Origin of the sequence: Rhizobium sp. BK377, assembly GCF_014193935.1 — a bacterium.
In the GTDB taxonomy this organism is placed as follows: Bacteria; Pseudomonadota; Alphaproteobacteria; order Rhizobiales; family Rhizobiaceae; genus Rhizobium.
The window spans coordinates 1,524,602-1,718,072 of record NZ_JACIAC010000001.1; the positions used below are offsets into that span (position 1 = coordinate 1,524,602).

Sequence of the window (193,471 nt, forward strand, 5' to 3'; positions counted from 1 at the left end):
TCGGCATGGACGCTGAAGTGCATGACGGGAGCGAGCGGCTGAAAGTGCTGTTGATGGTCTCCCGCTTCGGCCACTGTCTCAACGACTTGCTCTACCGCTGGAAGATCGGCGCCTTGCCGATCGATATCGTCGGCGTCGTCTCCAACCATTTCGATTACCAGAAGGTAGTCGTGAACCACGACATCCCCTTCCACCACATCAAGGTGACGAAGGAAAACAAGCCGCAGGCCGAGGCCCAGCTGATGGATCTCGTCGAGCAGACCGGCACGGAACTCGTCGTTCTCGCCCGCTACATGCAGGTGCTGTCGGACGCCATGTGCCGGAAGATGTCCGGCCGCATCATCAACATCCACCATTCCTTCCTGCCGAGCTTCAAGGGCGCCAACCCCTACAAGCAGGCCTATGAGCGCGGCGTGAAGCTGATCGGCGCTACGGCACACTATGTGACGGCCGATCTCGACGAAGGCCCGATCATCGAGCAGGATACCGCGCGCATCACCCATGCGCAGAGTGCCGACGACTATGTCTCGATCGGCCGCGATGTCGAAAGCCAGGTGCTGGCGCGCGCCATCCATGCGCATATCCACCGCCGCGTCTTCCTCAACGGCAACCGCACCATCGTCTTCCCCGCGAGCCCCGGAAGCTATGCTTCAGAGCGCATGGGCTAGACAGGCAACCTGCCTCCAACCAAACTCCTGGCAGCCGCAATCTTCCGTTGCCTGTCGGCAAGTGCTTGATTATCTTTTTGTTAGGTAGTCGAATCATGCCGCGGGGGGTGCCATGTCCGAGGAAGCGCTTGTGGACCGCATGGCGCTGCCGCGCCCCGATGTGACGGCGTCCGAAGCCGCGGATATTCTCCTTTCCCATTACGGGCTTTCCGGCTCGCTGTCCGAGCTCGGCAGCCAGCAGGACCGCAACTACCGGCTCGACACGGAAGACGGCCGCTATGTGCTGAAGATCTGCCATGCCGCCTACGAGACCGAGGAACTCAACGCGCAGAATGCGGCGATCCATCATTTGCGCGCCAAGGCGAGTGCGCCGCGTGTTCCAAACGTCATGACATCCACCGAGGGGCAGGAGATCGTTTCCGTCAACGTGCGGGAGCAGGATTATCAGGTCCGTTTGCTGGAATATCTCGAAGGCGAAGGCCTGACGCACCGCACCTATCTGGCGCCGACTTCGATCGCAGCGCTCGGCGCGCTTTGCGCGCGGCTGGCCGAGGCGCTCGCCGATTTTACCCATCCCGGTCTCGATCGCAGCCTGCAATGGGACCTGCGCCGCGCCGGACCTGTGGCCGTGCAACTGCTTTCCTCTATTACCGACAGCGCCGCGCGCGACAGGATCGCCAAGACGATGGTCATGGCCGTGCGCCGGATCCAACCGCTTGCGCCGTCGCTGAGGCTGCAGGCGGTTCATCATGACGTAACGGGCGACAATGTCGTCAGCCGTCCTGATGCGCACGGGCGGCCTGTTCCCGACGGAGTGATCGATTTCGGCGACATCATCCGCGGCTGGCTGGTCGGCGACCTTGCCGTGACCTGTGCCTCTCTGCTGCGTCAGGCAGATGGCGATCCCTTTTACATCCTGCCGGCGGTAAAGGCCTATCACGAGATTTATCCGCTGATCGAGGACGAGCTGAAGGCACTCTGGCCGCTTATCGTGGCGCGCGCGGTGATCCTCGTCGCCAGCGGTGAGCAGCAGATCGCGATCGATCCTGACAATGACTATGTCCGAGGAAACCTGGAGGGTGACCGGCGAATCTTCGATACGGCGATATCCGTGCCGTTCGAACTGATGGAAGCGGCCATCCTGAAAGCGGCGGGTATCGATATTGCCGGTATCGATACGACGGACTGGCAGCCGCTCCTGCCGGAAATCGATCCTGCATCCGTTGCCTATGTCGATCTCGGGGTGCGCAGCCCGCATTTTTCCGATGGAAACTGGCTGGCGACCGATATGGACTGGCGGCTTCTTGCCCGCGCGGCGGCGGAAACGGGGGCTGCGGCGACGCGTTACGGCGAATATCGCCTGTCCCGCGCCGGCCTGCACCATGCGAAAGCCCAGGCGACCTATGCCTTGCACACGGATATCTGCCTTGCAGCGGGCAGCATCGTTGCAGCACCCTTTGCCGGCCGAATCACCTGGTACGACCAGCATCTGGTCCTCACAGGCGCCGATATAAAGCTGCATATCGACGGTATCGAACTTTCCGTCGCTGATGGCAGCGAGGTCGATGCCGGTCAGCTGCTTGGCACGGTCTCCGGCGAGACGTCCTCACTCGGTGGGTTGCGCCTGCAGCTTTGCAGCATCGCCGGCTTCGAGCCGCCGCTCTTTGCGACGCCGCAGCAAGCCGGAGCGTGGTCCGCGCTCTGCCCCTCGCCTTCAGTGCTCCTCGGGCCGGATGCCGATGCACCAAAACCTGAAACGGCAGCGCTTCTCAAGCTGCGGCAGGCGCATTTTGCCAGTCCGCAGAAGAATTACTACGAGCGCCCGCCGCAGATCGAGCGCGGCTGGAAAGAGCATCTCTTCGATGTCGAGGCGCGCACTTATCTCGACATGGTCAACAATGTCACGATCCTCGGCCATGGCCATCCGCGCATAGCCGAAGCGATCGGCCAGCAATGGCTGATGCTGAATACCAATTCCCGTTTCCACTATGCCGCCGTCGCCGAATTTTCAGAGAGCCTCGCGTCTCTGGCGCCCGATGGCCTGGATGCCGTGTTCCTCGTCAACAGCGGCTCGGAAGCCAACGATCTGGCGCTGCGGCTTGCCTGGGCGCATAGTGGCAAGCGTAACATGCTCTGCCTGCTGGAGGGCTATCACGGCTGGTCGGTGGCAAGCGACGCGGTCTCCACTTCGATCGCCGACAATCCGCAGGCGTTGACGACACGGCCGGACTGGGTTCATGCCGTCGTTTCCCCCAACACCTATCGCGGCCAGTTCCGCGGGCCGGAATCGACTACGGACTATCTCGGCAGCGTGATGCCGGTGCTGGAGGCCATCGATGCCAAGGGAGAGGGGCTCGCCGGCTTCATCGCCGAATCGATCTATGGCAATGCCGGCGGTATTCCGCTGCCCGACGGCTATCTGACGGAGGTCTACCGGCAGGTGCGGGAGCGCGGCGGCCTCTGCATTGCCGACGAGGTGCAGGTCGGCTACGGGCGGCTCGGCCATTATTTTTGGGGCTTCGAGCAGCAAGGCGTCGTGCCCGATATCATCACCATCGCCAAGGGAATGGGCGATGGCCACCCGCTCGGCGCCGTCATCACCACGAAGGAAATCGCCGCCTCGCTGGAGAAGGAGGGTTATTTCTTCTCCTCGGCCGGCGGCAGCCCAGTCAGTTGCGTAGCCGGCATGACGGTTCTCGACGTCATGGCCGAGGAGCGTTTGCAGGACAATGCCCGGAAGGTGGGCGACCATTTGAAGGCGCGGCTGGCGGCACTGATCGACAGCTACCCGATCGTCGGCGCCGTGCATGGCATGGGCCTTTATCTCGGCCTCGAATTCGTGCGCGACAGAGTGACGCTGGAGCCGGCGACCGAAGAGACGGCGGCGATCTGCGACCGGCTCTTAGAACTCGGTGTCATCATGCAGCCGACGGGCGATCACCTGAATGTGTTGAAGATCAAGCCACCGCTCTGCCTGAGCGAACAAAGTGCTGATTTCTTCGTCGACATGCTGGAAAAGGTGTTGCGCGAAGGCTGGTAGATGGCGGTTTTCGTCGTTAACCAATTCGGTCTTTTCGAGGCTTTTCGATTTTTAGCGAAGTGCCCATTGCCGGAATCAAATGAACTTCCTATGTCTGCCTCGGCGATGACGAGAGCATCTCGAACGGTCACATGGATTGCACGAAGGCGTGATAGAATTCTTTCTGCAAACGCAAATGTGATGGAATGAAATTTTCCGGATCGCCGAGATTTTGACACGTTTCGGAATATGTTTCTTACAGGTCATCGACTATTTTCTACTAAGTTTGTAGATTATAGAGATGCTCCTTAACCGGTCCCGGGTTCTGCCGGGATCAATGCAAGTGCAACGCCAACATAAGGATCGAGACATGATTGATATCGAAATTCTCGCCAAAGTCCTTGGGCGATCTGTGCTTGGCAATGACCGTCCGGGCGCCCTCTCCCGCCCGAACTGTCGAATGTGACATTCGTCCTTCCTTTCAACGGTACCAGACAAGTCAATTCGCCATAGCCTGCGCATCCGCGCGGCAGGAGTTCTATGTATGAAAAAAGAAGTTATCGAATATGCAGGCGTCCCTGTCGGGATCGTCATTCCTGATGAAGATCGGCTGAAGTTCATCGCCGTCAAATTCCATGTCCATGATCTCGACGAGCAGCATTTCAGTTCACCCGCCGAGGTGAAGCTTGCCATTCACGATCTTATGACCCGTCGCCACCCGAAGCCGCTTCATGCCTGAGGCGGAACGCGGTTTTGGTTCGACCCGAGGATTTTCGACCGGCCCGGCAAAACGGGCCGGTCTTGTTTTTTGAAGCTATTTGACTTCCTATCGGCACGCCACTCTTCACGACTGGAACCCGTGCTTGTCCGATCTTCTCAATCTCCTTACCGATATCGAAGGCGTCTCCGTCGGCCATGTAACCGATCTCTCGCTTGGTTCCGGCGTCACCGCCATCGTTTTCGATGAAGCGGCAGTCGCCTCCGGCAGCGTGCTCGGCGGTGCGCCGGGCGGGCGCGATACAGCGTTGCTCGACCCCTCGATGGTCGTCGATGCCGTCGACGCCTTCGTGCTGTCAGGCGGATCGGCCTTCGGTCTCGACGCGGCAGGCGGCGTGCAAGCCGGATTGCGGGAGATGGGACGCGGATTCCAAGTCGGCCCGGTGCGGATCCCGATCGTACCAGAGGCGATCCTGATGGACCTGCTGAATGGCGGCGACAAAGATTGGGGCGTGCATTCACCTTATCGCGAGATGGGATATGAAGCCGTCAGGGCTGCCCGCAAGGGTGCTTTCGGTCTCGGTACGATCGGAGCCGGCACCGGCGCGACGACCGCAACCTTCAAAGGCGGGCTCGGCTCGGCCAGTGCCGTCAGCAGCGCCGGGCACCGCATCGCGGCCATCGTCGCCGTCAACGCCGTCGGCTCTGTAACAATTGGCCAAGGCCCCCATTTTTGGGCCGCACCGTTCGAGCAGAATGCAGAATTCGGCGGGCTCGGCCTGCCCAGCCTGATGGACCACAGCCTGCGGCTGAAGGGCGTGAAGACGACGGCCACCACGATCGGCGCCATCGTCACCGACGCGTCGCTGATCAAGGCGGAGGCGCACCGGCTTTCCATCTCCGCTCACGACGGGCTGGCGCGGGCGGTGCTGCCTGCCCACCTGCCGCTCGACGGCGATACGATTTTTGCGGCGTCCACCGGCAAACACAAGCGCAACGACATGGCAAGCCTGATGGAATTGTGCCATCTCGCCGGGATCGTCATGGCGCGGGCAATCGCGCGCGGCGTCTACGAGGCGACGGCGCTTCCGGTGCCGGGTGCGCTTATGGCATGGCGCGACCGCTATGCGGCCGGACGCTGATTGCTTAGACTATTCCGAAGATTGCCTGATGGCGGAGAACGGGTGAATGCAGATTCGGGCGCTGATGTATTTCGACGAACTGGTGCGAACCAACTCCATGCGCCAGGCGGCTGAAAACCTGAATGTCGCACCGACGGCGATCAGCCGGCAGATCGAGAACCTTGAATACCATTTCGGCGCACCCCTGGTCGAACGCAGCGCCCGCGGTGTGAAGCTGACGGCTGCCGGCGAGCTCTTGGCAGCACGCGCAGGCCGGACGCTGCGTGAGCTCGACCATGTGCAGCAGCTGATCGAGGACCTGAAAGGCTTGCAGCGCGGCCGTGTCAACATCTACGCAAACGGCGCGACCGTTGCCAATCTGCTTGCGCCTGCGCTGGCCGAATTCAGTCTGAAATATCCCAAGCTCCGCTTTGCCGTGACGATTACCAGCGCACGGGCGGCAATCGAAGCCGTCAACAGCGCAGAAGCCGATATTGCGGTGACCCTGTTTGCGCCGATGTCCGGCACCAAGGTGCGGCTGCGTTCGGAAATCGCCTATGACCTCATCACTTCGCCGCGCCATCCGGCGGCAGCGCGTCCGGATATTCCCCTGAAGGAACTGGCCGATTACGCGCTGGCTCTGCCCGATCAATCCTTCGGCTTTCGCCAGGCCTTCGACGCGCTGTTCGAAAAGGAGGGGCTGAGCCTCGATCCGGTTTTTGTGACAAGTTCGCTGGAGATGCTCAAGGAACTGGTGTTGAGCGACGCAGCGGTAACGCTGCTGCCGGCGCTCACCGTTCGCCGCGAGATCGAGGCCGGGCAGCTCCGCGCCATTCCCCTTGCCGGGAAGACCAGCATCCGCACCCATGTTGATCTCTGCGTGGCGCCCGATCGGCAGCTTTCCTTTGCCGCAACGAAGCTTCTCGATTTCATCGAGCGCTTCATGCGCGAGCGATCGGACCGCAAGGCAGACCGCAGAGAGTAAGGTCCACTTGCATTAGGTCAGAAATTGCTGTGTAGCTTTTTCGGCTACACCGAGCACACAAAATCGTCATTGTGTGTGCACTGGCGTGGTGTCACTCTATTCGCAAAAAGGATCCGCCCAGCTGCGGAACCAGACAGGGGAACAGGATGATTAAGGTTTCGCTCGCGCCGTCGGCGCGTCTCTTATTACGTCTTTCCATAGGCGTGGCGCTGTCGGCCGGCACCATGATGCTGGCGCTGACGCCCGCCGAAGCCGCCAAAACGACACTCAATCTGGGCATGAGCGTCGAGCCTGCCGGACTCGACCCGACGATTGCCGCTCCTGTCGCGATCGGCCAGGTGACCTGGCAGAACATTTTCGAAGGGCTGGTCAGCATCGACGAGACTGGCAAGGTGCAGCCGCAGCTCGCCAAGAGCTGGGAGATTTCCCCCGATGGGCTGATCTATACGTTTAAGCTGCAGACCGGTGTCAAATTCCACGATGGCGAGGTCTTTGATTCCTCTGCCGCCAAGTTCACCCTCGACCGCGCCCGCGGCAAGGATTCCGTCAATCCGCAGAAGCGTTTCTTCGCGTCGATCGCCTCCATCGATACGCCGGATGCCGAAACACTGGTGCTGCATCTTTCCAATCCGACCGGCAGCCTGATCTACTGGCTCGGCTGGCCGGCTTCCGTCATGGTCGGGCCGAAGTCTGCCGATAACGACAAGACGACGCCTGTCGGCACCGGACCGTTCAAGTTCTCCACCTGGGCCAAGGGTGACCATGTGGAACTGGTGAAGAATGCCGAATACTGGAACAAGGATGGCGCGGCAAAGCTCGACAAGGTCACCTTCCGTTTCATCAACGATCCGCAGGCACAGGCCGCGGCACTGAAATCCGGCGATCTCGACGCCTTTCCGGAATTTGCCGCACCGGAGCTGATGAGCTCCTTCGATGGTGATGCGCGTCTTGCGACCAAGATCGGCAATACCGAACTCAAGGTCGTGGCCGGCATGAACAATGCGCGCAAGCCGTTCGACGACAAGCGCGTACGCCAGGCGTTGATGATGGCGATCGACCGCCAGACGGTGATCGACGGCGCCTGGTCCGGCCTCGGCACGGCGATCGGCAGCCACTATACGCCGAACGATCCCGGCTATCAGGACATGACCGGCGTCCTGCCTTACAATATCGAAAAGGCAAAGGCGCTGCTGACAGAGGCTGGCTATCCCAACGGCTTTACCTTCACGATCAAATCACCGCAGATGGCTTACGCGCCGCGCAGTGCGCAGGTGATGCAGGCGATGTTTGCCGAAATCGGCGTGACAATGAACATCGAGCCTACGGAATTCCCGGCAAAATGGGTGAAGGACGTCCTGAGCGGCCGCGATTACGACATGACGATCGTCGCCCACGCGGAGCCGATGGACATCGACATCTACTCGCGTGATCCCTACTACTTCAACTACAAGAACCCCGCCTTCAACGATCTGATGAAGAAGGTGCAGGAAACTGCCAATCCGGCAGAACAGGCAAAGATCTACGGCGAAGCCCAAAAGATCCTCGCCGAGGACGTGCCGGCGCTCTACCTCTTTGTCATGCCTAAGCTCGGCATCTGGGACAAGAAGCTGAAGGGACTGTGGGAAAACGAGCCGATCCCCTCCAACGTTCTCAGCAACGTTTCCTGGGACGAGTAGACATCCAATGCGGGCGACGGCTGACAGAGTGATGCACAGGACATGATCGCACTGCTTGCCCGCCGCCTTGCCGGCCTTGTCATTACCCTTCTTGTCGTCTCACTGGTGATCTTTGCCGTCATGGATCTGCTGCCGGGCGATCCCGCTTCGATCATGCTCGGCACTTCCGCCAGTCCCGAAACGTTGGCCGCGCTGCGGCACGAGCTCGGTCTCGACCAGCCGCTCATCCCGCGCTACGGCCAATGGCTTGCCGGCGTCTTCTCCGGCAATCTCGGACAGTCTTACACCTATGGCGTCCCGGTCGCCGGGCTGATCGTCGAGCGGCTGGCCGTGACGCTGCCGCTCGCGCTGATCGCCATCGTGCTCTCAGTGCTGATCGCATTGCCGCTCGGTGTGCTCGCGGCAGCGCGCCGGGGCGGTATCGTGGATGCAATAGCCACCGTCTTCTCGCAGGTGAGCATCGCCGTGCCGGCTTTCTGGGTAGCGCTGCTGCTCATCATCCTGTTTTCCACAACCCTCGGTCTGATGCCGGCAGGTGGTTTTCCCGGATGGGACGCCGGGCCTCTGCCGGCATTGCAGGCGCTGGTGATGCCGGCCGTGGCACTGGCGCTGCCACAGGCTGGCGTTCTCACGCGCGTCGCTCGGTCTGCGGTGCTCGACACCATGCATGAGGATTTCGCGCGTACCGCCGTCGCCAAGGGGTTGTCGCGCAGCACCGTACTCTGGCGGCATATCGTGCCGAATGCGCTGGTGCCCATCCTGACTATCCTCGGGTTGCAATTCACCTTTCTCGTCGCTGGCGCGGTTCTGGTCGAAAACGTCTTCAACCTGCCCGGGCTCGGCAGGCTTGCCTTTCAGGCCTTGTCGCAGCGTGACATCATCGTGATGCAGGATGTCGTGCTGTTCTTCGCGGCCCTCGTCATCGTCATGAACTTCATCGTCGATCTCTCCTATCTGGTGATCGACCCGCGCATGCGAAAGGCGGCATGATGGCACCCATCGTCTCTTCCGCCATCCTTACGCGACGCCGAAGCCTCAGGCTTAGCCGGCGAAAGAAACTAATCACCGGTACGGTCGTCATCGGTGCCTTGGCCGCCATTGCCCTTTTATCGCTCTTCTGGACACCGCTGCCGCCGGCCAAGATGCAGATCATTCACAAGCTGCAGCCGCCGCTTGCCTTCGGCCTGCTCGGCACGGACCAGTTCGGCCGCGACGTGCTCTCCATGCTGATGGTCGGGTGCTGGAATTCGCTGTCGATCGCCGTCAGCGCGGTCTTCATCGGCGGGACGCTCGGTTCCATTGCCGGGATTTCTGCGGCTGCCATCCGCGGTCCCTATGAAACGCTGCTGATGCGCGCCTGCGACGTGATCTTCGCCCTGCCGCCCATCCTTTCCGCCATGATACTCGGCGCATTTCTCGGGTCGGGGCGCTTTACCGCCATCACGGCTATCGCCATCTTCATGATACCGGTCTTTGCGCGCGTGACGCTCGCCACCTCCTTGCAGGCATGGAGCCGCGATTATGTTCTGGCAGCGCAGGCGATCGGCAACAGCCGTTTCACGATCTCGGTCCGCCACGTGCTGCCGAACATCGTGAGCCAGATCATCGTGCATGCGGCGATCCAGCTCGGTCTTGCGATCCTGACCGAAGCCGGCCTTTCCTTCCTCGGTCTCGGCATGGCGCCGCCGGCACCGACCTGGGGACGCATGCTGGCTGACGCCCAGACCTTTCTTGCACTGGCCCCGTGGCTGGCGATCCTGCCCGGCCTTGCCATCGCGCTCACCGTCTTCGGCTTCAACATGCTGGGCGACGGGCTGCGCGACCTTTTCGACCCGCGCGAAGCGAGCCGCTGATGTCCTCCCAAGACAAAATGCCCGAAAGACCAGACCATGCTAGATACCGATTTCACCATCCGCGAACTCAGGCGGCGTTTTGCTGACAAAAGCTTCTCGCCGCTCGAATACTGGCTTGCCCTCGAACGGCATATCGACGCCTGGGAGCCTTCGATCGCAGCACTTTATCTCTACGATCCGCAGGCAGCGCGTAAGCAGGCGAAGGCATCCAGCGAACGCTGGATGAAGGGCGGAACACTCGGTCCGCTGGACGGCATCCCGGTCACGCTGAAAGAGCTGATCGCCACCAAGGGCCAGCCGGTGCCGCTCGGCACGAGGGCGGCCGAGCTGAAGCCAGCGGAAGCGGATGCGCCGGCGGCCGCTCGTTTGCGGGAGGACGGCGCCATCATTTTCGCCAAGACGACCTGCCCCGACTACGGGATGCTGTCGTCGGGCCTTTCCAGCTTCCATCATCTGAGCCGCAATCCCTGGGACATCACGCAAAACCCCGGCGGTTCGAGCGCCGGGGCTTCGGCGGCAACTGCTGCCGGCTACGGGCCGCTGCATGTCGGTACGGATATTGGCGGCTCCGTACGCCTGCCGGCGGGCTGGACAGGCGTCTTCGGCTTCAAGCCGAGCCATGGGCGCATCCCGGTCGATCCCTACTATGTCGGCCGCTGTGCGGGACCGATGACCCGCACGGTGGAGGATGCCGCCTATTCGATGGCGACCCTTTCCCGCCCCGATTGGCGCGACGGCACCAGCCTGCCGCCCAACGATTTCGACTGGATGGATCTCGATATCGATTTGAGCGGCATGCGGATCGGACTGATGCTGGATGCCGGCTGCGGCCTGGCCGTCGATGAAGACGTGAAGGTCGCGGTCGAAGAGGCGGCGAAACTCTTCGAGAAGGCTGGCGCCAAGATCGTTCCGGCCGGACCGGTGCTGACGCGCGCCATGCTGGACGGGCTCGACGCTTTCTGGCGCGCGCGTTTCTGGGGCGACATTGCCGGGCTGAGCGACGAACGCCGCGACAGCATCCTTCCCTATATTTACGAGTGGGCGAAGGGCGGGGCCGATATCAGCGGCGTGGATGCCGTCAAGGGCTTCAACCAGACGATCGAGATGCGCAAAACCTGCGGCCGGCTTTTCACCGAAGTGGATGCTGTGCTGTCGCCGACCAATCCGATCGTTTCCTATCCGGCCGAATGGGCCTCGCCCACCAACGATCCGAAGCTGCCCTTCGAGCATATCGCCTTTACGGTGCCGTGGAACATGTCGGAACAGCCGGCCTCTTCCATCAATTGCGGTTTCTCGACATCGGGCCTGCCGATCGGCTTGCAGATCGTCGGACCGCGCTTCGACGACATGCGGGTTCTCAGGCTCTCGAAAGCCTTCGAAGACTGGACGGGTGGCGTGAAAGACTGGCCGAAGCCACCATTGGCCTGACGGTCGCAGGGAGCGTCAGAAAGGGCGGCGATAGCCGGTCGGCTGCTCGTAGAGCCAGCCGATGCGCTCGACGGCAGCCTCGAAATTCTCACGCGCAACGGTCATCGTATGGCCGTTGGCATGGATGATGGTCTCGGGATCTTCGAAAACGGCAACATGCCCCCTCCAGAAGACCAGATCGCCGCGGCGTACATCCGAACGCTCGATCGGCTCGCCGAGACCAGCCGCCTGCATGTCGGTATCGCGCGGTGCACTTCTGCCGGTCATCTGCAATGCAAGCTGGACGAGGCCGGAGCAATCGATGCCGAGGCCGGAGCGCCCGCCCCAGAGATAGGGAGTCTCCAGAAAGCGGGCGGCGATATCGACATAATCCTCACCGTCCAGCGCCCCGATGGGCTGCAGATGTTTCGAGAAGATCGCAGTGCCATCGTCAAGGACCAGATAGTGATTGCCGCGCGCTTCAGCCTCGCCTGATATGCGGACGCGGCTGCCCATGGAAAGCACTGCCTTATAGGGTTTACGCAATTCCGGTTCCGGATAAAGGAAGGTGCGCTGCGGGACGACGATGTGGGTCGGGGCGCTGGCTGCTTCTGCAACTGCGCTTTCGGGGAGGTAGCCGACATAGCCATCGGACGCGGCCTTGACCCAGCACCAGCCGTTGGCGCGATCGAATATCGTGACATCCTCGCCATAAAGCAGTTCCGTGTCGATGCCGCGGGCAAGGTCCGGCTGAGCCCGCAAGGCAATGACGGGGACGCAGACACGGGCCGGCGTGCCGCTGACGAAACGCGTCGCTTCGACCTTGCCCTCAAGGCCGGCTTCCGCGAGATCCGGGCGATAGGCGTGGAGGCGGCGGTCGAGCATCGTCATGACATTCCTTTCAGATGGCCTTTCAGCCGAGGGCCTTTCAGACCGGAAGCTTCCGGCCCTGCTCGCGCACGAGGTCGCCGAGCTTTTCGAGATAGAGCGCGCCGCCGACGGTGCGCTTGATGATGACGTTGCGTCGGTCGTCATCGTCGCGAACGCGATCGACGAGGCCCATTTCCCCCATCGTATCCAGCGCCCGGGTAATGACCGGCTTCGTCACGTTCAGCGTCGCGGCTAGTCCGCGGACGGTATGCGGCGGCGGCACCAGATAGATATGCAGCAGGATCGCCATCTGGCGCAACGTCAAATCTCTGTTGTCGTGACGAACCTGGTCGAGCGCCACGCCGTGCCAGAGGCCAAGCGCCTGCGAGGCGGTCAGTTCAATCGGCACGGCCCCTCCGGAAATCGTTACGCTGACGTTTTCATTTTCCGTAGTTATGGCGCGCAAGCAAGAGGCGGCACGGAATGCCGCCTCGCAAGGTGAATAAAATTCTAACGATCGCTCAGCGGGTACTGTGGCGAATATGGTGGTAGAGCGCGCGGATTGCCTGCGCCTCGCCGCCGCCCGGCGAGTGTGCACGCTCGTTCGGCGCCCAGCCGTAGATATCGAAATGCGCCCAGCTTTTCGCCTTGCCGACGAAGCGCTTCAGGAAGAGTGCTGCGGTGATGGCGCCTGCCATGCCGCCAGCCGGAGCGTTGGTGATATCGGCGAACTTGGCGCGGATGTCCTTTTCGTAGCCGGCGTAGAGCGGCAGCCGCCAGAGCGGATCGTCCGTCTCGAGGCTTGCTTCCGCCAGGTCGTGGGCAAGGTTCGCGTCATCGGTGAAGAAGGGCGGCAGATCGGGGCCGAGAGCGACGCGGGCGGCACCCGTCAGGGTCGCCATATCGATCAGCAGATCCGGCTCTTCCTCGTCGGCATAGGCGAGCGCATCGGCCAGAATCAGGCGGCCTTCGGCATCGGTATTGTCGATCTGGACCGTCAGCCCCTTGCGGCTCTTGTAGATGTCGCCGGGGCGGAAGGCATTCGACGAGATGGAGTTTTCGACGACGGGGACGATGACGCGCAGATCCACCTTCAGCTTGGCATCCATGATCATGAGGGCCAAGCCCATGACATTTGCAGCACCCCCCATGTCCTTCTTCATCAACAGCATGGAGGAAGCCGGCTTGATGTCGAGGCCGCCTGTATCGAAGCAGACGCCCTTGCCGACCAGTGTAACCTTGCGGTGGCCCTTCTTGCCCCAGCGCAGCTCCAGCAGGCGCGGTGCATCGGCGCTGGCGCGGCCGACGGTATGGACCAGCGGGAAGTTTTCCTTCAGCAGGTCGTCCCCAATGATGACCGACATCTCGGCCTTGTAGTGGGCGGCAAGATCCCGGAAAGCGGCTTCGAGCTGCTCCGGTCCCATGTCGTTGGTCGGCGTATTGATGAGGTCGCGGGCGAGGAAGACGCCGGCGAGTTGGCGCTTGATTTCGTTGGCGTCGGCATCGCGCGGGATCATCAGCGTCGCGGCCGGGGATTTTTCGGACTTGTAACGGTCGAAGCGGTAGCTGCCGAGGCCGAATCCGAGCGCCAGGCGGTTTGCCGTCAGCGGCGCGGTCTCGATGTGCCAGTCGCCGGCGGGCAGTGCGCGGGCGAGCTTGCCGGTGATGTAGGGCTGTTCCGACGGATTGATGCCGAGCCCGAAGAGCGCGCCGCCGAGATGGCCGTCAGCCGTCGGGATCAGAAGCAGCGAACCACTCTCCGCCTTGTAGCCGGCTTTGCGAGCCCAATCGAGCGCGATCGGATCGATGGTGCCGGTTTCGATATGGGCGGGTGTGACAGCAAAAATCGGCAGCGTTGACCCACCCTTGGTGTTGAAAGGCGTGGGGCGCTCGATGAACTGGAAGGGGGCCATGTTTGTCCTTAGAGGCGGGGCAGAATCACTTCTTAACGATCTGTTAGGGTTAACAGACTATTGCTGGAGTGAAGATTGCGTCAAAACCTTTCCCTGTTCCGCTTTGAGGTCAGGCGCTGATTTCATTCAGGAACGCGCAATGCCCGTCTCGGCCCTCATTCCTCTCGACAAGCGTATTTTGCGGGGAACCGCGGCTGCTCTCGTCATACTGGCGCTTGCCGGTTGCTCGACGACGGCAAAGGATCGGATGACGACGGGTTCCGTCCCAAAGCTCGAAAAGCCGGTCGAGCAGATGGATGCCAACGAATTGCGGGCCGCCACCGACCGGGTCGGCCAGGCTTATGAAAAGAACCCCCGCGACCCCGTCAACGGCGTAAACTATGCCAATCTGCTGCGCATGAACGGACGCGATGCGCAAGCGCTTGCCGTCATGCAGCAGGTGGCCATCGCCAACCCCGGCAACCGAAACGTGCTTGCCGCCTATGGCAAGGCACAGGCCGCCGCCGGGCAGCTTCAGCAGGCGCTGGACACGATCGGCAGAGCGCAGACGCCCGACCGCCCCGACTGGCGGTTGATCTCGGCGGAAGGCGCGATCCTCGATCAGATGGGTAAGCCGAACGATGCACGCCAGCGCTACCGCGACGCGCTCGACGTCCAGCCGAACGAACCTTCTATCCTTTCCAACCTCGGCATGTCCTATCTTCTGACGGGCGATCTGCGCACGGCAGAAACCTATCTGCGTTCGGCCGCGGCCCAGCCTTCGGCCGACAGCCGCGTGCGCCAGAACCTCGCTCTCGTCGTCGGCCTGCAGGGTCGTTTTCCGGAGGCCGAGCAGATTGCGCGGCGCGAGCTTTCGCCGCAACAGGCAGATGCCAACGTCGCCTATTTGCGCGGCATGCTTTCCCAGCAGAATTCCTGGCAGAAGCTGGCGGCGAAAGACGCGACGCCATCTATCGCCAGCAATACCAACTGAGTTATTTGCCGTTCAATCCGGACAGGATGAGACGAAGGCCGAGACCAGCCATGACCGCGCCTGCGGCCCTGTCGATCCAGGCCTTGGCGGCAATATAAACCTTGCGTGGACGCCGAGCCGAAAAAGCAAGCGCGACAATCGCGTACCATCCGGCCTCCACCAGGAAGACGCCGACCGGCAATGCCAGCAAAAGCTCCACCGGCACGGTCTTAGGCAGCAGCGCCGCAAAGATGCTGGCATAGACAACGATCGCCTTCGGATTGCTCAACTGCGTCAGCAGAGCAGCAGTAAAACTGCGCGCCGGCATGCTCTTACCGGCGACATCGCCCGACAGTGCCAGCGGCTCGCTCGCGCCCTTCCAAATCGCCAAAGCGATATAAATCAGGTAGGCGCCGCCCGCGATCTTCAACACCAGATAGAGCCATTCGAACTGCGAGAGCAGCGCCGTCAAGCCGGCAAGCGCGAGAATAGCGAAGGTCACGCCGCCCATGCCCATACCGAGTGCCGCGGCAAGCCCGTCAAAGCGAGAGCGGGAAATCGCAATGCGCGAGACGACGACGAAACTCGGACCGGGACTCATGGCGCCGATCATCAAAGCGCTGATGATGCTGATAAAGATGCCGAGAGAAGACATGGCAAAGCCCCGTTTTTACGTCGATCTAAGATGGCCACTTGAACGGCAGGAAGTCCGTGCTTCCCGATCGCGGCCCCATCTCATTCGCCAGTTACGCGGGCTGCACGCTAACCGGATTCCTCAACAGCGGCAAGCATCAGAACCTGTCGGCGACCTGGATTCCGGCGGGACCGAGAATGACGGCGACCAGGACCGGCAGGAAGAAGAGGATCATCGGCACCGTCAGCTTGGGCGGCAGGGCGGCGGCCTTCTTTTCCGCGTCGTTCATGCGTTCGTCGCGGCCTTCCTGCGCAAGCACGCGCAGTGCTGTCGCAACCGGCGTGCCGTAACGGTCTGCCTGAATGAGCGCCTGGGTTACAGAGCGGACGAGATCGATCTGGGTGCGGGCTGCGAGGTTGTCGAGCGCGACGCGGCGATCCGGCAGGAAGGAAAGCTCCGCAGTCGTCAGCACCATCTCTTCGGCAAGCGGCGGCGATTGTTCGCCGAGCTCTTCGGAGACGCGACGCATGGCCGCTTCGATGGAAATGCCCGATTCCACGCAGATCAGCATCATGTCCAGCGCATCCGGCCAGGCGCGCTTGATGGACAGCTGGCGCTTGCCCATACGGTTGGAGATATAGATGTTCGGTGCATAGAAGCCGATATAGGCAATGCCGATGACGATGAAGACCCGTATCGGCAGGCCCTTATCGACAAGGTTGCCGAGGCCGAACATCCAGAATGCGGCAACGGCCAGGAAGAGAAACGGCAGAAGAAAGCGCGCGACGAGGAAGGTGTTCAACGCGTTTTCCGAACGAAAACCAGCGGCGCGCAGCTTGTTCATCGTGTTGTCGTCGACAAGTGCCTTGCGCAGGTTGAAACGCTCGACGATCTGGCGGACAGGCCTGCTGTTCTGGCTTCTGAGCGTGGCCCTGCTGCCGGTATCGGCATTCAGGCGGGCGCGCTCGCGGGCGCGAATTTGCTCGCGCTCGGTCGAGACGGCCTTCATGCGCTTGTTGAGATCACCGCGTTCAAAAAAAGGAATGGCAAGCGTATAGAAGGTGGCGAAGACGGCGATGGCGACGAGCACCGCCACGATCGTGGCAGGATCTGTCAATGTTGCGGCGAGTTCCTGCGACATGTTGCCTTGCTTCCGCTAGATATCGAAGTTGATCATGTTGCGCATCACGAAGATGCCGATCGACATCCAGACCGCGGAAAAGCCCATGATGAAATGGCCGCGCGGATCGGTGAACAGGACCATCATGTATTGCGGCGACGTCAGGTAAACGAGCGTGGCGACGATGAATGGAAGGGCGCCGATGATGACGGCAGATGCCTTGGCTTCCATCGACAGTGCCTTGACTTTGGCCTTCATCTTCTTGCGGTCGCGCAGCACTTTGGAAAGGTTGCCGATCGCTTCCGACAGGTTGCCGCCGGCCTGCGACTGGATGGCGATGACGATCGCGAAGAAATTGACTTCCTGCAGCGGCATCTGATTGGTCATTCGGGCACAGGCTTCGGGTACGCTGAGGCCGACCTGCTGCGATTCGACGATACGGCGGAATTCGCTCTTGACCGGCTCGACTCCTTCGGTCGCAACGAGGCGGATCGCATCGTTCAGCGGGAGACCGGAACGGATGGAGCGGACGATGACGTCGAGCGCATTCGGAAATTCTTCGAGGAACTTGTTTTGACGGCGCGAAACGAGGAAGCCGAGTATCCAGCGTGGCAGACCAAGGCCTGCGACCAGGGGAATACCGAGCACAAACGGCAGCGATGCACCGGCGATGAAAAGCAAGATCAGCAGCATGAACGCAAGGAGCGCGCTGAAAAGATAGAAGCGGGCGGGCGTGATCGGCAGCCCGGCCTGCGCCAGGCGGGATTTCAGCGATAATGTCTTCTTGGTCTTTTCGTGCTGCCGCTTTTCGAGATCCTTCAGGCTGTCCTGCACCGATTTGCGGCGTTTCGACAGTTCCTGCACACGGTCGCGAGCGGCCTTGACCTTGGTGCGATCGACTTCTGCCGATTTTACGCGGTTGATGCGGCTTGCCGATTTCTTGTCGCGCTCGATACGCGAGAACAACAGGGCATAGCTTGCCGCGGCCGCCGCAACGGCTGCGAGAACGATAATTGCCAGCACTGTCGGATCGATGCCGAACATCTCAATCCTTCGTTTTCGATTCCATCTCGTCGAGCGCGGCGGCGAGGCGTTTTTCTTCGTTGTAATAGCGAGCGCGATCCCAGAAATGCGGCTTGCCGATGCCTGTAGACATATGTCGGCCGATCAGGCGGCCGCTCGCGTCCTCGCCTTCGATCTCGTAACGCATCAGGTCCTGAGTGATGATGACGTCACCTTCCATGCCGACCACCTCAGTGATCTGAGTGATGCGGCGCGAACCGTCGCGCAGGCGTTGCGCCTGGATGATGACGTCGATTGAGGAGGAGATAATCTCGCGCACGGTCTTTGCCGGCAAGCTGAAGCCACCCATGGCGATCATGGATTCCATACGGCTCAGGCATTCACGGGGGTTGTTGGCGTGGATCGTGCCCATGGAACCGTCGTGACCGGTATTCATCGCCTGCAGGAGGTCGAATACCTCCGGTCCGCGCACTTCGCCGACGATGATGCGTTCGGGACGCATGCGCAGGCAGTTCTTGACGAGGTCGCGCATGGTGATTTCGCCTTCGCCTTCAATGTTCGGCGGGCGTGTTTCGAGGCGCACGACATGCGGCTGCTGGAGCTGCAGTTCGGCCGTATCTTCGCAGGTGATGACGCGTTCGTCGCGGTCAATATAGTTCGTCAGACAGTTCAGAAGCGTGGTTTTTCCCGAGCCCGTACCGCCGGAGATGATGATGTTGCAGCGGACGCGGCCGATGATCTGCAGCACAGTTGCCCCTTCCGGGGTGATGGCGCCGAAACGCACGAGCTGATCAAGCGTCAGCTTGTCCTTCTTGAATTTTCGGATGGTGAGCGCGGGGCCATCGATGGACAGCGGCGGCGCGATGACGTTGACACGCGAGCCGTCGGGCAGGCGCGCGTCGCAGATCGGGCTTGATTCGTCGACACGGCGGCCGACCTGGCTGACGATGCGCTGGCAGATCGACAGGAGCTGCGAATTATCGCGGAAGCGGATCTCAGATTCGATCGTCTTGCCGCCGACTTCGATGAAGGTCTGGCCCGCACCGTTGACCATGATATCGGCAATGTCGTCGCGCGCCAGCAGCGGCTCCAGCGGACCATAGCCAAGCACGTCGTTGCAGATATCCTCGAGCAGTTCCTCCTGCTCGGAGATCGACATCGCGAAATTCTTGATGGTGATGATATCGTTGACGATATCGCGGATTTCCTCACGCGCGCTTTCGCCGTCCAGCTTGGACAGCTGCGAGAGGTCGATCGTATCGATCAGCGCGGAAAAAACCTGCGCCTTGGTATCGTAATATTCGTCCGTGCGGGCGGGACGCTTGCGCTGTGGCGTCTGCATCGGCGGCGGCGGCACCTGCTGGCGGACAGGCTCGCGCGACGGCTCGACAAGCACCGCGGGACCGGATGAGGCGGGCGCAACGGCAGCCGGCATCGGCGGCGCAGGGGCGGCGATACCGCCGGCACCGGCCTTTCCGAAACCTTCATTTCCGCGTTTTCCGAACATTGATCCGATCCAATTCTACTCGTTCACTTGCGTTTCAGAAGGCCGAGAAGGCCGCCCTTCCTGGACTTCCTGATCGCCACGCGGCCGGTGACAATGTGTGAGATCTGCGAAAATGTCTCCGAGGTCGGAGACTTCGGATCGACCTCGGAAATCATCCGCCCACTGTTGGCGGCGCTGCCGAAGAGGCCGATATCGAAGGGAATGATGGCAATCGGTTCGACTTCCAGCGGCTCACAGAAATCGGATACCGAGATCTCCGGCCGCTTCGGCATGCCGACCTGATTGAGGATGAGATGCGGTACCTTGTCGTTCGGGCGCATCTTGCGCAGCGCATCGAGCATATTCTTGGCGTTGCGCAGGTTGGCGAGATCGGGAACCGCGCAAATAACCACTTCGTCGGCATTCGACAGCACCGAACGGGTCCAGTCCGACCAGGCATGCGGAACGTCGAGCACCGTTACGGGCGCGCTGCGCTGCAGTACATCCATCACCGGCTGGAAAGCGTGACCCTCGAAATCATAGGCGCGGTCAAGAAGCGAGGGGGCGGCCAGCAGCGAAAGGTGCTCGGAGCATTTGGTTAGCAGGCGGTCGAGAAAGACCTCGTCAAGCCGCTCCGGCGCAAAGACCGCCTCGGCGATGCCCTGGGCCGGATCCTGATCGAAGTCTATATTCGCCGTGCCGTAGGGCAGGTCGAGATCAGCAAGGATCGTTTCGGTCGAGAAGAGGTTCGAGATGCCAAAGGCGCAATTGTGCGCGACGGTCGATGCGCCGACCCCGCCCTTGGCGCCGATAAAGGCGATGCTGCGGCCAAGCGGCTCAGCTTCCGGATCGACGAAGATCGCCGCCATTGCGCCCATGATATCGGGCATGGCGACGGGTTGGACAATATATTCGGAAATGCCGTTGCGGATCAGATCGCGGTAGAGACCGATATCGTTGTGGTAGCCGACGATGACGACCTTGGTCGAGGGATCGCAGACGGCAGCGAGCGGCGCGAGCTCAGCAAGCAGGCTGGCGGGATTCGCCCTGGTTTCGAGGATGATGAGGTTCGGCGTCGGTGCGCCTGAGAACATGTTTGCAGCCGCAGCCGTGCCGCCGCTGGTGATGCGCAGACTGACTTTCGACATGCGCCTGTCGTTGGCGCAACGCTCCATCACCCGCTGCAGTTCTTCGCTTTCGCAGAAGGCATGAACGGAGATGCGCGGCAGCGGCCGCATGTTTTCCAGCTCGCCCATGCGCATCGCCTCTTCAGCGTGGCGGAGTTCGCTGGTATTCTTGATCTCGTAGTCGACGGTGCTCATCGTTCCATCCCGCCTGATCAGAAACCGGTCTGACCGGAATCGATTTCCTCGATCGTGGACGTCGTCGTCCGGTATTCCTTGATCGCCTCGTTGCGCCGCTCCGCATCGATCGGGGTCATGCCGCGCGGAGCAACGAAATCTTCAGGATTGGCGACCTGGGCGGCGAGGTTGTTCTGTGAGGCGCAGCCGAAATTGTAGTAATTCTGGTTCGTGAAGTCGGCCGAGATATCCTTCGGCCATTGGCCACACCGGGTCGTTACCGCCGTCATGCCGGTGAAGCTCAGGCGTATCGGCGCGGCGTCGAGAAGGCCGGTTGCCGCGTAAGTCGTGTTGATGATCTTGTTGCTGGCAATGCCGCGCGAAGCAAGTTCGGCGCGAACCTGGCCGCGCAAGGCGCGTGCTGCTCCTGCATTTGCCGAACCTTCGGGAGACAGGATATAGACCGGGCCGGAGGCACGCGACACGTAATTGGTTGCAAAGCCACGGATAAGCTCGCGCTGGGCGATCGTCAGGCGGCGATCCGTAGAGGCGACCGGGATGTCTACCGTCTGCTCGGTTTCCGTGACGACGATGGGATGGCGCTCCCGGTAATCATCGGGAATGCCACCGGTCGTTAGCTGATCACGCGGGCCGGCGCAGCCGGAAAGAATTGCAACGGCGAGTGATGCAGCCACGAGCAGAGGCTTTGCGGTGCGGGACCGCGGATTGGAATGGGCCATCGCCCGATCTCTGTTCTTTTTCATCGGTCCAGACCGTGCCCCGCTCATTTGTAGATAAACCCGATGGAACCGTGGAACTGCGCATCGGCGACCGGCGCCTGGTTGCTGCCGTAGACCTTGTTGACGCGGTTCATGAAGAAAGCGGACGCATCATTGGTCGGGCTGAAATTGTCATCCGGCCGATTGAGCTGATTGCGCGCCACCGGACGCACCAGATAAGGCGTCGCGATGATGACGAGTTCCGTTTCCTGGCGCTCGACCCCCTTCTGGCGGAACAGCGTGCCAAGAAGCGGGATCTTCGAGACGCCAGGCGTGCCGTTCATCGTCTGGGAGATGTTGTCGCGGATGAGGCCGGCCAGTGCGATCGATCCACCGGAGGGAAGCTCGACCGAGGTTTCGGCGGAGCGGCGTTGATAGGTCGGCGACGAACCCGATACCGACGGCGCCGGCTCCGAGACATTGGTCTTGATCTCGAGGGCGATGCGGCCAGACGAAAGGACCACCGGCTTGAAGGCGAGATTGATACCGTAATTATAAGGAACGACGGTGACGTTGCCCTGATTGTCCGTCGTCGAGTAGAGAACCTGGCCGCCGGAATTGAAGGTTGCGGCCTGGCCGGAGATCGCCGTCAATGTCGGTTCGGCCAGCGTGCGGACGACCTTGCCCTGTTCCAGTGCGTTCAGATAGGTCGAAATATCGTATTTGCCGATCGAGTTCTTGAAGAGCGCGGCAAGCCCGCCGCCGACGACGGATGTAGCGGTATCCGCCGATGGGCTGCCGAGTTGGGCGACCGTCATGCCGGAGGAATTGCTAACGAGATTGTCGAAGCCAAGCTGTTTCAGGATTTCACGACGAACTTCGGCGATCGTGACCTTGAGCGTGACCTGGTCTTCGCCCTGAATCTGCAGGAGGTTGACGACCTGGGAGACCTGGCGGCTTTCGGCAAACAGCGCAACCGCACTGTCGCCGCCTGTACCGGAGGCAGTCTCAGTGCGCGTCGTGGCTTCGCCGCCTTTCAGGAAGGCTTCGGCAAGCGACGCTGCCTGGGTGGCATCCTGCGGCGTGCGGACGGTGCCTGTCAGAACGATATTGTCGGAGACGATCTCGACCTTGATGGCGGAGTCGGGAATGAAGCGGCGCAGATTGGCCTCGAGACCGGAGACATCGCGCTCGACCTCGATATCGAGGCTGACGACCTCCTCACCGCTGGCGCCGAAAACGAAGATATTGGTCTGCCCGACCTTCTTGCCGAATAAATAGATGCGCCGCGAGGTGCGGGTCACCGCATCGGCCATGCTCGGATCGGAAACGAGAATGTCATGAGCGTCTTCCGGCAGGTCGACGACAACAGCCTTGTTGAGGCCGAGCTTCAGGCGGCGATGTGCGCCGGGACCGCTTTGGGAAATGCGGATGAGGCTTTCCGAGCCGGCATTGGCCTGCTTCACATCAAAGGGCGCGTGAAAGGAAAGCGGCGTAATGCCCGCCGCAGCCATTGCCAGGGAAAGGCAGCCGGTCAGGAAAAGCCTGGTGCGCTGTTTCAAGTTGCCCATCTGCATTTCCCTTACTCCGGCTTCACTGAGCCGGTGGCATCCGTGACGATGGAGCCGGACTTGATGACCTGGACGATTGCACTGCCGTTATCGCCGCTGAGCAGATAGTCTGCCGCGCTGGTGTCCTGCTCCTGGGCATCGGCGACGGAGCGCAGGGCGAGCGAGAGGCGATCGGCCATCTGCTGGGCGACGGCCAGGACCTTGGTCTGGTCGGGGGTCAGCTCCAGCGTCGCAGTTGTGCCGACTGCCGCCTTGGTGCCGTCTTCCTTTTCCTCGATCTGCTGGTCGATCGCAAGGACGCGGATATTGCTCAGCACGGTTTCGGTTATGTATTTGTCCGTGTTCTGCCCTTTGCGCACCATAATGACATCGACGCGGTCATTGGGGAGGATGAAGCCGCCGGCGCCGGTCGCAACGGAGATTTCGGTCGCGACGGCGCGCTTGCCGGCAGGCAGCAGCGAGGACAGGATGCGGCTGTTGGAGTCGGCGACCTTTTCCGGACGGATCGGCTCTCCTTCAAAGACGGGCAAGCGCACGACGGCGCCCTGCAGATCCTTGATGGCATCCGGCCGGTCGGCCTCGGTAATGAAACCCTGGACAACGCCACTCTGAGGCCAGGCCATCCAGTGAACGGCTTTCTCGTCCAACCGCGCGCCAACCGGAAGATTGGCGCTGGAGACCAGCACGTTGACGGTCGGCTCCTTCTCGATAACGGATTGGACTCTCGTCACGACCCCGCCACTACCGGCCATGTTCATCGCAAGAACACCGGCAAGGCCGGCTGCCACCACGGCGACAGCTAGAATAATAAAGCGGGCCGGTTTCATTGATCGTTCCTCGGGGCGCAACGCGTTCGCCCCGCAGAATGCTCAGGAATTGGTATAATTATGGTTAATGGAACACTTAGATTTTAAGTTAACGGCCGATTAAAATGCCGTCATTTCAGGCTTTCCAGCGCGGCAACGAAGAGTGGTGAGGAGGGGAAGGCCAAGAAGCCGCCGATCGCGATGGCGATGCCATAGGGAATTTTCTTGGCGAGCAGGAGTGAATTGGGAATGGGCAGGCCGATGGCGAGAATAGCATTCGATTGCGACCTTACCATTAGAATGAGCAGCGTCAGGACACCGCCTATCAATCCGACATCTGCCACGAAGAAAAGAAGCGATTGATCGAAGCCGAACCAGAGTGCTGTCGCACTCAACAGCTTGGCATCTCCGCCGCCCATCACGTTGACCGCAAAAAGAGCAAAGCAGACACAGAAGACGATGGCAGCACCTGCGAGGTGCATGCCGATGACATCCCAGCTCAAGCCAGAGAGCGGCGCAATGACGGCGAAAGAGGCGATAAGGATCAGGGAAACACGGTTCGGGATCGTCATGGTAAACAGATCCGAGAATGCCGCGATGGCGAGGCAGAGTGGCAGTATCACGAAGACTGCAGCTGCGATCATGTTTACATGCCCGATCGGAACATAATGCGAAAAAGCTCACGGCCGTGAAGCTGCGAGCCCGGTCATTGGGCGGCCGGATCATCTCCGGCCGGCATTTTATGCATACCTAACGCACAGCGTTTCGCTCGTGAGTCTGACTTTTTCTAAACCAGAGCCGCGCCCCAGTAATAATTATCAATTCACAGCATTGTCCAGCTTGTTGCCCAGCTCGGTGAACGTGTCGTTCAGCTTGCCGCCGAGCGTGGTAGCGCCAGCAACGAGGGCTACGGAAATCAGCGCGGCGATCAGGCCGTATTCGATTGCGGTCGCGCCGGATTCATCCTTCAGAAAACGGCTAAAAAGCTTGGTCATGGTTACCTCTAACTCCAGTTGATGTTCAGCACGTCCGCCAACTGTTTGCCGTTGATCGGATGGCCGCAACCTACCGAATGGCCGTTTCCATCGACTTAATGAAATACGTTAACGAGGTGTAAATGGGACAACCCGTGCCAGTCGAGGTAAGTAGTTCATTGCTGCATTGCTTACGTTCTTAGTGATTTTCCGGAAGAAATCCGGGACAATAGCTTCCAGTCGTCCAGAAATAATACGAATTTCTGCTATCCGGCGATTTTACGCCTAATCGGCGCGTACCGAAACGACCCAATACGTTTCATGATGAACATGGCATGGGAGGCTTAAAGCTTAATTCACCATTTTTTTCCATTCTGTCTGCAATCTGCATTGCGATCGTGAAAGAGGGCCAAAATGCCATCGAACGGCAAGACCGTTTTCTTTGCCTGGGCGATTGCGGCTCTTACGGCATCCACAGCTTCCGCCCAGGAAGACATGCTGCGCGTCTATATGGATCACGCGCGCGTTCTGAAATTGGACCGTCCGGTCAGCAAGGTCATCGTCGGCAACGCCAAGGTCGCCGATGCGACGGTTGCCGACCCCAAAACGATCGTGCTGACGGGCCGGGCCTTCGGCACGACCAATATCGTGCTGCTCGACGGCGCCGGCAACGCCATTCTGGACGAACGCATCCTCGTCTCTATCGATGAAGGCAATACGGTGCGCGTCTATCGCCAGACGGAACGCTCGGTTCTTTCCTGCACGCCCAATTGCGAGCAGCATTCGCAGCAGGGCGAAGCCGCTTCCGCAAACTAAGCGATATCCATGAAGCTCACGCCCATTCGTTAAAATAGCTGCTCCGGCCTGAAACGGAAAATCAACGAACACGCCCTAGTGTGGCACCCGAAGAACATTTTCGAGGCCAGACTATGGCAATCCGTGAGCAGGAGACGGGCAAGGTGCGTGCGTCGCTGCGTTTATCCAGACTTCGCGCCCTGGCACGCTCGCGCGACGGCTCTGCCGCGATCGAATTCGCGTTGCTGGCCATTCCTTATTTCGTCGTCATATTCGCCATCCTGGAAACCTTCATCGCCTTTACGGCGGAAGAGCTCGTCTCGAATGCCGTGGATACGCTGAGCCGCCAGATGCGAACCGGGCAGATCACCTTCATAGATCCCGCGCGTCCGACCCATAAGACGCAGACCCAGTTCCGGCAGGCCTTCTGCGACGAAATCTCGATCATCATCCGCTGCTCGGCGACGGAGGCGGCGACACCCGGTAAGCTCTATCTGGATGTGCGGAGCTTCACGACCTTTGCCTCGGTCCCTACGACGATCCCGCGCGTGTCTTCGGACAAGTATTCAGACCTGAAGGTCTCGGATTTCAAATTCACGCCCGGCGGCCCCGGCTCGATCAACATGGTGCGCGCCTATTATCGCTGGTCCATCATCGTCGATCTCGTTCGTCCCTATGTCACCGGCCTTCGCCCTGTCGGTAGCTCCATGCCCAGCGAATATCTTATCGTCGCGACGGCGGCCTTCCAGAACGAACAGTATCCATGATGGCGCGCCGGGGACTTCCGATATGGCTGGCTTCGACGGCGCGGCGCTTTGCACGCGACCGGAAAGGCGTGGGCGCCATCGAGTTTGCAATCATCTTCCCGGTTCTGATCATGCTCTATCTCGGCGCATTCGAGATCACGATCGGGCTCAGCGTCAGCAAGCGCACGACACGTGCCGCCGGCTCGATCGCCGATATCATCACCCAGCAGCAGAGCGTCACCAAAAGCTCGCTCACAGATATCGCCAAAGCCGCACCGGCGATCTTCGCGCCTTATGACAGTTCCGGTCTCTCGTTGAAGGTCACCGCAATCCAGATCGACGGCGGCGCCAATCCCAAAGTTCTCTGGTCGTGGGCGCCGAGCGGTGCGGCGCCCTACGCCAAGAACAGCACGGTTTCCGATGTGCCAACGGATATGAAGAAGGCAAACAGCTTCCTCATCCGCGCCGAGGTCAGCACGCCCTATACGCTGCTGGTCTTTGCCCCCAACTTCATGCCGGCGGAAACGCGCACCATCACGATCAGCCGCAGCTATTTCTATCGCCAGCGGCAAAACGACGATATTCCTTGCGGCGACTGCTAAAGCGTATCGCGATCCGCACGCTACGCTTTCGGTCCTTCGCAAAATCGACGCACCCTTTTGCAGAACGTGCTCTGCGCTTCCACACCTCAAATTTGCCAAGCGGTTCCCGTCATTATATGGCTGGGCGCTCCTGCATAATTCCTTATATCGAAATCGCTTTGAGGATAAATTATGCAACAATTTAAAGTGCTGCAGCGTCCTTTGCGCGTCTGAAGAAGCGTGGCGCTGGGGTCAGATCGCTCCAGCTATAGGCTGATGACAGCAGATAATACGGGTGAAAAATGGCGCGTGCCTTTCTCTTCGTTTTGGATTCCTTCGGTGTCGGCGGGGCGCCGGATGCGGCAGCCTATGGCGACGAGGGCGCCGACACGCTCGGCCATATCGCCGAATTCTGTGCGGCCGGCGCTGCCGACCGAGTCGGCCTGCGTTCCGGCCCGCTTTCGCTTCCGAACATGTCGGCGCTTGGGCTATTGCATATTGCACGGGCCGCTTCAGGACAGTTTCCGGCCGGGATGCCGCTGCCGGACAAGATCTACGGCGTCTATGGCGCCGCCAGCGAAACCTCGCGCGGCAAGGACACCCCGTCAGGTCATTGGGAAATCGCCGGAACGCCTGTTACCTTCGATTGGGGGTATTTTCCTGACAAGGGCGATGCCTTTCCGCCGGAACTGATCGACGCGCTCTGCCGCGCAGCTGACGTGCCGGACATTCTCGGCAACTGCCATGCCTCGGGAACCGAGATCATCGCGCGCTACGGCGAAGAGCATATGCGCAGCGGCAAGCCGATCTGCTACACGTCCTCGGATTCCGTGTTCCAGGTGGCTGCTCACGAGGTCTATTTCGGCCTCGACCGGCTGCTCAACTTCTGCCAGGTCGCCCGCGGCCTGCTTGATCCCTACAATATTGGCCGCGTCATCGCGCGCCCCTTCATCGGTCAGAGTGCTGCGACCTTCCAGAGAACGGGCAACCGCCGCGACTTTTCGGTGCCACCGCCGGAACCGACGCTGCTCGACCGGCTCGTCCAGCATGGCCGCAACGTGCACGCCGTCGGCAAGATCGGCGATATTTTCGCTCATCAGGGCGTTTCGCGGGTCATCAAGGCAAACGGCAACGATGCCCTGATGGATGCTTCGCTTGCGGCAATAGACGAGGCGGAGGATGGCGATCTCGTCTTCACCAATTTCGTCGATTTCGACATGCTGTATGGCCATCGCCGCGACGTGGCCGGTTATGCGGCTGCCCTCGAAGCCTTCGACGAACGCCTCACTGAAGTTCATCGGAAGCTGCAGCCCGGCGATCTCGTGATCCTGACCGCCGATCACGGCTGCGACCCGACCTGGCGCGGCACCGACCATACGCGCGAGCGCGTGCCTGTCATCGCTTATGGTCCCGGCATCCGGTCGCGCTCGGTCGGCATACGCCGGACCTATGCCGATATCGGCGAAAGCGTTGCGCGGCATCTCGGCATTCCCGCAGGGACGCATGGAAGGAATTTTCTGTGACATCGCATTTGAAGAAGGTCGAGCTGCACTGCCATCTGGAGGGTGCCGCTCCCCCTGATCTGACTGAGGCTCAGGCGCGTAAATATGGGATCGACATCAGCGCCCATCTGCGGGGCGGCGTCTATGTCTGGCATGATTTCGCGAGCTTCCTGGAATGTTATGACAAGGTTTCCGAGGTCTACAAGACCGAGGAAGACTATGCGCTGCTGACCGAAACCTATCTGAAAGAACTTGCCGGCATCGGCACGATCTACAGCGAGCTCATCGTTTCGCCCGACCATGGCAAGCGCATTGGCCTCGGTGCGGACGCCTATATATCAGGTGTTTGCGAAGGCATCCGCCGGGCGAAGGCAAAAAGCGGCATCGAGGCGCGGCTGATCGTGACCGGGGAGCGGCATTTCGGCCCGGAAAGCGTGATCGGCGCTGCGGAATATGCGGCAAAGGCCGCTAATCCGCTGATAACAGGCTTCAATCTCGCCGGCGAGGAGCGGATGGGTCGCGTTGCCGACTATGCGCGCGCCTTCGACATTGCCCGCGATGCAGGGCTTGGCCTCACCATCCATGCCGGCGAAGTTTGCGGCGCCTTCAGCGTTTCGGACGCATTGGATGCGGTGCGCCCTTCGCGTATCGGCCACGGTGTGCGGGCAATCGAGGATGCCGACCTCGTCAAGCGGCTCGCCGACCTCGGCACGGTGCTGGAGGTTTGCCCCGGCTCGAATATCGCGCTCAAGGTCTTTCCGGATTTCGACTCGCACCCATTGCGCAGGCTGAGGGATGCGGGCGTGAAGGTGACGATCAGCTCCGACGATCCGCCGTTCTTCCACACATCGCTCAAGCGGGAATACGAGCTTGCCTCGCAGGCCTTCGGCTTCAGCGATGCTGACATCAACGCCATGACGCAAACGGCCATCGAGGCGGCCTTCGTCGACGAAGAGACGCGCAAAGCGTTGCTCGCCCGTCTTTAACGGCGCGGAGTTATTAATGGCAAATTCGCCTCCGCTCTTGCAGTGGAGGCGATTTCCATGGAAGAAACAGCCGATAAGAACAAAGAATTGGAAGGTTTCCCTATGGACGGCGTCACAGTCATCGATCACCCGCTCGTGCAGCACAAACTCACCATCATGCGGCGCAAGGAAACCTCGACGGGCAGCTTCCGCCGGCTGTTGCGCGAAATCTCGACACTGCTCTGCTATGAAGTCACGCGCGATCTGGAGCTGACGATGGAGACGATCGAAACGCCGATCCAGGAGATGCAGGCGCCGATCCTCGAAGGCAAGAAGCTGGTCTTTGCCTCCATCCTGCGCGCCGGCAACGGGCTTCTCGAAGGCATGCTCGATCTGGTGCCCTCCGCCCGCGTTTCTCATATCGGCGTCTACCGCGATCATGAAACGCTGCAGCCGGTCGAATATTACTTCAAGGCGCCTGAAGACGTGGCCGAGCGCCTGATCATCGTCGTCGACCCGATGCTTGCGACCGGCAATTCCTCGATTGCCGCGATCGACAAGCTCAAAGAGCGCGGCGCGCACAATATCCGCTTCCTCTGCCTGCTGGCTGCTCCCGAAGGCATCAAGAACTTCCGTGCCGCGCATCCCGACGTTCCGGTCTTCACGGCGGCGATCGACAGCCATCTGAACGAGAAGGGTTACATCGTGCCCGGTCTCGGCGACGCCGGCGACCGGATGTACGGTACCAAATAATTTCAGCGTCCTTTACCAATTCGAAAGCACTTCAAGGCCTGGGCGGTTCGTTCCGGGCCTTTCTTATGTCGCCGTTAGCAACTTTTCAGCACTTATGGCTTAGCTGCTTGAAGCATGAGGTCCCGCATGAGGCGGGGTTTATACAGGAAGGATTTCTGTTTCATGCTCATGCGTACCGTCATATTTGCCAGCATCGCGGCGGCACTGGCGACACAGGTGCCTTCTCTGCTCACCGGCACGACCCAGCCCGGCAATACGATCTCCGCAAATTTCGTTTCGGCCGAGGGTAGCGCGCCCGATGCGCCTGCTACGATCGCCAATGGCGGCATGATCCGCCTTCAGGCCGATTCCCAGGGCCATTATACCGGCAATTTCAGGATCAACGGCAAGCCTGTGCAGGGGCTGATCGATACCGGTGCCACCTATGTCGCGCTGAACGAAAGCCTCGCCCGCAGGCTCGGCTTTTCCGGCAACCAGCTCGATTTCCGTTATGCCGTCAATACCGCGAACGGCCAGACCAAGGCGGCGCATGTGATGCTCGACCGCGTGGAAATCGGCGGCATTCGCGTTCGCAGCGTCGAAGCCTTCGTGCTGAAAGACGAAGCGCTGAGCAACACGCTTGTTGGTATGAGCTTCCTGCGGAAGCTTGCCTCCTACTCCGTTGCCGACGGCTCGCTCAGTCTCAAGGAGTAGAGCCCATCAGATCCGGCCGGCGATGACCGGAAGCGGTTCCGGTTTCTCGTCGGCAATGCGATAGTTTGCGGCAAGTGCGACGACGGCTCTTTCGGCCGAAGCCTCGTCGGCAGCGTGAACGAGCGCTATCGGATCGCCCTCATGCACATGCGTTCCAAGCGGCAGCAGGCCGGTGAAGCCGACGCTGTGGTCGATCCTGTCGGCCGGGTGGCGGCGCCCGCCGCCGAGATCGATAACGCTCACGCCGAGATCGCGGGCGTCGCAGGCCGCGAGCCAGCCGCTACGCGAGGCCGGAACAGGCCGCTCGACAGGCGCCCTGCGTAGATAGGCGTCGGGCCGTTCCAGAAGATCGGCGGGGCCGCCGAGCATATGCACCATGCGCGCGAAGATCTCCGCAGCCCTCCCGGAAGAGAGCGCATCCTGCGCCTTGCTCTCCGCCTCGATGAGGGAGCCGGCAAAACCTGACTGCACGAGCATTTCGGCGGCAAAGGCAAGCACTATGGTTTCAAGGCGGGTACCGGTCTTTCGGCCTGCCAGAAAATCAAGGCAGTTGCGCACTTCCACGGCATTGCCGACGCTATCGGCAAGCGGCTGGTTCATGTCGGTGATGAGCGCAGAGGTTTTCACGCCCGCACCATTTGCGACTTCGACCAGCGAATGCGCCAGCGCGATCGCCTGCTCGGGATCGGCCATGAAGGCACCGTTGCCGGTTTTGACGTCGAGCACCAGGGTCTGCAGGCCGGCGGCAAGCTTCTTCGACAGGATCGAGGCTGTGATCAGCGGGATGGAATCGACGGTCGCCGTTACATCGCGCACGGCATAGAGCCTGCCATCGGCCGGCGCCAAGGCACCCGTCGGGCCGATGATGGCGCAGCCAACCTCTTTTGCCACTTTGCGGAAGAGAGCGGCATCCGGATTGATCGTATAGCCTGGAATGGATTCGAGTTTGTCCAGCGTGCCGCCGGTATGACCAAGGCCGCGGCCTGATATCATGGGTACGGCCAGACCGCAGGCAGCGGCGATCGGGGCGAGCATCAGCGAGACGTTGTCGCCTACGCCGCCGGTCGAATGCTTGTCGGCGACCGGGCGGTCGATGCCTTCCCAGGAGAGCATGTCGCCGGAGCGGGCCATGGCGAGCGTCAGCGCAACGGTTTCGGTGCGCGACATGCCCTTGAACCAGACCGCCATGGCGAAGGCGCCGATCTGGCCTTCCGACAGATTGCCAGCAGCCAATGCCGCGATAAAGGCCTCGATATCGTCAGTCGGAAGTTCCGCGCCGTTGCGCTTCTGGCGGATGATCTCCTGCGGGATCATCTCAATAGCTCGAGGCAGCCGCCGGCTTGGGTTCCGTGCCGCTGAGGACCGAAAGGATGTTGTCGAGCAGGCCGGACGCGCCGAAACGGAAGGTGGAGGGCATCGCCCAGTCCGGCGTCATGATGGTTTCGGCGAGGCTCAGATAGAGGGCAGCATCGGCAACTGTGGATATGCCGCCGGCCGGCTTGAAGCCCACCTTGCGGCCGCTCTCTCTGATCGCGCGGATCATGATGTCGGCCGCTTCGAGCGTCGCGTTGACGGCGACCTTGCCGGTCGAGGTCTTGATGAAATCGGCGCCGGCTTCGATCGCCAGTTCCGAGGCGCGGCGGATGAGAGCGGCATCCTTCAGCTCGCCGGTCTCGATGATGACCTTCAGCAGGACAGGCGCAACGCATTCGGCGCGCACGGCCGCAACCATGTCGGTGACGGCCTTCTCGTTGCCTGCCATCAGCTTGCGATAGGGAATGACGAGATCGATCTCGTCGGCGCCGTCGGCGATCGCCTCGCGCGTCTCGGCGGCGACATCGGCGATTTCCATATCACCGGATGGAAAGTTGACGACGGTCGCGATGCGGACCGGGTGGCCCTTGCCGAGCACGATACGGGCATGGGCGACGAAACGCGGCCAGATGCAGATTGCAGCACTGCTGCCATAGGGTGTCTGCGCGCGGGCGCAAAGCGTGTCGATCTGCTCCTGGGTGCAATCGTCTTTCAGGTTGGTGAGATCGAGAAGGGAAAGGGCGACGGCGGCCGTTTCCCGGTTGGAATGGCTGTACATTTTCGCTTCCTCCACCGGCAATCAGTGACCGGCAATCATTTCTTTGAGTATGGCGGCGAGACGGGCACCGCCAACCGGCGCCATATCCTTGGTTTCCTCGTGGCTGAGCTCGTTTCCGGTCATGCCAGCCCCATAGTTGGTGATTACCGAGGCTGCCGCAACCCTTAAGCCCAGCATTCTTGCGATGATGACTTCAGGCACGGTCGACATGCCGACCGCATCGGCGCCGAGAATGCGGGCCATGCGGATTTCGGCCGGCGTCTCGAAACTCGGGCCGGAGAACCACATGTAGACGCCGCTTGCGAGCGGGATATCAAGCGTCTTTGCCGCATCTCGCATGGCAGCCGCAAGCTCGGCGTCATAGGCATTGGTCATGCCGACGAAGCGATGGTCGCTCTCTTCGCCGATCAGCGGATTCATGCCGGAATAATTGATGTGATCGGCGATCTGCATCACCGAGCCGGGCGGCATGTCCTCTTTCAGCGAGCCCGCCGAATTGGTGAGGATCAGCGCCTCGACGCCGAGGGCCTGCAGAACCTCGATCGGCAGCCGCATGGCATTGGCATCGCCCTTTTCGTAATAGTGGACGCGGCCCGAGAGCATGATGACCGGCACCGAGCCGAGATGGCCGGCGACGACCTCTCCGGCATGACCGGAGACGGCGCTGACCGGAAAGCCCGGCAGGTCCTTGTAGGGGATGCAGACCGCATCCGTGATCTCACTGACGAGCGAGCCGAGGCCGGAGCCGAGTACGATCCCGTATCGCGGCTTGAGCCCACCGAGCAGTGCTGCGAGCAGTTCGACGGTCGCGATCATCCGAGTTCCGTTTCGAAGCTGAAGGGCAGAAGCTCTTCCATGGTCATGGTCTTCTTCACGCCGGTTTCGTCGCAAAGGTAGATCTTCGTGTCTTTGCCGGCGAATTCCGAGATCTTTTGCCGGCAGCCGCCACAGGGCGGGCAGAGCGGCAGTTTTTCGGCGATGACGGCCATTTCGACGATCTTCTTGGCACCGCCCATGATCATGGCGCCGATCGCCGTAGGCTCGGCGCACCAGCCCTGCGGGAAGGAGAGGTTCTCGATATTGGCGCCGGTATAGACCTTGCCGTCCTCGGCGCGGATCGCAGCACCCACAGGAAACTTGGAATAGGGAGCGTGCGCGAAGGCCATGGCGCCGCGCGCGGCTTCGAACAGGTCGTGAGACATATCAACGCTCCTTCACATAGGGCACGCCGCCGGCCTTCGGCGGGATTGCGACGCCGATGAAGCCGGCGAGCAGAACACAGGTGAGGATATAGGGCAGAGCCTGGAAAACCTGAACCGGTACCTCGCCGATCAGCGGCACGTGCTTGCCCTGCATGAAATTCGCGAGAGCATCGAGGAAGCCGAAGAGCAGGCAGGCGAACATGACGGGCACCGGCTTCCACTTGGCGAAGACGAGGGCAGCGAGCGCGATATAGCCCTTGCCGGCCGACATGTCCTTGATGAAGGCCGCAGACTGGGCGATCGCCAGATAGGTGCCGGAAAAGCCGCAGAGGATGCCGGCGCACATGACGGCGCGGTAGCGCAGCCAGGAGACCGAAATGCCAGCCGTATCCACCGCACCCGGATTCTCGCCGACGGCGCGAAGGCGAAGGCCGAAACGCGTGCGATAGAGGACCCACCAGGAGAAAGGCACGGCGAGGAAGGCAAGGTAGGTCAGGATATTGTTGCCGGAGATCACGCCGGCATAGAGCGGGCCGATGATCGGCACGTTCCTGACAGCATCGGCGCCCGGCAGGATGATCGGTGCGAAGCGTGCCTCCGGCAGCAACTGCGGCGTGCGGCCGCCCTGCCCGAACCAGGCCTGGCCCAACACGATGGTGATACCGGCGATGAAGAAGTTGATGGCGACACCCGAGATGATCTGGTTGCCGCGATTGGTGATCGAGGCAAAGCCATGCACGAGGCTGAGCGCCACCGAACAGACCACGCCGGCGCCGAGGCCGGCCCAGGCCGATCCGGTGAGATAGGCGATGCAGGCGGCGGCAAAGGCCGAGCCCAGCATCTTGCCTTCGAGACCGATGTCGAAAATGCCGGCGCGTTCGGAAAACAGGCCGGCAAGAGCGGTGAAGATCAGCGGAATGGAGAGCCGGATCGTCGAGCTCAGAACGTTGATGAAAATCTCATAATATTCCATCGTCTGTTCCTCAGGCTCGCTTGAACTGCTGGTAGATGCGCACCATCGCCGGGCGGAACATATATTCCAGAGCGCCGGCAAACAGGATCACCAGACCCTGAATGACGAGGATCATCTCGCGGGTGATGTTGGGCATTTCGAAGGAGATCCAGTCACCGCCCTGATAGAGGACGCCGAAGAGGATCGCCGCAAAGATGATGCCGAGCGGATGGTTTCGTCCCATCAGTGACACGGCGATGCCGACGAAGCCGGCACCACCGACGAACTCCACCTGCAGGCGTGCCGACGAGCCCATGACGGGGTTCAGCGCCATCATGCCGGCGAGCGCGCCAGAGAGCAGCATGGCGATGATGATGATGCGCGCACGGGGCGTGCCGGCGTAATCGGCAGCCGTCGGGCTGATGCCCAGCGTGCGCATATCGAAGCCGAGCTTGCTGCGCCAGACCAGCACCCAGACGAACCAGGCGGCAAACAGGGCGATGATGAAGGAGACGTTGAAGGGCGCTGCACCGAGCTTGGCTCCGAACAGGCTCATGATCCAGCCGAGCTTCGGAAGCTGTCCGCCTTCGAGGAAGGTGCGGGTTTCCGGCGCCATCTTGCCCGGCACGATCAGCACATGCACCAGCAGATAGACCATGAGGGCTGCGGCGATATAGTTGAACATGATCGTCGTGATGACGATATGGCTGCCGCGCTTGGCCTGCAGGAAGGCGGGGATGAAAGCCCAGGCCGCCCCGAAGAGACCGGCGCCGATGACGGCGATCGGCATGGTCACATACCAGGGCACATATTTGTCGAGCGCCAGCGCCACCAGCGCACAGCCAAGCCCGCCAATATAGGCCTGGCCTTCCGAGCCGATGTTGAAAAGGCCGGCATGGATGGCGACGGCGACCGAAAGGCCGGTGAAGATGAAGCTCGTGGCATAGTAGAGCGTGAAGCCGATGCCTTCGCCGCTGCCGAAGGCGCCTTCGATGAGCAGCGAGAGGGCGGCCAGCGGGCTTTCGCCGATCAGCCAGACGACGAAGCCTGAGATCAGGAAGGCGACGATCAGGTTCAAAAGAGGGATCAGACCGTAATTGATCCATCTCGGGAGTGTTGCGGAAGCAGTGCTCATTCAGGCCTCACGCGGCAATGCCGGCCATCATCAGGCCGAGGGTCTGTTCACCGGCATCGGGCGCCTTCTCGCCGACGACATGGCCGGCGAACATGACAAGGATACGGTCGGAAAGGGCGCGGATTTCATCGAGTTCGACGGAGACGAGCAGGATGGCCTTGCCCGCATCGCGCATCTCGATGATCCGGCGATGGATGAATTCGATGGCGCCGATATCGACGCCGCGGGTCGGCTGGCCGATGATCAGCATCTTCGGGTCGCGCTCGATCTCGCGGGCGACGACGATCTTCTGCTGGTTGCCGCCGGAGAAATTCGCCGTCTTCAGGCGCGGGTTCGGCGGGCGGATGTCGTATTTCTCGATCTTCTCCATCGCGTCCTTGCGGATGGCATCGAGATCGAGCAGCGGACCACGGCTGTATTCAGGACGGTGGTGATAGCCGAGCACGGCATTTTCATATTCCTCGAATTTCAGGACCAGGCCCATATGATGACGGTCTTCGGGAATATGCGCCAGGCCGAGCTCGCGAAGCCGCGCCGGATCGGCCTTGTCGATCGGCTGGCCGTCGAGCAGGATTTCGCCTGACGCCGGCTTGCGGATGCCCGCGATCGCCTCCAGCAGTTCCGACTGGCCGTTGCCCGCGACCCCGGCAATGCCGACGATCTCGCCGGCGCGGACATCGAAGGAGACGTTGTCGACCATCGTCACGCCTCTGTTGTCCTTGACCGTCAGGTTGCGGACGGAGAGCACGACATCGGCGGGTTTCGCCTCGCCCTTCTGGACGCGCAGGAGCACGCGGCGGCCGACCATGAGTTCGGCGAGCTCTTCGACCGTGGTCTCGCTGGTCTTGCGGGTGGCGACCATCTCGCCGCGGCGCATGACGGACACGGTATCGGTGATCGCCATGATTTCGCGCAGCTTGTGGGTGATGAGAATGACCGTCTTGCCCTGGTCGCGCAGCACGCCAAGGATACGGAAGAGGTGATCGGCTTCGGCCGGGGTCAGCACGCCCGTCGGCTCGTCGAGGATCAGGATCTCGGCGCCGCGATACATGGCTTTGAGGATTTCCACGCGCTGCTGCAGGCCGACCGGGAGCTGCTCGATCAGCGCGTCCGGGTTGACCTCCAGGCCATACTCGGTTTCCAGCCGCTTGAGTTCGGCGCGGGAGGAAGCAACGCCCCGTGCCAGCAATGCGCCGCCTTCGGCGCCGAGCATGACGTTTTCGAGGACGGTGAAATTATCGACCAGCATGAAATGCTGGTGCACCATGCCGATGCCGGCTGCGATGGCGGCCTGGCTGTCCCGGATGGTGATGGGCTGGCCGTTGACGCGGATCTCGCCGCTGTCGGCCTGGTAAAAACCGTAGATGATGGACATCAGGGTCGATTTGCCAGCGCCGTTTTCCCCGATAATGCCATGGATCGAGCCCTTGGCGACGGTCAGGTTGATGTCCTTGTTGGCGTGAACGGCGCCGAATTTCTTGTCGATGCCGACAAGTTCGATAGCAGGCTGGTCTGTCACAGCAGGCTCCAAATAAGAAAAGGGCGTATGGCGAAAATCCTTGTCCGCCATACGCCCGATCTCAGTTACGACTCACTTCGGGCAGGCATTGTCCGTGGTGTAATCGTGGACCTTGACGGTGCCCGCAATGATGTCGGCCTTGGCCTTGTCGACGGCAGCCTGCATTTCCGGCGTGATCAGCGGCTTGTTGTTGTCGTCCATGGCGGCGGCAACGCCGTCTTCCTTGACGCCGAGAGACTGGACACCGGCCGTGAACTTGTCGTTCTTAGTGTCGTTATAGGCGTTGTAGACGGCGAGATCGACGCGCTTGACCATCGAGGTCAGGACGGAACCGGGATGCAGGTGGTTCTGGTTGGAATCGACGCCGATCGACAGCTTCTTGTTGTCGGCTGCCGTCTGCAGGACGCCGAGACCGGTCGCACCGGCTGCCGCGTAAACGACATCGGCACCCTGGTCGATCTGGTTCTTGGTGAGCTCGCCGCCGCGAACCGGGTCGTTCCAGGCTGCACCGGTCGTGCCGGTCATGTTCTGGAAGACTTCGATATCGGCCTTGGCAGCGCGTGCGCCCTGCTCGTAGCCGCATTCGAACTTGCGGATCAGCGGAATGTCCATGCCGCCGACGAAGCCGACCTTGCCGGTCTTCGACGCCATGCCGGCGAGAATGCCGACGAGATAGGAGCCTTCCTCTTCCTTGTAGAGGACGGAGCGGACATTCGGCTTATCGACGACGGAGTCGACGATGATGAACTTGGTATCGGGGAATTCAGCTGCAACCTTCTCGACAGCCGAGGTCCAGGCGAAGGAAACGGCAACGACCGGGTTGAAGCCGCGGCTTGCGAAGTTGCGGATGGCCTGCTCGCCCTGGGTGTCGCCGGTCGGCTCGAAATCGCGGTAGGCGATGCCGGTTTCCTTCTTGAACTTTTCAGCGCCGTTGAAGGCTGCTTCGTTGAAGGACTTATCGAACTTCCCGCCGGTGCCGTAAACGAGAGCCGGCTTGATGTCGGCGGCAAGCGCCGTCGTCGACATCGCTGCCACGGCAAGGAGGGTGAGAAGGGATTTTTTCATGAGTTTGCAGCCCTGTTGTTAAATATTTGTTTGGGGTCCTCCCGCAAGCCTTTTTCAGGCATGTCTGCGGAACCACCGACCTCCCCCCGGAGGCCTGGCTGCGCGCATCCTTGCATGGCTCAACGAAAAATTCACGAGAAATTTTTCGGTTGGTAAAGATTTGCGGTTATTGCCGAAAATCGATCCACGGGTGCTGAATTCTGGGCAAATCGGCCGCGAAAATGCGGATTTTCTGACCAATGTCGTCGCGGCATCCGGGTGCTTATCCTGCCGTTCCGGCAGCTGCCGGTTGCGCCCATCCCCAGCTCCGGCCTGCCTGCTAGGCGGTAAAACGGCCTGCCACCGGCGGCTTCTTGTAGCCGATCATCCACAGGATGAGCGAGACCACCAGCAGCACGGCAAAGGCCGGCTGCAGCATGAGCCATTGAAAGATGAAAGCGTAGAAACGCGGATGGACATAATAGGAGACGGCCGACTGGAGCGCAGAGAGCGTCGAGGGGCTGACCTCCTCCCATGCATCGGAGATCGGGGTTATGACCACTTGCGAGGATGCGACGGACTGAATGGAATCGATGGTTCCGGCAATGACGGCAACTGCCAGCGCAAACAAACTGGCAAGACGCAACAAGAAACGCATCAAATCCTCCGACGACGGGTGTGCCCTGATGTCCGGCGAGCCGCGCCATTTTCTTCCCAGACTAGAGATAGGCTGGGAGCGAGCACGGCGCAATGGACGGCATGCGCGCAGTTTTATCGGAAGAAGTCAAAAAACTGTTAGATTTGGGTTGATCGGCAAAAATTCATCGGTATATATCGCGCCGTTCCGACGATTTGCTCCTCTCCGGTGCGAAACGCAAAATGGACAGGTGGCCGAGTGGTTGAAGGCGCACGCCTGGAACGCGTGTGTACGTGAAAGCGTACCGAGGGTTCGAATCCCTCTCTGTCCGCCATTTTTGTTTTTCACTGATGCGCTGAAAATGGGACATTACTTAGTGCCGGCTCAAGGTCAACGGTTCGATCCCGCTTAGCTCTATCAAATCCCCTTTGATACCTAGCCTGGTTTGCGACTGCGGTGCTCAAGTCCAGGTCGGACTATTGTCGAGGGAAGCTGATATCAGGTAGCTACTGCTTCATTTCACCATGATGGCTTGTCGTGGCTCGATCATCGACCATAGTTTTGAGATTTGCCTACATGCGGCTTGTACCGCTCGCATCCGACTTGCGTGATCTTGGGACGAGAACGCAATTCGCTCACCAATTCTTATGTCAGCAACGAAAGACGAATCGCGATCAAAAATTCGGCCTTCTGAAAAAGTCGCTTCAGCCATAGTTTGTCCAAGCGCCAAGATATACCGAGCCATCTCGCGCCTGTGGTCGCCCTTCGCACGTTTGGTTTCTTCGAGTCTGCTTGCTGCTGGATCCGGAGCTTTCTGCGGACGAAAGAAAATTAAGCCGCATCGTTCTCGTTGTTTCGCCGACCCAGATTGTACAAAAAGATCCGGTTGAACGGATATTTCCACGCCTTCGATCTGCATCATTGGCATCCGGTCGCATTCCTCCAATCGAAGTGAGCGGATTCCCAGACCATTCTCGGCATTCATAAAAAGTTTGATTGTCTCGATGCACCGCAGCGATTCCTCTCTCCCTTTTGGAGTGATAGAATCATCTTGTGATTTGCCCTGCAGAACTTGAATGGCGGCTTCTAGGATGCTGATCGGACGGCGCGGATCTGCGCAGTATGCTCGGATAGGCGACAATGCCGCAGAGTGTGGTGTCACAACGGGGGGAGATGCGAACTTGCAATTATGGAGCAGCGTTTCTTGCTGATCAGGTCTCATTATCAAGTATTCAGCCAACGCTGCGGCTGACAGCCGCGGATTTTTGCGCTCTTTTACAGAAGGGTGAAGCCTAATGATTTCTGCCATCGAAGAAGACCTTTCGATCAAGATAGATAATCATCGCACGCTCTGGCTCACGGAGATCTCGCGCCAAACGTTTATGTCTCAAGGCGCAGAATCACTTGAAAGCGATGATGGATTATTCATCGTCCTTGAAGACTTGGCAAACAACACATTCGAGATTCTTGCAAAGGCCGCTTCTCCAATAACAGCAATGGCGCTTTTCGACCTTATAGCCGCGAGCAAAGCTTCCACTTAAGAGTTCCACAGACCGCCGCAATTGCCGTGTGCCGCATAGTTTCGGCCACCCTTCTTTCTTACTGACCTTTCGGTCATGTCAGCATGGTCACTTCACTCAAGTGTATAACATACCTTGAGGATTTGAGACCACCGCCTCTATTCAGATGGGAAATCCTCACGCTAAACTTCACGAAGACGTGGAGATAGGATTCGATGCAGTTCGAATACACCGAGCCTCAGACGGAAATGGAAGCAGCCTTCGGGGGCTTTTTTAGCATCAACCTATTCGGTCCGGTCGAGCAAGGTGATGATGTGCGCTTCGAGCGTTTTCTTGAACGCTCATCACCGCCCCCGAGAACAAATGTCTACATCAATTCAATAGGGGGCCACGTCGAAGCCGCCATGGGAATTGGAAGGCTAATACGAGGCATGTGGTTTTCGACTTCAGTCGGCTCGTACGTATTAGCAAGTGAACGAAATGATGAATGGATTATCCCTCGTAAACTTAACCCGGGCAAGTGCTTCAGCGCAGCGACGCTTGCATTTCTCGGAGGTCGACTAAGGTATTTCAACGCCAACTCTAAATTTGGAGTTCACCAATTCTCATTCAGAAACCCCTCTCCTGAGGATATTGGCAAATCTCAGAGGCTATCAGCGTCCATTGCTAGGTACATCGAAGAGATGGGAATACCCGCCGCCTTTCTAGAGCAGTCAGCACTGACACCGGGCCACGACCTCAGCATCCTAAGCGAAGAAAAGATGCGTGAGTTGAAGGTCATCACCGACGGAGAAACTGCTGTCACTTGGGGCGTGGAGGCACATGAGGGCGTTATGTGGGTGCGAGGTGAACGAGACGCACTCTTTGGGCATGGCAAGGTGATGCTATGTTACTCCAAGGCAGATCGCTTCGCGTTCGCGGCAATGGTCGAGGCTATGGGGAGACAAAGCGAGCTTCTCAATTTTGGACTCGTGGAAATCGTGATCAACGGCGAAGATACACGAATAGACATCACGGATCGCTGCATGAGAGCCCCCCATGGAATTTACATCATGTTCATGGCGAAGCTTTCGGACGAGGAGGCGAAAATCATCGCCTATTCAGCAAGCTTTGGTGTGCACGTCCGTGCGAGTTTGGATGCTGGCATATTTCTGGGCATCGCGGCGGTATCAACCGAGAACGGTGGGAGCGAAAAACTAAAAAGCTTGTATGGTCTCGCTCCGGGCACCTAGATCGCTCTTCGTGCTTCAAACACACATCGATACACTGACGCAGGTTCGAGAGGCGTATATTCCGACCCGCTCGTGGCGAGCATAGAAATCGGCATCCCGCGAAGCCATCCTGCTAGTGTTGTGTGTTTGAGTTCTCTACGCATCTCGCAAGCTGTTCGCGAGGTGCCACTTATCACCGGGGCGGCGTATCCAAAGATCTCGCCATGCGTTGCGCGAGGTATTGTTGGCGGCCATGCTGGCGAATTGCGACGGGGAGCAGGGCTTACCGTCAAAATAAATCTGCTGGTGCCTTACTTCCGCGGTGCTTTCCTTTCCCTTGTAATGAGCTTTGAGCATGGTCCCGTTGGGGAGGAAAACCCGATGCCAGTAATATCCTTTCGTCGGGTCCCCGAAGTGCTCTTCGTCGCGTTGCAGGCTTTCGGCAACCTCATTTGCGTGCGAATCCGACCAGACAACGGCGTCCCCTAGCGTCCGATCAAGATAGTCGCCAACAATATTTGAGATGAGCCCGGCAATGTCGGCACGTCCGTTCGATCGTATCACGATTTCGGAAATGAGGTGCTGCGGGATGGCAATCGAGATGTCAGACATTCAGGTCTCCATTCCTTCACTGCTATTGTAGTGCTATTCTTACTACACCAATGGTCTCGCTGGAGCAAGTCTTGTGAGTCTGTCGTGAAGTCGCCAAGATGCCCCGGACTTGCGATACATAACCACTTTCATTGCCAGCGATACAAAGGGGAACAAGCAATGACCAATTTCAAGGCTGAGGACGAAGCGATCGGGACGATCATCCTGGTGGAGGAGCTGTTTCAATCCCTGGTCAAGGCCGGCATCGTGCCAGCAGCCGTTATGGCTGACGTCGTGCGCGGCGCGGTTGCGAGGCTCGATACGACCGATCATTTCGGCGCGGGTGCGGCTGTGCGCCACTATTTCGAAAGCTGGCTGTCTAAGTAGATAATCTCCGCCGGGTGCATAGGATGCATAGGATGCAGGGGCAGTTTTCGGCGCTTTATAGAAATTGTCAGATTCAGTCCCTGCCATGTCACCATCTGACAATTTCCACACGGCGTATAAAAAATCCTATGCATCCTATGCATCCTATGCAGAGAGGCATCTGAAAACCCCTCATTGGGACCGGGTTTTTTGGTTGACCCCCGTGAAGATTTCGACGAAAGCATCCGCGCAACTTGGCTTCGTCGTGTAGGCAACGTCTTTGCCTCAACTTTTGCCCGCAGTTTGGACTTGCCAAAGAACCGCATTGGCGCGGTTCTTTCCCGCACCGACGATCATTTGTCCATCGACAATCCGCCCACAGTTCTTGCGTAAGAACCCGCTGAACCGCGTCGTATTCAGCTTGCCGTACTCGATGAATTCGCCAAGCGCCTCCACCAGCCCCTCATGCCGGCGGTTACCAACAGGATCGAAGGCTCCTTCGTCCACCATCCTGGCGATATCGGCCGCAGCCCAGGGCTTGCCGACCGGCAGGGCCGCGATGATCGCCGAGGTGCGCTCCTTCTCCGGGTCGTTGTCCCGGATCTTAGCAGCATTGCCCAGCGGATCGGGCAGGCCGAGCCAGACGAGCGCGGAGCGGACGAGGTTGGACCATTGCTCGAAGGAGCCGAGCGCCGGCGAGACCTTGTCGGCCTCATTGGCGACGAAAGCCCGCAGGAGCGTCAGGGCCGATGTGACGATCTCCACCCGCTGGCGGCGCGCATCCTCGACGACGTCGCTCGCAAAGACCCGCTCTTCCGGCCGCTCGACGCCGGCATCGAGATTGATCAGGACCACGCGCCGCGTCAGGTCGCCGGCAAAGCGCAGCCCGTTGCCTGTGGCGCAGAACATGGCCGCCGTTGCCGAATCCAGCGAGAGGGTGTGGCCGAGCGGGCGGATATTGACTTCCTCCTGGGACAGGACCTGGCAAAGGTGATCGGAGCGCAGCGGCACCGACAGATTATCGAGATTGATGAAGCTGTCGCCGTGCAGGAGACGCGACTCGAGCACCTTGCGCAGCTCGCTGTCGTCTCCCGCATGGGAGTTGACCGCCGCGAGCCGGCCGGTCGCGAGAATGGCGGCAACGTCCACCAGCTTCGATTTGCCGGTGCCGGGCGCCGTCGCATTCACCCCGAAGAGCGGCGCGGTCTTCAGGCTGGGGCGGATGATCGCCGTCAGGATCATGGCGAGCGCTGCCGATTCATCGACGCCGCTGACGAAGGGGAAGCTCGCGATAAGCTTCCTGATGCTTTCCAGCGCTGTTACCGCCGCAGCCCTGTCGGGGCATTCGGGGATTTCGGGCCATGTCTTGTCCGATTCGAAGAGTATACCGGATTGCCGGTCGAAACCCTGTGCATTGATGATGGTGCCGTCGCTGCGCATCATCGGCAGGGAAACGATCGCCCTGATCTGCGGGAAAGGCCAGTCGCCGTGTCGCGCAATGATGGATCTCGCGACCAGCGCCGGGCAGGATATATCCCTGTAGCCGAGCTTCCTTCTCTCGTCGGGCTTCAGCCAGAGCACGTGTTTCGACAGGATGTCGATCAATGCAGCCTCATCGGCAGGAACCAGCACCGTCTTTTCCTTCCCCGCAACCCGGACGGCCTGAAATAGGGCCGTATCGCGGGCGTAGAGCCGTGCGCCTGCATCGACCACCAGGCGGCAGGCACTCGTCACCACTTCCGAAAGGTCGGCTTCGTGGAAGACGAGCCTCGGCCGGCCGTCTCCCTCCCTGGTTTGTGAGGGCATGTCGCGGACGACCGCCTTGCGCCGCGATGCGCGGCCCGCACGCTGGGCCGTTACAGGCTTTTCGTCTTCAGCACCCGGCAGAGCGAAGGGGCGTATCGTTTCCTGCATGAAGGCGTCTATCTCCGCTTGCGTCCATCCGTCATCGAGCGCATCGGCGCAGTCCCAGCCGCGGCCTGGAAAAAGGCCGGCGCGCCAGTCTTCGAAACGATAGCATTCGGGCGCGCTTGCGGCATCGGGATCGGCGAAGCCGGCAAGCCGGATGCGCGCCCCAAGGCTCGTCAGCTGCCTTGCGATTTCATTTGCCGCCGCCATGCCCGGGGGATCGAAATCCGGCCATATCAGCACGTCGCGGCCTGAGAGCGGCGACCAATCGGTGTGCTTGACGCCCTGCGTCCCGCCCGCCCAGGAAACGACCGCCCGCCCGCTCGCCATGCTGAGCCTGTCGCGGCACTTCTCGCCCTCGACGATGATCACTTCTTTCTCGCCGATATCCTGCAAACCGTAGAGCGGCCGCGGCTTCGGAAACGGCAAGCGGCACCATGTTTGCGTCCCGTCGGCCAAGCGGGCGAACATGACCATCGGCGTTTCCTTAGCCCCATCGACGAGATCATGGCGCAGCACGTAGCCGAGAAGCGAACCGTCAGCGTTGCGATAGGGAAACACCATCGACGGCGCGAACGAGCCCCATTCGGAGCGCCCGCCCCTGCGCTTGGGATTGTAGAGCCTGACAGGCCGGCCGGCCTGCAACAGATCCGCCGGCGGCGGCAGCGCCGTTATGCCCTCGTAGGGGTCCCGCGCTTTGACCTCTCTCGGCCGGGCATTCGGCCGGCTGCCGATGCCGCCGAGGATGCGGATCGCTTCGGGCAGATCGACACCCTTCACCTCCCGCACGAAATCAAGGACATCGCCTTGCTTGCCGCAGCCGAAGCAATGGAAACGCTCCACTCCATCGTGCGCTATGAAAATCTTGAAGGATGGCGTGTCTTCGGCATGGAAGGGGCAGCAGGTTTCGAGTTCTCGTCCGTTGCGGCTGAGCTTGTGGCCGTATTGCGTGACGGTGGAAGACAGCGACACGTCCCGCCGAAGACGTGCGATATCGTTCGTTTCGACCGAGGATGGGTGTGGATGTGTTCGTGACATGAAATTTTCCGTGTGAGCTAAACGCTTGATTCTTTTGCCGGGGGCGTTTGATGCGTCGCCCGTGGCCCCCTCATCCGACCCTTCGGACCACCTTCTCCCCGCTGGGGAGAAGGGGACGAGCCGCGACGCCTGTTCCCCCTTCTCCCCTCGGGGAGAAGGTGCCCGAAGGGCGGATGAGGGGGCCACAGAAGCAAGGCCAGCCATCGAAACACGATCTCGGGCTCCTCGGTGGCGCCAGCGAGCAGCACGGCGCCGCCATGGGCCCTAGTCCGAAACCCGGACGTTCCGGTCGACGAAATGCTTGATATCGGCGGGGCGGAACAGCGTGCGGGAACCGAGTTTCACGAAGGGAAGCCGGCCGGCCTTCATTTGCCGGTAAATGCTGGCGCGGCTGATGCCGGTCGCCTGCGTGACTTGCCCGATGTTCAGCAAAATTCTCGGGATGACTTCCATGGTTTCTCTCCACGTCCTGACGTCTCTGACCGTATCCGTAGAGGCAGATGGTTGCCGGGATGAAGTCGCGCCGATGCGGCAGGGGATCTCCTTTGGCACAGCGCACATCGGCGGTTGCCCGAGGCAGCCCCATGCCCGCCATTTTCCCGAAGACACCAAAAATGGATCGCGATGGCGCGCGCTTGCCCCCGCTCCCGGTAAGGTTTGGCAAAGCAGAATGCGGTTACGATCCGATGTGGCGCGATCGGGAGCGAGAGGGGTGGCAAGGGCTGCTGCCCGCCGGGACGCGACCATCCGGGGACCTGACATGAAGACACTCATCATCGCCGCCGCCTTCGCGGCATTCCTGCCTGTGATTGCCCAGGCGGAAACGCTGGAATTTCCAAGCGACGATCCGGTCGCGACCGTCACTATTCCCGACAGCTGGGGGCCGAAGGAGACGGAGACCGGCATCGACGCGACGTCCGAGGATTCGGCGATCTATCTTTCGATCGACGTTGCCGACGCAAAGACGAGCGACAAGGTCATCGACGAGGCCTTCGCCTTCCTGCAGAAAAATGGCGTCACCATCGACGAGAAGACCCAGAAGGAGTCCGATTCCGAGATCAACGGCATGACGATGAAGACCTTCGACTGGGACGGCACCGACAAGGAAGGCCCCGTCAATATCGGCGTCGCCGTGCTCTCGCCCAGTGAAGACAAGCTGCTTTTGATCACCTATTGGGGCACCAAGGGCAAGCAGGACGCCCATGACGACGATTTGATCGCCATCATCAGTTCGCTGAAGCCGGCCGGCTGAGCTTGAGACGATGCAAGGCGCTGCCGGCATGGCGTCGCCTTGCATTTTGGAACAAGCGCGCGCCGGCACAGTTCCCTTTGTATGGCAAAAGCAAAGGCAAAGACCGGCACGATCCGCATCGGTATTTCGGGATGGACCTATGCACCCTGGCGCGGTGTCTTCTATCCCAAGGGGTTGACGCAAAAGCGCGAGCTTGCCTATGCCTCGCGGCAATTTCCCTCCATCGAGATCAACGGCACATTTTACGGGCTGCAGAAGCCGGACGCTTTCGCCAGCTGGCGCGATGAAACGCCTGACGGTTTCGTCTTTTCGGTCAAGGGCTCGCGCTACATCACCCATCTCAAGCGCCTGCGCGACATCGAGAAGCCGCTTGCCAATTTCCTCGCCTCGGGCCTGTTGCGCCTGGGGCCGAAACTCGGGCCGATCCTATGGCAATTTCCGCCAAGACAGAAATTCGATGCCGAGCTCTTCGACCATTTTCTGGCATTGCTGCCCAGGGATACGGAAGCTGCGGCCGATATGGCGAAGCGGCACGACGAGCGGCTCGACGGCCGCGCCTGGACGAAGAGCGAGAGGGTGCTGCCGATGCGTCATGCGCTGGAAATCCGCCACGACAGTTTCTGCGCGCCCGAATTCATCGAACTCATGCGCAAACACAAGGTCGGGCTGGTGGTTGCCGATACGGTGGAATGGCCGCTGCTGATGGATGTGACGGCCGATTTTATCTATTGCCGGCTGCATGGATCCGAGCAGCTTTATGTCAGCGGCTATGATGACGAAGCGCTCGATCGCTGGGCCGGGCGCATCGATGCCTGGACACATGGGATCGAGCCCGATGATGCCAACCGTGTCGAGCCGCCGCTGAAACGATCCGCGAAAGGGCGCGATGTCTATGTCTATTTCGACAATGACGTGAAGGTACGCGCGCCGGCGGATGCGCGCTCGCTTGCCGAAAAGCTCGGTGTCGCTCTGCCGCCTGATGACAGCCTGGTCGTCAAGCCGAAACGCCGTGGCGGAAAGCCTGTCACCCAGGAGCCGCGCCAGCATTGGCCGGCACTGCGGTCGACGATTTAAACCAGCACAGCCTGATCGGTCCGGTCCTCGGTGCCGAAGAATTTCAGATAGCGCTCCACCTCGGCCGGTTCGCCGGTCGCCTTCTGCGGATTGTCCGAAAGCTTGACCGCCGGGCGGCCGTTGGCGTCGCTCACCTTGCAGACGATAGAAATCGGCATGAAGTCGGAACTGTCGTTCGGCGCGCAGCCGGCGAAGTCATTCGTGAGGTTCGTGCCCCAGCCGAAGCTCATGCGCACGCGGCCTTCGAAATGCCTGTAGGTATCGATGATGGCATCGACATCGAGGCCGTCGGAGAAGATCAGGAGCTTCTGGCGCGGGTCGCGGCCCATCTTCTTCCACCAGTCGATGATCTTCTCGCCGCCTTCGATCGGCGGGGCGCTATCCGGGCGGAAGCCGGTCCAGTCCGCCACCCATTCCGGCGCATCGCGCAGGAAGGCGGCCGTTCCGAAGGCATCCGGCAGCACGATCAGGAGGTTGCCGCCGTAAAGCTTGTTCCAGTCGCGCAGCACCTTGTAGGGCGCGTTCCTGAGCTGCTCGTCCGTCTCGGCAAGGGCGGCCGCCACCATCGGCAGCTCATGGGCATTGGTGCCAACGGCTTCGAGATCGGAATCCATAGCCAGCAATACATTACTGGTGCCGGTGAAGGCCGGGCCGATTCCTTCCTTCAGCGCTTCCACGCACCAGCGCTGCCAGAGGAAACTGTGGCGGCGGCGGGTGCCGAAATCGGAAATGCGCAGGCCCGGCAGCTCGCGCAGCTTCTCCACCTTGGCCCACATCTTGGCCTTGGCGCGAGCATAGAGAACATCGAGCGTGAAGGGACCCATCGCCTTCATGGAGGCGCGCGAGCGCAACTCGTTGATGATGGCAAGAGCCGGGATTTCCCACATGGTCGTTTCCTTCCACGACCCGTGAAAATCGAGCACATACTGCCCGTCCTTCTTGGAAAGCTCGTATTCCGGCAGCTGGAAATTGGAGAGCCAGGCGAGGAATTCCGGCTCGAAAATCTGGGCGCGGCCATAGAAGCTGTTACCGGCAAGCCAGATCATCTCCTTCTTGGCGAGCCTCAGCGTACGCGCATGGTCAAGCTGCTCCCGCAGTTCACCCTCGTCGATCTGTTCCGCCAGACGCACGCGCTTGGTACGGTTGATGAGGGTGAAGGAGGCGCTGACGTCAGGATAGAGCTTCCAGATCATCTGCAGCATCAGGAGCTTGTAGAAATCCGTATCGATCAGACTGCGAACGATCGGATCGAGTTTCCAGGTGTGATTGTAGACGCGCCTTGCTATATCGGTCCTGGCCATGAAGCTCCTGCCTGTCCGTCAATCCGGTCAGGTGCGGCCTTGTCGACGGCCAGCGCACGAAACCGGCTCGTGCGCCTTCTTATCGAAAAATCGATAAACAAAGTCCAGAAAAAACAACAGCGATACCCCGCAGCCATTTTTGCTGCGGGGCGTGGCTTAAACGTTTGATATCAGCTCGTTATTGTGCGGGTGCAGCGGGCTGGGCCGGCGCAGTGCCGCCATTCTGCGGCGGAGCCGCCGGAACTTGAGACTGCATCTGCTGACCGGGCTGCTGCGGGGCGACGTCATCGGCTTCCTTCTGACCCCAGATCTCGACGGGGATCCAGACAAGGAAAGCCAGCACCAGTGCAGCAACCAGTACGCTCAGGATGCGATAGCCGGTGCGGCCCTGCTTGGCCTTGACAGGCGAAATCTGCTCTTCGGCATGAAGCTTTTGATCGGACTTTTCCCAACGCGTTTCCGTATGCGTCATGATCGTCTCCTTTCGCTCATCCGCAGGCCGGACCTGCAGAGCTTGTGCGAAGAAAACGACAAGCGGCAGGGGAAGTTCCCTGATGCCGTCAGTAGCCTGCGGTGCGATCGACGACGAATTGCAGCGGCTCGCCACGCTCGAAACGAGCGATCTGGGTCTCGACATGGCGGAAAAGCGCGTTCTCTTCGGAGATCGCGGCGTCATGCGGCGTGATGAAGACAGTCTCCAGATGCCAGAGCGGATCGTCCGCCGGCAGCGGCTCGACCTCGAAGACGTCGAGCGAGGCGCCGCCGAGCACACCGCCCTCGATCGCCGCGACGATATCGGCCTGGACCTGGCTCTTGCCGCGGCCCGCATTGATGAAGACCGGTTTGCCGAGCGCACCGCCCTGGCGGAGCCTGGAGAAGAAGGCCTTGTTGTAGAGGCCGGTCGTATCCGGCGTCAGAGGCAGCAGGCCGACGACGATATCGGTCTTCGACAGGAAGGTGTCGAGCTGCGGCCCGTCGAAGGTTTCGATGCCTTCAACTTCCCTCTTCGAGCGCGACCAGCCGATGACGTTGAAGCCCATGACCTTGAGCTTCGCGACCGCATCCTGGCCAAGAATGCCGAGGCCCATGACGCCGACGGTGATTTCGGCGGCTTCCGGCGGCACAAGCTTGCCCCAGACGCGGTCGCGCTGGTCCCGGTCGTGCTCACGCTGCAGGCGCAGATGCATGAGGCACTGCATGACCACCCATTCGCTCATGCGCGTCGTCAGGCTGCGATCGACGAAGCGGACGATCGGGATGTCAGGCAAATCAGGAATGGAGAGAATGCTATCCACCCCGGCGCCGCCGGAAAAGAGGACCTTCAGGTTCGGGGCGCGCTGGAAAATATCGGCATCCGGTTTCCAGAGCAGTGCGTAGTCCACGCCAGTCAGGTCCAGCCCCTTGCTGGCGGGATCGGCCGAATTGATGCTGCCGCGATCGGCAAAGGCGGTCTTCAGGATGCGGGCAACGGTTTCGGGGTCGAATTTGAGATCGACGAGGATGGGAGGTCTTGCTGACATGATCTTCTTTACTGCTGCCCGTCTTCTACTGCTGAATGGCGGGAGTGGGTACCGCCTCGATATTGAAGGCGGCGGCCATCAATGCCTTGGTATAATCATCCTTCGGCGCCTGGAAGATCTCCGCCGACGGCCCCTGCTCCACCACCTTGCCGAAGCGCATGACGATGACATCGTTGGCGAGCGCCTTGACCACCTTCAGGTCGTGGCTGATGAAGAGATAGGCGAGATCATGCTTCTTCTGCAGGTCGCGCAGCAGGTCCACGACCTGTGCCTGCACGCTCATGTCGAGCGCCGATGTCGGCTCGTCGAGCATGACGAAACGCGGCTTCAGCACCATGGCGCGGGCGATCGCGATGCGCTGGCGCTGGCCGCCGGAGAATTCATGCGGGAAACGCCAGCGGGTGAGCGGATCGAGGCCGACTTCCTCCAGCGCCCAGCAGACGCGCTGGTCGCGCTCTTCGGCCGAGAGCGAACGCTCATGCACCTTCAGGCCTTCTGCGACGATATCGCCGACCGACATGCGCGGGCTCAGCGAACCATAGGGATCCTGGAAGACGACCTGGAGCTGGTTGCGCAGCGGCCGCATCTCCGTAAATGAATAGCTTGCTATATCTTTCCCGACGAAGGAAATGCGGCCTTTCGAGGAGATGAGGCGGGTCAGCGCCAGCCCGAGCGTCGTCTTGCCGGAGCCGGATTCGCCGACGACACCGAGCGTCTGCCCGGCTCTTAGCTTGAGGTCGATACCATCGACGGCCTTCACGTGATCGACGACCTTGCGCATGAGGCCGGCCTTGATCGGAAACCAGACCTTGATGTCATTGCCTTCCATGACAACAGGCTTGGTGGCGTCGGTCAGCGGCGGTTCGCCGCGCGGCTCGGAGGCGAGCAGATGACGGGTGTAATCGTGCTTCGGATTGGTGAAGACCTCTTCGACCGGCCCCGTCTCGACGATCTTGCCCTTGGTCATCACACAGACACGATCGGCGAATTTGCGCACGATACCGAGGTCATGGGTGATGAAGAGCATGGACATGCCGTGCTCGCCCTTCAATTTTCGCAGGAGCTCGAGGATCTGCGCCTGGACCGTGACGTCGAGCGCCGTGGTCGGTTCGTCGGCGATCAGCAATTCCGGCCGATTGGCGAGCGCCATGGCGATCATGACGCGCTGGCGCTGGCCGCCGGAGAGTTCATGCGGATAGGCCTTCAGCCGCTTTTCCGGCTCGCGGATGCCGACCTGGTTCAAGAGTTCCAGCACGCGGGTGCGCGCCGCCTGCCCGCTCATGCCCTGATGCAGCGCCAGGATTTCGGCAATCTGCTTTTCGATCGTATGGAGCGGATTGAGCGATGTCATCGGCTCCTGGAAGATCATGGTGATGTCGTTACCGCGAACTTCGCGCATTTCACGGTCCGAAGCCTTCAAGAGATCCTTGCCCTTGAAAAAGATCTCGCCACCCGGATGGCTGGCCGAGGGATAGGGCAGAAGCCGCAGGATGGAGTTTGCCGAGACCGACTTGCCGGAACCGGATTCACCGACAAGTGCCACAACCTCGCCCTTGCCGATATCGAAGGAGATTCGATCCACGGCAAGCGAGGTTTCGCTACCCTGATGGAAGGCGACAGAGAGATCGCGGACGGAGAGCAGCGCTTCACTCATTGGAACGTCTTTCTCGGATCGAAGGCATCGCGCACCGCCTCGCCGATGAAGATCAGCAGCGACAGCATGATCGACATGGTGAAGAAGGCCGTCAGCCCGAGCCATGGTGCCTGGAGATTGGCCTTGCCCTGGGCGATCAGTTCACCGAGCGAGGGAGAGCCCGGCGGCATGCCGAAGCCCAGGAAGTCGAGCGAGGTCAGCGTGGTGATCGAGCCGGAGAGGATGAAGGGCAGGAAGGTCAGCGTCGCCACCATCGCATTGGGCAGCATATGCCGCCACATGATGGTGCGGTTGTTGACGCCGAGCGCGCGGGCGGCCCGCACATATTCGAAATTGCGGGCGCGCAGGAATTCTGCGCGCACGACGCCGACGAAGCCGACCCAGGAAAAGAGCAGCATGATGCCAAGCAGCACGAAGAAACCGGGCGGCAGGATGGCGGCGATGATCAGCAGGATGTAGAGCACCGGCATCGAGGACCAAATCTCGATGAACCGCTGGAAAAACAGGTCCGTCCAGCCGCCGAAATAACCTTGGACGGCGCCGGCCGTCACGCCGATGACGGCCGAGCAGATCGTCAGCACGAGGCCGAAGAGAACGGAAATGCGGAAACCATAGATGACGCGCGCGAGCACGTCGCGCGCCTGATCATCCGTGCCGAGCCAGTTGAGATTGCCGAGCCTGCAGCCGGGATCGTTGACGCCCTGCGGATAGGCCCTGCAGCGTTCCTCCGGCGACATCAGCCAGAAAGGCGGCGTCGGGGCGGAATGCGGGATATTGGAATTGACCGACTGGTAGGAATAGCGGATCGGCGGCCAGATCATCCAGCCATTGGCATCGATCTCGTCCGAGATGACGGAGGAGCGATAGTCCGTCTCGGCCAGGAAGCCGCCGAACTTCTCCTCGGGATAATTGATGATGACAGGGAACAGGATCTCGCCCTTGTAGGAGGCGATGATCGGCCTGTCGTTGGCAATGAACTCGGCAAAGAGGCTAAGCACGAAGAGGACGAGGAAGAGCCAGAGCGACCAGTAGCCGCGCTTATTGGCCTTGAAGTTCCGCCAGCGCCTGATGTTGGTCGGCGACAAGAGGCCCTTGCGGGGCGGGCGGACGGGCGTCGTCGTTGGGTTTGCGGCGACATCCATCAGACGTCCCTCCGCTCGAAATCGATGCGCGGATCGATCCAGGTATAGATCAGGTCCGAGATCAGGCCGACGAAGAGGCCAAGCAGCGAGAAGATATAAAGTGTCGCAAAGACGATCGGGTAGTCGCGGTTGACGACCGAGAGGTAGCCGAGGCGGCCAAGGCCGTCGAGCGAGAAGATGTTCTCGATCAGGAGCGAGCCGGTGAAGAAGGCGGAGATGAAGGCGCTCGGGAAGCTTGCGATGACGATCAGCATGGCATTGCGGAAAACGTGACCATAGAGCACCTGCCGTTCGTTCAGGCCCTTGGCGCGCGCGGTGATGACATATTGCTTCTTGATCTCGTCGATGAAGGAGTTCTTGGTCAGAAGCGTCGTCGTGGCAAAAGATGCCAGCGACAGCGAGATCAGCGGCAGGGTGAGATGCCAGAAATAATCGAGCGGCTTCTGCCACCAGGCAAGCTGATCGAAATTATCCGATACCAGGCCGCGCAGCGGGAACCAGTCATAGAAGGAACCGCCGGCGAAGAGCACGATCAGCAGGATGCCGAACAGGAAGCTCGGCACGGCATAACCGACGATGATGACGCCTGATGTCCAGACATCGAAGGAGGAGCCGTCCTTAACTGCCTTGCGGATGCCGAGCGGAATGGAAATGGCGTAGGAGAAGATCAGGATCCAGATGCCGAGCGAGACCGAAACTGGCAGCTTTTCCTTGATGAGATCGAGCACGGTCGTATTGCGGAAGAAGCTCTCGCCGAAATCGAAGCGGATGTAGTTCCACATCATTTCGCCGAAGCGGGTCAGCGGCGGCTTGTCGAAGCCGAACTGCTTTTCGAGCTTGGCGATCAGTTCGGGATCGAGGCCTTGGGCGCCGCGATATTTGGAGCTTTCCTCGCTGCCGCCGCCGAGAAGATCACCGCCGCCGGAGATGCGCTGATCGGCGCTATCGGCCTGGCCGGTCAGCTGGGCGATCACCTGCTCGACCGGGCCGCCGGGGGCGAATTGAACGACGATGAAAGAAATCGCCATGATGCCAATGATGGTCGGAATCATCAAAAGCAGGCGGCGGAGAATATAGGCACCCATCAGTCACGAGCCTCCGGGAATATCGTCGCCTGCACGCCATCCAATCGATTGCCGTTCAATCTGCCAGCCTTCCTTTGCCGGCTTACGCCGGCTTGTCCTGATTCGCCGATGCCATTTGGAGCGCAGGGCCCCTCGCATTGCAAGCCTGCTCATTTAACCGTGGTGGACCACCAGGCATCGGGAAAGCCAAGGCTGTATGCCGGAAACTCTGCTGGACGCGTCACCGTGTTCCAATAAGCGATCGAATAAGTATCGCGGTAGAACAGCGGAATGACATAGTGATTGGCGAGCAGCACACGGTCCATGGCCTTGATGGCAGCGATCTGCTCTTCCCGGTTGGGAGCAAAGATAATCATGCGAACGAGCGCATCGATGGCCGGATTGGCGATGCCGGCATAGTTGCGCGAGCCTTGCTGGTTGGCGGAAGTCGATCCCCAGTAGTCGGCCTGTTCATTGCCCGGGTTCACGGTTTGAGCCCAGACATTCCAGATCATATCGAAATCGAAACTGCGCGCGCGGTTGGTATATTGCGCGGCATCGACCGTGCGGACCCGCGCATCGATGCCGATCTTCTTCAGATTGGTGGCATAGGGCACCGCCCAGCGCTCGAGCAGGGGGCTCGACAACAATATTTCGAAACTCATCGGCTGGCCGCTCTTGGCATTGACCATCCTATTGCCCTTCAGCTCCCAGCCGGCTTCCTTCAGAAGAGAGATCGCCTTGCGAAGGTTGTCGCGGCTCTTCTGCGGATCCCCGCCAACGGGATTGCTGTAGGGGGTTGTGAAGATGTCGGCGGGAACCTGATCCTTCAGGCCCTGAAGAATTTCAAATTCCCTGCCTTGCGGAAGGCCAGATGAGGCAAGGTCGGTGTTCCAGAAGTAGCTGTCGATGCGCTTGTAGCTGTTGAAGGCGATCGTGCGGTTCAATTCCTCGAAATCGAAACCGTAGTTCAACGCCTCGCGCACCCGCTCATCCTTAAAGATGTCGCGCCGCATATTCGGCACGAGCGCCTGCATGATGCCAGTGGAGCGCAGGGGATTGGTGACATCTTCTTTCTTGATGCGCCCTTCCTTCACTGCGGGGAAATCATATCCCGTTGCCCAACGCGCTGCAAAAGTCTCCTGCCAGTAATCGCTGTTGCCGGCACGAAAAGCTTCGAACTCGACATCCCGATCGCCATAATAGGTGTAGAGAATGTTACGGAAATTGTTCTGACCGACGTTCACATTGAGGTCCTTGCCCCAATAGTCATCCCGCAATTCGTAGCGGATCGTGGCGCCGGGAGAGAAGGCGGCAATCTTGTAGGGTCCCGAGCCCATCACCGGCTCGAGCGTCGTCTTCGAAATGTCGCGCGGCTTACCGTCCGGTCCCGGTGACTCCCACCAGTGTTTCGGCACGATCACCAACTGGCCGAGAATGTTCGGCAGCTCGCGGTTGTTCCTCTCGTCGAAGGTGAATGTAACGTCCCGCTCGCCCGTCTTCTCAGCCTTGACCACGTGATGGTAGTAGTTTCCGGCAAGCGGGTTCAGCTCCTTGGTCTTGTAGAAGCTGAAAATCACGTCTTCGGGCGTGACCGGCTGACCATCTGCCCATTTGGCCTCCTTGCGAAGGCGAAAGGTTGTGGTCGCTACGTCGGGAGGATAGGAAAGGCCCTCGGCAAGCAGGCCATAGGAGACGAGGAGTTCGTCATCAGCTTGCTTCAGCAGGGTGTCGTAGACAAGCGACAGACCGACCGCTGTCTGGCCTTTTGCCAGCAAAGGATTGAAAGTATCGAAAGTGCCGCTTGAAGACAGACGCAGGTCGCCGCCTTTCGGGGCATCGGGATTGACGTAGTCGAAATGGGTAAAGCCCGGCTTGTACTTCATCTCGCTGATGACCGAGCTGCCAATCTGGAACTGCTGATCCTGAGCAAATACAGCCGCAGGTATAAGCGAACCCAGAAATGCTACCAGAACACCGATTTTCGACCACGAAGCCACTATACATTCTTCCCCAGTTATTAGTTTCGCCGACAATACGAGAAATGCAGGCGAAAAACAGGAAAGACTTTGTTTTTTCCCGGGCTCGCGAAATTTTTACCCGATCGCTCACGTGCAGGGCGCCACTTCCTCGAGGCGCTTGCGGAGCATGCGACGCAACTCCCCGACCAGGCGCGGATCGCCCGAGCCATCGGGGTCGTTGGCGGCGGCGACAACGATGCGCAGAAGCTCCAGAACGAGGGCGCCGAGGAGATCGACATCGCGCTCGACCGACGGTTCCGCGTTCTTCAGCAGTGCAGTAATGCCGGCGCGAAGCTCCGCGCGCGATTTCGCCTTGCGCTCCTTGGGCACATCGCGCCTGGCGGCGAGAACCGGAAATTCGGGATGATCATCGAGGAAACGGCCGAACCGCGTGAAGATGGCATCGCCGATTTCGGCAGCGCTCTTTCCCCTAGTCTTCTGCGCGAGTTCGGCGAGCCCGCCGTTCAGACGCTGCAGGCGATCGATATGCAGCGCCTCGGCAAGCAGGAGCTTGGTCGGGAAGAACTGGTAGAGCGAGCCGATGGAAGAATTCGCGGCCGCGGCGATCTCCGTCATGGTCGCGGCGTCATAGCCCTTTTCGAGAAAGACCCTGGCTGCCGCTTCCAGCAGGATCGCGACGCGCTCGTGGCCGCGCTGGCGTTTCGGCACACGGGTTTGCGGTTCCGGGCTTGATTTTTGTGAGGCAATCCTCGTATTTGTCATTGTGAGGATATCCTCATATTTTCTTTCCCGGAGACTCCCGATGTCCCTTTACGATCCGAAGACCACCGCACTCATTTCCATCGACCTGCAAGGCTTCATCGTCAGCCGGCAGCTTGCGCCCCATTCCGCCCAGCAGGTGATCGAGAATACAGCCGCCATCGCTACCAAGCTGAAGACCGAAGGCGGGACGGTGATCCTGGTCACGGTCGGATTCTCCCCGGACTATGCCGATGCTGTCAACCAGCCGGTGGACGAGCCGGCGGTTTTCCCCGAAGGCGGCCTTCCGGCGGCCGCCCTTGCGGCACCAGCGGAAATCGCTGCGCTCGCGGCCGACGTCCATATCGTCAAGCATCAATGGAGCGCCTTCTACGGCACGGAACTGGATCTCCAGCTTCGCCGCCGCGGCATCAGGACCGTGATCCTGACGGGTATCGCTACGAATTTCGGCGTCGAGGCGACAATCCGCGATGCGTTTGCGCATAATTACGCTGTGATCGCCGTCGAGGACGCGATGAGCACCTTCACCGCCGAAATGCATTCGCTTTCCTGCGAGCGCATCCTGCCGCGCCTTTCGCGCGTGCGCAAAACCGCAGAGGTTCTAGCCAACGTGTGACGGCGCGGCGATCCGTCCCCGCGCCGCCTGCCAAATCATCGATTCACCAAAATTGCTTTTCACGGTAGATTCGATTGCAAATCACTTTGGTAAATGCGGCAAGGGAACGGCATGGCTTTCAAGGCTCAGGCTTTCAGGACTTTCGGCAAACTGACCTTCGGTTTCAGGACGTTTGGCAAGCTGACGCTTGCCGGCGTAATAGGCGCAAGCCTTGTTGCCGGTGATGTCGGCGCACAGCAGAAGACGCCGAGCCCCGGCAGCGCCAAGGCGATTTTCGGTGCAGAAAAATTGCCGACGCAGGGTCCGGCGCAGCCGATCGGTTTCTACGCCAAGGGCTGCATGACCGGTGCGGAGGCACTGCCGGTTGACGGGCCGACCTGGCAGGCGATGCGTCTGTCGCGCAACCGGCGCTGGGGCAATCCGGCGATGATTTCGCTTCTGGAAAAATTCTCGCAGGATGCGCGCACCAGGATTGGCTGGCCCGGTATCCTCGTCGGCGATATCGCCCAGCCGCGTGGCGGGCCGATGCCGAACGGCCATGCCTCACACCAGATCGGCCTCGATGCCGATGTCTGGCTGACGCCGATGCCCTCGCATCGCATGAGTTACGAAGAACGGGAAGACCTGCCCTTCATCTCGATGCTGCAGAAGGACAAGTTCCTGACCCTCGACCCGAAAGTGTGGAGCGAGCAGCGGGCGGAACTTTTGATGTTGGCGGCAAGCTATCCGCAGGTCCAGCGCATCTTCGTCAACCCGGCGATCAAGAAGAAATTGTGCGACACCTGGACGGGCGACCGCACCAATCTCGGCAAGCTCAGGCCCGAATATGGGCACGATTCGCATTTCCATATCCGCATCAAATGCCCGCCGGGCGCCAACGGCTGTACGCCACAGCCGCCGGTGGCTGCCGGCGACGGCTGCGACAAGTCGCTTGCCTGGTGGTTCACCAAGGAGCCTTGGGCGGCGCCCAAGCCCAGCACAAAGCCGCCGAAGCCGCCGCGTGAAGTCATGGTCTCCGACCTGCCGAAGGCCTGCTCCGCCGTTGTCGATGCTCCGTCCATCGCCTCTACGGAAGCTGGCACCTATGGCGGCCCTTCCGCAGCGAGTGCCCTGACGGCAGCCCCGGCGGCCGCACCGCCTGTCGATACCGGCAGCGCGCTTCCTTCGCTCGGCCCGGTTCCGAACGACAAGCCGGTCGTGCAATAAGCTCGATAGGCTAAACAGGCGGGCGGGCGACTGTCTTTCAAATCGCAAACGCCTGGTGTAGAAGCGGCCAAATCGATTGAATTACGCTCGCGGAGGTTCCGTTCATGGCCGGCGGCAAATGCCTAGCATTGATTGCGCATGACCAGAAGAAGGACGAGATGGCGGCATTTGCCCGCCGCAACAGAGACCTCCTGGCCCCCTGGAAAATCGTCGCCACCGGCACGACCGGCGGGCGTGTTCTCGATGCCGCTCCCGATCTTGATGTGACGCGGCTGAAGAGCGGCCCGCTCGGCGGCGACCAGCAGATCGGCGCGCTGATCTCCACCGGCGAGGTCTCGGCTCTGATCTTCTTCGTGGACCCGCTGACGCCGATGCCGCATGATGTCGATGTGAAGGCGCTGATGCGGCTTGCGATCGTCTACGACATCCCGATGGCGCTGAACGAGTCGACAGCCGAAAAGCTTCTCCCTACCCTTAACGCCTGATCCTCGGGCACCAGCACGGAACCGGCCATGACTGCATCCTCTACTCCCTTGCCCTTTCCGATCCTGATCGGAGACATCGGTGGCACGAATGCCCGCTTCTCAATCCTGACGGATGCCTATGCGGAGCCGAAGCAGTTTCCCAATGTGCGCACGGCCGATTACGAGACGATCGACGAGGCGATCCAGAAGGGTGTGCTGGACAAGACCTCCGTCCAGCCGCGCGCGGCGATCCTTGCCGTTGCCGGCCCGATCAAGGCCGACGAGATCCCGCTGACCAACTGCCCCTGGGTGGTGCGGCCGAAGACGATGATCGAGGGCCTCGGCCTCGTCGATGTGCTCATCGTCAACGATTTCGAAGCACAGGCGCTGGCGATTGCCGCCCTTTCCGACGAGAACCGGGAACGCATCGGCAATGCTGCTGGCGACATGGTGGCGTCCCGTGTCGTGCTCGGACCCGGCACCGGCCTCGGCGTCGGCGGTCTGGTCCATACCCAGTCGACCTGGATTCCGGTTCCGGGCGAAGGCGGGCATGTCGATCTCGGGCCGCGCAGCAAACGAGACTATGAGATCTTTCCGCATATCGAGACCATTGAGGGCCGCGTTTCGGCCGAACAGATCCTCTGCGGTCGCGGCATCGTCAATCTTTACCGCGCCATCTGCGCAGCCGACGGTGCCACGCCTGCAATGAGCGACCCGGCGGACATCACGTCGCATGCGCTCGTCGGCAGCGACAAGGTCGCGGTCGAAACCGTCTCGCTGTTTGCCACCTATCTCGGCCGCGTGGCGGGCGACATGGCGCTGGTGTTTATGGCCCGCGGCGGCGTCTATCTCTCGGGCGGCATCTCGCAGAAGATCCTTCCGGCACTGAAAAAGCCTGAATTCCGGGCTGCATTCGAAGACAAGGCACCGCATTCGGCCCTGCTGCGTACGATCCCGACCTATGTCGTGACGCACCCGCTGGCTGCTCTTGCCGGGCTTTCTTCCTATGCACGCATGCCTGCAAATTTCGGCCTTTCGACGGATGGACGGCGCTGGCGGGCCTGAGCCCGAAGCATAGTTTCAAGGCGTTAGAGCGCCCTTTGCGCGCCCCGGTGGGGCGCACGGCGCTCTAGCCAAAGCCCCCTCAACTCTTTATAGAGCCCGCGCATATGCGGTGCCGCGCCTGCGGCATGCAGTCCCGAGACAGGAAGCCTATTTTTGGAAGCCGCCGACAGCAGAAAGCCACACGTCAACAGCGATACCGTGACCGGAATCCTGAAACGCATCATTGCGGAAAACGGCCGGGACCATCTCTGGGGCTATGTTTTCGCGATCTCCTGCCTTGTCATCGTGGCACTTTCGACGGCATTTACCGCCTGGATCATGCGGGCGATCATCGACGAGGCCTTCGCCAACAGGCGCGCGGACGTCGTCTGGATCATCTGTCTTTCGATCTTCATCGCCTTCATGCTGCGCGGTTTTGCGAGCTACGGGCAGGGTGTGGCGCTTTCGCGTATCGGGAACGACATCGTCGCCCGCTACCAGCGCCGGCTCTATTCGCACCTGATGACGCTTTCCGTCGGCTACTTCAACGAGGCGCGCTCGGCCCAGATCGCCGCACAGGTCAGCCAGAATGTCAGCGGCATCCGCGACGTGCTAAACCTCACCATCACCTCGACGGTGCGCGATCTCCTGACCTTCGTCTCGCTGATCGGCGTCATGGTGCTGCAGGATCCGCTGCTGAGCCTTGCCGTCTTCATTCTGGCGCCACCGCTGCTTTATGCGCTGCGCTACGTTTCCAAGCGGCTGCGCTCTGCCACCCGCGAGGCCGTCGACCTCAACAGTCATGTTCTCGGCGCCATGCAGGAGACGATCCAGGGTATTTCCATCGTGAAAGCCTTCACGATGGAAGAGGCGCTGGAGAACAAGGTCAACAAGCTGATCGGCGCTGCCGAGGGGCGGGCAAACCGCATCGCGCGGCTTTCCGAGCGCACCTCGCCGCTGACGGAGAGCTTTGCCGGCTTTGCGGTCGCGAGCGTGCTTGCCTATGCCGCCTATCGCTCGATCTATCAGGGCGTGCCGCCGGGCGCCTTCTTCTCCTTCGTCACGGCGCTGCTGCTCGCCTACGACCCGGCCCGACGCCTTGCCCGCCTGCAGGTGCAGATGGAGCGCGCCGTCGTCAACGCCCGGATGATCTACGAGCTGCTCGACATGGAAACACGCCAGCGCGACCTGCCGGATGCCAAGCCGCTTGTTGTCACCGAAGCGAAGATCGAATTCCGCAACGTCTCCTTCGCCTATGGCAATGAACGCGTGCTTGACGGCGTGACGCTGACGGCCGAGGGCGGCAAGACGACGGCGCTCGTCGGTCCTTCGGGCGCCGGCAAATCCACCGTCATCAGTCTCATTCCGCGCTTCTACGATCCGAAGGAAGGCGAGATCCTGATCGACGGACAGGATATCGCCCATATCACCAAGCGGTCGCTGCGCCAGCAGCTCGCTTATGTCTCGCAGCAACCTTACCTCTTCGAAGGTACGATCCGCGATAATATCCGCTACGGTCGTCCGGAAGCGACGGATGAAGAGATCGAGAAGGCAGCGCGGCTTGCCTATGCGCATGACTTCATCGTCGCACAGCCGCAGGGCTACGATACGCCCGTCGGCGAAAACGGCGTGACGCTGTCCGGCGGCCAGCGGCAGCGGCTGTCGATCGCGCGCGCTCTGGTGCGCAACGCACCGATCCTGCTTCTCGACGAGGCGACCTCCGCTCTCGATACGGAATCGGAAGCCGCCGTGCAGAAGGCGCTCGACGAAGCCATGACCGGCCGCACGGTCGTCGTCATCGCCCACCGGCTTTCGACCGTGGTGCGCGCCGACAAGATCATCGTGATGCAGCAGGGCCGCGTCGTGGAAGAAGGCAATCACGAGACGCTTGCGAAGGTCAGCGACGGTCTTTACGCTCGCCTCAACAATCTGCAGAGGCCTTCGGCTTCTGATTCATACTGATCGGGATGACGACTGACATGAGCGATGCTGCGATGAAACTGGTTGTGGTCGGAGCGGCGGGGCGCATGGGGCAGACGCTCATCCGTCTCATTCATTCCATCGATGGCGTGACGCTGCATGCAGCAATCGAGCGTCCCGGCTCGCCCTTCATCGGCAAGGATGCGGGCGAAATATCAGGGCTCGGTGCAAACGGCATCATCATCGGCGACGATCCGCTGGCTGCGTTCCTGCATGCCGAGGGCGTACTGGACTTCACCTCGCCAGCCGGCTCCATCGAATTTGCCGGTCTCGCCGCGCAGGCCCGCATCGTCCATGTCGTCGGCACGACCGGCTGCTCGCAGGAGGACGATCAGAAGATTGCGGCGGCCGCGCGCCATGCCCGCGTCGTCAAGTCAGGCAATATGAGCCTCGGCGTCAATCTGCTCAGCGTTCTCGTGCAGCAGGCAGCACAAGCGCTCGATCCCGCCGACTGGGATATCGAGATTCTTGAAATGCATCACAAGCGCAAGGTCGACGCGCCCTCGGGCACGGCATTGCTGCTCGGCGAGGCGGCAGCGAAGGGCCGCAACATCGATCTTGCTTCGAAATCGGTACGCGTGCGTGACGGCCATACCGGCGCGCGGGAAGCCGGCACGATCGGCTTTGCGACGCTGCGCGGCGGCTCCGTCATTGGCGAGCATTCGGTGCTCTTTGCCGGCGAAGGCGAAACCGTCACGCTTTCGCACAGCGCAACCGACCGTTCGATCTTCGCGCGCGGCGCCATCAAGGCAGCCCTTTGGGCGCGCGACAAGAAGCCGGGGCTCTATTCCATGCTCGATGTTCTCGGGCTTTCTTCCCATTGACCATTTCTCGGAGGCATTTTTCATGAGCGGTACCCTCGTCCTCGTTCGCCACGGCCAGAGCGACTGGAATCTCAAGAATCTCTTCACCGGCTGGAAGGACCCCGACCTGACCGAGCTCGGCATCCAGGAAGCCACGACCGGCGGCCAGGCGCTCGCCGACTACGGCATCAAGTTCGATGTGGCCTTCACCTCCGCACTGGTGCGCGCGCAGCACACGCTGAAGCTTGTCCTCGACAAGGTCGGCCAGCCGGACCTGCAGACGATCCGCGACCAGGCGCTCAACGAACGCGACTATGGCGATCTCTCCGGCCTCAACAAGGATGATGCCCGCGCCAAGTGGGGCGAAGAGCAGGTGCATGTCTGGCGCCGCTCCTACGACGTTCCGCCTCCGGGCGGCGAAAGCCTGCGTGACACCGGCGCGCGCGTCTGGCCTTATTACCTGACGGAAATCCTTCCGCGCGTCCTGCGCGGCGAAAAGGTGCTGGTTGCCGCGCACGGCAATTCGCTGCGTTCGCTCGTCATGGTTCTCGACCGCCTCACCCGCGAGCAGGTTCTTTCGCTGAATCTCGCGACCGGCGTGCCCATGGTCTACAAGCTGAAGGCAGATTCCACCGTCGCTTCCAAGGAAGTGCTCGGCGACATGTCCGGCGCGCACTGACCGCGATCAGGCATCGATAAGGTTCAAGGCCGGGCTCGCGCCCGGTCTTTTCGTTTTCAGTTCTCGATGGTGAACTGGACGCGATCGGCGGCAAAGCGGCTGATCGAATATTGAACCGGCACGCCTTCCAGATCAGTGTTCATCGCCTTGGTGATCAACAGCACGGCGCCCGGCGTCAGCTCGAGATCGGCGATATCGCCAGCGTCGGCGTGGGCGGCGGTGATCTCCGTCGTGGCACGCACATAGTCCGACAGGCCAAGTGCCGCGAAAGCCTTGGTGATGGATTCTGTCTTCCTATAGATCTCGCCGATGCCGGCAAAACGTGAGGCAGGGAACCAGCTTGTTCCGCGCGCGACAGGCCGCTTATCCGCATCGCGCACCGTTTCCAGCCGGATGACCGGCGTGCCCTGTTCTACACGCAGCCAGCGGGCCACCTCGGCATTGGCCGCCTCTTCTGCGTGGCCGAGCAGGAGCGCGTGCGTTTCGCGCGCCTGGTCCTTGAGACCGTCGGTGAAGCGGGTACGGCGGCTGATCGGAAAATTCAGGCGCTCCTTGCGCTCGATCAGCGTGCCGCGACCCTGCACCGCGCGCACGATCCCTTCCTGGGCAAGTGCTGCAAGCGCGCTGCGGACGGTATGCCTGTTGACGCCGAACTGCAGTGCAAGAACCGTTTCCGGCGGCACCATGCCCGTTTCGTCGTAAGCGCCACTGCTGATCGCCTCGCGGATCCGGTCAGCGATCTGCCGCCAGAGCGCCACGCCCGTCTGCCGCTGCACCTGCTTTATTCCTGCCATTACACCCCTGCCAGCCAATTTCGAGCGCGCCGTGTCACACGCTTGTCACCTCGCCGATTTAGGGATAGGTATATCTTGTATGGTTGTCTATATCAATAGACATTTCGAGGAAAAGACGATGGCGGCGACAGAGAAGACGGAAGCTGCGGCGCGGGTGGAGAGCGGGCGTAAACGCACCGTCGATCTGCTCGCGCGCGCAGAGACACAGGAATTGCTGGCGGCGTGGGATGCGCTTGCCGAACAGCCGGTCGTGCAGCCGGTGCGTGGACCGGAGACCGGCCTCGTCATGGTCCGCGGCCGTATCGGCGGCGGTGGTGCGCCCTTCAATCTTGGCGAAGTGACGGTGACGCGCGCGACGGTGCGCCTTGCCTCCGGCTCGGTCGGCCACGCCCAGGCGCTCGGCACCAACAGAGAGAAGGCACGGCTTTCGGCGATCTTCGATGCGCTCTGGCAGGAAGAGGCGACCAAGGGCTTCGTCGAGGAAAAACTGCTTTCGCCGATCGCCCGGCGGATCGCCGAAGACAACAATCGCAAGGCTGAAGAAACGTCCGCGACCCGTGTCGACTTCTTCACCATGGTCCGGGGAGAAGACTGATGGGCATCAAGACCGACGTCCTGACCGGTGGCTTTACCGAGCCGGTTTTCAACGCGCAGAGCGTGTTCAAGATGCTGATGGACGGCATGGCCCGGCCCGGCACGATCCAGTCCGTCACGCCCGATGTGATGCCGCCTGCGCCACTCGGCATTGCCGCCGGCGCAATCGGCCTGACGCTTTGCGACCATGACACCCCGGTCTGGCTCTCCGCAGGGCTCGCCAAGTCGGCAGTCCCGGAATGGCTGGGCTTCCATGCCGGTGCGCCGCTGACGGCCGAAAAGGCGGAAGCGCGTTTTGCCTTCATCGAAGCCGGGATGGCGCTTTCCACCTTCGGCCTGTTTGCATCAGGCACGCAGGAATACCCTGATCGTTCCACGACTGTCGTGATCGAACTTGCCGATCTCGAAGGCGGGCGCCGTCTCGCTTTGATGGGGCCGGGCATTCAGAGCGTGACCGAAATCGCCCCTGTCGGCCTGCCGGAAACCTTCCTGCGCCTCTGGACGGAGAACCGCGCGCTCTTCCCGCGCGGCGTCGACATCGTGCTGACGGCAGGCAAGCGTTTCCTCTGCCTGCCGCGCACCACCAAGATCACAGCAACGGAGATCTGAGCTCATGTATGTTGCCGTCAAGGGTGGCGAGGCCGCCATCGCCAATGCCCACCGCCTGCTCGCCGACCGCCGGCGCGGTGATCGCTCCGTGCCTGCCATCGGTATCGAGCAGATCGTCGAACAGCTTTCCCTCGCCGTCGACCGCGTCATGGCCGAAGCTTCGCTCTATGACCGCACACTTGCCGCACTTGCCGTGCGCCAGTCGCGCGGCGACATGATCGAGGCGATCTTCCTGCTGCGCGCCTATCGCACGACGCTGCCGCGCTTCGGCTATTCCAGGCCGCTCGACACGGCCGACATGCAGATCGAGCGCCGCATCTCCGCCACCTACAAGGATCTTCCTGGCGGACAGCTGCTCGGCCCGACCTTCGACTATACGCACCGCCTGCTCGATCCGAGCCTGCTGACGGACGAGGCGGTGGAAGAGCCTGCACAGCGCGAAGCCGAAACCGGCCGCGTCATGCGCGTCTCCGAAATCCTCGGCCAGGAAGGCCTGATCGAAAACGACGGCGAGCTCCCTGAGGACCATGAGACGGGCGACCTGACGCGCGAGCCGATGGAATTCCCGATGACCCGTGACCTTCGCCTGCAGGCGCTTGCGCGCGGCGACGAAGGTTTCCTGCTGGCGCTCGGCTATTCCACCCAGCGCGGCTACGGCCGCAACCATCCCTTCACCGGTGAAATCCGCATCGGCGAGGTCGAGGTGGAATTCGACGTGCCGGAACTCGGCTTTGCCGTTTCGCTCGGGACGATCCAGCTCACCGAATGCCAGATGGTCAATCAGTTCAAGGGTTCGGCCAAGGCTCCGCCGCAGTTCACCCGCGGTTACGGCCTCGTCTTCGGCCAGAGCGAGCGCAAGGCCATGGCCATGTCGCTCGTCGATCGCGCATTGCGCGCCGAAGAGCTCGGCGAGGACATCACCGCGCCGGCGCAGGACGAGGAATTCGTCATTTCCCATTCCGACAATGTGCAGGCGACCGGCTTCGTCGAGCACCTGAAGCTTCCGCACTACGTGGACTTCCAGGCCGAACTCGACCTCGTCCGCCGCATGCGCCGCGAATTCGAAGCCGCCCGCAACAGCGGCGAGACCCAAAAGGAGGCCGCCGAATGAGTGATCTCGCCACCTACAATTTCGCCTATCTCGACGAACAGACCAAGCGCATGATCCGCCGCGCCATCCTGAAGGCGATCGCCATTCCCGGCTACCAGGTACCCTTTGCCAGCAGAGAGATGCCGATGCCCTATGGCTGGGGTACCGGCGGCGTGCAGGTGACGGCCTCGATCATCGGGCCTGAGGACGTTCTCAAGGTCATCGACCAGGGCGCCGACGACACGACGAATGCCGTCTCCATCCGCGCCTTCTTCCAGAAGGTCGCCAATGTCGCGGTCACGACGCATACCAGGGAGGCGACGATCATCCAGACGCGCCACCGCATCCCCGAGGAGAAACTCGGCGAAGGCCAGGTGCTCGTCTATCAGGTGCCGATCCCGGAACCGCTGCGTTTCCTCGAACCGCGCGAGACCGAGACCCGCAAGATGCATGCGCTCGAGGAATACGGCCTCATGCATGTGAAGCTCTACGAGGATATCGCCCGCAACGGCCGCATCGCCACGACCTATGCCTATCCGGTCAAGGTTCATGGCCGCTACGTCATGGATCCCTCGCCGACCCCGAAATTCGACAATCCGAAAATGCACAAGTCGGAGGCGCTGCAGCTTTTCGGCGCCGGCCGCGAAAAGCGCATCTATGCCGTGCCGCCCTATACCGATGTCGTCAGCCTCGACTTCGAAGACCATCCTTTCGAGATCCAGCGCTTCGGCAAGCCCTGCGCGCTCTGCGGCGCGGAGGAGGTCTACCTCGACGAAGTGATCCTCGACGACAAAGGCGGGCGCATGTTCGTCTGCTCCGACACCGACCATTGCGAAGACCGCCGGGCACACGGACATGCCGGCGAAATGCTGGCCCGGGAGGCTGCAGAATGACCGACACACCGCTTCTCAAAGTCAACGACCTCTCGAAGTTCTACGGCAACCGCATCGGCTGCCGGAACGTCTCCTTCGAGCTCTGGCCCGGTGAAGTGCTGGCCATCGTCGGCGAATCCGGCTCGGGCAAGACGACACTGCTGAACTGCATCTCTACCCGGCTGATGCCGACGACCGGCAGTGTCGAGTACCACATGCGCGATGGTATCTACCGCGACCTCTACCATATGAACGAGGCCGAGCGCCGCTTCCTGATGCGCACCGACTGGGGCTTCGTGCACCAGAACCCGGCTGACGGGCTGCGCATGACAGTGTCTGCCGGCGCCAATGTCGGCGAACGACTGATGGCGATCGGTGACCGGCACTACGGCAAGATCCGCTCCACCGCGATCGACTGGCTGGAACGCGTCGAGATTGACACCGACCGCATCGACGATCAGCCGCGCGCCTTTTCCGGCGGCATGCGACAGCGCCTGCAGATCGCCCGCAACCTCGTCACCGGCCCGCGCCTCGTGTTCATGGATGAGCCGACCGGCGGCCTCGACGTCTCGGTTCAGGCGCGTCTGCTCGATCTGGTGCGCGGCCTCGTCAACGATCTCGGCCTCTCGGCCATCATCGTCACCCACGATCTCGCCGTCGCTCGTCTCCTCTCCCACCGTATGATGGTAATGAAGGACGGCTTCGTCATCGAGCAGGGTCTGACCGACCGTGTGCTCGATGACCCGCGCGAGCCCTACACCCAGCTCCTCGTTTCCTCGATCCTGCAGGTTTAAGAACCATGGCAACACCTCTCGTCGTTTCGGAAGTCGCCAAGAGCTTCACTATGCACCTGCGCGACGGCATCAAGCTGCCTGTTGTCTCCGATGTCTCCTTCTCGGTGGCTTCGGGCGAATGCGTCGTACTCGGCGGCCCCTCGGGCATCGGCAAAAGCTCGCTGCTCAAGATGATCTACGGCAATTATGCCGTCGATACGGGGCAGATCCTCATCAACCACAACGGCAAGGTCGTCGATCTTGCCGCAACGGACCCGCGCACCATTCTCGACGTGCGGCGCCACACACTCGGCTATGTCAGCCAGTTCCTGCGCACCGTGCCGCGTGTTGCGGCACTCGATGTGGTTGCCGAACCCTTGCTCGTTCGTGGAGAAAATGCTGCGAGCGCCAGGGAAAAGGCCGCAGCACTGCTCGAAAAGCTCAACCTGCCGGAAGCGCTCTGGCAGCTGCCGCCAGCCACCTTCTCCGGCGGCGAGCAGCAGCGCGTCAACATCGCCCGCGGCTTCATCACCGAGCATACGGTCCTGCTGCTCGACGAGCCGACCGCCTCGCTCGATGCGAAGAACCGCGCCGTCGTCGTCGGCATGATCGAGGAAAAGAAGAAGGCGGGCGTCGCGCTGCTCGGCATCTTCCACGACGAGGAAGTGCGTGAGGCGGCCGCCGACCGCATTCTCGACGTTCAGCAATTCTCCCCGCGAAAGGCGATCGCAGCATGAGCCGCAATCTCGGGCTCGAGCCCTATTTTCACGAGACCGCCTCCGTCTCCGACTCGAGCTTCGGCCGCTATACGGAAGTCTCCGAGCGCTGCCGCATCAGCGAAGCTGAGTTCGGCGACTATTCCTACATCATGCAGGACGGCTCCATCTGGTGCGCGACGATCGGCAAGTTCGTCAACATCGCCGCCGCTGTGCGCATTAATGCCACCAACCACCCGACCTGGCGTGCAACGCTGCATCACTTCACCTATCGCGCTGTCGACTATTGGCCGGATGCCGACATGGAGAGCGAATTCTTCGAGTGGCGCCGCTCGAACCGCGTGGTGATCGGCAATGATGTGTGGATCGGCCATGGTGCGACGATCCTGCCGGGAGTGACCGTCGGCAACGGAGCCGTCATCGGCGCCGGCGCAGTCGTTTCGAAGGACGTCGCTCCCTACACGATTGTCGGCGGCGTGCCGGCCAAGCTCATCCGCGAACGCTTTCCGAAAGAGATCGGCGAGCGCATGGACAGGCTTGCCTGGTGGAACTGGGACCATGCCCGCCTACGCGATGCACTGCCCGATTTTCGGGCTCTTGGCGCTGAAGACTTCCTCTCGCGCTACGGCGGTTGAGCTGAATATTGCGGGGCAGAGTTTTGTGACAGGACTTACACAAAACTGACACGCGAGGTTCATGAAGCGGGACTAATGCGATCCCAGAAGCAAGCCTGAAATGCGAAGGATGAGCATGATGTTCGAGCTGAAGAATGTCACACGCCGGTTCGGAAAGAAGCTCGCTGTCGATTCCGTAACGCTAGACATTCCGCAGGGCCAGATGGTCGGCATCATCGGCCGTTCGGGCGCCGGCAAGTCCACGCTCCTGCGCATGATCAACCGCCTGCAGGAACCTTCCTCCGGCACCATTCACTTCGGCGGTGTCGAGGTTTCCGGCCTTCGCGGCCAGGCGTTGCGCAACTGGCAGCGCGACTGCGCAATGATCTTCCAGCAGTTCAATCTCGTGCCGCGCCTCGACGTGCTAACCAACGTCATGCTTGGCCGCCTGAACCATCGCTCGACGATCCTTAGCCTGCTCAACGTCTTCACCCGCGCAGAGCGCATCCACGCGATTGCTGCACTGGAACGCCTCGGCATCGAGCAAACGGCGCTGCAGGCCGCCGGCACGCTTTCGGGCGGCCAGCAGCAGCGTGTGGCCATTGCCCGCGCGCTGATGCAGAACCCGAAGATGGTTCTGGCCGACGAGCCGATCGCCTCGCTGGACCCGCTGAACGCCAAGATCGTTATGGATGCTCTGCGCGACATCAACGAGCGCGAAGGCATCACGGTCATCACCAACCTGCATACGCTCGATACGGCCCGCAACTACTGTGAACGCATCGTCGGCATGGCGGGAGGCCGCGTCGTTTTCGACGGCAAGCCCTCCGAACTCACCACCGAGGCCGTGAAGGAAATCTACGGCACGGACAAGGACGGCGCGGGCATCGACGAGACGATGACCTCGACCGCAATCAATATCGCTCCGGAAGGAGCCGAAAACCAATCCGCTGGCATGCAACCGCTGGCGCTGGCTGGTCTGTGAGAGGGACGGCCGCGATCGAATGCCCGCGTCAAGGGCAGATTTCTTCGTAACAAAACGACCGGGTCCCCGGTCAATCAGGAGAGAACTCATGTTGAAGAAAGCACTTTTTGCGGCTACGGCGATGCTGTCGCTCGCAGCCGGCGCTGCCAATGCCGCTGACCTCAAGGAATTCCGCGTCGGCATCCTCGGCGGCGAAAACGAAACCGACCGCCTGCGCAACTACGCCTGCCTTGCAGATCACCTGAAGCAGGAATTCGGCTTCGAGAAGGTTTCGCTCTTCCCGGCCGCCGACTATGACGGCGTTATCCAGGGCCTCCTCGGCGGCACACTCGACTTCGCCGAACTCGGCGCTTCCGGCTACGCATCCGTTTACATCAAGGACCCGAAGGCTGTTACGCCGATCCTGACGACGCAGCAGAAGGACGGCTCTACGGGTTACTACTCGATCGGTCTCGCCCTGAAATCATCCGGCATCAAGACGATCAAGGACGCCAAAGGCAAGAAGCTCGGCTACGCCGATCCGGACTCCACCTCGGGCTATCTCGTTCCGCTGACGCAGATCCCGAAGGACACGGGCATGCCGAACGACAAGTTCTTCGCTTCCACCCAGTTCAACGGTGGTCATGAGAATAACCTGCTCGCTGCCTATGACGGCAAGGTCGACGTTGCCGTTGACGATAGCTCGGGCATCGGCGACTTCAAGGACGGCTACACCTCCGGTACCTTCCGCAAGGAAGTCGACAAGGGCGCCGTCGACCCGAACAAGCTCGTTGAAGTATGGCGTTCGCCGCTGATCCCGAACGGCCCGCTCGTCGTTCGCAACGCTCTCGGCGAAGAGTGGCAGAAGAAGCTCACCGCCTTCTTCACCGCCCTGCCGGAGAAGGACCACAAGTGCTTCGCTGCCGTCGAAGGCGGTGATTACAAGGGCTACGTCCCGGTCAAGCATGACTTCTACAACGCCGTTGTAGAGGTCCGCAAGGCTGCTATCGGCGGCTGATCGGATCTGTAAGTACGGGGCGGCCGACGACGGCCGCCCTTTTTCTTGTGAGCGGGCGCGACACCGATGACCATTGCCGATACCCAACCGCATATCCAGAATACGAGTGACATCGGCAAGGCCTGGGACCGTATGGTCGCCAAGCGCCGGTTCTATACGGTTCTCGGTCTGGTGATCCTGCTCATTGCCTTCGTCAGCTCCGTGCGCTTTGCCGACGAGAGCAATGCCGGTCATTTCTTCGAGCGTCTTCCGCACCTCTTCGACTTCCTGAGCTGGCTTATCCCGAAAGACTGGACCGATGTCTGGCGCGCGCTTTTCGATGTTGCGAGCCCGAACGACAAGGGTGGCGAAGAGTTCAATTTCGCCAATGGCCGCGTCTATGTCTGGGGCAGTTTCTATATCCCCGAATATTTCGAGCTGATGATCATCACGATCAATATCGCGCTCGTCTCGACCATCATCGCCTTCGTCTTTGCCGTTCCGCTCAGCTTCTTTGCGGCGCGCAATCTGACGAAGAACTGGCCGTTGCGCATCTTTACCAAGCGCATCATGGAATTCCTGCGCGCCTTTCCGGAAATCGTTATCGCCGGCCTGTTTTCGGCGATCCTATCGATCGGTCCGGTGGCGGCCATTATCGCGATCACGCTCCATACGATCGGCGCGCTCGGCAAGCTCTTCTACGAAGTCGCCGAAAACATCGACATGAAACCGGACGAAGGCATGCGGGCCGTCGGCGCCAACTGGCTGGAACGCGTGCGCTTCGCCGCTCTGCCGCAGGTCATGCCGAATTATGCGTCCTATGCGTTGCTGCGCCTCGAGATCAACGTGCGCGCATCGACCATCATCGGCGCGGTCGGCGGCGGCGGTATCGGTGAAGAGCTCAAGCTTTCCATTTCGCGCGGTTTCGGCGCGAAGACCGTGGCGCTGGTGCTGCTGCTCTTCGTGACGATTGTCGCTGTCGACCAGTTCTCTGCCTGGCTGCGCCGCCGACTCGTTGGCGAACACGCCTTCCTCCTGCAACATTGAGGCTGCCATGACGGTCATCGACGCAAACCGCATGCATGAGATCGAAACGCGCTATCCGGAGTATTTCCACCGGTCCTTCCGCCAGCGTTTCGGCGGTCTCCTCATTGTGCTCGCCACGATCCTCTACGGCATCTACGCCGTCTGGTTTTTCGACCTGCCGAAGCTTATCGCCGAAGCCCATTGGGAACGCTTCGGCATCTATATGAGCCAATGGATCAGCTATGACGTGCAGCCGGAATTCCGTATCCAGGACGATGGCACGATCCAGACGCGCTATCCGCGCTTCTCGCCGCTTGGCGACGATCCGCATCCGGATTGGCTGAAAACCAACACGGATGGCAGCATCACGGTCCTCGTCGGCGGCAGCGGCCGCACGGTGACCGTCAGCAAGAGCCAGACGACGATCGTTGCCCATGGCATGACGGTGCCGGTCGACGTCAGCAGCGGCGCGCCGAAGGTCGTCGGCCCGGTACCGAGCTGGATGACCGTCTATGACGACAACGTGCTCGCCAATCTTGGTTTTGCAGGGGATGTCAGCATTTCCGTCGATCGCGTGAAGGTGCGCAAGCGCTTCATCGGCTGGGCGAATTTCATCTTCGATACCCAGTCGCCCTTCTTCGACAAGCCGGCAAGCGAGGTCATCAGTCTCATCGTCTCCGGCCCGCGCATCCATCCTGACCAGTCGAACCTGTCGCTCGCTTTCGACAATATCTGGAACAACAGCGAATGGCAGCATGGCGATGTCTGGACCAAACTGTTCCAGACCATCGTGATGGCCTTCCTCGGCACGTTGCTCGGTTCGCTCGCGGCCTTCCCGCTCGCCTTCATGGCAGCGCGCAACATCACGCCAAACAGGTTCCAGAACCAGGCCCTGAAGCGCTTCTTTGATTTCCTGCGCTCGGTCGACATGCTGATCTGGGCGCTTTTCCTGACACGCGCCTTCGGTCCCGGCCCGCTCGCCGGTTCCGGCGCCATCTTCCTCACGGAGACCGGCACGCTCGGCAAACTCTATTCGGAAGGTCTCGAAAACATCGACAATCAACCGCGCGAAGGTGTGAAGTCGACGGGCGCATCGACCGTGCTGGTGCATCGCTACGGCATCATGCCGCAGATCGTCCCCGTTATCGTCAGCCAGACGCTCTATCAGTGGGAATCGAACGTACGCGGCGCGACGATCATCGGCGCCGTTGGCGCCGGTGGTATCGGCCTCAAGCTCTGGGAAGCCATGCGCACCAATTCCAACTGGGAAAATGTCGCATACATGGTCATCCTGATCCTGATTGTCGTCTTCCTGTTCGATACCGCATCGAACGCGCTGCGCCATCGCCTGATGGGCACCAAGGCCGGCCACTAAGCCGATCAAAATATGATGACGGCCCGGCCGTCATCATCATTCTGTCATGGAAATCTTTTAGCCGGAGCGTGCTTGCGGTTCGCCGCCAAATCACTGCACATTGCGCTCCCCATTCGGACGATCTCCAGGATAAACGCCTTGCGCTACGCTCTCTATTTTTCGCCGTCCAAGGATGATCCCTTGACGGATGCGGCCTCCGTCTGGCTCGGTCGCAATGCCTTTACCGGCGAGACCTATCCTGCGCCCGACCATGAGACGCTACCGGCGGCGGAACAATTCGAACTGACGGCCGACCCACGCCGCTACGGCTTCCATGCGACGATCAAGGCGCCCTTCGAGCTTGCCTCCTCCGTGACCGAAAGGGACCTGATGGCGGTTGTCGAAGATTTCGCCGCCAACACACCGGCCTTTGAAATTCCGGAGCTGGTGCTCGGTCAGCTCGGTCGCTTCTTCGCGCTTGTACCAGGTTCGCTGCACCAACCGCTTCAGGATTTCGCGGCAAAGGTGGTAAAGTCTTTCGAGCCATTCCGGGCGGCACTCTCCGATGCCGATATTATCAGGCGCAAACCGGAAAGGCTTTCCGAGAGCCAGCGCAATAATCTCATGCGCTGGGGCTATCCATATGTCATGGATGATTTCGGTTTCCATATGACGCTGACCGGCCAGGTGCCGGAAGAGCGTGCCGAGGTGATGAAAACAATCCTGACGGAGCGTTTCGCGGAATTCACAGGCAGGCCGCTTCATATTTCCGGTCTTGCCATCTTTAGCGAAGAGGCGCGCGGCGCGCCTTTCAAAGTCCACACATGGCTGCCTCTTGCTGGCGCCAAAAGCTGAAAGATTTCCTGACATGAGCAAAGAAACCGTTCTTTCAAATGCCCGTATCGTTCTCGAAGACGATATTCTTTCGGGCTCTATCCTGATCCGCGACGGCAAGATCACCGATATTTCGGAAGGCCGTTCGGTAGCCGGCGAGGATTTCGAGGGCGACTACATCATTCCCGGCCTCGTCGAGCTGCACACGGATCATCTGGAAGGCCACTATTCGCCGCGTCCGGGCATCCGCTGGAACAAGACGGCGGCGATCCAGGCCCATGACGCGCAGATCGTCACCTCAGGCATCACCACGGTCTTCGACTGCCTGCGCATGGGTGCTGACGAAGACGGCGGCTTCGAGCACGGCGAGATGCGCGAGATGGCCGACGCCATCCAGTCCGCTGAAAAGGAAGGGCGCCTGCGCGCCCAACATCTCCTCCATCTGCGTTGCGAAGTTTCGGCCGACAACGTGCTGCAGCACTTCGCCGATTTCGAGAACGATCCGTATGTGCGCCTCGTCTCGCTGATGGACCACGCGCCCGGTCAGCGCCAGTTCCAGACGATGGATCAGTACGTCTTTTACTATCAGAAGAAGCGCGGTCTTTCCGATGAGGAGTTTGCCCGCTTCTGCGCCAGACGCATCGCCGAGTCCGATCGCAACTCGACGCCAAATCGCGAAGCGATCTCCAAGGTCTGCGCCGAACGCGGCATCACCGTCGCAAGCCATGACGATGCCACATCTGCCCATGTCGATGAGGCGATCGAAAACGGCGTTCGCCTGGCCGAATTCCCGACCAGCATCGACGCAGCCCGGCTGTCGCACGAAAACGGCATGAGCGTGCTGATGGGTGCGCCGAACATCGTGCGCGGCAAGTCGCACTCCGGCAATATCGCCGCGCGTGATCTGGCGCAGCTCGGCGTTCTCGACGTGCTTTCGTCCGACTACGTGCCGCTCAGCCTGCTGCATGCGCCCTTCATTCTTGCCGACGAGGTTGAGGGCATTACTTTGTCGAAGGCGATTGCAATGGTGACGGCAACGCCGGCACGCACCGTCAGCCTCAACGATCGCGGCCGCATCGAAACCGGCCTGCGTGCCGATCTCGTCCGCGTTCACCGCTCGCACGGCGTGCCGGTGACGCGTTCCGTCTGGCGTGAAGGACGCCGTGTCGCATGATGATGTCACACGAACCCCATCCGGGCGCCGGCGCCGAACACGGCATCATGGTCGTCGTCGTCGGTCCGAGCGGGGCCGGCAAGGACACGCTGATGAACCTTGCCGCCCGGCATTTCGATCGCCGGGAGGATGTGCATTTTGCCCGCCGCGTCATCACGCGTGAAGGCGATGCCGGCGGGGAGGATCACCTCGCCGTTTCGGATGCGGGATTCGCATCGATGGAGCAGTCCGGTGCCTTTGCCGTGTGGTGGGAGGCGCATGGTCTCAAATACGCCATTCCGGCGGAGGTTTCCGTTGCGCTGTCCAGGGGCCACATTGTCGTCGCAAACGGTTCGCGTTCGGCGCTGCACCGTTTCCAGGCCGCCTTCCCGCGCCTGAAGGTCATCAATGTGACGGCCCGCCCGGAAGTGCTGGCAAGCCGCCTGGAAGCGCGCGGCCGCGAGACGCACGAGGATATCATGGCTCGCCTTGCACGCGGCCCGTTGACGGTGCGCGGCGATTACGATGTGGTGGAGCTCGATAACAGCGGCTCGCTGGAAGAGGCCGAGCGCAAGATGATCGACATCCTGGATGGTTTCCTGAAGGAAATCGTCTGAACGACAGGAAATGAGAATGGCCATTCGTGTCGTCGACTATGACCCGGAATGGCCGTCTCTCTTCCGCCGGATCGTGGGCGAGCTTGAGCCGTTTCTCGCAGATCTCAACCCCGTCTTTCATCATGTCGGCAGCACATCCGTCCCCGGACTGGCGGCCAAGCCGAAGATCGATTTGCACGCCGCCTTTGCGAATGCGGACGTGTTGCCCGCAGCGATCGAACGTGTGCAATCGCTAGACGCCTACACTTTCCATGGTGACAAGTACCGGCAGCAGACCTGGACCTTCACCAGCGGCAAGGGCTCGTACGGTGCGCGGCTCTATATATGCTCTACGGATAATGCCGTTTTGCGGGATCGGATCGCATTTCGCGACTATCTGCGCTCACATCCGGAAAGAGCAAACGCTTATGCCGCCCTCAAGCTGAAGCTTGTGGGCGAGGCTAACGACGACTGGGATTATTATACCGGCGGCAAGCGTGACTTCGTGCTCGAGACGCTGCGGCTGGCCTCCGAGGAAGGGTAACCAGCCGCGCTCCGATTATTCGTTGTCACCACGCCCTGAGACGATCTCGCGTTTGCCGACGTGGTTTGCCGGGCCGACCAGCCCTTCCTTCTCCATGCGCTCGACGAGCGAAGCGGCTCTGTTATAACCGATGCCGAGACGGCGCTGGATATAGGAGGTCGAGCACTTCTTGTCGCGCATGACGACCTTGACGGCCTGCTGGTAAAGCTCGTCGCCATCCTCAGCGCCCATGGCGCTCTTGTCGAAGACGGCGCCGTCCTCTTCATCCTCGCCTTCCTCTTCCTCGCCGGCCGTGACCGTATCGAGATATTCCGGCCGGCCCTGCGTCTTCAGGTGTGCGACGACCTTCTCGACTTCCGCGTCGGAAACGAAGGGACCATGGACACGGGAGATGCGGCCGCCGCCCTGCATATGCAGCATGTCGCCCATGCCGAGCAGCTGTTCAGCGCCCTGTTCGCCGAGGATCGTGCGGCTGTCGATCTTGGACGTGACCTGGAAAGAGATGCGCGTCGGGAAGTTCGCCTTGATCGTGCCGGTGATCACATCGACTGACGGGCGCTGGGTTGCCATGATGAGATGGATACCGGCCGCGCGCGCCATCTGTGCGAGACGCTGGATCGCCCCTTCGATCTCCTTGCCGGCGACCATCATCAGGTCGGCCATTTCATCGACGATGACGACGATATAGGGCATCGGCGCGAGATCCAGCTCCTGCTGCTCCTCGATCGGCGCACCGGTCTGCCGGTCGAAGCCGACCTGGACCATGATGTGGATGGTCTCGCCCTTTTCGCGGGCCAGGGAGACGCGGCCGTTATAGCCGTCGATATTGCGCACGCCAAGGCGCGACATCTTGCGATAGCGTTCCTCCATCTCGCGCACCGCCCATTTCAACGCCATGACGGCTTTCTTGGGGTCGGTGACGACTGGCGTCAGCAGATGCGGGATACCGTCATAGACGGAAAGTTCCAGCATCTTGGGATCGACCATGATGAGGCGGCACTGTTCCGGCGTCATGCGGTAGAGCAGCGACAGGATCATCGTGTTGATGGCGACAGACTTGCCCGAGCCGGTGGTACCGGCAACGAGCAGATGCGGCATCTTCGCGAGTTCGGCAATCACGGGTTCGCCACCGATCGTCTTGCCGAGGCCGAGCGCCAGTTTGTAACCGCTCTTATCGAAATCCTCGCTCTCGATCATCTCACGGAAATAGACGGTTTCGCGCGTCGCATTCGGCAGTTCGATGCCGATGACGTTGCGGCCGGGGACGACAGCCACGCGGGCCGACAGCGCCGACATGGAGCGGGCGATATCATCGGCAAGGCCGATGACGCGGGACGATTTTACGCCGGGCGCCGGCTCGAATTCATAGAGTGTGACGACCGGACCGGGGCGGACATGAATGATCTCGCCCTTGACGCCGAAATCCTCCAGCACGCTTTCCAGGAGCCCGGCATTCTGCTCCAGCGTTTCCTGTGACATGATCTCGCCAAGCCGCTCCGGCGGCTCCTGCAACAAAGCGCGCGGCGGGAATTCGTAGCCCGATGCATCGACCTTCTCGACGATCATGCGGGCGGAGCGAACGGGGGAGAGTGCAGGTGCGGTGATCTCGACACGCGATGCGGGCGGGGCTTCTGCCGGTGCCTGGTTCGACTGAACCACAGGCGCCTGAACCATTGGAGCCTTAACTGCCGGGGCCTGAACTGCTGGAGCCTGAACTATCGGAGCCTCGGCGACCGGAGCCTGAGCAACGCGAACTGCCGGAGGACGTGCGGGGCGGACTGGCGCTGACGTAATGGGCAGCGTCGCACGCGGCGCCACCGGCGCCGGATTATGCCGGCCCGGGCGCCATTCCATGATGCGGAAGCGCGAGGTGATCGATTCGGGTTCGGCTTGCTGCAATGCGATGACCGGGGTACGCGACGGCTCGGCGTCAGCCTCCTCAAAAGCCATGACCTCCCAGAAGGCAAAATCCGAGATCGAGCAAAGCTCAGATGCGGCGCGCAGCGTGGTTTCCACGGGTGCGGCTATAACCGGCTGCGGTTGCGCTTCCGTCTGCTGGATGATTTCCGGCTCGACCACTTCGGGAAGATAGATATCGAAGGGCACATTGACCGTGATCGGCACTCGCAGCGGCATCGGTTGCTGTGCGCCCGGGGATTGCGGTAGGGGCGCAGGTTGCGGCGCGGGAGGAGCAACGAGGACGATTTCCTCGCGAACAAGCTCTTCCGGGGCGCGGCGCTTGCTAATCAACGTTTCCGGCGTACGGGTGAAGCGGACGTTCGGCGCGAGCGAGAAATTGCTCTGCCAGAGCGGCGGCACCGGTTTTTCGCCTTCATATTCCACGGGTGCATTTTCCACGGGATGTTCAGCTTCCAGTCCGGAGGAGAAATCTCCGGCATCCGTCAAATTGGTTCTGGGAAAACGCATGCGACAGCTACTCACTCACGCTTGGTAATTTCTGACATCCTTCCGGATAGAAAATGAAGGTTAATAAGTTCCTTCCAGCCGTCTCGATGTAAGACGGCCAAGAAGATGAAACATCATCAATTTCAGAGGCTTGAGTCGAAGGGAAAAATCTTTGGGGTCATCTGACGAAGCGCCTTAATGCGCTTCGTCCCAATTGGTAGCCGCGCGTGCGTCGACTCGAAGCGGCACACGCATTTCAAGCGCCGGAGAGGTGGCGTTTTCCATGACCGAGACGATGATCGGCATCGCCTTTTCGACATCCTCGTCTTCGGCCTCGAAGATCAATTCGTCGTGCACCTGCAAGAGCATACGCACCCGATCGGCAAGACCGGCCTCGGCGAGGGCCGGCTCGATCTTGATCATGGCTCTGCGGATGACATCGGCGGCCGACCCCTGGATCGGCGCGTTGATGGCGGCGCGTTCATTGAAGGCGCGCACCGAAGGATTGGACGAGCGAATGTCAGGATAGTTGATTCGCCGGCCGAAGATCGTCTCGACATAGCCCTTGTCGCGAGCCATCTGCTTGCGGCTTTCCATGTAATCGCGGATGCCGGGGAAGCGCTCGAAATATTTCTTGATATAGTCGCCGGCTTCAGAACGCTCGATGGAAAGCTGGTTGGCCAGGCCGAAGGCGGAAATGCCGTAGATGATGCCGAAGTTGATGGCCTTGGCGCGGCGGCGCACCTCGCCCGGCATGCCTTCGACCGGCACACCGAACATTTCGGAGGCGGTCATCGCATGGATGTCGATGCCGTCTTCGAAAGCGCTAACGAGCTGCGGGATTTCGGCGACATGGGCGAGCACCCGCAGCTCGATCTGGCTGTAATCGGCCGAGATCAGTTTGTGACCCGGCGACGAAATGAAGGCGGTGCGGATCTTGCGGCCTTCGGCGGTGCGCACCGGAATGTTCTGAAGGTTCGGCTCCGAAGAGGAAAGACGGCCTGTCGTCGTCGATGCCAGCGAATAGGAGGTATGCACCCGCTTCGTTTCCGGGTGGATGTAACCCGGAAGCGCATCCGTATAGGTCGATTTCAGTTTTGTGAGCTGGCGCCAGTCTACGATCTTGCGGGGCAGTTCGAAGCCTGCTGCCGCCAGGTCTTCCAGCACGCTTGCCGAGGTCGACCACTGGCCGGTCTTGGTCTTGGTGCCGCCGGCAAGACCCATCTTGCCGAACAGGATGTCGCCGAGCTGCTTGGGGGAGCCGATATTGAACCTTTCGCCGGCGAGCTGATAGATTTCATCCTCGTACCTGGCCGCACCCTGAGCCAGTTCGCCAGAGAGGCGCGACAGAATCTGGCGGTCGACTGTGATGCCGCGCGCTTCCATCCGCGCCAAAACCGGCACGAGCGGACGTTCCAGGCGCTCATAGACGCGCGTCAGCTGAGTGGCGGCAAGGCGCGGCTTCAGCACCATCCAGAGGCGCAGCGTCACTTCGGCATCTTCGGCGGCATAGTGTGTCGCGCGCTCGATATCGACAAGGTCGAAGGTGACGTTCGACTTGCCGGAGCCGGCGACGTCCTTGTAGGCGATCGGCGTGTGGCCGAGGAACTTCTCCGATAGCGGGTCCATGCCATGCGCGCCGGTGCCCGCATCGAGCACGTAGGATATCAGCATCGTGTCGTCGAAACTCTTGGTTTCGATGCCGTAACGCTTCATCAGCAGGTAGTCATATTTCAGGTTCTGCGCCACCTTGAGGATCGATTCATCCTCCAGCAGCGCCTTCAGCCGCGACAGCGCATCGCCCATTGGGATTTGGTTGTCGGCAAGGCCGCCGCCGAGCAGGTCACCAACGCCCGTCTTGTGTCCAACAGGTATATAGGCGGCGCGGATGCGCGTGACGGTCGGGTCGGCGGCATTATCGGCAATCGCCAAGGAGAAACCGACGAGCTCGGCCTGCATCGCGTCGATCGAGGTCGTTTCCGTATCGAAGGCAACGAGGCCGGTATCACGCGCATCGGCGATCCATTGATCGAGGGTCGCAAGGTCGCGGATCGTCACATAAGAGGAATGATCGAACGGCAGGGTTGCGAATGCCTCGGCGCGCGCCTTAGCAAGATCGGCAGGCGCAAACGTGCCTTCGACCGCAGTCTTCGCTTTTGCGCGCGGCGGAATCGCGACGGCTTCGCCACCCACCTCGGGCACAGCACCCGCGACGGGCTCCGGCTCGGCCACATCAAGATCGGGGCCATGCGCATCCGCACCCCATTCGATCTTCACGAAGGCGGGCTCGATTTCGCTGGCATCGCAATTGCAGAATTCCGCGACACGGCGCGTCAGCGTCGTGAATTCCATGGTTTTCAGGAAGCCGATCAGCTTGGGGCCGTTCTGCGGCTCCAGCATGAGCGCGTCGAGGTCAAGTTCCAGCGGCACGTCGGTTCGCAAACGCACCAGCTCGCGGGACAGCTTCGCCTTATCGATGTTTTCGAGGATCGTCAGCCGGCGCTTTTCCTGCTTGATCTCATGGGCACGCTCGAGGAGCGTATCGAGGTCACCATATTCCGCAAGGAGCTGGGCAGCCGTCTTCGGACCGATGCCGGGAATGCCCGGCACATTATCGACGGAATCGCCGGTCATCGCCTGCAGGTCGATCATCTTTTCCGGCGGCACGCCCCATTTCTCGATGACGTCTGGGATGCCGATCTGCTTATCCTTCATGCTGTCGTACATGTGGACATTCGGCGTGACGAGCTGCATCAGATCCTTATCGGAGGAAACGATCGTCACATCGGCACCGACGGCTTCGGCCTGGCGGGCATAGGTGGCGATGATGTCGTCAGCCTCGAAACCTTCAGTCTCGATGCAGGGCAGATTAAAGGCGCGCGTCGCCTCGCGGATCAGTCCAAACTGCGGCACAAGCTCTTCCGGCGGCGCCGAACGGTTCGCCTTATAGGCGTCGTAGAGATCCTTGCGGAAGGTCTTCGACGAATAGTCGAAAATGACGGCGAGATGAGAAGGCGTGACACCCACATCGGTATTTCGCGCATCCCTCAACAGTTTCCACAGCATGTTGCAGAAACCCGAGACGGCGCCGACCGGCAGGCCGTCGGATTTGCGTGTCAGCGGGGGTAGTGCGTGAAAGGCCCGGAAGATGAAACCCGAACCGTCGACAAGGAAGAGGTGATCGCCTGTTTTCATGGCAGCATGGATAGCGCGGCGTTCAGACAAGGTCCATATAAACTTGGGTGCGCAAAAAGATTCCGCCTCACCAAACTGTTACCAATTTGTAATAGTCGGTTTTTTCTCTTTCCCTTGAAAAACCACATTCTCCATCACAAATCACGTCTACCGGCGTTTGATCGCGCCGCGGGTCTGATAGCCGGCTTGTCCCCCGCCGCGTCAGGCTTGGACAAAGGCCTCATCCCCCTCTCCGGGCCTTTGTCCCCATTTTAAAAGCCGCCATGGCCATCCTCCAGGCCGTGGCGGCTTTGTTTTTCAGCCAAGCGCCCCACCTCTCGAAAATTTAAGAGCTTGCCGCATATGTTTTGATGGATCGTATGCGATTTGTTGCATTGTCTACTGCACGATTTTCAGCCTAATTTACAATCATGGGATTTAATCGAATGGATTCCGGCGCCTACCTTGCCAGTCAGCTGGCCAAGGGCTTTGCCCGCTCGCTGCATCAGCGCGCGGCAGGGCTCGGTTTTTCTCCCGGCCAGTTCCCCATACTTCTGGAACTTTGGGCCGAAGACGGGCTCACCCAGAAGCAGCTTCTGGAGCGCGTCGATATCGAACAGGCGACGATGGCCAATACGCTCTCCCGCATGGTGCGCGACGGGCTGATCGAGCGGCGCCCGCACCCAACCGACAAACGCGCCCAACTGATCTTCCTCACCGGGAAAGCCAAGGCGATGGAGGCCGAGGCCATCGACACGGCGCGCGAGGCCGATCTTGCGCTATTCAAGGGCTTTCGGGTCTTCGAACGGGAGCTGATGCTTGAATATATCCGGCGCCTCATCAACAACGCCAAGGCGCTCTGAATCGCTCCGGGGCGCTTGAATCTTTCACCTGAACATATCCTTCCTCAGCGACAATCGCGGAGCTCGCAACAACAGTGGCGGCCTCCGATTCATTTTATCGTCAACGCGAGGACCGAAAATTTGACGCTCGAAACGGCAGCCGATTGGGTCTATCGTCCGGCCGAATTTCAGAAGGAGTCGGAAATGACCGAACTAAATCCCATCCTTGCGCGTGCCGACGGGAATCTCGATTCAAGCCTCGAAAAGCTGTTCGAACTCTTGCGCATCAAGTCGATCTCGACCGATCCGGCCTATAAGGCCGAATGCCGCAAGGCAGCCGAGTGGCTGGTCGCTTATCTCAAGTCGCTTGGCTTTGATGCCTCGGTTCGCGACACACCCGGCCACCCGATGGTGGTCGCCCATCACGAGGCCGCCTCGGCCGATGCGCCGCACGTCCTGTTCTACGGTCACTACGACGTGCAGCCGGTCGATCCGATTGAACTCTGGGAAAACGACCCTTTCGAGCCCGCCATCAAGGATTCTGGCAACGGCCGCAAGATCCTCACCGGCCGCGGCACTGCCGACGACAAGGGCCAGCTGATGACCTTCGTCGAAGCCTGCCGCGCCTATAAGGAGATCAACGGCGCGCTCCCCTGCCGCGTCACCATTCTTTTCGAGGGCGAAGAAGAGTCCGGCTCGCCGTCGCTGAAGCCGTTCCTCGAAGCCAATGCCGCCGAACTCAAGGCCGATTACGCCCTCGTCTGTGACACCAGCATGTGGGATCGCGATACGCCGGCAATCGCGGCCGCTCTTCGCGGCCTTGTCGGCGAAGAAATCGTGGTAACCGCCGCCGATCGCGACCTGCATTCCGGCCTGTTCGGCGGTGCCGCCGCGAACCCAATCCATATTCTCGTGGAGGCGCTTGCCGGCCTGCATGACGAGACCGGCCGCATTACGCTTAAAGGTTTCTACGACGGTGTGGAGGAAACGCCTGCCAATATCAAGGCATCGTGGGAAGCGCTCGGCAAATCTGCGGAAAACTTCCTCGGCGAAGTCGGCCTCTCCATTCCCTCAGGCGAAAAGGGCCGCTCGGTCCTGGAGCTTACCTGGGCGCGCCCGACGGCCGAGGTCAACGGCATCTGGGGCGGCTATACCGGTGAAGGCTTCAAGACGGTCATTGCCGCAAAGGCATCGGCGAAAGTTTCCTTCCGCCTCGTCGGCACGCAGGATCCGGCAGCGATCCGTGAGAGCTTCCGCAGCTACGTCCGCTCGAAGATCCCGGCCGACTGCTCGGTCGAGTTCCATCCGCATGGCGCCTCCCCGGCCATTCATCTTTCCTATGACTCGCCTGTTCTGACCAAGGCGCGCAATGCGCTTTCCGATGAATGGCCGAAGCCTGCCGTTGTCATCGGCATGGGCGGCTCGATTCCTATCGTCGGAGATTTTCAGAAGATGCTCGGCATGGAATCCCTGCTCGTCGGCTTCGGTCTTTCCGACGACCGTATCCATTCGCCGAACGAAAAGTACGAGCTCGCCTCCTACCACAAGGGTATCCGCTCCTGGGTGCGCATCCTTGCTGCACTGAAGGCTTGAAACAAAAAAAGCGTGCCCGCGCTCTCGCGCGGCACGCCATCCGAAATCTGCAAACAAAAAGGCCGGTTCGAACCGGCCTTCCGTTATCCGCCTCATCTCAGTGCCAGTACATCCGTGGTCAAAGGAGAAGCGGATAGTGCACAGCCAGAGTGATCCCGAAAGGTTTACTGCCGGTAAACGGCTAGTTGAACCAGATCGCGGAAACGATACGACAGATAATGCGCACAACATCTCCGGGCTGCGATTTCTGAAACCCTATATCGGAAGCCGCCTTTCACATTTCAAGGCTCCGTGAGAAACCTTGGTCACCGGCCCTATCGCCCCTAAAGAAAAGGACCCGACGTATCTCGTGATACGCCGGGCCTGATATCGATCGGCACGTGTTGAGGGGAGACGGCCGATCTGAGCGGGACGTGAGGGGTATGTCCCGCTTCCGATAAAACTGCTGCAGAGCCTATTGGTTCCCTCACCAGCCGGAAGATGTGTGACGCTGGGTCGCCGGCAGGTCACGCATCTCCGCATAAGGTCCAAGCAGTGACTGGCAGCCATGTGGAAAGTCGGGGCGGGCTGACGGAGAAAAGTGCAGGCAGGGAGAGGACTTGCCATATTGGCGTTGTTCTTAACAGCCCGTTAATTCGCCGCATTTACAGTTCAACCGAATAAAACCGTCGCCGGGGGCGCGGTCTTTGAGCAAGGGTTCAGCCGCTCCACGATGGTAGCCAGACGCAGATCAGACGACAGGATCGAACCGTCCTTCAACGGCCGCGGTGGTCGTGAGGAGGATGACGAATTCGCGCTCGACGCCGACGATCGCATCGATGGGCGACACGGCTCCAAACGCCCTTCGAGATCGTCCGCCTCCCGCCGGACACCGCCAAAGCGCCGTCCCGAGCCGCGCGAACGCGAAGGGGGCGGTCTGTTCGCGTTTCTGCGCAGGGTCGTCTACTGGTGCATCGTGCTTGGCATCTGGGCCGGCATCGGTGTTGCCGGGCTCGTGTTCTATTATGGTTCGCGCATGCCAAGCGCCAGCACGTGGGCAATCCCGGAGCGGCCGCCGAACGTCAAGATCACCGCCGTGGACGGCAGCGCGATCGCCAATCGTGGCGCGACCGGCGGAGAAGCGCTGTCGCTGGATAATATGTCGCCTTACATTCCGGAAGCGATCATCGCCATCGAAGACCGGCGCTTTTATTCGCATTTCGGCGTCGATCCGTTCGGCCTCGCGCGCGCTTTCGTCAATAATGCGACCGGCCAGCCGATCCAGGGTGGCTCGACGCTGACGCAGCAGCTCGCCAAGAACCTGTTCCTCTCGCCCGACCGCACGCTGGAGCGCAAGGTGCAGGAAGTGTTGCTCTCCTTCTGGCTGGAACAGAAATACACCAAGGACCAGATTCTTGCGATGTATTTGAACCGCGTCTATTTCGGCTCGAACGCCTACGGCGTGGAAGCGGCGGCACGGCGCTATTTCAACAAGTCGGCGCGTGACGTGAACCTCGGCGAAGCAGCATTGCTTGCAGGCCTCGTGAAAGCTCCGTCCCGCCTTTCGCCGGCCCGTGATCCGGATGCCGCAAATGCCCGCGCGCAGGTCGTGCTGCAGGCGATGCGCGACCAGGGCTATATCAGCGCCGACGAGATCAAGACGGCGATGTCGCAGACGCCGGCTTCCGCCCGCAGCTACTGGTCGGGCGCCGGACAATATGTCGCCGATATGGTGATGGACGAGCTGCAGGGTCTGGTCGGCGAGGTGAAGGAAGACGTCATCGTCGATACGACCATCGACAAGAACCTCGAAAAGAAGGCCGAGCAGTCTCTCGTCGATGTGCTCGACAAGGAAGGCGGCAAGTTCGATGCGTCGCAGGCCGCCCTCGTCTCGATTGACGGTACTGGCGCGATCCGTGCGCTTGTCGGCGGCAGGGATTATGCGTCGAGCCAGTTCAACCGCGCCGTCAAGGCAAAGCGCCAGCCGGGCTCCTCCTTTAAGCCATTCGTTTATGCTGCCGCGCTCGAAAAAGGCCTGACACCAGATTCCGTCTTTAACGACGCTCCGATCCGTATCGGCAACTGGACGCCGGAGAATTACGAGAAGAAATACAATGGCGAAGTGACGCTCCGCACCGCGCTCGCCAAGTCGCTCAATACGGTGGCCGCCCAGCTCGTGATGTATGACGGGCCGGATCAGGTGATCAAGCTCGCCCACCGCCTTGGCATCGAATCCGAATTGCAGCCCAATGCCTCGATCGCGCTCGGCACCTCGGAAGTCTCCCTCATGGAGCTGACGGCCTCCTATGCCGCCTTCATGAACGGTGGCTATAAGGCGACCCCACATGTTATCCGCCGGGTGACCACCACCGACGGCAAGGTGCTTTACGAGAATACCTACGACAATCCGCCGCGCGTGCTGTCCGAGCAGATCGTCGCCGAGATGAACATGATGATGATGGGCGTCATCAACGGCGGCACGGGCTCGAGCGCCAAGCTTACCGGCTGGCAGGCAGCGGGCAAGACCGGTACCACACAGAATTCGCGCGATGCGCTGTTTGTCGGCTTCACCAGCAACCTGACGACCGGCGTGTGGTTCGGCAATGACGACGGTACGCCGATGAAAAAGGTGACCGGCGGCGGCCTTCCGGCCAAGGCCTGGAAGGAATTCATGGTCGCCGCGCATAAGGGGCTTTCGCCGGCACCGCTTTTCGGCATGGGCCAGACACTCCCCGACCCTGGCTCCGATCCCGCCAGCGGCCAGCCGATGGCGCAGGCGCAGCCGGCACCCGAGCAGCCCTCTACCGTTGGAAGCATCATTTCCGGTGTCTTCGGTGGCAATACCGACCTGAACCGCTATCCGCCGGCGCCCGGACAGCCGCAGGCGGCGATGCCGGTGAATGGCGGACCTGTGCCGCCCGCCGATGTTGCCGGCGGTTATGACGACATGGTGCCGCCCGGCGATGTCGGCGGACCGCAGGCAACATCAGGGGCGCAGCAACGTCGCACGACCCTGCTCGATCTCATCATGGGGCAATAGGGGACAGTAGACATATTGAGACGGGATAAGAACCCATGCGGGAGCACATCCCATGCAAGGCCTGGTATGCAAAATCTGCGCAGTTTGAAGGTGCAAAGCAGCCCCTTTTCCGCCTACTGTAAAAATTGAATGCAACACATTCGTTTTGCTGGATTCCAAGCCATTTCTCGCCTTGCAGTCCAGAAAACCGCTCCTTATATACGCCGCATCACCGCAATCACGATTGCGTAATCTTAGTAGACCCATCCCGTAAGGGGCTGTCAGGGAAATGCCTTACCGGGGTTCCGACAGCTTGCTTCAAGGAGAGAATGACATGGCAAAAGTAATTGGTATCGACCTTGGAACGACAAATTCCTGCGTCGCAGTCATGGACGGCAAGGACGCAAAGGTCATCGAGAATGCGGAAGGCGCCCGCACGACCCCTTCCATGGTGGCATTTTCCGATGACGGCGAACGCCTCGTCGGTCAGCCTGCCAAGCGCCAGGCGGTCACCAACCCCACGAACACGCTCTTCGCCGTAAAGCGCCTCATCGGCCGCCGCTACGAAGATCCGACCGTCGAGAAGGACAAGCACCTCGTTCCGTTCTCTATCGTCAAGGGCGACAATGGCGACGCCTGGGTCGAAGCCAACGGCAAAGGCTACTCGCCCGCACAGATTTCCGCAATGATCCTTCAGAAGATGAAGGAAACCGCCGAATCCTATCTCGGTGAAAAGGTCGAAAAGGCCGTCATCACTGTTCCCGCTTACTTCAACGACGCACAGCGCCAGGCAACCAAGGATGCCGGCAAGATCGCTGGTCTTGAAGTGCTCCGCATCATCAACGAGCCGACCGCTGCCGCTCTCGCCTATGGCCTCGACAAGAAGGATGGCAAGACGATCGCTGTCTACGACCTTGGCGGCGGCACCTTCGACATTTCGATCCTCGAGATCGGCGACGGCGTCTTCGAAGTGAAGTCCACCAACGGCGATACGTTCCTCGGCGGTGAAGACTTCGACATGCGCCTCGTCGAATATCTCGTTGCCGAGTTCAAGAAGGACAACGGCATCGACCTGAAGAACGACAAGCTCGCCCTGCAGCGCCTCAAGGAAGCTGCCGAAAAGGCAAAGATCGAGCTGTCCTCTTCGCAGCAGACCGAAATCAACCTGCCGTTCATCACGGCTGACGCCTCCGGCCCGAAGCACCTGACGCTGAAGCTGACCCGCGCCAAGCTCGAAAGCCTGGTCGACGATCTCGTTCAGCGCACGATCGCTCCGTGCAAGGCCGCCCTCAAGGATGCCGGCGTCACCGCTGCCGAAATCGACGAAGTCGTTCTCGTCGGTGGTATGAGCCGCATGCCGAAGGTCCAGGAAGTCGTCAAGCAGCTGTTCGGCAAGGAACCGCACAAGGGTGTCAACCCGGATGAAGTCGTGGCTCTCGGCGCTGCCATCCAGGCCGGCGTTCTCCAGGGCGACGTCAAGGACGTTCTGCTTCTCGACGTAACCCCGCTGTCTCTCGGTATCGAAACGCTCGGTGGCGTCTTCACCCGTCTGATCGAACGCAACACGACGATCCCGACGAAGAAGAGCCAGACCTTCTCGACCGCCGACGACAACCAGCAGGCCGTCACCATCCGCGTCTCGCAGGGCGAGCGTGAAATGGCTGCCGACAACAAGCTGCTCGGCCAGTTCGACCTCGTCGGCCTGCCACCGGCACCGCGCGGCGTTCCGCAGATCGAAGTCACCTTCGACATCGACGCGAACGGCATCGTGCAGGTTTCGGCCAAGGACAAGGGCACCGGCAAGGAACAGCAGATCCGCATCCAGGCCTCCGGCGGTCTTTCCGACGCCGACATTGAAAAGATGGTCAAGGATGCCGAATCGCATGCTGCCGAAGACAAGAAGCGCCGCGAAGGTGTGGAAGCCAAGAACCAGGCCGAAAGCCTGATCCACTCCACGGAAAAGTCGCTCAAGGATTACGGTGACAAGGTTTCCGAAGCCGACCGCACCGCAATTTCCGATGCGATTGCCGCTCTGAAGTCCGCGACCGAAGCAACTGAAGCCGACGCCGAAGACATCAAGGCCAAGACCCAGACCCTCATGGAGGTTTCCATGAAGCTCGGCCAGGCGATCTATGAGGCCCAGCAGGCCGAAGGCGGTGCAGCCGAGGCTTCGGCTGAGGATGACAATGTCGTCGATGCCGACTACGAAGAAGTCAAGGACGACGACCGCAAGAAATCCGCATAATCAGCGGGCTGTCGGTCAACGCTAGACGATAGACATCCGGCTGCTCACCATGGCAGCCGGAAATCCATTTCCGGGGCTTAAATTGGCAAAAGCGGACTTTTACGAAACTCTGGGTGTAGCCAAGACGGCGGATGAGAAAGAGCTGAAAAGCGCCTTCCGCAAGCTGGCAATGAAATACCATCCGGACAAGAACCCGGATGACAAAGACGCCGAACGCAAATTCAAGGAAATCAATGAAGCCTACGAAACGCTGAAGGACCCGCAGAAGCGCGCGGCCTACGACCGTTACGGCCATGCGGCTTTCGAACATGGCGGTATGGGTGGTCCCGGCGGCTTCGGCGGCGGCGGTTTTGCCGGCGGCGGCTTCTCCGATATCTTCGAGGATATTTTCGGCGAGATGATGGGCGGCGGCCGCGGACGGCAGCGCTCTTCGGGCGGCCGCGAACGCGGCGCCGACCTTCGCTACAACATGGAAATCTCGCTGGAAGAGGCCTTTTCCGGGAAAACGGCGCAGATCCGCGTGCCGACCTCGATTACCTGCGACGTCTGTTCCGGCTCCGGCGCTAAGCCGGGCACGCAGCCGAAGACCTGCGGCACCTGCCAGGGCTCGGGCCGCGTGCGCGCAGCGCAAGGTTTCTTCTCGATTGAACGCACCTGCCCGACCTGCCACGGCCGCGGCCAGATCATTCCCGATCCGTGTCCGAAGTGTCACGGCCAGGGCCGTGTGACCGAAGAGCGTTCGCTCTCCGTCAACATCCCTGCCGGTATCGAGGATGGTACCCGTATTCGCCTGCAGGGCGAAGGCGAAGCCGGCACGCGCGGCGGCCCGGCGGGCGACCTCTATATCTTCCTGTCGGTGAAGCCGCATGAGTTCTATCAGCGCGACGGAGCCGACCTCTATTGCGCCGTGCCGATCTCCATGACGACGGCAGCGCTCGGGGGCACCTTCGATGTCGCGACACTCGACGGCACCAAGTCGCGTGTCACCGTTCCCGAGGGCACGCAGGCCGGCAAGCAATTCCGTCTGAAGGGCAAGGGCATGCCGGTACTGCGCTCCAGCCAGACGGGCGATCTCTATATCCAGATCCAGATCGAGACGCCGCAGAAGCTTTCTAAGCGCCAGCGCGAGCTTCTACAGGAATTCGAGCAGCTCTCCTCCAAGGAGAACAATCCGGAATCGACGGGCTTCTTTGCCCGGATGAAGGAATTCTTCGAGGGCTGAGTTCGATATCCGTCAAGCTTACAAAAGCCGGAGGTGCCGCCTCCGGCTTTTTTCATGCATGTTTCAATTCGGGACAGCTGTCTCGGGTCGGGACGTAGATCGAAACGCAGATGTCTTATGTTAACGCACAGATCCGATGACGCTTGCAAGTTCCTGAAATCCATACTGTCTTTGGCCCGCAGTCCGGGACAACAGAGGGTATCTCCATGTCGGCAACGAGTTTTTCAAATAGTCTGTCCGAAGATGTCGATGCACTGGCAGGTGCGCTCTATTCATGGTGTGCCGAACACAACATCAAGCTTCGCAGCCAGCAGGGTCTTTCGATCGCCAGCATCGCGATCGACCTCTACCACGCCGGCCATCAGACGCAGGACGCCCTGCTCGTCGCTTTGCACGAGCGCGAGCTTCACTGAAATCCCGTCGATTTCAAAGATAAGTGCGACGCATCAAGCGGCGTTTTCGGTTGCCTGACCGCACATGAGGTTGAGGATTGTCTTGACCGCCTGCTTGCCCGCAATCGAGCTCAACCTGTCAAAGCTGACCGCCAGTTCATAGGCCTCGGGGCTCAGCTCGACGCGGTTGGTAAACTGGGAAATTCCCGTACCCTCAAATAGCTCGGAAATATCGACCCCCAAGAAGACTGCTATCTGATGCAGCTTGCTGGCAGAGACGCGGTTCGTGCCCTTCTCGTATTTTTGGATCTGCTGGAATGTAAGGCCAAGCGCTTCGCCGAGCTCCAGCTGAGAAACACGTCGGCGGGCGCGAAGCTGTCTCACGTTGCGGCCGACAATGATATCAATCGGATCTGGCACTGCTGCACTCTCTCCCGGTAAACCCTTATTTACCATATAGCGTCAGCTGAATATCTCAATCCACAAGTTGCAAATTTCAACCGACTTTTTTTGGGTATTACGTCGCCTCAATAACTGTTCGCTTAGCGGATCTACAACTTCTAATTATTGCTTGAGGACTTGTCGGCGATATTGCGAAAAGTTGAACAGCCTGTAGTTGATTTCGCTCCATATGACGATAGTTACCAGCGCCGGAACCCCTATCACCAGTCAGACAAGAGGCTTCGAGTCCTGCATGACATCCGCATTCTCCGGAAAATCTGGTGACGACAGTATCGTCATCGATATGCGCCGCCAGAAATTGACGATGATGATCGATTCATTGAAATCCCTGCGCGGCTCGATCGAAGACCGGCCGGACCTCCGCTATTGGATAGAAAAGGCCATTGCGGAGGCCGAGGCACAGCTCGAGCCGCCCACCCCTCGCAGGCATTGACAGCCGAAACGGCTCTCAGTCTTGATATCCCTGGCGCTTCGGCTTAGAGCCTTTCCTGGTCAGATTGAATCATTCTGACCAGGAAAGGCTCCAACTGTCAGCCTTGATGTTTCCGGATATCCGATGCCGCACAAGGTTGCCCTTTCCCATCTGAAACTGACCGACTTTCGCAATTATGCGTCGGCCTCGCTTGCGCTCGACGGCCGGCACGTGGTGTTGACCGGCGACAACGGCGCCGGCAAGACCAACCTGATGGAGGCGGTCTCTTTCCTGTCGCCGGGACGCGGGCTGCGCCGCGCCGCCTATGGCGATATCACCCGCGTCGGTGCTACAGGCGGATTTTCGATCTTTGCCGTGCTTGATGGCATGGAAGGCGATGTCGAGATCGGCACGGGGATCGATGCCAGCGACGAGGCGATGACGCGCCGGCTGCGCATCAACGGAACGACGGCAAAAACAGTCGACGAACTGACTGATCATTTGCGCGTGCTCTGGCTGACACCGGCGATGGACGGGCTCTTTACCGGTGGCTCGTCGGACCGCCGGCGGTTCCTCGACAGGCTGGTGCTGTCGCTCGATCCTGAACATGGCCGGCGGGCGAGCGATTTCGAGCGCGCCATGCGCAGCCGCAACAAACTGCTCGATGAAGGCCGCTTCGACCCGTCCTGGCTTTCCGGCATCGAGGAGCAAATGGCAAGCCTCGGTATTGCCATGGCGCTCGCCCGGCAGGAAATGCTCGGCCTGCTGACACGGCTCATTGAGGAAAGCCGCGAGACCTCCCCCTTCCCATCGGCATCGCTGCAGCTCTCGGGCTTCATGGATGGCCAGTTCTCTCGCCCCTCGGTCGACCTGGAAGATGAGTATGCGGCAACGCTCGCCGCCAATCGTTACCGCGATGCCGGCGCCGGACGCACGCTGGAGGGGCCGCATCGTGCCGATCTTATCGCGCATCATCGTGAGAAGCAGATGGAGGCGGCGCGCTGCTCCACCGGCGAGCAAAAGGCCCTGCTGGTCGGCCTCGTGCTTGCCCATGCGCGGCTCGTCGGCAATCTCACGGGTCATGCGCCGATCCTGCTTCTGGACGAGATCGCCGCTCATCTGGATGAAGGGCGCCGTGCGGCGCTGTTCGATCTGATAGACGGGCTTGGCGGCCAGGCCTTCATGACGGGAACGGACCGTCAGATGTTTGCGGCACTTGCCAAGCGGGCACAGTTTTTCACGGTTGCCGACGGAAGGGTTTTCGAATGAGCGATAGCGCTTCTCCCCGCGGTTTGGAGCGTGTTAGCATTACGCCCATGGAACCCCTTAGCCCGGACGAAATCGCACGCTATCATCGCCACATCCTGCTGCCGGAAATCGGCGGCGCGGGCCAACAGAAACTGAAGGCCGCGAGGGTGCTTGTCATCGGCGCCGGAGGGCTCGGCGCGCCGATCCTGCAATATCTGGCGGCTGCAGGCGTCGGCACGCTCGGTATTGCCGATGACGACCGTGTTTCGCTCTCCAACCTGCAGCGGCAGGTGATCCACGATTCCGGTACGATCGGCGAAATGAAGACGGAAAGCGCGGCCATCGCGATCGCTCGGCTGAACCCGCATATCAAGGTCATCCGTTTCACGGAGCGCCTTTCCGCCGATACGGCGCGTTTGCACCTCTCCGGCTTCGATCTCCTGATCGACGGCTCGGATAATTTCGATACGCGCTATATGGCCGCCGATGCAGCGGAAGAAGCGCGTATCCCACTCGTGACAGGTGCCGTCGGCCGTTTCGACGGATCGCTGACGGTGCTGAAGCCCTATGAAGCTGCCGAAGATGGCACCCAGAATCCTGGATATCGCGACCTATTTCCCGAGGCACCGCCGGCCGGATTGATCCCCGCCTGTGCGGAGGCCGGTATTATTGGCGCACTAACGGGCGTAATCGGCACGATGATGGCCATGGAGGCGATCAAGCTCATTACGGGTGCCGGCGAACCGCTGATTGGTCGCTTGCTGCTCTATGACGCCCTGTCCGCTCGTTTCGATACGATCCGCTACAAGCGCCGACGTGCGAGGCAGAGCAGGACCGCATGACGCCTTTTCGCATCGATGAGGGCTTTGCCCGCTGGAGCGAGCTGCTCGATCTCATTCTCGTATCCTTCGCCTATATGGAAGGCCGCATCGATCCGCCCTCCTCCGCAACTCGCCTGACGATGGAATCGCTGGTGGAGAAGGCAAGGGCAGAAATCGCCTATGCCATAGAGAATAAGGGGCAGCTCGCCGGCTGCATTTTCCTGCGCCCGGAGAAAGATTGCCTCTATGTCGGAAAACTCGCGGTTCTGCCATCCGCGCAAGGCAAGGGCATCGGCCGGCGACTGCTTGATATAGCCGAAGAGACGGCGTTCGATCTCGGGCTTCCGGCATTGAGGCTCGAGACGCGGATAGAGCTCTTCGGCAATCACGCGACCTTCGCGGCCTGGGGGTTTGAGAAGACCGCAGAAAGGTCTCATCCGGGCTTTACGCGGGTAACGTTTATCGAGATGCGGAAAGCGCTCGCCGGCTGATCTGGCCGGCTAAAGATGGCAGCGCTCCGGCCGTCACCGGCCCGGCAGCACCCGATTCGGTGGTCGATGGCCATCGATGAAGGCGCGGATGTTGATGATGACCTTGTCACCCATCTCCGCACGCCCCTCGATCGTCGCCGAGCTCATGTGCGGCAGCAGCACGACCTTACCCTCATTGGCGAGCTTCACCAGCTTCGGATTGACGACAGGTTCGTTCTCGAAAACATCGAGCCCGGCGCCGGCGATCTTTCCTTCCCGCAGGCATTTGATGAGGGCAGCTTCATCGATCACGTCACCCCGGGCCGTATTGACGAGATAGGCGGTCGGCTGGAGCAATGCCAGGCGCCTTGCCGACAAGAGATGAAAGGTTGCCGGCGTCGAGGGGCAATTGACCGAGACGATGTCGACGCGGGCGAGCATCTGGTCGAGGCTTTCCCAATAGGTCGCCTCGAGCTCGTCCTCGGTCGCCGGATTGACGCGCTTGCGGTTGTGATAATGGATCGACAGGCCGAAGGCCTTGGCACGGCGCGCAACGGCCGTGCCGATACGGCCCATGCCGACAATGCCGATTCGCTTTCCATGGATGCGTCGCCCGAGCATCCAGGTCGGAGACCAGCCGGCCCATTCGCCGGGCCTGTCGGTCAGCACGCGCGCGCCTTCGCCGATCCGCCGCGGTACGGCGAGGATCAGCGCCATGGTCATATCGGCGGTATCGTCGGTCAGCACGTTCGGGGTGTTGGTGACAGTGATGCCCTTGCGGGCGGCGGCTTCGACATCGATATGATCGGTGCCATTTGAAAAGCTGGCGATCAGCTTCATCTGCGGCCCAGCCTGTTCGATGAGGGCCGCGTCGATCCGGTCGGTCACGGTTGGCACGAGTACATCGCAGGTTCTGATGGCTTCGACGAGTTCGGGAACGGATCGCGGCGTATCGTCGATATTCAACTCGGCATCGAAAAGCTCGCGCATGCGGGTTTCAACGACATCAGGCAGCTTGCGGGTTATGTAGACCTTCGGTTTTTTCTTCGTCGTCATAGCGGCTTGCAGTGCCTTGTTTAGAGGTCTTTAACCAAGATGGGCGATCATTTTCCCGTTCCGGGCATTTTCTACCAGACCCGCACGCGAAGACAAACAAAACTCGTGTGGCGGCCGGGGAATCCCGGAAAGCGAGCAGGCGCGGCCTGCTGCGAATTCGACCCAACGGAAGCTTCTATGCGTCGCACAGTTATGAAGTCCTGTCTCGTCCTGACGGTTGCCTTTGCCGTATCGGCGGGAACCATCGAATTTGCGCAAGCCCAGGCGGCCAAGGGGCCGAGCGGCCTGCCGCTGCCGCGCTTCGTGACGCTGAAGTCCAAGCGCGTGAACCTTCGCATCGGGCCGGGAACGGATTATGCGGTTTCATGGATGTATCTGAAGACGGGCTTGCCGGTCGAAATCATCCAGGAATACGACAACTGGCGTCGTATCCGCGATGCCGACGGGACGGAAGGCTGGGTCAACCAGTCGCTGCTGTCAGGCCAGCGTGCCGCTATCGCCGCGCCGTGGATGAAGGGCAAGGGCAAAGGCGTCTATGTCAACCTCCGCCGTGAAGCACAGCCGTCTTCCAGCATCGTCGCCAAGCTGGAGCCGGGCGTGATGATCACGATCGGTGAATGCAGCGGAGAGTGGTGCTTCGCAAAGACCGACGGCGCCGAAGGCTGGGTAGCGCAGTCGGAAATCTGGGGCGCCTATCCGGGCGAGGCCTTTAAATAAGGCCCGCCTCTTTTGCGGCTTCGGACAGTGACTTCATCGGCCGCGGGCCGATCTGCTGAATGACGATGCCCGCAGCAAGGCAGCCAAGCTTGCCGCAATCCTCCAGCGTACGGCCCTGCGTATAACCGTAGAGGAAGCCTGAGGCGAAGAGATCGCCGGCGCCGGTCGTATCGACCAATTCGTTGATCTTGATCGCATCGACGTAATGGCGCTCGTTGCCCCTCAGAATCACGGCGCCGTCCTCGCTGACGGTCACGGCTGCGATCTTGCAATCCTTGGCGATCTTGTTCAGTGCTTCCTCGAAATCGTCGGTTTCGTAAAGCGAAAGGACTTCCTGGCGGTTGGCGAAGACGATATCGACCTTGCCCGAGCGCATCAGATCCAGGAATTCGCCGCGGTAACGATCGACGCAGAAGCTATCGGAGAGTGTCATCGACATTTCGCGGCCGTTCTCATGGGCGATGCGGGCACAATCGAGAATCGCTTCCTTGGCACGCGGCGGATCCCAGAGATAACCTTCGAAATAGGTCACCTTGGCCTGCGCCACGACATCTGCTTCGACATCCTCAGGTCCGAGCTCGACGCAGGCGCCAAGATAGGTGTTCATCGAGCGCTCGCCGTCATCGGTCACGAAGATCATCGAGCGCGCAGTCGGCGGAAATGTGCCCCTGGCCTTGGTCTGATAGTGGACGCCCTGGGCACGGATATCATGCACGAATATCTCACCGAGCTGGTCCTCCGCGACCTTGCCGAAATAAGCGGCCTTGCCGCCAAGGCTGGCAATGCCTGCAGCCGTATTGCCGGCACTGCCGCCGGAAGCCTCAAGAGCCGGACCCATGCGGGAATAGAGCAGTTCGGCGCGTTCGGCATCGATGAGGTTCATCGCCGCCTTGGTGATCTTGTTGTCAATGAGGAACTGGTCGTCGCAACGGGCGATAATATCGACGATTGCATTGCCGACTGTCAGAACATCGAATTTGGTCATGAAGTGGGAAGTCCCGGATTTGTGATAGCCGGTAATGGGTCTTAGCGAAATTTGCCATTATTGAAAGGATAAACAGCATACCGCCTTCCAACTCTTCGCAAAACTGCCGTTTGCTCGTCATGCCTCTGTCATTTCCCCTGTCTAAAAATGGCATTAGAAAGACCGGCATGCAGTATTTCGTAGAGCTGGGCTACGGGAGAGATGATCTCTTCAGTCTTACCGGAACGGCGCTGACCACGGATGAACTGGCAGTGCCGGACCCGGGTATCCGGCAGGACCGGATGCGGAAAAGCGGGCCGAGCCCGCTTTTTTTGTTGCGACGCGGAAGAAATTGCACCCATGGCATTTGTCATGGCTGGCGATTTGCTGTTAGACCTCGGCAATCCCCGCGCAGAGCAGCAGTTAATGTCAGCCATCATCTTCGACGTTCTCCCGATCTTCCTTCTCATTCTCATCGGCTGGCTGATCGTCCGCGTCGGATTGCTGACCGCAAGTGTCGGCGATGCCTTGAGCGAGTTCGTCTTCAAAATCGCCGTGCCTCTGCTGCTTTTCCGCACCATCGCCGAGGCCGATTTCCACGGCGCGTCACCGTTCCGGCTCTGGGGCGTCTATTTCTCCGGTGTCGCGGTGACATGGACCGCCGGGCACTTCGTCGCTACGCGTTTCTTCGGGCGTGATGAGCGGATCGGCGTGCTTGCCGGCGTGTCCTCCGCTTTCGCCAACAACATCTTCATTGGCCTGCCGCTGGTCGAGCGCACCGTGGGCAGCGAAGGGCTTGTTGCCCTTTCCATCCTGCTTGCCGTGCATCTGCCGATCATGATGGTGGCAGGTACGATCATGATGGAACATGCCGAACGCAAAATTTCCGGCAAGAGCGACCGCAGCATGACCCTGGTGCTGAAGCAGATTGGCCTGAACCTGCTGCACAACCCGCTGGTTATCGGCATCGCGGCAGGCGCCGTCTTCCATGTCTCGGGCCTGACCATGCCGTCAACAATCAGCACTGTCGTCGGGCAGATCGCCGGCACGGCCGGTCCGGCGGCATTGATTTCGCTCGGTATGGCGCTGCAGAAATACGGAGTCTCGGGCAATGTCGGGATTGCCAGCGTGACCTCAGCCTTCAAGCTGCTGCTGCTGCCTGGCTGCGTGTGGGCAGCAAGCCATCTTTTCGGCCTTAGCAACGAGTGGGCAGCGGCGCTGGTGCTGACTTCGTCGGTGCCGACAGGGGTGAATGCCTGGCTGATCGCCAATCGCTTCGGCGTCGGTCACAGCCTTGCCGCCTCGACGATCACAGTGACTACGGCGCTGGGCGCAATCACCGTTTCCTTCTGGGCCTATATTCTCGGCGCCTGAGGCAATAAAAAAGCCCAGCTTGAGACCGGGCTTCTTATTGAAAATTCGCCGCTTCTTACTGCGTTGCAGCCGGAGCATTCGGATCCGGCAGCGGAGCGGGTGAATCTGCCAGCGTGTGCAGATAGAGGATGACGTTGGCACGGTCCTGATCCTTCGGCAGACCGGCAAAGCCCATGGCCGTGCCCGGAACGTCTTTCTTCGGCGCCGCTAGGAATTTGTTGAGGTTTTCGAAGGTCCAATGTTCGCTGCCGCCCTTGGAGAAATCCTTCATGGCGGAGGAATATGCGAAGCCTTCATGCGAGGCGATCGGGCGATCTACGACACCAAAGAGATTCGGACCGACTTTATTGGGTCCGCCTTTGGTGCCGTCATGACAGGCCTGACACTTCTTGAATACGGTTTCGCCGGCCTTGGCGTCGGCGCTGGCAAGAAGCTGCGCGATCGGAACGGCAACGGCAGCAGGCGCACCTTCACCGCCGGCGGCAGGTGCCTCCTCGGCGACGATGGCAAAACCCTCCTTCTCCGGCGCCTCGGAATGGAAGATCCCCTCGGACGCGATGGAGACCGACATCAGAACGAAGACCGTTCCCAGCAGCGCCCCCACGGCCGTATTGACGTATGAATTCATCTGCAATGCTCCCCTTGCAGCCGGCAGACCAGAAACCGGACCATCTTGAAATTGCGCGGAACCTATGTCTTTTGGCTATCCGTTGCAACTGTCTAAATGGTCTTGTGCGTGAGACTTTTTGCCACTTTTCAGCCCGGATTAGAAGGCCCGAACAATGACTGATTCAAAATTGGATGACGTGCTGGTGCTGATCCCTGCACGCATGGCTTCCACCCGCCTTCCGGGCAAGCCACTGGCCGATATTTGCGGTTTGCCGATGATCGTACAGGTAGCGAAACGGGCAAAGGAAGCGACGATCGGGCGGGTGGTCGTTGCCGTCGACGACCAGCAGGTGTTCGACACCGTTTCCGCCGCGGGCTTTGAAGTGGTTATGACACGCCGGGACCACCAGTCCGGTTCCGACCGCATTTTCGAGGCGCTGACAAAGATCGATCCTGATAGGAAAGCGAAAATTGTCGTGAACGTTCAGGGTGACCTGCCGACGATCGATCCCGAAACCATGCGTGCGGCGTTGCGCCCGCTCGATAACGAAGCCGTCGATATTGGAACCCTGACGACCGAAATCGACAATGAGGAAGACAAGACCGCGCCGCACATTGTGAAAATCGTTGGTTCACCGCTCTCCGACAGCCGTCTGCGTGCGCTTTACTTCACCCGCACGACCGCACCTTACGGCAACGGGCCGCTCTATCACCATATCGGGCTCTATGCCTACCGACGCGCTGCGCTCGAGCGTTTCGTCTCGCTTGGCCCATCGACGCTTGAAAAGCGCGAATCACTGGAGCAGTTGCGGGCGCTCGAAGCCGGTATGCGCATCGATGTCGAGATCGTTGACACGGTTCCGCTCGGTGTCGATACTCCAGCCGACCTCGAAAAGGCGCGGCACATTCTCTCCGCGAAGGCCAACTGACGGATTTCTTCATGAATATCAAGACCAACAGGATCGCCTTCCAGGGCGAATTCGGCGCCAATTCCGACATGGCGAGCCGCGACATGTTTCCGACCATGGAACCGCTGCCCTGTCAGACCTTCGAGGATGCCTTTACGGCGGTCGACAATGGCGACGCAGACATTGGCATGATCCCGATCGAGAACACGATCGCGGGACGCGTGGCCGATATCCACCACCTGCTGCCGGAATCGCGCCTGCACATTATCGGCGAATATTTCATGCCGATCCGCTTTCAGCTCATGGTGCTTCCAGGTGTGACGAAGGATGAAATCCGCACCGTGCACAGCCATATCCATGCGCTTGGCCAGTGCCGCAAGATCGTGCGCGCCAACGGCTGGAAGCCTGTGATCGCCGGCGATACGGCAGGGGCCGCCAAGCTCGTCAAGGAAACCGGCGACCGCTCGATGGCGGCGCTCGCGCCGCGCCTTGCCGCCGATCTCTACGGCCTCGATATCATCGCCGAGAACGTCGAGGATACGGAAAACAACGTGACGCGTTTCGTTGTGCTGTCGCGTGATGAGGAATGGGCAGAACGCGCTGCCAGTGACGAGAAAATCGTCACCACCTTTGTCTTCAATGTCCGCAATATTCCGGCAGCGCTCTATAAGGCGCTCGGCGGTTTTGCGACGAATAACATCAACATGACGAAGCTCGAAAGTTACCAACTCGGCGGCAAGTTCGTAGCGACGCAGTTCTACGCCGATATCGAGGGCCACCCGAACGACGCACATGTGCGGCGGGCACTGGAGGAACTGCGTTTCTTCTCCGAGAAGGTGCGCATCCTCGGCGTCTACAAGGGCCATCCGATGCGGGGACTTCTGTGAGGATTACTCAAAGCCTCTCCGGTAGCTGACCGAAGAGGCTTTGTGCATATTCGAATTTATTTGTCCGGCTCGCAAACACGCAAGCGATGCCCGTCCGGATCCAGCACGACGAAGGTCGGACCGAAATCGAGTTCAGTCAGATCCTGAGCGAACGGCAGGCCGCGGCCGCGCCAGTCTTCATAGTGCCTTGCGACGGCATTTTCTCCATCGACCATGAAGGCGACCTCACCGCGGTTGCCGATGGCAGAGGGTTGCGGTTCGACGCTGCTGCGGCGCCAGAGGCCGAGAGTGAAGCCGCCATCGAGCGGGAAGGCGACGAAATTCGGGGCCTCCACGGCCGGCTCGCGACTCAGAATATTGCGATAGAAGGCTGCACTTTCGGCGGGATCCTTGACATAGAGGATAATAAGATTGGGGCTAGCCATTTCAGTTCTCCATTGGGTTGAAAGATGCCCGGCCGCAAGCTGCTGCCATTTTATGGCAGCAGCTTGCCGAATGCAGCGCTGCAGACAGCGCCGCTTCGTTCCCGGGGGGAATATCAATGAGGGGGCCTTGCGGCCCTAACGGAAGAGATCGTCGCCGACGCGCCAGTCCTGTCCGTCCGTGAAGCCGAGATCGCGCTTGCGCCATTGCGGCATCGTATCGAGATCGAGGCGTGGACGGCGTGATGATGCTCCTGTGAACCTCTCAGCAAACAGACGCACCAGACGCGAACGAAGGGTTTTTCCGGCTCCGACTGAAGTACGACGGCCGGCATATTGAACGACTTGAGGCATTCCCATGATCAGTACTCCTTCCTGCTGGACTGGTACTGATAATAGCGCCACCTGCTGACAGTTTATGGCAGTAGTGTTAGTGCTCGATCGGAGTATCCTGCGTGTCCCGCCATTCCTTCAGGAGAACGGTGCGACGACGCGGATACCGCGCGTCATGGATCGTCATATCGATGATACGATCGGTGCGGAAATGACGGAAATCCTGGCGCAGCTCGCACCAGGCCATGATGATGCGCACGTGCTCGAAATATCCGAGCGCGAAAGGCCAGATACGGCGGCGGGAGATACGCCCCTGTTCGTCGCCATAATGCAGTTCAAGGATACGTTCCAGGCGGATCGCCTTGCGGATGGCCGAAACATCCGCCTTGTCCTCATCCTGCCGTTTGCGGCCGACAAAAAGCGTGGCCGAATCAACCATATCGCGCATGTCGGGCGGTAGCACGGCGGCGATCTTTGCCAGCGCGTCAGCGCCGGCATTGGCCAGCCGCGGTTCGGCGGCGCGCGCCACCCAACGGGAGCCAAGCACCAATGCTTCCAGCTCTTCCTCAGAAAACATCATCGGCGGCAGCATGAAGCCGGGTTTCAGCACATAGCCTATGCCGGCCTCACCCTCGATCATGGCGCCTTGCGCCTGGAGGCTGGCAATATCGCGATAGAGCGTGCGCAGGCTGACACCGGTTTCTTCGGCCAAGACGGTGCCGGTGACCGGCCGCCGATAGCGCCTGAGCGTCTGAAGCAGGGTCAGCAGCCGTTCGGAGCGGGCGACCATGATTACGTCCTCATGCAGACAAACGGGCACGGGTGACGATCATCCGTGCGCTCCGGTTTCTTGCTCACCGTTTCCACTCGACCCAATCGCGCATCAGTCGATGGGCAATCGCGCCCCGCGGCGGCGGCGCCTTACCGTTGACGCCGGGACGTTCCAGCATTTCAATGGTTTCCTCGCGGGTGAACCAGCGGCAATCCTCAAGTTCAGCTTCGTCGCGATGGATATCGCGCGACCTCGCCTCGGCATAACAGCCGATCATCAGCGAATGCGGCATCGGCCACGGCTGGGAGGCATGATAGCGGATACGGCCGGTCCTGATGCCGGATTCTTCCAGCGTCTCACGGCGAACGGCATTTTCGATCGTCTCACCGGGCTCCAGGAAGCCCGCCAGACAGGAATACATGCCCGGGGCAAAATGAGGACTGCGGCCGAGCAGGCAGAGATCGCGCTCTTCGTCGATCGTCAGCATGATGACGACGGGGTCGGTGCGCGGGAAGATCATGTGCTCGCAGGCAGTACAGACGCGCTTGTAACCGCCGATGTGGATTTCCATGACCGAGCCGCAGCGGCCGCAAAACTGGTTGTCGCTGTTCCAACGAATGAGACTTGCAGCCTGCGCGAATTCGCCGAGCAACATTTCATCGACCAGCTCGTCGCGAAAGAGCGAACGGCCGTCGACCGGTTTATATTGGCTCGTCATATCCTCGATGTCGATGCCGACGGGCACGGCAAGGCGTGGTTCGCCGGTCTTGCGATAGCCGAGCAGCACGGTCTCGTCCCAATTCGGCTTCAGCTCCTGCAGCTCATAGCGGGCAAAGAGCGGATCGAGTACCTGACCGTCATGTTTCAGCACCAGTTTGTCCTTCGCGAAGGCGAAGATATGCGTGCCTTCGCGGGCAAGCGCCTTTTCGACCGAGCCTTCATCGCGATGTTCGCTGTCGCGGCTCAGGTCGTTTGCGGCAAAGGCGGTGAGATTGCTGGGTTCCGGATGTGGCGCATCCGAATCGAAAAGCGAATGACTCATGATGAAAGGGCTTCCCGCAGCTTTGCTATGAATTCGTCTCTGGTTGCGTCCTCATACGGCTCAGCCTTGCCGAAGCCCCAGACAGGCCCCGGCCAATTCGCATCACCTTCAGAACGCGCAATGACATGAACATGAAGCTGGCGGACGATATTGCCAAGAGCCCCGACATTGATTTTTGTGGCACCGGTGACCTTCTTGAGTGTTGCGGAGACAAGCTCGATTTCGAAGGTCAGCAGCACCTGATCAAGCGGCGTCAGCTCGAAGATCTCTGTGACATCCGCCCGGCGCGGCACCAGGATCAGCCAAGGCCAGCGGGCATCCTTCGATAACCTGACGTCGCACAGGCCAGCGACCATAATACTGGTGCTGTCGCTTTCGAGCCTGCGGTCGAGCACGAAATTGCTCAAGGACATTCTCCTCATGTTTTCCAATGGACTAGCAGTTTTTTCGGAGCTTGGCTTGCTTTTGATGACGATTTTGCCGATATGTGCATCCGGGAGGTTGGTGGTGGACGAGCCACTCGCCAACCGGGTCAGGTCCGGAAGGAAGCAGCCCTAACGAGCCCGGCACGGGTCATCGTGCCAGCCTCCCACCTTCTCTTCCAAGAAGCCCGGGCTTTCGGGCGCTAGCAGGGCGATGAGCGACACCGAGCGACAATCACAGGATGCCGCCTCGACAGGCACCGGATACCGGGTGCTGGCACGCAAATACCGCCCCAAGGATTTCACGGACCTGATGGTCGGCCAGGAGCCGATGGTCCGCACGCTCACCAACGCCTTCGAAACGGGCCGCATCGCGCAGGCTTACATGTTGACCGGTGTTCGCGGCGTGGGCAAGACGACGACGGCGCGCATTCTGGCGCGGGCGCTGAACTACAAGACGGCCGAAATCGACAAGCCGACGATCGACCTTCGTGTGCCTGGCGAGCATTGCCGAGCGATCATGGAAGGCCGCCATGTCGACGTGATCGAGATGGACGCCGCCTCGCATACCGGTATCGACGACATCAGAGAAATCATCGAGCAGGTGCGCTACCGGCCGGTTTCGGCGCGTTACAAGGTCTATATCATCGACGAAGTGCACATGCTGTCGGCGCAGGCCTTCAACGGTTTGTTGAAGACCCTCGAGGAGCCGCCGGAGCATGTGAAGTTCATCTTTGCGACGACGGAAATCCGCAAGGTTCCAATCACCGTTCTCTCGCGCTGCCAGCGCTTCGACCTGCGGCGTATCAGTGCTTCCGATCTCGTCGGCCTGTTTTCGACGATCGCTGCCAAGGAAGGCATCGAAGCGGAGCCCGATGCGCTTGCGATGATTGCGCGCGCTGCGGAAGGTTCGGCGCGCGACGGTCTGTCGCTGATGGATCAGGCGATCGCCCATGGCGGCGGCGTGGTGCAGGCGGAAGCCGTACGCGGCATGCTCGGCCTTGCGGATCGCGCCCGCATCGTCGATCTCTTCCAACATATCGTGCGCGGCGATGTCGCAAGCGCGCTCAATGAATTCCAGAGCCAGTACCAAGCCGGCGCCAACCCTGTCGTGGTACTGACGGATCTCGCCGATTTCACGCATCTGGTGACGCGGCTGAAATATGTGCCTGATGCCGCAAACGACCCCTCGCTCAGCGAAGTGGAGCGCACCAAGGCGTCGGAATTTGCGCAAGGTGTCGCGGTTACCACCCTTTCGCGCATTTGGCAGATGCTGCTGAAGGGCATTCCGGAGACGGAAAACTCTTCGCGTACGGCGGGTGCGGCCGAGATGGTGCTTATCCGGCTCGCGCACGCAGCACATCTGCCGGCGCCGGAGGATGCGGCACGGCGGCTTGCGGAATTTTCCAATGAAGGGGGCGCGCCACGTCCGTCCTCACCTGCGCCTTCGGGTAATGGCGGCGGCACACGTGTTCCCTACCAGACGAATGTGACGGCGCGGTCTGCGGAGCCGGCACCGCGGCCACAGCCCTCGGGGCCGACAGCGATGCTGCGGGCCGTACCCAATCCGGAGCCGCAGAGTATCGGCCGCGTTGAAACCAAGCCGTCAGAGGTGCCGAAGCCGGTCGTGCCGGTCAATTCGATCGGCGATATCGTTGATCTCGCTGGCGAAAAACGGGACGTCAAACTCAAGGCATTGGTGCGCAACTTCGTGCGGCCGGTGCGTATCGAGCCCGGCCGGCTGGATGTGAACCTCACCGAGGGCGCACCGGGCACATTGCTTAACGAGCTTGCCGTCAAGCTCAAGGAATGGACCGGCATCCACTGGATCGTCAGCACCAGCCGCGAAGAAGGCGGGCCGACGATGGTGGAGGCGGAAGCCAAGGCGCAGGAACAGCGCGTCAGCGATGCCCGTCAGGATCCCGACGTTGCAGCGATCCTGGCGCAGTTTCCGGGCGCCAAGATCATCGACGTACGCGTACGGGCGCCGACGCCGGAGGAAGAGGCGGAGGAGGTCAAACCACCTGCCGCAGCCGAATCCGAAGAGGGCGACATCTTGCCGGGCGACGACATAGAATTCTAGTTTCAAGAAGGAGAAGACGATGCGCGACATCATGGGCATGATGGGCAAAGTCAAGGAAATGCAGGCCAAGATGGAGCAGATGCAGGCGGAAATCGCCGAGCTGACTGCCGAAGGCAAGGCCGGCGGCGGGCTGGTCACCGTCATCATCTCCGGCAAGGGCGAGCTCAAGAGCCTGAAGATCGACCCTTCCCTCTTCAAGGAAGACGATGTCGAGATCCTCGAAGACCTGATCGTTGCCGCCCATAAGGACGCCAAGGACAAGGCGGAAGCCATCGCCGCCGAAAAGACAAAGGCGCTCACGGCCGGCCTGCCGATCCCGCCCGGCTTCAAGCTGCCTTTCTGATTTTTACCGACCAGTCCGGTATTCGACTGGCCCCGGGAGAGGAGACGGGTAATGACGACGCTCACGACATTGCTGGTTTTTGCCGGCGCTCTTTTCATTGCCGCCGGGACACCCGGACCAAGCGTTGCGGCGCTCGTGGCCCGCGTCATTTCGAAAGGCGCGCGTGACGTTCTACCCTTCCTCTTTGGCATGTGGGCAGGAGATGCGATCTGGCTCACTTGCGCGATTGCCGGCCTCTCGGCGATCGCCGAAAGCTTCTACCATGTCTTCGTCGTCATCAAATGGCTCGGCGTGCTCTATCTTCTTTATCTCGCCTGGCGAATGTGGTTCGCCAAAGCAGATGTCGAGGAAGAGGAACTGCCGCAGGAGCGTTCGCGCGGCCGGATGTTTCTGACCGGCCTGGCGATTGCGCTCGGAAATCCCAAGATCATGATGTTTTATGTGGCGCTTCTGCCATCGATCATCGACATTCCCTCGGTGTCGATTGCCGGCTGGGCCGAACTCATCATTACGCTATTCGTCGTCCTGGCTGTCGTCGATTTCAGCTGGATGTTCCTTGCCGCAAAAGCGCGCGGTTTCCTGAAAAGCCGGCGCGCGGTACAGATCGCCAATCGGGTGAGTGCGGGAACGATGGCAGGGGCCGCCGTCACGATCGCGATGCGCTGAACTATTGCTGTGCTTCCAGCTCGGCTCGCAGCTTGTGATGAACGGGCGCTGCCAGATAACGCTCGCGGTCTGCGGCTGAAAGCCGGCGTCCGAAGGTTTCCATCATTTCCGGCATCGTGACTGGGGTGCCCGGAAATGGCTTGTACCCGACCTGCATTCCGGCTTCCACGATCCCATTGGCGATCACGCGGCAATAGATGCCGGGACGTGCCGCCTTGGTATAGCGTTTGACGAATTTCGGATCGTTCATCCTGGCGGCGAACGTAGCGCAAGGGATGCGGCAGGACGTCACCTCAAGGATCAGTTCGCCGACGATGAAGCGGTCCCCGACCGTGACATCGCGGTTATCCAGCCCCTCTATGACGAGGTTCTCGCCGAAGGTGCCGGGGTCGACAGGGCGGCCGAGTTCGTTTGCCCACCAGTCGAGGCTAAGCGAACCCTCCAGGTAAACAGCTTGATCGACACCGCCGTGATGTTTCCTGTTGCAAATGGCATCGCCGACGAGGCCTTCGGCATCGATCATGACGCCGCCGCTGACGGCATGCTTGAAGATACCGGTCTTGTAGCTCTTGCCCGGCAGCCTTTCTGCAGAGCCGCGGCAGACGGCGAGGATTTTCATGGTTTCAGCGATTCTTCCGTGATTCCGTTTTCGTTCCATATCAGTTAAGAACGGCACATGGCAAAGCGAGTCACCGGCCCCGAAATTGAAAAACTGATCCAGCTTCTGGCGAAAGTGCCGGGCCTTGGGCCGCGCTCGGCGCGGCGGGCGGCGCTGCATCTGATCAAGAAGAAAGACCAGCTGCTTGGTCCGCTGTCACATGCGCTGGGCGAAGCTTATGACAAGGTGAAAATCTGCTCGCGCTGCGGCAATGTCGATACGGTCGATCCCTGCACGGTCTGCACCGATGCGCAGCGCGACCAGTCCGTCATCATCGTCGTCGAGGATGTCTCGGATCTCTGGGCGCTGGAGCGCGCCGGTGCGCTGAACGCCGCCTATCATGTGCTTGGCGGCACGCTCTCGCCGCTTGATGGAGTCGGCCCTGACGATCTCAATATCCGCGGGCTGATCAACCGTGTCGGCGAAGGCGGCATCAAGGAAATCATCATCGCTGTGAATGCGACCGTCGAGGGACAGACGACGGCGCATTACATCACCGATCAGCTTGCCGATCTCAATGTGAAGATCACGCGGCTGGCGCATGGCGTGCCAGTCGGTGGCGAGTTGGACTATCTCGACGAGGGTACGCTGTCCGCAGCGCTTCGAGCGCGGACGGTAATTTAGGGGGGTACATGGGGACGGGTTTCTTCGGCCGGCTACTTCTCACGGGCGCCGCCTGGCTCACGCTTTCGGTAGCGCCTTCTTACGCTGCCCCTTCGAAAGCCGATGTCGAAGCGCAATTCGAAAAATGGGTGCAGGGCGATCTCTGGCCGGACGCGAAGAAGAACGGCATATCGGAAAAAACCTTCCGCGCCGCCTTTTCGGGGGTCGAACTCGACTGGACTCTGACCGATCTCGCGCCGCCCGGCTTTCCGCCGCCGAAGGAGCAGAAGCAGACCCAGGCAGAGTTTTCCTCGCCAGCTCCCTATTTCAACGAGGACCGGCTGAAACGGCTTGCGATGACGGGACGCGGCTTTGCCTCGCAATATGCCTCGACGCTCAGCCGCATTGAAAAAACCTATGGCGTACCTGGTTCGATCGTGCTGGCAATCTGGGGACGCGAGACCGGCTTCGGCGCGGCGAAGATCCCGAATTCCGCTGTCGATGTACTGGCAACCAAGGCCTTCATGTCGACCCGCAAGGACATGTTCCGCATGGAACTGATCGCTGCGCTGCATATACTCGACGGCGGCGATGTTACCCCTGCCGATTTCAAGGGATCGTCGGCAGGCGCGCTCGGTCAGCCGCAGTTCATGCCGACGAGCTATCTGAAATATGCCGTCGATTTCGACGGCGACGGGCACCGCAATATCTGGAGCTCGGTTCCCGATACGCTCGCCTCGATTGCCAATTTCCTCGTAAAAAAGGGCTGGCAGCGCGACCGCGACTGGGGCTTCGAAGTGACGATCCCCGACGCCATCTCCTGCGCGCAGGAAGGGCCTGATCTTGCCAAGCCGCTCTCCCACTGGTCGTCACTCGGCATCAAACGTATTTCCGGCAAAGATTTTCCATCCGGCGAGTTGAAAGCACAGAGCATGATGCTGGTGCCGGCAGGGCGCGACGGGCCGGAATTCATCGTTACGCCGAACTTCTATATCATCAAGGAATATAACAACTCCGACCTTTATGCCCTCTATATCGGCAACCTTGCCGACCGCATCGCCTCCGGTTCCGGTGCCTTCCAGCGACAATGGGGCGATGTCGGCAAGATGCTGCGCTCGGATGTCGCCGCCATGCAGAAGGCGCTTGAGCGGCAGGGCTATGATGTCGGCGGATCGGATGGATTGCCGGGCTACAAGACGCGACGCTCAATCGGCCAATGGCAGGAAGAGAACGGCATAAAGCCCACATGCTTCCCAGAGGCATCGATGAAGGGCAAGCTGAAGTAAGAAGCCTCCGCCTCGGCGGATGTTTTACAGGCTGCGCTTCAGCCCTTCATGGCTCGCCACAAAACCGAGCTTTTCATAGAAGCGGATCGAATCCGCGCGCATCTTGTCGGATGTGAGCTGCACGAGACCGCAACCGCGCTCGGCGCAGCGAGCAATCGCCCATTCGATGAATTGTGAGCCGAGGCCGGAGCCACGATGGCCCTTTGCAATACGCACGCTTTCGATCTGGCCTCGCCACATTCCCGTTCGCGATAGGCCGGGAACAAAGCTCAACTGCAAGCAGCCGACGATCCGATCAGTCTCGTCGATTGCAACAGCCAGCACCTGGTTGGGATCTTCCTCGATTGCGGCGAAGGCTGCGAGATAGCGTATATCGACGGGATCCGAGACGACCTCCCGCGTGCTGCCGAGATCATCATCGGCGAGCAGCCGGATGATGTCGGCGAGATCGGATTGTTTTGCGCTTCGGAAGACGTGCATGGCTGATCTCAGTGGTGCAGATCGATCGGCGTCTTGTGGAAGATGTCATCGACTGGCGGAATGGCTTGTCGTTCGATCATGCGGTGAACATGCGGCAGGCCCTCGCCACGATGCAGCGCGCGAAGCCGATCGGTATTTTCGGCATCGGCCTGGGTGCGGCGCTGGTTGTGCCTGATATATTCGACCCACGTCGGCGTGTGATAAGTTTCCGTCCAGAGGCCGGGATTTTCAAGATCGCGCATCAGTGCCCAGTTGCGGGCGCCATCGCGAATGCGGATGCGACGACGTTCTACCATCAGCGTCATGAATTCGGCCAAGTCGTCATCGGCAATCTGGTAACCGACCTGAATGACGATCGGGCCGCTGCGTGGTGTGATATCCAGACCGAGAGCCGGCTCTATGAAGCGATTCAGCGGATCGAGATTGAGCGAGGCAAAGGCCGGCATGGAAAAGCGCAGGCCGATGACGACACCAAGCAACAGGACCGCGGCCGACATCAACAATGCGTCGGAAAGACCGTAATTGTTAGCAATAATGCCCCAGAGCCAGCTGCCGCCGGCAATGCCGCCGAAGGTGACGGTCTGGTAGAGCGACAGTGAGCGGCCCACCACCCAGCGCGGCGTGGATAGCTGGACGATGGTGTTGAAGAGCGAGAGCGCCGAAACCCAGCAGGCACCGGCAATCAGCAATCCGGCGGAGGTGAGCACGGCGCTTGGGCTCAGAGCGGCGATCACCGCGCTGAGCGCAAAACCCAGGAAGGCTAGGCGGATGATCGTCTCGCTGGAAAACATTTCGCGCAGTCTGGCGCTGAGCATCGCGCCGCCAATCGCGCCTATACCGAAGGCGCCGAGCATGAAACCGTAAGTCAGCGGCCCGCCAGAAACGAGATCGAGCGCTACGACCGGCAACAGCGCCTGAATAGAACTCGCGCCGACGCCAAACACCAATCCTCTCAGAAGGATTTTTTCAAGGTTGGGCGACATGGAGACATAGCGCATGCCGGCAAAGATGGCGCTGCCTAGTGTTTCGCGTGGCAGTGTCGAGGCGGACGTACTCGGCCGCCAGCGAAGCAATGCGTAGATGAGAGCAATATAGCTCAACGCGTTCACCGCAAAGGCCGCGGCTGCACCAGCAGCCGCGACGATGGCACCCCCGATCGCCGGACCGACGCTGCGGGTAATATTAAACCCCATGCTGTTCAGTGTAACAGCCCCCGGCAAATCGGCGCGCGGCACCATGTCGCCGACAGAGGCCTGCCAGGCGGGATTGTTGAGTGCCGTGCCGCAGCCGATAAGAAACGTGAAGAAAAGAAGCAGTCCGGGTGTAATCCAGCCGAGAATGGCGCAGGCTGTCAACAGGATCGAAACCGCGAGCATCATGGACTGGGCCGTCAGCATGATCCTGCGTCGATCATAATTGTCGGCGAGAGCACCCGAGACCAGCGAGAACAGCATGATCGGCAGCGCCGTCGAGGTCTGCACCAGCGCAACCATATCCTCCGACGAGGTGATGACCGTCATCATCCAGGCAGCACCGACGGCCTGGACCAGACCGCCGAAATTCGAGGCGAGGCTCGCAAACCAGATGTTACGGTAGGTTTCATGCCGCAAAGGCGCAAATGTCGAAGACCTATAGGCCACGTTTCCTCCCGCTTTTACCCTTATGGTTCAGTGGCCAATATATGCGGAAGAGAAGCGCTCGCCATAGCTTAGCTCATACCTGCTAAGATGAAGGAGACGAAATCAGCGCCGACCTTGCAATTTCTGAAAAACGGGACTATATGGCACTCAAATTCTTGATCGTACGATGAAGAGTGGGCCGCAAGGACCCGCTCTTTTTTATTAGCGCGATCACCCCGAATGCCAGAAATCGCAGGGAGCGCACCGCTTGTCGGATCTGACAAACGCAGACAATCAACATGAGTCGCGGCTGATTACCGAGACCGGGCTTGACCAGCGTCTCGCCGACATCATCGAACCGGTACTTATCGACATCGGCTTCCGCCTCATCCGTGTTCGCATGCTCAACCAAAATGGCATGACGATGCAGGTCATGGCCGAGAAGAACGATGGCACGATGACCGTCGAGGACTGCGAGCAGGTCTCCATGGCGATTTCTCCAGTGCTCGATGTGGAAGATCCGATCGATAAGGAGTATCATCTCGAAGTGTCTTCGCCGGGTATCGACCGCCCTCTGGTGCGGAAATCCGATTTCGTTCGCTGGCAGGGCCACCTCGTAAAGTGCGAAACGTCGATCATGATCGGCAATCGCAAACGCTTCCGCGGCAAGATCGTCGAAGCGGATGCCGACGGGTTTACGATCGAACGCGATCAGGTTGCCTACGGTGAGGAGCAGAAGGTCGTCATTCCCTTCACCGCGCTCAGCGATGCCAAACTCATTCTGACCGACGATCTGATCCGCGATGCACTGCGCGCCGACAAGCTGGCAAAGGCGCAGGCTGCGAACCAGAACGAAGCGGACGACAAAGAATAACCGATCAACGCAAGCTCCAGGGACGGGAACCCGGGTAGTCAAGGACGGAGAAACACAACAATGGCAGTCAGTGCAAACCGGCTCGAACTTCTGCAGATCGCAGATGCAGTGGCGCGCGAAAAGGTCATCGACCGCGAAATCGTGCTTGCCGCGATGGCCGATGCCATCCAGAAAGCAGCGCGTTCCCGTTACGGTACCGAATCCAATATCCGCGCCGACATCAACCCGAAGACCGGTGAAATCCGTCTGCAGCGCCTGCTCGAAGTCGTCGAGAAGGCTGAGGATTATTCCACGCAGATCCCGCTGGAACTGGCCCGCGACCGCAACCCCGACGCCGCCATCGGCGACTTCATTGCCGATCCGCTGCCGCCGATGGATTTCGGCCGTATCGCCGCGCAGTCGGCCAAGCAGGTCATCGTGCAGAAGGTGCGCGAAGCCGAGCGTGACCGCCAGTTCGACGAATTCAAGGATCGCGTCGGCGAAATCGTCAACGGTACGGTCAAGCGGGTCGAATATGGTAACGTCATCGTCGACCTCGGCCGTGGCGAAGGCATCATCCGCCGCGACGAAATGATCCCGCGCGAGAACGTCCGCTATGGCGATCGCGTTCGTGCATACGTATATGATGTCCGTCGCGAACAGCGCGGCCCGCAGATCTTCCTGTCGCGTACGCATCCGCAGTTCATGGTGAAGCTCTTCACCATGGAAGTGCCGGAAATTTATGACGGCATCATCCAGGTGAAGTCGGTTGCCCGCGATCCAGGTTCGCGCGCCAAAATCGCCGTGATTTCGAACGACAGCTCGATCGATCCGGTCGGTGCCTGCGTCGGCATGCGCGGTTCACGCGTCCAGGCCGTCGTCGGCGAGCTCCAGGGCGAGAAGATCGACATCATTCCCTGGTCGCAGGATCCGGCGACCTTCGTCGTCAACGCCCTGCAGCCGGCTGAAGTCGCCAAGGTCGTTCTCGACGAAGATGCGGAACGCATCGAAGTGGTCGTTCCAGACGAGCAGCTTTCGCTCGCCATCGGCCGCCGCGGCCAGAACGTCCGCCTCGCTTCACAGCTGACGGGCTGGGACATCGACATCATGACGGAAGCCGAAGAGTCCGAGCGCCGTCAGAAGGAATTCAACGAGCGCACCAATCTCTTCATGGACGCGCTCGACGTCGACGAGATGGTCGGCCAGGTTCTGGCTTCGGAAGGCTTCGCCGCCGTCGAGGAGCTGGCTTATGTCGATCTCGACGAAATCTCCTCGATCGACGGTTTCGACGAAGATACCGCGCAGGAAATCCAGACCCGCGCCCGCGAATTCCTCGAGAAGCTCGAAGCGGAAATGGACGAGAAGCGTAAGGCACTCGGCGTTTCCGACGAGCTGCGCCAGATCGACGGCATGACCGCCCAGATGATGGTGGCACTCGGCGAGGACAGCATCAAGACGATCGAGGACTTCGCAGGTTGCGCAGCCGACGACCTCGTCGGCTGGACCGAACGCAAGAACGGTGAGACGAAGAAATTCGAGGGCCTGTTCTCGAAGTTCGACATTTCCCGTGTGGAAGCCGAACAGATGGTCGTGCAGGCTCGCCTGATCGCCGGCTGGATCACCGAGGAAGATCTGGCGAAGGACGCTGAGGCTGTTGAAGCCGACGCAGCCGAGCAGGACGCATAATGACGGCGAAGCCGGACACATCCCCTGAGGACGACGATCTTGCAGGTTACGACGTGAACGGCCGCATGTGCATTGTGACACGCGAAAGCGGATTGCCGGACGAGCTGATCCGCTTTGTGGCCGCCCCTGACGGGACGGTGGTGCCGGATCTGAAACGCGAGCTGCCGGGACGTGGCTGCTGGGTTAAGATCGACCGGTCGCTGGTCGAAAGGGCGGTGGCGAAGAAGCTCTTCGCCCGCGCGCTCAAGGCCGATGTGAAGGCCGCCGAAGACCTCGGTGAACGCGTGGAGCGGTTGTTTCTGCAACAGCTCCTGCAGATGATGAACATGGCGCGCAAGGCGGGCCAGCTCGTCACCGGCTCGGCCAAGGTGGATGCCGCAATCCGCAGTGGAGCTGCGCTTGCGGTGTTCCATTCTACGGATGCCGCCGCCGATGGCGTAAGAAAGATAGACCAGGCCCGCAAGGCCTGGCATCTCGGAATGGAAACCGAGGAAGAAATACCTTCCTTCCGTCTCTTCTCGGAGAGCGAAATGGAAGGGGTGATGGGCCAGAATGCTTTTATCCATGCCGCAGTGCTTGCAGGGCAGGCGGGTGAGGGTGTAGTGAAGCGCGCAAAGATGCTCGAACAGTACCGTAACGGCGGTCAGTCCCGGGCACCGGGCGGCGCTGGCCAGCAAAAACAATGATGCGGTCACCGGCGGAAGCCGGCCGCAATATCATTGATCGATTGTATGTGATTGACAGGGTCTGATGGCTTCATCGTTCCCTGTCCGAAGGAACGGGAACGAATGACCGACAGCAACGACGACAAGACAATCAGCGTAACGGGGAAGAAGACCCTCACCCTGAAACCATCAGGGATGAGCCAGGGTACCGTTCGCCAGGATATGGGTCGCGGTCGCACCAAGGCGGTCGTCGTCGAGACCCGCAAGCGGCGCCCGATGCGCCCCGAAGACGAAAAGCCGATGACGCCTGCTCCTGCAGCTCCGGTTCGGGCGCCCGAACCGGAACCAGCGCCCGTGCAGGCTCGCACTCAGCAGCCGGCTCCAGCCCCGCGCATCCACCAGCCCGGCGGCCAGAACAGCCAGCGCCCGCAGCAGGCCAACCAGCGTCCGCAGCAATCCTACCAGCCGCAGCGCCAGCAGGATCGTCCGCGCCCCGTGGTGCTGAACCACCTTTCGCCCGATGAAATGGATGCCCGTCGCCGCGCGCTTGCCGAAGCGCAGGCCCGTGACGCGCAGGACGCCATCCGTCGCGCTGAAGATGAAAAGCGCCGCGCCGCTGAAGAAGCCGTACGCCAAGCCGCCGAAGCGGAAGAAGCCAAGCTGCGCGCTGCTGAAGAGGCCGTCCGCCAGGCGGAGGCCGCTGCTGCAGCCGTGGCCGAACCACCTGCAGCTCCGGTAACGGAAGCACGTGCCGAAACTGTGCGTCAGCAGCAGCCGGCACCGGCATCCACCCCTGCCGCTCGCCGCACGGAAGCCGCTCCGTCGCCTTCAACCGCCCGTCCCGCGTCAGGCGCACCGGCAGGCGTACGCGGTCGCCGTGGCGAAGGCGAAGATGAAGACCGCGGTGCTTCGCGCAGCGGTCCGGTCCGCGGCCGCCCGGTTCGTCCCGAGCCCGCGAAGCCGGTCACAACCCGCCCGAAGAGTGAGGAAGACCGCCGCCGCGGCAAGCTGACCGTGACCACCGCGAACGTCGATGACGACGGCAATGCACGCGGGCGTTCGCTTTCGGCCATGCGCCGCCGGCAGGAGAAATTCCGCCGCAGTCAGATGCAGGAAACGCGCGAGAAAATCTCCCGCGAAGTCGTTCTGCCTGAGACCATCACCATCCAGGAACTGTCGCAGCGCATGTCGGAACGTGCCGTTGACGTCATCAAGTACCTGATGAAGGAAGGCCAGATGATGAAGCCCGGCGACGTCATCGACGCCGATCTGGCTGAACTCATCGCTGGTGAATTCGGTCATACGGTCCGGCGCGTCTCCGAGTCCGACGTCGAACTCGGCATCTTTAACGTGTCCGACGAGCAGGGCGAACTGGTTTCGCGCCCGCCTGTCGTCACCATCATGGGCCACGTCGACCACGGCAAGACCTCGCTGCTCGATGCCATCCGCCATGCCAACGTGGTCTCCGGTGAAGCCGGTGGCATCACGCAGCATATCGGCGCCTATCAGGTAGAGCAGAACGGCCAGAAGATCACCTTCATCGATACTCCCGGCCACGCAGCCTTCACGGCAATGCGCGCCCGCGGCGCGCAGGCTACTGACATCGCGATCCTGGTGGTTGCGGCTGACGACAGCGTGATGCCGCAGACGATTGAATCGATCAACCATGCCAAGGCGGCCGGTGTCCCGATCATCGTGGCGATCAACAAGGTCGACAAGCACGAAGCCGATCCGCAGAAGGTTCGTAACCAGCTTCTGCAGCATGAAGTCTTCGTGGAATCCATGGGCGGTGAAGTGCTCGACGTCGAAGTTTCGGCGAAGACCGGCAAGAACCTCGACAAGCTGCTCGAGGCGATCCTGCTGCAGGCTGAAATTCTCGATCTCAAGGCTAATCCGAACCGGACGGCGGAAGGCACGGTTATCGAAGCCCAGCTAGACCGCGGTCGCGGAGCGGTTGCGACGGTGCTTGTCCAGAAGGGCACTCTGCGTCCGGGTCAGATCATCGTTGCCGGCGACGTCTGGGGCCGCGTGCGCGCCCTGGTGACGGACAAGGGCGATCATGTGAAGGAAGCCAGCCCGGCGACCCCGGTCGAGGTTCTCGGTCTTTCCGGCACGCCGCAGGCGGGCGACAAGTTCGCCGTCGTCGAAAACGAAAGCCGCGCCCGCGAAATCTCGGAATATCGTCAGCGTCTCGCCCGCGACAAGGCGGCTGCCCGCCTGTCGGGACAGCGCGGTTCGCTGGAACAGATGATGACGCAGCTCCAGGCCACGGGCGTCAAGGAATTCCCGCTGGTGATCAAGGGCGACGTACAAGGCTCGATCGAAGCCATTGCCGGCGCGCTGGAAAAGCTCGGTACCGACGAGGTTCGTGCCCGCATCGTTCATTCGGGCGCAGGGGGCATCACCGAATCCGACATCTCGCTTGCAGAAGCATCGAACGCTGCCATCATCGGCTTCAACGTTCGTGCGAACACGCAGGCACGCCAGTTCGCCGAGCGCGAGGGGATCGAGATCCGCTACTACAACATCATCTACGACCTCGTTGATGACGTGAAGGCAGCGATGTCGGGTCTGCTTTCGCCGGAGCGTCGCGAAACCTTCATCGGCAATGCCGAAATCCTGGAAGTGTTCAACATTACCAAGGTCGGCAAGGTGGCAGGTTGCCGCGTCGTCGAAGGCAAGGTCGAGCGTGGCGCGGGCGTCCGCCTCATCCGCGACAACGTCGTCGTGCACGAAGGCAAACTCAAGACCCTCAAGCGCTTCAAGGACGAAGTCTCCGAAGTGCCGATGGGGCAGGAGTGCGGCATGGCCTTCGAGAACTACGAGGATATGCGTGTGGGCGACGTCATCGAGTGCTTCCGCGTCGAGCATATCACGCGCACGCTCTGATCGGACCGCGATTGAAATCTTGGACGGGCGCCGGATGATCCAGTCCGGCGCCCGATCCTTTTGGGATACAGAACAATGGCAACAAGACCCACAACCTCGGCACCTTCGCAGCGCATGCTGCGCGTCGGCGAACAAGTTCGCGCAGCGATCACTCAGGTGCTGCAGCGTGGCGAAGTCCGCGACGACATCATCGAAGCGACCGTAATCTCGATTTCCGAAGTGCGCATGTCACCTGACCTGAAGATCGCAACGGCCTATGTGACGCCGCTCGGCGTCTCCGACCACACCATCATCATCGATGCGCTGAACCGCAACGCGAAGTTCATCCGTGGCCGGCTCGGACCGCAGCTGAGACAGATGAAGTACATGCCCGAAGTGCGCTTCCGCGATGATACCAGCTTCGACAATTACAAGAAGATCGACGATCTGCTGCGCTCACCCGAGGTGAGCCGCGATCTCGACAGTGACGACGAATAACAGAAGACACCGATGTCCAAACCACGCAAACCCAAGGGCCGCCCGATTTCCGGCTGGCTGATCCTCGACAAGCCGGTGGATTTCGGCTCGACGGAAGCCGTTTCCAAGATCAAGTGGCTCTTCAAGGCGCAGAAGTGCGGCCATGCCGGCACGCTCGACCCGCTCGCATCCGGCATGCTGCCGATCGCGCTCGGCGATGCCACCAAGACCGTTCCATATGTGATGGACGGCCGCAAGATCTACGAATTCACCGTCAGCTGGGGCGAGGAGCGGACAACCGACGACCTGGAGGGCGAAGTTACACAGCGCTCCGACCAGCGCCCGAGCGAGCAGCAGATCCGCGATATCCTGCCGAAATATATCGGCACGATCAGCCAAGTCCCTCCGCAGTTTTCCGCCATCAAGATCGCCGGTGAACGCGCCTATGATCTGGCGCGCGACGGCGAGGCGGTCGAGATACCCTCGCGTGAAGTCGAGGTACATCGCCTCACACTTCTCGCCTGTCCAGATGCCAATACGGCGCATTTCGAAGTGGAATGCGGCAAGGGCACCTATGTGCGGGCGCTTGCCCGCGATTTTGGCCGCGAGCTCGGCTGCTTCGGTCATATTTCCGGCCTGCGCCGTACCTTCGTCGCACCCTTCGCCGAAGAAACTATGGTGCCGCTTGCAAAACTCACGGCGCTCGAAGAGATCGAGGACATGGATGAGCGTCTTGCTACGCTCGACGCACTGCTGATCGATACCTGCGAGGCACTGTCGGCACTGCCCCACCTTATTATCAGCGATGACCAGGCGCACCGCCTGAAGATGGGTAACCCGATCCTGGTGCGCGGCCGCGACGCGCCGGTTGCCGAAAGCGAGGCCTATGCGACGGCCCGCGGCAGGCTGATCGCGATCGGGGAGATCGGACAGGGTGAATTCCGGCCGAAGCGCGTTTTCGGCTGACGGTTACAACCAGCGGCAATTGTCAGAAGTCAGTGATGCGATATGTTTCCCGACGGGCCATAACGGCCCGTCTAAGGGGAAGAATATGCGCAGAATTGCATTTAGAATACTGACATTCTTTTCGCTGTTTCTCACGGTTTCGATCGCTCAATCTGGCGAGCGCTGGGCCGAACTTCCGGCCTTTCCTCCCATGCCGGAGCCGAAGGCAAGCGGCATGGCCGACGTCAACGATATCACGATGTATTACGCCGAATATGGCGAGGGCGACCCGATCCTCTTCATCCATGGCGGGCTTGGAAATGCCGACGTCTGGGGCCATCAGGTCGCCGATTTCGCCAAGGATCACCTCGTCATCGTTGCCGACAGCCGCGGCCATGGGCGCTCCACGCGCAGCCAGCAGCCTTTCGGCTACGATCTGATGACATCGGATTATGCGGCACTTCTCGACTATCTGAAAATCGGCAAGGTGACGTTGGTCGGATGGTCGGATGGCGGCATCATCGGCATCGACATGGCAATGAAACATCCGGAGAAGCTTACGCGCGTCATCGCCCAAGCAGCAAATGTCACGACCGACGGCGTGAAAGCCGACGTGATGAACAACAAGACTTTCAACGACTATATCAATGTCGCCGGCGAATATTACAAGAAGCTGTCGCCGACGCCGAACGAATACGACGCCTTCGTCACCCAGATCTCCGAAATGTGGGCGACACAGCCTGCCTGGACGGCGGCGGATCTCGGAAAGATCACGGTACCCATCACACTGGCCATCGGCGATCATGACGAAGCGGTAAAGCTCGATCATACGGAAATGATGGCGAAGGAAATTCCAGGCGCAAAACTCGTCATCTTGAAGGATGCCAGCCATTTCGCCATGCTGCAGGATCCACAGGGATACGATGCGATGATCCGGGACGCTATGGCGGGGCGCTGAAACCGCGACGGGTGCCCCCTCTTTCCATCGCTGCTTATTTGGTTTATAGGCAGCGCCAGCATCAGGGTATTCCCGATTGCATTCGCGGCCAAGGCTGGACGACATCCCGGCTTTTGGCGACTTAAGCTCCTCTCAACGAAAGGATTGTCCGATGTCGATCACTGCTGAGCGCAAGGCTGCGCTGATCAAGGAATATGCGACCGCCGAAGGCGACACCGGTTCGCCGGAAGTACAGGTTGCGATCCTCACCGAGCGCATCAACAACCTAACGGAACACTTCAAGGACCACAAGAAGGACAACCATTCCCGCCGTGGTCTGCTGACGCTCGTTTCCAGCCGCCGCTCGCTTCTTGACTATCTCAAGAAGAAGGACGAAGGCCGCTACACCAAGCTGATCAACGGCCTGGGTATCCGCCGCTAATGATTTTTCGGCGGGCGAAGCTTTTCGCCCGCCGAATGTTTTTCGGGAGTGCGTCTCCCGGTGACATTTTCCAGGTGCGCGCTATCTGCGTGAATGGAAAGACGGCAGGCCCGGATGGGCCGGATCTGCCAGACCAACCGCTGACCTGTCATGGGGCAGGATTGCCGGATGCTTTCGGCCAAAGTTTCGCAGGAGCTTTGGCCCGATTTCCCAAGGAAATCGTCCGCTCAAAGCTTCCCGTTGTCTTGCCCGTGATACGTCGCACTGATTGCGGTCGACCCTGCGCTGCTCCTGATGGACGAGGCGCGCCGGCCGCATTGAAGGACAGGACATGTTCGATACACATAAAGTAGAAATCGAGTGGGCAGGCCGCCCGCTCAAGCTTGAGACCGGCAAGATCGCCCGCCAGGCTGACGGCGCCGTACTCGCCACCTACGGCGAAACCGTCGTTCTCGCGACGGTCGTTTCCGCCAAGGCGCCGAAGCCTGGCCAGGACTTCTTTCCGCTGACGGTTAACTATCAAGAAAAGACCTATGCGGCCGGCAAGATCCCCGGCGGCTACTTCAAGCGCGAAGGTCGCCCGAGCGAAAACGAAACCCTCGTTTCCCGTCTCATCGACCGCCCGATCCGCCCGCTCTTCCCGGAAGGCTACAAGAACGACACGCAGGTCGTCGTCACCGTCATCCAGCACGATCTCGAGAACAACCCGGACATCCTGTCCATGGTTGCGACCTCGGCTGCGCTGACGCTATCAGGCGTTCCCTTCATGGGGCCGGTCGGCGGCGCACGCGTCGGCTACATCAACGGCGAATACGTTCTCAACCCGCATCTCGACGAGATGGATGAATCGAGCCTCGACCTCGTCGTTGCCGGCACCTACGATGCCGTCCTGATGGTCGAATCCGAAGCCAAGGAGCTTCCGGAAGACGTCATGCTCGGCGCCGTCATGTTCGGCCACAAGGGCTTCCAGCCGGTTCTCGACGCGATCATCAAGCTCGCCGAAGTTGCCGCCAAGGAGCCGCGTGACTTCCAGCCGGAAGACTATTCCGCTCTCGAAACCGAAATGCTCGGCATTGCCGAAGGTGAGCTTCGCGAAGCCTATAAGATCACCCAGAAAGCCGATCGCTACGCCGCCGTCGACGCTGTCAAGGCGAAGGTGAAGGCGCACTTCCTCCCCGAGGAAGGCGAAGCCCGGTACACGGCTGAGGAAGTCGGCGCGATCTTCAAGCATCTGCAGGCCAAGATCGTCCGCTGGAACATTCTCGACACCAAGAGCCGCATCGACGGCCGCGACCTCGAAACCGTTCGTCCGATCGTATCGGAAGTCGGCCTTCTGCCGCGCACGCATGGTTCGGCGCTCTTCACCCGCGGTGAAACGCAGGCGATCGTGGTTGCCACCCTCGGCACCGGCGAAGACGAGCAGTATGTCGATAGCCTGACGGGCATGTACAAGGAGCGCTTCCTGCTCCATTACAACTTCCCTCCCTACTCGGTTGGCGAAACCGGCCGCATGGGCTCCCCGGGCCGTCGTGAAATCGGTCATGGCAAGCTTGCATGGCGTGCAATTCGCCCGATGCTGCCGTCCGCCGAACAATTCCCCTACACGCTGCGTGTCGTCTCCGAGATCACCGAGTCGAATGGCTCGTCCTCGATGGCGACCGTCTGTGGCACCTCGCTTGCTCTGATGGACGCGGGCGTTCCGCTCGCCAAGCCGGTGGCCGGTATCGCCATGGGTCTGATCCTGGAAGGCGATCGCTTCGCCGTCCTCTCCGACATTCTCGGTGACGAAGATCACCTCGGCGACATGGATTTCAAGGTCGCAGGTACTGCCGACGGCATCACCTCGCTGCAGATGGACATCAAGATCGCCGGTATCACCGAAGAGATCATGAGGGTCGCTCTTGCCCAGGCCCAGGGTGGTCGCGCTCACATTCTCGGCGAAATGGCGAAAGCCATCACCGAAAGCCGTGGCCAGCTCGGGGAATTTGCTCCGCGCATCGAAGTCATGAACATTCCGGTCGACAAGATCCGCGAAGTCATCGGCTCCGGCGGCAAGGTCATCCGCGAAATCGTCGAGAAGACCGGCGCCAAGATCAACATCGAAGACGACGGCACCGTCAAGATCGCCTCTTCCTCGGGCAAGGAAATCGAAGCGGCCCGCAAGTGGATCCACTCGATCGTTGCCGAGCCGGAAGTCGGCCAGATCTACGAAGGCACTGTTGTCAAGACCGCCGACTTCGGCGCTTTCGTCAACTTCTTCGGCGCCCGTGATGGCCTCGTTCACATTTCGCAGCTCGCTTCCGAGCGCGTCGCAAAGACCCAGGATATCGTCAAGGAAGGCGACAAGGTCTGGGTCAAGCTGCTCGGCTTCGACGAGCGCGGCAAGGTTCGCCTCTCCATGAAGGTTGTCGATCAGGCCACCGGCCAGGAAATCCCGGCCGCAGAAAAGGGCGACAAGAAGAAGGATGAAGCGGCCGAATAAGCCGCGCCTTCTGAACTGATATCCGGGCGCGGGACTGTTTCCGCGCCCTTTTTGTATTCGACCTTTGCGCAATCGCGGACGAAAAAACCGCTGCGCACTTTTTCTGGAATTGCTCCAGACGACGGGACCAGACCATGAGCCGCGAAACGCTAAAAACTCTCTTCCACCCCTTTGTCAGCGAAACAGTAGCATCGCCCGGCGAAGGCGAGCGTGTGCTCTTTCTTGGGGCAGAGGCGGGCTTTGGGTTGCCTGCGGGTTTTACCGCGTCGCTTGCGGCCGTGCAGGGCTTCAAACCACTCTACAGGCAGCTTCTGGCACAACGTATCGAAGCCAATCCGGAGATCCACGGTGAAGACTACGATGCGGGCTTGGTGCTCTGCACCAAACACAAGGGTGAGAACGAAGCCAATATCGCCGCCGCCCTTTCCCGCGTGAAAGCCGGTGGGCTGATCGTCGTTGCCGGCGGCAAGGAAGACGGTATCCAGCCACTGCGCAAACGTGTGGAGAGTTTCGGCCTCGATACCGAACATATGCCGAAATATCATGGCGTCGCCTTCTGGTTCGGCCGGCCGGCCGATGTCAGTGAGATCGTCGCAAAGTTTGGTAAGTCGCCGGTGCGCGTTGAAGGCCGCTTCATCGCCTCGCCCGGCATGTTCTCGCATGACAGGCTCGACGCAGGTTCGCAGCTTCTCGCCTCGCGCCTGCCCACCGATTTCATTGGCGATGCGGCCGATTTCGGTGCCGGCTGGGGCTATCTCTCCATCGAACTGGCGCAGAAGTCTCCGAACCTTGCCCGCCTTGACCTCTACGAAGCCAACTACGAGGCCCTGGAGGCCGCCAAGGCCAATCTGGCGGAGAACTGCCCGAACGCGCCTGCGCGCTTCTTCTGGCACGATCTGGCGGGCGAGCCGGTGCGGGATAAGTACGATCTCGTCATTATGAATCCGCCCTTCCATGAGGGCCATGCCGCTGAACCTTCACTCGGACAGGCGATGATCAAGACGGCCGCCTCTTCGCTGCGCGGCGGTGGACGGCTGATGCTTGTGGCCAATCGCGGCCTGCCATATGAGCCGGTGCTCGCGGAGCATTTCAAGGATAGCGGCGAGACCTGCCGCAATGCCCGCTTCAAGGTGTTGTGGGCACGGAAATGAAAAAAGGCGGCCGGTGCCGCCTTTTCTTTTTAAGCCTGTCCGGCCCTACTCGACGTCTGCCTTGCGCAGCGTCTCCAGTGTCGGCATGGACGTGATGTTGTAGCCCGCATCGACGAAGTGGATTTCGCCGGTCACGCCCGTCGAGAGATCCGAAAGCAGGTAGAGCGCGGAACTGCCGACCTGGTCGATCGTGACGGTCTTGCGCAGCGGAGCATTGCGCTGGTTCCACGACAGGATGGCGCGGGCATCGGAAATGCCGGCGCCGGCGAGGGTGCGGATCGGGCCGGCGGAGATGGCGTTGACGCGGATGCCGCGCGGGCCGTAATCGGCCGCTAGATAGCGCACGGAGGCTTCCAGAGCGGCCTTGGCGACGCCCATGACGTTGTAGTTCGGAATGACGCGCGTCGAGCCGTTATAGGTCAGCGTCAGCATGGTGCCGCCATCTTCCATCAGCGGCGCACAGCGCTTGGCGATCTCCGTGAAGGAGAAACAGGAGATGACCATAGTACGGCTGAAATTCTCGCGCGTCGTATCGGCGTAGAGGCCCTTCAGCTCGTTCTTGTCGGAAAAGCCGATGGCATGGACGATGAAATCCAGTTTGCCCCAGCGCTCCTTGATCGCGTCGATGACGGTATCGACCGAAGCGATATCTTCGACATCGCAAGGCAGGAGAAAGTCGGAGCCGAGTTCGGCTGCAAGTGGCTTGACGCGCTTGCCGAGCGCCTCGCCCTGGAAGGTGAAAGCCAGTTCTGCGCCCTGTGCAGCGAGGGCCTTCGAAATTCCCCACGCGATCGAGTGGTTGTTTGCGACGCCCATGATGAGGCCGCGCTTACCCTGCATGATTCCGGTCATACTGTTATCCGTTATAGCGCTGGAACACGAGCGTGGCGTTGGTGCCGCCGAAGCCGAAGGAGTTGGAAAGAGCAATATCGATCTTGGCGTTGTCAATGCGCTTGCGGACGATCGGCACGCCTTCGAATTCTGGATCGAGTTCCTTGATATGCGCGCTCTCGCCAATGAAGCCTTCCTGCATCATCAGCAGGGAATAGATCGATTCCTGCACGCCGGCGGCACCGAGCGAATGGCCCGTCAGCGACTTGGTTGACTGGATATGCGGCAGCTTATCGCCGAAGACTTCGCGGATGGCACCGATTTCCTTGCTGTCGCCGACCGGTGTCGAAGTGCCGTGCGTGTTGATGTAGTCGACATCACCCTTCACGGTCGCCAGCGCCTGGCGCATGCAACGGATAGCACCTTCGCCCGAGGGAGCGACCATGTCATAGCCATCGGAGGTTGCGCCGTAGCCGATGATTTCGGCGTAGATCTTGGCGCCGCGCGCCTTGGCATGTTCCAGCTCCTCGAGGACGAGCACGCCAGCGCCGCCGGCGATGACGAAGCCATCACGGCTGACGTCATAGGCGCGAGAAGCCGATTCCGGCGTGTCGTTATACTTGGAGGACATGGCCCCCATGGCGTCGAAGAGGTTCGACATGGTCCAGTCGAGATCTTCGTGGCCGCCGGCAAACATCATGTCCTGCTTGCCCCACTGAATCATCTCGACGGCATTGCCGATGCAATGCGCTGACGTGGAGCAGGCCGAAGAGATCGAGTAATTGACACCGTGGATCTTGAACCAGGTGGCGAGCGTTGCTGACGCGGTGGACGACATGGCCTTCGGCACGGCGAAGGGACCGATGCGCTTCGGGCTGTTGTTCTTGACAGTGATCTCGGCTGCTTCGATGAGCGTGCGCGTGGACGGACCGCCGGAACCCATGATGATGCCGACGCGCTCGTTTTCGCTGTATTCCTTCTCCTCCAGACCGGAATCGGCGATCGCCTGCTTCATGGCGACATGGTTCCAGGCACCGCCCTGCGAGAGGAAGCGCATGGCCCGGCGGTCAACCAGTTCGGCGAGCTTGTCGGCGCCGAGCTTGGGGCTGCCCCAGACCTGGCACTTGAAGCCGTGTTCGGCGAAATCGCTGGAGAAGGAAATACCGGACTTTGCCTGGCGCAAGGATTCGGTAACTTCGGCCGCGTCGTTTCCGATCGAAGACACGACACCTAGACCCGTGACAACTACCCGTCTCATCTGATCAAACCCTTGTTGTTTTCGTGAGCCGCTTGAAATGCGGTTTTCAGGCCGTCTTGTCTTTCGAGAGACCGACGCGAAGATCGGTCGCTTGATAAATGGTTTCGCCATCCGCCTTCAGCCAGCCATCGGCAGTGCCGAGCACCAGACGGCCGCGCATGACGCGCTTGAAATCGATACCATATTCAATCAGCTTCGTGTGCGGACGGACCATGCCCTTGAACTTCACTTCGCCGGTCGAGAGCGCCATGCCGCGGCCTTGTTCACCGAGCCAACCCAGATAGAAGCCGGTCAGCTGCCACATGCCGTCAAGGCCGAGGCAGCCGGGCATGATCGGGTTGCCTTCGAAATGGCAGGGGAAATACCAGTCGTCAGGGCGAACATCGTATTCGGCCCGCAGGTAGCCCTTGTCGAAGGCGCCGCCCGTTTCAGAGATATCCGTGATCCGATGAACCATCAGCATAGGCGGCAAAGGCAGTTGCGCATTGCCAGGCCCAAACAGCTCGCCATGTGCGCAGGCGATGAGTTCTTCATAGGAGTAGCTGGACTGTCTGGTCGTCATAAATCTCTGTTTCCCCCCGCGTTCTTGGCGATGGATGTGTGTCTTTAGTCCAAGTTCTTCAGAAAATGAAGCGCAAGCGTGGCGGCTTCATTTTTTGGTCCGGACTGGGCCTGAGCCAGTATTTGGTGGTCGCATACAGGAAGGCCAGGGCCGGGACCAGACCTAATTGCGTCAGAAGCCCGTTTTTGCGGCCTTTCGAAGGCTCTTGTCCCCATTGAACTATTGAAAGGCTTTTGCGCAAAAGTTATATCGCTTGGAACAAACATGATTGCTTTTCGCCAGAATAACCGGAGTTGGTGTTAATGACGGGTGAAACCCCGATCGCCATTGAGGTCAGGCTGCGTAGCGCAGGCCTGCGTCCCACCCGCCAGCGCGTTGCGCTTGGCGACCTCCTGTTTGCCAAGGGCGACCGGCATTTGACTGTCGAGGAACTGCACGAGGAAGCGGTTGCCGCCGGCGTGCCGGTTTCGCTCGCGACGGTCTACAACACGCTGCATCAGTTCACAGAAGCCGGCCTGATCCGCGTTCTCGCCGTCGAGAGCGCCAAGACCTATTTCGATACCAATGTCTCCGATCACCATCACTTTTTCGTCGAAGGCGAAAACGAAGTGCTGGATATTCCGATCAGCAAACTGACCATCGACAATCTGCCGCCGCCGCCCGAGGGCATGGAAATTGCCCACGTCGATGTCGTCATCCGCCTGCGGCACAAGCAGATCTGACATCACATCACGTCGTCGGGGTGCCGGCCAGGCATGTGCTTGTAGGTCGGGAATGTCCAGCCGAACCACAGGGCGCCGCCACGCACTGCGAAGGCTGCCGCGACACCGCAGGCCGATGCGATGTAGAGCTCGGCGCCAAGCGCATTGGCACCGGTAAAGACGCCAGATCCCACCAGGGCCGCCGTCACGTAGATTTCCGGGCGCAACAGCACGGATGGTTCGTTTGCCAGGAGATCGCGCAGGATGCCGCCGAAGGTCGCCGTCAGCGCGCCGGTGACGATGGCGATCGTCGGCGAGCCGGTCGCGGCCAATCCCTTGGCGGCGCCGAGCACGCAATAGGCGGCAAGACCGACCGCATCGAGCCAGATCAGCAGGCGATAGCGCGATTCCAGGAGATGGGCCGTAAAGAAAACGACAATGCCCGCGATGCAGCAGATGACAATATAGAACGGGTTCAACACCCAAAAGACCGGTACCCGGCCGAGGATGATGTCGCGCACGGTACCACCGCCCGTCCCCGTCACGATCGCGAAAAACAGAAAGCCTATCAAGTCGAGCTGCTTGCGCGAGGCGGCCAGCGCGCCGGTTGCGGCAAAAAGGGCAATGCCGGCATAATCGAGATAGACGAGCAATGACATCAGGGCCTCCTGACCGGCGGAACGAGACCCACTGAATCATCGCGGCAAGGGCGGCGCAAGGCGGCGCGCCCAGAATGGAAGGCCAGAGAGCCTTTATCCATAAGAGGAAAGCCGTGAAGACGCTGTTGCCCATACTCCTGAACGTCGTTTTGCTGCTGGTCATGCCAGTCGCGGCCTTCGCACAGCAGTCGCTGATCTCCGACCCGGAGATCTACGAAAAGAAGCATTTCCAGGAACAATGCACGGAGGCATCCTTCGGTAATGGCTTCCTCACCCGCCGGGATATCAACAATGACGGGCTGATGGACGTGGTCATCAACGAGGGCGAACTCACCTGCGACGGCCAGAAGGGTCCGCAATGCAATGAAGACGGCTGCACCTATAATTTTTATCTGCAGGTGGCCGAAGGCGGTTATTTCATGATCGCGACCGCGCAGATCTACGGTTACGACTTCATCAAGCGTTTCGGCAATATGGTACTCGCAATGAAAATGAATCCCCGTTTCTGCGATCGCACCGGCGGCGACCCTTGCCTCGTCACCACCCGCGTGCGGGGTACGAAATTCGTCACCATCTCCAAGAAATAGGCCTCAATTCGGAAAGAGCGCCGGAGTGCGGCCGGCGACATAGTAGCCGACGAGCTGTACCATTCGCGAAGGGCAGTCCCCAGATTCTCAGCGTTCAGGCTCGGCTGGGTGTCATAGGACGGTTATCTGGCACGCGCCGAATGGGGGCCGGAGGCTCCGATCTTTTGATTGAACCGGCGCTGCAGCGGGCGTGGAATAAACAAAGCGACAATCGCGAGTGCCATCGCGAAGACGGAGACCAGCCACAGCGCCTGCGCGCCCACAAGGCGGGTCATGAGCGCCCCGCTGATGGCCCCGAGCACCATGCCGCCCCACGGCACAACCTGAATGGTCCAATCGAGGCGCCGGTCGCCAATGATCCAGCGGCCTATGCCGCGGCCAAAGCGCGACAGTGCGCCGGTCACATAGGTCAGACCGATCGGCAGCCCTTCAATATGCTCAACCGCCGCATTCACCATGCCCATTGCGAAAACGATCAGAAAGAAACGCGCCATCAGCAGATCCTGCAGCGTCATCATCGAGGCGAGCGCAAGCATAAGGCTGACGCAGCAGAGCACGACGAAGATGCGCCTTTCGGCCCGGTGCGCGACGACGATGCCAGCGGCATTGCCAAGCACGAAGACGATGATAGCCGACAGCAGCACTGCAGCATGCCTGATATCGCCGCTGCTCAGGGCCAGTGCCGCCCGCGTCGTGTTGCCGGTCATGAAGGATACGAAGTCGCCGGTCAGAAGCAGGCCGGTCGCATCTGTCATTCCCGCAAGAAAGGAAATCGAGCCAACCAGCGCCAGTCCGGTCGCGGTCCTGCGGGTTCTGATGATGCGGCGGCGTCTTGCTCGTGTCATGGTCTGGGTCCGGCAGGCGCCGAATCGGCTGGCCTCAACCGATATAAGAACTCGCTTTCAGCCTTCGACAAGGCTGACAACCGGGCAATTGCTGAAAAATGTCAGTTACGTTGACCTGAAGTGCCTGTGGAACTGCATTCGGGATAATTTGGTGGAGCTAAGCGGGAGACAACCTTGCCCTAAAAATTTCTCTTTTCTCTCAAATCCTTATTGAAAATCAGCCTGCTGTGGGACTAGATATGGGTACTTTTTTGGGTACTTGGAGGCTTTTTTGTCCCTTTCATCTGATCGCATGTTTCTGGAGCGTCACGGCAACCAGTGGCGCGTTGTCGTCAACGTACCGAAGAAACTGTGCGCCAAACTCGGCACCAAGTTGAAGAGGTCGCTGGGGACAGACAGCCTTAAGGAGGCGAACAGGCTTAAGTGGGATGTCATAGCCGAGTTTAAAGCGATCATAGCGCACGCCGAAAATCCATCGCTCTCGTTGGAGGCCGCCCGATCAATAAGCCGCGAGCAAGCGATGCAGCAGGCCATTCGGTTTGCCGAGCAGCGCAAGAGTGCTTTCGATCTGGCACGGCGAGATGAGATCGATGAGGAAATCGACTGGCAAGCGGAATCACTTGCGGGCCGACCGATCGCCATTGACGAGGATGGCAGTGAAGTCTTCGACCCCGATCGCTTACGTCTCGCTGTGGATTTTTCTCAATTGGCGCGCGGTGACAAGACACCAATCGACCTTCACCATGAGAAGTTTCTGGCGATGTCGCACGTCAAGGCGCGCACGATGGCAGACGATAAGCGGGCCATTAAACTCTTGAAGGAGTGGTGCGAAAAGGCTGGTGTACCGCCGTATCTTCAAGCGATGACCAAGAAGGAAGCCGTTCGGTTTTGCGATGAGCTTCCGAGCCTCACCGCCAATCTGACCCCTGTCACCCTCAACAAATACGTTAGCCGTCTTTCGGTTTATTGGACCTGGCTAGAGAACCGGCACGAAGTCGAGTCCAACATCTGGCAAGGACGGCGCTTGCGTGAACCTCAGCAGACCACTGACCAGAAGGAGCGCCCATTCACCGACGATGAAGTAAAGACTTTGCTCAGAGGTCCTGCAGAGCCCGAGATGGACGACCTGATGAGGATAGCCGCCCTGACCGGTGCCCGTTTGGATGCCATTGTATGCCTTAAGGTGAAAGACTGCCGCGATGACGGGGTGTTTGTATTTAAGCCCCAGAAGAAAGAACCGGGGCCGCGCCTTTGTCCCATCCACCCCGATCTAGTCGAGATCGTCGAGCGCAGAAAGAAAGGCAAGGAGCCCGAAGACGATATCTTCCCGGAATGGCCCGGCGTTAAAAAGTCCACTTCACTTCGCGAACGGTCCTTCAAGACCTCCAACGAGTTCACCGAATATCGCCGCAAAGTTGGCGTTGAGGATCGACGCGAGGGCAAGCGTAGGGGTCTCGTGAACTTCCACAGCTTCCGCCGCTGGTTTATCACCAAGGCTGAGCAGGCGGGGCAGCCGGAAAGCACCATTGCTGTTGTGGTCGGGCACAAGCGGCAGGGGATGACCTTTGGGGTCTACTCTGGGGGACCGCTCCTAGAGCAGGCACGGCAATGCGTCCAGGCTGTGAGGCTGCCAAAATAGCCGGACAATGACACAGCTTAGCCGGCCCCGCTCACCCCGCCATCGCCAACCTCCGACCTCACGCGCCCTTCCGCATAGAAAACACTCAGATCGCGAATTCTACGGAAAAAGGAGAGCACAACTTTGACAAACACCGGGGCCGGGCCAGCCAAGTCACTGAGGAGTTTGACGTTTGGGAGGCCAAGGGTATCACCCAATGCAATCGCCCTTTTTACTGCTAGGTCAGCTGTGGAGGTTGTCCCGAAATTTGCTAGTCGGTCGGCAGTCAGCAATCCTTCACGCTGCAAAAGTTTATGTAGGCTCCGGTATTGCTCGTTAAGCGACTCGCGATTGGCCCGGTAGACAGAAATTGCGCCCACCACCTCATTCAACGTATCCTCGTGGCCTCGCATATCGATATATCCAGGAGAGTGATATTCAATGCCCGCGACGCTTAGAGGGTAATCGCGCTTGGTTTTTTCCCGCGCCTCCCCATAAAAGCCGCCGTAGCTTCCTCCACCCTGCCAATTGCGTTCGTCGATTAGGCCAATCAACAGGCCTTTGTCTTCCTCAGCTATTTCGTCATCGAGTTTATCTGCAATCCTTACCAAAGCGTAGGTATCAGCCAGCTTGCCAGAGAACCGGGCGAAGTCCCGAGCATCCCAACGACCATCTATGAAAAAACGCTCAACAACCTGCCCGACTTCGGCAATGTCATTGATGCTGCTTGTATGCGAGCGCGAAAAAATGCCTCGCGACGGATAGAAATCGTCATTGTTGATCTCGGCGACATCGGCCCGTAGCAGTTTAAACGTGCCTTGCGACCCTGCCATAAAATCGAGAAAATATAAGCGAGAAGCGATAGAGTGGCGGAAGAGCGAAGCAAGGTCCGTCTTCCCCAGCATGTATTTGTCGAAAAGCGCATCGCTGAGCTCGACACTGAACATTCCGTAGCCAAGCTCTGGATGATCGACTGCCACGGACAGCATCGGGTAATCTCTGCTGGTAATGAAGTATGCCAATTGAGGCCCGTCGTACTCAACGAGAGTGCCCTGATAGATGGCCGTGAGTTTGCTCTTACTGACCATAATTTGCGATCTCGGTTATATGGCTCACATGATTCCCCGGATTGAAGGAAGCATACATCCAGTAATCGACATGTTTGCCATTAGTTTCGCCTACACCATCATTAGGCCCAATGGTTATAGTGGCGACTGAAGTCATTTTCCTCAGTTTGGGATATCGTGTGAGATCGATAAGCGCCTCCCGACTGATTGACGGCACGATCAATGAGCATGCGCTGCAAGAGCATTCTTTGCCGGGTAGTGGGGGACGTCCAAGGGCTGTCCGAGATAAGAAAGCGTTCGGGGATAGCGTCGTCGTTTCGACTAATCGTAGAAATTTCCCTTCCAAGTTCACGGCGGTAGTTGGTGGGCAACTCGCGGGTAGCGGCTCTTTAAACATGCAAGCATCCAAAACAAAATTTGCTTGGGCTTAGCATTGTAGCGTCAAGGTTGCAATTGGCTGCTTTTGCGCCGGCGAATATTCATTCTTTCTCTTCGAATTCGGTAGGAACGAGGCGGCTTCGAGGTTCTGTTACTTCATCAATGGCTCTGGGACGCTCGGTAGCCATTGCAAATCGGGTACCAGCAAGCTTCCTTATCGTCGCTCTCCTGCCATCCCGGCGCACAAAGCACGACCCGATGGAACTTGGCCTTACACAGACCATGATTGGCGAGCAGGCGAGGATCATCCATGAACCATGGCCTGAGGTCTTTGCTTCGGGTCCCCTTCGGGACGGCCTTCCAATCGGCCTCGCCTCCGGTTTCGCTCAACGGCCCCACCGCGCATGACTTCCAGTTGGACAGCACAATGGGTTGCTCACAGGCATAGGCAATCGGGGTGCCGATGATAAACAGCGAGGCCAACGCCAACAGCAGTTTCTTGCGAACCATAGACCCCATCACAGTCCCCCACTGCCAGCCGCCCATGGAATCGAACTTTAAGTTTCCTACTGCCGAACGCAAGGAATGGCTTCATGACGCTGCATTGATGGTAGATTACCCCCTCACTCATCTCCTCCCCAGGAGCCAGTCCCCGACAGGTGCACAGAGGCTGCTTTAGGTTGGTCACTTTGAGATACGCCTCTAGCTTCCACCGGGCATCTTGAAGTTGGCATCTAAGTTGAAGGTGATGATGGTTCTAGTGCAATGGCGATTGTCCCTATGAGGCAGCCCTAGAGCGCCATAGTGGGGAGTTATTTGGCAAGGGCCCCTCGATTGGCTTTTCGACTACCGGCAGCGCCCGGCCAACCTTTAAGACGCTAACATTCTGCATGATTTCGATGGCCAATTCCTTTTGACTGGCCGCCACCATGATTCCATCGTGCATCGGCAACGCGGCCACCCCCCTTGCGGCCAGCTCGGTTAGAATGCCGACAAGAATTTCGCTTTCGAGCGCCATCAGCTCAAAGCCGACATTGGTATCGAACAGCAGGGCAATAGCCGGATGGAGAGCCGCCGCCTCGGCTTTAAAGCGTTCCATGCTCCATCCCTCGGGCAATGCCTCTTTGCTGCCGGAAGGTAGCCGGCGTGCAACAACGTTTCGGAAGAAGAGCGAAACCATCAGTGATTTGACGATTTTGCGGTGCGCCTCCAGGCCAGGAATTGCGTACAGGTCGCCGTTGCGCGGCTTTACGCCTTGGCGGCAATAAGCGAGCTGAATGAACATGGATGCGAAGTCGAGATCCACGACCGGCTCCCCTCCAATCGTAAGCCGATAGCGTTGGTCCTTTGGCCAGTCCTGCCAGAAGCCGCCGTAAAGTCTGCCATGCCGGTCGAACTTCTGAGAGTCTTGGGGTTTTTCAATGCGGAATTTTCGCACGAGCTGGATGGGACCGGTTTGGTGATCATCAAGGCGAATATCGGCAGTGTTGAGGACCTTGTTAATCTGTGTCATCTCGACCCGCAGCGCATCGGCTTCGCGGGAATCTGCATAGTCGACAGGCGTCTTGTGGCCGCTCCTTCTGCTCCCCGCCCACAGTTCGATTATCTCCCGGCCTTCGAGGTGATGCAGATCGGCAAGCGATACACCATTCTCGGCAACGAGCCTGAGGAGATACGGCGTTGGGGCGACGACTGTCCGCCGCTCCTTGAAGACAGCCTTCTCCGCTGCGACAAGGCCCGCTTGGCTCGCCTCAGCGATCACCAGCCTTAAGACATCAGCGTTGAAGTCTTTCCGGTCGTATCGGGTCAGCTTCCCATTACCCAGCGGGACCGCCACGCCGACATACTGAGAGGGACTGAGCGCGGCCTTCACAAGGTTAGCGACGAGCGTCTTCAAGCAGAGTTTGCGACGATCCTCTGCGTCGGCTCTCGGCTTCCTTCCTTCGGTGATGATCGGGCGTGGAAGCTCTTCAAACATATGGTCAGCCAATGCGATGAAACCATCGCCACGAGCGGCCAGCCACGGGTCGTAATGCAGGACATGAGGCAGCGCCTTTTCGTCCGCTTCTCTTTTGGGATGCAAGACAAGCTCCAACATATGCGTCCCCACCTCCGCCAGGTGATCAGACGGCGGTGAGGACTTTGTTGTTGACTAGGACGCCTTAGCGACAGGCGGATGAGATGGATGGGGTCCGAAGCGTTTGGCGCGCATTGCGATCACCTCGGGCACTGCTACACGGGTCAGCTCGTCGGATGCCTTTTCCAGCACCTCACCGATCTTCCTCAGGACGTGCCCAGATGAGCGAGGATAAGCGTGCAGTTCGGTCTGCCGGGTGCTGCCCGTTCGGGGATCCCAAACGTCCCACTTGCGGTGGGTGCCGCTGGCGAGCCTATGGACAGCCTTCGCGGCTTGCACAATGCGGAACTCACGGGTGCGGTGGCTGCCGAAATCATCCTCAATGAGGGCCGCAACGCCAAGATAAATGGCGATGATCCTCCTCGTTGGGATTTCCGCTGCCCGCAGACGCGCAAAGGCAACCCGAGCGCGATACTCTGCCGGCTGTCCCCGCAAGTTCATCGCAGGGTCAACACGTCCCAGCCCTGCCATGAAGTGCTCTAACTCCCAATAGGCCCCCCGATAGGTCGAGCCCTCTCGGTGTTCTTTAATCCACCGTTCCGCGCTCTTAACGTAGGGTCGCAGTTCGGACGCCTTATAGGTGGGGTGCCAATGGGAGCCGTGCCGGGACTTATGCTGGACGTGATATCGGCAGTGATATTGAGCTAAGCCGTTACCCTCGGAGGCTTCGGAAGGCCGGCTGCATCCGGGGACCGCGCAGCGTTGCTTGATAGCATCGTTTCTCTGAGCGGTAGGCCGTCTCTTTGGCAACCGCGTCAACTGTCGAGCTCCCAGTCTTCAGGCCAAGCCGCAGTAATACCGGAAGCATCATGGGAAACCTCAGCGACTGACCGTTTGGCTAATTCTTTGCGTCGTTGATTGACCCGTTTCAACATATCCTCCTCGCCAGGCGATGCTGGCTTTCGTGGACGTGCCAGCCCGAGGATGGCGTTAAGGGTCGCGAGCTTCTTCCAGCAATCGTGCTGGTCTAAGCCTTGTGCACGCTTAGGATTTAACAATTCGGCCTCCTGCGTCAGGTCCAGCCGCTTCCAGAAACCAGGACTTGCGCTGATTATTTCGATATCGGGAACCGGATCGGATGAGCCACCAAGGTCGGCGTAAATGTCTGTCAGTGTAGCCACCAGAGCCTCTGCCGAAACCGCGTTCATATCGCGCAGATTTCCCATCCCGCAGTAGGCTACTGCAGTTTTGCCGTCAGTCTTGAGGGCGACGTAAGCGCACGGACGATGGCGGCCGCTCAGCTCAGCAGAACCATCCTGCCCCGCATCGATGAAGATTTTCAGATCGTTCATTTTACTCTCGTTGGTTGATCGAAGTGGCAAGCGCCACCGCCCTCATCTGAGGCTTGGCCGCGATCAATTCAAGATGATTTTATGTATTTATTTTACAGACATAAGTCTTTTTTATGTATTCGTTGGGTCTTGGCCTCCAGCGGTAGGAGGGTATACTGGTGGTAGCTATCACCCATCCTCCTATCTCCGTGGTCAGGTGGGCTCCATGTACAGGGTATCGCCTCCATGGGACCTCACTGTGCCTCGGTGGTGCTACGGTGTTACCTTGTGGCCCTTGAGCATATACTGCTTGGTACTACAAGGGTGGGGGTAGTGACCTTGCACTTGGTGTCTCTGAGTCCAGAGGGTGGCCGCGTCATGTCATGGTGGCCTCGTGGGTGCGCCTTGGGCTGGTGAGGGTGTCTATGTGCTAGTGCTGGCCTCCTGTCTGACCAAAGGGTGGTGCCGCCCTAGGTGGCCTAGCCCGGCCTGCCCCGTCTCGCCCTCCCCGTTGGCAGCGGGTGAGAGATGGGCTACATGGAAGGTGAGCGCAGACGCGGCGCTCCGGGGCGTGGAAACCCTGAGCTTAGCGGTATGGTCCCCACCGGAAGGGGTCCGATCCTTGACCTTTGCTGGTCGGGGAGCCTGTGGCGTATGTCCAGGTTCTTCGAGCTAAAGGCCTCAGGGACCGACTAAGCTCGGTTTTCCAACTCCCCGATCAACGGGTCATGGAGGCAAGCTTGCGGGGGCGAACCGCAGGCGACGGCCTCAGGGGAAACCGATGAGCAGCAGTGATATTTATCAGGCCAGCAGCAACGACCGCTCGCATCCAGCAGACTCAACATCGAGTAGGCCAGCCGAGCGCACCGCAATGACACCATTCAACGTGGTCCTTTTGAGTGCAATCGGGATCATTCTTGGCGGGGCCGCTGTCTTAAACTTTTCACCATTTGGTTCGCTTGGCAGATACCAGCTCGTCACAGGAACGCCCGGCACTGGCACTGCAATTCGGATCGACACAACGACCGGTGAGCTTTCTTTTTGCTACGGCATCGGCGTTCGCAAACCGACATGCCTTCCTTGGGAGCACGATACACAACCGTTTAGACAACCGCCGCAGGCGGGACAGTGAGGTGCAGATGGGGACCGTCTTAACGCCATCGCTGGTCTCAATCGCAGCTAGCCTGAGCCTGCTTCTGCTTTCCTCGTGTTCCAAAGACGAACTGGCTGACCGGAAGCACGCATGTGCGGATTACGTCAAATTCGAGGTTTTGGAAAAGGGCGATGTCGAGCGGTGTATTGCCGACCAAGGAACCTTCATGGCGGCTGCGGAGAATTTCAGCGACAGGGAGACCGAGAATATTTACCCGATACTTCTCGAAGACACAAAGCGAATGGCGCTGTCTTCGGGGCGATTGGACAAAGCATCCTTCAAGGTGCTGCCCTCAGAGATCACAAACCCCGACCCGCTGACCGATGAACAACCTGCGATGAAATGGCATGTCGCACTCGATCTGTCGAACGTGATGTTTGATGCACCCACACAGGAAGGTGACTTTAAACGAGATTGGTGGGAACTGACTGGAGAACGCAGTGAGGTCAAAGACGATCTGTGGAATCTCAAAATCGTTGGCATTGGTCCCCATGACTTTGCCGGCCTCGAAACAATCTGCCAATTGCTAGCCTATTCTGAGATCGCGCGGGGATGCCAGGCCCGTGTGTATATTGATGTTGATCCTGACAGCAATCCAGGGCTGCCCGAGTTGGCAGTGATGGCCGTTGAATTCAAGGCTCCTACAAAGGAGGAAGTGCGCCAAATCCTACTGGAAAACGAAATGTTGCGTTGGCGACCAGAGGCCGCTAGCTAGTTACCCGCCGCAGCTTCTCCAAGTGCTATTGCTCGTGCTTCTGCGACACTCACCCACCTTTTTTCGTGAGCGATCAGTTTGTGAATTAGGCGATGGCAACACGCGCAGAGAAGCGCCATGTCGGCTACCCGAGTTGAACGCTGGCCCTCCGCTTTGGCGAGCGGTATTCTGTGGTGGGCTTCGTAGAGGCTTTCCTGAAGATCACGTTCAAGCTTGGGACGCGAATGATCACACATCTCGCACTTGAGAGCTTCATGGCGAAGGTTGAAGAGTAGACGTTTCCGAAGCCGACGATCACGGTGCCTGTGGCGAGCCGTCAGCCAACGTCCCTCAATGAAAACCTCGTCATCTGGAATTTCGTCGTCCTGTACCGCCGGTAGATCCAGTGTGACACGAAGCGCTCGCGCGATGCTTGCGACCTCATCGCGAAGATGTTCTGGATATGCGGCAGTGATTTCCCGATCAACGTCCGACGCACTTAATTTACGCTTGGGGTCTATCGCTGACATCAAGTTCTGTATCTTGAATTCGACCCCTGCGGGATTCCGGAAACTGTTTTGCCGTTTTTCGGGCGGGTGGAGGGTTGAACGGCGAAGAAGCGCAGAGAGTTCCTGCACATCAGGATGCGATTCGCTGATTGAACGACCATGGCGGTAAAGCAGATCGAGAGCTAATATCGATTCCTCTCGCGTCCATTTCGCGTTTCCGTGTCCATCAGTTATCGGCATTCACATTATCCCTCACCGAGCTTCGTCTGACAGATAAACGAGCGGGCGAGCGCTACCGTCAAGCTGCATCTTTCACTATCCGGAAGTAACTTGCTCGGCTGATACCTAGTGCCCTCTGTATCTCCGCTGGGGTCTTCCCGGCTTTCTTCATGCTCAATACGGAGTCCGCCTTCGTGCGGGCCGTGGGAGCACGACCCTTATATTTGCCCTCCGCCTTTGCCTTGGCGATTCCCTCCCGCTGCCTCTCCAACATCAGCTCCCGCTCGAACTCCGCGATAGACCCCAGCAGATTTAGCATCAGCTTCCCGGTAGGCGTGGAGGTGTCGAGATTGAGCGCCAAGATGCGCAGCTCAACGCCCTTGTGCCGGAGCTTCTCGGTGATCGCCATGAGGTCAGCCACTGAGCGGGCTAGACGGTCCAGCTTTGTCACCACCAACACGTCACCTTCACGCACGAAATCCAAGGCGCGCTCCAGCTCTAACCTTTCGGTGGCGACGGAAGAGAGCTGCTCTTTGAAAACCTTAGTGCAGCCCGCCGCTTGAAGGTCTCGGAGCTGGGCCTCTAGCCCTGCCTTCTGGTCGGTGGTGGATGTGCGGGCATAACCTATCATCACTGTTGCCATCGTGGCGTCCTTGTAGTCTCACACAGGTTATAGACTATGAGATACCATAAGTCTCAAAATGTCAACTGCACTTGTGTGAGACCATTGGGGTGCCCGTCGCAAAGACTCACAAGGGCTTGGCCCATTGAGACTGGCCATAGAAAGCGAATCGTGGCTGATAAGAGAGAACGCGTGTTGGGAGGACGACGTGGAATACAGCAATGATCTTTTTAGCGGCATGCCTCTTCGATTGAAAGAAGGCGAGGCCGAGATTTTGTCGCAAAACGCATCGACGCTTTCTCACTATTGCGATCTTAGCGCTCTGCAATCAATTCTTACAAAGAACGAGCTGTGGGCATCGAATATTAAATTCTTAAATGACGAACAAGAGATGGAATACGGCTTGGGCGTAGCGCGGGCGATAATCAGAGAGTATTTGAAGTCCGCTAAACCAAAAGCCAAGCCTTCACTGATTACTCTAAAGCAGCTTCGCGCCGATATTCCAGATGTGTACGTATGTTGCTTCTGCGTGGAACCCGACTTGTTGAGTCAGTGGAGAGGATATGGCCTAGCAAGGCAAAGTGTCTCGATTCAATTCGATAGGGGACGGCTAAATGACTTTTCGAAAACATATGCAGCTGACTTGGTCAACGTTATTTACGGCCAAGAGGACGCCAGACGTTTATTTCAAAGCCTAGCGACCAGCCCAAGGCTGGAAACTCACTTTCGCGAGCTTCTCGGAAGAATGGAGGGCTTAGATCTCCCGGACATGAATAAAAACCTAATTCTCAAAGCTGCGGCAAGAATCAAAGACAAAGCATTTAGTGAGGAGAATGAGTGGCGTATTGTCAGTCACGGTCGCCATCCAGAATTTCGTGTCCGGGACAATCTCTTAGTCCCCTACATCAAAATTGGAAAAGCCAACCGAGCGCTTCCTATATTAAGTGTCACCGTCGGACCCGGCAAAGATGTTGATTTGACGGTCGAGAGCATCAAAAAGTTTCTTGCGTACAGCAAATACTACAGAGATGTTCATGTGAAAGTTTCGGAGATTCCTTTCAGAGGCTAAGGGGATCTACCCTACCGGGGGGGAATCGCGCGGCAACTGGCACGTAGATCACCGCTCAGATGCGTGACCCCCAAATCTGCTCCGGCTTGCGCCTTAGTGACAAGAAGGGACCCGAAGGTCCCGTTCAAGTCTTGTGTGTTGGACGGCATCTAGGAGACCACACAGCTGCTGGAACTTCACAGTAAGCTGTCGGCCTGCACCTCCTCATCGGCCCTCCCTGGAGATGATCCTACTCAATTTTGGAAAGCATTTGGAGCGGAGCGGGTAATGCTACCTTATATGCACCGACTCAGGGTAGTAACCGATCAGCGACGTTTTGCACGGGAGATCTTCAATGTCGGCTCCATGCCCCATCTGGACAACACGAACCCATAACAGCGGCAGAATGACTTTGCGCGATGCTGACTTTTACGATTCGCCGCGAGCAGGCGGGAAGTACGACATCACGCGCTCAGCGAAGATCAATCTTCAGTCTCTCTCTCCGCAACATAAAGCGTATCTCACTACGTGGCTTATGGATCAGAGGCGAGCGGGAAACACTTCGCCAACCATTACGTCTGCGGAGGTGGAGAGAGCTGAGGCAGCTAATCCCATGAGTATTACCGAGCGCCGTGATGGTCTCCTTGAAGCTATTGCAGCGCACACCCCGGAGTTAGGGGAACCGATGCGTTACTTTGACTACATCTATGCCGTGATGGGCGATTCTAGGGAAGAGAACTCCTATTGGGCACAACAGGATTACCTTCTGGCGGCTACCGAATCCGTGAAGGTTAGTGAAGTCGAGACCCTTATCAACTTCGCTGAAGATCAAGGCCTCCTCACGTCAAAGAGCGGGAATCTAGCACTCACGTTCGCTGGGTATGCACATCTCGAAGTGCTTCGAGCTGCTTCCCAAGACTCGCATCAAGCGTTCGTCGCTATGTGGTTCGGAGCGGAAGTCGCTGAAGCCTATAATCAAGGTATCGCGCCAGCAGTAAGCGATGCCGGATACAAGCCTATGCGGATCGATCAGAAGGAGCATAGTAATAAGATTGACGACGAGATCATCGCCGAAATCAGGCGCTCCAAGTTCCTCATCGCGGACTTTACGTGTGGGCTAGTCGGTTCTGGAGAAGGAATTACCGCGATACCAAGAGGCGGTGTCTACTACGAGGCGGGCTTTGCACAGGGTCTAGGTATCCCAGTGATTTGGTGTTGCCGCGAGGATCACATTAATCACGTACACTTCGATACTCGACAGTTCAACCACATCACATGGAAGACCCCAGAAGAGTTGCGTGAAAAGCTCAAGAACCGGATCAGCGCTGTCCTTGGTGATGGCCCGCTTGTATCCCACTGAGATAACCGAACCGACAGACTGGAGAAGTAATGTTTTTCGGCATGGTCTTTACCAGTCCGCGAACGTCGGGAACTGTCCAGCAGCAAGGTGGATAGCCTCGGTCCATTTCATCACAGTGCTAGACCTCCACCTTGTATGCAACTCGCGCCTGTAGGACAGCAGTGAATCGAGCATAGTTTGAAACCGCCAAAACTCTCCAACTCACTAGTTATTGCTGAAGATGCGAAACTTGCTGCACAGGTTTCATGCAAATTAGCCGTACGAGGCAGTTACTTACCCGTGCTGGCTGGCCCGCGCCTTTCCAGACCCGACGCTGATTCTGAAGTTGTTAGATGCAACAACGCGGTCGCTCGCTCAGGTGCCCAGTCAATTTATATGGTGGGCCTATCCAGAGCCGCTCGTTCCCAGCTTGGAAATTATCTTCCAATCCGCCGAACCACCTACATCTCGGACGCAAGTTCGCTGATAGGCTTGGGAGGTGAGACTGCCCACGACTCGTCAACGTCACCCGCTTTGGTCTGGGGATGCGACAACCTTGGGATCGGAGTTCTTAAAGCTCTCCGTGAGCGTCGGATGATCGAGTTTACGACTGGACCATCCCCCTGCGAAGTTGTCGAAGGTCGAACAGGGCATTTAGTGGTTTGTGAACAGGGACATGAACTCAGTGAGGTCATTGCAGCCAACTACGCATATGGACTGGGAGCCGGACTTGCTATCATCCCCAAGGTCCCTGCTGATGTGGCTGACGCCATATTGGAGACTTTTTACTCGCTGTATGACCATCCGGACTACTCTGCCCATGAACTTAGAGAGAACCTGCGGTCGCAATTACGCTCTTTCTGTGGAGATTTAAGACTCCCGGTATCTCCATCACTGACGTTCATAACAAACAAGCTGCCCTTTGGTTTTGGATATACCGAAGCGCCCTCCACGCACTTGTTCACCTATCCCGATCTCGGAATGGCGATCATCAACGGTTTCGCTGGCACAACCTCAAACGAGGGTGAAACTGTTTCGGCAGTTGTAGTAGACCCCGGTCAGACACCTGCACCAGAAATTGCGACCGCCGCCCAGCTGCTGGCGCAACGGGGGACATTCGTGCGGGGATACAAGGGACCCGCTGCGAACGTGCGCGACGTAAGCCTGATGATTGAGCATTTCCCATATGATTTATTGATCATCGCTACTCACTGCGGGGACGCCCCAGGTTATCGTTGGACGTACGAATTCAAGGATGCCGTTGGTAAGTCGAGACAGCTTGTTGTAGACATAGCGCTGGGTATTGCTCAGTCAGATGACGATCCTGACATAGTACACTTAACACGATTTGACCGATTTCATTCCCTGGATAGCGTGCTTTGGAATGATCCAGAAAAAAGCAAGAAGGTCTTCGTCGGCTCGGCAATACTTGAATATATGCGTCAAACTCACGAGACGCACGAATTGGAGCCAATTTCCAAGGAAACCATAGACCGCGTTTTGGGCTCGGCGGCACTTCGCATGTTCGACAACAACCTCATAGCGCTCCCGGCAGCTTTAGCTAACTACCGCACACCGGTCATTTTTAACAACGCTTGCGTTTCATGGCACGAACTCTCCAAGCGCTTCATGTTCGCGAACGCACGGGCCTACGTTGGCACGCTATGGCCGGTTACAGGCGTCGAGGCAGAGGATGTACTCCTGCGAACAATCGGTAAGCATTTTGGTAAGCCACTTGCTCACGCTCTTTGGTCAGCCCAACGCGAGGCTTATCAGGATCAACTTCGCCACCCCTACATCATGACAGGCGTTTATCCGCAACGGCTGCAAGGCTCACGTTCAAATGCACCGCAGGAAATCGTGAAGTCTTTAGCCCAGGGTTTGCGGGTCTGGCAGGACCGGCTCAGCAAAACTAATGGCGATGACGAGCAAAAGCTGCGCTCGATTCGGTCAATCTGCCGATTCTTCCGGGCCGAGTACGAACACATGACTCGACGCTGGACTAGAACGAAACCATAGCGCTCAGATTTGGGTATGCTCGCTGGGTACTTCTTTGGGTACTTGCCCGCTCAGCGGCAGGCCACATCAGATTGATTTCTAAGGGAAATAACGAACGAAGCGAAATTTGGTGGAGCTAAGCGGGATCGAACCGCTGACCTCTTGCATGCCATGCAAGCGCTCTCCCAGCTGAGCTATAGCCCCATCAGGGTGGTCCGGCTTGCGCCGGTCCTGGGATGCTCCGGAAGGCGTTCCCTCTGGAGTGGCGGCTTATTACTTGCGGTTTTCGCAGATGGCAAGCCTAAAAAATCCGGCCCGGGAAATTTTTGTCGTCCGGGCCGGTATTCGTTCGATCAGACTTCGTCTTCGTCGCCGGTGACGCCGATGATGTCGCTCATGTCGTCATCTTCGTCATCTTCATCGGCTTCGAGGAAGGTATCGTCGTCATCGCCTTCGATTTCGACATCGTCGTCGCCCATATCCGGGATGTCGTCGCCGCCGGAATTGTCATCGGCGTCCTCAAGCGAAACCAATTCGACTTCGGTGTTTTCGGTATCGACTTCTGCAACCTCATCTTCATCTTGGACTTCGGCAATTGCCGAGGTTTCTTCGAAGAAGGACAGGGGGTAGGATTTACCGGTGTAAGGAGAAACGATCGGGTCCCGGTTTAGATCGTAGAACTTCTTGCCGGTTTCCGGATCGGTGCGCTTGGTTCCAAGTTCCGCTTTCGCCACTATAAGCCTCGTGAGAATGGCCGAATGCGAGATTCGGCAAATGCCGTCAAACCGGCGTTCTATTCGGAATTTATAAGCCGGTCCCCTTAATCGGTACGGCTTCCCGTGTCAAAGCTAAAGTTCACGGACACTTCAGGCTTTTCGCCAGCATCGCGGATGACCGCTCGGCAAGTTTGTGCTAACCAGCCGCGATTGCCGCAGAATCAACCGGGAAAACATTCCGGCAGCGAGCTGTGAGCGGCGCGAATATGTTGCCTTTGCAAGGGATTAACCCATGTCGCAGGGTTCCGCATCGAAGCCGGCCATCGCCCGCAAATCCGCTGGGCTTTCCGGAACCGTCCGTATTCCCGGCGACAAGTCGATCTCGCATCGTGCACTGATACTCGGCGGGCTGGCATCGGGGGAAACGCGCATTACCGGGCTCCTCGAAGGCGAGGATGTGCTCAATACCGGCAAGGCTATGCAGGCCATGGGTGCCGTGATCCGTAAGGAAGACGATGCGTGGACCGTCAACGGAACAGGCAACGGCGCATTGCTTGCGCCGGAGGTTCCGCTCGATTTTGGCAATTCCGGCACCGGCGCACGCCTGATCATGGGCCTTGCCGGCGTCTATGATTTCGACACCGTCTTTACCGGCGATGCCTCGCTTTCCCGGCGACCGATGGGCCGCGTGCTTGATCCATTACGCCGCATGGGCGTGCAGGTGAAGGCCGTGGAGGGCGACCGCCTGCCGGTCATGCTGCGCGGGCCGGAAACGCCGGCACCGATCCGCTATACCCTGCCCGTCGCCTCGGCACAGGTGAAATCGGCGGCGCTGCTGGCCGGTCTCAACATACCGGGCGTGACAACGGTTATCGAACCAGCGATCACGCGTGACCATACGGAAAAGATGCTGGCTGGTTTCGGCGCGGAACTTTCGATCAAGACCGACAAGGACGGCACGCGGACGATCCGTCTACAGGGCCGCGGCAAGCTAACCGGCCAGATCATCGACGTGCCTGGCGATCCCTCCTCCGCGGCTTTCCCGCTGGTGGCGGCTTTGCTGGTGCCGGGCTCGGACATCACTATTTCCAATGTACTGATGAACCAGACGAGAACCGGGTTAATCCTGACGCTGCAGGAGATGGGCGCCGATATCGAGATCCTCGATCCGCGGCTTGCGGGCGGCGAGGATATCGCGGACCTGCGCGTGCGCCATTCGGAATTGACCGGTATCAGCGTTCCGACCGAGCGGGCACCGTCGATGATCGATGAATATCCGGTACTTGCCGTCGCCGCCGCCTTTGCCAAGGGCAGAACGGTCATGAACGGGCTACAGGAACTGCGGATCAAGGAATCGGACCGGCTCACGACTGTGGTGGAAGGGCTGAAGCTCAACGGCGTCGAATGCGAAGAAGGCAAGGACTGGCTTTCCGTTACCGGCCGGCCGGATGGCAAGGGGCTCGGCAATGCTGGCGGCGAGCAGGTCATCACGCATCTCGACCATCGTATCGCCATGAGCTTCCTTGTCATGGGGCTGGCTTCAGAGCATCCTGTCGGGATCGACGACGGCAGTGTGATTGCAACCAGCTTTCCTCAGTTCATGGACCTGATGGAGAGCCTCGGGGCGAAGATCGAGCAGGCCTGACATGTACCAGCCACACCATTTCCGCGAAGACGATCTCAATGTGCAGCATGCGCTGATCCGTGCCCATCCACTCGAGCACGAAAGTCATCCGGAACCGGCAGGTTGCGGCTGCACGGATATTGCCAAGGACCTTACCGAGATGGCAAAGCGAGCCGAAATACAGGAATTGGTATGCCGTTATGGCAGCCTTTGTACGGAAGGACTCTATGACCGACAGCTTCATCATCGCCATCGATGGCCCGGCCGCAGCGGGCAAAGGCACGCTCTCGCGCCGGATCGCGGAGCAGTACGGCTTTCACCATCTCGACACCGGCCTCACCTACCGGGCGACGGCAAAGGCACTCATCGATGCCAGACTGCCGCTCGACGACGAGACTGTCGCTGAAAAGATGGCGCGGGAGGTTGAACTCGCAGGCCTCGATCGCGATATATTGTCGAAACACGAGATCGGCGAAGCCGCCTCGAAAATTGCCGTGATGCCGGCGGTTCGCCGGGCGCTGGTTGAGGCGCAGCGGCGGTTTTCCGAGAAAGCGCCGGGGGCGGTTCTCGACGGGCGCGATATTGGCACCGTCGTTTGCCCCGACGCACCGGTGAAACTCTATGTGACGGCATCGCCGGAAGTCCGTGCGAAGCGCCGTTACGACGAGATCATCGGCAAGGGCGGATCAGCAGATTTCGAAGCGATCTTCGAAGACGTCAAACGGCGCGACGATCGCGACATGAACCGGGCGGACAGCCCGATGAAACCGGCAGTCGATGCGCACTTGCTTGACACGTCGGAAATGAGTATAGAGGCCGCGTTTCAAGCCGCTAAGTCGTTTATCGACGCCGCCTTGAGCCGAAATGCCTAATCAAGCGCTTTCCGCGTTTCATGCGCGGGACGCTCGTGCGAAAGCAAGCCTGAAATTCCGTCCACGCGCCGGATTGCCTTCTTGAAAAAAGGCGGACTGGGTTCAGGCCCATTCAACTCGAACCAACCGGCGCATACGTGAGCCTTGAAGCTATCGAAGGCCACGCAGGAGATTTTATGTCAGTAGCTACTCCCTCTCGCGAGGATTTCGCGGCCCTTCTCGAAGAGTCCTTTGCCAAGAACGATCTGGCTGAAGGCTATGTTACCAAGGGTATCGTCACGGGCATCGAAAAGGATGTCGCCGTTGTTGACGTTGGCCTGAAGGTCGAAGGCCGCATCGCGCTCAAGGAATTCGGCGCACGTGCCAAGGACGGTTCGCTGAAGGTCGGCGACGAAGTCGAAGTTTACGTCGAGCGCATCGAAAACGCGCTTGGCGAAGCTGTTTTGTCGCGCGAGAAGGCTCGCCGCGAAGAAAGCTGGATCAAGCTCGAAGCCAAGTTCGAAGCTGGCGAGCGCGTCGAAGGCGTTATCTTCAACCAGGTCAAGGGCGGCTTCACGGTCGACCTCGACGGTGCGATCGCCTTCCTGCCGCGTTCTCAGGTCGACATCCGCCCGATCCGCGACGTTACTCCGCTGATGCACAACCCGCAGCCCTTCGAAATCCTCAAGATGGACAAGCGCCGCGGCAACATCGTGGTTTCGCGCCGTACGGTTCTGGAAGAGTCCCGTGCCGAGCAGCGTTCTGAAATCGTTCAGAACCTCGAAGAAGGCCAGGTTGTTGACGGCGTCGTCAAGAACATCACCGATTACGGTGCGTTCGTTGACCTCGGCGGCATCGACGGCCTGCTGCACGTCACCGACATGGCATGGCGCCGTGTGAACCATCCGTCGGAAATCCTGAACATCGGCCAGCAGGTCAAGGTTCAGATCATCCGCATCAACCAGGAAACCCACCGCATCTCGCTCGGCATGAAGCAGCTCGAGTCCGATCCGTGGGATGGCATCCAGGCCAAGTATCCGGAAGGCAAGAAGATTTCCGGTACCGTCACGAACATCACCGACTACGGTGCGTTCGTCGAGCTGGAGCCGGGCATCGAAGGCCTGATCCACATCTCGGAAATGTCCTGGACCAAGAAGAACGTTCACCCCGGCAAGATCCTGTCCACGAGCCAGGAAGTCGAAGTCGTCGTTCTCGAAGTCGATCCGTCCAAGCGCCGTATTTCGCTCGGCCTCAAGCAGACGCTGGAAAACCCGTGGGCAGCATTCGCCCGCAGCCATCCGGCCGGAACTGAAGTCGAAGGCGAAGTCAAGAACAAGACCGAATTCGGCCTGTTCATCGGCCTCGACGGCGATGTCGACGGCATGGTTCACCTCTCCGACCTCGACTGGAACCGTCCAGGCGAACAGGTCATCGAGGAGTTCAACAAGGGCGACGTCGTCAAGGCAGTCGTTCTTGACGTCGACGTCGAGAAGGAGCGTATTTCGCTCGGCATCAAGCAGCTCGGCAAGGATGCAGTCGGCGAAGCGGCAGCTTCCGGCGACCTTCGCAAGAATGCAGTCGTTTCCTGCGAAGTCATCGCGATCAACGACGGCGGTATCGAAGTGAAGCTCGTCAATCACGAGGACATCACTTCCTTCATCCGTCGCGCCGACCTCGCCCGCGATCGCGACGAGCAGCGTCCGGAACGCTTCTCGGTCGGCCAGACCGTTGACGCCCGCGTTACCAACTTCTCCAAGAAGGACCGCAAGATCATGCTGTCCATCAAGGCTCTGGAAATCGCAGAAGAGAAGGAAGCCGTCGCTCAGTTCGGTTCGTCCGACTCGGGCGCTTCGCTCGGCGACATCCTGGGTGCTGCTCTGAAGAACCGCGGCGGCGAATAATTTTCGCTGATCCTTTGAAATGAAGAACCCGCCGGAGCGATCCGGCGGGTTCTTTTGTTTTAGGAGATTGTCTGAAATTCCGGTTGGATTATTCCCAGCCGACCATGCGCTGGTAGAGGGCATAGACCGGGTCGGCGACTGTTGCCGGAGCAGTCGACGGATCGGGATCGAACATTTTCGGCTGGCGCCGCTCCTCCCGCGGGGCTTCGCCCTCCTCGGCCTGCTGCTCATCGCCGCCCTGACCGGATTGCGCCTGCTGCTGTTGCTGCTGATCCTGAGAGTCGCCATTTTCATGTTGGCGACGAGGCGGCTCATCGGCCTTGGTCGCCTTATATTCGTCACGAGCGAACTGGTACGGCGTCTGGGCATAGGGCAGACCGTCCGGCATACGTGCCGCGAGCGGAACGTATGAGAGTGTCTCGACCGCCGAGGGAGGAACCGGCTGCGGCTGAGCGGCAATGTCCCTGGCGGGGCCTGTCGTCTGGGCGGCTGTTGCGATCTCCGCCTGGGACGGGCGGGAAGCTTGGGCGGCCTGGGCCGATGCGGGTTCGATCACATCCTCCCGGGTTGTGCGAACCAGGCTCTCCGTCGCATCGCTGATGAAGGCCTCGTCCAACATTGCATCGATTTCGACGGCGGCTTCGACAGGCGTATCCATCAACAGCACAGTTGCCTCCTGCTCGCGGATGATCGTCGCGATCATCTGCGAAACCTGTTCGGTCATGGAGCTTGCGATGCCGGTCCAGTTGCGCGGGATAACCGGATCAGCCTTGGCGGAGATTGTCTGCTGCTCAGCAGCGGCTCCGGCCTGTTCCGGTTCGGCCACTTCCTGTTCTGCCGCTGCAGCCTGGCCTTCTTCTGTTTCTCGTAGCGCGGTCGACTGCGGTGAAGCTTCATGCGCCGCTGTGGCGGGCTGATTGTTGGTCTGCTGGTCCTCGACGATTGGGTCGGTCGTCACGACAAGAGCCGTTTCGGCCGGGACAATTTCTTCGGCAGCAGGCATCGCTGCACTTTCAACCGGTTTTGCTGAGGACTGGCGCGCCGCGGACAGGGTTTCTCCCTGAAGCTTGATTTCCGGCCGCGGCTCGGCGCGCGGCAGCGGTGCAGCATCATTCTGGCGATAAGAGCGGACAACGGCGCGGGCTGCGAGATCCCTGTCCTTGTAGCTGATAATCTCGAGATAGGCGATGACACGGGTGGCCTCCGGCCCGGTCGGATCCTTGAGGGCTGCGGCGATCATTCTCAGCGGCAGGCTATGTCCGTCGTCGGAAAGCTGGCGCTCGACCGCATCAATCTCGGCGTCGGGCATGCGACGGACGGCATCAGCGACACGTGTGGCAAAGGCCTGATCGGATTCACCCTCGCCGCGTTGCAGAGCGATGGTGCGTCCCGTGGAATTGATGATGTCGAGAAGCGCTTCAATCATGCGCTGGCGCGCGGCAATAAGCAGAATATTGAGCTTGCCGGCAATCGCGGCATTCAGATCGGCTGCTTCAACTGCATTCACCGGAGCGGGGGCGACCACGGAACGGCCGAGGCCACCGGCAACGATTGCCGCCGCCTGACCCTGAGAAGAAAGGCTTGCATTGGACGCTGAACGAATGGGAGACAACACAGGCACGCTCCTTTCGCTAAGTGGCTATGAAAGCAGGTTCTACAAAGAGACCGCGCTCATCCGGTCTCTTGCATCCCGGCAGATCCTCCTGTCCGCATCGGCACTTTTTGTGCCGTCGAGTGCATAAAAATTAACAATAATCTTAACGAAGACGTCTTAATGAATAGCTAACGGCCGCAGACGATGTCCGCGGCCGTGCTGGTATGTCGGATAAAATGCGCCTCAGCTATGGGCGAAGATATCTGCCTCTTCCCAGCCGAGAAGATCGAGCTTGGCGCGCGTCGGCAGGAATTCGAAGCAGGCTGTCGCGTGTTCCAGGCGGCCGTCGCGAATCAGGCGCTCGTTCAGCTTGTCGCGCAGCGCATGCAGGTAAAGGACGTCGGAGGCGGCATATTCGAGCTGCGCCTGCGAGAGTGTTTCGGCAGCCCAGTCGGAGGATTGCTGCGCCTTGGAAATATCGACGTCGAGCATCTCCTTGAGATTGTCCTTCAAGCCGTGGCGATCCGTGTAGGTACGGATGAGGCGCGAAGCGATCTTCGTGCAGAAGACCGGTGTCGTGGTGACACCGAACGTATGGAAGAGCACCGCGATATCGAAGCGGCCGTAGTGAAAGATCTTCTGGCGCGACGGATCGGCAAGCAGCGCGGTGAGGTTCGGCGCTTCCTTCTGACCGGCCGCTATGCGGATCACATCGGCAGAGCCGTCGCCCGGTGAAAGCTGAACGACGCAGAGACGGTCCCTGCGCGGAACGAGGCCCAGCGTTTCGGTGTCGATCGCGATCGCACCGGTGTAACGGGCGGCATCCGCCGCGGAAATATCGCCCTGGTGATAACGGATGGTGGCCGCCATGGGATGTCTCTCGTTCAGCTTATCTTTCCGGGCTATATCGCAAAGGGCGAAAACGCGAAACCGCTTTCCTGCTGCAGGAAGCCTTCGGACGCCGCCGAGCACGGTTCGGCGGCATGGCCGCTCAGTAATGCGGCGGCTTGGTGATCGCCGGCGCTTCCAGCGATTGCTCTTCGAGACTCAGGAAGCGCTCGGTCAATCGGTCGAGCTTGGCGCGCGTCTGCTCCATGACCTTCCATTGTTCGGCAAGCTGATCAGAAAGCTCGTCGATCGTCTTTGCCTGGTGGGCCAGCATCTCTTCGAGCCTTGTTATGCGGGCTGCCTCGTCGAACATCGGTTTTCTCCCCTGATACCAGGTGGCATTCCAAAGCCGAAATAGGCCGGAGCGTCAATGGTTTCGAGTCCTCGCGAAAACGATCCGAAAGTGGACCGTCTGGTTACCAAAAGGCCTTGCCGCGTCTGATGATGTGGGGTAGGCCACTGTCCATCAGGGAGGAAAACTGATGGATGTAGGCAATGGCTTTCTTCATCCGGACCGGCTCTTTCCCGCCGATCCGACAACGCGGACAATAGCGCGCGATCTCTATGAGACGGTGCGCTCTCTTCCGATTGTCAGCCCGCACGGGCACACGGAACCATCCTGGTTCGCTGACGACAAGGCCTTCGAAGACGCCTCTTCGCTGCTTGTCATTCCCGATCATTACCTCTTCCGTATGCTGCACAGTACCGGCACCAGGCTTGACCAGCTCGGTGTACCGCGTCTCGACGGCAAGACGGTTTCGAGCGGCCGCGATATCTGGCGCGCTTTCGCCGCCAAATACCATCTTTTCCGCGGAACACCGTCGAGCCTTTGGGTCGATCACGCCATGTCGGCCGTGCTCGGCTGCACCGAGCCGCTGACGACCGACAACGCCGATGCGCTCTACGACCACATCAATGCACAGCTCAAGCTTCCTGAGTTCCGGCCGCGGGCGCTGCACCAGCGCTTCGGTATCGAGACGATCGCCACGACCGAGGGCGCGCTCGACCCGCTGCCGCATCACCAGAAGATGGCGGCGGACGGCTGGATCGGCAAAGTGCGCACCACCTATAGGCCCGACAGCGTCACCGATCCTGATGCCGTCGGCTTCCGCGACAATCTGATCAAGTTCGGAGAAATTACCGGCTGCGACATCACCAAATGGGATGGCCTCATCGAGGCGCATCGCAAACGGCGTGCCTATTTCCGTCGTTTCGGGGCGACGGCGACGGACCACGGCGTGCCGAGTGCCTTTACCGCCGATCTGCCGCTTGCGGACAAGCAGGCGCTGCTCGACAAGGCGCTGAAGGGGGCACTTTCGGCAGCCGATGCCGAACTTTTCCGCGGGCAGATGATGACGGAGATGGCTGGGCTCTCTGCCGAAGACGGCATGGTGATGCAGATCCATGCCGGTTCGCGCCGCAATACCGACCGCGAGCTTTTCGCAACCCGCGGACCGAACATGGGCGCCGACATTCCGACGCGCACCGACTGGGTCGGCGGCCTCAATGCGCTGCTGTCGAAATACGGCCACGCGCCTGATCTGCGCATCCTGCTCTTCACGCTCGACGAGACAACCTATGCCCGCGAGCTCGCGCCGATGGCCGGCCATTGGGCCTGCCTGATGATCGGCCCGCCCTGGTGGTTCCACGACAGCCCGCTCGGCATCCGTCGTTACCTCGATCAAGTGGTGGAGACGGCGGGCTTCGCCAATCTCGCCGGCTTCAACGACGACACCCGCGCGCTTCTGTCGATCCCTGCTCGCCACGACGTCTGGCGCCGCGAGGTCTGCCGCTTCCTGGCGCAGCTGGCGGCCGAGCACCGGATTTCCAGGAAGGAAGCCGAGATTGTCGCGCGCGAACTTTCCTATGACAATGCAAAGAAGGCCTACAAGCTGTGAGCGACAGACTGCAGAACGTAACCGGCCTTGCGCCGACGGCGAAGCTTCCTGCCTATGACCGCAATGCGCTGAAGGCCGGCATCCTGCACCTCGGCCCTGGTGCCTTCTTCCGTGCGCATTTCGCACCTTTCACGGATGGCGCACTGGCGGCTGCCGGCGGCGACTGGGGCATCGAGGTGGCGAGCCTGCGCACGCCCGATGTCGCGGACAATCTCTCCGCCCAGAACGGGCTCTATACGGTGCTGATCCGCGATACTTCGGGCACGACGGCGCATGTTATGGGCTCGATCCTGAAAGCACATGTGGCGCCGCGCGATCCGGCGGGCCTGCTGGCACGGCTCGAAGACCCTGATATCCGCATCGTCAGCATGACGGTGACGGAGAAAGCCTATGGTTTCGATCCGGCAACAGGCGGGCTCGATCTCAAGCATCCCGATATCGTTGCTGACCTGGCCAACCGGCATGCGCCACGTGGCGTCATCGGCTATCTCGTCGAGGGTCTGGCGCGACGCCGGCAGAAGGGCATACCTCCCTTTACGCCGCTCAGCTGCGACAACTTGCCGAGCAACGGCGCGGTGCTGAAGCGTCTGGTGCTGGAGTTCACGGCCCGTATCGATGCCGAGTTGCGCGACTGGATCGAGGCGAATGTGCCCTTCCCTTCCACGATGGTCGACCGCATTACACCGGCAAGCACCGACGCGACCTATGCCGATGCCAAGCGGCTGACGGGCCGCACGGATCTGGCGGCAATCGAGACGGAGCCTTTCACCCAATGGGTGATCGAAGACCATTTCGCCAACGGCCGACCTGCCTGGGAGAAGGTTCACGGCGCGCTGATGGTCGAGGAAGTCTCGGCCTATGAGAAGATGAAGCTACGCATGCTGAATGGCGCGCATTCGCTGCTCGCCTATCTCGGCTATACAGCAGGCTATGAATTCGTCCGCGATGTCATGGATGATGCCGGACTTTCAGCACTCGCGCGCCGGCACATGAATGCGGCGGCGGCAACGCTGGATCCGGTTCCCGGGATCGACCTCGACGTCTATGCGAACGAATTGATAGCACGCTTTGCAAACAAGGCGATCGCCCACCGCACCTATCAGATCGCCATGGACGGCACGCAGAAACTGCCGCAGCGACTGCTGGAGCCGGCAACGGAAGCGCTTGCCAAGGGTAGCAAGGCGGAGACCTATGCCATCGCCGTCGCAGCCTGGATGCGCTATGCGATGGGCATCGACCGCAATGGCGAGCGCTATGAGTTGCGTGATCCTCGAGCTGGCGAGATTACGGCTTTGATTGCCGATGTGCCACGCAATGGCGGGGCGGTCTCAGCTGCACTGTTCAAGCTGCCAGGGCTGTTTCCGAAGGCGCTCACCGCGAATATCGCGTGGACCGAGGACGTGGCGAACAAGCTGGAGATTCTCATCCAGGATAACAGGCTACCCCTTTATTGAAGGGTTAGCCAGCCCTTCTCATCCCATGGCTGCCATGAGATGAGAATACGCCAGGGGAAACGGTTCCCATTGCAATTGCTCTAAGCCTTTATTCGCTTCATTTCGGGGTCATAGAGCGGCTTCAACGAAACCTTGCAGGGCACGCGCTCGCGGGCGACATCCAGTTCATACGTGCCGGAGAGGACAAAATCCTCCGTTACGCCGTCAGGATTACGGACATAGCCATAACCGATCGATCTGCCGATGGTGTAGCCGAAGCCGCCGCTGGAGAGCCAGCCGACGCGCTTGCCGTCACGATAGATGGTCTCGCGACCGAGCAGCACAATATCGGGATCGTCAGGTACGAAGCAGGCTAGCATCTTCTTCACACCGCTTTCGAGCTGACGCTCGATCGCCTCGCGGCCCTTGAAGGGCGTGTTCTTTCGCGTCTTCACCGCCCAGCCGAGGCCGGCTTCAACAGGCGTGTGATCAGGGCCGATATCGGAACCCCAGGCGCGATAGCCCTTTTCCAGGCGGCAGCTTTCGATGGCGCGGTAACCGGCATTGATGAGGCCGAACTGGCCGTCCGCGGCCATCAGAGCGTCATAGACGGTCGTCGCGTATTCGATCGGCACGTGCAGCTCATAACCGAGCTCACCGACATAGGTGATACGCAGTGCCCGGACAGGGCAGCCGGCAATGCCGATGGTCTTGACCCGACCGAAGGGGAAAGCGGCGTTGGAGACATCGCTGGTCGTGACCTTTTCCAGGATAGCGCGGGAACTCGGCCCCATCAGCGAGAGCACGGTATAGGCTGAGGTGACGTCGACCAGTTCGGCGTGAAGGCCATCGGGAATATTGCGCGAGATCCAGTCGAAATCATGCGTGGCAAAACCGGTCCCGGTGACGATGTAGTATTCATCCTCGCCAATGCGCGCGCAGGTGACGTCGCATTCGATGCCACCCTTGTCGTTCAGCATCTGCGTGTAGATCAGCGATCCCTCGGGCTTTGCGACGTCATTGGCGGCAATCCATGACAAGGCAGCCTCGGCATCCCTACCCTTCAGCACGAATTTGGCAAAGGAGGTCTGGTCGAAGATGACGGCTGCCTCGCGCACCGCCTTGTGCTCCCGGCCGACGGCATCGAACCAGTTCTGGCGGCCGTAGGTATAGATGTCCCTCGGCTCTTCATTGGAGAAGAGATCGGCAAACCAGTTCGGCCGCTCCCAGCCGAGCTTTTCGCCGAAGCAGGCGCCCTGCGCCTTCAGCCGTTCATAGAGCGGCGACTTGCGGCAAGGGCGGCCGCTCGAGTATTCCTCGAAGGGGAAAGCCAGCGTGTAGTGTTTGCCGTAGGCCTCCAGCGTTCTCGTGCGAACCCAATCCGTATCGAAATGCGGGCGGCCGAAGCGGCGGATATCGACCGGCCAGAGATCGTAGGGCGGCTCGCCCTTCGTCACCCATTCGGCAAGCGCCATGCCGGCGCCACCGGCAGATGCGATGCCGAAGGCGTTGAAACCGGCACCGACGAAGAAATTCTTCAGTTCCGGTGCCTCGCCAAGAATGAAGTTGCCGTCGGGCGTAAAACTCTCAGGCCCGTTCAGAAGCTGTTTGATGCCGGCATTTTCAAGCGCCGGGACACGGCCGAGCGCCTGCTCCATGATCTGCTCGAAATGATCGAAGTTGCTGTCGAGCACCGTATAGTGGAAGCCCTCGGGAATGCCGTCCAGAGCCCAGCCAATAGGGTTCGGCTCGTAGCCGCCCATGACCATGCCACCGACCTCCTCCTTGTAATAGGTCAGCCGATCGGGATCGCGCAGGGTCGGGAGATTGGAGGGCACGCCGAAGGATTCGGTGATGATATACTGATGTTCGACGGAGACGAGCGGCACGTTGACTCCGAAGCGAGTGGCAAAGCTGCGGGTCCATTGGCCGGCGCAGACCACGACCCGTTCGCATTCGATGCGGCCTTGTGCCGTGATGACGGCGCGGATCCTGCCCCTGTCGATTTCGAGATCGAGCACTTCCGTGTCCTCGAAGATCGAGACACCGGCCATGCGAGCGCCTTTTGCCAGCGCCTGGGTAATGTCAGAGGGATTGGCCTGGCCATCCGTCGGCAGATAGGCGGCACCGACGAGATCGTCTGTCGTCATCAGCGGCCAGAGATCAAAGGCCTCCTGCGGATTCAGAAGATGCATTTCGAGGCCGAATGACTGCGCCGTCGTCGCCTGGCGCTTAACTTCGGTCCAGCGTTCCTCATTGCAGGCAAGCCGCAAGCCGCCATTCATCTTCCAGCCAGTGCCAAGACCGGTCTCGGCTTCAAGCTTCTTGTAGAGATCGACGGAATATCCCAGAAGCTGGGTGATGTTGGCGCTGGTACGCAATTGCCCGACGAGGCCGGCGGCGTGGAATGTCGTGCCTGACGTCAGCTTCTTACGCTCCAGCAGCACCGTATCGGTCCAGCCAAGCTTGGCCAGATGATAGGCGGTCGAGCAGCCGATGATGCCGCCGCCGATGACCACGGCCTTTGCCGTTTTCGGTAATTCCTTCGTCATTCAATGATCCTGTTCAAATGCCCGATAGGCGCGCTCGAAGCGGGCAAGGTTTTCGGCAGTATAGGCAGCGTAGTCGAAATCGATGGTCGAATGTACCTCGGAGATCATGCTCCAGAGCGTCTCGCGCAGCAGCGAGGCGCATTTCATGGCCTGGTAGCGGCGGTTGAGATCATCCGTCAGCGGCCGATCGAAATAGGTCTCCAGCATCAGGCGCTCCACCTCTTCCGAAAACTCGCTGTTGGAGGCAAGGCCGCCGAGATCGAAGAGCGGCGTGTTGAAACCTGCATAATCCCAATCGATCAGCCAAAGCCGCCTGCCGTCATCGAGGAAATTGGCTGCTAGCAGGTCGTTATGGCCGAAGGCGATCTTGAAAGGACCTGCGGCTTCTTCGAGACATTCGGCTTTCGCGAGCAGGTCGTCCAGCAATGGCGCATGAGGACTGCCGGCAGCCTTCAGGTTTGCGATGTAATCGCGGATCACATGAAAAACCCAAAAGATCAGCGCCTGACCGCGAAAATGGCGGGCCATGTCGTGGTGGCAGGCGCGGATCAAGGGGATGAGACGGGCAAGCGTTTCCGGTTTTCTGACATCATCGGGCGATAGCGGCGCTGCGTCGATGAAATCGAGAACCAGCACACCCGGCGCATGATGGATAACGGCAGGCGAGATGCCGGCCGCATGGGCGGCGCGGCTTGCCGCAAGCTCGTTCTGCCTGTTGATATGGTGAACCGGAATATCTTCGCCCAGGCGAACGACGCGCCGCAGCGCGCCATCCCTCACCAAGTAGTTCCGGTTGGTTAGACCGCCGGTGATCGGAGATATGTCGATCGGACCTTGCCAGATGCCAAGCGCATGAATCCTCTCTTCAGGCGTCACGCGTATCCCCCTCGTAGCCCTCAAGGAAATGATGGGCTTGAGAGGGATCGGCTGTCAAGCCGCGGCTTTTTCAGATCGTCTTGCCGGTGGCGTCGAAAACGTGACAGCGCGCCGGATCGAAGGAGGCCTTCACGTTGGTGCCGCGCTCGACCTTCTGCTGGCCATCGAGCGCAATGGTAAGCGCCTGATTGTCCGGCGTCGTTGCGTAGAGCATCGTGGCGCCGCCGAGATTTTCGACGAGATCGACATTGACGGTCGAAAGAACCGTGCCGCCTTCCGTCAACGCAAGATGTTCAGGGCGGATGCCGAAGGTGACGTCCTGCCCCGCCTGTCCGGCAAGCCGGCGGCCGAGCTGAATGGCGTTGCCGCAGACATTGAGCGTCGAGCCAGTGTCAGTGACGCTCTCGATCCTGGCATTGAGGAAGTTCATCTTCGGGCTGCCGATGAAACCGGCGACGAAACGGTTGGCGGGATTGTTGTAAAGGTCGAGCGGAGCGCCGACCTGTTCAATGCGACCGGAATTCAGGACGACAATCTTGTCGGCCATCGTCATGGCTTCCACCTGGTCGTGGGTAACGTAGATCATCGTGTTGCCGAGGCTGCGGTGCAGGCGGGAAATCTCCACGCGCATCTGGACGCGCAGTTCAGCATCGAGGTTGGACAGCGGCTCGTCGAAGAGGAAGATGCGCGGCTCACGCACGATGGCGCGGCCGATTGCAACACGCTGGCGCTGGCCACCCGAGAGAGCCTTCGGCTTGCGCTCCAGCAGCTTCTCGATCTGCAGGATCTGCGCGGCGCGGCGCACTTTCGGTTCGATTTCCGCCCGCTTGTAGCCTGCGGTTTCCAGGCCGAAAGCCAGGTTCTTGTAAACCGACATATGCGGATAGAGCGCATAGGACTGGAAGACCATGGCGATGCCGCGCTTGGCGGGCGTCACTTCGTTCATACGCTCATTGTCGAGTAGCAGCGCACCACCGGAGATTTCCTCGAGGCCGGCGATCATACGCAGCAGCGTGGACTTGCCGCAGCCCGAGGGGCCGACGAAGACCGCGAATTCACCGGGATCGATCGTCAGGTCGATGCCGTGGATGACGTCGAGCTGGCCATAGCGCTTCTCGACCTTCTGAAGAACGACACTCGTTGCCATGTTCCGAAATCCCCTCTTATTTGGTTCTTGCACGCCAGTCGGCGTATTTCGGGCTGTCAGGACCGATCGGCAGGGCAACATCGGCGCCGCTATCGGAAGATTCGTAGATGGCCGTGACCAGTTCCAGCGCACGCCTTGCATCCGCGCTCGTCACCGGAAGCGGTCCCTTGCCCATCAGATAATCGTGGAAGCGCAGCATCTGCGTGTTGAAGCGCAGAGGTACGGGTTGCCAGTCAGCGATGACGGCATCGATCTTCGCCTGAACTTCGTCATCGGCAGCAATAATCTGCCAAGGATCCTGGCCGGGCGCATAGGCCTCGTGATTGCTCTCGAATGTAATGTTTTCGAAGTGAAGCCTGAGCCGGCTGATCTCGTTCTGCGAGCCGAGCGTACAGGACAACGAAACGAAGGCGCCGTTCTGCATCTGCAGGCTAACGGAGGCGCAGTCTTCGACCTCGATCTCGTTAACCCTGGTCGCCACGCGGCCGAAGACGCGGGTTGCCGGACCGGCGAGATAAAAGAGCATGTCGTGCAAATGGAGCGCATGGGTGACGAGTACGCCACCGAGTTCGGTCGCCCATTTGCCGCGCCAGGGTACGGCGTAATATTCCGGCTTGCGGCGCCAGAAGGTCTCGACCGAACCCATGTAGAACTTGCCGGCAAGCCCAGCATCGATGATGCGCTTGGCTTTCTCGACACCGTCGCCGTAGCGATATTGGAAGATCGGCATCAACGTGCCCTTGGCGGTCTTCTCGGCGGCGATGATTTCGTCGGCTCCGGCGAGCGAACCGGTGAGCGGCTTCTCGCAAACCACATGCTTGCCGGCGGCAAGTGCGGCAATGACTTGTTCCTTGTGGATACCGGGCGGCGTGCAGATATCGATGATGTCGATGCTGTCATCGGCAAGCAGCTCATCGAAGGAGGTCGCGCGCCGTTCGATGCCGAATTCATCGCCGATCGTCTTCAGGCGATCTTCGTTCAGGTCGCAAATCGCTACAACCTTGAACTTGTCCGGATGCGGCAGATACCCCTCGACGATATGGGAGCGGCCGATACCGCAGCCGATGATCGCGACTGTCTTGATGCTCATGTCACTTTATCCTGTCTGGCTTTCCCGCCCGATCCATCAACGCTTCATGCCGGTCGTGGCGATGCCCTCGATCAGCAGGCGCTGGAAGAACAGGAAGAAGAAGAATACGGGCACGAGGGTGAGCGTCGACATGGCGAACAATCCGCCCCAGTCCGATGCGCTGGTAGAGTCCACGAAAGTGCGCAGGCCGAGCTGGATCGTGTAAGTGTTCATGTCGTTGAGGTATATCAGCGGACCGAAGAAATCGTCCCAGGTCCAGATGAAGGAGAAGATGGCGGCTGTGGCCAGAACCGGCAGCGACAGCGGCAGCATGATCTTCCAATAGATGCGCCAGGCGCTGCAGCCATCCATCATCGCGGCCTCATCGAGTTCGCGCGGGATGCCGCGGAAGAACTGCACCATGAGGAAGATGAAGAAGGCGTCGCTTGCCAGGAACTTCGGCACGACGAGCGGCAGGATGGTGTTGACCCAGCCGAGATCGAGGAAGAGCACATATTGCGGGATGAGCGTCACGTGATAGGGGATCATCAGCGTGCCGAGCATGATCGCGAACCAGAAATTCCGACCGGCAAAACGCAGCCGCGCGAAGGCGAATGCCGTCAGCGAGCAGGCAATGACGTTGCCGGCGACCACCAGCAGCGAGATGACGAGCGAATTCCAGAAGAAGCGGCCGAAGCTGATGTCGAGACCGGTCCAGCCGCGCACATAGGAGGAAAAATCGACTGACGACGGAATGAGCGAAGTCGAGGAGAAGATCTCGTTTTCCGGCCTGACCGACGCGGACACCATCCACAAGAGCGGATAGAGCATCAGGAGCGATGCGGCGATCAGCAGCGCATGGATGACGATCGAAGCCGGCAGGCTGCGTTTGGTGATATCCGATGGCGGCCGGGGCGCGGTGACGGAAGCGGTCATCTCAGTCATCGTAGTGTACCCAATAGCGCGAGGTCAGGAAGGAGAAGGCGGTGAAGATCGCGATGATCACCACGAGGATCCAGGCGAGCGCCGAGGCATAGCCCATGCGGAAATTGCCGAAGGCTTCCTGATAGAGATAGAGCGTGTAGAAGAGCGTCGAATTGATCGGGCCGCCCGTGCCGCCGGAGATGATGAAGGCCGGCGTAAAGGCCTTGAAGGCGTCGATCGTCTGAACGACGGCGTTGAAGAAAATCACCGGCGTCAGCAGCGGCAGGGTGATCTTGTAGAACTGGCGGAATTTCGACGCACCGTCGAGGCTGGCGGCCTCATACATATCCTGCGGGATCTGTCGCAGGCCGGCCAGGAAGATGATCATCGGCGAACCGAACTGCCAGACGGAGAGTGCGACCAGCGTGTAGATCGAATAGCTCGGATGCGAAATCCAGCTCGGGCCGACAATTCCGAAATGCGAAAGTGCCGCATTGACGAGACCATCGCTGGCGAAAAGCTGGCGCCACAGTACAGCAATCGCCACACTGCCGCCGAGAAGCGACGGAAGGTAGAAAATCGCGCGGTAGATTGGCAGGCCGCGCAAGCCCCGGTTCAGAGCAAGTGCGACAAGAAGCGCAAAGGTCAGTTTGAAGGGAACCGACAAGACGACATAGGTCAATGTGACGGACATGGCCGACGCAAATTTCGGATCGGCCGTAGCGATGCGCACGTAATTTGCAGCTCCCACCCAACCCGGCGCCCTCAACATGTCGAAGTCGGTGAAGGAAAGGTAGAGAGAGATCAGGGCCGGGCCGAGTGTCAGGCCGAAAAAGCCTACCAGCCACGGAAGCAGAAAGAGATAGCCAGGAGCATTGGCATTCCACAGCCGCCGGAAGCGTCCGTCAGCCCGTACTCCCTGATATCTTTCCACGGTTACCGTCCCTGCGGACGTGCGCATCGCATTGGTCATATAAGATCAACCCCGCGCGAGAATTCGCGTGATTTCGTCCACGAGCTGCTTGCCGGCATCAGCCGGAGTAAGCTGGCCGAAAGCGACCTGCTCCGAGATAGTGCGCAGGACAACCTGGCCTTCGCCGGCACCGGTCGGCGGCGGGGGCGGAAGCGGGCCTGCGAGATCACCGAGACCGCTGACATATTCGAGCGGGACCTTGCCGGTTTCATCGAGCGTGCCGGCAACGACGTCGCGCATCGCCTTCGATTCCGGAATACCGCGCTCGACATCGAGGATCTTGGCGGCATCGGGGTTCTTGACGAAGAAGTTCACGTAATCGACGGCCTGGTCGATTGCCTTGGATTGTGCGGAAACCGAGAAGAACATCGAAGGCTTGCGGTAGTGGCCACCCTTCGAGTCCGGCTTGATGCGCATGTAATTGCTGAGCATCAGCTTGTCCTTGACCATCGCCTGATAGCCAACAAACTGGTTGGAGTGGGCGTAGTCGCAGGCGGCCTTGCCGACAGTCAGCGGGCTGGTATCGATCGTATCCTTGTAGAGCGCCTGAATGTCGGGCGTTACGCAGGCGCCGGCCTCACGGAACTTGGCCCACATGTCGAACCATTCGGACGCATCCTCGGCACCGAAAGCAATCTTCGAATCCGCCGTGTAAAGCGCCTTGCCGCGCTGGCGAAGATAGTTTTCGAAGAGTGGTTCGCCGCCACTGCCATCGGCAAAGCCGAAATAGCCCTTGCGCTTGCCGGCCTTGGTGATTTCAGCACCGATCTTGCCGAATTCTTCCCAAGTCGTCTTGTTGGTCGGCACGTCGATGCCGGCTTCCTTGAAGGCGACTGTGTTGATGACGGTCGCTGCCGAGTTTGCGCCGAGGCTGACACCATAGAAATGGCCGTCGACCTTGCCGCCTTCGATCTGCGCCGGGTCAAAATCATCGAGCTGCAGCTTCGAGGGCATATAGGATTCCAGCGGAGCGAGAGCGCCGCGCCGGGCATATTCGACGATGTAGCGATAATCCATCTGGATGACGTCGGGGGCGTTGCGGCCGGCCACCTGTGTGGCGAGACGCGGCCAGTAATCGGCCCATCCGAGGAATTCGCCGGTGATCGAAACACCGCTGTGCTGCGCCTTGAAAAGGTCGGAGACCTTGTTGGTGCGGTCAGCGCGCGGCTGAGAACCCCACCAGATGAGACGCAGGCGGTTTTCCTGGGCAAAAGCGCTGTTTCCGAGCGCCGAAAGCGAAAGAAGCGTTGCTCCACCCGCCATGAAATTACGTCTGCTTACACGAAAAGTCATATTGGTTTTCCTCCTCCCAACACGAAGCGCCTCCACACGCTTCCGAATTAGCCATCTTGCAACAAATAACTAATTGGTTACAAGTTATGTTCAAAGCCTCCGGGCTGTCAAGCGGTGTTGCTGGCCCGGTTGCTCTGACCAATTCGGGTTTTTACATTCTTCCGCTTAAGCCTTATGAGCGCAACATGGGAAGTAGGGGAAATCGCATGAACGACATTGGGGAGAGCGCAAAAAAGAAGACCAAGCGCCCGTCCGCTGAGCGAACCGCCCAACGCGATCCGGAGCGCACCCGCGCGGCCATTCTTGAGGCGGCCACACGGGAATTTGCCGAAAACGGCATGGGCGGCGCGCGAGTCGATTCCATCGCAGAGCGCGCCGGTACCAACAAACGCATGCTCTACCACTATTTCGGCGACAAGGAGCAGCTCTATCTGCGCGTGCTGGAGGAGGCCTACGTCAGCATCCGCACCGCCGAACGCGCGCTCAACATCGGCACCCGCAGCCCCGAGGAGGGCATTGGAGAACTTGCCCTCTTCACCTGGCGCTACTTCCTGCAGCATCCGGAATTCTTGAGCCTGCTCGGTACGGAAAATCTGCACCGCGCGCGCTGGCTGCGCCAGTCCGTGCGGCTCAAGGAGCTGCATTCGCACCTGATCGGCGAGCTTTCGCAGGTGCTGGAAGAAGGTAAGAAAACAGGTGTCTTCATCGAGACTGCCGATCCCCTGCATGTCTATCTGACAATCGCGTCGCTCGGCTATTTCTACCTGTCCAACCAGTACACGCTTTCGACGATCTTCGGCCGCGATCTCATCACACCTGCCAGTCTCGAAGCCTGGGAACGGCACATCGTTCACGTCACGCTCGCCTCGATAAAGCGCTGATTTTCAAAAAACCGAATTGGCTATTGACAGCAATATTCCTCTTCTGCCATCAAGTAACTGTTTAGTTACCGGCTCGGGAGGGCCGGGCCTGGCTGCCCGCTCCCGACGCATAAAAGCTTCCAGGGAGGGAAAAGTGGCACGTTTGGGGATCATTTTGCACGGCGTTACCGGCCGTATGGGCTACAACCAGCACCTCGTTCGCTCGATCCTCGCCTTTCGCGACCAGGGCGGCATTACGCTGAAATCCGGCGAGAAACTGGAAATCGATCCGATCATCGTCGGCCGCAACGGCGCGAAGATGGAGGAGCTTGCCCGCAAGCATAACATCAAGCGCTGGTCGACCGATCTTGATGCTGCGCTCGCCAATCCCGATGACGCCATCTTCTTCGATGCCGGAACCACGCTGATGCGCGCAGAGCTGCTGTCCAAGGCGCTCGATGCCGGCAAGCACGTCTATTGCGAAAAGCCTATCTCCGACGACCTGCAGGTTGCGATCGACCTGGCCCGCAAGGCGCGTGCCTCCGGCCTCAAGCACGGCGTGGTGCAGGACAAACTCTTCCTGCCCGGCCTGCGCAAGCTCGCGCTGCTGCGCGATTCCGGCTTCTTCGGCAAGATCCTCTCGGTGCGCGGTGAATTCGGCTACTGGGTCTTCGAAGGCGACTGGGGCGTGCCGGCCCAGCGCCCGTCCTGGAACTACCGCAAGGCCGATGGCGGCGGCATCATCCTCGATATGCTATGCCACTGGCGCTATGTGCTCGACAATCTCTTCGGTGAGGTGAAGGCCGTTTCCTGCCTGGGTGCAACCCATATTCCCACCCGTATCGATGAACAGGGCAAGCCCTACAACTGCGACACCGATGATGCAGCCTATGCGACCTTCGAGCTGGAAGGCGGCGCGATCGCGCAGGTCAATTCATCCTGGGCCGTGCGTGTTCGTCGCGACGACCTCGTCACCTTCCAGGTGGACGGCACGCATGGCTCGGCCGTTGCCGGGCTGACGAAATGCTGGAGTCAGCATCGCGTCAACACGCCGAAGCCGGTCTGGAATCCCGACCAGCCGCAGACCATCGACTTCTACAAGACCTGGGACGAAGTGCCGGATACGCAGGCCTTCGACAACGGTTTCAAGGCGCAGTGGGAGATGTTCATCCGTCACGTCGTCGAAGATGCTCCATGGCCATACGGGCTGGAAGCCGGCGCCAAGGGCGTGCAGCTTGCAGAACTCGGACTGAAGTCCTGGGCCGAGCGCCGCTGGCTCGATGTTCCCACGCTGGAGTTCTGAGCCGTGACGACGATCAATCTTCCCCTAGATGGCAAGTTCATCCCCTATACGCTGACCGGCGCGCCGATCGAACTTAAGAAGCGGGATGCCAAGAGCTTCCCGCGCATCGCCTTTGCCGCCGCCCATGTTGTGGCCGATCCGCTGGCCGACAACGATCCCTGGCTGACACCGGCGATCGACTGGGAACGTACCCTCGCCTTCCGCCATCGCCTCTGGGATCTCGGCCTCGGCGTTGCCGAAGCGATGGATACGGCGCAGCGCGGCATGGGGCTCGGCTGGCCGGAGGCCCGCGAGCTTATCCGCCGCGCACTAGGCGAAGCCGCAGGCCGCAAGGATGCGTTGATTGCCTGCGGCGCCGGCACCGATCATCTGACGCCTGGCCCCGATGTGACCATCGACACGATCATTAGGGCTTATGAGGAGCAGATCGAGACGGTGGAAGCCGCCGGTGGTCGCATCATCCTCATGGCAAGCCGTGCCCTAGCTGTGGCAGCCAAGGGGCCGGACGATTATATCAAGGTCTATGACCGCATTCTTCGCCAGGTGAAGGAACCCGTCGTCATCCACTGGCTCGGCGAAATGTTCGACCCGGCGCTTTCGGGTTACTGGGGCAATGGCGACCATCTGAAGGCAATGGAAACCTGCCTGCAGGTCATCGAAGCCAATGCCGCAAAAGTCGACGGCATCAAGATTTCGCTTCTTTCCAAGGAGAAGGAAGTGACGATGCGCCGGCAGCTGCCGAAAGGCGTGCGCATGTATACCGGCGATGACTTCAACTACGCCGAACTGATCGCTGGCGACGGGCAGGGCCATTCGGATGCACTTCTCGGCATTTTCGACGCCATCGCGCCCGCAGCGTCTGCAGCGCTCGATGCGCTCGGCCGTAAGAGTAACCACGAATTTTTCGATCTGCTCGAGCCGACCGTTCCGCTGTCCCGCCACATTTTCAAAGCGCCGACCCGCTTCTACAAGACCGGTGTCGTCTTCCTCGCCTATCTCAACGGGTTGCAGGATCATTTCACGATGATCGGCGGCCAGCAGAGCACGCGCTCGCTGACGCATCTGGCAGAGCTTTTCCGCCTCGCCGATAAGGCTCGGGTTCTCGCCGATCCGGAAGTCGCGACTGATCGGATGAAGCAGGTGCTTGCCGTCCACGGCGTTCACTGATCGCCGGCATGGCAATGGGAGGGGAATGACATGCAGGTCGAAGGACTTTCGATCAATCTCGCGACGATCCGCGAGCAATGCGGCTTTGCCGAAGCTGTCGATATCTGCCTGAAACACGGAATTACCTCGATCGCGCCCTGGCGCGATCAGGTCGCCAAGGCCGGTCTCGATGAGGCCGTGCGCATCGTCAAGTCAAACGGGATCAAATTGACCGGCCTCTGCCGCGGCGGCTTCTTTCCGGCGGCAACCGGAAGCGACTGGCAGAAGAACCTCGACGACAACAGGCGGGCCATCGACGAGGCGGCGGCGTTTTCGGCCGATTGCCTCGTGCTCGTCGTTGGTGGCCTGCCCGGCAGTTCGAAGGATATCGTTGCGGCCCGGCAGATGGTGTTCGACGGCATCGCTGCCGTGCTGCCGCACGCGCAGGCTTCGGGCGTGAAGCTCGCGATCGAGCCGCTGCATCCGATGTATGCCGCCGACCGTGCCTGCGTGAACACGCTTGGGCAAGCGCTCGATATGTGCGAGCAGCTCGGCGAGGATGTCGGCGTTGCCGTCGATGTCTATCACGTCTGGTGGGATCCCGATCTTGCCAATCAGATTGCCCGCGCCGGACGGATGAAACGCATCTTTGCCCACCACATCTGCGATTGGCTGGTGCCGACCAAGGACATGCTGCTCGACCGCGGCATGATGGGCGATGGTGTCATCGATCTCAAAGGCATAAGACGGATGGTGGAAGCCGCCGGCTTCCTCGGCGCGCAGGAGGTCGAAATCTTCTCGGCTGAAAACTGGTGGAAGCGTCCGGCCGATGAGGTGATCGCCACCTGCGTCGAGCGCTTCAGGAGCTGCTGCCAAGTCTAGTTTTAAAATCCAATCGTTTCATCACGTATGAAGGAGGAATCATTCGATGGAGAAACGCCGTTTTGCCCTAATCGGCACCGGTAACCGCGGCACCACGATGTGGGGCAAGGATCTGCTTTCCGGCTGGCGCGAGCATGTCGACCTGACTGCGATCGTCGAGAAGAATTCGCTGCGCGGCGAGCGCGCCCGCACCATGATCGGCAGCAACGCGCCGCTCTATGAAAACATCGATGCGATGCTGGCAGAGCAGAAGCCGGATCTGGCGATCGTTTGCACGCCCGACCATACGCATGACGATATCATCGTGCGTGCCCTGGAATCAGGCATCGACGTCATCACCGAAAAGCCGATGACGACTTCGGTGGAAAAGATTCGCCGGATTCTGGATGCCGAAAAGCGCACCGGTCGCCGGGTCGACGTTTCCTTCAACTATCGCTATGCGCCGACCGCGGCAAAGATCAAGGAACTCCTGAATTCCGGCGAGATCGGCCGCGTTACCTCGGTCGACTTCCACTGGTATCTCAACACCAAGCATGGTGCCGACTATTTCCGCCGCTGGCACGCCTATACGGAAAATTCCGGCAGCCTCTTCGTTCACAAGGCGACTCACCATTTCGACCTTCTGAACTGGTATCTGGACAGCGATCCTGATGCCGTGACCTCCTTTGCCGACCTGCAGAATTACGGCCGCAAGGGACCTTTCCGCGGCCCGCGCTGCAAGCTCTGTCCGCACACACAAGAATGCGACTACTATCTCGATCTCGAAAAGGATCCCTTCCTCGATACGCTCTACGAGGATCCCTCGAAGATCGACGGCTATTTCCGCGACGGCTGCGTTTTTCGCGAGGATATCGACATTCCCGATACGATGGTCGTTTCAATCCGCTACCGAAACAATGTCCACGTCTCCTATTCGCTGAACACGTTCCAGCCGATCGAGGGCCATCACCTCGCCTTCAACGGCACCAAAGGCCGTATCGAAATCCGCCAGTATGAGGCGCAGCCATGGGAAGAGCCGAAGGAAGACACGATCCTGCTGATCCGCAACTTCCCGTACGGCAAGGAGGCCGTCGAGCGCATCACGGTGCCGCATTTCTCCGGCGGCCATTACGGTGGCGACGACCGAATGCGCAACATGATTTTCAAGCCCGATATGCAGGACAGGCTCGCGCAACGGGCCGGCACACGTGCCGGCGCCATGTCCGTGCTGTGTGGCATCGCGGCGCTGACAAGCTCGCGTACCGGCAAGGTCGTCAATATCTCCGACCTCATGCCGGAGCTTGCCAATGACGGTTCTCCCAACTCGCGAAAGGTGTCGTAAAACTCAGGCGGTATTTTCCAGGTTTTCGAGGGTGAGCCCGTAAAGCAGCGGCTCGCCCTTGATAAAACGTTCGGCCTCATCCGCTGCCATTTCGCCGAGGCGGGTGCGCTCGAGACCGACCGCACCGGCAACATGTGGCGTCAGGAAGACGTTGGGCAGATCGTAGAAGGCCGATTCCGGTCCCGGTATTTCGGGATCGGTCACGTCGATGATGGCGTCGATGCGGCCGGTCTTCAGAACGGCCAGCAGAGCATCTTCATCGATCAGCGCACCTCGGGCTGTGTTGATCAATGTTGCCCCATCCTTCATCAGCGCCAATTTTGCCGCATCGATCATGTGGTAGGTGGACGGCAGTGATGGCGCGTGGACGGATACGATATCCGACTGACGCATGAGATCGTCGAGTTCGACCTTGTGCACACCCATTATGCGCGCCTGGTTGGCATCGACAGTCGGATCTGAGAGCAATATCTTGTATTGGAAAGGCTTCAGCAGATCGATGACGCGGCGACCAATGCGCGAGGCGCCGATAATTCCAACCGTGCGGCGATAGTTGCCGATGGCCTCGCGCTGCATCGGATGGGTGCGATCGCGATGGCGGTCACCAACATAGATGTCGCGGAAACGGAAGACATGTTTGCCGGCAAAGATGATTGCAGCAAGCGTGAATTCCGCAACCGGTACGGCATTGGCCTCGGCCGCATGGCTGACGGGAATGCCGGCCTCGAAAACGCAGGCATCGACGATGCCCTTTACCGTTCCCGCCGCGTGAACGACGAGCTTCAACTTTGGCGCAAGCGCTAGAACCTCCCGGCCAACATAGGGCGCACCCCAGCCGGTGATCAGGATTTCCGCCTCGGAGAGCAGACGCTTTGCCCGTTCGTCGTCGAAGTGCTGAAGCGGTTCGGCGTCGAGCAGGCGCCCGATGCCATCCAGCCGGCGAAGGACCGCCTCGGGCAGCACATGCTCGGTGCGGGAAGGCTCCATGGCAAGGACGATGGCAGCCCGGTTCATGGCATATGTCCTGGCGCTTCGATGGCGCTAACGGTCATGCCCTCCTCGCTGATCAGCTTCTGGAGCGCAGCAATATCCGGTGCTTTCGGTGGCGTCATCCATGCTCCCGATACGGCAGCCGGATCGTTCAACGCCAACGCAGCCGTGATCAGAATTGTTTCGCCGGCAGGAATTTCACCGCGCAGCTGCGGCACGAGCGTCTTGGAAACGATCATGTTCGTATTCGGCAGCGCTTTCTGGGCAAGGCCGTTTCGCTTGATCGACGAGCCCAAGTCGACGATGCCGGTGAAATCCACTTCGCCGATCGCATGGGCCGAGCCTTCGGCGGCCGAAAGCGTATCCGCATCGAGATCACGTTTGGCAATCGCGAAGCCGCCTTCCGCGGTCTGCAGCGGACGTGGTGTCGTGATGCGGTGAACGCGGATATGCCATGGGGCCGATGGTACGAGCCAGGTTTCGACCTTCACATCCTTGAAGGCCGACCATCTGGAATAAAGGATGTTGCCGGCGATCTTTGCCTCTTCATTGGTTTCGCGGACGCGGTAATGCAGGCCGTCGTCACTGAAGGCGAGCGCGGAATCGAAGGCGCCAAGTGCGAAGGCACGCTCATCGGCTTCGACGCTGAAACCGTAGCGAGCGGAATAGGCGAACTTTGCGTATTTCTCCGTGCCGAAGCGCATCTGCAGGTTTTCCTGGCCTGAAGACAGCGCCACGACATCATTTCCGGCACGCATGACCACCATGCCCGGATGACGTTGCGGAACGACCTCGGGGGGTTGTTCAGGCGCCTTTTCCTCTGCGGTCCAGAAGGGATGATCCTCAGCAATGGCGAGCGGCAGGAAGGCCTTGAAGGCCCAATAGGGTGAGCCGGCAGAATTATAGCTCTCCGACATCAAGAGGTTCGGATAGCCGAAGCCGATGGAGAGAACGCCGTCGTGGCTGGCGATCGGCTTATCCCGCCACCAGCGCAGATGCTCGAGGCAAAGATGCTTGACCTCGCCCCAGGGCAATGCCTCCAGATCGGCAAAGGCAAGCGCCGACCAGAAACCGGCACAGGCGAAACGATAGGTCAGGCTGCGGCCGAAGGGGATCGTTGCGCCATCGGGCGCAAACCAGTGGCGGAAATCCTTGGCGAAGAGAATGGCTCGCTCACGGTAGCGCTTGGCATAGTCGTCATCGACCAGCTTGGAATAGATCAAGCCGTAGAAATGCATGGCGAAGGGAATGTAATGGTCGATGCGGCGGATATTACCGTCACGGTACCAGCCGTCGCCGATGTAAAAGCCTTCGAGTTCCTCGAGATATCGCCTGGTCAGGCTGCGGTCGAAATCGGCGCCGAGGCGGCCGAGGGCTATATCGACGAAGATGCGGAAGAATTTCCAGTTATTGTCGGCATAGTCGAACTGCCGGACATGCTTGAAATAGGCGATGATGTTGTCGCGGGCGCGCTTGTCGAGTGGCTCCCAGATCTTGTCGGGCACCAGCGCCAGGGCAAAACCGAGGGCGGCGAGCTCCACCATACGCTGATCGCGGGCATTGACGGTGCCCCAATATTCGGGATGGGCCGGATCGCAGCCGTTCGCAAGGCCCTCAGCAAAGCGGTGCCAGTGGTCGAAAGCGGTCTTGCCGGCGCCGAGCGGTGCAAGACCCCAGAGCGGACGCGCGAAGCCTTCGAGATCGGCAGCGGCCCGGTCGAAATGGGCGCCGGCGCCATCGAGGCGAACACGGGCATTGCCATCGGAGAAGAAGGGCAGCAGCGGGTTGAAGAGATCGTTGACAGCACGGATCATATCGGCGCGGTTCTTCAGCGGATTGCCTGCAAGCGGATTGGCGCTGGCGGGATCATAGGTCATCGGCATCACTCACAGCTTGTCGGTATCGGGAACGGTGCCTCCAGCAACGGGGACAACCGCCTGGCAGATGTGGCGGGCGGGAGCAGCCCTGTCGCGGTAGCGGGAAATCATCAGGGAAATGGCCTCGCGGCCAAGCGCTACGCGGTCGACGCGCATGGTGGAAAGCCTGGGATTGGTCATGACGGCACAGGGCAGGTCATCGAAGCCGACGATCGCGAAATCCTCGGGAACGCGAAGGCCTGCTTCGGTGACGGCTTCGAGCACACCTACGGCAATGAAATCGTTCATGCAGAAGGCCGCCGTATAACCTGGATCCTCGGCGAGCATCGCGACCGTGCGCTCGTGCGCTTCGCGGCTGGCGCTCCCCTGGAAGGTGAGCGGAACAAGCCGGCCCTCGGCACCGGGAATCGCGGCAATCGCCGCTTCGAAGCCACGCACACGCTCGCGGATCGTGTGACGATGGGAGCCGGTGAGATGCAGGATGCGGCGATGGCCGGCTTTCGTGAGCCGGCTCGTCGCCTCGTAGGCGCCAAAGAAATTGGAGGGTGAGACGCCATCGAGGCGCAGGCGCGGATCGGTACCGTTGACGAGAACGGTCGGCGTTCCCGTCTCTTCCAGCCAAGCCCGCAGCGCATCGCCGGGATCGATGCCGACGAGGAAAAGCCCTTCGGCTTCCGCCGTCTGCATATATTCGCCGACGACATCGGGCATCGTGCGGTCTTCACGCACGAGCCGCACCTCGAAAGGCATGCCAGCATCGGCGGCGCCGGCACGAAGGCCCTCCACGATCGATTCGTAGAAGACGCTGAGGCCGCCGGTCGCCCCGTCGCTGGCAATCAGAGCAAGTCCGCCCGGAACGCTTTCCGAAATAGTCTTCACCGGATAGCCATGTTCGGCGGCAACCTTCAAAATGTGCCGCCGCACGTTTTCGCTGATACCAGGCTCGTTGGCGAGCACCCGTGAGACCGTGGAAACGGAAACGCCCGCCAGACTGGCAATGTCGGCCTGACGTGGCTTTCTGGTCCTAGTCTCGTTCATCCTGACCTCATTCATGCAGCAAAGATTATGCAAATTATGCAAATTTGCAAGCAAACTATATTTCTTGCAAACAGAAATTTTTTGCGTACTCTACCTGCCGAACGCTCGAAAAGACCATTGGAGGATGGCATCGGGCATCAGACAAAGGAGGAAATGATGCAGGTCAATCGCCGTTCATTCTTGATGGGAACCGCGGGTGCCGCGGCCGGCCTTGCTTTTGGCGCCGGCAGCTCGATCCCCGCATTTGCCGAGGAGGCTTCGCTTCGCGCCATGTGGTGGGGCTCCAACGACCGCGCCAAGCGCACGCTCGATGTTGCCAAGCTCTACCAGTCGAAGACGCCCGGCGTCACCATCGTCGGTGAATCCCTTTCGGGCGACGGCTACTGGACCAAGCTCGCAACGCAGATGGCCGGCCGCTCGATTGCCGATGTCTTCCAGCTCGAGCCGGGCACGATCTCCGACTATTCCAAACGCGGCGCCTGCCTGCCGCTCGATGAATTCGTTCCCTCGACGCTGAAGGTCGACAGCTTCGGCGCCGATATGCTGAAACTGACCACGGTTGACGGGAAGCTCTATGGCGTCGGCCTCGGCCTCAACTCCTTCGCGATGTTCTTCGACACCGTCGAATTCGAAAAGGCCGGTATTCCGCTTCCTACACCCGATCTCACCTGGGATGAGTATGCCAAGCTCGCCGTGGAACTCGCGAAAGCCTCCGGCAAGGGTGGCGGCCCCTACGCGGCGCGTTACAATTATGTCTTCGACGCCTGGCTGCGCCAGCGCGGCAAGAGCGTCTTCGCCAAGGAGACCGTAGGCCTCGGCTTCACGGTCGACGACGCCAAGGAATGGTTCGACTATTGGGAGAAGCTGCGCAAGGCGGGCGGCACGGTTGCCGCTGACGTGCAGACGCTGGACCAGAACACGATCGACACCAATTGCCTTGGTCTCGGCAAATCGGTTATCGGCATGGCCTATTCCAACCAGATGATCGGCTATCAGCTGATCATCAAGAACAAGCTCGGCATCACCATGCTGCCGCGCGAGAAGAAGGGCGGCCCGTCAGGCCATTACTATCGTCCGGCTCTGATCTGGAGCGTGGGTGCCACGACCAAGCAGGGCGAAGCCGCCGCAAAGTTCATCAGTTTCTTCGTCAACGATCCGGAAGCCGGCAAGATCCTCGGCGTCGAACGCGGCGTGCCGATGTCGCCGGTGGTTCGCGAAGCGATCCTGCCACAGCTCAACCCGACGGAGCAGGAAACGGTCAAATACGTCAATCTGCTCAAGGACCAGGTCGGCGAATATCCGCGGCCGGTACCGATGGGCGCGACCGAATTCGACCAGCGTGTTCTTCGTCCGACCTGCGATGAGCTCGCCTTCGAGCGCATCTCTGTAGCCGATGCCGCAGCCAAGCTCGTCGAAATCGGCAAGGGCACCCTCAAGGGTTAATCATACCTCGCATGAACAGGTTAAGGCCCGCCGCGAGCGGGCCTTTTCCATTGGCGCTATCGGCTCAGTTGCTGGCGTCATCGATGACCCGCCAGTCGGGTCGACCGAGATTGAACGGCCATGCGTGTACGTCGCGATCATTGAAGTAGACGACTTCCTGCAGCTCGGGAAAATCGCTCTGCCTGAGCGTCACTGTTTCCATCCATGGCTTGATGTACCCGTCACTACCCTCATAGCCGAGTTCGGCCACCCAGACCGGCTTATGATACTGCGCGACAAGGTCGTAGCCGGGCTTTAAAGCCTCGTTGAAAGTCCGTGGACCATTGTGAACGATCCGGTCATAAGGCTCCAGACCGAAGACCGAGAGGCCGACGAAGTCGACATAGGTGTCGCCCGGGTAATAGGCATCGAGACCAGGCAGTCCTTTCGGCGACCACATGAGTTTCGTACCGGGCGCTTCCTCCCGCACGATGTCCATCATCCGCCTATATGCAGCTATATAATCTGAAGGATTCCAGCCGGACCACGAAAAGCGGCCGGATTTGTCTTCCATTTCCTGCCCCCAGCGGACGATGACCGGGCTTTTCAACTGGGCAATCATACTGGCGATCGCCCGCATATTCACATCGTAATCGCCGCGGAACAGCTTCCAGCGCAGTTCATCGGAGGTCAGCCGCCAGTCTACATCCCATGACCAAGGTTCCACCGTGATCAGCAGGTTGCGGCCTCTTGCCAGCGCATAGGCATCCGCTACACGAAGCGTTTCGAGATCGACATCTTCCCATGGAAGGAAGAGGTGCTCCGTCGCCACGCTCTGCTGCGCGCCGAAATCGCCATGCGGATCGTAGGCACCGAATTTGACGCCATCGGCATGAATGGCGGGCCGCTTGTCTGTGATCGTCTGCGCACCCGCCGCATTCATGACGGCGGTGGCGTTTTGCGCCTCGCTTCGGTGCGAAATGTCGGCAACACCGAGCATAAGGATCGCGATTGTTGCTGCCGAGATTTTCTTCGCCAGGGTTTTCATCGTCTTGTCCTCCCTTTCGGCTATTTATTGGTCGCGAGAACCTGCTTCAGCTCTTTGGCTTTCAGGCTCACCGTGTCTGCCGGCACCAGCTTTCGAAACTCGTCGTCGGCTTTCGTTGAAGCGTGCCGGAACACGTACCAGTCCCCGCTCGGCTGACGCCGCTGGTAGATCGTGTTGCCGATCCTGCGGTGGCCGAAGCAGGTACTGGCACGTGCCGCCCCCTCATTATTGGTCCAGGTCGCACGCATGCACATCTGGCCGAAATCGTCGACGACCCAGCGGCCTTCGGCGAAAGACTGCTTGCCGTCATTGTCAACCCAGGCGACGAGGCGCCTGCCCTCGCCAATAAAACGACCGCCGCCGGTATTCCAGGTCCAGGTTTTGTCGGCGTAGATCGCATACAGTTCGCCCGCGCTGAGCGGTATTGGTGTCGGCGCCTTCTTCTGTTCCGCTGCGCGTGCGCCTATCGGGAGGATAAGGCTGAGACACAGAGCCAGCGCTCCTCCCGTCAATCGTGCTGCCATGCTCATTTTATCCTCCTCACGCATTTCTGCTCTCCCAAATACCCCTGCCCCTATGGCCGGCTTCGGCAAAGCCGTGCCATCTGAGATGGAATTTCACGATCCTGGTCTTGCCGCCGCCGAGGCCCGCACCTGCCACAGCAAATTGCGACTGGGTAAAGGTGACGAAGGGCTGGCCGTGCGAAAGCGCTTCCATGGCGGTTAGCCCATGGTTGCCGAGTTGCGCCCCGCCGACCAGACAGGCGACGAGAGCGGCGACGGCCGCAAATCGCAGGCTATACGCCTGCGGCAAAAAGGGCTGACCGTTCTCGACGGCATGGCGGGCGATAACCAGGGTTGCTAGCGATACATAGATCAGCAGGTTGATCGCCGCGAAGATCTGGAAGCCACGCGCACGGTCGCCCTCGGCGGCAAAAACCATGGCCGCGGCACAAATACCTGCCAGGGCGACGTAGGGTGCGATAATCTGCACCGGCAGTTTGCGCTGCCCCTGATCACCCTTCGGAGTGATGCGGAAATCCACGAAGGAACCGGTCATGTGATCACGCGCGGCGGCGAGGCTGCCCGCAAGCGACCAAGGCCAGCGCAACAGGATGAAGACCACCCCTTCCCAGCCGAAGAGCTTTGCATCGTACGGCCGGAACGTGCCAGACGCACGCCAGAAGATGGCGAAGACCGTCAGTACGATCGAAAGCGGCAGAGAATGCAGCAGGAATGCCGGATAGGTGACGTTGGCGAAAACATGGCCCGTGAGCAGTGCTGCGACCGGCAGCAGGAACATCACTGCCATGAAAGTCGAAAACAGCGGATACCAAAGCTGCGAAAACAGGAACTGAAACTTCAACTTCAGCGGCAGCCGGGCGACATGCCGGCCAGAATGCTGCAGGAGGATGGTGACCAGGCTCCGCGACCACTGGAACTCCTGCACCGCCAGATCGGCAAAGGTCGCCGGCCCGTCGCCATGGGCGATGGCATTGACCGCGTGGACCCCGCGCCAGCCGCCTGCATTCATCATCAGCGTGGTCGAATGGTCTTCTGCAAGCTCGGGGCCGAGCCCGCCGATCTTTCTCAGGGCTGCCGTTCGAACGGCATAGTGCGAGCCGATGCAGAGCGGTGCCCAGCCGTTGTTGTATCCGGCCTGCAGTGAACCATGCAGGCTCGCTTCCGCATAGAGCCTGCCACGGGCGGCCCAGCTTTCGGCGGCATTGGCATCGCAGATGCTGGGCGCCGAGACATAGCCGACTTCGGGATCTGAGAAGGGTCGCAGGACTTCGCGAAGATAGGTCGGCGTCGGCACATGATCGGCATCGAACTGGGCGACGAAATCATAACGGTCATAGCCGAAGTGATCATAGAAATAGGCGAGATTGCCTTCCTTGCAGCGCGTGCGGCGCGGCCAGGTGGAGCGGTGATATTCGCTCACGCCTTTGCGGGATGAGATCATGATGCCATGCTGCCCGCACCATCTCCTCGTCTCCTCGGACGGATCTTCGTCGGCGAGCCAGATATCGAACTCGACGCCCTTCTGATCGAGCATCGCAAGAAGCGTTTTGCGCACGACGGCGAAAGGTTCCGACGGCGCTTTGGTGACCACCATGGCGACCCGTCCCCTCGGCAGGTCGGCGGTCGATCTGACCTGCTTTGCATCGAGGAAGATCAGTATGAAATAGGCCGGAATCAGGGTGACCCAGGCAAGGATGAGGGTGACGAGCAGAAATGCCGGCCATGAAACAACGTGCGCGGGCTGAGCCCACCAGAGCCAGAAGTAGGCGAGCGCTGCCAGCCAGGAGGCGATGCCAAGACCATAGGCAGCTCGATTCCAACCGGCAAAGACGGGCTCGAACATCTCGGGTTTGGCGGCAGAAGACTGAGGTATGCGGGTGATTTCGGCTCTGGTGTTCATGCGATCACCTCCAGTCCGAAAGTCGGGCCGGCCGTGCGGATGATTGTGTCGATATCCGAAAGCACAGGCATGAAGTCCAGCTCCAGGCGAGCCTTTTTCGTATCGGCGAAAAGCGCAGGCGGATCACCCGCGCGGCGCGGCTGACAACGGATCGGCACCCTGCGGCCGGTCTTTCGTTTGACAGCATTGAGAATCTCGCCGACCGACGTGCCGCGGCCGGAGCCCAGATTGAGGCTCAAGGAATTGCCGCCAACGAGAAGATGGCGAACGGCGGCAAGATGCGCTTCGGCAAGATCGCTGACATGGATGTAATCCCTGACGCAGGTGCCGTCTTCCGTCGAATAGTCGGTGCCGAAAATGTCGAGGCTCTCGATCCGCCCGCTTGCGGCGAGAAGCGCGCGCGGGATCAGATGGGTTTCAGGATAGTGCCGCTCGGCAAGCTGGCCTTCCGGATCGGCGCCGGCCGCATTGAAATAGCGAAGTGCGGCGAAGCGGATGCCATAAGCGGCGGCATAATCCTCCAGGGCCATTTCGAAGATCAGCTTGGTCCTGCCATAGGGGTTGACCGGCTGTTGCGGGGTTTTCTCGCAGATCGGCAGCATCTCCGGAATGCCGTAGGTCGCGCAGCTGCTGGAAAAGACGATCCTGTCGATATTGCAATCGAGACAGGCGTCCAGCAGTGACAGGCTGCCGATGACATTGTTGCGATAATAGATGCTCGGCTTTTCTACGGATTCACCGACATAGGCGTTAGCGCCGCAATGGATGATACAATCCGGCGCATACTCGGCCATGACGTGGCGCAGCCTTGCCCCGTCGGCGATATCCGCCTGGATCAGCGGCCCCCACCGGACGCTGTCGATATGTCCGGTGGAAAGGTTGTCATAGGTGACCGGAACCATTCCGGCACGCGCAAGCGCCTTGCAGATGTGGCTGCCGATGAAGCCGGCACCACCCGTAACCAGGATGTAGCGGGGCATCTCATACGGCCTCTACCACTTCCTTGCCGGCAAGCAACGCATCGAAATAGGCTATCGTATGCTTGAGCCCGGTCTTCAGCTCCGTCGTCGGCCACCAATTCAACTCTTCTCTCGCTTTGGAAATATCCGGACGGCGCTGCTGCGGATCGTCCGCCACGGCCGGCAGGTAAACAATGCGCGAGCGCGAATTGGTCAGATCAAGGACGATTTCGGCCAAATCCCGCACAGTGATCTCCACCGGATTGCCGAGATTGATCGGACCGACGCAGTGTTCGCCGGCATCGGCGAAACGCAGGAAACCAGCGACGAGATCGTCGACATAGCAGAAGGAGCGTGTCTGCCGGCCATCGCCGTAGATCGTTATGTCGGTGTTGGAGAGCGCCTGGACGATGAAATTGGATACGACGCGTCCGTCATCAAGGCGCATACGCGGCCCATAGGTATTGAAGATCCGGCCAACCTTGATATCGACGCCATACTTGCGGTGGTAATCGAAAAACAGGGTTTCGGCTGACCGCTTGCCCTCGTCATAGCAGCCGCGCGGGCCGATTGAGTTGACATTGCCGAAATAGGTTTCGCGCTGCGGGTTCTCGTGCGGATCCCCATAGACTTCCGAAGTCGAGGACTGGACGACCGTGGCGCCGCTGCGACGCGCTGCATCGAGCGTATTGACGGCTCCAAGCACATTGGTCAGCAAGGTGCCGACGGGATCACGCTGATAGTCCGGCGGCGAGGCTGGCGAGGCAAAGTTGAAGATGATGGAAGCCTCGACGTCATAGGGCTGGCGCACGTCATGTTCCAAAAGCCGAAACCGGACGTTCTGCAGCAGATGCTCGATATTGACATGGCGGCCGGTGTAGAAATTGTCGAGACAGATGACCTGATGGCCGCGCTCGAGAAGTCGCTCGCAAAGATGGGAACCCAAGAAGCCGGCGCCTCCGTTGACCAGCACGGTTTTTGACCGCTGCCGTGGTGATCCGAATGCAGATCCTGAATATCCTTCTGTGGGAATGAAACTACGCATTACAAACTCCTTCCCATGTCATGTGGTCTTTCTTAGACCCTTCTATACTTTAGGCTCCCTCTTCTTCCGCCTCCATAACTTCAACGTGAAGTGGCGTTAAAGAATAACAAACTCCGTTATTCTTCGAAAAATTGCACCTATGGTCGAAATGATAGGAGGATATCAGGGAAGGTCAACTTCAAAACACGGGAGCAATTCTAAATAGCTACAGTATTAAACTTAGGAATTCGCTTGATTAATCCTTCTCTGTGACTATGGTGCCATGCTTTCCGTCCGGCCGCTCCAGCTTCAGTCAATGAAGCCGATGTATGGAGTTGGTCGGACATTTGTGTTCGAGGGCGCGTCGCTATTGCCCTGCCGATAGAGGGGTTCTTCAATGACGACTCATCACCGCATGCATGGTCGAGTGCCATGCAGTTTCAGCTCTCTGGCTTCGGCTGCGACGATTGTTCTTTCAGCCATAGGACCGATGTCATGCGCGGTCGTCGATACGGCGATCGTGGGAAGCACGGAGAAGAGTGTCCTTGTAGCAAGCGTGCCGCATGCCGCGAAGGACTTCGCCTATTCCTCCGAACCGAAGACCGCCTCGGCTAGAGTGACCGCCGCGGTCTATCCCGGTTCCGGGCCATACATCTGCTCACCGAGCGGTTTCGGCCAGAAATCACGCTGCTTTGCTCGCTCGTCCCGGATGGATTGATGGTCTAGTGCGGCCACCTGCCGGAGAGATCGCCGCTGTCCGACGTATCGTTGAAGAAACGTGAGGCCGCTTCCGTGCGATTTCTCACATTCATCTTCTTATAGATATTGCGGACGTGGACCTTAACCGTGTTTTCGGACAGGTGAAGCTTGTCGGCAATGATCTTGTTCTGCGTGCCCTTGCAGATGAGGTCGAGGATCTGCACCTCGCGCGTGGTCAGAGCCGCCATGCTGTTGCGGCGAAGCTTCAGCGCATTGGCACGCGCTGCGTCGACGGACTTCGTCTGGTATAGCGAGGGCTCAAGTTGTGCCGTCGCGCGGTTGGACAGGCGACCTAGAAGTGCGGATGGAAAATGCTCGCCGCCCTTCATCAGCAGGTCGATTGCCGCCATGAAGACATCCAGCCGCAGATTGAGCGGAAGGACGCCATCGACGACGCGCGCTTCGACAAGACGGCTGATATAGGGTTCCATCATGTCGATAGCTTCGACGACAAGGCCGATGGATGCGTCCGGACGGCTTTCACGAACGACCTGCAGCGCATCGTGCAACTCGGCGCCGGCGACATGATAGAAAAGAACAAGCCGCATGTCTTGAATATCCTTCTCGGATATGGACTGCGCGCTCGATACGCTTACGACATCGAAATTCGGGAATTTCTTTGCCAATGCCTCAACCATGCATTCGGAGAACAAGTCCGCCTTAGCGATTACCAGGACTGTTTCTCCGTTCGGGCTCAGTCTTCTTGCCTGATCCGAATTTCCGACTTCCGACCCAACCATGAACATATACGCCTCCCCTAGCGCTACACTTTACAAAACTCGGAGCATCTACTCCCATTGGCGCGATGGCGGGTATTACATGCCAACGAACATTGCCCCTAGGCATGTGACCGCCTTATCTTTTAGGCATTTCTTAATTATGGTAATATGAATTACGAAGGAAAGAAATGGCCCAAATGGGTTAGTTGTCACAAAGTTATATTTATTTTTTGCCACTTTATGGTTGTATTTCAGACAAGAAACATACCAGCGGGCGGTATTTCAACTAAATCACGATATAAAGCGGCGTGTATTAGTTCGAGACATACGAAAGCAACGTGGTAATGAACAGATGATATTTTAAAATAAGAGAGAGAACCTTACGGGCTTAACTTCGCTATATCGCTATCATTCGAAGCAGTCTGATTCCGAGGCATGGAATGCTGTCCCGAATTCGTACACAGCTTCGCCGGGTCTGCGATCCGGCGCGGCTTAATCAGTGTGCTGAAGCCGCCTCTCGGATGCCTTAGCCCGAATTGATATCTATCGGGACCCATTTTTTTCCATCAGTCTGCGATAGTCGCCCAAGCGGTGACGTGAAAATCAAGTATCGGCATGTGTTTTTGATACTTGGTCTTCTTTCGAGGAAACTCAAAAAGAAGTTCGACTGTCTTGCTCGCGCTCATATCGAGTCCGGGACCGGATCTGTGCGTCTTTGTACTGAGTAGGCACTATCCCAATACAGAATTTGGCCAACAAATCGCGATAATCTGCAGGTGAAAAGGTACCAAGTACATCTGCCCATATTAGCGCAATGGAGCAAGCGCGAGCAAAGATCCCATTTGAGATGAGAGGGACTTCGAAAGCTGCTCCAGTTTTTTTCTGGAGGGAACTGTAATGCCTTATGATTCCAAGGGTTCGGATGACGACACCGTCAAGGTGGGCGCTTTGGCCGATGGCTTTTCCAGCGCCATAAATTCGACCGAAATCGATGACGATTCCACAGGTTACGTCGGCGGTATCGCCAATGGCGACAATCGCAATAACACCGACAACAGCACGGACGTCAACGTCAATGCCGACGTGGACGTGAAGGCCGACAACGGCGACAACCGCGACAATGAATACGACTGGTCCTACAAGTCGGACGACGACACCAAGACGACCACCATAAATGACAACGACACAACCACCACCACGAAGTCGGACTACGACTGGAGCTACGATTCCAAGTCTTACAGCGACAACGATACTACAACGATCAGCGACAACGACACGTTCACCAAGACCGAGACTGACATTAAGACGGTCACGGATACCAAGACGACCAGCGACAGCTTCAACAAGACGGACACGGATTTTGCCGTCATCCATGATGTCAAGGACTTCGGAAACCTCGGCGTTGCCGGCCACGACCTTACCTTTGACATCGGCGATGACTTCTCCTTCACCCTCGATGTCGACAGCATTCTCAACAATTCGCTGAACGGCGAGGGCAACGACACCGGTTTCAGCATCGTCCAGGCGAACCATCTCGCAGATCAGGATCAGGCCTGGAACGTCAGGATGGACAACGCCGGTGCTCAGAATCATCTGAATGCGGATGCCGGCACCGCTCATGGTGCTGACGGCGTCGATATGGACGGCAAGAGCTGGGATCTCAAGACAGGCGACGACGTCGCAGGCACTTCGACGGCAGATGCTTCCGCGATCCTTGCCAACTCGGGCTTCCATCTGGAGCTCGTGCAGGGCGCCAACATGCTCAGCAATACAGTCGACTCCAGTGTCATCGGCGGCAACTCGCATGTTTCCGATGTCGGCGACGACAGCAGCGGACACTAACCTCCTAGACCAAGAAAGGACTGCACCGGCCTCGGCCGGTGCAGTTTGAATGCTTGCGTGCGAATTGACGAACAGCGCGGCTCCAGCAGAAGGGGATCGCATGGCCGGTCGTTTCTTCGACAGGGAGGGCCAAGGCAATGCAAATCGAGAAATTCTCAGAAATCATCGCCCATTTCATCGGCATATTCGAAACGACGACCGAAGAGATGAGGCTGCGTGCGGAGCTGACGGAGGGCACGGGTCCTGCGGAAAACGATCCGGCGCTCGACGATCTGGTCAACAGCGCTCCCGCCTTCGCTTCCGATCTCATGCTCAAAGATTACGATCCCGACGTCGACTACAGAAGTGTGAGCTATGATATCCTCTACAGCAGTCCCCATCGGTTCGGCCGTCCCTTCGAGGAAAGCCTCGAAAAGCTTTCCGAAATCGCCCACCGCGACGTGCCGCTGCCCCGGTTCGGCAGCCCGCAGGACATTGATGTCGAAGCCGAGGAAAAGCTGGAAGTTTTCAATGGTCCCGGCTCGGCGAGCGGATACGCCACGCAAATAAACATGCTCGATGACGATGATTTCCTCGACATGACGAATGGCGACCATGCCCCGCGCGATACGAACTTCGTTAGCGAACGGCTGGCCGAGTTCAGTGCAGATGCCGAAATCTTCACTCCCTTTGCCAGCCTGCAACGGACCGACACTTTCGAAGGTGTCAAGCAAACTGCCGATGAGATGGAAGCCTATATTCGGGCGGTAAAGGATTCTGGCCGAGCCCCGATCGGAACGACCGAACCGCCGGCAGACAATCCAAATAATCAGGCCCATGATTTCGTGCTGGCGGGTGACGAGATCTCCGGAACCTATATGAACAGCAAGCTTGTTTCCGAGGTTTCGGCGCTCAATGACTTGCTGCCGGACCGTGATCTTGCCAAACCGCCCGAAGATCCAGACGAAAGCCAGGCATCCGTCGAGCAGCATGACCCAGCTTCAAACAGCCTGGAGGTCACCGCTGGCGCGAACCTGCTCGCGAACATAGCTTCCGTCGTCACCACTGCAGTAATCTCCCCCGTCACGGCTGTCATGGGTGACCATCACCAGATCGACGCCATCACACAGGTCTATGTCTACAGCGACAACGACGACATCGCCTCCGTATTCCATTCCTCGGCCGATGGCGCAGAGAGTGCCGGTGTCTCCGCCTATAATATTGCAAGCTTCGAACGCAGCACTTTCCAACACGACCAATCCCTGACAATCGTCGATGCTCAAGACGATCCCATCTTTCCAACGGCCTGGCGTGTCAGCGTCATCGATGGTGACATCTCCTTCGTAAACTGGGTCGAGCAATATCATTTCGTCAGCGACAACGACACGATGATCGTCACGACGAGCGGTTCGGAGACGACGGTTCTGACCGGTGGCAATACGACACTGAACTTTTCGTCGTTTTTCCAGATGAGTTCGCAGTACGATCTGGTGATCGTCGGTGGCAGTGTCTACGACATCAACAGCATCACACAGATTTCGCTTCTCTACGACAACGACTGGGCTCGCGCCGAAGACGGCGTGGACGACAATGCCACCATCCAGTCCGGCAACAATCTCATCTGGAATTTTGCCGCGATCCATAATGTCGGGGCTGCCGACCGGTTCGAGACCATGCCGGACTATATGCACGAGGGGGAGAAGGGAATCCAGGAGCGTGATCCGACAATGCCCGAAGGCTTGTCCAACGATCTCAACTTCCAGGGCTACATCGGCCTGAATGTTCTCTACATCACCGGCAATCTTTTCGACATGACGATCATTAAGCAGGTCGCAGTCCTTGGAGATTCCGACGACGTAACCCAGGCCGCAGCCGAGCTTCTGAAGGATAACCGGGACGCCGTGGTCACGATCGATACGGGCAGCAATACCATCGCCAATATCGCTGAAATCATCGACTACGACAGCTTCGGCAGTACCACCTATGTTGCCGGTCAGCTCTATTCCGACGCTATTCTCATTCAGGGTGGGATCATCGAACACGATACCACCCAGCCCGAAATGGCGGGCCAGAAACTGGCCAATGAAGTCATCGCCTTCCTCAATGACGATGACGCCCACGACAGTGCGGACAGCGGCGACGGCATCATCAACGGCGGGCACGACCTTTCATGGTCTTCCGCCCACCCGTCTGACGTGATGCAAGCCGTGGTCGCGTGACCAGCGTATCTGGGAGAGGCCGCGATGAACCAGATCTCAAATTCAAAGCAAACTTTTGCCGATGGCAGCGTACTCGACCTGCGCGCAAACAAGCCTTCCTCAACGGAGCCGGCTGCCGAGGACATTCTGACGCAAACCTGCATTTCGGTGATCGACGATGCGGTCGGCCGTCTTCGCAGATTGTCGGGCAAGCCGAAGACCGATTCTCAAGAGGTCGAGGTTGTTGACGCGGAGAAAATAGATGGAGCGCAAGCCGTCATGCCTGTCACACAGCCCGAACCGAAGCCGGCGGCAGTGGCAATGCCCTTCGTCGATCCGATAGAGCGAAAAGCAAAATCGCAGCCCATTGAAGAAATGCAGGCACCGGCGGGGCCGGAAATCGAAGCACGGCGCACGCCCGAAGACACTACCGAACTCAAGGTCAATCCTGATATTCCTTTCGCCAAGACGATCGATGGCGACAGCGGCCCCGTGAAGGAGAATGAGCGCCGCCTGCGTTCCGGCGGTGACGGTGGCGGCAAGGATCCGGATTTCGCCGGTGGTGGCAAGGGCGGTGGCGGCGGAAGCAGCGGCTTTCACAAACGCAGCGAACCGGTGAATTTTGCGTTGAGCCTTTCGCACGGTATCGCCGTCATAAGGCGCAACCTCGCAATCGTCATGGTCTTCACCATCGCGATCAACGTGCTCCTGCTGGCAATCCCGCTCTACCTCTTCCAGATTTCCGACCGTGTGCTGACGAGCCGTTCGATCGATACGCTGGTTATGCTTTCAATCGTGGTGGTGGGAGCCGTTCTCTTACAGGCCTTCCTCGATTCCGTCCGGCGCTTCGTTCTGATGCGGACTGCCGTCGAACTGGAAGTCCAGCTGGGCGCCCCGATCCTCAGTGCGGCCGCACGCGCCTCGCTGCATGGAAGCGGCAAGGATTACCAAATCCTGCAGGACCTTCAGCTTCTGCGAAGCTTCCTGACGTCAGGCACGCTGATTGCCTTTCTCGATGCACCGTTGATGCCGCTCTTCGTGATCGTGGTCTATCTGGTGCATCCGCATCTCGGCATCATCATCATGACCTGCTGTGCGGTGCTATTTATGATCGCTTTCCTGAACCAGAAGTTCACGGCCAAACAGTTTGCCGAGTCCAACAGCTATCTCAGCCGCGCGAACTTCCATCTCGATTCCATGTCGCGTAACTCGCAGATCATCAACGCGCTCGCCATGATTCCCGAGGCGGTGAAGATGTGGGGCAGGGAAACCGCCGGCTCGCTGAAATCCCACGTACAGGCGCAGGATCGCAACATCATGTTCACGGGCGTTTCCAAAGCCTGCCGCATGATCACTCAGGTCGGACTTCTCGGCTGGGGCGCGCATCTGTCACTCTCAGGAGAGCTGACCGGCGGCATGGTCATCGCAGCTTCGATCATTTCCGGCCGCGCGCTGGCGCCGATCGAAGGGGCAATCGAAGGCTGGCATCAGTTCAACCGGTCGGCCGCCGCCTATGGTCGCATCAAGAACCTGCTGCTTACCTCGCCGCTCAACTTCCCGCGTCTGCGCCTTCCCAATCCGGAAGGGCGGCTCGATGTGGAGCGGGTCCTTTTCGTTCCGCCGCCGCAGAAGAAAGTGATCCTGAACGGTATCTCCTTCTCGCTGAGGAAGGGTGAATCGCTGGCGATCATCGGCAATTCCGGTTCCGGAAAGACGACGCTCGGCAAGATGCTGGTAGGCTCGATCCTGCCGACCTCCGGCAATGTGCGCTTGGACCTCATGGATCTGCGCAACTGGGACCAGCGACAGTTCGGCGAAAGCATCGGCTATCTGCCGCAAGATGTGCAGCTCTTTCCAGGTACCATCAAGGCCAATATCTGCCGAATGCGCGATGACGTCGAAGACCGGCAGATATACGAGGCAGCCGTCCTGGCCGACGTGCATGAACTGATCGCAGGCTTTCCCCAGGGCTACGAGACCGTCGTCGCAGCCGATGGCGCGCCGCTTTCGGGCGGCCAGAAGCAGCGCATCGCATTGGCCCGCGCCTTCTTCGGCGATCCGAAATTCGTCGTGCTCGACGAGCCCAATTCCAACCTCGACACTCAGGGCGAAGCCGCGCTGGCTAAAGCGCTAATCCACGCCAAGAAACAGGGAATCACGACTGTCACGATCACACAGCGCCCGGCACTTCTGCAATGCGTGGACAAGATCATGGTTCTCAAGGACGGCACGGTCGCGATGTTCGGCGAGCGCATGGAAGTCCTGCAGGCGCTCTCCAAGGGTAACGGTCGCAACGAACAGCAGACATCGCATATCGAAAGGTGACGGCAATGCGAAAAAAGAAACAGGAAGGAGCCGGCCCGGGACAGCTCGAATGGTATGACGACGTCCCACGCTCCATCCGTTCCCACAGCCTTGTTGGCCTGACAGTACTTTTCGCTTCATTCGGCGGTTTCGGATATTGGGCGGCAACCGCGCCGCTTGCCTCGGCAATCATCGCCCAGGGCAGCTTCGTTGCGACCGGCAACAATAAGGTCGTCCAGCATCTTGAAGGCGGCATCATCAAGGAAATGATGGTCGGCGAGGGAGCAAGCGTCAAGGAGGGCGATGTGCTGCTGACGCTCGACCAGACGGCTGCCCTGACCAACGAACGTATGCTGAACTTAAGGCGCCTGCGCCTGGAAGCTGTCGTGGCGCGGCTGAGAGCCGAAGCCCAGGGAACGCATGAGCTCAAACTCCCTGATACCGTGATGGAACAGGCAAGTGATCCCGACGTCAACGCCATCATCGAAAGCCAGAACGTTGTTTTCCATAGCAAGCGTGTCAAGCTCGAAGAGCAACTCAACCTCATCGAGAAGAACATCAAGTCGCTGGAATACCGCTTCGAGGGCTACAAGGGTCAGCGCGAATCTTTCGAACGGCAACTGGCACTCCTGTCGGACGAGCGCGATTCCAAGGAGCGGCTCGTCAAGGTCGGCTATATGCGCAAGACCGATCTTCTAGCAATCGAACGCGCCATTGCCGATGCTATGGGCGACATTTCCCGCCTGAACGGCGAGCTGAATGAGAGCGAGGCGGAAATCGCCAAGTTCCGCCAGGAAGCGGTCATCGCCGTCAACTCCAACAAGCAAGCGGCACTCGATGCACTGGAGACGGCTGAATCCGATCTCGACGGCGTTCGCGAACAAGCACGGGAGGCATCCGGCGTTCTGGAACGCACAACCATCCGCTCGCCTGTCACAGGTACTGTGGTGCGATCCTACTATCATACGGCCGGCGGCGTCATCACCACTGGAAAGCCAATCATGGAGATCCTGCCGGCGCATGTGCCGCTGATCCTGGAGGCGCAGGTATTGCGTACTTCCATCGATCAGTTGCACGAGGGACAGACGGCCGCGATCCGCCTGACCGCCCTCAATAGACGCACCACACCGGTTCTGGAAGGAAAGGTCTTCTATGTTTCGGCAGATTCCGTCGAGGAAAATGCCGGCTTATCCGTAAAGGACGTGTACATCGTGCGCGTGCAGATTCCGGACTCGGAAATCGCCCGCGTTCACAACTTCCACCCGGTTCCCGGCATGCCGGCCGAAGTGCTGCTCCAGACCTCGGAACGCACCTTCTTCGAATATCTGAGCAAGCCGGTTGTCGACAGCATGTCGCGCGCCTTCAAGGAGCGTTAACTTCAGAAATTTCCAAAGCGTTCAACGAAATGATCTGATATAGTTCATGTATTATCGGCCTTGATCTGAAGGAGTTCAGCATGCCGGCCATGTCAGATGTCTTATTGAGTGTTGGCCGGCTAAACTATGTCTGGACGAATACAGAAAGCCTTCTGATCTATATTATCGCCCACCTTCTCAAAGTGGAGAAGGATGCGGCGATCGTGGTTTTCCTGACGCTTAATACGACACGCGCGCGCATAGACCTCGTCGAGCGCCTCGCAAAGCTTCCTTCGACGCCAGCTGCGGACCGCAAGGCGGTTCTCTCCGCCATGTCGCGCCTGAAGAAGGAGTCGAAGATGCGCAACAAATACAATCATTGCATCTATTCCTTCGATGAGAAGGGTGAAATCTCAAGCACGCAGCTCATGCGCCTCGTCGAGGACGATAAGGAAATCCGCTACGGCAAGATCGAACAGATGGACGATCGGGAAATGGAGCTTCTGGACAAATCGATTGGCGAAATCGTCAATATCAGCAAGGCGCTATGGGCTTTCATTCATGCAAGCCCACGGATTGTAGCACTCTAATATTGCAGGCCGAAAACGGCTGCCGTGGGCTAATCCCATTTCGTCTCAAGGAATCACCCGGACGGTTTATTTGAAGATCGATGTTTCCCACTAGGCTCGAATCTCCCGAATTGCGTACGGAGTATTGGGAGGGGGCATGCACATCGATATCATTGATACCGTCGCCGGCTTCGACGCGGTTCGCGACAATTGGGATCAGGTTTATCGGGACGATCCAGACGCCCAACATTTTCTCTCCTGGACCTGGCTCAAGGACTTTCTTGGGCATCACGGCCGCTGGTTCGTCCTGGCGCTGCGCGATCGGAAACCGGGTGCTTCCTATGTCGCCTTTTTGCCGCTGAGATTGCTCACGAAATTCGATGAGCAGAGCGGGCTTTTCTACGATGAAATCGTCATGGGCGGGAATTATTCGGCCGACTATACCGGCCTCATCGTCATGCCCGGCTGCGAACAAAAGGCGATCCACGGCTTTGCGGCTTACCTCAGACAGCAGAACTGGACACATCTCCGGCTGGACCATTTCAGCGGGCCGCCGGAACGGCGGGAGAAGATGATCCTGGCGCTGCAGGGGCCGCTCGTCATGTTCCGCGACAGCGCCCCGACCACCCATGACAATATCGACAATACGATCTGTCCGGTCGTCTCTCTACCTGCAAGTTGGGACGACTACCTGGAGCAGAAAATGAGCAGCCAGACACGTCGGAAGCTGCGCCGCTTTATGCGCAAGCTGGATGGCGACGAAGGCTACCGGATCACCATGGCAACGCCTGAGACCATTGACCGAGATCTCGCCATTCTGTTCGATTTCTGGCGCACGCGATGGACGGAGCGCAAAGGGCCGGAGCGGACGGAGCGGCTTATCAATTCCACCCGTGAGATGCTGATGGACTGCTTCAAGAGCGGCACACTCGATGTCCCAGTCTTCTGGTTCGGCGAAAGGCCGCTCGGCGCCCTCGCCAACATCATCGACCATCCGAAAAAGACGATCCTCTTCTATATTACCGGTCGTGACGAGAGCTGGAAGACGCCGTCTTCCGGTCTGGTGCTGCATGGATACTGCATTCGCCGGGCGATCGAAGACGGCTTCCGGTTCTATGATTTCCTGCGCGGAAACGAACCTTACAAATATGTTTTCGGCGCTGACGAGCGTCGGATCAGCTATACGCTCTTCAGGACTCGCGACGGACGCAATCTCGGCGGCGTTCTACATCCCCGCAGCGTCAGCTACGTCTATCAGCAGGCACTCGAAATGTATCGAAAGGGCGAGAGAGGAAAAGCCGAGATCGTCTTCACCCAAGTTCTGCAATCCTCTCCAGGTCATGTCGGTGCCGAATTCGGCCTTGCCAACCTGCTCTTCGACCGAGGAAAGCTGATCGAAGCCCTTGCCTCCTACCAGTCGCTGCTGGAGCGCACCGCCGAACCACTGCCGATTGCACTTCGCCTTGGAGATACGCAACTGGCCTTGAAACTCTATGGGGACGCGGCCGAAACCTTCCGTCGCATCGGCGAGCAGGCGCCCCATGTGGTGCAGGCCCGTTACAAAGAAGGTGTCGCTCTCATCGCAACACGCCGTCTCACGCAGGCCGAGACAGTTCTTGCGGCGGTCCAGGATATCCATACCGACGATCCGGCGGCCATTCCCTATATCCAGCTTGCTTCCGTGGCGCTGGAGCGTGTACGCCAGCATAATGCGGCCCTGGCAGCCGATGAACAGATCCCTGAAGGCATGATGGGATTGCCCGGAAAGCGCGGCGGCGAGAAACGTCGCCCCCGTATGCATTAGAGCTTTGTTTTATGCATGTCGTTATCGCAAAAACCGCTGTACGGTTTTGTGCTACCTAATACTGGGGAGAGACGCAAGAAGCTCCTCGAGGCTTACGCGGAGGAGCTTTTGTTGAAGCGACTTGAATGGCAAAATATTCAGGTGTCGGTGGTTGCGGGGTCAGGATTTGAACCTGCGGCCTTCAGGTTATGGTGAGCTTTGCGAACGATGAGCTAGTGTCGCTAAGGGAAAGCGAAGTTTTCC

179 protein-coding genes, 2 tRNA genes, 1 other RNA gene and 2 pseudogenes (1 of these 184 only partly in view) are annotated in these 193,471 nt (G+C 59.8%); 103 read left to right on the top strand and 81 right to left on the bottom strand.

Annotation, left to right across the window (positions count from 1 at the left end; all coding sequences use genetic code 11):
- The 9 genes from purU to FHT92_RS07620 form a co-directional block, all read left to right on the top strand.
- A protein-coding gene (gene purU, locus FHT92_RS07580; RefSeq protein WP_183823552.1) for a formyltetrahydrofolate deformylase crosses the window boundary here: on the top strand, positions 1-668 show its 3' portion. The gene continues 217 nt to the left of window position 1, outside the view; only the last 668 of its 885 coding nucleotides appear in the window; the start codon falls outside the window, past its left edge; it ends in the stop codon at positions 666-668.
- 112 nt (positions 669-780) lie between these two features.
- Positions 781-3,708, top strand: coding sequence for an aminotransferase (locus tag FHT92_RS07585; RefSeq protein ID WP_183823554.1), 2,928 nt, complete (start codon positions 781-783; stop codon positions 3,706-3,708).
- Between the two features lie 523 nt (positions 3,709-4,231).
- A complete protein-coding gene (locus FHT92_RS07590; RefSeq protein WP_183745770.1) occupies positions 4,232-4,426 on the top strand; it encodes a hypothetical protein in 195 nt (64 codons plus the stop codon).
- Between the two features lie 124 nt (positions 4,427-4,550).
- Entirely contained in the window at positions 4,551-5,546 is a 996-nt protein-coding gene (locus FHT92_RS07595) for a P1 family peptidase (protein ID WP_183823556.1), read from the top strand.
- Between the two features lie 46 nt (positions 5,547-5,592).
- A complete protein-coding gene (locus tag FHT92_RS07600) occupies positions 5,593-6,510 on the top strand; it encodes a LysR family transcriptional regulator (RefSeq protein ID WP_183823558.1) in 918 nt (305 codons plus the stop codon).
- A 146-nt stretch (positions 6,511-6,656) separates the two neighbouring features.
- Positions 6,657-8,186 carry an ABC transporter substrate-binding protein gene (locus tag FHT92_RS07605; protein ID WP_183823560.1) on the top strand — a complete coding sequence of 510 codons (1,530 nt, stop codon included), beginning with the start codon at positions 6,657-6,659 and terminating at the stop codon, positions 8,184-8,186.
- A gap of 42 nt (positions 8,187-8,228) precedes the next feature.
- A complete protein-coding gene (locus FHT92_RS07610; protein WP_183823562.1) occupies positions 8,229-9,176 on the top strand; it encodes an ABC transporter permease in 948 nt (315 codons plus the stop codon).
- Positions 9,176-10,039, top strand: a complete 864-nt coding sequence (locus FHT92_RS07615) for an ABC transporter permease (protein ID WP_183823856.1) — start codon at positions 9,176-9,178, stop codon at positions 10,037-10,039. The genes FHT92_RS07610 and FHT92_RS07615 overlap by 1 nt, the downstream gene beginning before the upstream one ends.
- Positions 10,040-10,075: 36 nt before the next feature.
- Complete coding sequence (locus FHT92_RS07620) at positions 10,076-11,467, top strand: amidase (RefSeq protein WP_183823564.1); 1,392 nt, start codon at positions 10,076-10,078, stop codon at positions 11,465-11,467.
- 15 nt (positions 11,468-11,482) lie between these two features.
- Here the strand turns inward: FHT92_RS07620 and FHT92_RS07625 are convergent, their stop codons facing one another.
- The 3 genes from FHT92_RS07625 to FHT92_RS07635 form a co-directional block, all read right to left on the bottom strand.
- Positions 11,483-12,337 carry an NlpC/P60 family protein gene (locus FHT92_RS07625; protein WP_183823566.1) on the bottom strand — a complete coding sequence of 285 codons (855 nt, stop codon included), beginning with the start codon at positions 12,335-12,337 and terminating at the stop codon, positions 11,483-11,485.
- A 37-nt stretch (positions 12,338-12,374) separates the two neighbouring features.
- Positions 12,375-12,725, bottom strand: coding sequence for a MarR family transcriptional regulator (locus FHT92_RS07630; RefSeq protein WP_183745749.1), 351 nt, complete (start codon positions 12,723-12,725; stop codon positions 12,375-12,377).
- A 112-nt stretch (positions 12,726-12,837) separates the two neighbouring features.
- On the bottom strand, positions 12,838-14,229 hold the full coding sequence (locus FHT92_RS07635; protein WP_183745747.1) for a M17 family metallopeptidase: 1,392 nt from the start codon (positions 14,227-14,229) through the stop codon (positions 12,838-12,840).
- 139 nt (positions 14,230-14,368) lie between these two features.
- On the opposite strand from FHT92_RS07635, the gene FHT92_RS07640 reads away from it, so the two are divergent.
- Entirely contained in the window at positions 14,369-15,202 is an 834-nt protein-coding gene (locus FHT92_RS07640; protein WP_183745744.1) for a tetratricopeptide repeat protein, read from the top strand.
- 1 nt (position 15,203) lies between these two features.
- Here the strand turns inward: FHT92_RS07640 and FHT92_RS07645 are convergent, their stop codons facing one another.
- The 10 genes from FHT92_RS07645 to FHT92_RS07690 form a co-directional block, all read right to left on the bottom strand.
- Positions 15,204-15,836, bottom strand: coding sequence for a LysE family translocator (locus FHT92_RS07645; RefSeq protein ID WP_183823568.1), 633 nt, complete (start codon positions 15,834-15,836; stop codon positions 15,204-15,206).
- A 136-nt stretch (positions 15,837-15,972) separates the two neighbouring features.
- Complete coding sequence (locus tag FHT92_RS07650) at positions 15,973-16,956, bottom strand: type II secretion system F family protein (protein ID WP_183745740.1); 984 nt, start codon at positions 16,954-16,956, stop codon at positions 15,973-15,975.
- A gap of 15 nt (positions 16,957-16,971) precedes the next feature.
- Positions 16,972-17,979, bottom strand: a complete 1,008-nt coding sequence (locus tag FHT92_RS07655) for a type II secretion system F family protein (RefSeq protein ID WP_183823570.1) — start codon at positions 17,977-17,979, stop codon at positions 16,972-16,974.
- 1 nt (position 17,980) lies between these two features.
- Entirely contained in the window at positions 17,981-19,465 is a 1,485-nt protein-coding gene (locus FHT92_RS07660) for a CpaF family protein (RefSeq protein WP_183823572.1), read from the bottom strand.
- A gap of 23 nt (positions 19,466-19,488) precedes the next feature.
- Positions 19,489-20,766: a CpaE family protein gene (locus tag FHT92_RS07665; RefSeq protein WP_183823574.1), complete on the bottom strand. Its 1,278-nt coding sequence runs from the start codon at positions 20,764-20,766 to the stop codon at positions 19,489-19,491.
- Positions 20,767-20,783: 17 nt separating this feature from the next.
- The gene (locus tag FHT92_RS07670; protein WP_183745728.1) at positions 20,784-21,533 is read right to left on the bottom strand and encodes a CpaD family pilus assembly protein; all 750 of its coding nucleotides are present in this window, start codon (positions 21,531-21,533) and stop codon (positions 20,784-20,786) included.
- Positions 21,530-23,041, bottom strand: coding sequence for a type II and III secretion system protein family protein (locus tag FHT92_RS07675; protein WP_409527136.1), 1,512 nt, complete (start codon positions 23,039-23,041; stop codon positions 21,530-21,532). Before FHT92_RS07675 ends, FHT92_RS07670 begins: the two co-directional genes overlap by 4 nt.
- 5 nt (positions 23,042-23,046) lie before the next feature.
- On the bottom strand, positions 23,047-23,862 hold the full coding sequence (gene cpaB, locus FHT92_RS07680) for a Flp pilus assembly protein CpaB (protein ID WP_183823576.1): 816 nt from the start codon (positions 23,860-23,862) through the stop codon (positions 23,047-23,049).
- A 110-nt stretch (positions 23,863-23,972) separates the two neighbouring features.
- Positions 23,973-24,485 carry a prepilin peptidase gene (locus tag FHT92_RS07685; protein WP_183823578.1) on the bottom strand — a complete coding sequence of 171 codons (513 nt, stop codon included), beginning with the start codon at positions 24,483-24,485 and terminating at the stop codon, positions 23,973-23,975.
- A gap of 174 nt (positions 24,486-24,659) precedes the next feature.
- Positions 24,660-24,836 (bottom strand): Flp family type IVb pilin, encoded by a 177-nt coding sequence (locus tag FHT92_RS07690; protein ID WP_183823580.1) that lies wholly within the window; start codon positions 24,834-24,836, stop codon positions 24,660-24,662.
- Positions 24,837-25,229: 393 nt separating this feature from the next.
- Between FHT92_RS07690 and FHT92_RS07695 the strand changes: the two genes are divergently transcribed.
- From FHT92_RS07695 to FHT92_RS07725, 7 genes are all read left to right on the top strand, one after another.
- A complete protein-coding gene (locus FHT92_RS07695; RefSeq protein WP_183745718.1) occupies positions 25,230-25,631 on the top strand; it encodes a pilus assembly protein N-terminal domain-containing protein in 402 nt (133 codons plus the stop codon).
- A gap of 113 nt (positions 25,632-25,744) precedes the next feature.
- Positions 25,745-26,377, top strand: coding sequence for a TadE/TadG family type IV pilus assembly protein (locus FHT92_RS07700; protein WP_183823582.1), 633 nt, complete (start codon positions 25,745-25,747; stop codon positions 26,375-26,377).
- The gene (locus FHT92_RS07705; protein WP_183823858.1) at positions 26,377-26,958 is read left to right on the top strand and encodes a TadE/TadG family type IV pilus assembly protein; all 582 of its coding nucleotides are present in this window, start codon (positions 26,377-26,379) and stop codon (positions 26,956-26,958) included. The genes FHT92_RS07700 and FHT92_RS07705 overlap by 1 nt, the downstream gene beginning before the upstream one ends.
- 281 nt (positions 26,959-27,239) lie before the next feature.
- On the top strand, positions 27,240-28,460 hold the full coding sequence (locus tag FHT92_RS07710) for a phosphopentomutase (protein WP_183823584.1): 1,221 nt from the start codon (positions 27,240-27,242) through the stop codon (positions 28,458-28,460).
- The gene (locus FHT92_RS07715; RefSeq protein WP_183823586.1) at positions 28,457-29,425 is read left to right on the top strand and encodes an adenosine deaminase; all 969 of its coding nucleotides are present in this window, start codon (positions 28,457-28,459) and stop codon (positions 29,423-29,425) included. The genes FHT92_RS07710 and FHT92_RS07715 overlap by 4 nt, the downstream gene beginning before the upstream one ends.
- A 102-nt stretch (positions 29,426-29,527) precedes the next feature.
- Positions 29,528-30,157 (top strand): uracil phosphoribosyltransferase, encoded by a 630-nt coding sequence (gene upp, locus FHT92_RS07720; protein ID WP_183823860.1) that lies wholly within the window; start codon positions 29,528-29,530, stop codon positions 30,155-30,157.
- Between the two features lie 126 nt (positions 30,158-30,283).
- A complete protein-coding gene (locus FHT92_RS07725; RefSeq protein WP_183745707.1) occupies positions 30,284-30,850 on the top strand; it encodes a TIGR02281 family clan AA aspartic protease in 567 nt (188 codons plus the stop codon).
- Between the two features lie 6 nt (positions 30,851-30,856).
- Here FHT92_RS07725 and deoA read toward each other — a convergent pair whose 3' ends face one another.
- From deoA to FHT92_RS07770, 9 genes are all read right to left on the bottom strand, one after another.
- Complete coding sequence (deoA, locus tag FHT92_RS07730; RefSeq protein WP_183823588.1) at positions 30,857-32,164, bottom strand: thymidine phosphorylase; 1,308 nt, start codon at positions 32,162-32,164, stop codon at positions 30,857-30,859.
- A 1-nt stretch (position 32,165) separates the two neighbouring features.
- A complete protein-coding gene (gene deoC / locus FHT92_RS07735) occupies positions 32,166-32,942 on the bottom strand; it encodes a deoxyribose-phosphate aldolase (protein ID WP_183745701.1) in 777 nt (258 codons plus the stop codon).
- Between the two features lie 21 nt (positions 32,943-32,963).
- Positions 32,964-33,758 carry a purine-nucleoside phosphorylase gene (locus FHT92_RS07740; protein WP_183823590.1) on the bottom strand — a complete coding sequence of 265 codons (795 nt, stop codon included), beginning with the start codon at positions 33,756-33,758 and terminating at the stop codon, positions 32,964-32,966.
- Entirely contained in the window at positions 33,755-34,144 is a 390-nt protein-coding gene (locus FHT92_RS07745) for a cytidine deaminase (RefSeq protein ID WP_183823592.1), read from the bottom strand. The genes FHT92_RS07740 and FHT92_RS07745 overlap by 4 nt, the downstream gene beginning before the upstream one ends.
- Position 34,145: 1 nt before the next feature.
- Positions 34,146-35,117, bottom strand: a complete 972-nt coding sequence (locus FHT92_RS07750; protein WP_183823594.1) for an ABC transporter permease — start codon at positions 35,115-35,117, stop codon at positions 34,146-34,148.
- A gap of 10 nt (positions 35,118-35,127) precedes the next feature.
- On the bottom strand, positions 35,128-36,231 hold the full coding sequence (locus FHT92_RS07755; RefSeq protein WP_183823596.1) for an ABC transporter permease: 1,104 nt from the start codon (positions 36,229-36,231) through the stop codon (positions 35,128-35,130).
- A 7-nt stretch (positions 36,232-36,238) separates the two neighbouring features.
- A complete protein-coding gene (locus FHT92_RS07760; RefSeq protein ID WP_183823598.1) occupies positions 36,239-37,750 on the bottom strand; it encodes an ABC transporter ATP-binding protein in 1,512 nt (503 codons plus the stop codon).
- A 72-nt stretch (positions 37,751-37,822) separates the two neighbouring features.
- Positions 37,823-38,815: a BMP family protein gene (locus FHT92_RS07765; RefSeq protein ID WP_183745684.1), complete on the bottom strand. Its 993-nt coding sequence runs from the start codon at positions 38,813-38,815 to the stop codon at positions 37,823-37,825.
- Positions 38,816-39,134: 319 nt separating this feature from the next.
- Positions 39,135-39,452 (bottom strand): hypothetical protein, encoded by a 318-nt coding sequence (locus FHT92_RS07770; protein ID WP_183745682.1) that lies wholly within the window; start codon positions 39,450-39,452, stop codon positions 39,135-39,137.
- 223 nt (positions 39,453-39,675) lie between these two features.
- On the opposite strand from FHT92_RS07770, the gene FHT92_RS07775 reads away from it, so the two are divergent.
- Positions 39,676-39,765 (top strand) — tRNA-Ser (locus FHT92_RS07775).
- 180 nt (positions 39,766-39,945) lie between these two features.
- On the opposite strand, the gene FHT92_RS07780 is transcribed toward FHT92_RS07775, so the two are convergent.
- A complete protein-coding gene (locus FHT92_RS07780; protein WP_183823600.1) occupies positions 39,946-40,740 on the bottom strand; it encodes a hypothetical protein in 795 nt (264 codons plus the stop codon).
- Here FHT92_RS07780 and FHT92_RS07785 point away from each other — a divergent pair.
- Both FHT92_RS07785 and FHT92_RS07790 read left to right on the top strand, forming a co-directional pair.
- Entirely contained in the window at positions 40,727-40,972 is a 246-nt protein-coding gene (locus tag FHT92_RS07785; protein ID WP_183823602.1) for a hypothetical protein, read from the top strand. The genes FHT92_RS07780 and FHT92_RS07785 overlap by 14 nt on opposite strands.
- 194 nt (positions 40,973-41,166) lie before the next feature.
- Complete coding sequence (locus FHT92_RS07790) at positions 41,167-42,183, top strand: hypothetical protein (protein ID WP_246735143.1); 1,017 nt, start codon at positions 41,167-41,169, stop codon at positions 42,181-42,183.
- A gap of 135 nt (positions 42,184-42,318) precedes the next feature.
- Here FHT92_RS07790 and FHT92_RS07795 read toward each other — a convergent pair whose 3' ends face one another.
- A complete protein-coding gene (locus FHT92_RS07795; protein WP_183823604.1) occupies positions 42,319-42,774 on the bottom strand; it encodes a hypothetical protein in 456 nt (151 codons plus the stop codon).
- 159 nt (positions 42,775-42,933) lie between these two features.
- Here FHT92_RS07795 and FHT92_RS07800 point away from each other — a divergent pair, with 159 nt between their 5' ends.
- The gene (locus FHT92_RS07800; RefSeq protein WP_183823606.1) at positions 42,934-43,140 is read left to right on the top strand and encodes a hypothetical protein; all 207 of its coding nucleotides are present in this window, start codon (positions 42,934-42,936) and stop codon (positions 43,138-43,140) included.
- A gap of 264 nt (positions 43,141-43,404) precedes the next feature.
- Here the strand turns inward: FHT92_RS07800 and FHT92_RS07805 are convergent, their stop codons facing one another.
- Both FHT92_RS07805 and FHT92_RS07810 read right to left on the bottom strand, forming a co-directional pair.
- Positions 43,405-46,065 carry a CHC2 zinc finger domain-containing protein gene (locus tag FHT92_RS07805; RefSeq protein WP_183823608.1) on the bottom strand — a complete coding sequence of 887 codons (2,661 nt, stop codon included), beginning with the start codon at positions 46,063-46,065 and terminating at the stop codon, positions 43,405-43,407.
- 264 nt (positions 46,066-46,329) lie between these two features.
- Positions 46,330-46,518 carry a helix-turn-helix transcriptional regulator gene (locus tag FHT92_RS07810; RefSeq protein WP_183823610.1) on the bottom strand — a complete coding sequence of 63 codons (189 nt, stop codon included), beginning with the start codon at positions 46,516-46,518 and terminating at the stop codon, positions 46,330-46,332.
- A gap of 307 nt (positions 46,519-46,825) precedes the next feature.
- On the opposite strand from FHT92_RS07810, the gene FHT92_RS07815 reads away from it, so the two are divergent.
- Both FHT92_RS07815 and FHT92_RS07820 read left to right on the top strand, forming a co-directional pair.
- The gene (locus tag FHT92_RS07815; RefSeq protein WP_183823612.1) at positions 46,826-47,317 is read left to right on the top strand and encodes a histidine kinase; all 492 of its coding nucleotides are present in this window, start codon (positions 46,826-46,828) and stop codon (positions 47,315-47,317) included.
- A gap of 81 nt (positions 47,318-47,398) precedes the next feature.
- Positions 47,399-48,391, top strand: a complete 993-nt coding sequence (locus FHT92_RS07820; RefSeq protein ID WP_183823614.1) for a DUF72 domain-containing protein — start codon at positions 47,399-47,401, stop codon at positions 48,389-48,391.
- Here FHT92_RS07820 and pncB read toward each other — a convergent pair.
- The 8 genes from pncB to FHT92_RS07860 form a co-directional block, all read right to left on the bottom strand.
- On the bottom strand, positions 48,388-49,692 hold the full coding sequence (gene pncB, locus FHT92_RS07825; protein ID WP_183823616.1) for a nicotinate phosphoribosyltransferase: 1,305 nt from the start codon (positions 49,690-49,692) through the stop codon (positions 48,388-48,390). The two genes, FHT92_RS07820 and pncB, sit on opposite strands and share 4 nt — an antisense overlap.
- A gap of 178 nt (positions 49,693-49,870) precedes the next feature.
- Positions 49,871-50,164, bottom strand: coding sequence for a hypothetical protein (locus FHT92_RS07830; protein ID WP_183823618.1), 294 nt, complete (start codon positions 50,162-50,164; stop codon positions 49,871-49,873).
- An 88-nt stretch (positions 50,165-50,252) separates the two neighbouring features.
- Complete coding sequence (locus FHT92_RS07835) at positions 50,253-51,212, bottom strand: 2-hydroxyacid dehydrogenase (RefSeq protein WP_183823620.1); 960 nt, start codon at positions 51,210-51,212, stop codon at positions 50,253-50,255.
- Positions 51,213-51,237: 25 nt separating this feature from the next.
- Positions 51,238-52,866, bottom strand: a complete 1,629-nt coding sequence (locus tag FHT92_RS07840; protein ID WP_183823622.1) for an ABC transporter ATP-binding protein — start codon at positions 52,864-52,866, stop codon at positions 51,238-51,240.
- Entirely contained in the window at positions 52,863-54,008 is a 1,146-nt protein-coding gene (locus FHT92_RS07845; RefSeq protein WP_183823623.1) for an ABC transporter permease, read from the bottom strand. Before FHT92_RS07845 ends, FHT92_RS07840 begins: the two co-directional genes overlap by 4 nt.
- The gene (locus tag FHT92_RS07850) at positions 54,008-55,093 is read right to left on the bottom strand and encodes a microcin C ABC transporter permease YejB (protein WP_183823625.1); all 1,086 of its coding nucleotides are present in this window, start codon (positions 55,091-55,093) and stop codon (positions 54,008-54,010) included. The genes FHT92_RS07845 and FHT92_RS07850 overlap by 1 nt, the downstream gene beginning before the upstream one ends.
- 149 nt (positions 55,094-55,242) lie before the next feature.
- On the bottom strand, positions 55,243-57,075 hold the full coding sequence (locus tag FHT92_RS07855; RefSeq protein ID WP_183823864.1) for an extracellular solute-binding protein: 1,833 nt from the start codon (positions 57,073-57,075) through the stop codon (positions 55,243-55,245).
- Positions 57,076-57,180: 105 nt separating this feature from the next.
- On the bottom strand, positions 57,181-57,816 hold the full coding sequence (locus tag FHT92_RS07860) for a TetR/AcrR family transcriptional regulator (RefSeq protein WP_183823627.1): 636 nt from the start codon (positions 57,814-57,816) through the stop codon (positions 57,181-57,183).
- A gap of 40 nt (positions 57,817-57,856) precedes the next feature.
- On the opposite strand from FHT92_RS07860, the gene FHT92_RS07865 reads away from it, so the two are divergent.
- The 7 genes from FHT92_RS07865 (at position 57,857) to FHT92_RS07895 (ending at position 64,605) form a co-directional block, all read left to right on the top strand.
- Positions 57,857-58,429, top strand: coding sequence for a hydrolase (locus tag FHT92_RS07865; RefSeq protein WP_183823629.1), 573 nt, complete (start codon positions 57,857-57,859; stop codon positions 58,427-58,429).
- 111 nt (positions 58,430-58,540) lie between these two features.
- Positions 58,541-59,635 (top strand): penicillin-insensitive murein endopeptidase, encoded by a 1,095-nt coding sequence (gene mepA, locus FHT92_RS07870; protein WP_183745649.1) that lies wholly within the window; start codon positions 58,541-58,543, stop codon positions 59,633-59,635.
- A gap of 104 nt (positions 59,636-59,739) precedes the next feature.
- The gene (locus FHT92_RS07875) at positions 59,740-60,120 is read left to right on the top strand and encodes a methylglyoxal synthase (RefSeq protein WP_183745646.1); all 381 of its coding nucleotides are present in this window, start codon (positions 59,740-59,742) and stop codon (positions 60,118-60,120) included.
- Between the two features lie 27 nt (positions 60,121-60,147).
- Positions 60,148-61,164 carry a glucokinase gene (locus FHT92_RS07880; protein WP_183823631.1) on the top strand — a complete coding sequence of 339 codons (1,017 nt, stop codon included), beginning with the start codon at positions 60,148-60,150 and terminating at the stop codon, positions 61,162-61,164.
- A 153-nt stretch (positions 61,165-61,317) separates the two neighbouring features.
- Entirely contained in the window at positions 61,318-63,105 is a 1,788-nt protein-coding gene (locus tag FHT92_RS07885; protein WP_183823633.1) for an ABC transporter ATP-binding protein, read from the top strand.
- Between the two features lie 17 nt (positions 63,106-63,122).
- Positions 63,123-63,947 (top strand): 4-hydroxy-tetrahydrodipicolinate reductase, encoded by an 825-nt coding sequence (gene dapB, locus FHT92_RS07890; RefSeq protein ID WP_183823635.1) that lies wholly within the window; start codon positions 63,123-63,125, stop codon positions 63,945-63,947.
- A 22-nt stretch (positions 63,948-63,969) separates the two neighbouring features.
- Positions 63,970-64,605 (top strand): 2,3-bisphosphoglycerate-dependent phosphoglycerate mutase, encoded by a 636-nt coding sequence (locus tag FHT92_RS07895; protein ID WP_183823637.1) that lies wholly within the window; start codon positions 63,970-63,972, stop codon positions 64,603-64,605.
- Positions 64,606-64,661: 56 nt separating this feature from the next.
- On the opposite strand, the gene phnF is transcribed toward FHT92_RS07895, so the two are convergent.
- Positions 64,662-65,399 (bottom strand): phosphonate metabolism transcriptional regulator PhnF, encoded by a 738-nt coding sequence (gene phnF, locus FHT92_RS07900; RefSeq protein ID WP_183823639.1) that lies wholly within the window; start codon positions 65,397-65,399, stop codon positions 64,662-64,664.
- Positions 65,400-65,517: 118 nt separating this feature from the next.
- Between phnF and phnG the strand changes: the two genes are divergently transcribed.
- The 15 genes from phnG to FHT92_RS07975 all read left to right on the top strand — a co-directional run bounded on the left by phnG (position 65,518) and on the right by FHT92_RS07975 (position 78,135).
- Entirely contained in the window at positions 65,518-65,994 is a 477-nt protein-coding gene (gene phnG / locus FHT92_RS07905; protein ID WP_183823641.1) for a phosphonate C-P lyase system protein PhnG, read from the top strand.
- Positions 65,994-66,602, top strand: coding sequence for a phosphonate C-P lyase system protein PhnH (gene phnH / locus FHT92_RS07910; RefSeq protein ID WP_183823643.1), 609 nt, complete (start codon positions 65,994-65,996; stop codon positions 66,600-66,602). Before phnG ends, phnH begins: the two co-directional genes overlap by 1 nt.
- 4 nt (positions 66,603-66,606) lie before the next feature.
- The gene (locus FHT92_RS07915) at positions 66,607-67,713 is read left to right on the top strand and encodes a carbon-phosphorus lyase complex subunit PhnI (protein WP_183823645.1); all 1,107 of its coding nucleotides are present in this window, start codon (positions 66,607-66,609) and stop codon (positions 67,711-67,713) included.
- Positions 67,710-68,585 (top strand): alpha-D-ribose 1-methylphosphonate 5-phosphate C-P-lyase PhnJ, encoded by an 876-nt coding sequence (locus tag FHT92_RS07920; protein WP_183823647.1) that lies wholly within the window; start codon positions 67,710-67,712, stop codon positions 68,583-68,585. Before FHT92_RS07915 ends, FHT92_RS07920 begins: the two co-directional genes overlap by 4 nt.
- Positions 68,582-69,358: a phosphonate C-P lyase system protein PhnK gene (gene phnK, locus FHT92_RS07925; RefSeq protein WP_183823649.1), complete on the top strand. Its 777-nt coding sequence runs from the start codon at positions 68,582-68,584 to the stop codon at positions 69,356-69,358. The genes FHT92_RS07920 and phnK overlap by 4 nt, the downstream gene beginning before the upstream one ends.
- A 5-nt stretch (positions 69,359-69,363) precedes the next feature.
- Positions 69,364-70,074: a phosphonate C-P lyase system protein PhnL gene (gene phnL / locus FHT92_RS07930; RefSeq protein WP_183823651.1), complete on the top strand. Its 711-nt coding sequence runs from the start codon at positions 69,364-69,366 to the stop codon at positions 70,072-70,074.
- Positions 70,071-70,688 carry a DapH/DapD/GlmU-related protein gene (locus tag FHT92_RS07935; RefSeq protein ID WP_183823653.1) on the top strand — a complete coding sequence of 206 codons (618 nt, stop codon included), beginning with the start codon at positions 70,071-70,073 and terminating at the stop codon, positions 70,686-70,688. Before phnL ends, FHT92_RS07935 begins: the two co-directional genes overlap by 4 nt.
- Positions 70,689-70,806: 118 nt before the next feature.
- Positions 70,807-71,652, top strand: a complete 846-nt coding sequence (phnC, locus tag FHT92_RS07940) for a phosphonate ABC transporter ATP-binding protein (protein WP_183823655.1) — start codon at positions 70,807-70,809, stop codon at positions 71,650-71,652.
- Positions 71,653-71,740: 88 nt separating this feature from the next.
- Complete coding sequence (gene phnD / locus FHT92_RS07945; protein ID WP_183823657.1) at positions 71,741-72,649, top strand: phosphonate ABC transporter substrate-binding protein; 909 nt, start codon at positions 71,741-71,743, stop codon at positions 72,647-72,649.
- 66 nt (positions 72,650-72,715) lie between these two features.
- Positions 72,716-73,675, top strand: a complete 960-nt coding sequence (gene phnE, locus FHT92_RS07950; RefSeq protein ID WP_183745618.1) for a phosphonate ABC transporter, permease protein PhnE — start codon at positions 72,716-72,718, stop codon at positions 73,673-73,675.
- Between the two features lie 7 nt (positions 73,676-73,682).
- Positions 73,683-75,029, top strand: a complete 1,347-nt coding sequence (phnE, locus tag FHT92_RS07955) for a phosphonate ABC transporter, permease protein PhnE (protein WP_183823659.1) — start codon at positions 73,683-73,685, stop codon at positions 75,027-75,029.
- 138 nt (positions 75,030-75,167) lie between these two features.
- Positions 75,168-75,863, top strand: coding sequence for a DUF1045 domain-containing protein (locus FHT92_RS07960; protein ID WP_183823661.1), 696 nt, complete (start codon positions 75,168-75,170; stop codon positions 75,861-75,863).
- Positions 75,864-75,876: 13 nt separating this feature from the next.
- Positions 75,877-77,016, top strand: a complete 1,140-nt coding sequence (locus tag FHT92_RS07965) for an alpha-D-ribose 1-methylphosphonate 5-triphosphate diphosphatase (RefSeq protein ID WP_183823663.1) — start codon at positions 75,877-75,879, stop codon at positions 77,014-77,016.
- Complete coding sequence (phnN, locus tag FHT92_RS07970; protein WP_183746480.1) at positions 77,016-77,612, top strand: phosphonate metabolism protein/1,5-bisphosphokinase (PRPP-forming) PhnN; 597 nt, start codon at positions 77,016-77,018, stop codon at positions 77,610-77,612. The genes FHT92_RS07965 and phnN overlap by 1 nt, the downstream gene beginning before the upstream one ends.
- Positions 77,613-77,628: 16 nt before the next feature.
- Positions 77,629-78,135 (top strand): GrpB family protein, encoded by a 507-nt coding sequence (locus FHT92_RS07975; protein ID WP_409527137.1) that lies wholly within the window; start codon positions 77,629-77,631, stop codon positions 78,133-78,135.
- A gap of 15 nt (positions 78,136-78,150) precedes the next feature.
- On the opposite strand, the gene FHT92_RS07980 is transcribed toward FHT92_RS07975, so the two are convergent.
- Together FHT92_RS07980 and polA are read right to left on the bottom strand one after the other, a co-directional pair.
- Complete coding sequence (locus FHT92_RS07980) at positions 78,151-80,562, bottom strand: DNA translocase FtsK (RefSeq protein ID WP_183823667.1); 2,412 nt, start codon at positions 80,560-80,562, stop codon at positions 78,151-78,153.
- 174 nt (positions 80,563-80,736) lie between these two features.
- Entirely contained in the window at positions 80,737-83,736 is a 3,000-nt protein-coding gene (polA, locus tag FHT92_RS07985) for a DNA polymerase I (RefSeq protein WP_183823669.1), read from the bottom strand.
- Positions 83,737-84,161: 425 nt separating this feature from the next.
- Here polA and FHT92_RS07990 point away from each other — a divergent pair, with 425 nt between their 5' ends.
- The 6 genes from FHT92_RS07990 (at position 84,162) to FHT92_RS08015 (ending at position 93,028) form a co-directional block, all read left to right on the top strand.
- A complete protein-coding gene (locus FHT92_RS07990; protein WP_183745599.1) occupies positions 84,162-84,578 on the top strand; it encodes a MarR family winged helix-turn-helix transcriptional regulator in 417 nt (138 codons plus the stop codon).
- A gap of 183 nt (positions 84,579-84,761) precedes the next feature.
- Positions 84,762-86,150 carry a dipeptidase gene (locus FHT92_RS07995; RefSeq protein WP_183745596.1) on the top strand — a complete coding sequence of 463 codons (1,389 nt, stop codon included), beginning with the start codon at positions 84,762-84,764 and terminating at the stop codon, positions 86,148-86,150.
- A gap of 712 nt (positions 86,151-86,862) precedes the next feature.
- On the top strand, positions 86,863-89,169 hold the full coding sequence (locus FHT92_RS08000; RefSeq protein ID WP_183823671.1) for a transglycosylase domain-containing protein: 2,307 nt from the start codon (positions 86,863-86,865) through the stop codon (positions 89,167-89,169).
- 313 nt (positions 89,170-89,482) lie between these two features.
- The gene (gene dnaK, locus FHT92_RS08005; RefSeq protein WP_183745590.1) at positions 89,483-91,393 is read left to right on the top strand and encodes a molecular chaperone DnaK; all 1,911 of its coding nucleotides are present in this window, start codon (positions 89,483-89,485) and stop codon (positions 91,391-91,393) included.
- Between the two features lie 82 nt (positions 91,394-91,475).
- Positions 91,476-92,615, top strand: a complete 1,140-nt coding sequence (dnaJ, locus tag FHT92_RS08010) for a molecular chaperone DnaJ (RefSeq protein ID WP_183745587.1) — start codon at positions 91,476-91,478, stop codon at positions 92,613-92,615.
- A 206-nt stretch (positions 92,616-92,821) separates the two neighbouring features.
- Positions 92,822-93,028 carry a hypothetical protein gene (locus FHT92_RS08015; protein ID WP_183745584.1) on the top strand — a complete coding sequence of 69 codons (207 nt, stop codon included), beginning with the start codon at positions 92,822-92,824 and terminating at the stop codon, positions 93,026-93,028.
- 33 nt (positions 93,029-93,061) lie between these two features.
- On the opposite strand, the gene FHT92_RS08020 is transcribed toward FHT92_RS08015, so the two are convergent.
- Positions 93,062-93,427 (bottom strand): helix-turn-helix domain-containing protein, encoded by a 366-nt coding sequence (locus tag FHT92_RS08020; protein WP_183823673.1) that lies wholly within the window; start codon positions 93,425-93,427, stop codon positions 93,062-93,064.
- 274 nt (positions 93,428-93,701) lie between these two features.
- Here FHT92_RS08020 and FHT92_RS08025 point away from each other — a divergent pair, with 274 nt between their 5' ends.
- From FHT92_RS08025 to FHT92_RS08040, 4 genes are all read left to right on the top strand, one after another.
- The gene (locus FHT92_RS08025; RefSeq protein WP_183823675.1) at positions 93,702-93,902 is read left to right on the top strand and encodes a hypothetical protein; all 201 of its coding nucleotides are present in this window, start codon (positions 93,702-93,704) and stop codon (positions 93,900-93,902) included.
- Positions 93,903-94,025: 123 nt separating this feature from the next.
- Positions 94,026-95,150, top strand: coding sequence for a DNA replication/repair protein RecF (recF, locus tag FHT92_RS08030; RefSeq protein ID WP_183823677.1), 1,125 nt, complete (start codon positions 94,026-94,028; stop codon positions 95,148-95,150).
- Positions 95,147-95,971 (top strand): molybdopterin-synthase adenylyltransferase MoeB, encoded by an 825-nt coding sequence (locus FHT92_RS08035; RefSeq protein ID WP_183823679.1) that lies wholly within the window; start codon positions 95,147-95,149, stop codon positions 95,969-95,971. Before recF ends, FHT92_RS08035 begins: the two co-directional genes overlap by 4 nt.
- Positions 95,968-96,441: a GNAT family N-acetyltransferase gene (locus FHT92_RS08040; protein ID WP_183823681.1), complete on the top strand. Its 474-nt coding sequence runs from the start codon at positions 95,968-95,970 to the stop codon at positions 96,439-96,441. The genes FHT92_RS08035 and FHT92_RS08040 overlap by 4 nt, the downstream gene beginning before the upstream one ends.
- 33 nt (positions 96,442-96,474) lie before the next feature.
- Here FHT92_RS08040 and FHT92_RS08045 read toward each other — a convergent pair whose 3' ends face one another.
- The gene (locus tag FHT92_RS08045) at positions 96,475-97,476 is read right to left on the bottom strand and encodes a 2-hydroxyacid dehydrogenase (RefSeq protein WP_183823683.1); all 1,002 of its coding nucleotides are present in this window, start codon (positions 97,474-97,476) and stop codon (positions 96,475-96,477) included.
- A gap of 177 nt (positions 97,477-97,653) precedes the next feature.
- Here FHT92_RS08045 and FHT92_RS08050 point away from each other — a divergent pair, with 177 nt between their 5' ends.
- A complete protein-coding gene (locus FHT92_RS08050) occupies positions 97,654-98,193 on the top strand; it encodes an SH3 domain-containing protein (RefSeq protein ID WP_183745564.1) in 540 nt (179 codons plus the stop codon).
- Here the strand turns inward: FHT92_RS08050 and FHT92_RS08055 are convergent.
- A complete protein-coding gene (locus FHT92_RS08055; RefSeq protein ID WP_183745561.1) occupies positions 98,186-99,178 on the bottom strand; it encodes an adenosine kinase in 993 nt (330 codons plus the stop codon). The genes FHT92_RS08050 and FHT92_RS08055 overlap by 8 nt on opposite strands.
- 405 nt (positions 99,179-99,583) lie before the next feature.
- Between FHT92_RS08055 and FHT92_RS08060 the strand changes: the two genes are divergently transcribed.
- On the top strand, positions 99,584-100,531 hold the full coding sequence (locus tag FHT92_RS08060; RefSeq protein ID WP_183823685.1) for an AEC family transporter: 948 nt from the start codon (positions 99,584-99,586) through the stop codon (positions 100,529-100,531).
- Positions 100,532-100,586: 55 nt separating this feature from the next.
- Here FHT92_RS08060 and FHT92_RS08065 read toward each other — a convergent pair whose 3' ends face one another.
- On the bottom strand, positions 100,587-101,159 hold the full coding sequence (locus FHT92_RS08065) for a cytochrome c family protein (protein ID WP_183745555.1): 573 nt from the start codon (positions 101,157-101,159) through the stop codon (positions 100,587-100,589).
- A 154-nt stretch (positions 101,160-101,313) separates the two neighbouring features.
- Here FHT92_RS08065 and FHT92_RS08070 point away from each other — a divergent pair, with 154 nt between their 5' ends.
- Positions 101,314-102,069, top strand: coding sequence for a 3-deoxy-manno-octulosonate cytidylyltransferase (locus FHT92_RS08070; RefSeq protein WP_183745552.1), 756 nt, complete (start codon positions 101,314-101,316; stop codon positions 102,067-102,069).
- An 11-nt stretch (positions 102,070-102,080) separates the two neighbouring features.
- Positions 102,081-102,935 carry a prephenate dehydratase gene (locus tag FHT92_RS08075; RefSeq protein ID WP_007813868.1) on the top strand — a complete coding sequence of 285 codons (855 nt, stop codon included), beginning with the start codon at positions 102,081-102,083 and terminating at the stop codon, positions 102,933-102,935.
- A gap of 56 nt (positions 102,936-102,991) precedes the next feature.
- On the opposite strand, the gene FHT92_RS08080 is transcribed toward FHT92_RS08075, so the two are convergent.
- The 5 genes from FHT92_RS08080 to FHT92_RS08100 form a co-directional block, all read right to left on the bottom strand.
- Positions 102,992-103,360, bottom strand: coding sequence for a VOC family protein (locus tag FHT92_RS08080; protein ID WP_025669404.1), 369 nt, complete (start codon positions 103,358-103,360; stop codon positions 102,992-102,994).
- A gap of 135 nt (positions 103,361-103,495) precedes the next feature.
- A complete protein-coding gene (locus FHT92_RS08085; protein ID WP_246735145.1) occupies positions 103,496-103,717 on the bottom strand; it encodes a hypothetical protein in 222 nt (73 codons plus the stop codon).
- Between the two features lie 70 nt (positions 103,718-103,787).
- Positions 103,788-104,483: a helix-turn-helix transcriptional regulator gene (locus FHT92_RS08090; protein ID WP_183746475.1), complete on the bottom strand. Its 696-nt coding sequence runs from the start codon at positions 104,481-104,483 to the stop codon at positions 103,788-103,790.
- Between the two features lie 61 nt (positions 104,484-104,544).
- Positions 104,545-105,504: an NAD(+) diphosphatase gene (gene nudC, locus FHT92_RS08095; protein WP_183823687.1), complete on the bottom strand. Its 960-nt coding sequence runs from the start codon at positions 105,502-105,504 to the stop codon at positions 104,545-104,547.
- Positions 105,501-105,911, bottom strand: coding sequence for an HIT domain-containing protein (locus FHT92_RS08100; RefSeq protein ID WP_183745546.1), 411 nt, complete (start codon positions 105,909-105,911; stop codon positions 105,501-105,503). The genes nudC and FHT92_RS08100 overlap by 4 nt, the downstream gene beginning before the upstream one ends.
- An 89-nt stretch (positions 105,912-106,000) precedes the next feature.
- Here FHT92_RS08100 and ffs point away from each other — a divergent pair.
- The 4 genes from ffs to FHT92_RS08120 all read left to right on the top strand — a co-directional run bounded on the left by ffs (position 106,001) and on the right by FHT92_RS08120 (position 109,018).
- Positions 106,001-106,097: signal recognition particle sRNA small type (ffs, locus tag FHT92_RS08105), an RNA gene on the top strand.
- A gap of 43 nt (positions 106,098-106,140) precedes the next feature.
- On the top strand, positions 106,141-108,009 hold the full coding sequence (locus FHT92_RS08110) for a DNA polymerase III subunit gamma/tau (protein ID WP_183823689.1): 1,869 nt from the start codon (positions 106,141-106,143) through the stop codon (positions 108,007-108,009).
- 19 nt (positions 108,010-108,028) lie between these two features.
- On the top strand, positions 108,029-108,352 hold the full coding sequence (locus FHT92_RS08115) for a YbaB/EbfC family nucleoid-associated protein (protein WP_007813855.1): 324 nt from the start codon (positions 108,029-108,031) through the stop codon (positions 108,350-108,352).
- A gap of 51 nt (positions 108,353-108,403) precedes the next feature.
- A complete protein-coding gene (locus tag FHT92_RS08120; protein ID WP_183745540.1) occupies positions 108,404-109,018 on the top strand; it encodes a LysE family translocator in 615 nt (204 codons plus the stop codon).
- Between the two features lies 1 nt (position 109,019).
- On the opposite strand, the gene FHT92_RS08125 is transcribed toward FHT92_RS08120, so the two are convergent.
- Positions 109,020-109,637 carry an MOSC domain-containing protein gene (locus FHT92_RS08125; RefSeq protein WP_183823691.1) on the bottom strand — a complete coding sequence of 206 codons (618 nt, stop codon included), beginning with the start codon at positions 109,635-109,637 and terminating at the stop codon, positions 109,020-109,022.
- Positions 109,638-109,694: 57 nt separating this feature from the next.
- Between FHT92_RS08125 and recR the strand changes: the two genes are divergently transcribed.
- Both recR and FHT92_RS08135 read left to right on the top strand, forming a co-directional pair.
- Positions 109,695-110,300 carry a recombination mediator RecR gene (gene recR / locus FHT92_RS08130; protein WP_183823694.1) on the top strand — a complete coding sequence of 202 codons (606 nt, stop codon included), beginning with the start codon at positions 109,695-109,697 and terminating at the stop codon, positions 110,298-110,300.
- Positions 110,301-110,308: 8 nt separating this feature from the next.
- Positions 110,309-111,565: a lytic murein transglycosylase gene (locus tag FHT92_RS08135; protein ID WP_183823695.1), complete on the top strand. Its 1,257-nt coding sequence runs from the start codon at positions 110,309-110,311 to the stop codon at positions 111,563-111,565.
- 24 nt (positions 111,566-111,589) lie between these two features.
- On the opposite strand, the gene FHT92_RS08140 is transcribed toward FHT92_RS08135, so the two are convergent.
- Together FHT92_RS08140 and FHT92_RS08145 are read right to left on the bottom strand one after the other, a co-directional pair.
- Complete coding sequence (locus FHT92_RS08140) at positions 111,590-112,045, bottom strand: GNAT family N-acetyltransferase (protein WP_183823697.1); 456 nt, start codon at positions 112,043-112,045, stop codon at positions 111,590-111,592.
- A gap of 8 nt (positions 112,046-112,053) precedes the next feature.
- Positions 112,054-113,685 carry an MFS transporter gene (locus FHT92_RS08145; protein WP_183823699.1) on the bottom strand — a complete coding sequence of 544 codons (1,632 nt, stop codon included), beginning with the start codon at positions 113,683-113,685 and terminating at the stop codon, positions 112,054-112,056.
- A 247-nt stretch (positions 113,686-113,932) separates the two neighbouring features.
- On the opposite strand from FHT92_RS08145, the gene rimP reads away from it, so the two are divergent.
- The 10 genes from rimP to FHT92_RS08195 all read left to right on the top strand — a co-directional run bounded on the left by rimP (position 113,933) and on the right by FHT92_RS08195 (position 126,170).
- A complete protein-coding gene (gene rimP, locus FHT92_RS08150) occupies positions 113,933-114,538 on the top strand; it encodes a ribosome maturation factor RimP (protein WP_183823701.1) in 606 nt (201 codons plus the stop codon).
- A 60-nt stretch (positions 114,539-114,598) separates the two neighbouring features.
- The gene (gene nusA, locus FHT92_RS08155) at positions 114,599-116,203 is read left to right on the top strand and encodes a transcription termination factor NusA (RefSeq protein ID WP_183745518.1); all 1,605 of its coding nucleotides are present in this window, start codon (positions 114,599-114,601) and stop codon (positions 116,201-116,203) included.
- Positions 116,203-116,889: an RNA-binding protein gene (locus FHT92_RS08160; RefSeq protein ID WP_183745515.1), complete on the top strand. Its 687-nt coding sequence runs from the start codon at positions 116,203-116,205 to the stop codon at positions 116,887-116,889. Before nusA ends, FHT92_RS08160 begins: the two co-directional genes overlap by 1 nt.
- 102 nt (positions 116,890-116,991) lie before the next feature.
- Positions 116,992-119,757, top strand: a complete 2,766-nt coding sequence (infB, locus tag FHT92_RS08165; RefSeq protein WP_183823703.1) for a translation initiation factor IF-2 — start codon at positions 116,992-116,994, stop codon at positions 119,755-119,757.
- Between the two features lie 75 nt (positions 119,758-119,832).
- Complete coding sequence (rbfA, locus tag FHT92_RS08170) at positions 119,833-120,234, top strand: 30S ribosome-binding factor RbfA (RefSeq protein WP_183745512.1); 402 nt, start codon at positions 119,833-119,835, stop codon at positions 120,232-120,234.
- Between the two features lie 12 nt (positions 120,235-120,246).
- On the top strand, positions 120,247-121,179 hold the full coding sequence (gene truB / locus FHT92_RS08175; RefSeq protein WP_183823705.1) for a tRNA pseudouridine(55) synthase TruB: 933 nt from the start codon (positions 120,247-120,249) through the stop codon (positions 121,177-121,179).
- A gap of 85 nt (positions 121,180-121,264) precedes the next feature.
- Positions 121,265-122,116 carry an alpha/beta fold hydrolase gene (locus tag FHT92_RS08180; protein ID WP_183823707.1) on the top strand — a complete coding sequence of 284 codons (852 nt, stop codon included), beginning with the start codon at positions 121,265-121,267 and terminating at the stop codon, positions 122,114-122,116.
- A 151-nt stretch (positions 122,117-122,267) separates the two neighbouring features.
- Positions 122,268-122,537, top strand: a complete 270-nt coding sequence (gene rpsO / locus FHT92_RS08185; protein ID WP_183745507.1) for a 30S ribosomal protein S15 — start codon at positions 122,268-122,270, stop codon at positions 122,535-122,537.
- A 331-nt stretch (positions 122,538-122,868) separates the two neighbouring features.
- The gene (gene pnp, locus FHT92_RS08190) at positions 122,869-125,019 is read left to right on the top strand and encodes a polyribonucleotide nucleotidyltransferase (RefSeq protein ID WP_183745505.1); all 2,151 of its coding nucleotides are present in this window, start codon (positions 122,869-122,871) and stop codon (positions 125,017-125,019) included.
- Between the two features lie 134 nt (positions 125,020-125,153).
- Entirely contained in the window at positions 125,154-126,170 is a 1,017-nt protein-coding gene (locus FHT92_RS08195) for a class I SAM-dependent methyltransferase (RefSeq protein WP_183823712.1), read from the top strand.
- Between the two features lie 45 nt (positions 126,171-126,215).
- On the opposite strand, the gene fabI is transcribed toward FHT92_RS08195, so the two are convergent.
- From fabI to fabA, 3 genes are read right to left on the bottom strand one after another with little or no spacing between them, the layout of a single operon-like run.
- A complete protein-coding gene (gene fabI, locus FHT92_RS08200; RefSeq protein ID WP_183823714.1) occupies positions 126,216-127,022 on the bottom strand; it encodes an enoyl-ACP reductase FabI in 807 nt (268 codons plus the stop codon).
- Positions 127,023-127,026: 4 nt separating this feature from the next.
- Positions 127,027-128,259, bottom strand: coding sequence for a beta-ketoacyl-ACP synthase I (gene fabB / locus FHT92_RS08205; RefSeq protein ID WP_183823716.1), 1,233 nt, complete (start codon positions 128,257-128,259; stop codon positions 127,027-127,029).
- A gap of 46 nt (positions 128,260-128,305) precedes the next feature.
- A complete protein-coding gene (fabA, locus tag FHT92_RS08210; protein WP_007814145.1) occupies positions 128,306-128,821 on the bottom strand; it encodes a 3-hydroxyacyl-[acyl-carrier-protein] dehydratase FabA in 516 nt (171 codons plus the stop codon).
- A 302-nt stretch (positions 128,822-129,123) separates the two neighbouring features.
- Between fabA and irrA the strand changes: the two genes are divergently transcribed.
- Positions 129,124-129,543: an iron response transcriptional regulator IrrA gene (irrA, locus tag FHT92_RS08215; RefSeq protein ID WP_183745497.1), complete on the top strand. Its 420-nt coding sequence runs from the start codon at positions 129,124-129,126 to the stop codon at positions 129,541-129,543.
- 2 nt (positions 129,544-129,545) lie between these two features.
- Here the strand turns inward: irrA and FHT92_RS08220 are convergent, their stop codons facing one another.
- Positions 129,546-130,181, bottom strand: a complete 636-nt coding sequence (locus FHT92_RS08220) for a trimeric intracellular cation channel family protein (RefSeq protein ID WP_183745495.1) — start codon at positions 130,179-130,181, stop codon at positions 129,546-129,548.
- A gap of 113 nt (positions 130,182-130,294) precedes the next feature.
- Here FHT92_RS08220 and FHT92_RS08225 point away from each other — a divergent pair, with 113 nt between their 5' ends.
- Positions 130,295-130,768 (top strand): hypothetical protein, encoded by a 474-nt coding sequence (locus tag FHT92_RS08225; protein WP_183823718.1) that lies wholly within the window; start codon positions 130,295-130,297, stop codon positions 130,766-130,768.
- A 122-nt stretch (positions 130,769-130,890) separates the two neighbouring features.
- On the opposite strand, the gene FHT92_RS08230 is transcribed toward FHT92_RS08225, so the two are convergent.
- Positions 130,891-131,613: a YoaK family protein gene (locus FHT92_RS08230; RefSeq protein WP_183745489.1), complete on the bottom strand. Its 723-nt coding sequence runs from the start codon at positions 131,611-131,613 to the stop codon at positions 130,891-130,893.
- A gap of 271 nt (positions 131,614-131,884) precedes the next feature.
- On the opposite strand from FHT92_RS08230, the gene FHT92_RS08235 reads away from it, so the two are divergent.
- A complete protein-coding gene (locus FHT92_RS08235; RefSeq protein WP_246735147.1) occupies positions 131,885-133,252 on the top strand; it encodes a tyrosine-type recombinase/integrase in 1,368 nt (455 codons plus the stop codon).
- 17 nt (positions 133,253-133,269) lie between these two features.
- Here the strand turns inward: FHT92_RS08235 and FHT92_RS08240 are convergent, their stop codons facing one another.
- From FHT92_RS08240 to FHT92_RS08250, 3 genes are all read right to left on the bottom strand, one after another.
- A complete protein-coding gene (locus FHT92_RS08240; RefSeq protein WP_183823720.1) occupies positions 133,270-134,319 on the bottom strand; it encodes a hypothetical protein in 1,050 nt (349 codons plus the stop codon).
- A 516-nt stretch (positions 134,320-134,835) separates the two neighbouring features.
- Complete coding sequence (locus FHT92_RS08245) at positions 134,836-135,186, bottom strand: hypothetical protein (RefSeq protein ID WP_183823722.1); 351 nt, start codon at positions 135,184-135,186, stop codon at positions 134,836-134,838.
- Between the two features lie 268 nt (positions 135,187-135,454).
- Positions 135,455-136,774: a hypothetical protein gene (locus FHT92_RS08250; protein WP_183823724.1), complete on the bottom strand. Its 1,320-nt coding sequence runs from the start codon at positions 136,772-136,774 to the stop codon at positions 135,455-135,457.
- A gap of 216 nt (positions 136,775-136,990) precedes the next feature.
- On the opposite strand from FHT92_RS08250, the gene FHT92_RS08255 reads away from it, so the two are divergent.
- A complete protein-coding gene (locus tag FHT92_RS08255) occupies positions 136,991-137,296 on the top strand; it encodes a hypothetical protein (RefSeq protein WP_183823726.1) in 306 nt (101 codons plus the stop codon).
- Positions 137,297-137,568: 272 nt separating this feature from the next.
- On the opposite strand, the gene FHT92_RS08260 is transcribed toward FHT92_RS08255, so the two are convergent.
- Positions 137,569-138,105, bottom strand: coding sequence for a hypothetical protein (locus FHT92_RS08260; RefSeq protein WP_183823728.1), 537 nt, complete (start codon positions 138,103-138,105; stop codon positions 137,569-137,571).
- Positions 138,106-138,865: 760 nt separating this feature from the next.
- On the opposite strand from FHT92_RS08260, the gene FHT92_RS08265 reads away from it, so the two are divergent.
- Positions 138,866-139,216: a hypothetical protein gene (locus FHT92_RS08265; protein WP_183823730.1), complete on the top strand. Its 351-nt coding sequence runs from the start codon at positions 138,866-138,868 to the stop codon at positions 139,214-139,216.
- A 1-nt stretch (position 139,217) separates the two neighbouring features.
- Positions 139,218-139,952 (top strand): hypothetical protein, encoded by a 735-nt coding sequence (locus tag FHT92_RS08270; protein WP_183823732.1) that lies wholly within the window; start codon positions 139,218-139,220, stop codon positions 139,950-139,952.
- Here the strand turns inward: FHT92_RS08270 and FHT92_RS08275 are convergent.
- Complete coding sequence (locus tag FHT92_RS08275) at positions 139,949-140,680, bottom strand: HNH endonuclease (protein ID WP_113146731.1); 732 nt, start codon at positions 140,678-140,680, stop codon at positions 139,949-139,951. The genes FHT92_RS08270 and FHT92_RS08275 overlap by 4 nt on opposite strands.
- A gap of 58 nt (positions 140,681-140,738) precedes the next feature.
- Positions 140,739-141,302, bottom strand: a complete 564-nt coding sequence (locus tag FHT92_RS08280) for a recombinase family protein (RefSeq protein ID WP_183823734.1) — start codon at positions 141,300-141,302, stop codon at positions 140,739-140,741.
- A 187-nt stretch (positions 141,303-141,489) separates the two neighbouring features.
- Here FHT92_RS08280 and FHT92_RS08285 point away from each other — a divergent pair, with 187 nt between their 5' ends.
- From FHT92_RS08285 to FHT92_RS08295, 3 genes are all read left to right on the top strand, one after another.
- Positions 141,490-142,350, top strand: coding sequence for a DUF2971 domain-containing protein (locus tag FHT92_RS08285; protein WP_183823736.1), 861 nt, complete (start codon positions 141,490-141,492; stop codon positions 142,348-142,350).
- A 592-nt stretch (positions 142,351-142,942) separates the two neighbouring features.
- A complete protein-coding gene (locus FHT92_RS08290) occupies positions 142,943-143,689 on the top strand; it encodes a hypothetical protein (RefSeq protein ID WP_183823738.1) in 747 nt (248 codons plus the stop codon).
- 573 nt (positions 143,690-144,262) lie between these two features.
- Positions 144,263-145,687, top strand: a complete 1,425-nt coding sequence (locus tag FHT92_RS08295) for a hypothetical protein (RefSeq protein ID WP_183823740.1) — start codon at positions 144,263-144,265, stop codon at positions 145,685-145,687.
- 107 nt (positions 145,688-145,794) lie between these two features.
- Here the strand turns inward: FHT92_RS08295 and FHT92_RS08300 are convergent.
- Positions 145,795-145,870 (bottom strand) — tRNA-Ala (locus FHT92_RS08300).
- A 149-nt stretch (positions 145,871-146,019) separates the two neighbouring features.
- Complete coding sequence (locus FHT92_RS08305; protein WP_183745486.1) at positions 146,020-146,400, bottom strand: TIGR02300 family protein; 381 nt, start codon at positions 146,398-146,400, stop codon at positions 146,020-146,022.
- 274 nt (positions 146,401-146,674) lie between these two features.
- On the opposite strand from FHT92_RS08305, the gene aroA reads away from it, so the two are divergent.
- From aroA to rpsA, 4 genes and pseudogenes are all read left to right on the top strand, one after another.
- Positions 146,675-148,027, top strand: coding sequence for a 3-phosphoshikimate 1-carboxyvinyltransferase (aroA, locus tag FHT92_RS08310; RefSeq protein WP_183823742.1), 1,353 nt, complete (start codon positions 146,675-146,677; stop codon positions 148,025-148,027).
- A 1-nt stretch (position 148,028) separates the two neighbouring features.
- A pseudogene (locus FHT92_RS29200) lies at positions 148,029-148,100 on the top strand (FMN-binding negative transcriptional regulator); the annotation flags it as partial.
- Positions 148,101-148,233: 133 nt separating this feature from the next.
- Positions 148,234-148,878 (top strand): (d)CMP kinase, encoded by a 645-nt coding sequence (gene cmk / locus FHT92_RS08315; protein WP_183823743.1) that lies wholly within the window; start codon positions 148,234-148,236, stop codon positions 148,876-148,878.
- Positions 148,879-149,054: 176 nt separating this feature from the next.
- Positions 149,055-150,758 (top strand): 30S ribosomal protein S1, encoded by a 1,704-nt coding sequence (gene rpsA / locus FHT92_RS08320; RefSeq protein ID WP_037100373.1) that lies wholly within the window; start codon positions 149,055-149,057, stop codon positions 150,756-150,758.
- 88 nt (positions 150,759-150,846) lie between these two features.
- Here the strand turns inward: rpsA and FHT92_RS08325 are convergent, their stop codons facing one another.
- The 3 genes from FHT92_RS08325 to FHT92_RS08335 all read right to left on the bottom strand — a co-directional run bounded on the left by FHT92_RS08325 (position 150,847) and on the right by FHT92_RS08335 (position 153,553).
- The gene (locus FHT92_RS08325) at positions 150,847-152,373 is read right to left on the bottom strand and encodes a hypothetical protein (protein ID WP_183823745.1); all 1,527 of its coding nucleotides are present in this window, start codon (positions 152,371-152,373) and stop codon (positions 150,847-150,849) included.
- A 222-nt stretch (positions 152,374-152,595) separates the two neighbouring features.
- Positions 152,596-153,222 carry a ribonuclease D gene (locus FHT92_RS08330; protein WP_183745474.1) on the bottom strand — a complete coding sequence of 209 codons (627 nt, stop codon included), beginning with the start codon at positions 153,220-153,222 and terminating at the stop codon, positions 152,596-152,598.
- A 121-nt stretch (positions 153,223-153,343) separates the two neighbouring features.
- Positions 153,344-153,553, bottom strand: coding sequence for a SlyX family protein (locus FHT92_RS08335; RefSeq protein WP_183823747.1), 210 nt, complete (start codon positions 153,551-153,553; stop codon positions 153,344-153,346).
- A 169-nt stretch (positions 153,554-153,722) separates the two neighbouring features.
- Here FHT92_RS08335 and uxaC point away from each other — a divergent pair, with 169 nt between their 5' ends.
- Positions 153,723-155,138 carry a glucuronate isomerase gene (gene uxaC / locus FHT92_RS08340; RefSeq protein ID WP_183823749.1) on the top strand — a complete coding sequence of 472 codons (1,416 nt, stop codon included), beginning with the start codon at positions 153,723-153,725 and terminating at the stop codon, positions 155,136-155,138.
- Positions 155,135-156,592 carry a mannitol dehydrogenase family protein gene (locus tag FHT92_RS08345; protein WP_183823751.1) on the top strand — a complete coding sequence of 486 codons (1,458 nt, stop codon included), beginning with the start codon at positions 155,135-155,137 and terminating at the stop codon, positions 156,590-156,592. Before uxaC ends, FHT92_RS08345 begins: the two co-directional genes overlap by 4 nt.
- An 80-nt stretch (positions 156,593-156,672) precedes the next feature.
- Here FHT92_RS08345 and FHT92_RS08350 read toward each other — a convergent pair whose 3' ends face one another.
- From FHT92_RS08350 to FHT92_RS08380, 7 genes are all read right to left on the bottom strand, one after another.
- On the bottom strand, positions 156,673-159,123 hold the full coding sequence (locus FHT92_RS08350) for an FAD-dependent oxidoreductase (RefSeq protein ID WP_183823753.1): 2,451 nt from the start codon (positions 159,121-159,123) through the stop codon (positions 156,673-156,675).
- Positions 159,124-159,999: a choline kinase family protein gene (locus FHT92_RS08355; RefSeq protein ID WP_183823755.1), complete on the bottom strand. Its 876-nt coding sequence runs from the start codon at positions 159,997-159,999 to the stop codon at positions 159,124-159,126. It lies immediately after the preceding gene.
- Positions 160,000-160,069: 70 nt separating this feature from the next.
- Positions 160,070-161,146, bottom strand: a complete 1,077-nt coding sequence (locus FHT92_RS08360; RefSeq protein ID WP_183745456.1) for an ABC transporter ATP-binding protein — start codon at positions 161,144-161,146, stop codon at positions 160,070-160,072.
- Positions 161,147-161,162: 16 nt separating this feature from the next.
- Positions 161,163-162,236 carry a Gfo/Idh/MocA family protein gene (locus tag FHT92_RS08365; protein ID WP_183823757.1) on the bottom strand — a complete coding sequence of 358 codons (1,074 nt, stop codon included), beginning with the start codon at positions 162,234-162,236 and terminating at the stop codon, positions 161,163-161,165.
- A gap of 36 nt (positions 162,237-162,272) precedes the next feature.
- Positions 162,273-163,160 (bottom strand): carbohydrate ABC transporter permease, encoded by an 888-nt coding sequence (locus tag FHT92_RS08370; RefSeq protein WP_183745451.1) that lies wholly within the window; start codon positions 163,158-163,160, stop codon positions 162,273-162,275.
- A complete protein-coding gene (locus FHT92_RS08375) occupies positions 163,153-164,112 on the bottom strand; it encodes a carbohydrate ABC transporter permease (RefSeq protein ID WP_183727402.1) in 960 nt (319 codons plus the stop codon). Before FHT92_RS08375 ends, FHT92_RS08370 begins: the two co-directional genes overlap by 8 nt.
- 6 nt (positions 164,113-164,118) lie before the next feature.
- Positions 164,119-165,405, bottom strand: a complete 1,287-nt coding sequence (locus FHT92_RS08380; protein WP_183745448.1) for an ABC transporter substrate-binding protein — start codon at positions 165,403-165,405, stop codon at positions 164,119-164,121.
- 206 nt (positions 165,406-165,611) lie between these two features.
- On the opposite strand from FHT92_RS08380, the gene FHT92_RS08385 reads away from it, so the two are divergent.
- The 5 genes from FHT92_RS08385 (at position 165,612) to FHT92_RS08405 (ending at position 170,917) form a co-directional block, all read left to right on the top strand.
- A complete protein-coding gene (locus tag FHT92_RS08385) occupies positions 165,612-166,286 on the top strand; it encodes a TetR/AcrR family transcriptional regulator (protein ID WP_183823759.1) in 675 nt (224 codons plus the stop codon).
- A 133-nt stretch (positions 166,287-166,419) separates the two neighbouring features.
- Positions 166,420-167,568 carry a Gfo/Idh/MocA family protein gene (locus FHT92_RS08390; protein ID WP_183823761.1) on the top strand — a complete coding sequence of 383 codons (1,149 nt, stop codon included), beginning with the start codon at positions 166,420-166,422 and terminating at the stop codon, positions 167,566-167,568.
- Positions 167,569-167,571: 3 nt separating this feature from the next.
- A complete protein-coding gene (locus tag FHT92_RS08395; RefSeq protein WP_183823763.1) occupies positions 167,572-168,735 on the top strand; it encodes a dihydrodipicolinate synthase family protein in 1,164 nt (387 codons plus the stop codon).
- Positions 168,736-168,765: 30 nt separating this feature from the next.
- Complete coding sequence (locus tag FHT92_RS08400; protein ID WP_183823765.1) at positions 168,766-169,596, top strand: sugar phosphate isomerase/epimerase family protein; 831 nt, start codon at positions 168,766-168,768, stop codon at positions 169,594-169,596.
- Between the two features lie 46 nt (positions 169,597-169,642).
- A complete protein-coding gene (locus FHT92_RS08405; RefSeq protein ID WP_183823766.1) occupies positions 169,643-170,917 on the top strand; it encodes a Gfo/Idh/MocA family protein in 1,275 nt (424 codons plus the stop codon).
- A 3-nt stretch (positions 170,918-170,920) separates the two neighbouring features.
- Here FHT92_RS08405 and FHT92_RS08410 read toward each other — a convergent pair whose 3' ends face one another.
- Genes FHT92_RS08410 through FHT92_RS08420 form a run of 3 tightly spaced genes read right to left on the bottom strand, consistent with a single transcriptional unit; the run spans position 170,921 to position 174,822 of the window.
- Complete coding sequence (locus FHT92_RS08410) at positions 170,921-171,931, bottom strand: hydroxyacid dehydrogenase (RefSeq protein ID WP_183823768.1); 1,011 nt, start codon at positions 171,929-171,931, stop codon at positions 170,921-170,923.
- Positions 171,928-173,784, bottom strand: a complete 1,857-nt coding sequence (locus FHT92_RS08415; RefSeq protein ID WP_183823770.1) for a DUF2264 domain-containing protein — start codon at positions 173,782-173,784, stop codon at positions 171,928-171,930. The genes FHT92_RS08410 and FHT92_RS08415 overlap by 4 nt, the downstream gene beginning before the upstream one ends.
- A gap of 9 nt (positions 173,785-173,793) precedes the next feature.
- Positions 173,794-174,822 (bottom strand): LacI family DNA-binding transcriptional regulator, encoded by a 1,029-nt coding sequence (locus FHT92_RS08420; protein ID WP_183823772.1) that lies wholly within the window; start codon positions 174,820-174,822, stop codon positions 173,794-173,796.
- Positions 174,823-174,978: 156 nt separating this feature from the next.
- Here FHT92_RS08420 and FHT92_RS08425 point away from each other — a divergent pair, with 156 nt between their 5' ends.
- Complete coding sequence (locus tag FHT92_RS08425) at positions 174,979-176,265, top strand: ABC transporter substrate-binding protein (RefSeq protein ID WP_183823774.1); 1,287 nt, start codon at positions 174,979-174,981, stop codon at positions 176,263-176,265.
- Between the two features lie 64 nt (positions 176,266-176,329).
- On the opposite strand, the gene FHT92_RS08430 is transcribed toward FHT92_RS08425, so the two are convergent.
- The 5 genes and pseudogenes from FHT92_RS08430 to FHT92_RS08450 all read right to left on the bottom strand — a co-directional run bounded on the left by FHT92_RS08430 (position 176,330) and on the right by FHT92_RS08450 (position 181,720).
- On the bottom strand, positions 176,330-177,292 hold the full coding sequence (locus FHT92_RS08430) for a glycoside hydrolase family 26 protein (RefSeq protein WP_183745426.1): 963 nt from the start codon (positions 177,290-177,292) through the stop codon (positions 176,330-176,332).
- A gap of 7 nt (positions 177,293-177,299) precedes the next feature.
- Positions 177,300-177,822, bottom strand: a pseudogene (locus FHT92_RS08435) (DUF995 domain-containing protein); the annotation flags it as partial.
- Positions 177,823-177,832: 10 nt separating this feature from the next.
- Positions 177,833-179,716 (bottom strand): glycosyltransferase family 2 protein, encoded by a 1,884-nt coding sequence (locus FHT92_RS08440; RefSeq protein WP_183823777.1) that lies wholly within the window; start codon positions 179,714-179,716, stop codon positions 177,833-177,835.
- A complete protein-coding gene (galE, locus tag FHT92_RS08445) occupies positions 179,713-180,696 on the bottom strand; it encodes a UDP-glucose 4-epimerase GalE (RefSeq protein ID WP_183823779.1) in 984 nt (327 codons plus the stop codon). Before galE ends, FHT92_RS08440 begins: the two co-directional genes overlap by 4 nt.
- A gap of 1 nt (position 180,697) precedes the next feature.
- Positions 180,698-181,720 (bottom strand): UDP-glucuronic acid decarboxylase family protein, encoded by a 1,023-nt coding sequence (locus tag FHT92_RS08450; protein WP_183823780.1) that lies wholly within the window; start codon positions 181,718-181,720, stop codon positions 180,698-180,700.
- Positions 181,721-182,096: 376 nt separating this feature from the next.
- Between FHT92_RS08450 and FHT92_RS29830 the strand changes: the two genes are divergently transcribed.
- Complete coding sequence (locus FHT92_RS29830) at positions 182,097-182,417, top strand: hypothetical protein (protein ID WP_409527138.1); 321 nt, start codon at positions 182,097-182,099, stop codon at positions 182,415-182,417.
- A gap of 4 nt (positions 182,418-182,421) precedes the next feature.
- On the opposite strand, the gene FHT92_RS08455 is transcribed toward FHT92_RS29830, so the two are convergent.
- On the bottom strand, positions 182,422-183,204 hold the full coding sequence (locus FHT92_RS08455; protein WP_183745414.1) for a response regulator transcription factor: 783 nt from the start codon (positions 183,202-183,204) through the stop codon (positions 182,422-182,424).
- A gap of 870 nt (positions 183,205-184,074) precedes the next feature.
- On the opposite strand from FHT92_RS08455, the gene FHT92_RS08460 reads away from it, so the two are divergent.
- The 6 genes from FHT92_RS08460 to FHT92_RS08485 all read left to right on the top strand — a co-directional run bounded on the left by FHT92_RS08460 (position 184,075) and on the right by FHT92_RS08485 (position 193,228).
- The gene (locus FHT92_RS08460; RefSeq protein WP_183823782.1) at positions 184,075-185,019 is read left to right on the top strand and encodes a fibrinogen-binding protein; all 945 of its coding nucleotides are present in this window, start codon (positions 184,075-184,077) and stop codon (positions 185,017-185,019) included.
- A 137-nt stretch (positions 185,020-185,156) separates the two neighbouring features.
- Complete coding sequence (locus tag FHT92_RS08465) at positions 185,157-187,217, top strand: hypothetical protein (RefSeq protein ID WP_183823784.1); 2,061 nt, start codon at positions 185,157-185,159, stop codon at positions 187,215-187,217.
- 24 nt (positions 187,218-187,241) lie between these two features.
- Positions 187,242-189,521 carry a type I secretion system permease/ATPase gene (locus FHT92_RS08470; RefSeq protein ID WP_183823786.1) on the top strand — a complete coding sequence of 760 codons (2,280 nt, stop codon included), beginning with the start codon at positions 187,242-187,244 and terminating at the stop codon, positions 189,519-189,521.
- Positions 189,522-189,526: 5 nt separating this feature from the next.
- Positions 189,527-190,876, top strand: coding sequence for an HlyD family type I secretion periplasmic adaptor subunit (locus tag FHT92_RS08475; protein WP_183823788.1), 1,350 nt, complete (start codon positions 189,527-189,529; stop codon positions 190,874-190,876).
- A gap of 80 nt (positions 190,877-190,956) precedes the next feature.
- The gene (locus tag FHT92_RS08480) at positions 190,957-191,445 is read left to right on the top strand and encodes a hypothetical protein (RefSeq protein WP_183745400.1); all 489 of its coding nucleotides are present in this window, start codon (positions 190,957-190,959) and stop codon (positions 191,443-191,445) included.
- A gap of 136 nt (positions 191,446-191,581) precedes the next feature.
- Positions 191,582-193,228, top strand: coding sequence for a GNAT family N-acetyltransferase (locus tag FHT92_RS08485; protein WP_183823790.1), 1,647 nt, complete (start codon positions 191,582-191,584; stop codon positions 193,226-193,228).
- The last annotated feature ends 243 nt before the right edge of the window (positions 193,229-193,471 follow it).

Bases quoted from the DNA above. Each gene is read 5' to 3' on its own strand.
- FHT92_RS07585 (WP_183823554.1), top strand. From the start codon at position 781: ATGTCCGAGGAAGCGCTTGTGGACCGCATGGCGCTGCCGCGCCCCGAT.
- FHT92_RS07590 (WP_183745770.1), top strand. From the start codon at position 4,232: ATGAAAAAAGAAGTTATCGAATATGCAGGCGTCCCTGTCGGGATCGTC.
- FHT92_RS07600 (WP_183823558.1), top strand. From the start codon at position 5,593: ATGCAGATTCGGGCGCTGATGTATTTCGACGAACTGGTGCGAACCAAC.
- FHT92_RS07605 (WP_183823560.1), top strand. From the start codon at position 6,657: ATGATTAAGGTTTCGCTCGCGCCGTCGGCGCGTCTCTTATTACGTCTT.
- FHT92_RS07610 (WP_183823562.1), top strand. From the start codon at position 8,229: ATGATCGCACTGCTTGCCCGCCGCCTTGCCGGCCTTGTCATTACCCTT.
- FHT92_RS07615 (WP_183823856.1), top strand. From the start codon at position 9,176: ATGGCACCCATCGTCTCTTCCGCCATCCTTACGCGACGCCGAAGCCTC.
- FHT92_RS07620 (WP_183823564.1), top strand. From the start codon at position 10,076: ATGCTAGATACCGATTTCACCATCCGCGAACTCAGGCGGCGTTTTGCT.
- FHT92_RS07625 (WP_183823566.1), bottom strand. From the start codon at position 12,337: ATGACGATGCTCGACCGCCGCCTCCACGCCTATCGCCCGGATCTCGCG.
- FHT92_RS07635 (WP_183745747.1), bottom strand. From the start codon at position 14,229: ATGGCCCCCTTCCAGTTCATCGAGCGCCCCACGCCTTTCAACACCAAG.
- FHT92_RS07640 (WP_183745744.1), top strand. From the start codon at position 14,369: ATGCCCGTCTCGGCCCTCATTCCTCTCGACAAGCGTATTTTGCGGGGA.
- FHT92_RS07645 (WP_183823568.1), bottom strand. From the start codon at position 15,836: ATGTCTTCTCTCGGCATCTTTATCAGCATCATCAGCGCTTTGATGATC.
- FHT92_RS07650 (WP_183745740.1), bottom strand. From the start codon at position 16,956: ATGTCGCAGGAACTCGCCGCAACATTGACAGATCCTGCCACGATCGTG.
- FHT92_RS07655 (WP_183823570.1), bottom strand. From the start codon at position 17,979: ATGTTCGGCATCGATCCGACAGTGCTGGCAATTATCGTTCTCGCAGCC.
- FHT92_RS07660 (WP_183823572.1), bottom strand. From the start codon at position 19,465: ATGTTCGGAAAACGCGGAAATGAAGGTTTCGGAAAGGCCGGTGCCGGC.
- FHT92_RS07665 (WP_183823574.1), bottom strand. From the start codon at position 20,766: ATGAGCACCGTCGACTACGAGATCAAGAATACCAGCGAACTCCGCCAC.
- FHT92_RS07670 (WP_183745728.1), bottom strand. From the start codon at position 21,533: ATGAGCGGGGCACGGTCTGGACCGATGAAAAAGAACAGAGATCGGGCG.
- FHT92_RS07675 (WP_409527136.1), bottom strand. From the start codon at position 23,041: ATGCAGATGGGCAACTTGAAACAGCGCACCAGGCTTTTCCTGACCGGC.
- cpaB (WP_183823576.1), bottom strand. From the start codon at position 23,862: ATGAAACCGGCCCGCTTTATTATTCTAGCTGTCGCCGTGGTGGCAGCC.
- FHT92_RS07685 (WP_183823578.1), bottom strand. From the start codon at position 24,485: ATGATCGCAGCTGCAGTCTTCGTGATACTGCCACTCTGCCTCGCCATC.
- FHT92_RS07690 (WP_183823580.1), bottom strand. From the start codon at position 24,836: ATGACCAAGCTTTTTAGCCGTTTTCTGAAGGATGAATCCGGCGCGACC.
- FHT92_RS07695 (WP_183745718.1), top strand. From the start codon at position 25,230: ATGCCATCGAACGGCAAGACCGTTTTCTTTGCCTGGGCGATTGCGGCT.
- FHT92_RS07700 (WP_183823582.1), top strand. From the start codon at position 25,745: ATGGCAATCCGTGAGCAGGAGACGGGCAAGGTGCGTGCGTCGCTGCGT.
- FHT92_RS07705 (WP_183823858.1), top strand. From the start codon at position 26,377: ATGGCGCGCCGGGGACTTCCGATATGGCTGGCTTCGACGGCGCGGCGC.
- FHT92_RS07710 (WP_183823584.1), top strand. From the start codon at position 27,240: ATGGCGCGTGCCTTTCTCTTCGTTTTGGATTCCTTCGGTGTCGGCGGG.
- upp (WP_183823860.1), top strand. From the start codon at position 29,528: ATGGACGGCGTCACAGTCATCGATCACCCGCTCGTGCAGCACAAACTC.
- FHT92_RS07725 (WP_183745707.1), top strand. From the start codon at position 30,284: ATGAGGCGGGGTTTATACAGGAAGGATTTCTGTTTCATGCTCATGCGT.
- deoA (WP_183823588.1), bottom strand. From the start codon at position 32,164: ATGATCCCGCAGGAGATCATCCGCCAGAAGCGCAACGGCGCGGAACTT.
- deoC (WP_183745701.1), bottom strand. From the start codon at position 32,942: ATGTACAGCCATTCCAACCGGGAAACGGCCGCCGTCGCCCTTTCCCTT.
- FHT92_RS07740 (WP_183823590.1), bottom strand. From the start codon at position 33,758: ATGATCGCGACCGTCGAACTGCTCGCAGCACTGCTCGGTGGGCTCAAG.
- FHT92_RS07745 (WP_183823592.1), bottom strand. From the start codon at position 34,144: ATGTCTCACGACCTGTTCGAAGCCGCGCGCGGCGCCATGGCCTTCGCG.
- FHT92_RS07750 (WP_183823594.1), bottom strand. From the start codon at position 35,117: ATGGAATATTATGAGATTTTCATCAACGTTCTGAGCTCGACGATCCGG.
- FHT92_RS07755 (WP_183823596.1), bottom strand. From the start codon at position 36,231: ATGAGCACTGCTTCCGCAACACTCCCGAGATGGATCAATTACGGTCTG.
- FHT92_RS07765 (WP_183745684.1), bottom strand. From the start codon at position 38,815: ATGAAAAAATCCCTTCTCACCCTCCTTGCCGTGGCAGCGATGTCGACG.
- FHT92_RS07770 (WP_183745682.1), bottom strand. From the start codon at position 39,452: ATGCGTTTCTTGTTGCGTCTTGCCAGTTTGTTTGCGCTGGCAGTTGCC.
- FHT92_RS07785 (WP_183823602.1), top strand. From the start codon at position 40,727: ATGATTTCTGCCATCGAAGAAGACCTTTCGATCAAGATAGATAATCAT.
- FHT92_RS07780 (WP_183823600.1), bottom strand. From the start codon at position 40,740: ATGGCAGAAATCATTAGGCTTCACCCTTCTGTAAAAGAGCGCAAAAAT.
- FHT92_RS07790 (WP_246735143.1), top strand. From the start codon at position 41,167: ATGCAGTTCGAATACACCGAGCCTCAGACGGAAATGGAAGCAGCCTTC.
- FHT92_RS07795 (WP_183823604.1), bottom strand. From the start codon at position 42,774: ATGTCTGACATCTCGATTGCCATCCCGCAGCACCTCATTTCCGAAATC.
- FHT92_RS07800 (WP_183823606.1), top strand. From the start codon at position 42,934: ATGACCAATTTCAAGGCTGAGGACGAAGCGATCGGGACGATCATCCTG.
- FHT92_RS07805 (WP_183823608.1), bottom strand. From the start codon at position 46,065: ATGTCACGAACACATCCACACCCATCCTCGGTCGAAACGAACGATATC.
- FHT92_RS07810 (WP_183823610.1), bottom strand. From the start codon at position 46,518: ATGGAAGTCATCCCGAGAATTTTGCTGAACATCGGGCAAGTCACGCAG.
- FHT92_RS07815 (WP_183823612.1), top strand. From the start codon at position 46,826: ATGAAGACACTCATCATCGCCGCCGCCTTCGCGGCATTCCTGCCTGTG.
- FHT92_RS07820 (WP_183823614.1), top strand. From the start codon at position 47,399: ATGGCAAAAGCAAAGGCAAAGACCGGCACGATCCGCATCGGTATTTCG.
- pncB (WP_183823616.1), bottom strand. From the start codon at position 49,692: ATGGCCAGGACCGATATAGCAAGGCGCGTCTACAATCACACCTGGAAA.
- FHT92_RS07830 (WP_183823618.1), bottom strand. From the start codon at position 50,164: ATGACGCATACGGAAACGCGTTGGGAAAAGTCCGATCAAAAGCTTCAT.
- FHT92_RS07835 (WP_183823620.1), bottom strand. From the start codon at position 51,212: ATGTCAGCAAGACCTCCCATCCTCGTCGATCTCAAATTCGACCCCGAA.
- FHT92_RS07840 (WP_183823622.1), bottom strand. From the start codon at position 52,866: ATGAGTGAAGCGCTGCTCTCCGTCCGCGATCTCTCTGTCGCCTTCCAT.
- FHT92_RS07845 (WP_183823623.1), bottom strand. From the start codon at position 54,008: ATGGATGTCGCCGCAAACCCAACGACGACGCCCGTCCGCCCGCCCCGC.
- FHT92_RS07850 (WP_183823625.1), bottom strand. From the start codon at position 55,093: ATGGGTGCCTATATTCTCCGCCGCCTGCTTTTGATGATTCCGACCATC.
- FHT92_RS07860 (WP_183823627.1), bottom strand. From the start codon at position 57,816: ATGACAAATACGAGGATTGCCTCACAAAAATCAAGCCCGGAACCGCAA.
- FHT92_RS07865 (WP_183823629.1), top strand. From the start codon at position 57,857: ATGTCCCTTTACGATCCGAAGACCACCGCACTCATTTCCATCGACCTG.
- mepA (WP_183745649.1), top strand. From the start codon at position 58,541: ATGGCTTTCAAGGCTCAGGCTTTCAGGACTTTCGGCAAACTGACCTTC.
- FHT92_RS07875 (WP_183745646.1), top strand. From the start codon at position 59,740: ATGGCCGGCGGCAAATGCCTAGCATTGATTGCGCATGACCAGAAGAAG.
- FHT92_RS07880 (WP_183823631.1), top strand. From the start codon at position 60,148: ATGACTGCATCCTCTACTCCCTTGCCCTTTCCGATCCTGATCGGAGAC.
- dapB (WP_183823635.1), top strand. From the start codon at position 63,123: ATGAGCGATGCTGCGATGAAACTGGTTGTGGTCGGAGCGGCGGGGCGC.
- FHT92_RS07895 (WP_183823637.1), top strand. From the start codon at position 63,970: ATGAGCGGTACCCTCGTCCTCGTTCGCCACGGCCAGAGCGACTGGAAT.
- phnF (WP_183823639.1), bottom strand. From the start codon at position 65,399: ATGGCAGGAATAAAGCAGGTGCAGCGGCAGACGGGCGTGGCGCTCTGG.
- phnG (WP_183823641.1), top strand. From the start codon at position 65,518: ATGGCGGCGACAGAGAAGACGGAAGCTGCGGCGCGGGTGGAGAGCGGG.
- phnH (WP_183823643.1), top strand. From the start codon at position 65,994: ATGGGCATCAAGACCGACGTCCTGACCGGTGGCTTTACCGAGCCGGTT.
- FHT92_RS07915 (WP_183823645.1), top strand. From the start codon at position 66,607: ATGTATGTTGCCGTCAAGGGTGGCGAGGCCGCCATCGCCAATGCCCAC.
- FHT92_RS07920 (WP_183823647.1), top strand. From the start codon at position 67,710: ATGAGTGATCTCGCCACCTACAATTTCGCCTATCTCGACGAACAGACC.
- phnK (WP_183823649.1), top strand. From the start codon at position 68,582: ATGACCGACACACCGCTTCTCAAAGTCAACGACCTCTCGAAGTTCTAC.
- phnL (WP_183823651.1), top strand. From the start codon at position 69,364: ATGGCAACACCTCTCGTCGTTTCGGAAGTCGCCAAGAGCTTCACTATG.
- FHT92_RS07935 (WP_183823653.1), top strand. From the start codon at position 70,071: ATGAGCCGCAATCTCGGGCTCGAGCCCTATTTTCACGAGACCGCCTCC.
- phnC (WP_183823655.1), top strand. From the start codon at position 70,807: ATGTTCGAGCTGAAGAATGTCACACGCCGGTTCGGAAAGAAGCTCGCT.
- phnD (WP_183823657.1), top strand. From the start codon at position 71,741: ATGTTGAAGAAAGCACTTTTTGCGGCTACGGCGATGCTGTCGCTCGCA.
- phnE (WP_183745618.1), top strand. From the start codon at position 72,716: ATGACCATTGCCGATACCCAACCGCATATCCAGAATACGAGTGACATC.
- phnE (WP_183823659.1), top strand. From the start codon at position 73,683: ATGACGGTCATCGACGCAAACCGCATGCATGAGATCGAAACGCGCTAT.
- FHT92_RS07965 (WP_183823663.1), top strand. From the start codon at position 75,877: ATGAGCAAAGAAACCGTTCTTTCAAATGCCCGTATCGTTCTCGAAGAC.
- phnN (WP_183746480.1), top strand. From the start codon at position 77,016: ATGATGTCACACGAACCCCATCCGGGCGCCGGCGCCGAACACGGCATC.
- FHT92_RS07975 (WP_409527137.1), top strand. From the start codon at position 77,629: ATGGCCATTCGTGTCGTCGACTATGACCCGGAATGGCCGTCTCTCTTC.
- FHT92_RS07980 (WP_183823667.1), bottom strand. From the start codon at position 80,562: ATGCGTTTTCCCAGAACCAATTTGACGGATGCCGGAGATTTCTCCTCC.
- polA (WP_183823669.1), bottom strand. From the start codon at position 83,736: ATGAAAACAGGCGATCACCTCTTCCTTGTCGACGGTTCGGGTTTCATC.
- FHT92_RS07990 (WP_183745599.1), top strand. From the start codon at position 84,162: ATGGATTCCGGCGCCTACCTTGCCAGTCAGCTGGCCAAGGGCTTTGCC.
- FHT92_RS07995 (WP_183745596.1), top strand. From the start codon at position 84,762: ATGACCGAACTAAATCCCATCCTTGCGCGTGCCGACGGGAATCTCGAT.
- FHT92_RS08000 (WP_183823671.1), top strand. From the start codon at position 86,863: ATGGTAGCCAGACGCAGATCAGACGACAGGATCGAACCGTCCTTCAAC.
- dnaK (WP_183745590.1), top strand. From the start codon at position 89,483: ATGGCAAAAGTAATTGGTATCGACCTTGGAACGACAAATTCCTGCGTC.
- FHT92_RS08015 (WP_183745584.1), top strand. From the start codon at position 92,822: ATGTCGGCAACGAGTTTTTCAAATAGTCTGTCCGAAGATGTCGATGCA.
- FHT92_RS08025 (WP_183823675.1), top strand. From the start codon at position 93,702: ATGACATCCGCATTCTCCGGAAAATCTGGTGACGACAGTATCGTCATC.
- recF (WP_183823677.1), top strand. From the start codon at position 94,026: ATGCCGCACAAGGTTGCCCTTTCCCATCTGAAACTGACCGACTTTCGC.
- FHT92_RS08035 (WP_183823679.1), top strand. From the start codon at position 95,147: ATGAGCGATAGCGCTTCTCCCCGCGGTTTGGAGCGTGTTAGCATTACG.
- FHT92_RS08040 (WP_183823681.1), top strand. From the start codon at position 95,968: ATGACGCCTTTTCGCATCGATGAGGGCTTTGCCCGCTGGAGCGAGCTG.
- FHT92_RS08045 (WP_183823683.1), bottom strand. From the start codon at position 97,476: ATGACGACGAAGAAAAAACCGAAGGTCTACATAACCCGCAAGCTGCCT.
- FHT92_RS08050 (WP_183745564.1), top strand. From the start codon at position 97,654: ATGCGTCGCACAGTTATGAAGTCCTGTCTCGTCCTGACGGTTGCCTTT.
- FHT92_RS08055 (WP_183745561.1), bottom strand. From the start codon at position 99,178: ATGACCAAATTCGATGTTCTGACAGTCGGCAATGCAATCGTCGATATT.
- FHT92_RS08060 (WP_183823685.1), top strand. From the start codon at position 99,584: ATGTCAGCCATCATCTTCGACGTTCTCCCGATCTTCCTTCTCATTCTC.
- FHT92_RS08065 (WP_183745555.1), bottom strand. From the start codon at position 101,159: ATGAATTCATACGTCAATACGGCCGTGGGGGCGCTGCTGGGAACGGTC.
- FHT92_RS08070 (WP_183745552.1), top strand. From the start codon at position 101,314: ATGACTGATTCAAAATTGGATGACGTGCTGGTGCTGATCCCTGCACGC.
- FHT92_RS08075 (WP_007813868.1), top strand. From the start codon at position 102,081: ATGAATATCAAGACCAACAGGATCGCCTTCCAGGGCGAATTCGGCGCC.
- FHT92_RS08080 (WP_025669404.1), bottom strand. From the start codon at position 103,360: ATGGCTAGCCCCAATCTTATTATCCTCTATGTCAAGGATCCCGCCGAA.
- FHT92_RS08085 (WP_246735145.1), bottom strand. From the start codon at position 103,717: ATGGGAATGCCTCAAGTCGTTCAATATGCCGGCCGTCGTACTTCAGTC.
- nudC (WP_183823687.1), bottom strand. From the start codon at position 105,504: ATGAGTCATTCGCTTTTCGATTCGGATGCGCCACATCCGGAACCCAGC.
- FHT92_RS08110 (WP_183823689.1), top strand. From the start codon at position 106,141: ATGAGCGACACCGAGCGACAATCACAGGATGCCGCCTCGACAGGCACC.
- FHT92_RS08115 (WP_007813855.1), top strand. From the start codon at position 108,029: ATGCGCGACATCATGGGCATGATGGGCAAAGTCAAGGAAATGCAGGCC.
- FHT92_RS08120 (WP_183745540.1), top strand. From the start codon at position 108,404: ATGACGACGCTCACGACATTGCTGGTTTTTGCCGGCGCTCTTTTCATT.
- FHT92_RS08125 (WP_183823691.1), bottom strand. From the start codon at position 109,637: ATGAAAATCCTCGCCGTCTGCCGCGGCTCTGCAGAAAGGCTGCCGGGC.
- recR (WP_183823694.1), top strand. From the start codon at position 109,695: ATGGCAAAGCGAGTCACCGGCCCCGAAATTGAAAAACTGATCCAGCTT.
- FHT92_RS08135 (WP_183823695.1), top strand. From the start codon at position 110,309: ATGGGGACGGGTTTCTTCGGCCGGCTACTTCTCACGGGCGCCGCCTGG.
- FHT92_RS08140 (WP_183823697.1), bottom strand. From the start codon at position 112,045: ATGCACGTCTTCCGAAGCGCAAAACAATCCGATCTCGCCGACATCATC.
- nusA (WP_183745518.1), top strand. From the start codon at position 114,599: ATGGCAGTCAGTGCAAACCGGCTCGAACTTCTGCAGATCGCAGATGCA.
- FHT92_RS08160 (WP_183745515.1), top strand. From the start codon at position 116,203: ATGACGGCGAAGCCGGACACATCCCCTGAGGACGACGATCTTGCAGGT.
- infB (WP_183823703.1), top strand. From the start codon at position 116,992: ATGACCGACAGCAACGACGACAAGACAATCAGCGTAACGGGGAAGAAG.
- rbfA (WP_183745512.1), top strand. From the start codon at position 119,833: ATGGCAACAAGACCCACAACCTCGGCACCTTCGCAGCGCATGCTGCGC.
- truB (WP_183823705.1), top strand. From the start codon at position 120,247: ATGTCCAAACCACGCAAACCCAAGGGCCGCCCGATTTCCGGCTGGCTG.
- FHT92_RS08180 (WP_183823707.1), top strand. From the start codon at position 121,265: ATGCGCAGAATTGCATTTAGAATACTGACATTCTTTTCGCTGTTTCTC.
- rpsO (WP_183745507.1), top strand. From the start codon at position 122,268: ATGTCGATCACTGCTGAGCGCAAGGCTGCGCTGATCAAGGAATATGCG.
- pnp (WP_183745505.1), top strand. From the start codon at position 122,869: ATGTTCGATACACATAAAGTAGAAATCGAGTGGGCAGGCCGCCCGCTC.
- FHT92_RS08195 (WP_183823712.1), top strand. From the start codon at position 125,154: ATGAGCCGCGAAACGCTAAAAACTCTCTTCCACCCCTTTGTCAGCGAA.
- fabI (WP_183823714.1), bottom strand. From the start codon at position 127,022: ATGACCGGAATCATGCAGGGTAAGCGCGGCCTCATCATGGGCGTCGCA.
- fabB (WP_183823716.1), bottom strand. From the start codon at position 128,259: ATGAGACGGGTAGTTGTCACGGGTCTAGGTGTCGTGTCTTCGATCGGA.
- fabA (WP_007814145.1), bottom strand. From the start codon at position 128,821: ATGACGACCAGACAGTCCAGCTACTCCTATGAAGAACTCATCGCCTGC.
- irrA (WP_183745497.1), top strand. From the start codon at position 129,124: ATGACGGGTGAAACCCCGATCGCCATTGAGGTCAGGCTGCGTAGCGCA.
- FHT92_RS08220 (WP_183745495.1), bottom strand. From the start codon at position 130,181: ATGTCATTGCTCGTCTATCTCGATTATGCCGGCATTGCCCTTTTTGCC.
- FHT92_RS08230 (WP_183745489.1), bottom strand. From the start codon at position 131,613: ATGACACGAGCAAGACGCCGCCGCATCATCAGAACCCGCAGGACCGCG.
- FHT92_RS08240 (WP_183823720.1), bottom strand. From the start codon at position 134,319: ATGGTCAGTAAGAGCAAACTCACGGCCATCTATCAGGGCACTCTCGTT.
- FHT92_RS08245 (WP_183823722.1), bottom strand. From the start codon at position 135,186: ATGGTTCGCAAGAAACTGCTGTTGGCGTTGGCCTCGCTGTTTATCATC.
- FHT92_RS08250 (WP_183823724.1), bottom strand. From the start codon at position 136,774: ATGTTGGAGCTTGTCTTGCATCCCAAAAGAGAAGCGGACGAAAAGGCG.
- FHT92_RS08260 (WP_183823728.1), bottom strand. From the start codon at position 138,105: ATGAACGATCTGAAAATCTTCATCGATGCGGGGCAGGATGGTTCTGCT.
- FHT92_RS08265 (WP_183823730.1), top strand. From the start codon at position 138,866: ATGAGCAGCAGTGATATTTATCAGGCCAGCAGCAACGACCGCTCGCAT.
- FHT92_RS08275 (WP_113146731.1), bottom strand. From the start codon at position 140,680: ATGCCGATAACTGATGGACACGGAAACGCGAAATGGACGCGAGAGGAA.
- FHT92_RS08280 (WP_183823734.1), bottom strand. From the start codon at position 141,302: ATGGCAACAGTGATGATAGGTTATGCCCGCACATCCACCACCGACCAG.
- FHT92_RS08290 (WP_183823738.1), top strand. From the start codon at position 142,943: ATGAGTATTACCGAGCGCCGTGATGGTCTCCTTGAAGCTATTGCAGCG.
- FHT92_RS08295 (WP_183823740.1), top strand. From the start codon at position 144,263: ATGATCGAGTTTACGACTGGACCATCCCCCTGCGAAGTTGTCGAAGGT.
- aroA (WP_183823742.1), top strand. From the start codon at position 146,675: ATGTCGCAGGGTTCCGCATCGAAGCCGGCCATCGCCCGCAAATCCGCT.
- cmk (WP_183823743.1), top strand. From the start codon at position 148,234: ATGACCGACAGCTTCATCATCGCCATCGATGGCCCGGCCGCAGCGGGC.
- rpsA (WP_037100373.1), top strand. From the start codon at position 149,055: ATGTCAGTAGCTACTCCCTCTCGCGAGGATTTCGCGGCCCTTCTCGAA.
- FHT92_RS08330 (WP_183745474.1), bottom strand. From the start codon at position 153,222: ATGGCGGCCACCATCCGTTATCACCAGGGCGATATTTCCGCGGCGGAT.
- FHT92_RS08335 (WP_183823747.1), bottom strand. From the start codon at position 153,553: ATGTTCGACGAGGCAGCCCGCATAACAAGGCTCGAAGAGATGCTGGCC.
- uxaC (WP_183823749.1), top strand. From the start codon at position 153,723: ATGGATGTAGGCAATGGCTTTCTTCATCCGGACCGGCTCTTTCCCGCC.
- FHT92_RS08350 (WP_183823753.1), bottom strand. From the start codon at position 159,123: ATGACGAAGGAATTACCGAAAACGGCAAAGGCCGTGGTCATCGGCGGC.
- FHT92_RS08360 (WP_183745456.1), bottom strand. From the start codon at position 161,146: ATGGCAACGAGTGTCGTTCTTCAGAAGGTCGAGAAGCGCTATGGCCAG.
- FHT92_RS08365 (WP_183823757.1), bottom strand. From the start codon at position 162,236: ATGAGCATCAAGACAGTCGCGATCATCGGCTGCGGTATCGGCCGCTCC.
- FHT92_RS08370 (WP_183745451.1), bottom strand. From the start codon at position 163,160: ATGACTGAGATGACCGCTTCCGTCACCGCGCCCCGGCCGCCATCGGAT.
- FHT92_RS08375 (WP_183727402.1), bottom strand. From the start codon at position 164,112: ATGACCAATGCGATGCGCACGTCCGCAGGGACGGTAACCGTGGAAAGA.
- FHT92_RS08380 (WP_183745448.1), bottom strand. From the start codon at position 165,405: ATGACTTTTCGTGTAAGCAGACGTAATTTCATGGCGGGTGGAGCAACG.
- FHT92_RS08385 (WP_183823759.1), top strand. From the start codon at position 165,612: ATGAACGACATTGGGGAGAGCGCAAAAAAGAAGACCAAGCGCCCGTCC.
- FHT92_RS08400 (WP_183823765.1), top strand. From the start codon at position 168,766: ATGCAGGTCGAAGGACTTTCGATCAATCTCGCGACGATCCGCGAGCAA.
- FHT92_RS08405 (WP_183823766.1), top strand. From the start codon at position 169,643: ATGGAGAAACGCCGTTTTGCCCTAATCGGCACCGGTAACCGCGGCACC.
- FHT92_RS08410 (WP_183823768.1), bottom strand. From the start codon at position 171,931: ATGAACCGGGCTGCCATCGTCCTTGCCATGGAGCCTTCCCGCACCGAG.
- FHT92_RS08415 (WP_183823770.1), bottom strand. From the start codon at position 173,784: ATGACCTATGATCCCGCCAGCGCCAATCCGCTTGCAGGCAATCCGCTG.
- FHT92_RS08420 (WP_183823772.1), bottom strand. From the start codon at position 174,822: ATGAACGAGACTAGGACCAGAAAGCCACGTCAGGCCGACATTGCCAGT.
- FHT92_RS08425 (WP_183823774.1), top strand. From the start codon at position 174,979: ATGCAGGTCAATCGCCGTTCATTCTTGATGGGAACCGCGGGTGCCGCG.
- FHT92_RS08430 (WP_183745426.1), bottom strand. From the start codon at position 177,292: ATGAAAACCCTGGCGAAGAAAATCTCGGCAGCAACAATCGCGATCCTT.
- FHT92_RS08440 (WP_183823777.1), bottom strand. From the start codon at position 179,716: ATGAACACCAGAGCCGAAATCACCCGCATACCTCAGTCTTCTGCCGCC.
- galE (WP_183823779.1), bottom strand. From the start codon at position 180,696: ATGCCCCGCTACATCCTGGTTACGGGTGGTGCCGGCTTCATCGGCAGC.
- FHT92_RS08450 (WP_183823780.1), bottom strand. From the start codon at position 181,720: ATGCGTAGTTTCATTCCCACAGAAGGATATTCAGGATCTGCATTCGGA.
- FHT92_RS29830 (WP_409527138.1), top strand. From the start codon at position 182,097: ATGACGACTCATCACCGCATGCATGGTCGAGTGCCATGCAGTTTCAGC.
- FHT92_RS08455 (WP_183745414.1), bottom strand. From the start codon at position 183,204: ATGTTCATGGTTGGGTCGGAAGTCGGAAATTCGGATCAGGCAAGAAGA.
- FHT92_RS08460 (WP_183823782.1), top strand. From the start codon at position 184,075: ATGCCTTATGATTCCAAGGGTTCGGATGACGACACCGTCAAGGTGGGC.
- FHT92_RS08465 (WP_183823784.1), top strand. From the start codon at position 185,157: ATGCAAATCGAGAAATTCTCAGAAATCATCGCCCATTTCATCGGCATA.
- FHT92_RS08470 (WP_183823786.1), top strand. From the start codon at position 187,242: ATGAACCAGATCTCAAATTCAAAGCAAACTTTTGCCGATGGCAGCGTA.
- FHT92_RS08475 (WP_183823788.1), top strand. From the start codon at position 189,527: ATGCGAAAAAAGAAACAGGAAGGAGCCGGCCCGGGACAGCTCGAATGG.
- FHT92_RS08480 (WP_183745400.1), top strand. From the start codon at position 190,957: ATGCCGGCCATGTCAGATGTCTTATTGAGTGTTGGCCGGCTAAACTAT.
- FHT92_RS08485 (WP_183823790.1), top strand. From the start codon at position 191,582: ATGCACATCGATATCATTGATACCGTCGCCGGCTTCGACGCGGTTCGC.